At 44.0% G+C, this 230,686-nt stretch carries 194 protein-coding genes, 11 pseudogenes and 1 riboswitch; of the genes and pseudogenes, 56 read left to right on the top strand and 149 right to left on the bottom strand.

Annotation, left to right across the window (positions count from 1 at the left end; translation table 11 throughout):
- Positions 1-569: 569 nt before the first annotated feature.
- The gene (locus NSQ58_RS15645) at positions 570-1,310 is read right to left on the bottom strand and encodes an SDR family oxidoreductase (RefSeq protein ID WP_023988792.1); all 741 of its coding nucleotides are present in this window, start codon (positions 1,308-1,310) and stop codon (positions 570-572) included.
- A gap of 177 nt (positions 1,311-1,487) precedes the next feature.
- On the opposite strand from NSQ58_RS15645, the gene NSQ58_RS15640 reads away from it, so the two are divergent.
- The gene (locus NSQ58_RS15640; RefSeq protein WP_341057713.1) at positions 1,488-2,063 is read left to right on the top strand and encodes a TetR/AcrR family transcriptional regulator; all 576 of its coding nucleotides are present in this window, start codon (positions 1,488-1,490) and stop codon (positions 2,061-2,063) included.
- 725 nt (positions 2,064-2,788) lie between these two features.
- Here NSQ58_RS15640 and NSQ58_RS15635 read toward each other — a convergent pair.
- On the bottom strand, positions 2,789-3,451 hold the full coding sequence (locus NSQ58_RS15635) for a nitroreductase family protein (RefSeq protein ID WP_023988794.1): 663 nt from the start codon (positions 3,449-3,451) through the stop codon (positions 2,789-2,791).
- 190 nt (positions 3,452-3,641) lie between these two features.
- Between NSQ58_RS15635 and NSQ58_RS15630 the strand changes: the two genes are divergently transcribed.
- Positions 3,642-4,232, top strand: a complete 591-nt coding sequence (locus NSQ58_RS15630) for a TetR/AcrR family transcriptional regulator (RefSeq protein ID WP_023988795.1) — start codon at positions 3,642-3,644, stop codon at positions 4,230-4,232.
- 973 nt (positions 4,233-5,205) lie between these two features.
- On the opposite strand, the pseudogene xerS (NSQ58_RS15625) reads toward NSQ58_RS15630, so the two are convergent.
- From xerS (NSQ58_RS15625) to NSQ58_RS15570, 12 genes and pseudogenes are all read right to left on the bottom strand, one after another.
- Positions 5,206-5,951: pseudogene (gene xerS / locus NSQ58_RS15625) on the bottom strand (tyrosine recombinase XerS); the annotation flags it as partial.
- A 7-nt stretch (positions 5,952-5,958) separates the two neighbouring features.
- Positions 5,959-6,138: pseudogene (locus NSQ58_RS15620) on the bottom strand (alpha-amylase family glycosyl hydrolase); the annotation flags it as partial.
- A 105-nt stretch (positions 6,139-6,243) separates the two neighbouring features.
- On the bottom strand, positions 6,244-7,881 hold the full coding sequence (locus tag NSQ58_RS15615) for a glycoside hydrolase family 13 protein (protein ID WP_076265008.1): 1,638 nt from the start codon (positions 7,879-7,881) through the stop codon (positions 6,244-6,246).
- A 64-nt stretch (positions 7,882-7,945) separates the two neighbouring features.
- Complete coding sequence (locus NSQ58_RS15610; protein WP_023988798.1) at positions 7,946-8,839, bottom strand: carbohydrate ABC transporter permease; 894 nt, start codon at positions 8,837-8,839, stop codon at positions 7,946-7,948.
- 13 nt (positions 8,840-8,852) lie between these two features.
- On the bottom strand, positions 8,853-9,767 hold the full coding sequence (locus NSQ58_RS15605) for an ABC transporter permease (RefSeq protein WP_023988799.1): 915 nt from the start codon (positions 9,765-9,767) through the stop codon (positions 8,853-8,855).
- Positions 9,768-9,829: 62 nt separating this feature from the next.
- Positions 9,830-11,566, bottom strand: a complete 1,737-nt coding sequence (locus tag NSQ58_RS15600) for a sugar ABC transporter substrate-binding protein (protein ID WP_069079931.1) — start codon at positions 11,564-11,566, stop codon at positions 9,830-9,832.
- Positions 11,567-11,890: 324 nt separating this feature from the next.
- Complete coding sequence (locus NSQ58_RS15595; RefSeq protein WP_341057711.1) at positions 11,891-13,549, bottom strand: extracellular solute-binding protein; 1,659 nt, start codon at positions 13,547-13,549, stop codon at positions 11,891-11,893.
- Positions 13,550-13,596: 47 nt separating this feature from the next.
- Positions 13,597-15,003: a response regulator transcription factor gene (locus tag NSQ58_RS15590; RefSeq protein ID WP_028541594.1), complete on the bottom strand. Its 1,407-nt coding sequence runs from the start codon at positions 15,001-15,003 to the stop codon at positions 13,597-13,599.
- A 2-nt stretch (positions 15,004-15,005) separates the two neighbouring features.
- Positions 15,006-16,712, bottom strand: a complete 1,707-nt coding sequence (locus NSQ58_RS15585; RefSeq protein ID WP_279833808.1) for a sensor histidine kinase — start codon at positions 16,710-16,712, stop codon at positions 15,006-15,008.
- 545 nt (positions 16,713-17,257) lie between these two features.
- Positions 17,258-17,590: a hypothetical protein gene (locus NSQ58_RS15580; protein ID WP_068939613.1), complete on the bottom strand. Its 333-nt coding sequence runs from the start codon at positions 17,588-17,590 to the stop codon at positions 17,258-17,260.
- 254 nt (positions 17,591-17,844) lie between these two features.
- On the bottom strand, positions 17,845-18,552 hold the full coding sequence (locus NSQ58_RS15575; protein WP_023988805.1) for a response regulator: 708 nt from the start codon (positions 18,550-18,552) through the stop codon (positions 17,845-17,847).
- Positions 18,545-21,241 carry a sensor histidine kinase KdpD gene (locus tag NSQ58_RS15570; RefSeq protein WP_341057704.1) on the bottom strand — a complete coding sequence of 899 codons (2,697 nt, stop codon included), beginning with the start codon at positions 21,239-21,241 and terminating at the stop codon, positions 18,545-18,547. The genes NSQ58_RS15575 and NSQ58_RS15570 overlap by 8 nt, the downstream gene beginning before the upstream one ends.
- A gap of 795 nt (positions 21,242-22,036) precedes the next feature.
- On the opposite strand from NSQ58_RS15570, the gene NSQ58_RS26790 reads away from it, so the two are divergent.
- A complete protein-coding gene (locus NSQ58_RS26790; protein WP_076159626.1) occupies positions 22,037-22,315 on the top strand; it encodes a helix-turn-helix domain-containing protein in 279 nt (92 codons plus the stop codon).
- A 657-nt stretch (positions 22,316-22,972) separates the two neighbouring features.
- On the opposite strand, the gene NSQ58_RS15565 is transcribed toward NSQ58_RS26790, so the two are convergent.
- Positions 22,973-24,121 carry an epoxide hydrolase family protein gene (locus tag NSQ58_RS15565; protein WP_028541598.1) on the bottom strand — a complete coding sequence of 383 codons (1,149 nt, stop codon included), beginning with the start codon at positions 24,119-24,121 and terminating at the stop codon, positions 22,973-22,975.
- A gap of 137 nt (positions 24,122-24,258) precedes the next feature.
- On the opposite strand from NSQ58_RS15565, the pseudogene NSQ58_RS15560 reads away from it, so the two are divergent.
- From NSQ58_RS15560 to NSQ58_RS15550, 3 genes and pseudogenes are all read left to right on the top strand, one after another.
- Positions 24,259-25,163 (top strand): annotated as a pseudogene (locus NSQ58_RS15560) (LysR family transcriptional regulator).
- Positions 25,164-26,417: 1,254 nt separating this feature from the next.
- Complete coding sequence (locus tag NSQ58_RS15555; RefSeq protein WP_341057702.1) at positions 26,418-28,325, top strand: carbohydrate-binding protein; 1,908 nt, start codon at positions 26,418-26,420, stop codon at positions 28,323-28,325.
- A 296-nt stretch (positions 28,326-28,621) separates the two neighbouring features.
- Positions 28,622-30,787 carry an amidase gene (locus NSQ58_RS15550; protein ID WP_341057700.1) on the top strand — a complete coding sequence of 722 codons (2,166 nt, stop codon included), beginning with the start codon at positions 28,622-28,624 and terminating at the stop codon, positions 30,785-30,787.
- A 305-nt stretch (positions 30,788-31,092) separates the two neighbouring features.
- On the opposite strand, the gene NSQ58_RS15545 is transcribed toward NSQ58_RS15550, so the two are convergent.
- The gene (locus NSQ58_RS15545) at positions 31,093-31,773 is read right to left on the bottom strand and encodes a winged helix DNA-binding protein (RefSeq protein ID WP_025723225.1); all 681 of its coding nucleotides are present in this window, start codon (positions 31,771-31,773) and stop codon (positions 31,093-31,095) included.
- A gap of 207 nt (positions 31,774-31,980) precedes the next feature.
- On the opposite strand from NSQ58_RS15545, the gene NSQ58_RS15540 reads away from it, so the two are divergent.
- Positions 31,981-32,613, top strand: coding sequence for an NAD(P)H-dependent oxidoreductase (locus tag NSQ58_RS15540; RefSeq protein ID WP_028541602.1), 633 nt, complete (start codon positions 31,981-31,983; stop codon positions 32,611-32,613).
- Between the two features lie 395 nt (positions 32,614-33,008).
- On the opposite strand, the gene NSQ58_RS15535 is transcribed toward NSQ58_RS15540, so the two are convergent.
- On the bottom strand, positions 33,009-33,449 hold the full coding sequence (locus NSQ58_RS15535; RefSeq protein ID WP_175405240.1) for an ATP-grasp domain-containing protein: 441 nt from the start codon (positions 33,447-33,449) through the stop codon (positions 33,009-33,011).
- Positions 33,450-34,088: 639 nt separating this feature from the next.
- On the opposite strand from NSQ58_RS15535, the gene NSQ58_RS15530 reads away from it, so the two are divergent.
- On the top strand, positions 34,089-34,661 hold the full coding sequence (locus tag NSQ58_RS15530; RefSeq protein WP_028541603.1) for a DinB family protein: 573 nt from the start codon (positions 34,089-34,091) through the stop codon (positions 34,659-34,661).
- A 474-nt stretch (positions 34,662-35,135) separates the two neighbouring features.
- Here NSQ58_RS15530 and NSQ58_RS15525 read toward each other — a convergent pair.
- Both NSQ58_RS15525 and NSQ58_RS15520 read right to left on the bottom strand, forming a co-directional pair.
- Positions 35,136-35,447: pseudogene (locus tag NSQ58_RS15525) on the bottom strand (AAA family ATPase); the annotation flags it as partial.
- Between the two features lie 335 nt (positions 35,448-35,782).
- Positions 35,783-36,202 (bottom strand): SDR family NAD(P)-dependent oxidoreductase, encoded by a 420-nt coding sequence (locus tag NSQ58_RS15520; protein WP_231517195.1) that lies wholly within the window; start codon positions 36,200-36,202, stop codon positions 35,783-35,785.
- Between the two features lie 343 nt (positions 36,203-36,545).
- Here NSQ58_RS15520 and NSQ58_RS15515 point away from each other — a divergent pair, with 343 nt between their 5' ends.
- Both NSQ58_RS15515 and NSQ58_RS15510 read left to right on the top strand, forming a co-directional pair.
- Positions 36,546-37,304 (top strand): SDR family oxidoreductase, encoded by a 759-nt coding sequence (locus NSQ58_RS15515; RefSeq protein ID WP_025723222.1) that lies wholly within the window; start codon positions 36,546-36,548, stop codon positions 37,302-37,304.
- Positions 37,305-37,443: 139 nt separating this feature from the next.
- A complete protein-coding gene (locus NSQ58_RS15510) occupies positions 37,444-38,061 on the top strand; it encodes a TetR/AcrR family transcriptional regulator (protein ID WP_025723221.1) in 618 nt (205 codons plus the stop codon).
- Between the two features lie 520 nt (positions 38,062-38,581).
- Here NSQ58_RS15510 and NSQ58_RS15505 read toward each other — a convergent pair.
- On the bottom strand, positions 38,582-39,241 hold the full coding sequence (locus tag NSQ58_RS15505; protein WP_025723220.1) for a TetR/AcrR family transcriptional regulator: 660 nt from the start codon (positions 39,239-39,241) through the stop codon (positions 38,582-38,584).
- 232 nt (positions 39,242-39,473) lie between these two features.
- Here NSQ58_RS15505 and NSQ58_RS15500 point away from each other — a divergent pair, with 232 nt between their 5' ends.
- Complete coding sequence (locus NSQ58_RS15500; protein WP_025723219.1) at positions 39,474-40,469, top strand: aldo/keto reductase; 996 nt, start codon at positions 39,474-39,476, stop codon at positions 40,467-40,469.
- Positions 40,470-41,099: 630 nt separating this feature from the next.
- Positions 41,100-41,512, top strand: a pseudogene (locus NSQ58_RS15490) (MerR family transcriptional regulator).
- Between the two features lie 129 nt (positions 41,513-41,641).
- Here the strand turns inward: NSQ58_RS15490 and NSQ58_RS15485 are convergent.
- A complete protein-coding gene (locus tag NSQ58_RS15485; RefSeq protein WP_025723218.1) occupies positions 41,642-41,863 on the bottom strand; it encodes a hypothetical protein in 222 nt (73 codons plus the stop codon).
- Positions 41,864-42,084: 221 nt separating this feature from the next.
- On the opposite strand from NSQ58_RS15485, the pseudogene NSQ58_RS15480 reads away from it, so the two are divergent.
- Positions 42,085-42,525, top strand: a pseudogene (locus NSQ58_RS15480) (LLM class flavin-dependent oxidoreductase); the annotation flags it as partial.
- A gap of 322 nt (positions 42,526-42,847) precedes the next feature.
- On the opposite strand, the gene ppsA reads toward NSQ58_RS15480, so the two are convergent.
- From ppsA to NSQ58_RS15465, 3 genes are all read right to left on the bottom strand, one after another.
- Positions 42,848-45,460: a phosphoenolpyruvate synthase gene (gene ppsA, locus NSQ58_RS15475; RefSeq protein ID WP_341057694.1), complete on the bottom strand. Its 2,613-nt coding sequence runs from the start codon at positions 45,458-45,460 to the stop codon at positions 42,848-42,850.
- A gap of 620 nt (positions 45,461-46,080) precedes the next feature.
- Positions 46,081-46,455 carry a hypothetical protein gene (locus NSQ58_RS15470; RefSeq protein WP_341057692.1) on the bottom strand — a complete coding sequence of 125 codons (375 nt, stop codon included), beginning with the start codon at positions 46,453-46,455 and terminating at the stop codon, positions 46,081-46,083.
- A gap of 69 nt (positions 46,456-46,524) precedes the next feature.
- Positions 46,525-47,178: a GntR family transcriptional regulator gene (locus NSQ58_RS15465; protein ID WP_028541608.1), complete on the bottom strand. Its 654-nt coding sequence runs from the start codon at positions 47,176-47,178 to the stop codon at positions 46,525-46,527.
- A 160-nt stretch (positions 47,179-47,338) separates the two neighbouring features.
- Here NSQ58_RS15465 and uxuA point away from each other — a divergent pair, with 160 nt between their 5' ends.
- Both uxuA and NSQ58_RS15455 read left to right on the top strand, forming a co-directional pair.
- The gene (gene uxuA / locus NSQ58_RS15460; protein WP_076295109.1) at positions 47,339-48,415 is read left to right on the top strand and encodes a mannonate dehydratase; all 1,077 of its coding nucleotides are present in this window, start codon (positions 47,339-47,341) and stop codon (positions 48,413-48,415) included.
- A complete protein-coding gene (locus NSQ58_RS15455; protein ID WP_341057691.1) occupies positions 48,416-50,023 on the top strand; it encodes a mannitol dehydrogenase family protein in 1,608 nt (535 codons plus the stop codon).
- 301 nt (positions 50,024-50,324) lie between these two features.
- Here NSQ58_RS15455 and NSQ58_RS15450 read toward each other — a convergent pair whose 3' ends face one another.
- The 10 genes from NSQ58_RS15450 to NSQ58_RS15405 all read right to left on the bottom strand — a co-directional run bounded on the left by NSQ58_RS15450 (position 50,325) and on the right by NSQ58_RS15405 (position 61,987).
- Positions 50,325-51,323, bottom strand: coding sequence for an NADP-dependent oxidoreductase (locus NSQ58_RS15450; protein WP_341057689.1), 999 nt, complete (start codon positions 51,321-51,323; stop codon positions 50,325-50,327).
- Positions 51,324-51,501: 178 nt separating this feature from the next.
- Positions 51,502-52,581 (bottom strand): alkene reductase, encoded by a 1,080-nt coding sequence (locus NSQ58_RS15445; RefSeq protein WP_341057687.1) that lies wholly within the window; start codon positions 52,579-52,581, stop codon positions 51,502-51,504.
- 48 nt (positions 52,582-52,629) lie between these two features.
- Complete coding sequence (locus tag NSQ58_RS15440) at positions 52,630-53,382, bottom strand: SDR family NAD(P)-dependent oxidoreductase (RefSeq protein ID WP_341057686.1); 753 nt, start codon at positions 53,380-53,382, stop codon at positions 52,630-52,632.
- A 310-nt stretch (positions 53,383-53,692) separates the two neighbouring features.
- Positions 53,693-54,265: a TetR/AcrR family transcriptional regulator gene (locus tag NSQ58_RS15435; RefSeq protein ID WP_023988821.1), complete on the bottom strand. Its 573-nt coding sequence runs from the start codon at positions 54,263-54,265 to the stop codon at positions 53,693-53,695.
- Between the two features lie 101 nt (positions 54,266-54,366).
- Positions 54,367-55,404, bottom strand: coding sequence for an aldo/keto reductase (locus NSQ58_RS15430; protein ID WP_069080642.1), 1,038 nt, complete (start codon positions 55,402-55,404; stop codon positions 54,367-54,369).
- Positions 55,405-56,149: 745 nt separating this feature from the next.
- Positions 56,150-57,256 (bottom strand): Gfo/Idh/MocA family protein, encoded by a 1,107-nt coding sequence (locus tag NSQ58_RS15425; RefSeq protein WP_053325523.1) that lies wholly within the window; start codon positions 57,254-57,256, stop codon positions 56,150-56,152.
- A 237-nt stretch (positions 57,257-57,493) separates the two neighbouring features.
- Complete coding sequence (locus NSQ58_RS15420) at positions 57,494-58,222, bottom strand: ThuA domain-containing protein (protein WP_028541614.1); 729 nt, start codon at positions 58,220-58,222, stop codon at positions 57,494-57,496.
- Between the two features lie 35 nt (positions 58,223-58,257).
- Positions 58,258-59,430 (bottom strand): Gfo/Idh/MocA family protein, encoded by a 1,173-nt coding sequence (locus tag NSQ58_RS15415; RefSeq protein ID WP_028541615.1) that lies wholly within the window; start codon positions 59,428-59,430, stop codon positions 58,258-58,260.
- 52 nt (positions 59,431-59,482) lie between these two features.
- Complete coding sequence (locus NSQ58_RS15410) at positions 59,483-60,538, bottom strand: LacI family DNA-binding transcriptional regulator (RefSeq protein ID WP_341057684.1); 1,056 nt, start codon at positions 60,536-60,538, stop codon at positions 59,483-59,485.
- 462 nt (positions 60,539-61,000) lie between these two features.
- A complete protein-coding gene (locus NSQ58_RS15405; protein WP_179086200.1) occupies positions 61,001-61,987 on the bottom strand; it encodes an aldo/keto reductase in 987 nt (328 codons plus the stop codon).
- A gap of 505 nt (positions 61,988-62,492) precedes the next feature.
- Between NSQ58_RS15405 and NSQ58_RS15400 the strand changes: the two genes are divergently transcribed.
- Positions 62,493-63,410: an AraC family transcriptional regulator gene (locus tag NSQ58_RS15400; RefSeq protein WP_341057682.1), complete on the top strand. Its 918-nt coding sequence runs from the start codon at positions 62,493-62,495 to the stop codon at positions 63,408-63,410.
- Between the two features lie 127 nt (positions 63,411-63,537).
- Here NSQ58_RS15400 and NSQ58_RS15395 read toward each other — a convergent pair whose 3' ends face one another.
- The 3 genes from NSQ58_RS15395 to NSQ58_RS15385 are packed head-to-tail and all read right to left on the bottom strand — an operon-like array spanning position 63,538 to position 65,662.
- On the bottom strand, positions 63,538-64,539 hold the full coding sequence (locus tag NSQ58_RS15395) for an aldo/keto reductase (RefSeq protein ID WP_341057681.1): 1,002 nt from the start codon (positions 64,537-64,539) through the stop codon (positions 63,538-63,540).
- A 22-nt stretch (positions 64,540-64,561) separates the two neighbouring features.
- Complete coding sequence (locus tag NSQ58_RS15390; protein ID WP_025722787.1) at positions 64,562-65,308, bottom strand: SDR family oxidoreductase; 747 nt, start codon at positions 65,306-65,308, stop codon at positions 64,562-64,564.
- A gap of 24 nt (positions 65,309-65,332) precedes the next feature.
- Positions 65,333-65,662, bottom strand: coding sequence for a carboxymuconolactone decarboxylase family protein (locus tag NSQ58_RS15385; RefSeq protein ID WP_023988831.1), 330 nt, complete (start codon positions 65,660-65,662; stop codon positions 65,333-65,335).
- Between the two features lie 198 nt (positions 65,663-65,860).
- Here NSQ58_RS15385 and NSQ58_RS15380 point away from each other — a divergent pair, with 198 nt between their 5' ends.
- Positions 65,861-66,403, top strand: a complete 543-nt coding sequence (locus NSQ58_RS15380) for a TetR/AcrR family transcriptional regulator (protein WP_233903720.1) — start codon at positions 65,861-65,863, stop codon at positions 66,401-66,403.
- A gap of 39 nt (positions 66,404-66,442) precedes the next feature.
- Here the strand turns inward: NSQ58_RS15380 and NSQ58_RS15375 are convergent, their stop codons facing one another.
- Both NSQ58_RS15375 and NSQ58_RS15370 read right to left on the bottom strand, forming a co-directional pair.
- Entirely contained in the window at positions 66,443-67,435 is a 993-nt protein-coding gene (locus NSQ58_RS15375) for a Gfo/Idh/MocA family protein (RefSeq protein ID WP_068938806.1), read from the bottom strand.
- 1 nt (position 67,436) lies between these two features.
- The gene (locus NSQ58_RS15370) at positions 67,437-68,456 is read right to left on the bottom strand and encodes a Gfo/Idh/MocA family oxidoreductase (RefSeq protein ID WP_023988834.1); all 1,020 of its coding nucleotides are present in this window, start codon (positions 68,454-68,456) and stop codon (positions 67,437-67,439) included.
- 181 nt (positions 68,457-68,637) lie between these two features.
- Between NSQ58_RS15370 and NSQ58_RS15365 the strand changes: the two genes are divergently transcribed.
- The gene (locus NSQ58_RS15365; protein ID WP_023988835.1) at positions 68,638-69,504 is read left to right on the top strand and encodes a MurR/RpiR family transcriptional regulator; all 867 of its coding nucleotides are present in this window, start codon (positions 68,638-68,640) and stop codon (positions 69,502-69,504) included.
- Positions 69,505-69,582: 78 nt separating this feature from the next.
- Here NSQ58_RS15365 and NSQ58_RS15360 read toward each other — a convergent pair whose 3' ends face one another.
- The 5 genes from NSQ58_RS15360 to NSQ58_RS15340 all read right to left on the bottom strand — a co-directional run bounded on the left by NSQ58_RS15360 (position 69,583) and on the right by NSQ58_RS15340 (position 76,181).
- Positions 69,583-70,710 (bottom strand): NAD(P)/FAD-dependent oxidoreductase, encoded by a 1,128-nt coding sequence (locus tag NSQ58_RS15360; RefSeq protein WP_341057680.1) that lies wholly within the window; start codon positions 70,708-70,710, stop codon positions 69,583-69,585.
- Between the two features lie 89 nt (positions 70,711-70,799).
- Complete coding sequence (uvrA, locus tag NSQ58_RS15355; RefSeq protein WP_341057678.1) at positions 70,800-73,637, bottom strand: excinuclease ABC subunit UvrA; 2,838 nt, start codon at positions 73,635-73,637, stop codon at positions 70,800-70,802.
- A gap of 12 nt (positions 73,638-73,649) precedes the next feature.
- The gene (locus tag NSQ58_RS15350; protein WP_341057677.1) at positions 73,650-74,144 is read right to left on the bottom strand and encodes a hypothetical protein; all 495 of its coding nucleotides are present in this window, start codon (positions 74,142-74,144) and stop codon (positions 73,650-73,652) included.
- An 18-nt stretch (positions 74,145-74,162) separates the two neighbouring features.
- A complete protein-coding gene (locus NSQ58_RS15345) occupies positions 74,163-74,768 on the bottom strand; it encodes a pentapeptide repeat-containing protein (protein WP_341057675.1) in 606 nt (201 codons plus the stop codon).
- Positions 74,769-75,110: 342 nt separating this feature from the next.
- Positions 75,111-76,181 (bottom strand): MFS transporter, encoded by a 1,071-nt coding sequence (locus NSQ58_RS15340; protein WP_233903901.1) that lies wholly within the window; start codon positions 76,179-76,181, stop codon positions 75,111-75,113.
- Between the two features lie 217 nt (positions 76,182-76,398).
- Here NSQ58_RS15340 and NSQ58_RS15330 point away from each other — a divergent pair, with 217 nt between their 5' ends.
- The 3 genes from NSQ58_RS15330 to NSQ58_RS15320 all read left to right on the top strand — a co-directional run bounded on the left by NSQ58_RS15330 (position 76,399) and on the right by NSQ58_RS15320 (position 78,413).
- Entirely contained in the window at positions 76,399-76,764 is a 366-nt protein-coding gene (locus NSQ58_RS15330; protein WP_231517191.1) for a helix-turn-helix transcriptional regulator, read from the top strand.
- A gap of 177 nt (positions 76,765-76,941) precedes the next feature.
- Complete coding sequence (locus NSQ58_RS15325; RefSeq protein WP_053325535.1) at positions 76,942-77,337, top strand: MerR family transcriptional regulator; 396 nt, start codon at positions 76,942-76,944, stop codon at positions 77,335-77,337.
- Positions 77,338-77,450: 113 nt separating this feature from the next.
- Entirely contained in the window at positions 77,451-78,413 is a 963-nt protein-coding gene (locus NSQ58_RS15320) for an aldo/keto reductase (RefSeq protein ID WP_053325536.1), read from the top strand.
- Positions 78,414-78,498: 85 nt separating this feature from the next.
- On the opposite strand, the gene NSQ58_RS15315 is transcribed toward NSQ58_RS15320, so the two are convergent.
- Positions 78,499-80,550, bottom strand: coding sequence for a stalk domain-containing protein (locus NSQ58_RS15315; protein WP_023988843.1), 2,052 nt, complete (start codon positions 80,548-80,550; stop codon positions 78,499-78,501).
- 507 nt (positions 80,551-81,057) lie between these two features.
- Here NSQ58_RS15315 and NSQ58_RS15310 point away from each other — a divergent pair.
- The gene (locus tag NSQ58_RS15310) at positions 81,058-81,387 is read left to right on the top strand and encodes a DUF3817 domain-containing protein (RefSeq protein ID WP_023988844.1); all 330 of its coding nucleotides are present in this window, start codon (positions 81,058-81,060) and stop codon (positions 81,385-81,387) included.
- A gap of 207 nt (positions 81,388-81,594) precedes the next feature.
- On the opposite strand, the gene NSQ58_RS15305 is transcribed toward NSQ58_RS15310, so the two are convergent.
- Positions 81,595-81,846, bottom strand: coding sequence for a YolD-like family protein (locus tag NSQ58_RS15305; RefSeq protein WP_023988845.1), 252 nt, complete (start codon positions 81,844-81,846; stop codon positions 81,595-81,597).
- A 202-nt stretch (positions 81,847-82,048) separates the two neighbouring features.
- Positions 82,049-82,618, bottom strand: coding sequence for a TetR/AcrR family transcriptional regulator (locus NSQ58_RS15300; RefSeq protein WP_341057673.1), 570 nt, complete (start codon positions 82,616-82,618; stop codon positions 82,049-82,051).
- Positions 82,619-82,744: 126 nt separating this feature from the next.
- Between NSQ58_RS15300 and NSQ58_RS15295 the strand changes: the two genes are divergently transcribed.
- The 7 genes from NSQ58_RS15295 (at position 82,745) to NSQ58_RS15265 (ending at position 90,715) form a co-directional block, all read left to right on the top strand.
- A complete protein-coding gene (locus NSQ58_RS15295; RefSeq protein WP_053325537.1) occupies positions 82,745-84,217 on the top strand; it encodes a DHA2 family efflux MFS transporter permease subunit in 1,473 nt (490 codons plus the stop codon).
- A gap of 209 nt (positions 84,218-84,426) precedes the next feature.
- On the top strand, positions 84,427-85,962 hold the full coding sequence (gene nikA / locus NSQ58_RS15290; protein ID WP_341057672.1) for a nickel ABC transporter substrate-binding protein: 1,536 nt from the start codon (positions 84,427-84,429) through the stop codon (positions 85,960-85,962).
- A 1-nt stretch (position 85,963) separates the two neighbouring features.
- Positions 85,964-86,908: a nickel ABC transporter permease gene (nikB, locus tag NSQ58_RS15285; RefSeq protein ID WP_068938781.1), complete on the top strand. Its 945-nt coding sequence runs from the start codon at positions 85,964-85,966 to the stop codon at positions 86,906-86,908.
- Positions 86,905-87,759 carry a nickel transporter permease gene (gene nikC, locus NSQ58_RS15280; protein ID WP_068938780.1) on the top strand — a complete coding sequence of 285 codons (855 nt, stop codon included), beginning with the start codon at positions 86,905-86,907 and terminating at the stop codon, positions 87,757-87,759. Before nikB ends, nikC begins: the two co-directional genes overlap by 4 nt.
- A 7-nt stretch (positions 87,760-87,766) precedes the next feature.
- A complete protein-coding gene (locus NSQ58_RS15275; RefSeq protein WP_341057670.1) occupies positions 87,767-88,603 on the top strand; it encodes an ABC transporter ATP-binding protein in 837 nt (278 codons plus the stop codon).
- On the top strand, positions 88,596-89,438 hold the full coding sequence (locus NSQ58_RS15270; protein WP_341057669.1) for an ABC transporter ATP-binding protein: 843 nt from the start codon (positions 88,596-88,598) through the stop codon (positions 89,436-89,438). Before NSQ58_RS15275 ends, NSQ58_RS15270 begins: the two co-directional genes overlap by 8 nt.
- Positions 89,405-90,715 (top strand): MATE family efflux transporter, encoded by a 1,311-nt coding sequence (locus NSQ58_RS15265; protein WP_023988853.1) that lies wholly within the window; start codon positions 89,405-89,407, stop codon positions 90,713-90,715. The genes NSQ58_RS15270 and NSQ58_RS15265 overlap by 34 nt, the downstream gene beginning before the upstream one ends.
- A 119-nt stretch (positions 90,716-90,834) precedes the next feature.
- Here the strand turns inward: NSQ58_RS15265 and katA are convergent, their stop codons facing one another.
- From katA to NSQ58_RS15240, 5 genes are all read right to left on the bottom strand, one after another.
- A complete protein-coding gene (katA, locus tag NSQ58_RS15260) occupies positions 90,835-92,292 on the bottom strand; it encodes a catalase KatA (RefSeq protein ID WP_028541635.1) in 1,458 nt (485 codons plus the stop codon).
- 290 nt (positions 92,293-92,582) lie between these two features.
- Positions 92,583-93,185, bottom strand: a complete 603-nt coding sequence (cysC, locus tag NSQ58_RS15255) for an adenylyl-sulfate kinase (protein WP_023988854.1) — start codon at positions 93,183-93,185, stop codon at positions 92,583-92,585.
- A 60-nt stretch (positions 93,186-93,245) separates the two neighbouring features.
- Positions 93,246-94,145, bottom strand: a complete 900-nt coding sequence (locus tag NSQ58_RS15250) for a TIGR02452 family protein (RefSeq protein ID WP_023988855.1) — start codon at positions 94,143-94,145, stop codon at positions 93,246-93,248.
- Positions 94,146-94,150: 5 nt separating this feature from the next.
- On the bottom strand, positions 94,151-94,633 hold the full coding sequence (locus NSQ58_RS15245) for an NADAR family protein (protein ID WP_023988856.1): 483 nt from the start codon (positions 94,631-94,633) through the stop codon (positions 94,151-94,153).
- Positions 94,634-94,661: 28 nt separating this feature from the next.
- Entirely contained in the window at positions 94,662-95,567 is a 906-nt protein-coding gene (locus NSQ58_RS15240) for an NUDIX hydrolase (protein ID WP_254347400.1), read from the bottom strand.
- Between the two features lie 292 nt (positions 95,568-95,859).
- On the opposite strand from NSQ58_RS15240, the gene NSQ58_RS15235 reads away from it, so the two are divergent.
- The gene (locus tag NSQ58_RS15235) at positions 95,860-96,162 is read left to right on the top strand and encodes a hypothetical protein (RefSeq protein ID WP_023988858.1); all 303 of its coding nucleotides are present in this window, start codon (positions 95,860-95,862) and stop codon (positions 96,160-96,162) included.
- A gap of 110 nt (positions 96,163-96,272) precedes the next feature.
- On the opposite strand, the gene NSQ58_RS15230 is transcribed toward NSQ58_RS15235, so the two are convergent.
- Positions 96,273-97,331 (bottom strand): DUF1835 domain-containing protein, encoded by a 1,059-nt coding sequence (locus NSQ58_RS15230; RefSeq protein ID WP_341057666.1) that lies wholly within the window; start codon positions 97,329-97,331, stop codon positions 96,273-96,275.
- Positions 97,332-97,466: 135 nt separating this feature from the next.
- On the opposite strand from NSQ58_RS15230, the gene glsA reads away from it, so the two are divergent.
- Complete coding sequence (gene glsA, locus NSQ58_RS15225) at positions 97,467-98,405, top strand: glutaminase A (RefSeq protein WP_339200196.1); 939 nt, start codon at positions 97,467-97,469, stop codon at positions 98,403-98,405.
- A 73-nt stretch (positions 98,406-98,478) separates the two neighbouring features.
- Here glsA and NSQ58_RS15220 read toward each other — a convergent pair whose 3' ends face one another.
- Positions 98,479-99,345: a VOC family protein gene (locus tag NSQ58_RS15220; protein ID WP_341057665.1), complete on the bottom strand. Its 867-nt coding sequence runs from the start codon at positions 99,343-99,345 to the stop codon at positions 98,479-98,481.
- Between the two features lie 49 nt (positions 99,346-99,394).
- Complete coding sequence (locus NSQ58_RS15215; RefSeq protein WP_013310427.1) at positions 99,395-99,808, bottom strand: DoxX family protein; 414 nt, start codon at positions 99,806-99,808, stop codon at positions 99,395-99,397.
- A 269-nt stretch (positions 99,809-100,077) separates the two neighbouring features.
- On the opposite strand from NSQ58_RS15215, the gene NSQ58_RS15210 reads away from it, so the two are divergent.
- A complete protein-coding gene (locus NSQ58_RS15210; protein WP_053325544.1) occupies positions 100,078-100,617 on the top strand; it encodes a helix-turn-helix domain-containing protein in 540 nt (179 codons plus the stop codon).
- Between the two features lie 126 nt (positions 100,618-100,743).
- On the opposite strand, the gene NSQ58_RS15205 is transcribed toward NSQ58_RS15210, so the two are convergent.
- The 9 genes from NSQ58_RS15205 to NSQ58_RS15165 all read right to left on the bottom strand — a co-directional run bounded on the left by NSQ58_RS15205 (position 100,744) and on the right by NSQ58_RS15165 (position 110,798).
- Positions 100,744-101,157, bottom strand: a complete 414-nt coding sequence (locus NSQ58_RS15205) for a hypothetical protein (protein WP_053325545.1) — start codon at positions 101,155-101,157, stop codon at positions 100,744-100,746.
- Positions 101,158-101,350: 193 nt separating this feature from the next.
- A complete protein-coding gene (locus NSQ58_RS15200; protein WP_076295096.1) occupies positions 101,351-102,472 on the bottom strand; it encodes a phosphodiester glycosidase family protein in 1,122 nt (373 codons plus the stop codon).
- A 221-nt stretch (positions 102,473-102,693) separates the two neighbouring features.
- Positions 102,694-104,160 carry a potassium/proton antiporter gene (locus tag NSQ58_RS15195; protein WP_028541643.1) on the bottom strand — a complete coding sequence of 489 codons (1,467 nt, stop codon included), beginning with the start codon at positions 104,158-104,160 and terminating at the stop codon, positions 102,694-102,696.
- 198 nt (positions 104,161-104,358) lie between these two features.
- Entirely contained in the window at positions 104,359-105,747 is a 1,389-nt protein-coding gene (fumC, locus tag NSQ58_RS15190; protein ID WP_023988874.1) for a class II fumarate hydratase, read from the bottom strand.
- 165 nt (positions 105,748-105,912) lie between these two features.
- Positions 105,913-107,457, bottom strand: a complete 1,545-nt coding sequence (locus tag NSQ58_RS15185; RefSeq protein ID WP_341057662.1) for a 2-isopropylmalate synthase — start codon at positions 107,455-107,457, stop codon at positions 105,913-105,915.
- A 101-nt stretch (positions 107,458-107,558) separates the two neighbouring features.
- Positions 107,559-108,260 (bottom strand): FadR/GntR family transcriptional regulator, encoded by a 702-nt coding sequence (locus tag NSQ58_RS15180; protein WP_023988876.1) that lies wholly within the window; start codon positions 108,258-108,260, stop codon positions 107,559-107,561.
- 154 nt (positions 108,261-108,414) lie between these two features.
- Entirely contained in the window at positions 108,415-109,434 is a 1,020-nt protein-coding gene (locus NSQ58_RS15175; protein WP_013310435.1) for an aldose 1-epimerase, read from the bottom strand.
- 137 nt (positions 109,435-109,571) lie between these two features.
- Positions 109,572-110,375: an MBL fold metallo-hydrolase gene (locus NSQ58_RS15170; protein WP_341057661.1), complete on the bottom strand. Its 804-nt coding sequence runs from the start codon at positions 110,373-110,375 to the stop codon at positions 109,572-109,574.
- A gap of 126 nt (positions 110,376-110,501) precedes the next feature.
- The gene (locus NSQ58_RS15165) at positions 110,502-110,798 is read right to left on the bottom strand and encodes a hypothetical protein (protein WP_028541647.1); all 297 of its coding nucleotides are present in this window, start codon (positions 110,796-110,798) and stop codon (positions 110,502-110,504) included.
- A gap of 162 nt (positions 110,799-110,960) precedes the next feature.
- Here NSQ58_RS15165 and NSQ58_RS15160 point away from each other — a divergent pair, with 162 nt between their 5' ends.
- Entirely contained in the window at positions 110,961-112,193 is a 1,233-nt protein-coding gene (locus NSQ58_RS15160; protein ID WP_025722749.1) for an aminopeptidase, read from the top strand.
- A gap of 76 nt (positions 112,194-112,269) precedes the next feature.
- Here the strand turns inward: NSQ58_RS15160 and NSQ58_RS15155 are convergent, their stop codons facing one another.
- The 11 genes and pseudogenes from NSQ58_RS15155 to NSQ58_RS15105 form a co-directional block, all read right to left on the bottom strand.
- Positions 112,270-112,761, bottom strand: coding sequence for a hypothetical protein (locus NSQ58_RS15155; protein ID WP_028541648.1), 492 nt, complete (start codon positions 112,759-112,761; stop codon positions 112,270-112,272).
- 154 nt (positions 112,762-112,915) lie between these two features.
- Positions 112,916-114,034, bottom strand: coding sequence for a glycerol dehydrogenase (locus tag NSQ58_RS15150; protein ID WP_071558677.1), 1,119 nt, complete (start codon positions 114,032-114,034; stop codon positions 112,916-112,918).
- A gap of 36 nt (positions 114,035-114,070) precedes the next feature.
- Entirely contained in the window at positions 114,071-115,078 is a 1,008-nt protein-coding gene (bioB, locus tag NSQ58_RS15145) for a biotin synthase BioB (RefSeq protein WP_341057660.1), read from the bottom strand.
- A gap of 202 nt (positions 115,079-115,280) precedes the next feature.
- Positions 115,281-116,582, bottom strand: a complete 1,302-nt coding sequence (locus NSQ58_RS15140; protein WP_175405309.1) for a hemolysin family protein — start codon at positions 116,580-116,582, stop codon at positions 115,281-115,283.
- A 388-nt stretch (positions 116,583-116,970) separates the two neighbouring features.
- A complete protein-coding gene (gene gerQ / locus NSQ58_RS15135; RefSeq protein ID WP_023988884.1) occupies positions 116,971-117,426 on the bottom strand; it encodes a spore coat protein GerQ in 456 nt (151 codons plus the stop codon).
- 56 nt (positions 117,427-117,482) lie between these two features.
- Positions 117,483-117,905 carry a cell wall hydrolase gene (locus NSQ58_RS15130; protein ID WP_023988885.1) on the bottom strand — a complete coding sequence of 141 codons (423 nt, stop codon included), beginning with the start codon at positions 117,903-117,905 and terminating at the stop codon, positions 117,483-117,485.
- Positions 117,906-118,025: 120 nt separating this feature from the next.
- Positions 118,026-118,775 (bottom strand): annotated as a pseudogene (locus NSQ58_RS15125) (SDR family NAD(P)-dependent oxidoreductase).
- Between the two features lie 134 nt (positions 118,776-118,909).
- Positions 118,910-119,305 carry a DUF2500 domain-containing protein gene (locus NSQ58_RS15120; RefSeq protein WP_013371386.1) on the bottom strand — a complete coding sequence of 132 codons (396 nt, stop codon included), beginning with the start codon at positions 119,303-119,305 and terminating at the stop codon, positions 118,910-118,912.
- Positions 119,306-119,493: 188 nt separating this feature from the next.
- A complete protein-coding gene (locus NSQ58_RS15115; protein ID WP_341057659.1) occupies positions 119,494-119,676 on the bottom strand; it encodes a hypothetical protein in 183 nt (60 codons plus the stop codon).
- A 153-nt stretch (positions 119,677-119,829) separates the two neighbouring features.
- The gene (locus NSQ58_RS15110) at positions 119,830-121,080 is read right to left on the bottom strand and encodes a YCF48-related protein (RefSeq protein ID WP_341057658.1); all 1,251 of its coding nucleotides are present in this window, start codon (positions 121,078-121,080) and stop codon (positions 119,830-119,832) included.
- 164 nt (positions 121,081-121,244) lie between these two features.
- Complete coding sequence (locus NSQ58_RS15105) at positions 121,245-122,636, bottom strand: amino acid permease (protein ID WP_023988889.1); 1,392 nt, start codon at positions 122,634-122,636, stop codon at positions 121,245-121,247.
- A gap of 232 nt (positions 122,637-122,868) precedes the next feature.
- Here NSQ58_RS15105 and NSQ58_RS15100 point away from each other — a divergent pair, with 232 nt between their 5' ends.
- Positions 122,869-123,798: an L-lactate dehydrogenase gene (locus tag NSQ58_RS15100; protein ID WP_053325554.1), complete on the top strand. Its 930-nt coding sequence runs from the start codon at positions 122,869-122,871 to the stop codon at positions 123,796-123,798.
- A 118-nt stretch (positions 123,799-123,916) separates the two neighbouring features.
- Here NSQ58_RS15100 and NSQ58_RS15095 read toward each other — a convergent pair whose 3' ends face one another.
- Positions 123,917-125,020: a DUF3900 domain-containing protein gene (locus tag NSQ58_RS15095; protein WP_028541652.1), complete on the bottom strand. Its 1,104-nt coding sequence runs from the start codon at positions 125,018-125,020 to the stop codon at positions 123,917-123,919.
- Positions 125,021-125,409: 389 nt separating this feature from the next.
- On the opposite strand from NSQ58_RS15095, the gene NSQ58_RS15090 reads away from it, so the two are divergent.
- The gene (locus tag NSQ58_RS15090) at positions 125,410-126,627 is read left to right on the top strand and encodes an MFS transporter (RefSeq protein WP_053325555.1); all 1,218 of its coding nucleotides are present in this window, start codon (positions 125,410-125,412) and stop codon (positions 126,625-126,627) included.
- 134 nt (positions 126,628-126,761) lie between these two features.
- Here NSQ58_RS15090 and NSQ58_RS15085 read toward each other — a convergent pair.
- The 6 genes and pseudogenes from NSQ58_RS15085 to NSQ58_RS15060 form a co-directional block, all read right to left on the bottom strand.
- A pseudogene (locus tag NSQ58_RS15085) lies at positions 126,762-126,964 on the bottom strand (ABC transporter ATP-binding protein); the annotation flags it as partial.
- Between the two features lie 189 nt (positions 126,965-127,153).
- Positions 127,154-128,116: an alpha/beta fold hydrolase gene (locus NSQ58_RS15080; RefSeq protein WP_371263077.1), complete on the bottom strand. Its 963-nt coding sequence runs from the start codon at positions 128,114-128,116 to the stop codon at positions 127,154-127,156.
- Positions 128,117-128,344: 228 nt separating this feature from the next.
- Entirely contained in the window at positions 128,345-129,712 is a 1,368-nt protein-coding gene (locus NSQ58_RS15075) for a sensor histidine kinase (RefSeq protein WP_341057657.1), read from the bottom strand.
- Positions 129,709-130,383, bottom strand: a complete 675-nt coding sequence (locus NSQ58_RS15070; RefSeq protein WP_023988895.1) for a response regulator transcription factor — start codon at positions 130,381-130,383, stop codon at positions 129,709-129,711. Before NSQ58_RS15070 ends, NSQ58_RS15075 begins: the two co-directional genes overlap by 4 nt.
- 832 nt (positions 130,384-131,215) lie before the next feature.
- Positions 131,216-131,590 carry a hypothetical protein gene (locus NSQ58_RS15065; RefSeq protein WP_226887810.1) on the bottom strand — a complete coding sequence of 125 codons (375 nt, stop codon included), beginning with the start codon at positions 131,588-131,590 and terminating at the stop codon, positions 131,216-131,218.
- 474 nt (positions 131,591-132,064) lie between these two features.
- Positions 132,065-132,361 (bottom strand): PTS sugar transporter subunit IIB, encoded by a 297-nt coding sequence (locus NSQ58_RS15060; RefSeq protein ID WP_023988898.1) that lies wholly within the window; start codon positions 132,359-132,361, stop codon positions 132,065-132,067.
- Positions 132,362-133,193: 832 nt separating this feature from the next.
- On the opposite strand from NSQ58_RS15060, the gene NSQ58_RS15055 reads away from it, so the two are divergent.
- From NSQ58_RS15055 to NSQ58_RS15040, 4 genes are all read left to right on the top strand, one after another.
- Positions 133,194-134,801, top strand: coding sequence for an acyl CoA:acetate/3-ketoacid CoA transferase (locus tag NSQ58_RS15055; protein WP_023988899.1), 1,608 nt, complete (start codon positions 133,194-133,196; stop codon positions 134,799-134,801).
- Between the two features lie 117 nt (positions 134,802-134,918).
- Positions 134,919-136,163, top strand: coding sequence for an L-lactate MFS transporter (locus tag NSQ58_RS15050; protein WP_341057656.1), 1,245 nt, complete (start codon positions 134,919-134,921; stop codon positions 136,161-136,163).
- A gap of 83 nt (positions 136,164-136,246) precedes the next feature.
- The gene (locus NSQ58_RS15045; protein ID WP_023988901.1) at positions 136,247-137,206 is read left to right on the top strand and encodes a DUF561 domain-containing protein; all 960 of its coding nucleotides are present in this window, start codon (positions 136,247-136,249) and stop codon (positions 137,204-137,206) included.
- Positions 137,207-137,396: 190 nt separating this feature from the next.
- Positions 137,397-138,785 carry a sigma-54 interaction domain-containing protein gene (locus tag NSQ58_RS15040; protein WP_028541659.1) on the top strand — a complete coding sequence of 463 codons (1,389 nt, stop codon included), beginning with the start codon at positions 137,397-137,399 and terminating at the stop codon, positions 138,783-138,785.
- A 159-nt stretch (positions 138,786-138,944) separates the two neighbouring features.
- Here the strand turns inward: NSQ58_RS15040 and NSQ58_RS15035 are convergent, their stop codons facing one another.
- The 9 genes and pseudogenes from NSQ58_RS15035 to NSQ58_RS26785 form a co-directional block, all read right to left on the bottom strand.
- Positions 138,945-139,238, bottom strand: a complete 294-nt coding sequence (locus tag NSQ58_RS15035; protein WP_226887809.1) for an ROK family protein — start codon at positions 139,236-139,238, stop codon at positions 138,945-138,947.
- Positions 139,239-139,310: 72 nt separating this feature from the next.
- Positions 139,311-139,558, bottom strand: a pseudogene (locus tag NSQ58_RS15030) (YdeI/OmpD-associated family protein); the annotation flags it as partial.
- 380 nt (positions 139,559-139,938) lie between these two features.
- Positions 139,939-140,655, bottom strand: coding sequence for an ABC transporter permease (locus NSQ58_RS15025; protein WP_069080623.1), 717 nt, complete (start codon positions 140,653-140,655; stop codon positions 139,939-139,941).
- A complete protein-coding gene (locus NSQ58_RS15020; RefSeq protein WP_028541663.1) occupies positions 140,655-141,605 on the bottom strand; it encodes an ABC transporter ATP-binding protein in 951 nt (316 codons plus the stop codon). Before NSQ58_RS15020 ends, NSQ58_RS15025 begins: the two co-directional genes overlap by 1 nt.
- Positions 141,606-141,695: 90 nt before the next feature.
- Positions 141,696-142,877 (bottom strand): alpha/beta hydrolase family protein, encoded by a 1,182-nt coding sequence (locus NSQ58_RS15015; RefSeq protein WP_023988906.1) that lies wholly within the window; start codon positions 142,875-142,877, stop codon positions 141,696-141,698.
- A gap of 221 nt (positions 142,878-143,098) precedes the next feature.
- Positions 143,099-144,148 (bottom strand): HAMP domain-containing sensor histidine kinase, encoded by a 1,050-nt coding sequence (locus tag NSQ58_RS15010; protein WP_341057655.1) that lies wholly within the window; start codon positions 144,146-144,148, stop codon positions 143,099-143,101.
- Position 144,149: 1 nt separating this feature from the next.
- Positions 144,150-144,845 carry a response regulator transcription factor gene (locus tag NSQ58_RS15005; RefSeq protein WP_013310135.1) on the bottom strand — a complete coding sequence of 232 codons (696 nt, stop codon included), beginning with the start codon at positions 144,843-144,845 and terminating at the stop codon, positions 144,150-144,152.
- A 721-nt stretch (positions 144,846-145,566) separates the two neighbouring features.
- Positions 145,567-146,103, bottom strand: coding sequence for a hypothetical protein (locus NSQ58_RS15000; protein ID WP_069080622.1), 537 nt, complete (start codon positions 146,101-146,103; stop codon positions 145,567-145,569).
- A gap of 86 nt (positions 146,104-146,189) precedes the next feature.
- Positions 146,190-146,375 (bottom strand): competence protein CoiA family protein, encoded by a 186-nt coding sequence (locus NSQ58_RS26785; protein WP_445671671.1) that lies wholly within the window; start codon positions 146,373-146,375, stop codon positions 146,190-146,192.
- 105 nt (positions 146,376-146,480) lie between these two features.
- Here NSQ58_RS26785 and NSQ58_RS26780 point away from each other — a divergent pair.
- Together NSQ58_RS26780 and NSQ58_RS14985 are read left to right on the top strand one after the other, a co-directional pair.
- Positions 146,481-147,664 (top strand): annotated as a pseudogene (locus NSQ58_RS26780) (IS1380 family transposase); the annotation flags it as partial.
- Positions 147,665-148,358: 694 nt separating this feature from the next.
- A complete protein-coding gene (locus tag NSQ58_RS14985) occupies positions 148,359-150,320 on the top strand; it encodes an endonuclease MutS2 (RefSeq protein WP_023988911.1) in 1,962 nt (653 codons plus the stop codon).
- Positions 150,321-150,678: 358 nt separating this feature from the next.
- Here NSQ58_RS14985 and NSQ58_RS14980 read toward each other — a convergent pair whose 3' ends face one another.
- From NSQ58_RS14980 to NSQ58_RS14950, 7 genes and pseudogenes are all read right to left on the bottom strand, one after another.
- Positions 150,679-151,581 carry an ROK family protein gene (locus tag NSQ58_RS14980; RefSeq protein WP_310165712.1) on the bottom strand — a complete coding sequence of 301 codons (903 nt, stop codon included), beginning with the start codon at positions 151,579-151,581 and terminating at the stop codon, positions 150,679-150,681.
- A gap of 60 nt (positions 151,582-151,641) precedes the next feature.
- Positions 151,642-152,448 (bottom strand): HAD-IIB family hydrolase, encoded by an 807-nt coding sequence (locus NSQ58_RS14975; RefSeq protein ID WP_076295086.1) that lies wholly within the window; start codon positions 152,446-152,448, stop codon positions 151,642-151,644.
- A gap of 48 nt (positions 152,449-152,496) precedes the next feature.
- Entirely contained in the window at positions 152,497-152,664 is a 168-nt protein-coding gene (locus NSQ58_RS14970) for a hypothetical protein (RefSeq protein WP_338532453.1), read from the bottom strand.
- A gap of 406 nt (positions 152,665-153,070) precedes the next feature.
- Positions 153,071-153,354, bottom strand: a pseudogene (locus NSQ58_RS14965) (MFS transporter); the annotation flags it as partial.
- Positions 153,355-153,365: 11 nt separating this feature from the next.
- A complete protein-coding gene (locus NSQ58_RS14960; RefSeq protein ID WP_338532454.1) occupies positions 153,366-154,367 on the bottom strand; it encodes an ROK family protein in 1,002 nt (333 codons plus the stop codon).
- Positions 154,368-154,822: 455 nt separating this feature from the next.
- Entirely contained in the window at positions 154,823-155,779 is a 957-nt protein-coding gene (locus tag NSQ58_RS14955) for a tyrosine-type recombinase/integrase (protein WP_340958621.1), read from the bottom strand.
- A 383-nt stretch (positions 155,780-156,162) separates the two neighbouring features.
- Entirely contained in the window at positions 156,163-156,471 is a 309-nt protein-coding gene (locus NSQ58_RS14950; RefSeq protein WP_069080617.1) for a hypothetical protein, read from the bottom strand.
- 200 nt (positions 156,472-156,671) lie between these two features.
- Between NSQ58_RS14950 and aiiA the strand changes: the two genes are divergently transcribed.
- The 3 genes from aiiA to NSQ58_RS14935 all read left to right on the top strand — a co-directional run bounded on the left by aiiA (position 156,672) and on the right by NSQ58_RS14935 (position 158,358).
- On the top strand, positions 156,672-157,427 hold the full coding sequence (gene aiiA / locus NSQ58_RS14945) for a quorum-quenching N-acyl homoserine lactonase AiiA (protein WP_069080616.1): 756 nt from the start codon (positions 156,672-156,674) through the stop codon (positions 157,425-157,427).
- A gap of 69 nt (positions 157,428-157,496) precedes the next feature.
- On the top strand, positions 157,497-157,676 hold the full coding sequence (locus NSQ58_RS14940; RefSeq protein ID WP_141697507.1) for a hypothetical protein: 180 nt from the start codon (positions 157,497-157,499) through the stop codon (positions 157,674-157,676).
- A gap of 514 nt (positions 157,677-158,190) precedes the next feature.
- Positions 158,191-158,358, top strand: a complete 168-nt coding sequence (locus tag NSQ58_RS14935; protein ID WP_007432475.1) for a hypothetical protein — start codon at positions 158,191-158,193, stop codon at positions 158,356-158,358.
- A gap of 102 nt (positions 158,359-158,460) precedes the next feature.
- Here the strand turns inward: NSQ58_RS14935 and NSQ58_RS14930 are convergent, their stop codons facing one another.
- The 11 genes from NSQ58_RS14930 to NSQ58_RS14880 form a co-directional block, all read right to left on the bottom strand.
- Entirely contained in the window at positions 158,461-159,507 is a 1,047-nt protein-coding gene (locus tag NSQ58_RS14930) for a FecCD family ABC transporter permease (protein WP_069080615.1), read from the bottom strand.
- A 1-nt stretch (position 159,508) separates the two neighbouring features.
- Positions 159,509-160,573: a FecCD family ABC transporter permease gene (locus NSQ58_RS14925; RefSeq protein WP_025720646.1), complete on the bottom strand. Its 1,065-nt coding sequence runs from the start codon at positions 160,571-160,573 to the stop codon at positions 159,509-159,511.
- 224 nt (positions 160,574-160,797) lie between these two features.
- A complete protein-coding gene (locus tag NSQ58_RS14920; RefSeq protein WP_256715645.1) occupies positions 160,798-161,748 on the bottom strand; it encodes an ABC transporter substrate-binding protein in 951 nt (316 codons plus the stop codon).
- 68 nt (positions 161,749-161,816) lie between these two features.
- On the bottom strand, positions 161,817-163,532 hold the full coding sequence (locus NSQ58_RS14915) for an ABC transporter ATP-binding protein (RefSeq protein WP_069080614.1): 1,716 nt from the start codon (positions 163,530-163,532) through the stop codon (positions 161,817-161,819).
- A 32-nt stretch (positions 163,533-163,564) separates the two neighbouring features.
- Positions 163,565-164,572: an ABC transporter substrate-binding protein gene (locus NSQ58_RS14910; protein ID WP_069080613.1), complete on the bottom strand. Its 1,008-nt coding sequence runs from the start codon at positions 164,570-164,572 to the stop codon at positions 163,565-163,567.
- Between the two features lie 219 nt (positions 164,573-164,791).
- On the bottom strand, positions 164,792-165,712 hold the full coding sequence (gene rbsB, locus NSQ58_RS14905) for a ribose ABC transporter substrate-binding protein RbsB (RefSeq protein WP_023988925.1): 921 nt from the start codon (positions 165,710-165,712) through the stop codon (positions 164,792-164,794).
- 34 nt (positions 165,713-165,746) lie between these two features.
- The gene (locus NSQ58_RS14900; protein WP_013310465.1) at positions 165,747-166,715 is read right to left on the bottom strand and encodes an ABC transporter permease subunit; all 969 of its coding nucleotides are present in this window, start codon (positions 166,713-166,715) and stop codon (positions 165,747-165,749) included.
- 1 nt (position 166,716) lies between these two features.
- Positions 166,717-168,198: a sugar ABC transporter ATP-binding protein gene (locus tag NSQ58_RS14895; RefSeq protein ID WP_023988927.1), complete on the bottom strand. Its 1,482-nt coding sequence runs from the start codon at positions 168,196-168,198 to the stop codon at positions 166,717-166,719.
- 30 nt (positions 168,199-168,228) lie between these two features.
- Positions 168,229-168,663, bottom strand: coding sequence for a D-ribose pyranase (rbsD, locus tag NSQ58_RS14890; protein ID WP_023988928.1), 435 nt, complete (start codon positions 168,661-168,663; stop codon positions 168,229-168,231).
- A 1-nt stretch (position 168,664) separates the two neighbouring features.
- Positions 168,665-169,543: a ribokinase gene (gene rbsK, locus NSQ58_RS14885; RefSeq protein ID WP_068942581.1), complete on the bottom strand. Its 879-nt coding sequence runs from the start codon at positions 169,541-169,543 to the stop codon at positions 168,665-168,667.
- Positions 169,536-170,564 carry a LacI family DNA-binding transcriptional regulator gene (locus tag NSQ58_RS14880; protein WP_053325576.1) on the bottom strand — a complete coding sequence of 343 codons (1,029 nt, stop codon included), beginning with the start codon at positions 170,562-170,564 and terminating at the stop codon, positions 169,536-169,538. Before NSQ58_RS14880 ends, rbsK begins: the two co-directional genes overlap by 8 nt.
- A 212-nt stretch (positions 170,565-170,776) precedes the next feature.
- On the opposite strand from NSQ58_RS14880, the gene NSQ58_RS14875 reads away from it, so the two are divergent.
- Positions 170,777-171,505 (top strand): DsbA family oxidoreductase, encoded by a 729-nt coding sequence (locus NSQ58_RS14875; RefSeq protein WP_023988931.1) that lies wholly within the window; start codon positions 170,777-170,779, stop codon positions 171,503-171,505.
- Between the two features lie 94 nt (positions 171,506-171,599).
- Here NSQ58_RS14875 and NSQ58_RS14870 read toward each other — a convergent pair whose 3' ends face one another.
- Both NSQ58_RS14870 and NSQ58_RS14865 read right to left on the bottom strand, forming a co-directional pair.
- Positions 171,600-172,388, bottom strand: coding sequence for an SDR family oxidoreductase (locus NSQ58_RS14870; protein ID WP_023988932.1), 789 nt, complete (start codon positions 172,386-172,388; stop codon positions 171,600-171,602).
- A 188-nt stretch (positions 172,389-172,576) separates the two neighbouring features.
- The gene (locus tag NSQ58_RS14865; protein WP_069080612.1) at positions 172,577-173,581 is read right to left on the bottom strand and encodes a copper amine oxidase N-terminal domain-containing protein; all 1,005 of its coding nucleotides are present in this window, start codon (positions 173,579-173,581) and stop codon (positions 172,577-172,579) included.
- A 250-nt stretch (positions 173,582-173,831) separates the two neighbouring features.
- On the opposite strand from NSQ58_RS14865, the gene NSQ58_RS14860 reads away from it, so the two are divergent.
- Entirely contained in the window at positions 173,832-174,749 is a 918-nt protein-coding gene (locus NSQ58_RS14860; RefSeq protein WP_075154260.1) for an AEC family transporter, read from the top strand.
- A gap of 344 nt (positions 174,750-175,093) precedes the next feature.
- Here NSQ58_RS14860 and NSQ58_RS14855 read toward each other — a convergent pair whose 3' ends face one another.
- The 7 genes from NSQ58_RS14855 to NSQ58_RS14825 all read right to left on the bottom strand — a co-directional run bounded on the left by NSQ58_RS14855 (position 175,094) and on the right by NSQ58_RS14825 (position 186,417).
- A complete protein-coding gene (locus NSQ58_RS14855) occupies positions 175,094-178,165 on the bottom strand; it encodes a X2-like carbohydrate binding domain-containing protein (protein WP_341057650.1) in 3,072 nt (1,023 codons plus the stop codon).
- Positions 178,166-178,637: 472 nt separating this feature from the next.
- The gene (locus tag NSQ58_RS14850; protein WP_068942589.1) at positions 178,638-179,810 is read right to left on the bottom strand and encodes a M20 metallopeptidase family protein; all 1,173 of its coding nucleotides are present in this window, start codon (positions 179,808-179,810) and stop codon (positions 178,638-178,640) included.
- Between the two features lie 114 nt (positions 179,811-179,924).
- Positions 179,925-182,057, bottom strand: a complete 2,133-nt coding sequence (locus tag NSQ58_RS14845) for an ABC transporter ATP-binding protein (protein WP_341057649.1) — start codon at positions 182,055-182,057, stop codon at positions 179,925-179,927.
- Between the two features lie 45 nt (positions 182,058-182,102).
- Positions 182,103-182,999: an ABC transporter permease gene (locus NSQ58_RS14840; RefSeq protein WP_023988939.1), complete on the bottom strand. Its 897-nt coding sequence runs from the start codon at positions 182,997-182,999 to the stop codon at positions 182,103-182,105.
- Between the two features lie 30 nt (positions 183,000-183,029).
- Entirely contained in the window at positions 183,030-183,956 is a 927-nt protein-coding gene (locus NSQ58_RS14835; RefSeq protein WP_023988940.1) for an ABC transporter permease, read from the bottom strand.
- A gap of 50 nt (positions 183,957-184,006) precedes the next feature.
- Entirely contained in the window at positions 184,007-185,623 is a 1,617-nt protein-coding gene (locus NSQ58_RS14830) for an ABC transporter substrate-binding protein (RefSeq protein ID WP_445671675.1), read from the bottom strand.
- Between the two features lie 284 nt (positions 185,624-185,907).
- Positions 185,908-186,417: a GNAT family N-acetyltransferase gene (locus NSQ58_RS14825; RefSeq protein WP_341057647.1), complete on the bottom strand. Its 510-nt coding sequence runs from the start codon at positions 186,415-186,417 to the stop codon at positions 185,908-185,910.
- A gap of 116 nt (positions 186,418-186,533) precedes the next feature.
- On the opposite strand from NSQ58_RS14825, the gene xerS (NSQ58_RS14820) reads away from it, so the two are divergent.
- Entirely contained in the window at positions 186,534-187,634 is a 1,101-nt protein-coding gene (gene xerS / locus NSQ58_RS14820) for a tyrosine recombinase XerS (RefSeq protein WP_023988943.1), read from the top strand.
- A 4-nt stretch (positions 187,635-187,638) separates the two neighbouring features.
- On the opposite strand, the gene mobB is transcribed toward xerS (NSQ58_RS14820), so the two are convergent.
- From mobB to NSQ58_RS14765, 11 genes are all read right to left on the bottom strand, one after another.
- Entirely contained in the window at positions 187,639-188,187 is a 549-nt protein-coding gene (gene mobB / locus NSQ58_RS14815; RefSeq protein WP_028541693.1) for a molybdopterin-guanine dinucleotide biosynthesis protein B, read from the bottom strand.
- Positions 188,184-189,461 (bottom strand): molybdopterin molybdotransferase MoeA, encoded by a 1,278-nt coding sequence (locus NSQ58_RS14810; RefSeq protein WP_028541694.1) that lies wholly within the window; start codon positions 189,459-189,461, stop codon positions 188,184-188,186. Before NSQ58_RS14810 ends, mobB begins: the two co-directional genes overlap by 4 nt.
- 366 nt (positions 189,462-189,827) lie before the next feature.
- On the bottom strand, positions 189,828-189,959 hold the full coding sequence (locus tag NSQ58_RS14805; protein WP_256026492.1) for a hypothetical protein: 132 nt from the start codon (positions 189,957-189,959) through the stop codon (positions 189,828-189,830).
- Entirely contained in the window at positions 189,932-190,480 is a 549-nt protein-coding gene (locus NSQ58_RS14800) for an accessory gene regulator ArgB-like protein (protein ID WP_071558668.1), read from the bottom strand. The genes NSQ58_RS14805 and NSQ58_RS14800 overlap by 28 nt, the downstream gene beginning before the upstream one ends.
- Positions 190,431-191,144, bottom strand: coding sequence for a hypothetical protein (locus NSQ58_RS14795; protein ID WP_341057645.1), 714 nt, complete (start codon positions 191,142-191,144; stop codon positions 190,431-190,433). The genes NSQ58_RS14800 and NSQ58_RS14795 overlap by 50 nt, the downstream gene beginning before the upstream one ends.
- 192 nt (positions 191,145-191,336) lie before the next feature.
- Positions 191,337-191,789: an SRPBCC family protein gene (locus NSQ58_RS14790; protein ID WP_028541695.1), complete on the bottom strand. Its 453-nt coding sequence runs from the start codon at positions 191,787-191,789 to the stop codon at positions 191,337-191,339.
- A 186-nt stretch (positions 191,790-191,975) separates the two neighbouring features.
- On the bottom strand, positions 191,976-192,731 hold the full coding sequence (locus NSQ58_RS14785) for a DUF4247 domain-containing protein (protein WP_023988948.1): 756 nt from the start codon (positions 192,729-192,731) through the stop codon (positions 191,976-191,978).
- A gap of 13 nt (positions 192,732-192,744) precedes the next feature.
- Positions 192,745-193,251, bottom strand: coding sequence for a DUF4178 domain-containing protein (locus tag NSQ58_RS14780; protein WP_341057643.1), 507 nt, complete (start codon positions 193,249-193,251; stop codon positions 192,745-192,747).
- 24 nt (positions 193,252-193,275) lie between these two features.
- Positions 193,276-193,683: a DUF350 domain-containing protein gene (locus NSQ58_RS14775; RefSeq protein ID WP_013310484.1), complete on the bottom strand. Its 408-nt coding sequence runs from the start codon at positions 193,681-193,683 to the stop codon at positions 193,276-193,278.
- Positions 193,684-193,814: 131 nt separating this feature from the next.
- On the bottom strand, positions 193,815-194,483 hold the full coding sequence (locus NSQ58_RS14770; protein WP_013310486.1) for a PspA/IM30 family protein: 669 nt from the start codon (positions 194,481-194,483) through the stop codon (positions 193,815-193,817).
- An 87-nt stretch (positions 194,484-194,570) separates the two neighbouring features.
- The gene (locus NSQ58_RS14765; RefSeq protein WP_023988950.1) at positions 194,571-195,593 is read right to left on the bottom strand and encodes an NADH:flavin oxidoreductase/NADH oxidase; all 1,023 of its coding nucleotides are present in this window, start codon (positions 195,591-195,593) and stop codon (positions 194,571-194,573) included.
- A gap of 305 nt (positions 195,594-195,898) precedes the next feature.
- Between NSQ58_RS14765 and NSQ58_RS14760 the strand changes: the two genes are divergently transcribed.
- A complete protein-coding gene (locus tag NSQ58_RS14760) occupies positions 195,899-196,705 on the top strand; it encodes a polysaccharide deacetylase family protein (RefSeq protein ID WP_341057642.1) in 807 nt (268 codons plus the stop codon).
- Between the two features lie 198 nt (positions 196,706-196,903).
- Here the strand turns inward: NSQ58_RS14760 and NSQ58_RS14755 are convergent, their stop codons facing one another.
- From NSQ58_RS14755 to NSQ58_RS14745, 3 genes are all read right to left on the bottom strand, one after another.
- Entirely contained in the window at positions 196,904-197,572 is a 669-nt protein-coding gene (locus NSQ58_RS14755) for a 3D domain-containing protein (RefSeq protein WP_264453700.1), read from the bottom strand.
- 6 nt (positions 197,573-197,578) lie between these two features.
- Positions 197,579-197,747, bottom strand: a riboswitch (cyclic di-AMP (ydaO/yuaA leader).
- Positions 197,748-197,981: 234 nt separating this feature from the next.
- Positions 197,982-198,704 carry an amino acid ABC transporter ATP-binding protein gene (locus NSQ58_RS14750; protein WP_013310491.1) on the bottom strand — a complete coding sequence of 241 codons (723 nt, stop codon included), beginning with the start codon at positions 198,702-198,704 and terminating at the stop codon, positions 197,982-197,984.
- Positions 198,691-200,154, bottom strand: a complete 1,464-nt coding sequence (locus NSQ58_RS14745; RefSeq protein ID WP_023988953.1) for an ABC transporter substrate-binding protein/permease — start codon at positions 200,152-200,154, stop codon at positions 198,691-198,693. The genes NSQ58_RS14750 and NSQ58_RS14745 overlap by 14 nt, the downstream gene beginning before the upstream one ends.
- 148 nt (positions 200,155-200,302) lie before the next feature.
- Here NSQ58_RS14745 and NSQ58_RS14740 point away from each other — a divergent pair, with 148 nt between their 5' ends.
- Complete coding sequence (locus NSQ58_RS14740) at positions 200,303-201,481, top strand: M20 family metallopeptidase (protein WP_053325590.1); 1,179 nt, start codon at positions 200,303-200,305, stop codon at positions 201,479-201,481.
- A gap of 42 nt (positions 201,482-201,523) precedes the next feature.
- Entirely contained in the window at positions 201,524-202,594 is a 1,071-nt protein-coding gene (locus NSQ58_RS14735) for a hypothetical protein (RefSeq protein ID WP_341057641.1), read from the top strand.
- Positions 202,595-202,683: 89 nt separating this feature from the next.
- Here the strand turns inward: NSQ58_RS14735 and glgA are convergent, their stop codons facing one another.
- Both glgA and glgB read right to left on the bottom strand, forming a co-directional pair.
- Positions 202,684-204,126, bottom strand: a complete 1,443-nt coding sequence (gene glgA / locus NSQ58_RS14730) for a glycogen synthase GlgA (RefSeq protein ID WP_053325592.1) — start codon at positions 204,124-204,126, stop codon at positions 202,684-202,686.
- Between the two features lie 21 nt (positions 204,127-204,147).
- Positions 204,148-206,070: a 1,4-alpha-glucan branching protein GlgB gene (glgB, locus tag NSQ58_RS14725; protein WP_023988957.1), complete on the bottom strand. Its 1,923-nt coding sequence runs from the start codon at positions 206,068-206,070 to the stop codon at positions 204,148-204,150.
- Positions 206,071-206,306: 236 nt separating this feature from the next.
- On the opposite strand from glgB, the gene NSQ58_RS14720 reads away from it, so the two are divergent.
- Positions 206,307-207,533: a glucose-1-phosphate adenylyltransferase gene (locus NSQ58_RS14720; protein WP_341057640.1), complete on the top strand. Its 1,227-nt coding sequence runs from the start codon at positions 206,307-206,309 to the stop codon at positions 207,531-207,533.
- Between the two features lie 79 nt (positions 207,534-207,612).
- Here the strand turns inward: NSQ58_RS14720 and NSQ58_RS14715 are convergent, their stop codons facing one another.
- The 5 genes from NSQ58_RS14715 to NSQ58_RS14695 form a co-directional block, all read right to left on the bottom strand.
- Entirely contained in the window at positions 207,613-209,043 is a 1,431-nt protein-coding gene (locus NSQ58_RS14715) for a sensor histidine kinase (RefSeq protein WP_023988959.1), read from the bottom strand.
- Positions 209,040-209,738 (bottom strand): response regulator transcription factor, encoded by a 699-nt coding sequence (locus NSQ58_RS14710; protein ID WP_023988960.1) that lies wholly within the window; start codon positions 209,736-209,738, stop codon positions 209,040-209,042. Before NSQ58_RS14710 ends, NSQ58_RS14715 begins: the two co-directional genes overlap by 4 nt.
- 1 nt (position 209,739) lies before the next feature.
- Complete coding sequence (locus NSQ58_RS14705; protein WP_023988961.1) at positions 209,740-211,074, bottom strand: hypothetical protein; 1,335 nt, start codon at positions 211,072-211,074, stop codon at positions 209,740-209,742.
- Positions 211,071-211,796, bottom strand: a complete 726-nt coding sequence (locus NSQ58_RS14700) for a phosphonate ABC transporter ATP-binding protein (protein ID WP_023988962.1) — start codon at positions 211,794-211,796, stop codon at positions 211,071-211,073. Before NSQ58_RS14700 ends, NSQ58_RS14705 begins: the two co-directional genes overlap by 4 nt.
- An 82-nt stretch (positions 211,797-211,878) precedes the next feature.
- Positions 211,879-213,036, bottom strand: coding sequence for an MFS transporter (locus NSQ58_RS14695; RefSeq protein WP_023988963.1), 1,158 nt, complete (start codon positions 213,034-213,036; stop codon positions 211,879-211,881).
- Between the two features lie 437 nt (positions 213,037-213,473).
- On the opposite strand from NSQ58_RS14695, the gene NSQ58_RS14690 reads away from it, so the two are divergent.
- Complete coding sequence (locus NSQ58_RS14690) at positions 213,474-214,391, top strand: hypothetical protein (RefSeq protein ID WP_023988964.1); 918 nt, start codon at positions 213,474-213,476, stop codon at positions 214,389-214,391.
- A gap of 66 nt (positions 214,392-214,457) precedes the next feature.
- Positions 214,458-215,222: an HAD family hydrolase gene (locus NSQ58_RS14685; RefSeq protein WP_028541704.1), complete on the top strand. Its 765-nt coding sequence runs from the start codon at positions 214,458-214,460 to the stop codon at positions 215,220-215,222.
- Positions 215,223-215,291: 69 nt separating this feature from the next.
- Here the strand turns inward: NSQ58_RS14685 and NSQ58_RS14680 are convergent, their stop codons facing one another.
- The 8 genes from NSQ58_RS14680 to pdhA form a co-directional block, all read right to left on the bottom strand.
- Positions 215,292-217,640, bottom strand: coding sequence for a type IA DNA topoisomerase (locus NSQ58_RS14680; protein ID WP_341057639.1), 2,349 nt, complete (start codon positions 217,638-217,640; stop codon positions 215,292-215,294).
- A gap of 527 nt (positions 217,641-218,167) precedes the next feature.
- The gene (locus tag NSQ58_RS14675; protein ID WP_023988967.1) at positions 218,168-219,655 is read right to left on the bottom strand and encodes a glutamate synthase subunit beta; all 1,488 of its coding nucleotides are present in this window, start codon (positions 219,653-219,655) and stop codon (positions 218,168-218,170) included.
- Between the two features lie 238 nt (positions 219,656-219,893).
- Positions 219,894-220,382: a dihydrofolate reductase gene (locus tag NSQ58_RS14670; RefSeq protein WP_053325596.1), complete on the bottom strand. Its 489-nt coding sequence runs from the start codon at positions 220,380-220,382 to the stop codon at positions 219,894-219,896.
- A gap of 17 nt (positions 220,383-220,399) precedes the next feature.
- On the bottom strand, positions 220,400-221,194 hold the full coding sequence (gene thyA, locus NSQ58_RS14665) for a thymidylate synthase (RefSeq protein WP_023988969.1): 795 nt from the start codon (positions 221,192-221,194) through the stop codon (positions 220,400-220,402).
- A gap of 255 nt (positions 221,195-221,449) precedes the next feature.
- Positions 221,450-222,871 (bottom strand): dihydrolipoyl dehydrogenase, encoded by a 1,422-nt coding sequence (gene lpdA / locus NSQ58_RS14660; RefSeq protein WP_023988970.1) that lies wholly within the window; start codon positions 222,869-222,871, stop codon positions 221,450-221,452.
- A 3-nt stretch (positions 222,872-222,874) separates the two neighbouring features.
- Positions 222,875-224,488, bottom strand: coding sequence for a 2-oxo acid dehydrogenase subunit E2 (locus tag NSQ58_RS14655; protein ID WP_053325598.1), 1,614 nt, complete (start codon positions 224,486-224,488; stop codon positions 222,875-222,877).
- A gap of 34 nt (positions 224,489-224,522) precedes the next feature.
- A complete protein-coding gene (locus NSQ58_RS14650; RefSeq protein ID WP_013310510.1) occupies positions 224,523-225,503 on the bottom strand; it encodes an alpha-ketoacid dehydrogenase subunit beta in 981 nt (326 codons plus the stop codon).
- Between the two features lie 100 nt (positions 225,504-225,603).
- On the bottom strand, positions 225,604-226,671 hold the full coding sequence (gene pdhA / locus NSQ58_RS14645) for a pyruvate dehydrogenase (acetyl-transferring) E1 component subunit alpha (protein ID WP_013310511.1): 1,068 nt from the start codon (positions 226,669-226,671) through the stop codon (positions 225,604-225,606).
- Between the two features lie 255 nt (positions 226,672-226,926).
- On the opposite strand from pdhA, the gene NSQ58_RS14640 reads away from it, so the two are divergent.
- Positions 226,927-227,661: an alpha/beta hydrolase gene (locus tag NSQ58_RS14640; RefSeq protein ID WP_316243783.1), complete on the top strand. Its 735-nt coding sequence runs from the start codon at positions 226,927-226,929 to the stop codon at positions 227,659-227,661.
- Positions 227,662-227,805: 144 nt separating this feature from the next.
- On the opposite strand, the gene NSQ58_RS14635 is transcribed toward NSQ58_RS14640, so the two are convergent.
- Positions 227,806-228,270 (bottom strand): low molecular weight protein-tyrosine-phosphatase, encoded by a 465-nt coding sequence (locus tag NSQ58_RS14635; RefSeq protein ID WP_023988973.1) that lies wholly within the window; start codon positions 228,268-228,270, stop codon positions 227,806-227,808.
- A 148-nt stretch (positions 228,271-228,418) separates the two neighbouring features.
- Here NSQ58_RS14635 and NSQ58_RS14630 point away from each other — a divergent pair, with 148 nt between their 5' ends.
- Both NSQ58_RS14630 and NSQ58_RS14625 read left to right on the top strand, forming a co-directional pair.
- Entirely contained in the window at positions 228,419-229,060 is a 642-nt protein-coding gene (locus tag NSQ58_RS14630) for a thiamine diphosphokinase (RefSeq protein ID WP_341057638.1), read from the top strand.
- Positions 229,061-229,340: 280 nt separating this feature from the next.
- Positions 229,341-229,838, top strand: a complete 498-nt coding sequence (locus tag NSQ58_RS14625; RefSeq protein ID WP_028541710.1) for a C40 family peptidase — start codon at positions 229,341-229,343, stop codon at positions 229,836-229,838.
- 65 nt (positions 229,839-229,903) lie between these two features.
- Here NSQ58_RS14625 and NSQ58_RS14620 read toward each other — a convergent pair whose 3' ends face one another.
- A complete protein-coding gene (locus NSQ58_RS14620; protein ID WP_023988976.1) occupies positions 229,904-230,596 on the bottom strand; it encodes a response regulator transcription factor in 693 nt (230 codons plus the stop codon).
- Between the last annotated feature and the right edge of the window lie 90 nt (positions 230,597-230,686).

Genomic DNA, 230,686 nt, shown 5'->3' with positions numbered 1-230,686 from the left:
GCAGATGGCAGTAGAAGAGCATTTGGGGCGGATCAGGGGCAATCGTCTCCCCACTGATGAAATTTAAAGTCTTACTCTGAAATTTCTGAGGTAAGCATAACGACATTTGCTATTTTACAAATGTATAGATAAATGTCTAATTGTTAATTGGATCATGTTTGTGTTCATTACGGCAATCGGGACAAGAACCTGTACCGATAAAACAAAAAAGCCGCTATAATAGTGACTTTCAATGGGACCATGTTCTTGTCTCCCGATTAGACTGGATGTTCTTATTCCGCGCGGCTTTTTGAATTGTCATACCGTCAGACTCCATAAAATAAGTTTTAGACTTACCCTAGAAATTGAAACAGCGACAGAAAATAAAGTCCTAGACTGTCGCTGTTTCATTGAACTAACGTTCCCAGTTAGTTCAAAAAACAATTTAACATGATAGCTCTTGTTATATATAAAGTAAATTCATCTTTCCGTTATCAGCTTACAGTTGGATAATAGCCTTAGATGGTGGATGACCAGTATTTTGATTTTCAGCCATAAGGAAAATTCCCTATCATCTTGTTTGGAAATGTTCAAGGCAACGCGGTCGGCCTAACCATAATTTCACTGATTAGGGTGTCATCAGGTTCATTAATGGCAAACGCGATGGCTCTAGCAATACTGTAAGGAGAAATCCCTATGCCGCTTATTTGATTGGCGATCGTCTGCACTTCCGGGCTGGTAATGCTGTCAAAAAGTTCGGTCTTCGTCAGACCAGGAGCAATCAAGGTAGATCTAATACGCGAAGTCGAAGACTCTTCCAAGCGCAGCCCTTCCGAGATGGCTCTAACTGCGAACTTGGTGGCCGCGTATACGGCATTTGTAGGGGACACATGATAACCGGCTGTAGAGGATAGGTTAATGATATGACCGGACTGCTGCTCCCGCATGGTAGGCAATACCGCTGCGATACCGTATAAAACGCCTTTGATGTTCACATCGATCATTTGATCCCACTCTTCTACTCTTAATTCATTCAGCCTGGAACTCGGCATGACCCCTGCATTGTTCACCAATACATCAATTCGGCCATACACACTTAAGGTAAACTTGGCCAAATTCTGCATATCTTCGGCAGAAACGACGTCTGCTTTTACAGAAACGGCCTCGCCGCCACCCTGTTTAATTTCATTAGCAATCGCATGCAGACGTTCCTCTCTTCTGGCTGCCAATACCACCTTTGCGCCATTTTGTGCCAACAACTTCGCTGTAGCTTTCCCTATTCCGCTGGAGGCTCCAGTTATAATCACCACTTTATCTCGTATATTTTCCATTGTTAAATGCTCCTTTACCCAAAATTTTTCTTGGTGACGTGTGTTGAATATTTAACGGTCGTTGATTAATATTATAGACAGAAGCCCCGATTACTCAATGGTTAATGGATGCGTATTTGTTTTATATACAACAACACCCTAAGAATTGTTGATTAACTGAAGGAGGTAACGAAAGGAATGGAAAACGCTGTTAAAACCGACCGACGCATTCTCCGAACCAAGCAGTCCATAACGAAGTCGTTTCTGGAGCTTTTTTCGGAAAAAGATTTTGAACAAATCACTATTAACGAGATAGCGGAGCTTGCCAATGTTAACCGCGGCACCGTTTATCTGCATTACAGTGACAAATACGACCTTTTGGATAAATGCATTGAAGATCACATCAACGAATTGATTTCGTTGTGCAAGAAACGGGAGGCCAATCCGCTTAGCCAAGGAATGGTACAAGAGCCCAAACCGGTTTTTGATTATTTGCGTGACAATTTCCAGTTTTTCTCTGCTATGTTTTCCAATCAAAGAGCCTTTCTATTCCGGGACCGATTGCTGAATTTCATCTCAGTCAATCTTATGAATAAAATGGAAAGTACTGACAATAATCCCGTTATCGACAATGAGTTAAAAGCCCAATTCATGGCCTCTGCTTTTATTGGCATTGTGGAGTGGTGGGTACGTCATCAAATGCCGCATTCCACACAATTTATGGCCGATCAGGTTAGGAATTTATTTGAAAAGAATCAAGTTTATCCGAAGTAGCATTGAATGTATCTCAGAACTTTATCCTTTCGCTTTTACGCAAACGCTACCTAATGGGGTTCGGCAATTCTAGGCCACGGTTATGAAGTGTTCCCTTCTTTACATTAATTCCACTAACCTGCCCATAAGCGTAATGAAAAGATCAGCCGATCGTTTGGCCGGCTGCGCTAGCCTGGTTAGCTTAATAAAAATGGAGCAGCTGCCAACTGGCAAAACTGCTCCATACTGTTGTACAACTAACGTTTCGCGTTAGTTGTATGGACTAATTACTGAGTGAATTTCATACTATCTTGACTAGCAACAAATCCAAGTCGTTTATTGAATCTGTAGCATCTTTACGGTGTGTATGGTTGTCAGTTAGATTATTTCGTAACCCATTGTTTTAGCCTCATTAATAGTATAACAAAATGGGGACTCTCCAATTCCTTTGCCATAATAATCCTGTCTACACGAACACCCTCAATTTAACCTCATGTTGTACCTAATCTCGAAAACCTCGGAATAATTAATTGTAAGCTGAATACCACCAATAACTTCGTTGTTATTCGAAAGGAACGATTACAACATTAGCATCTGCTGTTCAATCTTTGCGAGCGCTTCAAGCTGGTATCTTTTTGTACTACCGTCCCGAGCAATCGAGCAAAACAAGAATTGAAATTAACGATGGTATCCCTCAAGTCTCTGCTGGCCGTTGATTATGCGGGCGCCAAGTCTTTTTCATTTTGTTATTCTCTAGGCATTTCGTTAAAGAAAGCTACATCATCAACTGCCAGCCTCACCGTCGGATGACCGGGCTTCGCCGCCTTGCCGATGGCGATCAGCATAATCGGAACGTAGCGTTCTGATATCCGGAACGCTTCCATGAACTTTTGTTTGTTGTAGCCGCCCATCGATACCGTGTCGTAGCCTTTAGCGCGGGCGACAAGCATGAGTTGCATCGATACTAGCCCGCCGTCGGTATAAACTTTTTCGCGGATGGCCTCGGGCGGCATGCTCGAATACATCCCGGTATAGCGTTCCACGAACGATTTAGCCGTCTCTGCAGGCATGTAACCCGCATCGACCGCCATTCCGTAGATTTTCTCGGCCGATTTATAACACTCCAAATCTCCGAGTAGCGCAATGACAGCCGAAGCCTCGACCACTTGCTGTTGAGTGAATGCGATCGGAAGCAGCTTCTGCTTCAGCTCCGGCGAGTCGATAACTAGAAAACGCCACGGCTGCAGGTTAGCGGCTGAAGGAGCGAGCGTGGCTTGCCGCAATATTTCGGTCAATTCCTCCCGCGAAATCTTGATCTCGGGATCATAGCTACGAACTGACCGGCGTTCTCCAATAACATCAAAAAAAAGTTGGTGCTCCATCGTTAGTGACGGTTGTGAAACCGACATGGTTCTCTCCTCCTTTTGGAAAAGCAGCATTCTGCATTTTGTTTCAATACAACATTAGTAGTTTGAACAACACTTGTTGTATTTATATGTTATAATACCAACCGAATGGTACGCAATCATCAATAACCATAAACCGTTGTATAGACAACACCATTTCTATAATGTCGTTTTATTAGGGGAGATCTTAACGATGACCATTAAAAAGAATGAAGCTGATCCTCGTGTGATACGTACACGGCGACTCCTTCAAGACGCTTTTGCTTCATTAATTCAAGAAAAAGACTTTGAATCGATAACCGTTAGGGATATTGCAGAGCGGGCTACTGTTAACAGAGCGACTTTTTATGCGCACTTTGTAGATAAATTCGAAATTCTTGAGGCCAAACTAATGGAATCATTTATGACAATCATAAATCGTAGAATAAACGGTCACGAAGTTCTAAATGAAGAAACAATTCAGAGTATTTTTCTGGGTGTGTGCGATTTTCACAAGGGTCTAAGCACGATGTGCAAAAGAAGGTATACATCGCTTGGACTTGTATTCGAAATTCAAATAAAGGAAAAAATTCAAACGATACTTCTTTCCTTTATAGACAAAGACAAGATGCCATCGAGTCCAAACGCGCACTTCTTAATAAATACAGCTTCTATCATGTTAAGTTGGGGGATGTATGGGGCTGCTTACGTTTGGAACAATGAGGGGTGCCCAATAAGTGCGGAATCATTTGTTAAACAGGCTATGCCCTTAATGATGAACGGAGCCAAAGAACTACTGGGATAGGTCTTGTCGCTATTGCTCTATCCTGCCCGTTCAGATGAAACCAAGCCTGTTGTGCCTGAAGAAAGCAAACGTTGGATTGTATAGTGGCTCATCTTGGAAGAAGGTTTCACCCGTATATTAATGGGCTTACTGAATTGAACATTTTCCTTTGGAACCCACCTGTATTCGCTCGTCTCATCAGAAATAGCCAACTCTCCACCCAGTTTTACACACGAAAATCAAACATGACCTTCGAATGAACATCAGTTTGTGTGTTGTGGTGAATAGTGGACTGTAAGTTATCTGTTTAGATCATCATCAAATCGGCAATCGGAACATGTTCTTGTCCTTGGCTCGGGACAAGAACTTGTACCGATAACATAAAAAAGCCGCTAAAATAGAAATTGCGACAGAAGATAACAGGCACGTATCTTATTGTAAAAATGTATAAAGTCTTCAATTCGTCTATGTGCTTCTCAATACTTCCGATGATGATCCTAAGATTATAGATCTTCCACTTTCGGCTGTGAACGATCAAGCCCGTGACTCAAGGGGTGCTCCTATCGTGAAATGGTACAATAACCCGAATTGGTTTGTTGGAAATGGGATAATATTCTTGTCAAAATCGGTGATGAGATAAAGTTCTTGTCATTTGGTTTTGACAAGAACTTTATCTCATAAAATAAAAAAGCCGCGATTTCCGCAGCAATTAATGAGATAATGTTTTTATCATCCGACACGTGATATTTGTCCGTTGATGTTCAGTGACAACAAGTTTACCCCATTTCTTATATGACTTCTGTTGGAATAAGCCTAAAGCATTTTTGAATATCATATTTCTGATACCATTTTCTTTGAAAGGGATAAACTTGTTGTCATTTTCCTTCTGAGGGGTAAACTTGTTGTCACATTCTCATGTTCATTCTCTTGTTTCAGTAAAATATATCATTACAAGTAGTTATAAAACTACTTTTGATTTCTTTCGAGGTTTACATTACTTATCCATATTATTCACTGCATTCTTCATCTCTTCATCAGTTAAATGAGTATAAATCATTGTTGTTTGAATGGATGAATGCCCTAATTGATTTTTTAATCTAGGTACATCATTATTCTCCAGGTGATAACGCGTTGCAAATGAATGTCTCAGAGAATGCACGGTTAAAGCTGGTTTTCCAAAAGCTGTAGCATATTTTTCGATCAGTTTCTCTATGGATCGCTGAGTTAAGCGTCTGCTTTTTCCTTTACGACCTATGGGAGCTGCAATAAACAAAAAAGGTTCGTTTTTTTCTGGGATATATCTAGATTCTCTGATCTGCAGATAATTTTCTAAATCCAGTAACGCTTGCTGAAATATACATATTGTTCTTTATTACCTTTGCGTATAACACGCACTAAAGCTTTATTTATATCCAGATCTTCAATGTTAATACCTGCTACCTCAGAGAGCCTAAGACCAGATCCTAAAATGAGGGAAACAATGGCTGTATCCCGTTCACGATTAAACTGATGGAAATTGATAATACGTTTATTCTCTTTATTGATTTCTCCGAAATCATGAGATATAAACTGCCTAAATGACTCAAAATCGTCTTCCCTGAGAATTTTCCCATCCATACGATTGGCAATGGTTTCTTGGCTTTCTTTAACTACATTTAAATCCATTTTGGCCATAACATTGCGCTGGATATATGGCTTTAGGTCACTTGTCTCAGCTTTATTCTGTAAGTAATCAAATCTAGCGAAGAGATCTTGATTCGATAAACCACGGGTGTTCGTCGCTTGTGTGATTGATCAACAAATCCATGATTCCTTTCATACCTCGACTATGAAAGGAATCATCCTCTTTATATCACCAATGCCATCCCCATTGGAGTCCATAAAAAATTTGATAAGCCACAGCTTCTTTCCACCATGCCCTTTTCATATTGCTTGATCCTTTTTCCCTTATTCTAAATTCAATTCATAAATATTTTTCAACCAGTTAAGATTAGAAATTTATTGATCATACACTTTTGTACGATATTCATTTTCATTTATTGAGTGTATCGATAAGGTACATCCTCGCTTCATAAGGACGCATTTCTATATCAGACATGTTATTTGGATAATTGGATATTAGCAGCTGTTTAGTCTCTGCCAGCTCTTTCTGAAGTGGGAGATGGGTTGTGTATTTTTGAAAATTACATACTACAAGTAGTTTGGTTCCTTTCAGCGTTCGAGTGTATGCGAACAAATCTTTATTCTCGGGATACATCAGCTCATAATCCCCATATATGATCACTTCATGATCTTTCCTTAATCGGATTAGTTTCCGATAATAATGGAATATGGATTCAGGGTTATTTAAACTTTCTTGTGCATGGATATCCTTATAATTCGGGTTTACTTTAATCCAAGGGTTCCCTAATGTAAAACCAGCGTTGTCGGAAGCGTCCCACTGCATTGGTGTTCGAGCGTTATCACGCCCCTTTGCAAAGACTGACTCCATAACTTTATCTTCAGGGTATCCTTTCTCAATTCTATCTTTGTAGAAATTTAGTAACTCAATATCCCGATAGTCTTCAATTGGATATTGAACATTCGTCATTCCTAATTCTTCCCCCTGATAAATGTATGGTGTGCCTCGCATGCCATGAAGAAGGGTTGCCAACATTTTAGCCGATTCTATCCTGTATTCTCCGTCATCTCCCCAACGAGAAACGATTCGGGGTAAGTCGTGATTATTCCAAAACAAACTGTTCCAGGCATCCCCCTTCAGCTCTGTCTGCCATTTAGATAACACTTTTTTTAATTCTTGAAAATCTAGAGGCTTAAGATCCCACTTCCCTTTCCCCTCTTGTTCGTCCAAACTAATATGTTCAAATTGAAATACCATTGAAAACTCACTGCCGTCCGGGTTGCTATACAATTTGGCGATCTCTGGCGTAGCGCCCCATGTTTCTCCAACCGTCAGCAGGTCTCCTGCTTTTTGAAACGTCTCCTTGCTGAGTTCCCTGATATACTTATGCAGATTCGGCCCGTTGCTGGTAATTTTCAAATCTGGCTCTTTTCCGATTAAGTCAATTACGTCAAGCCGAAAACCGCCTACACCCTTGCTTATCCACCAATTGATCATTTCGTAAATCTCTTGTCGGACTTTTGGGTTTTCCCAGTTGAGATCCGGCTGTTTTACAGAAAAAAGATGTAAATAATATTGTCCTATCTCGGGTACCCATTCCCAAGCTGAACCACCAAAGATGGAACCCAAGTCGTTTGGTGGCATTCCTTCAACGCCATCTCTCCAGACATAATAGTCATGGTACGGATTTTCTTTACTTTTTTTTGCTTCTTGAAACCATGGGTGCTCATCGGAAGTATGGTTCAACACCAAATCCATTATGATTCGAATGTCACGTTTCCCAGCTTCATGAATTAACATCCCCATATCATCCAAAGACCCGAACATCGGATCAATATCCCGATAGTCCGAAATATCATAACCGAAATCATCCTGAGGGGATTTACAAACTGGTGATAGCCAAATCGCACCGACACCGAGTTGCTGCAAATAGTCCAGACGGGAAACAATTCCTTTCAAATCGCCGATTCCATCACCATTACTATCTTGAAAGCTCCGTGGATATATCTGGTATACAACGATTTCTTTCCACCAATTTTTATTTTCCATTGTTCATTACAACCTTTCCAATAGACGCATAGTGTTTTTATCTTAATCAAGTCGCATCATACAATTACTCTTTTACCGATCCTACAACAATTCCAGTCACAAAATATTTTTGAAGCAGCGGATAAATCAGCAGTAGCGGGATGACAGCGACTACGATTTTGGCAGCATTTAGATTTTTGTTTGATATTTCAGTCAGGTTGCTGAGTTGTGCTGAGTTGGTGCCGGATTGAAGAAGTTCGGCAATATTCACGTTAAGGGACTGAATATAAGTCATTAGCGGATAATTGCTGACTTGGGTCATATAGATCAAACCGCTAAAAAAATCATTCCACGTTCCCACGATACTGAATAGTGCTACCGTCGCCAGCGCAGGGATGGACACGGGAACATACACTTTGAACAGAACCTGGAGCGGATTCGCCCCATCGATGAATGCTGCTTCTTCTAGCGCCTTAGGTACAGCAGAGAAGAAGTTCATGACAAGGATGACACTGAATATAGGGACAGCTCCCGGTAGAACAAGCGACCAAATTGTATTAAGCATATCGAGGTTTTTGATCAGTAGATAACTCGGGATCATCCCGCCGCTGAACAACATGGCAAAAATCATAACATTCATATAAATGTTTCTGCCCCTAAATTCCCTTTTCGACTTGGAGAGCGGGTATGCCATTAAAATAATAAGAATCATGTTGAGAATAAGTGTGAGCACAACACGTAGAACAGATATGCCAAAGGAACGCCAGAACTGAGCATCATCGATAATTTTCGTATACGCTGCTGTTGTAAAATTGACCGGTACGAGACCTACAGCATTAGCTGACACGGCCTCGCTGCTGCTGAATGAAATCGCAACGATATTCCATAACGGAAGAAGGCAGATCAATGCCAGCAATATGACGATGGCATTGATGACAAACCGGCCAATTCGATCTTTTAGGCTTACAGAATATGACATAGGCTTTGCCTCCTTAGAATATTTTTCGGTCGGTGTATTTCTTGGCCAAATGGTTGGCGGACAATAGCAAAACAATACCGATCACTGACTTGAACAGGCCAACAGCCGTACCGAAGCTATACTGTCGCCCAACGAGTCCAATCCGATATACATAAGTATCCAGAATATCTCCCGACTCATAGACAACCGGATTATACAGATTATAAATTTGATCGAAGCCGGCACTCAAAATATTGGTCAGACTCATCACTCCCATGAGCAGGATAATAGGCAGCATACCTGGCAATGTAATATGCCATACTTTTCTCCACCAGCTGGCTCCATCCATTCCTGCCGCTTCATACAGACCCGGATCAATCGAAGTAATTGCAGCCAAATAGACGATGGAACTGTAACCGAACTCCTTCCACACGTCTGTCCCAATAATCAGCGGCTGGAACCAGGTGTTGCTGCCGAGAAAATTAATATTCTCCAGACCGAAAAAAGCCAAAATTTGATTCACAATTCCATCCAAACTGAACATGTTAACAACCACGGATGCTAGAACTACCCAGGATAGAAAGTGTGGCAGATAAACAATTGTCTGTACGGATTTTTTAACGAATTTGATGCGGATCTCATTTAACAAAATGGAAAAAATGATAGCCATCATTGTTCCCAATAGAATCTTGGCAATGGCAATCACCAACGTATTACTAAAAACCTGTGCGATGTCCGGCAGCTTAAACATATAAATAAAATGCTTCAGCCCTACAAATTTTGAGCCAAACATCCCCTTGGCTGGTATATAATCCTGAAACGCCGTAATGACACCGACCATCGGAACATAGCTGAATACCAGTAAAAATAAAATTCCCGGAAGCATCATCATATGATACATGGCACCCGTGCCCAACCGAACTTTTGCTCTATCATTTCCCTGTTTCATGGATGGACCCCTTTCCTGAAGAAAGGCTGCTTATCGCGGCCCTTCTAGCAGTTCATGATTGTTTATTTTTCGGATGCAGCCTCGTCTTCAATTTCCTGAATTACCTGGTCCCCACCTTGTTTCTTCCAATTGCTAACGAAAGTATCGAAGTAATCCAGAGATTCTGCACCAGTCACGATTTTGATGAAAGATTCCTGCTCCATCTTGGTCAGATTAGCCCATGTTTGTTTCATGCTTGGTGTAGTGCCAGAGAAAGCGGGTGTCATCCAGACGAATTTGTTTTCCCGTGTCAGTTTGTCGATGAGTCCCACTCCGTTGATACGCGAGTGATATTTCGCCCAGGCTGTTACGTTATCCGTATCCATATCGCTCAAGTAGGTTTGGATACTTTCAATATTGTTCTTTGATTCGGTTGTCCGGACCTGATCCAGACTAATCTCCCCTTTAATCCCGCGAACAACGTCAGAGTAATCATCCAGCAGCGAGGTAGCCGAGTTGACTTCAATATTAAAAGGTCTGGTAGAACCGTCTACGCCGTTCTCTTGATACTTGGCGGCTTCTGGCATAGATGTTTCCACATTTTTATCATTTGCCAGTTTATCGTAGAAAAGGTTTACTATTTTAACGGCAAGTTCCGGGTGTTCATATCCTTTTCTCACAACGATAAACTGATTGGCTGGATTGGCGTGTGCCACGTTTACCTTTCCGTCTGCATCCTCCAAAGTGTAAGCCGTGAATTTCGCATTCTTATCCATCTGCTTCACGCTGCTCAGACCCCAGTCGGGAATATGCCATGGTCCAAAAGCAATACCGCTTTGGCCGTTGGTGTACAGTGCCGTAATATCATCAAATGTGCGTGTTCCAAATTGCGGGTCGATGATGCCTCTCTTGAACCAATCTGCCATGACGCCTAACATCTGCTTGGTTTCCTTTGTTGTCGAGCCATAAACAATGCTGCCATCCTTTCCCTTCATCCAGTATTGAGGGAATGCACCCTTGGTGGAGGCAACTCCCAGCATGGTATAGGCGGAACCATTATAGTCACTTGTATTAAGGGTGTTCACAAAGGGAATACCTACCGGTTTCCCGGATTGGCCAGGATCTCTTTTCAGGAATTCCTTGGCCGTTTTCTCCACATCATCCAGCTTGATGGCCCCGTCTCCGTCTGCGTCAAGTTGGATACCCAGTAAATCCAGCCAATCCTGACGAACCCAGACCATGGTTGGCGCGGAATCTAGGGAAGTAGCCGGAAGTCCCATTAAACGTCCATCTATCGTCGCATTATCTAATGCACGGCCCTCATAAGATTCGTAAATGTTCTTGATGTTATCTGTGGCATACTGCTTGTAAATTTCCGTCATATCTTCAATCAGATCATTATCAACCAGTTCTTTGAGTTCATCCTTGGAATCGACACGCATCATGTCAGGCAGTTCCCCAGAGGCGATGGCGAGAGAAACCTGACGGCTGTAATCTTCTCCGTTGGCTTCAAATTGGTCTTTAATCTGAGCGTTAAATGTTTCTTTGACCAGCCGAGTATACGCGTTGTTCTCATACGTATCTCCAGCCGGCAGTTTCGGGTTGGCTGTAGTCACACGACCCATCGTTACGGTTATTTCGTCTTTATAGGCACTGAATGGGTCTCCCGGTGTTACCTCATACTTGCCCGCTTCCTCCGCAGTGGGAGGGTTGGAGGAACCCCCACAGGCTGCAAGGGTTGAAATCATCAGGGCAGACATCGACAACACGGCCAGACGTCTCGTCAACATGTTTCTTTTTATGAACCATTTAGTTCTCATCACATTCGATTCCCCTTCGTTTTGAATATTTCTCTATCATTGTTGTTTGCGCTTTCATTATAAGACTCGGAGAAGACAAATCGAGATAGGGATTGAACGTCTGTTTGGATAGAGAAATGTATACGGTTTCATTCGGGATCATGAAGCCATAGTTGGCTTGTAAGCATTTATCCTACCTACCGACATACATTTGTCTATCCTTACTTACTAATCAAAGTGAAGAACAAAAAAAACCGGCAGCTCCTGAAATAGGAATCGTCGGCTTGATTAATGGAATTTTAAGAGTGTCTTATAGAATTTATCGTATCACATTCATAATGGTCTTCAGCGATGATTATGGTGTGCAGTCACCTCCACAGTCACTTGATCACCCCCTTGTTCCTTCCATTCCTCGACAAATTGATCAAATGAATCGATCGGTTCAGCGCCTAAAATAATTTTTAAAAATGTATCATGTTCCAGTTTTGATAGTTCACCCCAAGCCTTCTCCATCGTTGGAGTTCGTATATAGGTAAGGCTTTGAACTTTATGGATGTTTGGATCGAAAAAATTTCTTCCGCCTACAAGAAGCGAATAACCCCGCATAAAGCTGTCGCTGTGTTCATTCCAATAGGAAATACCATATTGATCATAAGGCTTCAATTTGGTTTGTTTTATTGTCGAAACTAAGTTTTCCAGCAATTTGTATTCAGACTTGTCCTTGAAATCGGCGGGTGTTTTGGTTCCCATCAGAATATCCTGCGCTGCCTTCGATTCATATCGTGCTTCATCTGCCGGAGCAAAGAAATTGCGGCCCAGCATAAAACGCGTACCGTACTTGAACTCATCACGAAGGTACAGATTGTTAATTTTAATGATCGCTTCGGGATGAGCATATCCTTTTCGTACCACCAAGAATGAACTTGACGGATTATCCACCTTCACATGGTATGCTCCGTTTGCATCCAGCGGGAGTGCGTATGCTTGCCAGTTCGCCTCCGGCTCGTTCTGCCAAGCGCTCGGAAGGGGCCAGTACCCAGCATAAAAACCTTGAAAGAACATCCCCGCCTGACCGTTAATAACTGTTTCTTCCGCTTCTTTGCGGATACCCAGTTCTGGATCGAGAAGGCCTTTGGCGTACATTTCACGCAGTTTGACCAAGGCCTCCTTCGTTTCCGGTAGAACCGAACCGTATACAGGTTTTCCATCTTTGCTCAGCCAATATCCCGGGAAAGATCCAAATGCTGCGAAGATTGGGGTTAGATCAAAAGAAAAAGCACTGTTGTTGAAATCGTTATACAGTCCAGTGCTTGAAGCAAGGCCAATCGTATCCCGCTTACTGTTTCCATCTGGGTCATTCTCTACAAAGGCCTTGGCGATAGCTTCCAGATCATCTACCGTTTTCGGCGGCTTCAGTCCAAGACGGTCCAGCCAATCCTGTCGAATCCAGAGCATGCTGAAGTCTTCCGCTGTCACAGAAGGAACAGCCATCATCTTGCCATCGAAGGTCACTTGTTCCATAGCCAATCCGTTTGTGCTATCAATAATTTTTTTTATTTCCGGTGATGCGCTACTATTGTATGCCTCGGTTAGGTCTTCAATTTCTCCAGCCTTGATCATCTCGTTCAGCTGCAGCTGATTTACAATCATGGCATCCGGCAGATCATTGCTGGCGATAGCCAGATCGATTTTCTGACTCAGATTTTCCTTCGACACCTGCCATAATACCTGGACATCAATGTTAAGGTTTTGTTTAATCATCGTTTTCCATATATTCTTCTCAAGTGTTTCTCCTCCTGAGAGATCCGCGCCTGTTGGATCTACCACATATCCCAGTCGGATGGAAACGGGATATTCATATTTCCCCAATGGATCGGCAGCGGCAGTGTCCGAGATTGTTTTCGTTGGTCCCCTTGGCGATTCCCGGAAGTATGGGTTGCTGAAATATACTGTCACTGTAATTAAGCTGACGACAAGAACACATGCAGCCATCTTCTTAATCATCGTTTTCCCTTCTTTCGCCCGGATTATTGGTCATCTGGGAGAGTACGCTATTTATCCCCTCTGCCGAGCTGTCGATATTCGCTTGGCAGCAGACCTGTCAATTCGCGAAAAATTCGGCTGAAATATTTTTCATCCGTATAACCCACTCGCTCCGCAATCCAGAAAATCGTGTTGGTTGTATTCAATAAATACTCTTTAGACTTCTCTATTCGTATAAATCGGGAGTACTCATTAAAGGTTTTCCCCATCAAATCCTTGAAGCATTGACTGAAATAGCTTCGGCTGATGTTCAGTTGTTGGGACAGACCTGAAGCTGTAAAAGCTTGGTCCAAATTATTTTGCATGATCATAATCGCTTTTTTCACGGCGTCTACAATTTCTTGTGAATACGAAGTCTGTTCATCTGCCTTACGAATGCCCACAGAGGTCTGCTTGATCCAATCTTCTACCTCGTACCAGGATTGAAAAGAATGGATCATTGAGATTCTACCCAACGTAGTCTGAGCAAAAAGGTGATTCCATTCCATAACTATAGAGTATAGCAATCCCATCAGCTGGCCTTTATGCAGTCTTAGTGATTTGAACTGTTCAATCAGTTGGTTGTAATAACTGTCATTGTGGGTCCATGGTGATAGGAACCAACTTTGCCTAATACGATCCATGTCTTCATCCTGCGGTTCTATTGGAAATGAGTCCTCCACATTCATCGAAACGGAAATGACAGGATCATAAGGATTGTATGCATAGAATAAGGACGTTTCTGTATAATTCATAATCCAGTTTTGGATTTGCGACCATGTTCGCTCTTGTACATCGGACATAACCAGCAAGGCGACTTGGGGAACTTGATCCAGGGATTCCTTCAGTTTATGGAACAGCTGATCCTCTACGTCCATGGGTGCCGTCCACATCCAGCTGTTCCGTTCAACCTCCCATCGGATCTCGTCTACATTGGATGTCAGTTCAATCGGCCAGCTCTGTCCTGACTTGCGATCCAGTGAAACAAGTGCATACACATGGCGATAATGGACATTGGTCTCACTTAGCAGAGGCAGCTTTCGTCTTGTATTCGCCAGCTCGTCAATCCGGGTATGTATTCGATGCAGCACGTGTTCGAATTGCTCCTTCTCGAGCTGAACTTTGGCTATATAGTCGATGGCTCCAAGTCTGAGCGCTTCCTGGATATAATCGAAATCTTGATGCAGTGTTAATACAACAATATGTAGTTCTGGATAGAGCTGCCTTGCAGCTCGCATCAGTTCAATACCTGACATCACCGGCATCGCGAGATCTGTCAGCATCAGATCGACCGGTTGGGCTTTCAGAAAATCCAGTGCTTTCAACCCGTTACTTGCTTCTCCTATAACCTCCATATTGAACTCGTTCCACGGCATCGCGGAGCTTATTCCTTTTCGTACTAATTTATCGTCATCCACTATCAATACCTTAATCATCCTCAGACATCTTCTCCTTTGATAGGAAGTATGAGCAGTATACTTGTCCCTGTACCCAATTCACTTTCGATCACCAGTTGTGCTTGATCTCCATACTGTGCCCTCAACATGCGGTGGACATAATTGAGTCCGATGCCCATCCCTACTTTTTTATGTTCAGCTATACGATTATTCAGAAGTCTTTGAATCGCTTCCTCGGTCATGCCTGCTCCATTATCCTGTATTAAAATATTCAGCGTTTTGGCAAGTGTAACTTCAATTTGAATAAAACCTTCGTCACTCAGTCCATGATAAAGTGAATTTTCAACCAACGGTTGCAGAATAAAACGAGGCACAGGTATTTGAAGAACTTGATCATCCGCTGAAATACGCACGTCAAATTCGAAGTCATATCGAATTTGCTGCAGGATTAGGTACTGTCTTAGCGCATCAATTTCCTCTTCCATCGTGGATACTTGCCCTAATTTACCCAAATTGTAATACAACAGCTTGTTTAAGGATTGCACCAACTTGTCAATCTCTCCTTGTCCGTTCATGACGGCCAGCCAGTGCACAGTATCCAGCGTATTCATTAGAAAGTGAGGATTGATCTGATATAACAATTTTTCCACTTCCAAATCTGCACGAATCTTCTCTTTCTGCTGCACTTCCTTGAACAGGTCGCCGATTTGATGCTGCATATTTGAGAATTCTCCCAACAGAAAATCAAACTCGGGAATTTGAGTGCGGGTCTGGCTTCCTGCCTTTTGTGGATTCTGAGACATTCCGTTAATTTCCGAATGGAACAGACCTAGTGGTTTGTAAACCATCTTCCACAGAAGCCAAGCCAGAAATACGGTAAAGCCGAGAAAAAATAAAGCGACCAGTAATATTTGAAGCAACCATTGGTTTTTCTCCTGTTGATACTTAGCCTGCGAAATTACCGATATGACGCTCCAATTCTGACTGGAGTCCTCCTTAAACCAATGGTAATCACGGGATATTCCATCTTTTGCAGTACCTTTCGATATGCTGGAGAAATTCTCTCCGACCTTCATCGCTTCTGGAATTTCACTGTAAACAATGTTGCCCTCACCATTCAGGATTAAATGCGATAAAGCTCCTTTGTATTGATTGTAACCCAGTATATCCTGTGTAAGACGAAAGCCGGATTCGACGTAAATATATATATCGTCCCTTTGAGGCAGCTGTACCTTTCGCATAGCAGATAAAACAAGCTGATCATCAAATCGGTTCATACTCATATGGGGACCATAGTACGCAATGCCATATGATTTGGAAAGCACAGGCAAAGACTCGGGAGAAAAACGATCTTTGATGGGAAAGTTAGCGAACTGTGTAGTGCCTTCTTTCTGGAAATAGTATAAGGTCAGACCTATATTCGGATTAGTAAACGTTACGACATTTAACTCATTCTTTAATTCATCTCTAGCCTCAATCAATTCAAATATATTGGAGGAAGGCTTCAAGACTTCATCCAGTTTTTTTCCTAATGTACCACTATATGATAATTGCTGAGTAACATGATTCAGGTTGGTAATTGAATTTTCCAGTGATGAAGTTACCTGCTGTAGATTGCTCCGAATTCCATCATTGATTTTATTCGCAAAAATGGAATCAATGGTATAGTAAGAAATTGCAAATATACTGATAAAGGGAATAAACGCGCTGAGAAAAAACAATAAAAAGATTCTTTTTTTAAGTGTCATTCCGACCCATTCTCCTTAGGTAAATGAAAGAGCAAGCCCCTGGTTATGAAGCTTGCTGTTTATGAACAACAGCTCTATCAATTATCGTATTCCTCATAGGCAGCGACCTATTTGAAAATTGGCGACATCTTAATCCGATTCAGATTGAAAAAATCAGGATACTTGCATCTCAGTGAGGTCCAATTCTGTTCATAATTATAGATTGATATTCAAATATGTCAAACGCTTTCATGGAATTTATAGAACTTATTCTCCCTTTCTCTTTGCATATATGACTTGCCGTTTTTAATTGCTTATTGTAGTTGAATTTTCTGCATGTAAAAAAGGCTCACTCCGTCTTCAACAAGTGGAATAAGCCTTCTAAGCTTTCAATAACATTTTCTACTCCTAATTCTTACAAATGGTGTTGTTGATCAGGATTGGATGCCAGCAACAAATAATTTTTCTTCTTCACTCAGCGCTTGTAGAAATTGTTCTCCGGCCAGATTGGGAGCAAACACCAGGTAACGCGGCCTGACGATTCATATTTTTCCTTCTTTCGGAGTTTAGCTATAAACCTCTTGTTCCAGCACCCGATTTACAGCCTTGATAAAGGCAAGATAACCACCATCGGTATCGTTCCGATGAGGAAGAGCCAAAAACATTGTCTCTTCAACCTGGTTATCGTCTAACTCATAGCTGTTTGTCAGGATTTCTCTGATCTCATCGACGGGTGTACCGAGAGCAAACTTCTGAGCTGCTTTATAGATATCATAGTTCTCATAGATATCCTTCCGTGTCACCTTCTGCAAATCGATAAAATCATATATTTTTTTAACGGAATACAGCACCGCCAGCACAATTGAGATCAGACCCGCACTTGTTAAAATTTCATTCATTCCCCATACCTCTTTCCCTTTCACTCAGTTGACAGCTTAGCCGATGAAACAGACGAACAAGGTAGTGCCCATCTCACATGCCGAACCTCCTTATCCTCTTTACTTCAGAGTTCAGCGTAACATTTTCACCATTAGTTTAGGATTAGGGTTTTCATATAGGTATAAAGATCATCTTAAGATTTAGTGGCAGATGAAAAATAAAGAGACCATGCTCCATAAGAGCATGATCTCTAATTACATAATGGTATTGTTACCTAGCCATCATCTCCAACCTGAAGCATACGGTAACCAACTCCGATATGTGTTTGAATAAACTTAGTTTGTGATGATGTTTTTTCTATTTTTTTTCTCAGCGTTGCCATAAACACACGCAGGGCAGGAATGTCATAGCTGTGGTTGCCCCAGATTTCATGCAGGATAAAATTATGGGTCAGTACTTTGCCTACATGTTTTGCCAGCAGGCAAAGCAGTTTATATTCGCTTGGGGTCAGGTGAATTTCTTCTTCACCAATCCATACGCATCCTGCTGCATAATCAATTTTCAAATTTCCATTAATAAAGCTGGAAGCATCCTTCAGGAGCTTATCACTGTCATTTCGAATTCTTCGTAAACTGACTCGAAGTCTGGCCAGCAGTTCTTCTACACTGAAGGGCTTTGTTAGATAATCGTCCGCTCCGGCATCCAGCGCATCTATTTTATCCCGATCTTCGCTGCGTGCGCTGACCACAATAATAGGCATATTCGACCATGCACGAAACTTTTTTATGATATCTACACCATCCATATCCGGCAACCCCAAATCCAGAATCATTAGATCCGGCTGCTTGGATACTGCTTCTAAAATCGATGCTTCCCCTGTTTCAGCCGTATGATATTTATACCCCTGTGTCTCCAGCGTTGTCGTAATCAGCTTGCGGATGGGTTTATCGTCCTCCACAACAAGAATAAAAGGTTTATTCATGAACATTCACTTCCTCAGCTTGCAGGGTAAAATAAAAAACCGTCCCTTTAGGGATATTGTCCTTAACACCAATAGTACCTCCATGAGCATTCACAATTGATTTGCACAGAGAAAGCCCCAATCCTAATCCACGACGTCCGTCCCCATGAATGTTGTCTGCCGTATAAAACATCTCAAACAGTCTAACCTTGACTTCTTCTGAAGAAATACCGGGGCCATCATCTGAGATTTCTACAATGACTATATGTCTCTCGCGTCTTGCTGAAATTGTGATGTGAGAGCCATCTTGGGTATACTTGATTGCATTATCAATCATATTGATCAATACCTGAACAATAAGTCGGGAGTCCATTCGAGCCATCATCAATTCATCATCCAGTTCCGTCTGAATGACATGCTTCACACTGTTGCGATTCACATGAAGCAGAGCCTCCGAAATGACTTCCTCCATTAATTCTGCCTGAAAATTCAGATTTAGAGTACCACCTTCGATTCGACTAATAGACAGCAAATTTTCTACCAAATTGATTAACCACATGGAATCGTCATATATATCCGTATATAGACCTTTTTTCTGTTCCTCGTTTAGTACCTCTGGGTTTCCAAGAAGAATCCCCGCATTGCCTGAGATGCTGGTAAGTGGAGTGCGTAAATCATGAGAAATGGACCGAAGCAGACTGGCACGGAGTTGCTCCTGCTGGATTTGCATGGAGATCTCTTGTTGTCTTTCGTTCAGTTTTTCTTTCTCTAGCGCCAGCGCGCATTCTCCCAGCATGGCAAGCATTAGGCTATTTTCAAAAACTTCTAAAGGTTCTTCCTCATCCATTACAATAGCTGCCACCGCAAGAACCTGTTCTCCTCCACGCACCGCATGATATAGACACTTAGCGCCAAAAAAAGTATCCGTCGTTGCTCCTGCACGCTTGTTGTTTTTATATACCCACTCTGCAACTGCACGTTCGTTGCCTCCTGTGTAGACCCCTGGATCAACTGCAGATTCTTTCTTTGGAAAAAACTGCGGCGCCAACAGTACCCCTTGGTCAACTGAATAGAAAATGACCATTCTGTCCAACAACTTTACCATTTGATGTGCCATTTCATTAATAATAGCCGGAGAGTCTTTGGCCTGTTGCAATTTCCGGCTTGTTTCCAGAAGCACCTCGGTACGGTAAGCTTTTTGCGCGGATTGCCGAGCCTGCTCTCTTACTCGCATAGTTAGTGTACTCGTCATGAAAGAAGCAGCCAGCATGACCAGAAAGGTGACCGGATAGCCTGAATCATAAGCCTGTAAAGAATAATAAGGCTCGGTAAAAAAATAATTAAACACAAGTACACTCATAACCGAATAAATGGCGCTATACATTCTGCCCTTGGTCACAATTGCATTTAACAAAACTCCCAGAATGTACACGGTGATAATGTTAGCTTCTCGGAATTCCAAATACTTAAACCACAAGCCAATAATTGTGCACACAGCCAAGATAGCAATGGTCTTGATAGTATCTGCCAACGACAGCAATGGGTATTTTTCGTAAAAAGGCAATCTTTTATAGAAGGAAGACTGAGTATAGGGGATAATATAGATTTCAATATTAGGAAGTAAGGCCGTTAGTTTATCACTTACATTGGATTTTGCAAGCCCTCTCCTCTTGTAAGGGGAGCGTCCTAGGACAATTTTCGATACACAGCTTGTTTTGACATATTCGGCAATCTGTCCTGGAATATCGTCTCCATACATCGTTGCGATTTGTGCACCCATTTGCTCAGCCAGCCTAAGGTTCTCCCTTAACTCCGCTTTATTTTTTGATGTCAATTCTCTCGCTTCTGGTGTTTCCACAAACAACGCGGTGAAATGACCATGAAAAGCTGCCGCCATTCTTGCTGCTGTTCGGATCACTTTCTTATTGGAAGCAGCCGAAGACAGACAGACCAGAATATGTTCTTTCGTATCAAATTCATTTCTTTTCGCCTGCTCACTGATTTGCTCCGCGATTCGGTTTAACTGACTTGCTGTATTACGCAAAGCAATTTCACGTAGAGTCGTCAGCTTCTCTTTGGTAAATAAATGAGCCTGTGTATTCTCCTCCTCAAGGTAAATCTTTCCCCTATTCAAACGTCCTATTAAATCATCCGGTTCAATATCGACTAATTCCACCTGATCAGCACTGTCAAATACACTGTCCGGTATGCGTTCGTCAACGGAAATGCCAGTAATGGAGTAGACAATATCCGTTAGACTTTCAATCTGTTGAACATTCATCGTCGTATATACATGAATTCCTGCGCGAAGAAGTTCCTCCACATCCTGATATCTTTTTTTATGTCGGCATCCTGCCGCGTTGGTATGGGCCAAATCGTCCAATAAAATAAGGTCAGGACTTCTCTGGAGCGCTTGGTCCAGATCAAATTCCTTAGTTGAGGATTCTTTATTTGAAATTTTGATGTAAGGAAGAAGTTCAAGTCCTTCCAACAACGCCGTAGTGTATGGCCGGGCATAATGTTTAATATATCCAACTACGATATCTATACCCTCTTTTTGCTCTTCGTGAGCGTCGCTAAGCATTGCACAGGTCTTCCCAACACCTGGTGCATATCCAACAAAAATTTTCAGTCTTCCTCTACTTTTTCTTACCGGCAAGTCAGTAATTCGATCAAGTATGGACCCGGCATCGTTCTGTTTTGCTGCCATCTTGTGCCCACCCTCTACTATATTCTCTCTCAATCCATAGTATATCATGAGCAAAATCAGTACCGTATTACGAATTTGCCTACAGCATTAAGATTGTATTAAGATCCGCTTTTATGTAATAACATCCTCAAAGAAGCCTCAAAATCCTGATTCTGTCCTAGCTTTCTCAGTGGAAGGATAGCAGCACAAAATAATATAAAAAGCTTTCACAAGCTGGTTCAGCCTTTTCTCATATTCACGGCATAGAAGATTGAAAAACAAGGATTCAATGCTTTGGCTTCATCTGTCATAGCACGTTTTGACATCTTCTCCTTCCATTTCAAATTTCATTGTTAGAATTTCCTATATGCTTGGTAATTGTAGAGCTGGCAGCAGACGCAGGCATTTCAGAAATGCAAATCGACACAAATGCTAGAACTAATAAAAACAAACTACATTTCTTCCACATCAATTCTTCCTCCTTAAGTCAGAGAAACCAATGAAAGTACCCTGCCAAGTAGACATAGTTTCTTCTTCATGTCTGACTGACAGGGTACAGTTCATTCTTTATAGATTTTGATTATTCTTATATTTTTCGGCTGATACACCTTATTATGGTATGCTCATGTTGTGCCACAAAGCTATTGTCGGGTACACATAAAGGCCATCCATCCGTTTGCTCAACGACATACCCTGCACCTGTAAATAAAAAGGGCTCGATTGTAATTACCAAGCCCTCTCCCTCTTCCAATACCGTGGCTACACAGATTCTTATTTACTAGGAAGAAGAAAAAGAACTTACAAAAAGGTTTATAAATGTGTCAGAAGGATCTAGCTAGAGATGTTGGAACCAGAGGTTACATTAGTCAAATTGAGAAAGGAAATGCGATGCCCTCTTTTGAGATCATTAGCAAGCTTACAGAGCGATTAAATTGCTTTATTAGACTGTGCCCCCAAGTTTCACCGCATTTATTTTTTCGAATAACCCCCTCTTCAGTTTTCCTTTTCACCCACATATCGATTAAGGCCTTGTCAGGTTTTCCAAAGTATGAACTGTACACTTTCCGGAAATATAATAAAATCTCTCATCTTTAGTTCGGGCAGTCGTTCCAAAATATAAAAAGCCGCTAAATAAGCGACTAATTAAATGGTCAATGTCCTTTTTTTCTTCGATAACTAGACGCAAAGCCAACGACATGAGCTTTTTATTGCGCATTGAATTATTCCAAGCTCTCTTTGCCCTGTAAGTTCATTCAAGAGTACTGGTTATTTTGTTGGATCATCTATGCTCCTTTGCCTTGAGATTAGTGAGTGATACTGACGGTTTCGATCAGTTTTATTCATATAACAATATCGAAGCTGTGTAGTATGGTTGAGGTTGTGAATATACTTGGCTGAATTATAATTAAGAGAAGTATGGATAAATGTATCTATTTAAGTGTATACACTCCGATATTTTTCTCATTTTATATGGACTAATATGTGAACCTACCGTAGCGGAATGAATCTCATATGTGATTTTGTAGAAGAATATTGAGTTGTGTTACCGCTTTGCATTTACATATTTTACAGTAACACAAAATTTGCCCCTTTTCACATGATCTTAGTAGTCAGGTCAACTCCAGTTTCACTGTGGTAATCTCTAAGACAAAGTTTGAGGGCCAACTTTGTGTCCATTCCCCTTTAAGGGGTAAATGTATGTCTGGTAAAAAATGTACTGGTTGTTCATAACCCTCTCAAGGATAGAGACTATCAGATGCTTATGGAATGAAAAAAATGATTTAGATGTTCGGCAAACAATTTAGGATTTTCCATAGCGGCAAAATGACCGCCTTTATTCGCTTTCTCCCAGTACGTAATATTATAGGCGCGTTCTACCCAGCTTCGGGGAGGCGTGGGCAGCTCCTTGGGAAATAAGGAAACCCCTGTTGGAACAGTAACACGCTGATCTTCGGTGAAATGCAGTGGCATTTTGGTACCTTCAGTATATATTCGCATGGAAGAAGCAATCGAATTGGTAAACCAGTAAATCGATATGTTAGTGAGGATATGATCAAGTGAGAAAGACCTTTCGATATCCCCGTCACAGTCACTCCAACCTTGAAATTTTTCTACCATCCAGCTGGCAAGACCGGTTGGGGAATCACTTAGTGCAAAAGCCAGTGTTTCCGGCTTCGTTCTATGAAGGGCGCTATAAGCACCTTCTCGGTCCAACCACTCAGCTACGATGTCTAAGTAAGCTTGCTCTTCTTCGCTAACAGATGGTGTATTCGGAGTGAGGGGTGGCTTGTAGCTTCCTGGAATATAATTGAGATGAAGTCCCATCACCCGTTCAGGGTACATGAATGCTAACCATGTTGAGACCCCTGCTCCAATATCCCCTCCCTGAACCAAATACCTTTCATAATCCAAACGATCCATAAGTTTTGCCCAAAGCGTAGCTACGTATTTGGACCCCACTCCCGGTCGTGTGGGTTTACTCGAAAATGCAAAGCCTGGCAATGAGGGAATAATCACGTCAAAAGCCTCTTCAGCATGTCCACCATATAGTGATGGAGTTGTTAGATAAGGGATTAGTTCTAACATCTCTACAAATGATCCTGGCCATCCATGAGTCAACAACAGTGGTCGTGCGGATGTGCCTTCACCCCGAACGTGTACAAAGTGTATATCGAAGCCATCCACATGTTCCATAAACTGCGGGAAACGGTTTAACCATGCTTCCTGTTCACGCCAGTTGTATTCCGTGCTCCAATAATCAACTAATCTCTTTAAAAAGGAACGGTCTGTCCCCAGAGCCCATGGTTCTACAGAGAAACTCGAAGGCCATCGAACCTGTTTTAGTCTGATAGACAGATCATGCAGTTGTTGCTCTGGAATTGAAATTTTGAACGGTTCCATTCATTGTTTCCTCCCTTGTAGATTAATTTACGATCAGAAGGATTCCATTGTATGATGGATCTGTTCATTAATAAAATTGAAATATTCAAAATCATTATCATTTTTATCGATAGAAATTAAACCTAAGGAGAACATCGATGGAAATTAGACACCTTATTACATTCAGACGATTATCGAAATCGGAAGTTATACAGGGGCTGCATTGCAATTGGGATACACTCAGTCCACGATCACTGCCCATATACAGTCGCTTGAAGAAGAGATTGGCGGGGAGCTTTTCACTTACGAAAGAAGGCACTTGAAACTTACTCAATTAGGGAGAGAATTAATACCTCTGGCAGAAGATCTACTGGCTACTCATGACCAGATTAGAAATATACGAAGCAACCAGGAGGTTAAAGGTGCTATAAAGGTGGCTGCACCAGAGTCTTTAACAATTTCTAGATTAAGCCCGATTATAAGGGAATTCTCTTTGAAATATCCTCATGTCAAATTCATCCTTATCAACGGTATATGTGAACAAAACCAGGTTGACTTAATCAGTGGACGTGTAGATGTGGCTTTCATGGTCTACCCGGAAATACATCCGGAAAAATGCATTCATTATTCTTTGGCCCAGGAGAACATTGTCCTGGTGTGCAGCAATGACGGTCCAGACCATTTCGATGAATATAAGCGAGAGAACACCAACCATTTTTTTATTACGAATGAAGAAAGCTGTAGTTATCGGACCATGTTTGAAAGATATCTTGTAAAGCATGATATTCACCCATTTCAAACAATGGAGTTATGGAGTATTGAGGCGATTAAACAAACCGTTATGAGTGGGCTTGGATTTTCTTTTTTGCCTTATATTACAGTTAAAGAAGACGTGAATAGAGGAAAACTTAAAATCGTAAGTCATTCCGAAAAGTTCGATCCGATATACTCCCATATGCTGATTAAAAAGAAAAAGTGGTTATCTCCAACAGTAAAAGCTTTCTCTGAATTTGTGATAAAGTCGATCCGTGAAACGGATAACGAACTCGAAAGTTCAAGATGACTACCATTTGTTGGATAATTGGTAATCGGGCCATGTTCTTGTCCCTCGACATTCCTTCCATGTCTCGTCAGCATATTGATCAAACAATTCGCCGGCTTCCACAAATTTGTCAGAGATTCAATCAGTTCTCGAACCAAATTAAATTCGCCGCGATATGAAATAATATCAGCAAGTCAGCGCTTGATACAAGAGACAAACGCAGTTTTGTCTTAAATGCATTGTTTGTGGATGGAGAAACCTACTGATTTTTCAACTCGATTCCCAGCTTTTCTTTTGTCCATTTGGTATGATTTCTCCTGGTTTGAACTTAACATCTGAACCCCATGGTCACAAATACGTAATTGTTACCGGTTGATCGTATTTACCGTTCTTATCTCCAGTCTGGCACATGTAGTTTTTGTGTCACCCGGCTTGTGACCGCTCGCTATTGCTGCTACACCCGTTCAACACGGCCGACATGTCAACACACCTACCATCAGCAGACTGCCGATCCGTCTTCTTTTTACTTTCGTTCAACTTTGTCACCCCACTCTAGGTAATGTAGATTACAGCATTTATAATAATGAATGAATCAGGTAACTGCCCATACTAACTTTACAACATTTATTGCACTAATTTAGGATACTGGAAATTGGATATCAGTGTTGCATTAATGCAATCTCCCCTGGACAGGCAAAAGCATCCCTGCAGGGCTGCCTCTTCTGCTGCAATCATTCATACTAATTTATCCAGTCATGTTCAGCATACAACGTATGGACATAGTGTGTTTAACTAATGCCAACTTAAAGTTTCACCCGTCGATTGCGCTTGCTTGGGATAACAGGTCGGATATCTCGATTTTGCAAAAGGTCCAGCATGCCATTGGTATCGTAATTTACGTTCCTTTCGATTCGCTTTTTTTAGAAAATAGAATGATATTGTTATTTTTGATAGAACATGCTATGATTGCGCCAAATAAAACCATTATTTGCAATCAATTTACATATTAATATTTAATAACCCAATGTTTATGATTACTATACTTTCTCCAACACATAACTGGAGTTGTCAATAAATGAACAGAGACCAGTATATGGTGACTCTCCTCTCGTAGTTCACTTTTAAATTCAATAAATGTAAGCGATTTCATGTCTATTTCTCGTGCCCTCTTCACAGCAGTTCTCCTTACGGGTAGAGGTCTGAGTATATTCTTGAGTTTGATAAATTTACGAATAGCTCGGCTTTGGACCATATAAAAAAACGGAGGTTATTGTTATGATTAGAAAATGTCTAGCTTTATTTCTCTCCTTCACTTTATTGCTTGGTGTCTCTCTCGTGCTAAGTGTAGATGCTGCCAATCGACCACTGGCTAAACTCCCTGGAAATTCCAACCCTCTAGTGGATCATAAATTGGGAGCTGATCCCTATTCATTGGTATATGGTGGAAGGGTGTATGTCTACATGTCAAGTGATACGTATGTTTATAACAATGATGGATCGATTAAAGACAATGACTTCAGTGCACTGGATCGCATCCAGGTCATTTCCTCCGCGGACATGGTGAATTGGACGGATCACGGAACGATACCGGTCGCAGGTGCCAACAACAAGAACAACGGTAGAGGCATTGCCAAATGGGCCTCTAACTCCTGGGCTCCAGCAATTGCGCATAAAAAATTGAATGGCAAAGATAAATTCTTTCTTTATTTTGCCAATGGTGGGGCAGGAATTGGAGTCCTGACAGCAGACACGCCGATCGGACCTTGGACAGACCCCCTCGGTAAAGCGCTTGTGACACATAGTACGCCTGGAATGGCTGGCGTGACATGGCTTTTTGATCCGGCTGTGTTGGTGGATGATGATGGCACAGGATACCTGTATAGCGGTGGGGGAATTCCTAACGAATCCGATCCCGCTTCCATTGCTAATCCTAAAACAGCTAGAGTGATCAAGTTGGGGGCCGATATGATAAGTGTTGTTGGAAGCACAACCACCATTGATGCACCTTACTTATTTGAAGATTCCGGTATTCATAAGTACAATGGCAAATACTATTATTCCTACTGCATTAACTTTGCCGGGACACACCCGCCACAGTACCCTGCAGGTGAAATCGGCTATATGGTCGGCGATAACCCGATGGGCCCCTTCACTTATAAAGGCCATTTCCTGAAAAACCCCTATACATTCTTCGGCGTTGGCGGCAACAACCACCATGCTGTATTTAACTTTAAAAATGAGTGGTACGTCGTGTATCATGCCCAAACGGTCAGCAAGGCACAAATTGGAAATGGAAAAGGCTATCGCTCTCCTCACATTAATAAGCTGGTGTACAATACCGATGGAAGCATCCAGGAGGTACAAGGGAATATGACTGGAATAGCTCAGCTATCCAATCTAAATCCATATACCAGAGTTGAAGCGGAAACCATGGCGTGGCAGGCGGGTATTACGTCCGAGCCCACTCAAGCCACTGGCGGTCCGGTCAGTAATCTGAATGTGACCAATATTCACAATGGGGACTGGGTCGCTGTCGGGAAGGCTGATTTTGGCTCTACCGGAGCAAAGACGTTCAAAGCCAATGTTGCCACAAATGTCGGTGGTAGTATTGAAGTACGTCTTGACAGTGAGACAGGCCCTTTAGTCGGCACCTTAAAAGTACCTTCAACTGGAGGTATGCAGACCTGGAGAGAAGTAGAGACCACGATCAATAATGCAACTGGGGTTCGCAACATTTATCTGGTGTTTACTGGGACAGGAAACGGCAATCTATTTAATTTGGATGCCTGGCAGTTTACCCCCAACACGGGGAGCAATACGGGGACAAAGGTTGAAGCTGAGAACATGAACATTGGCGGCACTTATGCGGGCAAGATCAGTACACCTTTTGACGGGGCTGCTCTGTATGCCACTGCTGACTATGCATCATACTCACAGTATTTTGCCAACCCTACGCATAATATCTCAGTACGGGGGGCTTCAAGCAATGCTAGTACGGCCAAAGTGGACTTGGTTATTGGAGGAGTAACTGTGGGTTCCTTTTATTTCACGGGCAAAACGCCGACTGTCCAAACTTTATCCAACATTACTCACGCTACCGGAGATCAGGACGTCAAACTCACCTTGACGAGCGATGACGGAACCTGGGATGCCTACGTGGATTTCATTGAATTTTCATTATGATCGCTCGTATTTATCTTAGCCAAATGTTTACTATATTGAGAATGTCTGGGTGTTTCATCCTCAGTGACTTACAAGTGTAACCCATGGAAAACGCCCTCTGGTGCTCGGGATTTGCTAGGGAAGCTCCCTAGTGTAATCTCGGGCACCATTTTACCTTAAATGGCTCCCTTTATATCCGTATTACAAAAATTGACATTTCGTATGAAAATAAGTAGTATAATTAGAAACATTTATGAATTTCTCGTTCCTCTCTATTCAAATTCCTGATCCTATCTAATTTAAGGAGTGAAAATGCTATGTGCGCACGAATGCTAAAAGCGAATGCAAGGAATGTAATCGGTAATTATTGCAAATGGATCGCGACTGGTATGATTTTAACTCTCACGGGATGCTCCCTTGCATCCGCCACCCCTTCGCCCTCTTCCTCAAGTAAAACCAGTAGTGAACCCGTCTCCTCCCTAGTTACATTTCAATTGCAAGAGGCTACGATTGCTCAGATGCAGGACGCGATGAAGTCAGGAGCACTGTCGAGTGTCGAACTCACCGCCCTGTACCTTAACCGCGTATATGCCTATGATGCTAGTGGCATTCGGCTGAATTCCATCCCTGTTCTGAACCCCGACGTACTAAAAGAAGCCGCTCAGGCTGATCAACTAAGGGCACAGGGTATTAAGACCGGTCCACTGCAAGGCATCCCCTACACGGTTAAAGACAGCTACAAGGTTAAGGGACTCACTGTCGCTTCTGGATCTCCAGCTTTCAAAAATCTGATGGCAAAAGACGATGCCTTTACAGTAGAGAAGATACGCAAATCCGGAGGGGTGCTCATTGGTAAAACCAACATGCCGCCAATGGCAGCAGGGGGAATGCAAAGAGGCGTTTATGGCCGTGCTGAAAGTCCGTACAATCCAAATTATTTGGCTGCAGCTTGGTACTCTGGCTCCTCTAACGGATCTGGCGTATCAACAGCCGCCAACCTCGCTGCCTTCGGTATGGGGGAGGAAACGGTATCCTCTGGAAGATCACCAGCATCTAACAATGGTTTAATTGCCTACACGCCATCGCGGGGCCTAATCTCCATTCGGGGGAATTGGCCGCTCTTCCCTATACGGGATGTCGTTGTCCCACATACGAGGACTGTCGAGGACATGCTCCGCTTGCTTGACGTGATCGTTGTAGAAGATAAGATCACCAAGGGGGATTTCTGGCGAGAACAGAAAGCCGTTCGACTCCCTTCTGTCAACAGTGTCCGTCCCAAATCCTATTTAGAGCTGCGAGACATTCAAGCGTTAAAAGGCAAGCGCATTGGCGTTCCGAAAATCTATATTGGTAAGGACCATGAAACCACAACTCCGATCAAATTCAGACCTTCGATACAGGCATTATGGGAAAAAGCTGTAAAGGATTTAACTGCTCTTGGAGCTGAGGTTGTGGAAGTTGACTTCCCCTTGCAGGCGAACAGCGAGAAAGACCGGGCAACAGCAAAAACACCTGAGGAACGTGGTTTGATGCCGGCAAAGTGGGTTGAAAAGGAATTCGGATTGCTTAATCCTTATGCTGCTGAGGAATTCCTTAAAAGTGTGGGCGATCCGAATTTTCCGTCATGGGCTAATATCGACCCTGCAACCGTCTTCCCAAATCCGCCCGGTTCGGTAGATGCCAAACGTGGCAGAGACCTTGGCCACTATGACGTATTTATTGAAACCATAAAGAAAGGCGTCACCCCTTACGAACAAATTCCCCAGTTTCATGAAGGACTACGGGGGCTTGAAAATGTGCGAAAGATTGATTTTGAAAATTGGATGAAGCAAAACAACCTTGATTTTATTGCATTCCCGGCAAATTCGAATATCGGCAAAGCTGACTCCGATGTGAATGAAACATCCTATGAGGAGGCTTGGGAGAATGGCAACTATTTCTCCAATACGAATTTCATTCTACGCGAGTACGGTATCCCAAGTGTGTCTGTGAGTATGGGCGCTATGAAGGATACCGGAATGCCCGTTAATCTGACGATGGCAGGTGCCGCATACAGCGATAATGACCTGCTTCGTTACGCTTATTCCTATGAGCAGGCGACCAAAAACCGTCCTATTGCAGCACGCACGCCAGCGCTTGAGGATGAAACCTTTTCCTATAACCCGCGAACTGCTCTCCCACCCTCTAAACGCAAGGAAACAGGAACCCCTGAACTTAAGTTGAATGCTTCAATCACGGATGATGTTCTCACTTTGGAAGGTTCAGTCACAGATCAAAGCGATATCGCGCAGCTTAAAGTTTATGTCAATGGGATTCGTGTCGTTATTACAGAAGATAAAACCAATTGGTCAGCAACGCTTCCAACTACTAAATACAAACAGGGTGGTTCCTCCCAAGCCGATACGCTGCATATTCTCGTACTGGCCAAGGATATTTACGGAAATACCTCTGCTCAAGTCAAGTCAGTCACTTTACCCCAATGACGAAGGACATCATAGAACTCACTATAATTGTGGGTTCCCTGACCGTAAGGTTATCATTAGAAAAGCTATCGCTGCAGCTGGCCTGAGCGACGGGATAGAGTGTAATATCCTATTCCTATTGCTGTTGCAATCCCGCTTCCATTTAATTGCTATTTGAAGGGAGCGGGCTGTAGCCCAGCTATCACCAAATAACTTATGGTCGAGAGTACAGAATTCTTAGGAGACCTAAGAATTTTTAGTGCCTTCATGCATTTTTTATAAGAGTTTCTCCATAAACCCTAAATTTGATAGAGACAAGGTATTAGTCAATCCTCAAGAAAGGCAATACGTATCAATTCTTTTACTCTGCTCAACTTCTTCGAATCAAAATTCTGCAACATACTTAAGATTTCATTTTTTTGTTGTAAATCTATAGGTGAGCTAATCTTGTTAGTAGATAACTTGTAATCTTCGTGTTCATCCTCTGCTTCAACAGGAACCATTTCTGATCCAACCCATGAAGTTTCCAATACTTCTCTCATTAATTCTGAAAGAAAGCGTATCTGATCGAGGTTATAACGACTTAGAAAAATCCTAAAATTATCATCCATATGTTCATGAAGTTGCTGGTGCAATTTGAAAGCTTGCTCACCAGATGGAGTTAAACGAAATAATACTTCTTTTTTATTGGAAGATAATGATTCAGCATGTATAACTCCTAGTTTCACCAGCCGCTGAGTTATTTTGGATACGCTACCTCTAGGAATACCAAAATGCCTAGAAATTGTAATGCCATTGACTGGCTCTAATTCTCCTATAGCATCCAAGACATGGAGCATCTGAACAGATGCTTCCTTTAAAAATTCGATAACGACCGATTCAGTAGCATTTTTAATCATCCATCTCCTTTCTTCATCTTCGCCTTCTGACTGAAATCGCTTCTGTACAGCAGCAATGTGACCTATTATATCTGTTATTAAAAGCGTTTGTTCAACATTATCATTCATTTTTACAATCTCACTCTCTTACTTTTAAGATTTTATATTAGAGAATAAAGAAATATTCTCAGATTTTATATTTCTAGTATACCAAGTGATTATAAAAAATAAAATACAAGGAAACATTATTGACAACAGAGAAACAAAAATATATTATTGTATCCATAAAAAACAATTTTGTTTCCAAGAAAACAAAGTACAAGAAAGGAATTTTATATGAATATTCTTATTATATTTGATCATCCTTATGGAAGTGGTGCTTCAGAAAATATTCTTCACAATAGAAGTTATTCAGCCGCCTTGTTGGCAGCTACCATAAGAGGTTTGCGTTCAAGTGGTCACCGAATCGATTTGATTGATTTGCATAAAGACGGCTTCAATCCTGTTATGTCTGCTTCTGACCTCGCGTCTTGGCGAACAAAGGAAGTAATTGATCCTCTAATTGCAGATTATCAACAGCGACTACTCGAAGCAGATCACCTTATTTTTATCTTTCCTATCTGGTGGGAAGGAATGCCAGCAATGATGAAAGGTTTCTTGGATAAGGTATTCGCAAAAGGAATCGTGTACAGCGAGCCTAAACCAGGGCGTTTATTTAAGTGTCTGCTTCCTCGTTTGAAGGGTGCTTCTTTACTAACTGTTATGGCAACTCCAACATATATTTATCGATGGCTATTTGGAAATCCAATCACCAAAATGATGTTTCGTGGAACTTTTCGAAAAATGGGTATAAACTCACTTAAATGGTATAATTACTCAGGTATGGAGAAGCGAACTCTTGAACAGCGCCAATTGTATCTAATGGAAACGGAAAAACTTTTCGCAAAACGTTGGAATACTACTTATTGACTATTGCACAATAAATAGGGTGAATCGCTACATTTATCACTAATATTTTTGGTAAGTTTCATCTTCCGAAACGGCTTGCAAGCTTTCAGGAGTTCCCACGACTCGGCCTAAAGAGAACTTTCTAAGCATGTTTGGCATGTGTTAATCCTCCTGCCAGTCTTGGATTTTGGGTTGTCAAAAGAGCATTTGGGACATTGCCTGCCGCATGGCCTATATCCCTCAAAGGGAAAAAAATGCTTTCCATTAAAAGAATCGGCGCCTGCCGATTCTCTCCTTATTAAATCAAATAGTCCGACTGAGTTTATTAATGATGACGTGGCATTTGTCTCCCTCTGCATATACGCATAAATTAGATCATCATAAATAATCACACAGCAAGCCTGGATTTGATAATCCTAAATACTAGCATTCGCGATTGCATTTTTTGTAGTAATTGCTACACTATATATATTGATAATGAGAATCATTATTAAAGGTGCGGGTAACAGGTGACCAGCCTCAATGAAATAAGGCATTACCACCTCTTTGGTTGTGATTGCAAGCACTTCGTGCCTTCCATTAGTCGTCAGCACCTCAACGCTGTATTCTTCCCCGTCGTCTATATACTCCTCAATCACCAGCGTACCATCCAATATATATTCATCCTGCTGAATGCTATGACGCAACGCGTCTTCAATCTGTTCGAAAGAGCGGATTATTGAAATATTAAGGCTTCCCTGTCCGGAGACTGGTTTCAAAATTACAGGTGTCTGCCATTCCTCCAGACAGCTCACAATATCTTCCCTTGAGTTGTAGTGCGGTAGCGGTTGAAAGGAAGATTCATAAATAAAGAACAATAGATTAATCTCATTTTTAAAACCAAGAAACATTCCATAACAAATACGGCGACTTCTCTCCAGTGGATTCCAGAGAAAAGTCGCTATTTGGTTTTAAGTTTCGATAAAGGGTCTGGTTTAGCTACCCCAAAAAGGCTTTGCAATCTGCTGACCTTGATCAATCTTCGTCCTTACTCGTCTTCACAGGTTGTTTTAGCAAGCTTCCAGTCACTCACAAGTTGCTAAAAGTTAGAACACAACTTTATTGTCTGTTCGGTCCACCCTAATTTTTCAAATTTATGAGAATATACGCAACTCTAAAAATGCGTATTTATACAATCAATAAGAAGTTGTACTACTTCTTCATTGTCAATTGTTAGTGAATAATAATGTTTTAGACTAAACAATAAAGAACTAGACTGAGATAACAAAGTTATAGACTGGCGACGCGTGGCCCGCATGCACAGCTGCATTTGCGCTCCCGACTCTTCCGGAATGAAGTCAGCTTTGCGATCAGCGCGCTAGCGACAGCGGCCGGTGTAATTAGAAAATATAGTCTTAGACTGGTAAATAAAGTATTAAAGATATAAACTACGAATATGCTTTTTCTTGAGCCCTCTCATATGATGAGAGTAATTCAGTATTCGAGGAGATGATCTTCTGAATAAGAACATAGGGATTAAGGATATTTTGGTAAGGTTCGACGAGATTTCGAAGCATTATGTTCGGGAGCTGGACAAGTATAGTCTGGCGGAACTGTGTCGCAAGCCAAGCGAGAACGAATGGTCGCTTGGTCAAATGTACCTGCATCTGCCCCATTCCACGCTGAACTTGCAGCTCCGTCTTGCGGAGGAGTGCATGGCGCTCGGTGGCGGCAACGAGGAGGGCGGCGGGAAGACGGAGGCCGGCCATGCCGTGTTTGAGCAAGGGAGCTTCCCATCGGTTCGCATTCAGGTACCGGCCGACTTGCAATATACGCCTCCACAGCCAGAAAGCAAGGAGCAACTTGTCGCCAAGCTGGAGGAAGCAAGGCGCCGCATGCATGAGATTGGGGCGTCGCTGCAGAACATAGACCCAGAGCGGCTGCAGCGAAAGGCGACTCATCCGGCCGTAGCCTTCGGCGCGTTAAACGCGGTCGAATGGTTCACGATGGTGGAGATGCATTACCGTCATCATCTTCTTCAAAAGGAGCGGCTGGACGCTTTCTTACAAACTGCAGAGTTATTAGGCTAACAGGACACGATAGCTGAATGTTGACCACAACAGCGGCCAGTCTAGGAATTTATTTTCGCGTCCTTATCTGCCGCTGTTGCATTTGTCGGATCAGTCTAAAACTTTATTTTCTTCGGACATCAAATATGATTATTATTCTCGTTCAATCTGTAAATTTTCTCACTAATTATGACACCACACAACAATTGTGCGTTGTCATAATTAGTGAGAAAAAGTCATCAAAAAAGCTTATGGCATCAATACACATTTTCATATTTAGTGAGAAAAAGCAAAAACTCACTTTACATCTTTATGCATGATAATGAATACGGATTTTCGCGATATCTTCATCTTAATTATACACAGCAAAAAGACCACTATCTAGTATTAGATAGTAGTCTCAGTTTAAAATACTCTATTCACTTAAATTAAAATCATTTCGCCTTCTATTCTTCTACAGAAACATAAATACTTAATCCAGATTATGTAGTATTAATAAGCCAAGTAAGCAGAATTCGATTTGGGAGCCAGGGTCAGATAAATAACGGCTTGTGTTAAATGAACATCACACTCTGACATCCCTATAAATTGACATGCTTGAAACAATGAAACAGTGATTTCCAACGCCCTATTGTCTGCCAGACCTACGTCCTCACTTGCAAACCTAACGAGCCTACGAGCGATAAATAAAGGATCTTCACCTGATTCCAACATTCTTGACAACCAATAAATAGATGCATTCACATCACTATTTCGCATGGAATTATGCAATACAGAAATGATCGGACTATGTTCTTGTCTATTTCGGCAACCGATACAAGTTCTAGTCCTTCACTCGGGTACCGATAAAATAAGCCGCATAGCAAATTTAATGGCAGTCACTAAATTAGTCCTATCATTTTATTTATTTTTTGATTAATTGCATGATTCCTTTAGGAAAAGTTTCCTCTGCCTCTGTTCTTTTATCATAAAGACTGTACCAAGCATCTGCCACTTGATCAGGATCAAAACTTGTGCCCTGCTTGATTAAAGGACTAATGGATAAATGGCCCACAAATGCTCCAAGAGGAAGCAAACGCTCGTGTTATAGTTCCGGAGTCCTGACATGGCGATACCTGAATTTCCAAACATCGGGCTTGGACTCATTGCGGAAAGATCGCTTGTAAAAAGAAGCGCCCCTTCACCCCGTTCTGTCTTTCTGGAATGACTTGTCTGGCTGTATTTATAGCTCCAATGACAACATTGTTGAAAAATTGAAGTGCGCTCTCATCTGTCGTTTCCAGAACAGATGTCGTAGTAACATTTCCACTATGCGGATTAAACTCCATTACATCAATTGTACCGAACGTATTCTTAATTTCTTGAAAAGCCCTGATAAGTTGCATTTTGTTAGTGATATCGGCAGCAAAACCCTGAGCTTCAATGCCCATCTTACCAAGCTGCTCTGCATATTGGTCCAATTTCTCCTGTGTTCTTGAAACGAGTGCGATACGAAAACCGTTTCTTCCAAAAGTCTTGGCTAGTGAGAAGCCTAGACCAGGTCCTGCACCGATAATAAGCATTGTTTTCAATTCATACTCACCTTCCATAGAGACATTGATCTTCTTGATACAGTCCATATTTACCTTAGGTAACTGCTCTATTTTTTTATATACGCATCAGTAGACCTTCATTGAATCGACATCTTGGATTTGTCCTTCCAACAAGGTTTGAAGAAGTTTGCGTTCACGATTCGAGTCGGAAATCTCCCCAGCGGGCTACTTCTTCCTCATTTGTGTTCACTGTCTCCTGTCCACGTAGTGATCTTATCACACATCAATAAAAATATAAAGCTGAGTTACTTGACTTTGGTTAATTCCCCCCTTATATTTGTCCTTGTAAGTATCTTGCACTGGAGGTTTTAACATGAATAGACTTAAAGGTAAACGAGCACTTATCACGGGCGGCACCAGCGGAATTGGCTTGGAAACGGCCAAGCAATTTCTGTCTGAAGGCGCTGAATTGATTGTCACCGGAGTAACCCCAGCAAATGTAGAAAAAACGCAAAAGGAACTAGGAAATCAAGTCCTTGTGCTTCAAGCAGATTCCCGAGATCTCAACGCCCAACGTCAACTGGCAGAGCGCATTGAACAACATTTCGGTAAGCTGGATATTGCCTTTTTAAATGCAGGTGTATCCGACTGGCGTCCATTCGAGCAAATTGATGAAAATAGCTTTGACCGCTTATTTGCCATCAACGTAAAAGCTCCATTTTTCTTAATGCAGGCGCTGGTTCCCGTGATGGCGAACCCCTCCTCTGTCGTCCTGATGGGATCAAACAGTTCTCATGCTGGATATGCAACTTCTAATGCTTACGCGGCTACTAAAGGTGCCATTTCCACCTTGACCAAAGCCTGGAATTCTGACTTATTATCGTCTCACGGAATTCGCTTCAACACTGTGAGTCCTGGACCGATTGATACGCCGCTTTATGATAAGGATAAGCTCGGCGTATCTACCGAAATTCAAGAAATGGTTATGAACGGCATTCGTGATAGCATTCCAGCCGGGCGCTTAGGTACAGCCAAAGAGATTGCCAAAGCTGTTGTCTATCTGGCTTCGGATGAGTCACGCTTCACCATTGGCGTTGATTTGGTTCTGGATGGCGCGCAAACCATTCTTTAATGTGTTAGTCCTATTGCTGCTTAAGCCCTCCGCAGGTGCTTAGGCAGCTTTTTCTTTTAGAATACGGTCAATTGTTGTATAGTACAAGAGAGGGTGCTACCCCTCTGATAGGACTTAAATCCAACTTTGGAGTGGAAATATGGGAACAAAATCAACTTACCATGAACGTATAAAGGAAGAAAAAAGGGCATGTGCTATTGCCGCTGCAAAAGAACTGTTTTTTGAAAAAGGTTATGCGCGCACCACGTTAGCTCAGATTGCAAAACTTGCTGGTCTCTCTACAGGAACATTGTTCAATCATTTCCCGACCAAGGAATTGATCTTCGAAACCATCGTCAAGCATTTTTGGGAGCTTGATCCCGAATGGGACGTTCCACCGGTACTGGGCTCTCCATTGCAAGGATTGATAAAGTTCGGACGAGATTACGCATGCGTGCTGACTCGTGATGGAATGGCTCCTTTATTTCGGGTCGTCATTGCAGAGGCCAAGCAGTTCCCCGAGCTCAGTCTTTTTCATTATGAATTGGGTGAAGGTGCTGTTCATCAGAAATTGACGCAATATTTATTAGATGAAGTTCAATTGGGTAATATAAACCTGCCGGATGCGGCAAAAACGGCCAACGAATTTATGAGTATAATTGCTGGGCAGGTGCTATGGCCCAAAATGTTGCTGCTTGATTTCAGTATCTCCCGAGAGCAGGCTTTTCAAATAGCGGACGAGGCTGCACATATGATAATAAATAAGTATGCTCGCTAAAACAGACGAATACGAGTGATCTCCTATAACGGGAGTCCCTCGTATTCGTCTGTTTTACGTTCTAGTCTTAGACGCACTCTGTTTATAAAAAATGAAGAACAATCGGGTTTTTCCCATCTTATAATCGATGTTCCCCCTCTTACCTCATTATACTTATATACAGGTTACTTAGTTTTTCTGATGAGAAATCCTTCAATCTCATATTTTTACTAGCGGGGTTAATACCTAAAAATACTCTCATGACACCAATTATAATCAAAGTATGAAAAGAGTATCGATAACACACTCATTTCATTATTGGTATATTATCACATCAATGATTGTTGATCTAATCAACCTATTCATGTAATAGAAGAAAAGGCGAGAAGAGGAACACCCCGGTCATGTGCCGCCGTGCGTTTCATTCACGCCTTTTTCTATGCTTCTAATGTATCATGGAAAATCCGTCATATGATGCCCAACTTAAGCTTTAAAGTGTGTTCACTTTAAAAATAATTTGGATTATTCTAAATTGCTAAGTTTAATATAAGTTTTTTGAAATCTTTTGTGCCATATACTCAATTCTAGGAATCATCAAGTTGTCATCTATCATTTTCATTTTATCAGGTTTAAACAACTGAATTTTTTTTAGATTGTAATAGTCAAATAGCACTTGATACACGGTCAATTGGTTCTCCATCAGGTACTTTACATCTAAAACATTATTTAGAATCTCATCTTGCATAACGATAAGTCTACCCTCAATCTTATTAAAAACCCCACTTTTAATCCCTTCATCATAGAAAGCCAATTCCTGATCTACTCGTTGCTTCATAGCTTCTTTTAGGGACTCATAGGTCTCAGGATAACTACTTTCAAGATCCCTTAGGAAAATGTCTGTGATGAACTCTTTTAATATGATTGTTTGTTCAAATGTTTGCTGAAATCGCTGAACAAATACTTGATCAGCGTCAGAATCTTCAATAATTTCGTGGATGTATTCGATAGAAGCACTCACAAGAAACGTAATAATATCTTCTTTGGTAGAGAAATATTTATATAAAGTCGCCCTGCTTACATCCATAATCCTTGAAATTTCGTCCATTTTTAAACTTTGAAACCCATATTTTCTAACGTGCGCTGACAATCTATTAGTAAGTTTTTGCCTCATCTGATGTTGTCTTTCAATCTGCCGTTCCATCTAAATGCCCCCTTATAAATTATATTATAGCTCATAATCATCATTTTAAACAAAGTAAACAACACAGACACTTTAAATACTTTTTGTTTGCTTTATTCATTTTTCATGATATTATGTGTTTGTTCTTATGAATAACAGTGATGAAAATTCATATTGAACGAGCTAAGATTGGATACCTTTTAATCTAGGCTTTAAACACTTCGGTGATAAAATTATTTAAGGAGGAACAAAAATGCAAACTCGAAGTCTTGGTCAACAAGGTTTAAAAGTTTCTTCTATTGGTTTAGGTACTATGGGGATGACAATGGCATACGGTCCTTCAAATGAAGATGAAGCAATAGCAACTATTCGTCGAGCTTATGAGCTTGGAGTTAACTTTTTTGATACAGCAGAATTATATGGATATGGAAATGGTCACAATGAACAGTTGCTGGGTAAAGCTGTAAAGGATTTTCGTGAAAAGGTAGTACTAGCTACCAAATTCGGTTTTGATATGACGGCCGAGCAGATTGGAACACGTTTTAACAGCCGGCCAGAAAATATTCGTAAGGTAGCTGAGAACAGTCTTCGCTATCTGCAGACTGATTACATTGATGTGTTCTATCAGCATATCCCTGATCCTGATGTTCCTATCGAGGAAGTAGCTGGGGTCGTTGGAGATCTTATCAAAGAAGGCAAAGTTAAATATTTCGGTTTAAGTAACACCGGTTCAAAAACAATTCGTCAAGCTCACGCTGTTACTCCGGTTTCTATGCTTCAAACTGAATACTCCATATTTGAACGCGAGATTGAGGAAAACAATATACGAGAGACTTTGAATGAATTAGGCATAGGTTTAGTGCCTTACGCTCCTTTAGGCAGAGGGTTCCTGACAGGTGCTGTTAAACCAGCCCAAGAGTACGCGGAAGACGATATGCGCCGTTACGACGAGCGCTGGCAAGGCGAAAATTATATCTACAATCTACGAGCAACAGAACAACTTAATGAACTGGCTTCTAACAAAGGTATTTCTGTAGCCGAATTGGCACTGGCTTGGCTTCTCGCCCAGGGAGAAGATATCGTTCCGATCCCGGGTACACGAAGTGCTAAGCGAGTTGAGCAAAACGTTGCTGCTGCTAACGTCAATCTTACAGAAGCTGATCTTCAACGTATCAAAGAGATCCTTCCACACGGATCAGCCGGTAGCCGGTATCCAGCTGGAGTGTTGGAGAATTTCACAAGAGATTGATAATTTTGTTTATAGAATACTAAATATAAAATAAAAAAGCAGTTGACTAGAATTTCTTCATAGTCAACTGCTTTTTTAATTGACCACTTAAAACTCTATATCGCTCTGTTGAATAAACCTATAATTTCTAGTGTATGTTTTCGATGCTTTTCAGTAATCTACGTGGGAAAGTACTGCTGCTAAGATCACGCCGAAAGGACAAAAAGTTTCTTTGCGCGAATACCCTTGAATGCATCTGCAATCATTCGCTTTATGGGCTTCTTCGTTTTTGATTAACCATTGTACTCTTTACGGCCAGTGTGTGTAGAGATCATATATGGGTAGAACTATCCACCTTGTGTAGGCTCACCGTAAATGTCTGCCCCATCGTAGGTAGGAATATTTCCTTTGAGGCAGTTATCACATTTCACCCCAGAAGGGTTCATACATCCGTTACAATCCCGGCAATCTCGTGTCCAGGAACGAATGGATAATTCAAGCGCCCCCCTCTAGTTAACTCTAGGTCAAATGTTTATCTTATTTTTTATCTTCGATGCACTTTGACATGCATTTATAGCATGGTAGAATTCACTCGGATCAATCCTAGAGTTAACCCGAAGTATACTCCTAGTAGAAAGGAATTCATTGTACATGACCTATTCAATCAGTGAAGTTGCTAAAAAATTAGACCTTACGGTATATACATGCGTTACTACGACAAGGAAGGACTCATGCCTTTTGTAGAACGTACCACGAGCGGAACACGCTTGTTCAAAGACTCCGACATTGACTTTCTTAAGATCATTCAATGTCTGAAACTGACTGGAGTGTCTATTAAAGACATTAAGGACTTCGTTGAATGGTGTTCTGAAGGGGACTCCACACTGAAGCAAAGATATGACATGTTTACGGAGCGAAAAGCTATTGTGGAAGGACAAATGGAGGAACTACGAAGAACCATGGAAGTCTTTGAGCACAAATGTTCTTACTACGAAACTGCTTTGGAAGTTGGAACCGAAGAGATTCACAAAATTAAATCGATAGAAAATGCCCTCACCAATTGATGGCACGCACAAAAAAAGTAGCTTGAAATCCTTTAACGGATTCCAAGCTACTTTTTTGGTAAGTCTCTGCTCACCATATTGAATAGCACTTCAGGAATGCTCATTCTATTACTTGTAGAAGTAGCTGCATCATGTTTCCAAAAGCTTCAGTGCGCCCAGCTCCACCGCAGAGTTTACGATTAAGTAACCTGATGGCGTGTCCTCTACCTCACTGATCATAACTTCGAAAATTTTATACAGTGCTTCCACTGCTGTCTTGGACGCTTTAATTTCTGCGAGTAAAGTGTTGCTGACCTTACCTCTGTAACGATCCATTGCCTGCAAAAACAGCGAATGTTTGTCATCAAACATATCATAAAATTTTCTTGGCCAAAAGTTAAAGAAAACTTCTGAAAAATTCTTTTTTTATTCTTGAAAACAAATGAAAGTAGAATCAGGCCATTTCAACTATTTGAAATCTATTCAAATTAGGAGAGTTCATCTGAGTTAATTTCGTTGTATAGGCTATATCCTTAAGTATTCTACCACCTGAAATACGCATTTCAACATTTCTTATTTGAAGCTGCTACTGAGCACATGCGCATTTGAGTATGGAGCGCAGACATGCACTGCTCAAGTCAGTGCTTGGCCTTGATTTAAGCAGCTTTGCTTTGGATCATCGCATAACTGCCGATATGCTTCCTGATCCGAATCACCCAGTCCGTAGCCGGACACATGCTGAGCTTTTGCGCCGGTATATTATAAACCATCAGCCTACAGTGGAAGATGTGTTGGCAAGACCCGAGGTCGTCGGATCTGCTCATTGGGTTTCCGTTGGAACGGTTGAGGACGTATTGAATGATATTATTGAGCGTTTTGAGGCTGGGGCTATTGACGGATTTATAGCTCTTCCGGGCGGTTCAGAAGAATCTATGAAAATATTTTTTGAAAAACTGATGCCGCAGTTGGTTGAAAGAGGCTTGTTCAGAAGCGAATATGCAGGTTCGACTCTGAGGGCACATTTGGGTATTTAACACCCGATACTGTCGAGAACAAGACATTAAAAGTCGCTATTTTAGCGGCTTTTTTGTTCTAACGGTACAAGCACTTGTCTCAAGTCGAGGAAAAGAACTTGTACCTATTACCGTAAAGGACAAGCGATTTAGATTATTGGGTCAGCTATATATAAATCATTATGTTGTTTTGATCTTCAAATAAATAAGTTCTTAAAGTACAACTCTCCTTTGTGTCATAGGTAGATAAAAGGACGAACAGGATAACCGCCCTTTTATCCATGATAGGTTGTATTTAATGCCGTCCATTATGACAGAGGCTATTACTTAGCGTATTCAGCCATTACAATATTTCGATATACCCTTCTGTTCCATGCACACGAATTCGTTGCCCATCTTTTATCAGTTTGGTAGCATTCTCCACTCCGACAACTGCGGGTAAGCCATATTCACGTGCGATAACGGCTCCATGAGTCATCAGTCCACCAACTTCGGTGACTAGGCCTTTTATGGATACAAACAATGGTGTCCAGCTGGGGTCAGTAAAGGCGGTGACTAATATATCTCCATCTTCCAGATCAGCATCTTCCATGTTTAAGATGACACGTGCTCGTCCCTCTATAACTCCGGTAGAAACAGGCAGCCCTACAATCGCTTCGGCTGGGAGATTTTCTCGTTTGTACTCACCCGCAATGATTTCACCATCAGACGTGATTACACGCGGGGGAGTTAGTTTTTCATATAATTTGTAATCGTCTTTTCGTTTACTGATGATCTGATAATCCAGTTTATTTGTGCGTACGACTTCGTGAAGTTCTTCAAAAGTGAGATCGTATATATCTTCTTTTTCGTGAATAATGCCAGCTTGTACGAGTTGTTCGGCTTCTTTTAGTAAAGCCTGCTTATAAACGAAGTAGCGATTAACCATGCCGTATTTGGGATATTCACGATAACCGATAAAATTCCTGATCAGATCGATCATCCGTTTTGTTTCTTTGGCTTTTTGTTCACCATCCGGTAATTGCTTCAATCGATCTAATAACTCTTGTTCTTTTTTCAAAGCCTCCTGTCGCCCCTGCTCAAATTTCCAATTGCCAGCATTAGGCTCAAAGTTTTTGATATTACTGAGAATCATGGGGACAAGTATAATTGGTTTATCACTCCAACGAGTTCTCGAAATATCGATTTCACCGGCACATCGCATTCCGTATTTGTTGAGATAAGCATAGATAGCGTCTTGAGTTTCCTGTCCACCATCCAACTTAACCATTTCATCCAAAAAATTATCATCTTTTACATGTTGTAAATAATCAATTACCTCCGGATAAGGACGAATCGCATCTGCGACATCCAATAGCGCCAGACCCATTTCCGAAGTAATGTTGTTTGGTACAGATTGAGAAAGCGTATCTGCTGCGTTTTTTTCACCTAACCACTCGTACATTTTCTCATTGATCCATGACGAAGCATTCATAGCAGTCATAAAAACCTTTGAACTTTGTGGGTCAAATAAGATCTTCTTTAATTCTTGGAGATCTTCCAGAATAAAATCAAATAAATCTGCTCCTGATTTCGTTTGGATGTTTTGTTTTAATTCTTCTATCGATGTTTGACTGTTCTTAATCAAATCAGAAACGATTGCCGGATCGTTTTCGATTTGTGCTTGAAAACCTGCAGACGACCTACCTTTACTGATATTACCGGGACTCCGTTCTGTTCTATCATCTGGTAACAATTTTATAAAATCTCGCTCTATTAGGGTCATAAATGCGTCTTTTATGAGCGGATCAGATTGTCCCAGGGTATTTAAGAAAGTTTCTCTGCTGACAGGTGAAGCCAGCATATGTGTAACATCAACAAACAACCTTCCACCGGCTATATGCATGGGTGCAGGAGTTATTAACAGGTAAAAAGACAATCCCAATGGTTTTATCGGGTCAGTCATCATTTGTTGATGACCGACAGATACATAAACGTGATTTTCCTGATCATTTGCTTCAGGGATCGGGTATAAAGTCGTGATTGGACGACTCTGGACAATATAAAAAGTATCATGGGCCAAACACCATTCGATATCTTGTGGATAGCCAAAATAAGCTTCGATCTGTCTTCCCATGCGTGCCAGTTGTAAAATTTGTTGTTCAGTAAGGGTTTGAGTCTTTTGCTGATCGGGGGCGATCTGCCGGGTCTCTGTTCCGCCTTCTCTTCGTCCATAGACAGCCAATTCTTTGGTTGCTATCCTCTTATCGACGATTTCCCCTTCCTGTACTTTATAACAATCGGCAGAGACCAAGCCAGAGACTAGTGCTTCTCCAAGTCCAAAACTAGCTTCGATGGATAGCAGTTTCCGGTTGGATGTAATCGGGTCAGCGGTAAATAAAATTCCTGAAGCCTGAGGGAAAACCATCCTTTGAACGATAACGGATAAATAAACTTGACTGTGGTCAAATCCATTTTGCATACGGTAGATAACCGCGCGATCCGTAAATAGGGAAGCCCAACATTTGCTGATATGCTGCAAGATTGCTTCTTTGCCAATGATATTTAAATAGGTGTCTTGTTGCCCAGCAAAAGAGGCATGTGGTAAATCTTCAGCAGTCGCACTAGAACGCACTGCGTAAGCATGTTCCTCTCCAAACCGGGAGAGATAGTGAGTAACTGCTTCCACAACATCGGAAGGAACTTCTACTTCCATAATCATTTGTCGAATCTGCCTGCTGATTTCACCAATTTGAGCTCGTTCTTCTGCTTTTAGCCTTGTTAGTCGGTCCAACAATGCATAATACGTTTCTTTTTGTTCGATGGCTTTTTGATACCCCACTGTTGTAACACAAAAACCTTCTGGTACAGGTATTCCTTCAATTTTTGATAATTCCCCTAAATTTAACCCTTTTCCGCCAACCAGCAAAAACTGCGTTTTTTCCATTTCCTGAAAACCGAGAACCAAAGAACTCATTCAATATCTCTCCTAACTATTAAATTGAGAAAAAAAACATTTGACAAGAGTTTAGCGGCATGGTAAAGTTAAATTGTAGGATGTAATAATTATGTCCCTAAAAATTTACGAAGTCGTAATCTGATTATATCATCGTGTCTGTTTTATATGCAATATAAAAGAACCTGATAAAACTATCCAGGTTCTTTTTTGATTTTCCGCTATCATTAGTCACATCAAAAACCATGGCTCGAGCCGAACTCAGTTACTGCATAGTTCCCTATCGCTCCTACGTAGCCTAAGGAAACCCTGAAGTTGCGTCGGGTTCTTATTGAGCTAACCTGCCCGTTAGTTCAGCGAACGAAGCGCGTATAGTGAACCTCTTATATTTTTTTTCGGGCATGTTCATCTTTGCACTTGGGAAAATGGGAAAGCATGAAAGTTTCTATAATTCACTTCATCTCACATGTGATTCTATAGGCTCTTCTTTATGATAACTAAAAAGAAGATAATTTATTTCATTCTCTATTCCTGGCTTACACTTACTGTGAAACACTGTGATATGTATTAATATATCCAGGATATGTTTGTTCCAATTGCCAAATTTACTTTCACTTACGTTTGTTATAAGCCCGCGTCAACTAGCTCTGCAAAAGTCGGTACAGCAGCGCCTCTCTCTTATTCTCAAACGTTCGCTGTATCTCCAGAAATTCAGGTACCTCCGACAGCCGGGAGGGTCTGTACCCGGGGCCGCCGCAGCCGCAGGAGTGGTAAGCGTATCCTTGTTGATATAGTAGCTCCACCTTTTTCCACTGCTTAATATCCGTTTGCTTCGGGGCCTGAAACATGTATACAAGGCTGCAAACTCCTGTGAGGATTCCTCCAGTTTGATCACCGCCTGACGGTAAATAACAATGCTCACGAGCAAAAATGGAATGACACAGGCCAGCACGTTTCCGCCCATAAATTTGCTGCAGTCTCGCGTTTATTACTCGCTCTATCACCGACATATTCAACTTGTAGAACAGCCTCCATGAATTACCCACTACTTTAAAATTCATACATGTTAATTTGAGCTAGCTGCCTTATTTCTTGATATAATCAGCGAACTTCCGGAGAAAATCGAGCGAATGGATATCCTCTCTGAGATGATGATGAACCAGATCATCCATTTTGGTTGTTTCCTTATTCAGCATGTATTCAAGCATAGCTTGGTGCTCATGCCAGATGCCCATCAGCTTCCCTGTTTCCAGCATATGCAGCTTGCGATATCTGATATAGTGAACATTCGACTGCTGAATGAGCTGCCAAAGAAACCCCCGTCCCACCAATTGGAACATGGTTTGGTGAAACTGATCATCCAGACTGAGAAATTGATCCGTAGCATGATCTTCTTCAATCACAGCTCTCTGTCTGTCTAGAATATCACTCAACTTCTGTACATCGCTTAATGTAATTTGCGAAGAAAGCTCCTTCATAATCTCCTTTTCCAATGCGCTTCTTAAGTAAATAATTTGTTCAACGGACTCTAGATCAATATAGGACACAATGTTCCCCTTCTTGGGATAAATATCAATGTAGGACTCAAGCGCAAGCCACTTCAATACATCGCGTAGCGGAGTTCTGGACAGCTGGAAGCGTTCTGACAAGGTCGTCTCACTGAGAAGAGTACCCGGCTTTAAGGTCAGTGACAAAATATCTTTTTTCAACAGTTGCATGATTTCTTCTTTTGTAAACATATCATTCCTACCTTTACTTTATAAATCTAGTTATATTATAAAGCATTTTGAGCTGACGAACCCCTCTGAAATTATCATTGACAAGAACAAACCCTATAATTTATGATCAACTCAATCTTGTATACAAGACAAACGAAATACAATCAGGGAGGGTATCGTTATGAATATGACCTGGAGATGGTATGGTGAAAACAACGACAATATTACACTGGATCATATCCGGCAAATTCCGGGAGTTATGGGCATTGTCTGGTCTTTACATGATAAGGTAGCCGGTGAAGTATGGGAAATGGAGCGAATTCAGGAGGTAGCTGATCAGATTACGAGCAAGGGCTTTAGTACGGCGGTCGTAGAAAGTGTAAATGTCCACGATGATATCAAAATCGGCCTGCCATCCCGCGATCAATATATTGACATTTATATCGACACCATTCGAAAATTAGCCAAAGTGGGAGTCAAGGTGATTTGCTATAACTTTATGCCTGTCTTTGACTGGACAAGAACGGAACTGTATAAGGAACTGCCTGACGGGTCCAACGCCCTCTTTTATGAAAAGGCTGCCATTACCGATGATCCACGCCAAATGGTGGATCGGATTCTCGAGGGAGCCGGAAAGTTCACCATGCCTGGCTGGGAACCGGAGCGGTTGTCGAGACTGGATGAACTTTTTGCTGCTTACGCGGATGTCACAGAAGACAAGTTGTTTGACAACCTGAAGTATTTTCTTGAGCGCATCATCCCGGTCTGCGAGGAGGTTGACATCAAGATGGCCATTCATCCTGATGATCCGGCATGGCCCATCTTCGGATTGCCGAGAATTGTCCGTAGTCGTGAGACCATCCAGCGCATCCTAGATGCAGTGAACAGCCCATATAATGGTCTAACCTTCTGCACAGGCTCACTGGGGAGCAATCCTGAGAATGATTTGCCAGCCATGATTCGGGAGTTTCATGATCGTATTCATTTTGCTCATATTCGTAATGTCAAGGTGTTTGAGAATGGTGACTTTATTGAAGTGTCACACCGCGGCAAGGACGGAAGCGTCGATGTTCCGGAAGTAGTTAGAGCTTATCACGAGAACGGCTATCAGGGATATGTACGCCCGGATCACGGCAGACATCTATGGGGGGAAGAAAAGAATTGTCGTCCAGGCTACGGTTTGTATGACCGTGCACTGGGAGTTATGTACTTGCTGGGTGTCTGGGATAGTCTCGCTCAAGGCAAAGGAGTGAAATAAATGCTCCAACTTGACCGGAAAGGCCTTTCAGACAAGGCGGCCTGGAAAGAAGCAGACATCGAGCTGCCAAAATATGATCTGGAGCTTGTAGCCAATAACACCCGAGTTAGACCACAATGGGTGCATTTCGGCGCAGGCAATATTTTTCGAGGGTTGATAGCCAACGCGCAGCAACAACTGCTGAATAAATTGAAAGCGGATACAGGTATTGTTGCAACCGAAGCCTTTGATTTTGAAATGATCGACAAAGTCTATAAGCCTTACGACAATCTAACCTTACTGGTGTTGATGAGTGCAGACGGAAGATTTCACAAGAGCGTGGTCGCAAGCATCGTTGAGGGACTCGCAGCAGAGCAAAATCGTCCAGACGATTACCTCCGTCTGATTGAAATATTTGAGAATCCGTCCCTGCAGATGGCCAGCTTTACTGTCACGGAAAAAGGATACGCCCTGACCGGGCCCGACGGCAAGTATCTGGCTGTTGTGGAGGGGGATTTGACGAATGGTCCTGAACAGCCGATGCATGTGATGAGCATAGCTACTTCGCTTGCCTATCGGCGTTATCTGAAGGGGCAGCATCCAATGACCTTTGTGAGCATGGATAATTGCTCCCATAACGGCGATCTGTTAAAGGATAGTATGATTGCTATCGCCAAGGAGTGGACTCGCAGAGGCCTGGTAGAGGAAGGATTTGCAGACTATCTGCAGAATGAGGAGAAAATAACCTTCCCCCTGACCATGATTGACAAAATCACCCCCCGCCCTTCCTTGCAAGTACAGTCTGCTCTTCGGGAGCTGGGGTTAGCCGACATGGAGATGATCGTTACCTCAAGGCATACGTATACGGCTCCCTTTGTCAATGCTGAGGTTAGCGAGTATTTGGTCATTGAAGACAAGTTTACGAACGGGAGACCTGCACTGGAGGAAGCTGGCATCATCTTCACGAATCGGGATACGGTGGACAAAGTGGAAAAGATGAAAGTCACTACCTGTCTCAATCCGCTGCATACAGCGCTGGCCCTAGCTGGGTGTCTGCTTGGGTATGAGCTTATTGCAGATGAAATGAGGGATCACACATTGCGTCGTCTGGTGGAAACCATTGGCTACAAGGAAGGTTTGCCTGTTGTAGTTGATCCCGGTATTATCCAACCGAAACCATTTATTGACGAGGTATTGCAGGAACGCTTCGCCAATCCCTATATTCCGGATACGCCTCAGCGGATTGCCACAGATACCTCTCAAAAGATGAGCATCCGTTTTGGTGAAACCATAAAGTCTTATGCTAGCACAGCAGGACTTGATCCTGCGAACTTGACTGCTATTCCCTTGACCATTGCGATCTGGTGTCGCTATTTGCTGGGAGTGGATGATCAAGGAGCACCCTTCACACTCAGCCCGGACCCATTACTGGATTCATTGCAAGGATATTTGCAGAACACGAAGCTGGGCGATCAGACCTCCGAGATTCGCTGCCTCCTCGAGGATGACAAACTGTTCGGTGTCCGATTATATGAGATTGGTCTGGGCGACAAGATTGAAGCCATGTTTCATGAGATGCTGGCAGGTCCTGGTGCAGTCCGAAGCACGATAGAGAAGTATGTGAACTAGAACTTACATTAATGCAATCCCTCTGCCAGAAACTTTGGTCAGGGGGATGCGTTAATGAGAACCAATTCTTTAAATAATCAACATCCACATGACTAAGTATCTGTTCTTCTCCCCTTTTTTGGATTCACAAAGTAATATTAAATCCCGTGTCGCTTCACCTGTTGTTACGTTTCCAGCAATAATCGTTTATTTAGGTCATCTCGGAACGGCGTTTGTAATATTAGATGTGCTTACTTCGGCCTACAGTATAATTTGTTTATTCTCAGAACACGCAAGCAACATCACATAAGTTGCTTATTATTTAGAAGGTCACAATTACTTTGCCTTGGGAGTGGCCCGTCGACACTTTAATCAGCGCCTTGTTAATGTCACCAAACGTATAAGTTGAATCTATAGAGGGCTTTATATTTTCTTTTTCAACAAGTTTAGTGATTTCTTGTAATTGACTTCCATTGGCTTGCACAAATAAAAAGCGATATTCATTTTGATTCTTACGTGCTAAAGAATCTAAGCGAGCACCCACTAGACCAAACAATGCTTTTTTCCACAACGGAAAATGATTGTCAACCGCAAAGCGATAATTAGGTCCGGCTTTCAATGATACCAATTTCCCTTGTGGTTTTAAAATGCCCAGTTCAGCTTTGATCTCTTTGGCACCCAAGGTGTCGATCACATAATCGATATCGGACAGTATGTTAGCATAATTCTCTGCCTTATAATTTATGAATTGATCAGCCCCGATCGACAGTGTACGTGATCTGCCTCTTTCACTTCCACTTGTAATAACATGTAATCCCATTGATTTGGCAATGGGAATTGCCATAGCGCCAAATCCTCCTGTTCCTCCAGGAATGAATAGCTTTCTATTCGGCTGGGCATGGAGTACATCGTGCAATGCTTGATAAGCAGTCAAGGCAGTAAGGGGTACCGCAGCAGCTTCAATAAAAGATAGATTTTCAGGTATGATGGATAAAGCATCTTCATTTACGGCCGCATACTCAGCAAAAGCACCGATTTTATTAAGCGGCAACCTCGTATAAACAGGGTCACCAACCTTAAAATTCAAAACATCATCACCAACGGCTTCAATAATGCCAGATAGTTCATTCCCTAAAGTTAATGGCAACTTATAGTCAGCAATCATCCGAACACTGCCATTCAGATTAAGAATGTCCAGTGGATTTACACCTGCAGCTTTTACTTTGACAAGAACCTCATGGCTATTGATCTGTGGTATGTTAACATCATTTAATTCCACTTGGATTTTTTTTGAATATTTCTGTATTTGTGCTGCTCTCATGATTCATCCTCTTCCTTTGCTAATTTTGGGGTAGCACACCATGAATGCAATCACTAGTTACGAGTGTAGGTGGATCAAAATAAATATTTAGTTCTTGGCTAATAAAATCAAGGTAGAGTAGATAAATCATGGCGTACAACTTTCAGTCGCACGCCATGATTTACCATATTCACTATTGTTACCCCTCTTGGGATTCTAATTCTTCCATCGTAGGATAATCCGTGTAACCTTTGCTTCCCAGACCAAAGAATGTTGTCGGATCTGCTTCGTTCAACGGCGCACCTTTTTGAAGTCGTTCCACTAAATCCGGATTGGCTAATGACCACACACCAACAGGCACCAGATCAGCAAGGCCACGATCTATATCCACGCTAAGATCCTCCAGAGCTCGTCCAGCACGATTGACTAACAAAGGATTCGTCCAGATTGAACGAATGTCTTGGAGCAGTTTTTCATTTCCAAGATGCATGACATGAAGGTAAGCTAAATCCAATTTAGCTAATTCTTTTACAAGATAACGATAAAGTTCAGGACCTTGTTCACCATCTTGAATCCCACCAAGAGGTGTCCCTGGCGAGATACGGAAGCCTGTTCTTTCTGCTCCAATTTCTTCGACGATGGCTTTCGTTACTTCAATCGCGAAGCGAGCACGATTTTCTATAGATCCCCCATATTCATCCGTCCGTGTATTCGAATTTTCTCCAATAAATTGATTAATCAGATAGCCATTGGCTCCATGAATTTCAACGCCATCCGCACCTGCTTTAATTGCTGCTGCTGCTGCTTTCCGGAAATCAGCAATGGTCGTTTGAATGTCCTCTTCACTTAACTCACGAGGAACGGGGATGTCCTGCATACCTTTAGCAGTAAACATTTCTACACCGGGCGCGATTGCAGATGGCGCAACAGGTTGGCGATGATGTGGTGTATTATCAGGGTGCGACATGCGACCAGCATGCATTAATTGGATATACATATATCCACCTGCTTTATGCACTGCATCTGTAACCTTTTTCCATCCTTCAATATGTTTATCCGTATAGATCCCAGGTGACCATAAGTAACCTTGCCCATCATCAGAAGGCTGTACACCCTCAGTAATAATGAGTCCCATTGACGCTCGTTGAGCATAATAAAGGGAAGTTAGCTCTCCCGGTGTACCATCTTCTTGCGATCTACTACGTGTCATTGGTGCCATTGCTAAACGATGTGGTAGTTCCATTATTCCAATGTTCGTTTTACTCCACAACTTTTTCATTCGGATACTCTCCTCTTTCAATGTATTCCACGGATATATGAATTGAATTTAAAATTCTGAAATTACTGGATATATTTCGCCTCTCAGATTGAAATCATAGTTCTGGTCTACAATCCCTACCACCTCGTTGCTATCATAAAGATCCAACATGAAGCCCGCCATTTGTTTGGCAGTGTGGTACTTAGGCATGTTTGCTTTGTAATCAAATTCTTCAGTATCTAATGATTTCTTAACGAATTCCGTTTCTGTTATAGCTGGTGCTAAAACCTTAGCTTTTAGTTTTGCACCTTTCATTTCTAGTTCTTTTGCAAGCCCTTCTGTGAAGGCACTAACGTAATATTTAGATGCAGAATAAGCAACACTCCCAACAGCAATGGCATATCCGAGTGCAGATGAGACGTTAATTAGCTGAGTTCCTTCTACATCAGCATAATCTCGTACATATAGTGTAGAAAGGATCGTCAAGGTTTCAATGTTAACACGTAGCATAGTTTCAACTTTATCTAAATTCTGTTCTGCTACAAAAGAAGCTTCACCGAGCCCCGCATTGTTAATCCAGGTCTCAATTTGGTATTCCTTTAAATTGTTATATAGTGTGTAGGCCTGATCTGTAACAGACAGGTCACTTGTACGAACAATAACATTTATAGTAGGATCCATATCCAGAATTGCTGATTTAAGTTCTTCTAATTTATCCAATCTTCTAGCTACCAAGATTAAGTTTTTGCCACGTGCAGCAAACGCCAATGCCGTTGCATATCCAATCCCTGAACTTGCTCCTGTAATAACTGTATACTTCATAATATTCTCTCCTTCATAACATGCAGATTAGTGTAAATGAGTTTTAAAGACGATTTTAGAACGATCATTCTTATTAGGGTGAAAAAACAGTTAGATCTAACTTGCTATTAGCATATCAATTTTAGAACGAACAGTAAAGAATTTTTTTATGACTAAGATTTTAATTTTGGAGCGGTATTCCTTGACTTGTTTGAGGCATGAGATACAAGTTCTTTCTTTCGTTAGAGGGACAAGAAAAAACTTGTATCACGGAAACAAACAGTCCTCCATTTAGGTGACTCCTTTTGCCTGTCATGCTGTAATTCCACTTTTAATCCAAAGCGGTCAGTGTCATATCAATAATATTCTTTAATTTTTGCTGATCCGTTGTTGTCTTAACCAACGTACGTAGCCCCAACCACGCATTCATTAAATAATGAGAAATAACTACAGGATCCAAGTCATTCTTGAACTCACCCGATTGTTGACCCTTCAGAACAAGGTTAGTCAAGAGTTCCTCAGTTCGCGAATAACTCTCATCAACTAAGGATGCAACTTCTGGATCCAACACGCCGAGTTCCACGCCTGAATTCACGAGAAAACACCCTAGAGGTTCTCCTTCATTTCTTACTGTCGCCTCAAACAACTCCCGAATTAATTCTTTGATCGGTTTTTGTTTTTCAATCAGAAACCTCATTTTACTGGTCTGCTTCGTTTCATATCGTTCGAGAGCTTTCATAAATAAGGCATGCTTATCCCCAAAGGTATCATAGATACTTCTTCGGTGAATGCCCATAAACTCAACCAAATCTTGCATTGAAGTTTTCTCATATCCTTGTGCCCAAAATAGGTGTATTGCCTTATCTAATACTTCATTAACTTCAAATTCTTTTGATCTTGCCATCGTCATCACCTCGAATAATCATTATACAATTTAGTGAAGGATCGGCAAACTAGATTTAAAATAAGTGAATACATTACAGGTATGAGGTCTGTCTTACATATTTAACCCAGGATTCTTCGTTTGTCTGCTTGTAACCAATCAGGCGTCCATCCTTTTTCCAGGGCATCCAGGGTTACTCCTGGCGGAACGATAGCATCTATCGCATCCAGGATATCAGTGCTTAATCGGATGTCGCTGCCTTTTAACGTTTCACGAAGTTGCTCAATTGTTCTTGCCCCCACTATAGCAGAAGTAATTGACGAATGAGCTTGTGTAAATGCCATGGCAAGATGAGGCAAAGTTAATCCTGCTTCACCTGCAAGGGTTTGGAGCTTAGCAACGGCTTCGAACTTGATGCGATTTTCTTCTCGATTCGGATCTACAACAGTTGAAAGTTTCCCTAGAGAACTTGCTGCTCTTGAATCTGGGGCAACAGCTTCTCCCGAGCGGTATTTTCCCGTTAGTAGACCACCCGAAAGTGGGCTCCAAACCATTACACCCATTCCGTATTTAGCGGTTGCAGCAAGCAAATCGAATTCGATACTTCGATTCAATATGGAATACGGGGCTTGCTCGGATACAAAGCGTGCGGTATTTTTGCGTTCGCTAGTCCATTGTGCTTCGGTCACTTGCCATGCCTGAAAATTGGATGTACCAATATAGCGAATCTTCCCTTCACGAACCAGATCCGTAAGTGCGTCAAGACTCTCTTCAATGTCAGTATGGAGATCCGGCTGATGTAGTTGATACAAATCGATATAATCCGTTTGCAACCTTCTCAAACTATCCTCTACTGCACGCTTAATCCAATATTTCGAGTTACCGGATTGATTAAGCCCACTGCCCATGGGCATTCCGCCTTTCGTGGCCAGAATAACATCCTGTCTGCGTCCTTTTAGGATTTGACCTAGAATTTCTTCGGATTGACCACTTGAATAGACATCCGCTGTATCGATCAGATTAATGCCTCCAGCCAAAGCCTCATCCAACATGACTGCAGCTTCTTTCTCCGTATTGTTCCCCCAAAAACCAAAAGTACCTGTACCTAATACAAAACTGCTTATTTTAAGGCCTGTATTTCCTAACACACGATATTCCATGTCAATCCATCCCTTCTCCATCTTTTACAATAAGAATGATCATTCTAATATGCGTAGAAGAACTCCACGGCAAGATCTCACACCACTCCTCATAACTCTTGGCTTCTTATCCGTGTATTCCTCCCACGCCAACAATATAACATATTTAGAACGATCGGTAAAGAATGATTTTATGACCGAAATTAAGATCAGGTCTTTTGGGAGCATAATCCGACCACGCCAGAGATGATCGATGAAGAATGCAAATTGAATGGCTGTCTGTATGACGGCGATCCGGAAAATGTAGCGGAGAAAATGTTCTTCGTTCGATCTAACTGTTCGCCACTAAGGCAGTCCCAATTGTGCGTAAAGAAAATCCGTTTCAGTTCATCATATTTTCGATTATTGACTCCTCGTCAGTTTAAAGCTAGGTTACCAAGTGAACCCTCTCATTACCGGTGAATGCACACGTGAGCTTTTCTTATCCGACGTACCTATGACGGTTACTTTGCTTTGTCTTTCCTCTTTTAGTCTTTGTTCTATAATCCTTTATGAAAGGACTTCCACAACTTCTCGCTCTGTCAAATTTCCCGAAAATTGAACTGAGAAGACTCCAAAGCCGCGGTCAAAACGGAGCTGGAGTCTTCTTTTCAATAGAAATGAACATTCAAAGCGGAATGTAAAAAAACAAAAACTGACTTTTGGGACATGCCCTCCAGTCTTGTAATTTTTGAATGCTGCCGACTAGCACTAGGCTGACCTTTGTTTACGTATCTAACGTGTACAAAGGCAGGTTTTCCGGTAAAGCCGCTGGACGCAGACATGTGCTTTGCATTGGATAGAAGGTCTGCTGATCGGAGGAATCGTGGAACGCCCACATCGCCTCCAGCACATGATAGGCCAATTCACCACTGGCGCGGTGAGGCCGTCCGCTGCGGATAGCGTAGGCCATATCGGCAACACCGATGCCCCTTGTGTTCTCCTGGTAGCCCGACAACAGCGGAACGTCTGTCCATTCTTGCCCGCCTAGCACCCTATAGCGAACTGGCCCTCCGAACGTGTTCGGGTCAGGCACCTGTAACGTGCCATGAGTGCCGTATACCTCGATCGGTGGCAGAGTGCTTCCACCAAAGATGTCAAAGCTGGTAATTAGCGTGCCGACAGCCCCCTGCTTGAAGCGCAGCAATCCGGCCACATGGGTCGGTATATCGACGGGGATGGTCTGGCCTCTCTTTTTCTCGCTCGTAATCATTCGTTGATCCATCGCCTTGCTTGTCATGCCTGAAATGGTAGCAATCGGACCAAGCAATTGCACCAGAGCCGTCAAATAATAGGGGCCCATATCAAACATTGGACCGCCGCCGACTGCATAATAAAATTCAGGATCAGGATGCCAATGTTCATGTCCACGGCTCATCATGAAAGCCGTAGCGGCTACCGGACTCCCAATGACTCCGTCTTCAATCAGCTTCAATGATGTCTGTATACCGGAACCGAAGAAGGTCTCCGGTGCGCAGCCGACAAGCAGTCCCTTTTGATGAGCAAGATCCAAGACAGCCTGCCCTTGCTCACGGGTGACGGCAAGTGGCTTCTCCACATAAACATGCTTGCCTGCCTCAAGAGCTCTGAGACAAACGTCAGCGTGAACGCCCGGAATGGTCAAATTAATAATGAGTTCGATCTCCGGATCAGCCAAAATCTCATCTACCGAATATACATTCGGAACGTTAAACGCTACTGCCTGCTCCTCTGCCCGACCTTGGTCCAGATCCGCTACTGCGTACAGCTCCAGAATGTCGAAACGATGGCAATTTTCCATGTAAATTCCGCTAATTTTACCACACCCGATAATGCCTACTTTCATTTTGTTCATGCCTGGACTCCCTTCTTCTTCAGAAAAAATGGATAATGGCATTCTTTTATTTCATCGGATACTATTAGAGACTGGCAATACGAATTCAATCAGGACTTCATTGCATAAGGGCACACGCCTAACGGTATTACTGTCCGTGTTGTCTGTTCTCCTTCTGTGCTCTGTCCCTTTCTGACCATGGTGAGTTCAGGTGGTCAAACTCTTTGCCAGAGGTACTACCAATTCATCCGGTCCACGCTAACGCTGCTGGTTGTCTGTCATGCCTGTATAAGCCTCTGCCAGCGAGCTGCCCTGGGTGGCCACCGCCTGTTTGCCTGCGGCTGCCCATAGAAACCCGCTGCGCATCATCTCGGTCACTTGAGGCATATCTATGATTTCTGCGTGATGGCCCAGCGAATTGTAGAAGACGCGTCCGTTCCCCCAGCGCTTCGTCCATACAACAGGCATATCCACTGGCCCATTGGCTGAATGGGGACCTGGTACGACCGGGAAGCGTGTGGTTGCCAGCACTTCAACTGCCGGGTCTACGTGGAGGTAATACTGCTCGCTTTTGACCTGAAAATCCTCAATGTGCTCTAGAAGTGGGCTGGAGCCGCGCTTCATGTTCACCATGTACTCCACCCCGTCATTGCCGGGATGCGCAACCCATTGCCCGCCTGTCATGAACTGCCAATCCACGTTGTTCCGGAAGGCATCACACATGCCGCCATGGCAGCCTGTGAGACCTACGCCGCTTTGAACGGCTGCTGAGACATTATTGACTAGTTCCTGCTCAATCTGTCCCATGGTCCACATTGGAACGATTAAGTCCAGGTCAAGCAGTTTCTCTGCATCCTGGTAGGCTTCAAGGGTATTAGACACCTCCACCTCGAACTGCTCTTCCTTCAAAATGCGTTCAAAAATGGCCGCCACCTGCTCCGGCTCATGTCCGTTCCATCCACCCCATACAATCAGTGCCTTGCGCATCTGTAACCACTCACCTTTCGGAATGTATTGTTATACTACATTTCTTCAATGGATACCCAGCGGCGTTCCTCTATGGAGCGTTCTACCGCTTCAAGCACAGCCTGACAAGCGACACCGTCGTGGAAGTTCGGCGAAGGTTGTCGTCCTTCGGAGATGGCCCTCAACATCTCAAGCATCTCGTGGGTGAAGGTATGCTCGAATCCAATTGTATGTCCTGCAGGCCACCAGGCTTCAGAGTACTTATGTGCCGGATCGGTGGCGAGTACGCGGCGAAAGCCCTGAACGTCCTCCTTATCCTGTGTGAAATACACTTCCAGTTCGTTCATTCGTTCAAAGTCAAACCGCACGCTGCCTAGGCTACCGTTGATCTCGAATGAATTTGTGCTCCGATGTCCGGCAGCAAAACGTGTGGCCTCGAAGCTGCCCAGCGCACCTCCGGCGAAGCGTGCCAGGAACAGCGTGGCATCATCGACTGTCACTTCTCCCATCGGTGCATTTGCCTCTGCGCTCCTTTTGGAGCTCAACCCGCTCATCTCCAAAGCCAACGGGCGCTGTTTGATGAATGTCTCGCTCATACCGATCACTTCATGGAACTCGCCGACCAAGAAGCGAGCGAGATCAATCAGATGGGCGCCAAGATCACCATGAGAGCCAGAACCGGCCACTTCTTTTTGCAGCCGCCATACCAGCGGGAAGGACGGGTCCATGATCCAGTCTTGAAGGAAGAAAGCACGGAAATGATAAATTTTGCCTAGGCGACCGCTCTCGACTAGCTGCTTTGCCAGCTGGACAGCCGGAGAAAAGCGGTAGTTGAAGCCTACCATATGTCTGACCCCTGCTTCCTCTGCTACCTGCAGCATGTCACGGGAATCCGCCAGCGAGAGCGCAAGCGGCTTCTCACAGAACAGATGCTTGCCCTGGAGGGCAGCCTCAACGACAATTTCCTTATGGGCATTACTCGGGGCGTTAATATCAATGAGATCAATATCGTTACGTTTCACTAGATCACGCCAATCCGTAACACTTTCGGTCCAGCCGAACTGGCGGGCAGCCGCCTGAACCCCCTGCGCGTTGCGTCCACAGATAACGGACATCTCTGGCTGCAGCGGGGCATCTGGGAAGAACATGGGTAGACTACGGTAAGCGTTGCTGTGAGCCTTGCCCATAAATTTGTAGCCAACCATTCCGATACGAAGACGATTAGACATGTCGTGATCCTCCTTATGGGTCTGAGTTTCAACGAGTTTTTGACGATTGGTGTTATGGACGAATGGATGACGCCCTGATAATCAGCTCTGTGGACAGGAGTTCTCTTATCGAGTCGGACCCGGTCAGTTCCAGGGCTGGAATAAGGTCCAGAGAATCGGGTATAAGCTTCGAGGCTGCGAGCTCTCCCATCTCATAAAAAGGAACGCGGACACTGCTTAGCGGCGGAACAGCCATCTCAGCCGCATCCGAATCGTCATAGCCTACAAACGCTGGGAACCGTTCAACTGGCAGTCCGCGCTCACGGAGACCCTGCATTACCCCGAGGGCCATCCGGTCGTTCGCCGCAAATACGGCATCAATATCATTCAATTTGTCTGCTATTGTAGCTGAGGCTTCGAGCCCGCTTCGACGGCTGTAGTTACCTTCCAGAAGCAGCTCGTGGTCATATTCAATACCGGCCTCCTGAAGCGCGGTACGGTAACCCTTCATTCGCTCAGTACTATTGGAATAGATATTCGGGCCGTTGAGAAAGGCAATCCGCTTGTATCCCTGCTCGATGAGGTGACTTACAGCCGCTCGACTGCCTTCTACATGGTCTGCATCCACTTCACAGAACGATTGCCCTTCAAAATGGTGATTCATGACGCAGAACGGACGCCCTTCTTCCTGAAGTCTCTTTAGAGCTTCCACCTCATCGTGGTCATCCCTGGCTCCAAGGATGATACAGGTATCGATCCTTTGCTGGCGGAAAAGACTACTGTAATCAATCCGTTCCCCCGGCTTCCGGAACAACAGAAGCAGATCGAGCCCGCTGTCTCTGGCCTTGTTTCCGATACCGCTCAGCATCTCAGAGAAAAAATAGGCTGAGAACAGGTGCGCCTTCGGGACATAAGGCATAACCACACCAAGATGGCCACTCTTGCTTCGGGCAAAGTTACGGGCCAGCGCACTAGGAACATATCCAAGCTGATTAGCTGCGTTCAGAACCCTTCTCCGCGTATCCTCTTTGATAGGACCTACTGCATTTAAGACCCGGGATACCGTCGCTTCAGACACGCCGGAAAGTTCTGCTACTTCCTTGCGCGAAACGATATTACCCACCTCCAAATCATTTTATGTACGCGCGTACATTTTCTCATGCAGCCATACCTCTGTCAATCCCAAAAAGTGTGCTTCAAAGATGAATAAGCTCATTTCTCTACTAAAAGGACATTGTCTCGCGATCCCTGCTTGCCAGCAGATTGAACGGAATATCCCAGCCCCAGCAGTCGGTGCCGCGAACAAATAAATGTTTATTAACTATTGCGCTAACGGATACGAAAGTTCAATAAAATAGCGGCAGTTCTAGGACTTTATTTCCTCGTCCATGACTGCCGCTATTTCGATTTTTGGGATGATTTTAATGCTATTTTACCAGCAGCGAGTTAATGAACATTGGACTTATACCCACTCCGCCTCATAAGGCAGGACAGGATTTTAATATCGCGGAGAAATACGATTTCTCATCTCAATTATTTACTTTAACAAAAGAGATTTCCTCATGGTTGGGATATGACTTGAAGAATTAGATCAAAGACCCGTTCTTCTCTCCAGTTCCTCCGTATATCTGGCGCCCATCAAAGTGATCTGCGAGGCTGCGCTGTTAATATTGCGCACATCTTCGGATGTGAGCTTAATGTGGAATGCGCCTAGATTTTCTTCCAGACGGCTTAATTTCCGTGTGCCCGGGATCGGAACGATCCACGACTTCTGGGCTAGCAGCCAGGCGAGTGCGATTTGGGCTGGCGTTGCTTTTAACTGCTCACCCATCTCTTTAAGCAGGTCGACCAGCACCTGATTGGCCTCCAGCGCTTCTGGAGTAAAACGTGGAAGAATACTGCGGAAATCGTCATGGTTGAATGTCGTGTTTGCGTTAAAACTTCCCGTCAGGTAGCCCTTGCCCAAAGGACTGAACGGAACGAAGCCAATACCGAGCTCTTCTAGGGCAGGGAGGAGTTCCTCTTCGGGACGTCTCCACCACAGGGAATATTCACTCTGAATTGCAGTGAGTGGCTGAACCGCGTGTGCACGACGAATGGTCTTCACTCCTGCTTCAGACAATCCCCAGTGCTTCACCTTTCCTTCCCGGATCAGATCTTGCACGGCTCCCGCTACCTCTTCGATCGGCACATCTGGATCGACTCGGTGCTGATAGTACAGGTCGATGGCTTCAATCTTGAGCCGTCTAAGCGATTCTTCGGCAACTTTCTTGATATGCTCAGGGCGACTGTTCATCCCGGACTGCTTGCCATCCTGCATATTGAAGCCGAACTTCGTGGCAATCACGACTTGGTCTCGAACGGGAAGAAGAGCTTCGCCCAAGAGTTCTTCATTCGTGTAGGGTCCGTATACTTCGGCGGTATCAAAGAAAGTCACGCCGCGCTCGACCGCTTCCCGAATGACCGAGATCATTTCCTTTTGGTCCGAAGCCGGCCCATAACCGTAACTCATTCCCATGCATCCAAGTCCGATTGCGGAAACTTCCAGACCGCTATTTCCCAATTTACGCTTTTCCAACATACATCTTCCTTTCTTAATATCATTTTATTCTTTATCCAGTAGGAGGGTGGGTATGAAAAATGTTCATTATTTTTCTTTAGTTAATTGGCTTACGATCCTATCAAGAGAACTATTATATAATTTTTTGAAACATTCATGCTCTTCAAACTCTATTAATGTGATAAGCCTTTGAACCAATAAGTTCCTAAACCAACGATTCAATTAATTCATCTCCTCCCTTTTTTAAACTTGTTCTTTGATAATGTCGTTTGCTTGCGGTAGTGGCTTCTGTCACTCCCTCCACCGACAGAGCACCCGTTCTCTCTTCTTATTCAGCCGCTTCAGCTATTCCGTTGTTCCCCCCCTTGCTTGATTCTGTGAGCTTAGTCTTATTATGCCGAACAGAAAAAGCGAAGCGATATCTCATTCGTCTTAAATGATTGCCCAATCCTATTACGGCTACTGTTGCTACAGGCGGATAAGTCTTATAATGGGACCAGACAAACCTGCAAGGAGGATTTGAATGTCCGAGAACCTTATTCGACAGCAACAGGAGCTTACCGAATTAATCGAGCGTCACTCGCTTCAGAATAGCGCCAAGGAAACGGCGATCCCTTCCCTATTTTTCTATCAGCATTCCAGCATAACTGAGCCCGCTTATCGGGTTTACAAGCCTTCTTTTTGTGTTGTCGTTCAAGGTCTGAAAGAAATTTTGCTGGCACAGGAGAGATTTGAATATGGACCGTCCAATTATCTGATCGCTTCCATGAATCTGCCTGTGATCGGTCAAATTATAAAAGCGTCTACTGACTCTCCTTACCTGAGTCTTAAGCTCGAATTTACACAGAACCAGATCCTTGAAGTGCTGAACGATTGTGATATTAAGGTCACGTCAAAAGATAATGCCAAGCGTGCCCTGTTCGTCGGCCGAATGGAATCGTCCATTCAGGACGCCGTGCTCAGGCTTGCCCGTCTGCTGGACACCCCGGGAGAAATCCCATTTCTCGCCCCGCTTTACACGAGGGAGATTCTGTACAGGTTGCTGCAGGGGCCCTATGGAGTCGAATTGGCTCAGATTGCAGTCGAAGGAAGCAGCACCTATCGGATCCGGGAAGCTATCGACCATATTGTCCGAAATTGGGACCAGTCTTTTCGGATCGAAGATCTTGCAGACACCGCCAGCATGAGTGTTTCTTCGTTCCATCGGCATTTTAAAGAGGTAACCGCCATGAGCCCAATTCAGTTCCAAAAACAGCTGAGACTTCAGGAAGCTCGCCGCATCTTATTGGCTGAATCGGCGGACGCCGCAGACGTCGCTTTCAGGGTCGGTTACGAGAGTTCCTCCCAATTCAGCCGCGAATACTCCCGCATGTTCGGTGCTCCTCCGAGAGCGGACATCAAGCGATTGAAGGAAAAATATGACCAGGTCATGAATGACTAAGTATCTAGACTGATCGGCGAAGAAGCAAAAAGGACGACCTTAGGCCGTCTCTTTTTCGGTATGATACGTTTAACTTCCAGCGTCATTTCCTATAAAACGAGAACACCACCGACTTCCCCAACATCATTTAGGCGGTCTTCGGTCTCCAAGCCCAGTTCGGCAGTAGCGTCTCGCCCCGGTCTGTAGCAGGCGCGGGAGTCACCGAAAGTCTGGAAATCTCATCGCGCCACTCTGGAGTCATCTCTACATCGACAGCGCCCAGTGAGTCTTCCAGCTGCGCGAGGTTTCTTGCGCCAATAATTGGCGCCGTGATCATAGGATTGGACATCGCCCAGGCTACCGCAAGCGTCGAGGGCTTCACGCCTCGTTCTGCTGCATGTGCAGTAAAGCGGTCGGCGACGGCAAAATTCATTTCATCCGCATAGCGGTCCGTATACCGCTGCTCTTCGACCAGCCGTCCTTGCTCCGGTCGTTTGTTCGTTCCGTATTTGCCCGTAAGAATCCCGGCTCCCAGAGGGCTGTACGAAATGACCCCAATCTGCTCGGAAGCGGCAAGAGGCAGGATTTCTACCTCAGCCTGACGTTTGACCAGGTTGTACATCGGCTGGATCAATTCAAAGCGCGCCAGCTCCTCCCTGGCAGAGATGCCGACCGCTTTGGCAATCTGCCAGGCCGACCAGTTGCTCACCGCTGGGTAAAGGATTTTGCCCTGCGCTTGAAGATCGTCGAGTGCACGAAGCGTCTCCTCCATTGGTGTATTTTCGTCGAACATATGCACGAAGTAGAAGTCGATGCGGTCCGTCTTCAGGCGTCGCAGACTGTTTTCCACTTCAAGCATGATATGACGACGGGAAAGCCCCCTAGCATTCACGTCCTGTCCCATCGGATAGAAAACTTTGGTGCTCAGTACAATCTCATTCCGACAGTCCTCGATGCACTCGCCTAGAATTTCTTCGGAGCGACCCTGGCTGTACACGTTTGCTGTATCGAAAAAGTTAATGCCAGCTTCGCGGGAGCGGTTGAACATTTTTTTGGATGTTTCTTCATCGGCATTTCCGCCGAAGGACATCGTGCCAAAACATAAATTTGAAACCTTGATTCCTGTTTTTCCTACTGTACGATAATTCATCGTCATTCCTCCTGCTGTTGACTTACGCCTGTTGTGTGGTTGGGCGAATAATCATTTCATTGATCGCAACGTCTCCTGGCTCTTCAATCGCAAAAGCAATCGCACGTGCGATACTTTCCGCTTTAATCGCTCCTTGATATAACTCATCGTAGGCTTGTTTTAACTCTGCATCCGTGATTCCCTCCGTCAATTCAGTGCTGACAGCTCCTGGAGAGATATTCGTTGTACGAATCTGGGTACCACTGATCGCCTCTTCTTGACGTAAACCTTCCGTAATCGCCCTTACGGCATGTTTGGTCGCGCAATATACAGTGCCGCCGGGATAGACATTATGTCCGGCAATAGAAGACAGATTAATGATATGGCCAGATTTCTGTTCCCGCATCGCAGGCAGAACAGCAGCAATCCCGTACAAAAGGCCCTTGATATTAATATCAATCATCATATCCCATTCATTAATTTTCTTCTTAAAGAGAAACGATTGCGGCATGACTCCGGCATTATTGATAAGTACGTCGATTTTCCCAAACTCTTGAAGTGCATACGAAGCCAACTCCTCCACTTGTTCATGCGATGTCACATCGGTTACTTTGTAGATGGCTGTACCCCCGCTTTGTTCAACTTCTTCTTGCAGCTTTTGTAAACGGTCTTCACGGCGAGCCGCCAGCACAAGCTTCGCACCTTTAGATGCCAGTTCTTTGGCCGCTGCCTCTCCGATTCCGCTGGAAGCACCTGTAATAATAACGACTTTATCTTGAATATTGGACATAGAGAATGAACATCCTTTCGAGACTTAGTTTTCTTTTGCGAATAGTTCTTTGGCCACTGTAATAGCGGACATCGCCTTCGGCCAGCCCGCATAAAAGGCAAGATGGGTAATGACTTCGATCAGTTCCTCTTCCGTCAGGCCGTTGTCTTTGGCTTTACCCAAATGAAAGCCCAGTTGTTCGGAATTCCCTCCGGTGATCAAGCTTGCTACGGTAATGAGGCTGCGGTCGCGTGGGGCCAGCTCTTTGCGTTCCCAAACGTCCCCAAAAAGCACCTTGTCGGTCAGCTCGACAATCTTTGGTGAGAAGTCCCCAATCGTTCGCTGTGCAGCCGTAAGTTTTTGAGTATCTGACATGTGATATCTCCTCTTTCTTTGCATTGATCCTTCATATAAATGCATCTATAATTGAAAAAGATACATTATTGAACTTGTGTCTATTATTATAAGCTGATACAGAATGCTTGCAATTGTTAAATACGCTTGATTTGTTCATTAATAGACATATAAGTTAAAACAGTCAATTATCATTTAGAAGTTTAGGGGTTGAACACAGTGAAAGTGGACAGGAGAATACTCAAAACACAGGAAGCCTTGAAAAAAGCATTAACGGAGTTGATGGCCGAAAAGAGTTTCGACCATATTACGATTCAGGATCTATCCGACAAAGCGAATGTAAGCCGGGGAACCATCTATCTTCATTACGTGGACAAATATGATTTGCTGGATAAGCTGATCGCCGCACACATCAATGAACTTCGAAGATTATGTATTGAATCGGCTCATTTGAGCTTTACAGAGGCCGAAATTGTTTGGTTTGAATATTTAGAGGCTAACTATTTATTTTTCTCCACGATGCTGGTGAGCAAAGGCGCCCCTTACTTCCGCACTCAGTTTCTTGAATTTATGATCGATGAACTTCGGGAAGAGGTCGACATGAATGAAGCAAGAAATCGGGGACTAAACGAAGAAGTGGTTGTCCGTTATGCAGCGTCCGCTGTGGTAGGGATTATGGAGTGGTGGTTTTTGAATGATAAACCTCTCTCTCCTGTCGAGATGGCAGAGCAAATAGGCATGCTGTTGGACCGGAAATTGTGAATCTGATAAAAAAGAGTAGCAGACATATGTCTGCTACTCTCAAAATGGTTTATCAGGGCCAAATACAAGATTGGCGGACTGCTTGGCTTTCTCAATGACATTCATGACCTTCTCGCTATGTTCAAGCATATTCGAGACTTTTCCAAAATCTTTTTCTTCGATGATACGATCAAACTCAACGAATTCGTCATACATTCGATGCGAATGATCTTTTAGATCCACACGAATTGGCGTTTCCTTATTCGCAGTGTAATCAAAGCAGTCGCATATATTAGCTGAACTTGCCATGTGTAAATAGCCCTTATTGCCTTGAATGTTCACGGCATTGGGGGCCGTACTATCTTTTGAACCTATGCAGACACACTTGAAATCACCGTAATCAAGCAGCAGCATACCTGAAGTATCAATTCCACGCTCCATGTTCGCCCAATACTCCACTTTCTTTGGGCTACCGAAGAATCCAACAACAAAATGAATATTATATAAATTAATATCCATCAAGGCTCCACCAGACATTTCCGGATTAAACGCAGGCTGGATTATTCCCGCTTTGAAAGCTTCATATCGAGATGAGTATTGAGAATAGTTGCATTCAACTATTTTGATCTCACCAAGTTTAGGTAGATACTCCTTCATTGACAAATAATTTTTCAAATATTGATTCGTTATGGCTTCCACCAATACCAGTTTTCTTTGCTGAGCAATTTCTTTTAGCTCTAGAAATTCTTGCAAATTGGAAGTAAACGGCTTCTCACAAATGACATGTTTACCACTCAATAATGCTTCTTTGGCATATGAATAATGAAGATGATTAGGCAACCCGATATAAACTGTATCCACATCACGGTTCATCAGCATCTCGCTGTAATCCGAATAAATCTGAGCTATTCCATATTTATTTTTCAAATCCAGTAATTTCTCCTGGTGGCTAGGTCTAGAACAAATGCCCTTTAATAAAATGGTCGGGATTTCCTGAATAAAGCTCAATAGATCCCCTACGATCATCCCTGCTCCGACAATTCCCAACTTCATTTTAGTTGCACTCCTCTATACCTTTTTCAAGTATTTCCATACAAATTATCGTTTCTTCGTCTTTAATCACTTTTTCTTTACCAAATACGATCGACTGATAAATATCGTCATACACTCGGGCATAGTCTCCCTTTTCAGAAACGACTTTTTCTTCATGATACTCGCCTTTATCATCCAAATATGTTAAGATGCCGTAATGCTCGGGCAGGTCGATGCCGAAATCGGCGTGTCCCTTAGGCAGATAGTATAATTTCAGATGCTCCTCCTGACGATCCTTCGTTTGCTTTATAAAAACGCCTTTTTTGCCGTATACAACAAAACTCGGCCGCTCTTTTAAGCGAAAAAAGCTGGATTTGATGGATACCTTGAGCGAGGGATAATAAAAATCCAGATCAAAGTAATCATTCATTCTCCCAGAACCCAGCAATTGACGAACATCGTAACGAATTGTGTCCGGCTTCCCAAAATAGGAAAGAACCTGGTCAATGGTATGAACGCCATGTCCGTATAGGTAACTGTTATACTTGGAAAAATGAGAAGTGGAGTTCGGGATCTCAGGGCGATAATAATCGTAATGCATCTCCACTTCCAGCAAATCTCCAAGTTTTCCTGATTCAATAATCTTCTGGGTAGTGAGGAAATCCGAATCGTAACGTCTATTCTGATAGCATTGTACAACCAGATTTTTCTCTTTAGCATATTGGAAGATCGACATGGCTTCTTCTTTGGTTAACGTAAAAGGTTTCTCAACAAGTACATTTTTCCCGTGGTCAAGCGCCATTTTCGCATAGTCGTAGTGGGATTCTACAGGTGTACAGATAACAATCAACTGAATCTCCTTATCGTTCATTAGAGATTCAATATTATCTGTATACTGCACGTCAGGGACTTTTTTCCACTCCCCTTTATCTGGATTACGTGCGTATATCGTCTTCACTTTCAAATCAGCTCTGTTCAATGAAAAAGGAAGATGATAACGGTTCGTGCTTTTCCCATTTCCAATATAACCGATGGTAAGCATATTATTTCCCCCTTAGGCTCTTTTTCATTTATTATAGAAGAAGAATGTTGATCGTAAAGGATTTGCCGCCAAAATGGTACATTCAACCGATTATTTGTCAACATGGCGGGTTGTTTTTAAACAAAATGTTTATTTTATATCCTTTATCAAACGTTATTTCAATTGAACCGGAGTGAACCTGTTGAAAATACTGATGCAATTATCCGAAATGCAAAACTTTACACCAAACGAAAAAAGCATTGCATCCTATATTTTGCTTCATAAGGAAAGTATCCTGCACTTAAATATTCAGGAGCTTGCAAAGGCAACATATACTTCGCATTCCGCGATTAATCGATTAACACATAAACTTGGGCTATCTGGTTTCAAGGAGTTCATAATCAAACTTGCTCGGGAATTTCAGCAGAATACCCAGAACATTTCCAATGTAGACCCCAACTATCCTTTCGGTTTTGATGAATCCCCACTTCAAGTAGCGAAAGAAATTGCAGAATTAATGAAAGAAACGATTGAAAAAAACTTTACATTCATGGATGATGATTTATTGTCGCAAACAGCCCTACTGCTGGATCAAGCGAAAAGAATCTTTATATATGCGTTAGGTGATTCACAAATCCGTGCGAAAAGTTTCCAAAATAAATTGGTAAAAATAAACAAGTATGTGTTTATAGCCACGGAGCTGTCTGAGTGGGCTTACCATACGGCTAATCTTACGACACAGGATTGCGCTGTTTTTTTAACTTACCACGGAAAGTCGCCGATTTTTTTAAAAGCAGCACGGCATTTCGCACATGAAAATATCCCTTTTATCACAATTACAGCAACCAATCAAAGCGAATTGGCCAAACTCAGTAATATCTGTATCCAGGTGCCTAATGACGAAGTAAAACATGCCAAGATTGGTACATTTTCATCGCAGATTGCCTTTGACTATGTATTAAATGTGATCTATTCCTGTATCTATAAAATCGACTACTTGAAAAACATGCAAACCACAACACAATCGTTAAAAAATTCGCATCTCAATGACATGATGAATGACGTATAGAATGAATATAGCACTAAAACAAAAAGTCGCCAGTATGGCGACTTCATAAGCATATATATTGTTGTCTCCGGTCAAGGATCAACTTTCATCTATTGCTTTTCGAATATCATAATCATTGATATCGATATCTAAATCCATTCCAAGTGCCAACTTTGCCAGCTGATTTCCAATAAAGGGGCCCATGGTCAACCCGGATGCTCCAAGCCCATTTGCCGCTATAAGACCATCCCAGCCTGGAACAGCTCCGATCACCGGTAGAAAACCGGGTGTAAAAGGACGGAAACCAACTCTTACCTCCTGAAAAGTGCTGTTTGCTAAATCAGGGGCCAACTCTAAACCTTTGTTCAGAATTTCCTGCATCCCACCTGCTGTTACCCTCGTATCGTAACCCTCGATTTCATTTTCGTGAGTCGCCCCTATTACGATCTTCTGTTTATCGAAAGCCAGCAGGTATTGATCAGAAGGCGGTATGATTACAGGCCAGGTGCCTGTGTCTTGCCTATTAGGAACCTGCAAATGCATAATTTGTGCTTTTTGATAACTAACCTTAAAATGAATGCCCAAAGGCAACAGTAATTGATTTGCCCATGCACCTGCACAAACAATGACCTTGTCGGACGAGAAGCTTTTTGCACCGACCGCTACTCCAGTTACTTGGTCGGACTCATATTGAAGTGCAGCATCCCCATGTATAAGGGTCGCTCCATGTCTCTGTGCTGATTGGACCAACGCATCCCGCAGCGCACGACCATCTATACGGGCGGCACCGCTAATATGAACAGAATGATAACCTTCTACTAACAAAGGAAACCGTTCATGGGTTTCTTTTTCATTTAGCCGGGTAATTTCACCGATTTCCGGTGCATCCGCTTGTCGTAAGTGTGCCCGCTCCTCCATTTTTTTGATTTTCTCCAAATCATCATGAATACTGAGAGCACCCACTTGAGCATAGCCTGTTTCTGTTTCTCCCTCGCTTTTGAGTTCTTCAATCAACCCAGGATAAAAGCGTGCGCCTGCCTTGGCCAGCTGGTACCAAGCCTGATTACGTCGCTGTGATAGCCAGGGACAGATAATGCCAGCGGCGGCATCAGTAGCTTGTCCTTTATCTTTACGATCTACAATAATGACATCAGCACCCATTTTTGCTAGCTGGTACGCTGTCGATGCCCCCAGAATTCCTGATCCAATTACGATGACCTTCTTCATGATTACATCCCTTTCCTAAATCACTGTATCCATTATAGCGAATACTGCATGAATGCATAGAGTTTGAAATTCGAGATTAGGATGATTATCTATGAATGTATGTCTCTAAGTTCTTTTCGTAAATATTGCCCCGTGTAGCTCAGCTTAAAGTCGGCCACTTGTTCTGGGGTCCCGGTACATACGACGTTCCCTCCATTGCTACCACCTTCGGGTCCCAGATCTATAATATAGTCTGCATTCTTGATTACATCCAGATTATGCTCGATAACAACAATGGTATTCCCCTCCTCGGTCAGCACATGAAGTATATTGATCAATTGCTGCACATCCGCAACGTGAAGTCCTGTAGTGGGTTCATCCATAACATATAGCGTTGAACCCGTAGCGGGCTTCAGCAGTTCTGATGCAAGTTTCACTCGTTGCGCTTCTCCGCCTGATAGCGTTGTAGAAGACTGACCCAGCTTCACATAACCCAACCCCACTTTACAGAGCGCCTCGATTTTCTTCCGTATTTTTGGAACATACTCAAAAAATACAACAGCTTCGTCCGCAGTCATCTCCAAGATATCTGCAATGCTTTTCCCTTTATAGTGAACTTCCAGAGTTTCGCGATTGTATCGCTTCCCTTTACAGACGTCACAAGGCACATACACATCGGGCAGGAAATGCATTTCGATTCTCATCAATCCATCACCCGTACAGGCTTCACAGCGTCCGCCCTTAATATTAAACGAAAAGCGACCCGGGCCATAAGCACGCACCTTGGCTTCGTTTGTCATGGCAAATAGGGAGCGAATATTATCAAAAAGACCAGTGTATGTGGCCGGGTTGGAACGAGGAGTCCGTCCGATCGGGCTTTGATCCATATTAATAATCTTATCCAAATGCTCTATGCCATCAATTTGTAAATGTTTTCCTGAGCGAGTATGAGCTCGATTTAGCGTCGCCGCCAGCTTTTTATAAAGTATCTCGTTAACAAGGCTGGACTTACCTGACCCGGAAACGCCCGTAACACACGTGATCGTTCCTAATGGGATGGATACATTGATGTCTTTCAGATTGTTTTCCGCTGCTCCCACAATAGTCAGATGATGTCCATTGCCTGGTCGACGGTTCTCAGGCACGGGAATCCATCTTTGATGCGACAAATATTGGCCTGTTATCGAACGTTTTTCAGCGGTAATTTGGTCAAGTTCTCCCTGAGCAACCACTTCTCCTCCATGTTTACCCGCACCCGGACCAATGTCCACAATCCAGTCTGCTTGGCGGATCGTCTCTTCGTCATGCTCCACCACAATGACGGTGTTGCCCAAATTACGCATTTCCTTCAAAGTGGAAATAAGCCGTTCATTGTCTCGCTGGTGCAAACCGATCGAGGGCTCGTCGAGAATGTACAGCACTCCTGTTAAGCGCGATCCAATCTGGGTGGCCAAACGAATGCGCTGACTCTCCCCGCCTGAAAGTGTTCCGGCAGTTCGGTATAACGTCAAATATTCCAGCCCGACATTTTTCAAAAATACAAGTCGGTCAACAATCTCCGTTGTAATCGGGGCGGCAATCATAGCCTTAGCCGGGGACAGATGCATATTTTCGATAAAATGAATGGCCTCGGTAACAGACAGCTTGCAGAAATCTGAGATGTTCATATCACAGACGGTTACAGCAAGAAGCATCGGTGCCAGCCGATCACCGTGACAGTCGTGGCAAGGCAAGGCGGACATATAGCCTTCAAGTTCTTTCCGCATTGTATCGGACTGGGTTTCCCGGTAGCGTCGATCCAGATTGTTGACAATCCCTTCGAATGCCTGGTGCAGCAGCCTCTCCCGATGATTGCTTTCCCATCTAAGTTCAAGTTTTTCACCCTGTGTTCCATACAGGAGCATGTCCAATGCTTGCTGTGAAATCTGATCAAGAGGAGTATCCAGATCAAATCCAGCCTTTTTTCCAATCGCTTCAAAATACATTTTGCAATAGGAGTTGGTTTCGACATTTCCCCATCCGGTAGCTTTAATTGCGCCCGAGTTCAACGATTGACTGCGATCAGGTGCGACTTTGATCGGGTCAACCTCAAGATGAAACCCAAGTCCCGAGCAAGTCGGACAGGCGCCGTACTGATTATTAAAAGAGAACATGCGAGGAGACAGCTCCTGCATGGAAAATCCGCAACGGGCACAAGCAAAACTTTGGGAGAACAGCATGTCCTCACCGCTATCCATCCGGTGAACCAATACAGTATCGCCGGACAAAGTAATGGCTGTTTCAATAGAGTCTGTCAGTCTCTGAGTTTCCCCCTCTTTGACTACCAGACGGTCCACTACAATAGCGATAGTATGTTTCCTGTTTTTATCAAGTTGGATCTCTTCCGATAGGTTCTTAACGATACCGTCTACTCGCACACGTGCATAGCCATTGGTCCTCGCTTGTTCAAAAATGTGCTGGTGCTCCCCTTTTTTATCTTGTACTAAAGGTGCGAGCACCATATATTTCGTTCCTTGAGGAAGCCTATATATTTGATCTACAATTTGATCGACAGACTGGCGCGTAACTTCACTTTTACAGGATGGACAATGCGGCGTTCCAACCCTTGCCCACAATAACCTCAAAAAATCGTAAATCTCAGTTACAGTGCCCACTGTGGAACGTGGATTGTTAGATGTCGTTTTTTGTTCAATGGCAATTGCGGGTGAAAGTCCTTCGATCGAGTCGACATCTGGTTTATTGATCTGCCCGAGAAATTGTCTTGCATAGGAAGATAGTGATTCAACATAACGCATTTGTCCCTCAGCATATAGCGTATCGAATGCCAGGCTGGATTTTCCCGAGCCGCTCACCCCGGTGATCACAACGATTTGGTCACGAGGAATTTGAATATCAATATTTTTCAGATTATTTTCCCGTGCTCCATGAACGTTAATAAAATTTTGCATGTACTGCTCCTCCTACCCAAGCTGACGCTTTTCAATATCCTCTTTCAAATACCTGCCTGCATCGTCCGCTGAAAGATTCAAAACATACATTAGTTCACTTACCAGCATCTCTCGAGCCATACTCAGAATGGACCTATCATGAGAATTCATTTTCAAATTGTAGGCTTTGGAACAAATTATATCCCTGATGATGCCAAAATGATCATGAAGAAGCCCTGACTCGATCTTGGCCTGCAAAAAGCAGCGACGTTCAGAAGGGTTCAAAGGAAGTTGAGCATATTCTCCAAAAAATTGAGCTCTGGAACTCAAAAAGTAATCCACATTGGACAAAGGTCGGATACATTTTTGCAGTGCTCTCTGTTGCGGAATAAACATGCGAAGTCCTTGTTTAGGAAAATACAAGTTATAGGAACTTTGTAGGTTTTCCAAGTCATCTTCTTTCTCTACAGATTCGAGAATACATACACCATACATTGGATAAAAAAGAAGTTTTTTAGACTGTTCCATGAAAACCTCCACTGTTCTTCAGTCTACCTTTGCTCCATAAGAGCGTATAAACAGAATCGCCTGCTCTCTATCCATTCGCGCGCCTTTAATATTCAAAGTTTTCAAATCAATTCCTTCAAGATTGGCACCACGTAGATCGGCTCCCTGCAAGTTCGCTCTGCTCAAAGTTACTCTCGTTAGGTCAGAGTCTCTCAGGTCAGCTTTCGTCAAATCGGTATCAGAAAAATCTGCTTCATAAAAACGAATTCCTCTCAAATCCTGTTTCCCCAGCTTGGTATGCTTTAGATTAGTGTAGGACCAGTCTCCTTGACTCAAAGTGACACCGTCCATTTGAGCACCTGCAAAGTCCGATCCTGTCATTTTACAAGAGCTGAATTTGGAAACAAAAAGGTTGGCACCATTGAAAGAACAATTTTCAAAAGCTGATTCCGTATGCACAGATCCACATAGAGCAGCACCTTTAAAGTCACATTCAATAAAACGACAATGGCTTGTCTCGATCTCATCCAATGAAGTATGCATGAATGTACACTTTTTAAAAGTGCAGCGTACGAGTTCTCCATACCGCAAATCTTGTCCATCAAAATGAACAGCTTCATAATCCTGATCTTTGTATTGATACACTGTATATCCCCGCCATTTAATTGATTTTCAATTCTTATAAGTAGACAATCATGTTGAAAGTCTATAAGTAAATCTCAACTTTTTTTAATATATCATATACCTGTCAAGTACCTGTCTAAAATGGATAGAAAGTCAAGTCCATTTTTTTTGAAACCAATATGCAGTGGTTCAGTCTTCATTTTCACTTAATGCAAATAGACATTGAGTTCCTCTGTCTGCTGCATCGAAATAAAAACACTCCTGACATCAGTATGTCAGGAGTGTTTTAGTAAGGTTTAACCGACAGGTCGTAACTAAGACACCTGTCGGTTATTAATAAGGATCGTTTAGTATAATTGATTGCTATGTGTCTTGCTGAACGGGTGATGCTTCTTTACGAAAAACTGTAAAATAGAAAATAGCAAAGCCTATAATCCATATGCCCAAAATCAAAAAAATAGTGCTGAACATAATTTTGCTTTGTGCTCCTTGATTAAGTACGGATCCAAGAATAGACGTTCCGATAGCCCCCGCCATAAAGCTTCCCATCATATAGATACCCATACCAACTCCGGTTTGGTTGCCGCTTAATGTTCGAGAAATGGTGTTTGCCATTGTAATCTGAGCAAATGTTAATCCAGTATTCGCTAGAATTAAGATAATCGCAATCACGGCAGGAACCGCGTCCATAAAAATACCCAATATGAGGTATGCCATCACTTGGAACAAGAATGCCAACGAGAATACAAAGCGATTGCCCTTTGCATCTGCAATTCTTCCACCCACCAACCCAAGCAATGCAGCAATCAAAGCACCGGGAAACATCACGAGTCCTGTGTTCACAGAAGATAAGTGATGTATTGAGCTTAACACCTGCGGGATCAAATACGGAACACATAAATTAAGTGTAAGAATCATACAAGCGATAATCAACCCTATCGTATACCTTGTATTTTTAAAAAGTGTCGGTTCAATAAAGGGTTCATCCGTTTTGTTAATGCGAATGATGAATAATATGAATATTAGGATAGTAGCCGTAAAATAACTCCAGCTGTGTCCAGTAATGGAGAGTAGCAGCAGCGTAATTGAAGCTGCAAGCAAAATACCTCCTATGAGATCAGCTTTTCCTTTTGAAAGTGTTTCATTTATTAAATACCTCCTGAAAAGAGGGATTGTAATAATGACTAGAAATGAAATTAAAAATAGGTAGCGCCAGCTTGCAAATCCAATAACAAATCCAGCAATAATTGGGCCTATTGCCGTCCCTAAGGCCATTCCTGCAGAGGTAATCCCCAAAGCTTTGCCACGATTTTCGATAGATATATAGCGAATCGGGATCAACATGGATGATGCCGGGACAACAGACGCCCCTATGGATTGGAAGATTCTGCTCACAATAACCATCCAATAATTAGAAGAAAAAAAGCCGACAATAGATCCTAGCGCAAAACAACATAATCCAAAGGTAATCAGGAGTGGCTAGAATTCTGTGGAGCTGATCTCCAGTGAGTAATCGGTCTCCCTCTCCATTTTCCAGAACATAAGGGGCTGCGCTTCTCGGATTATGGCTCCCTTCAGGCAAGTTATACACTCCCCATTTAACAACATCTTGAAGGAATACAATGTCTGCTCTATTGGAAGCTTCAGTCATGTGATACAAGTAGCTCATGTTTCCAAGCCAGTCATAACGGATCCCATTCAGTATACGATTGATGATATAACCAGAAATTATAAAAATCCGTTGTCGGTTGATCAAATTTGCAAGCAATTTTTAATTAGCTCACGTCAATTTCAACGCAAATTTAAAAAAGCTAGCGGAATGACCTATACAAAAATGCTGCAGGATATTCGTATTCACGAGAGTTGTAGCTTACTATTAGATACCAGTTGGAGCGTTCAAACGATCGCACTTGAAGTCGGTATTCATGATATGAAGTATTTCTATCGAATTTTCAAGGAACGATGTGGATTGACCCCGCATGAATTTCGTTTTAATGCCTGTTCGAATATACAGTAATGCGAGATCTTATCTTCATATAGCAGAAAACAATAATAGCCAAGTCCAGCAGCGTGTCTCATTTTGAAAACTTATACTGCGAAATATCTTGATTCTCCATGAATAAATCTTGACCTCGTGTTAACTCCAGATATTATAATTAATGCGTTAAATGATCCCTTACGAAGGTGACGAGAGATGACAACAAATTTTAAAATGAAGGAACTTATGGATCAATTCCAAGTCAGTGAGGATACCTTACGGTATTATGAGAAAATGGGTCTTCTTCCTCCCGTGGCCCGAAAAAATAATGGACACAGGATATATAACAATTCACACAAAGAGGCACTTCTTATGATCAAGTGTTTAAAAAAAGCTGGGATGTCGCTGCAGGAGTTAAAACCTATGATCCAGCTTCAATTAGATGAGAGCAACATATCAAATATTGAATGGTACGATAGGCTTTACGATTACCAAAAAAAGATAGATCAGCAACTGAAAGAACTTCAGGAAATTAAGGATATGATTGAATTGAAATTGCAAACCGGGCAAAAATTTGGCCATAACTTTTTGCCACTTGAAAACCAAACTTAATCTGTTTTCGATACCTGATCGCTCTGCTTGACCTAGTGTTTACACCAGGTTGTAAGATGTGCATTAGAGTCCTTCCTAGGATTCCACATCATACAAAAGAGGAGCTTAAAAACATGAATAATACAATAGCAATAGGAAAAACAGGATTAAAAGCATTTAAACTTGGTTTTGGAGCAGGTGTGGTAGGTAATTCAATGATGTATCCAAAAGTCGATGATACTCTAAGCCGACAATTAATTAGGACTACCCTTGAAAAAGGGATCAATTTCATTGATACCGCATTTCTGTATGGAATGGGCCACTCTGAGGAGTTAATCGGTGAAGCCATCCGGGATTATGGTGGCCGTGAACATCTTGTAATATCTACTAAATCTTCTTCTAATACCCAATTTAATCAAGGCCATCTGGAAGTCGACAACAGTCCAGCTGCATTACGTAAGGCTGTGGATGACAGCCTGATGAGATTACAGACAGACTATGTTGACATTTTCTTTCTTCATTTTCCCGATAGCCGAACCCCGCAGGCTGAAGCTGCTGACACACTTGCAGAGCTGAAGAAGTCAGGGAAAATCAAAGCCATTGGCGCTTCAAATTTAAGCTTTGAGCAGCTTCAGGCTTTTAATGCTGATAAGCACTTGGATGTTCTTCAAGCTGAATACTCACTACTGGTTCGTCATGCAAAAGCCGACGTTATTCCTTATTGTCTAGAGCACGAAATTTCACTGATTCCTTTTTTCCCGCTCGCATCAGGTCTGTTGGCCGGTAAATATAAGAAGGATGATGTTTTTAATGACACTTCACGAATGAATAATCCTTTATTTCAAAAAGAAGCATTTCTCGCAAATTTGGAACGCGTGGATCGCTTCAAAGCATTCGCGAAAGACAAGGGTGCAGATCCTGCACAGATTGCGCTAGCTTGGCTATTAACGCGTCCAGCCGTTGATCTAATTATTCCAGGTGCAACCAAGTCTGATCAAATCGAGTCCAATCTTCAAACTCTGGGTGTTCGACTAACAAGTGGCGAGCTTAAGCAACTCGATATTCTTTTCAATCAAAATAACTTGTTTACAGAGTAACAGATTGTCATTGTTCTACATACACTTCCTAATACACAGAAAGGGTTCTAAAGTGAAAACTTTAGAACCCTTTCTACAGAAGTATTTATTTTGTAATCGTAATTTGTTTGGATGCAGTATTATAGTTCACCTGATACCCCGAAAGCTCGCTAATTACTCGTAATGGAACCAGTGTGTAGCCGTTAACAATAACCGGAGCTGTGATGTTCGTCGAATAACTTCGGGAGTTGTTTAACTCATACACGGCAAGGGTCGAATTCTTGACTTGAAGCACTACTTGTTTGCCGTCTGTAGGTCGAGTCAGAATGATCTTTTTGGTCGCCTTTTCATAATTTACCTCGTAACCTATCCGTTCACTGATAAAGCGCAGCGGGACCATCGTCGCCCCATTTATGATTCGCGGAGCCTGAGCCATCGTCGTAGCACGACCATCGACATAAGCTGATTTAGCTCCTGGTGTCAGGGTGAACGAAGTTGAATATGAGGAAACCGCATTGTTAGGGTATGAGGACGTTGTACCAGAAGTTGTTGTTGTAGAACTCGTCCCGGATGATGAACTACTGGTACCGATCGCTCTATTGCGAATAGCTTCTAACCGATCCAGCAAATCGCTTTTACGGGTTCCGCTCGGCAGATCACTGATTGCATCTCTGGCAGAACGCCAGTCCGAGGCATTCAGACTGTTTTCTGCAATTCGCATCAAATCTCTCGCTTTCTCATAATTCGATGAACTAGATGACGAAGAAGAATAGTAACCATCCGAATTCGTGCGTTCTGATATCTTTACACCGCTAGATTCTCTTCCATTACTATTGACAGTTACGACCTTAATCTCATACCAGCGTCCTTCTCGCAAATCCGTGATTTTATAGGACTCAGAGCTTGTAGTTCCCTCATAATCTCCATCAACATATATCTTCACCTTGTCGGCTTTACTCGGCATATCGTAGGTGATTTTGATCCAGGTGTCACTTTTGCTATCTACTTCAAGATTGGACACTTCTGACGAATTGGAGGACGTACTGTCCGTTGTGGCAGTCAGTCTCACACCGGAGGACAATGCACCTGTGCTTCGCTTGGACCTAATCGTGAACGAATAGGCCTGCCCTGAAGAAAGATTGTTGAATGTATAGGATGTTCCTGATGAATCGGTTACCAGTTGCCCGTCCTTATACAGACTGACTGTACTAATTCCGCTGGGTCTCGTCCAGGAAACAGTGACGCTATAGTTATTAACTGATGTCACTGAAGCTCCTGTCACTTCGGGCACGGTATCAACGCTGAGCGCTGAGGTCGTAACCGGAATACTGATTCCTCCAGAGATGTTGCCGGATTTGTCAATAGTCTTGACCAGAACTGTATAATTTGTGGAGGCAATCAATCCACTGAACGTATAGGACGTCCCTGTAGTTCGCTGCACTTCCTTACCATTTAAATAGATGATCGCTTGGCTCAGGTCAGCATCCTTAGGCAATATGTAATTTACGGTAAAAGCGTTATATCCGACATTCGTCGCTGTCAGCCCGCTTACCTCTCCTGGAGGTGTCTTATCTACAGGGACATCAATGGAAGCCGTTTTGGCCTGTACTGTCGTACCTTGTGATTCATCTCCGCTCTTATTCACCGTCTTCACTCGAAAGGTATAGGTCGTATTCGGCTGTAAACCGCTCAACATATAAGAGTTACTTCTAATATTATCTACATACACATCGTTAGTGACACCAACCACTTTTACATGGTCGAAATTAAGGTCCGACGGATTGGTCCAGGACAAATTTACTTTTGTTGTTTCTGTAGGAACCGCTGTCAGATTGCTTACCTCTGCCGGCGCGATATTCGCAGTAACCATTTGGCTCGACATTACTTTTAGCATTTGGTTGAGATAGGTGTTCTGACCATAACCTTTTGTTAACGTAGTCACTTTCGTGCCTGAAGTAACCGGCACATTACGACCTTGAGCGGTTGCTAATTTGGTATGTAACTGTGCTGTATTCAGTCCTGTCAGATTTGAGTTATGCCTCTCAGTCGGCAACGCGCTAGCCACTGCATCGGGGGCCAAAATGCCATATCCCGTATTTAAAATCAGTGTAGCCGTTGCGAACGGAGCCATCCATTGACGCAAACGTTTTTTATTCATGATCTATGCTCTCCTTGATACCAGTATGGAAATTTTATTTGTCAAAACTAATAAGTTAAGCTTATAAACCCTTCTGCTGCCATCCAGCTTTTAAAATTCACACTATAATGTACACACGTTCATTTAACTGTTATCGGAATTTGCATACAAAATGTTTAGACTTCACACTAGCATTTTTACTGATAGGGTCGCGTAAACAACATATGCTAAGCCTTCGAACTTGACCAGCTTAGTGTTTTTTCTTACTCCAAGCCATCTTTCTAAGCCCTATTGTTTGTTTCAACAATTTAAACGAAATTACGATTATCGTTTCCGGGCACGCTAAGCTGTGGTACGTTGGAATCAGCGAAATGAAGCATTGATGTGAGATACTTCAGTCATGTGAAAGCTCTGACATAACCTTGGGGTTCAGCTGTAAATATTCGATATATCGTAACTTTCTACCGTTTAATAACATTGCATTATAGGATATATTAAATTTTAAGCAATAGGAGAAGGAGGTGTATTATGTTCAAAAATGCCTTTAAGATGTTTGGTGTCATTGGTAATATTGAAGCGATTTCATATCTACTGCTTGTGTGTATCGCTATGCCGCTTAAATACGCAGCTGGAATGCCGCAAATGGTAAGCTGGGTGGGTATGATCCATGGGGTACTGTTCGTGGCTTATGTCATAGCTACTGTGGTCATGCTGATTCTGCGGAAAATAACGCTACTGCAAAGTCTTGCAGCCTTGATTGCATCGCTGTTGCCGTTTGGCCCCTTCATTTTTGATCGTAAGGTGCTTAAGAAAGCCGAAGCACGTGCCAGTCATACCAGCCCGATAAAAGCTACATAAGCATGTACAAGGGAAAGTGCCAACACAATAACGCGGCTTTCTCTTCCCACTCATGCAGCAGTATACAAAAACAACCGATGGCTCTAAACCACTCGGTTGTTTTTGTATACGCGAATTGTAAATTGTTACTTTCCCACAGCAGTAAGGGAGACCCTAACTTTGTCATTCTTTTCGTCCCTTTCTGCTATATTTATGTAATCACAACAACTAATCTCTCGGGTAATTTACACTCATAATATCCATAAAAGGAACTTTTTCTGTTTCTCCATTACTCTCCACATGAACCTTTCCCGTTCTCGGGTCCATTTTAACGATCTGTCCGCGGGTTGTTTCTTGGCGTCCCCATACGGTCAATACGATTTCGGATTGCTCACGTTGTGCTTCTACAAGCTGATTCCCGATTTCCTCCAGTACAAATTCATCCCGAGTAGGCCGTTTGGCTACCTTCGCTTTTGCCATTTGCTATCACCCTTCCTTTCGTGCAAAATCAAAATCAAATTCATTCCATTTTACCATACTTTTCATCATTTGGTGCTGGTAATGTGAGTAAAATTACGTCTCAGAACCACTAAAAAGCCAAGTTCTCAAAAACGAGAACATCGGCTTTTTAAAGTTGCTTGTTGGAGCTCATTAGGAGCGATTGAAAATCGAAGAGACAGGATTATTTGACCAACTGTGGAATGTAATCCACGATATTATAAATAGGAGCACTGCTCTGTTGCGTAACAGCCAAAATTAATGCACCTTCGAGCATCGAAATGATAAGTACCGCCAGACTGTGTGCCTTTTCCTCTGTCCAGCCCGATTTCTGAAGACGTTCCATATAAATGCGCTGCCAATCTGCAAATGTATTCACACAAGCATGACGTAGCGATTCGCTAATACAGGAAGTTTCAGCAGCAGCCCAGAAGCCAATCGGCATGAAGTCGTTAAAGCCGGTACGGTCTGCCTCCTCAGCTGTATTACGAATAAAATTCTGAACGGCTAGTACAGGATTATCGTTTTCGTCCAGTGTCTGTTTTAATTTTTGCTTAATAAATTCATTCCCTCTTCTTATGCACTCCAAAGCTAATTCTTCTTTACCACGCGGAAAATAATAATAAAGTGAGCCCTTCGGTGATCCACTCTCCGCAAGAATCTGATTCAGTCCAGTTGCGTGATACCCCTGATGAAAAAAGAGCTTCGATGCGGTTTGTACGATATTCTCGTATGATTCAGGTTTAGCAGCCATATACAGCATCCTTCATTATATATTATTTATAATTTACTTTGACAAAAAAATAACAACATGTTTATTATATATAGACCGATCGTTATAATTCAATACCCATTAATTTATTGGAGGAACAAAAACAACATGAGTACAAAGAGTCAAACGAGTTCACCCTCTGAACCCAAAACGTTCAAGGTGCTACCTATTATGATTGCCCTGCTCCTTAGTGGCTTTATTGGAATGTTCAGTGAAACGGCACTTAACATTGCACTGAATGATTTGATGCAGATTTTGCATATTACAACTGCAACAGCCCAATGGCTGACGACCGCTTACCTGCTGACACTCGGTATTTTAGTACCTGTATCGGGATTGCTGATTCAAACCTTTACGACAAGACAGCTGTTTGTTACATCGTTGCTGTTCTCAATAGCTGGTTGCCTCGTTGCTGCACTTTCACCTACTTTTTCAGTGCTATTGATCGCTCGTATTCTTCAGGCCATTGGTACAGCGCTGTTATTGCCGTTGATGTTTAACACCATCTTGATCATTTTCCCGGCTGAAAAGAGAGGCGCGGCTATGGGGATCATCGGATTGGTAATTATGTTTGCACCTGCGGTGGGGCCTACCATTGCAGGACTGGTACTGCAAAATCTGTCTTGGCACTGGATTTTCTGGATTTCTCTTCCTTTTTTGGTTCTCTCGCTGATTTGCGGTATTTTATTTATGCAAAACGTTTCAAAAACGACCAAGCCCAAAATTGATCTTTTATCTATCCTCCTGTCTTCCATTGGCTTCGGCGGTGTCGTGTTTGGTTTCAGTAAATCTGGAGAAGGTGGCGAAGGTTGGGCTAGCCCGATGGTTCTACTTCCTGTGATCGTCGGTCTGGTATCGTTGATACTGTTCTCTGTACGTCAATTGAAAATGAAGCAGCCAATGTTGAATTTGCGTGTGTTTAAATATCCAATGTTCGTTATCGGCGTTATTATGGTGTTCCTATGTATGATGACGATCCTTTCTACGATGCTGATTCTTCCACTCTTTTTGCAAAAAGGGCTGGCTCTGTCTGCTCTAGCAGCAGGTTTGGTACTTCTGCCTGGTGGGATTATCAACGGTCTCTTGTCTCCCATTATGGGCTCCCTATTCGATAAATTTGGTCCCAAATGGCTTGTTATTCCAGGCCTTGTGATTGTGGCCGCTGTTTTGTTTTTCCTGTCCGGCATTACAACAACTTCAACTCTCGTACTCATTATTGTGCTTCATAGTTGCTTGATGATCGGCATTTCCATGATTATGATGCCAGCTCAGACAAACGGCCTTAACCAGCTCCCTATGGATCTATACCCAGACGGAACGGCCATTATGAGCACGCTCCAACAAGTTGCTGGTGCTATCGGTACAGCCGTAGCGGTAAGCATTCTCTCGAAAGGCATGGACAGCTATTTGAGCCAATCCAGTATGCCTGAATCCGTAAATGAAATGGCTAATGCCATGGCAATCGGATCACAAAATTCATTTTTCTTTGCGATGATCATCAGTGTGGTCGGTTTGATCCTTGCGTTTTTCATCCGCAGAGTTCATGTTGAACATGGCACTGCCAAAGCACCCATGCATTAATTCATAAATTTTTTTCCATCCCAAATTAAAAATATCTAAATATACTTAAAGGCTGCTAACCATCTCACTATTGGTTATGCAGCCTTTTTTCATATGAATTTACATACACATTCATCAATTACATATTTACAAAGCTCCTTCATTTGGTTACGATATGATTTATGAATTAAAGCGTAAAAATTACGATTACTATTAAGGAGGATTCCCTGTTGTTTAAGTGTTCGTATTTTAAACTATTTATACCTGCGGTGATTGCGGTGATGATGGCAGCCTGCGCTTCATCTCCGTCAGCTTCACCCTCTCCATCTGCTCCACCACAAGATAAAAGTGTCACCTTATTGTTCAATGTGCAAAGCCCTTCTATAGATCCTCATTCAGATGTAAATTACACAGCTGTTCGTGCTGGAGTAAGTGAAACACTGATCAAAGTGAACAAGGATCTTAAGCTGGAAGCTTGGCTTGCAGAGAAATGGGACAGCAAGGACGGACAGCACTGGACCTTCAACATCCGACCAGGTGTGAACTTCCACAGCGGTAAAGCCGTCAATGCCCCTGCTGTCAAAGCCTCCTTGGAAAGAGCGCTAAAGCTCAATCCATCGGTCAAAAATGCGCTACATATCCGTGATATTCATGCGGATGGACAGATTTTGACCATTACGACAGACAAGCCTTTCCCGGAATTTGTGTCCGAGCTGGTTCATCCGAATACGGCTATTATAGACACAACAGCTACAGGTGAACTCCCATCAGGAACGGGACCGTTCAAGGTTGCCAGCTTCCGTGCTGGAAGTGAACTGAATTTAGATCGCAATGAACAATATTGGAACGGTGAAGTAAAGTTGAAACATGCTAAATTCATGTTTAACGAAGACGCCAATGCACGTCAGCTTGCTTTTCAAGCCAAAACTGCTGATATTGTGTATCGCCCGCCAATTGAAAGTCTGGAGCTATTGAAAGCTGATTCTACCGTTAAGGTTGACTCGCTTCCTAGTTTGCGAACGCATCAGCTTATTTACAATATGAACAATAACGATCTGAAAAAGACGGCTGTACGTAAAGCATTTGATAACCTGATTAACCGGGATGAGATCGCCCGTGGTATCATGTCTGGTCAGGGAACCCCTGCTCAAGGCCCGTTCTTGCCCAACTTTCCTTTTTCACCGGAATATATTACGAAACAGTTTGATTTGAATGCTGCCCGAGAAGGCTTCAAGCAAGCTGGATATACAGTACAGAACGGAAAAGTTGCGAACCCCGACGGCAAGCCGCTTCATCTTACATTACTAACTTACCAATCGAGAGCTGAGCTTCCACTCATTTCCCAGCTGATTCAGGCTAACGCTAAAGAACTTGGCATTACGATTGATATCCGTCAGGTTGATAATATTGACGAATATCTTGCCGCTCATCAGGATTGGGATTTAGCGACTTATAGTAGCATTACAGCCCCGCGCGGCGATGCAAGCTATTTTCTGAATGCGGCTTACATGCCTGAAGGAGCACTGAATTATGGGCGTGTGCATGTACCGGAACTCACGGGTATGATTTCACAACTGAACACCACCGTGAATGAGGAAGAACGCAACAAGCTGGCGCTGAAGGCTGTCACGCTGATTGACCAAGAAAATCTGCAATCCTTTCTGGTCCATCCAAACAACGTAGTGGCCTATCGCGATTACGTACATAACTGGGTAACTAGCCAAAGTGAATACTACTTGCTGACCCAGGACCTGGATGTGAACTAGCATGTTTAAATCCATCGCCAAAAAGTTTCTTGAACTGGTCTTGTTCTTTCTTATTCTTTCCTTTGTGAGCTTCTGTCTGCTTAAGCTTGTTCCGGGCGATCCCGTCCGGAGCATTCTCCGAGTCGACGATGTAGCTGTGTCCAATCAGCAAATTATGGATATGCGCAGCCAACTGGGGCTGGATCAACCATTACCTGTGCAATATGGTAAGTGGTTGGTTCAGTTGCTTCAGTTTGATTTTGGACAATCTTATTTAACCCATCGTCCAGTATTCACAGAGTTTATGGAAAAACTGCCTTATACACTGCTGCTTACCGGAGGGTCTCTGTTCATTATGCTGCTGATAGCTCTCCCGTTGGGAACGATGGCGGCGCTCTACCGTACCCGCTGGATTGACAGAGCCAGTCGTGTGTTTGCCTTAATCGGCTCCTCGATTCCCAGCTTTTGGCTGGGGCTTTTGTTTATCGAATGGTTTGCAGTTAAATTACGTATTTTGCCGTCTATGGGTGAAGGAACCGCTTTTCATTTGGTACTCCCTTCTCTTACCTTGGGATTGGCAATGGCGGCCGTTTATGTACGAATGATCCGCGCAAGTCTGATTGAAAGCTCGGGGCAAGACTTTATCAAAGCGGCGCAAGCGCGTGGAATCAGCCCCATCCGCATTTTTTTCAGACATATGCTCCGTCACAGTCTTGTTCCACTCATTACGGTATTCAGTGAGAGTATAGGCAGCCTACTGGGAGGCACAGTCGTGATTGAAGTGCTATTCGCCTATCCAGGGCTGGGCAAATGGATTGTGGATGCCATTGCTGCAAGGGATTACCCCATTATTCAGGGCTATACCGTATTTATGGCTGCATTCATTGTATGTATCAATATTTTGGTAGAGCTGTCCTACCGTTGGGTCAATCCTGAAATCGCTTTGAAGGAGAAACGTTTATCATGATAAAATCCGTACATGCGGAAAACAGGCAGCTCACCAGAACGCGATTGTCCAATACATGGATCGTGTCGCTCTCCATCCTGCTCATTCTTGCAGCAATTACAGTCGTTCCGTTTCTTGCTCCGCAAGATCCGTATCGTATCCAGATGGGGAATCGACTACAATCGATCAGCGCTACACACTGGCTGGGAACAGATCATTTGGGCAGAGATGTACTATCGAGAGTGATAGCTGGACTTCGGACGACTGTCGGAACCAGTTTATTGATTTTGGCCGTTTCGCTGGTTGTCGGGGTCCCTCTTGGTCTGCTTTCAGGGTTTATTGGAGGCTGGATGGATCGTGTATTCAAACGGGTGGTCGATGCCTTCATGACATTACCTGATTATATTTTTGCCATTGTACTGAGCGGTTTGCTCGGACCAGGCTTAGTAAATCTTATTTTCGCGGTGACTGCGGTAAAATGGGTTGGTTATGCGCGCCTGGTGCGTAGTACCGTTCTGGCTGAAAAGCAAAAGGATTACATTTCGTTATCCATACTGGCGGGTACCTCCTCCCTGCGGATTGTCATGCGGCATATTCTCCCCCATTCAATTGGGAATGTTCTTGTGCTGGCTACGCTGGATATCGGCAAAATCATTTTAATGATTGCCTCCCTATCTTTTTTGGGCTTAGGTCCACAGCCGCCAATTCCCGAATGGGGTACGATGTTGAATGAAGGACGAGCGTATTTTCAAATGGCTCCCCACCTGATGCTGGTTCCAGGGATAGCTGTCGTGCTAACAGTGCTACTGGCGAACGTATTGGGAGACAAACTGCGCGACCGTTATGATGTTAAAACCCGGACAGAGGAGTGAGCTGTACATGCTGACTATTGAAGGCTTAACGATTCGGACAAATGTAAAAACGATTGTAGAGCAACTGAAGCTTGCCGTTCGTCCGGGGGAATGGTGTGCTCTAGCCGGCGAAAGCGGTAGTGGCAAAAGCATGACGGCATTTGCTATCGGCGGCCTTCTCCCCTCTTCTGTTACAGCGGAAGGAATTATTGCGTGGAAGGACAATAATTTGCTGGATTTATCCGCTAAACAACGACGTTCTTTGCTTGGTAGTGAAATATCTTACATTTTTCAAGACTACCACGGGGCTTTCACCCCCTTTCTGCGTGTGGGCAGCCAACTGGACGAGCTGATGCGCGCCCATGGCAAACAAGATCGCAAGGCACGTAAGCAACGCTGTATCGAGGTGCTGGAGCGCGTACAGCTTCCCGCCGAGCGTGTGTACCGCAGCTATCCGTTTCAGCTCAGCGGCGGTCAATTGCAACGGGCAGCTATTGCGGCTGCACTACTACTGGAGCCGAAGCTGCTTATTGCCGACGAGCCTACAACTGCGCTGGATACGCTCACAGCTCATCGGGTGCTTCAGCTCATTGACCAAATCCGGACGGAGACGGGTATTTCCGTCTTGTGGATCACTCATGACCTGCGTCATGTACGCAAGTATGCAGATCGAATCGCAGTGATGCGCGAAGGTTCACTGGTTGAAACTGGTGAAACGCAAGCAGTGCTGAACCATCCGGCCCACCCGTATACTCGTCGTCTACTGGCGGCTATTCCACCGCTGTCTCCGGGCGCTCCAGCACGTTTGCCTTACAACAGCACTGAAGAACAGAACGCATTGGAAAGGAGCGCTTTACATGAATAATCAAGCCGCCTGCGCCCAGCAGCAAGACACGTCTAATGCTGTCGTGACCGTCTCCGGTTTGACGAAGGCTTACGCTGGAGGTAAAACGGTGCTGCAAGATGTTGCTCTATCGATCTCCCCCCGAGAATGTCTGGGTATCGTCGGGGAAAGCGGCAGTGGGAAAAGCACACTCGCTCGCTGTATTTTGACATTGGACCCGTTTGATCAAGGTGAGCTTAGATTGGATGGACAGTCTATCCGTGGGCTAAAGCGGAGCGAATTAAAACGGATTCGCAGCAGACTGGGTGCAGTATTTCAACATCCATCTGCGGCTTTGAACCCCAGACTAACCATCCTGCAATCCCTACTGGAGCCGCTGGACCAGCTTAAGTGCTATGTTCCTTCCTTTATGGCGGGTATGTCCTCAGAACGTCGAGATATAGCAGAACATTTGCTTGAGATGGTAAAGCTTCCAGCCAGCTATCTGGACAAGTTTCCACATCAGCTCAGCGGTGGGGAAAAGCAGCGTGTAACCATCGCACGTGCTATCAGCACAGAGCCGGATTTTATCGTATTGGACGAGCCAACAGCAAGTTTGGATGTGACCACACAAGCCACCGTTTTAAATCTGCTCAAGGATTTGCAGGATGAGCTAGGACTGGCTTATCTGTTTATCTCACATGATCTGGCGGCTGTGCACTTTATGAGTGATCGAATCATGGTCATGAAAGAAGGCAGTGTGCTTGAGCATTTTCCCAAAGAAGCATTATTTCATTCGGATCGCCATCCCTATACACAATCATTACTGGAGGTTTTTTCAACATGTTGCCTTCCCACCGAGCCTATCTTGCTTTAGCTATCCCTTTAATTATTTCGACGATTACAACCCCGCTGCTCGGTGCGGTGGATACAGCTGTAATCGGTCATTTAAGCCATTCCGCGTATTTAGGCGGTGTAGCGGTGGGCACTCTTATTTTTAATACTTTATATTGGTTGTTTGGCTTTCTGCGAGTCAGCACATCAGCTTTCACGGCACAAGCCGCAGGGGCACAAAATAACGACCAGGGCATAGCTGCTCTCATGCGCCCACTGGCCATTGCTTTACTCATTGGTGCGGTATTCATTGTGTTGCAAAAGCCAATTCTGCTGGCTTCTCTTCAGCTAATCCATCCGGCGCAGGATGTGGCGGCGCAGGCAGCGATTTATTTTAACATTCGTATTTGGGGAGCCCCTCTAACATTGGTGAACTATGTGCTGCTCGGCTGGCTGATGGGATTGTCCCGTGTGAAGGCTACATTGTTTTTGCAAATTTCAATGAACGTAATCAATATGGTATTAGCTATTGTATTTACACAGATGATGCATTGGAATGTCACGGGTGTGGCAAGCGCTACTCTGATTGCGGAAATTCTTGCATGTGTATTGGGTCTGGCGCTAGTGTTCCGCTCATCGATTTGGAGGGAATGGAAGCAAAGCGGACAGATGAATTGGCGAGGTTGGTTTGGAGCTTCAGAGTTGAAAAATGTCATGGCGACAAACCTTGATCTCATGATTCGCACAGCCTGTCTGCTGACAATGTTTAATCTGTTTACGGCACGCAGTGCGAGCTTTGGAACCGATCAGTTGGCGGCGAACGCTATTTTGTTGCAGATCCATTATATTATGGCTTACTTTTTTGATGGGTTCGCCAACGCCAGTAGCATTATGACGGGTCAGGCTAGGGGTGCCGGGGATCGTAAAATGCTGCAAAGGGTTATTCACTTGTCCTGGTTCTGGACACTGGTGACCAGCGTAGTGACGGGAGGATTGTATTTCGCACTGAAAGAGCCGCTTATCTCGCTATTTACGGATAATGCTACAGTGATTAACCTTACAGGCCCTTATAATGGATGGCTTGTGGTCTTTCCGCTGGCAGCCGGACTGGGACTGGTGTTCTACGGTGTGTTTACGGGGATGACAGTAACGTATCCGATCCGTAATTCGATGCTGATCTCATTGCTCTGCTTTTTGATCGCTCTCTTCTGGTGCGTTCCCCATTATGGGAATCACGGACTTTGGCTGTCCTTTATTGTATTTGCCCTAGGACGGTCGCTGTTTCTTGTAATCTATTTACCTCGCTTGCAGAGGATATAGCAGCACCTGATTTACATCGCTCTCAAAACAAAGGATGTCCCATCCACCATGTACGTGGTGTTGGGACATCCTTTTATTATATATTCATACGGCTTTCAGGTTAGAGTTTGCAGATACCTCTACTCGCCTTGAGGAACGGTCAAGCCCAAACCTTCGGCTACACGACGTCCATATTCAGGATCAGCTTTATAAAAATGACCGATCTGACGCAGTTTGATTTCATCACTTTCTACGGGCTTCATCGCATTTACGATGTTTCGGACCAGACGTGCACGCTCTTCTTCACTGAGCAAGCGGTACAGGTCGCCTGGCTGTGTGTAGTGATCATGATGATCGTAGGCTACACTTTGAGCTTCGCCAGACACTTCAAAAGGAGCAATTTTGTGCGCAGGTGATTCTTTGGGTCCACCGAGACTATTAGGCTCGTAATAAACAGATCCTCCGCCATTGCTGTCACTGCGTAATGCACCATCGCGTTGGTAGTTGTGTACTTCTGCATGCGGACGGTTGATCGGCAACGAATTATGATTTGCACCTACACGGTAGCGATGTGCGTCGCCGTAGGCAAACAGGCGTCCTTGCAGCATTTTATCCGGGGATGCTTCAATTCCAGGAACAAATGAACCCGGAGAGAATGTCGCCTGCTCTACCTCAGCAAAGTAGTTCTCAGGATTGCGATTCAGCACCATGCGCCCAACCTCAATCAGCGGATAATCCTTTTGAGACCATACTTTTGTCACATCAAATGGATCAAAGCGGTACGTATCTGCATCTTCTACCGGCATAATCTGCACATGAAGTTTCCATGCAGGAAAATCACCTTTTTTGATGGCATTAAACAAGTCTTCTGTATGATAATCCGGATTTTCACCGGCAATTTTCGCAGCCAAATCCACATCAAGATTTTGCACACCTTGCTCCGTTTTAAAATGATATTTCACCCATACTGCCTGTCCTTCGGCGTTGACCCACTTGAACGTGTGACTACCGAAACCATGCATATGTCTAAGTGTAGCTGGAATACCGCGGTCAGACATAAGGATACTTACCTGATGCAGCGATTCAGGAGATAAGGACCAGAAATCCCAGACCGCATTCGGGTTTTTCAGATGAGTTTGGGGATGACGTTTTTGCGTATGAATAAAGTCAGGAAATTTAATGGCATCCCGAATAAAAAACACAGGTGTATTATTGCCCACGAGATCATAGTTGCCTTCTTCTGTATAAAACTTCACCGCAAAACCACGCGGGTCGCGTACAGTATCGGACGAGCCCAGCTCACCCGCCACAGTCGAAAAGCGAATAAACATCGGTGTACGCTTGCCCACCTCAGACAAGAAGCTTGCTTTTGTAAATGCAGACAAATCATTAGTGACTTCAAAATATCCGTGCGCCCCTGCACCTTTTGCATGAACGACACGTTCCGGCACACGCTCCCGGTTAAAATGCGCCAATTTCTCCAGCAGATGCACATCCTGAATTAGTGCGGGACCCCGTGAGCCTGCTGTGATCGAATTTTGATTATCTCCAACAGGAGCGCCCCAGCTTGTAGTCAGGTTCGTTGGTTGGTTACTCATGATTGACATCACCTCTTGAATGAATTGGTTGACTATGTGCCTTTCACTATAAATTGTGCACAAACAAAAATCAATACTTTTTTATAATTATTACAATTTAGGATTTAGAATTAGTTTAAAATCATAAACAAAAAAGCAAGCCCTATAAGGCTTGCCGTATATGCAGTATTGTATTTATTTACTAATAGGTATGCTTCAATTTTCACGTTCTGTAATGATTACTTTGATCACTTCTCGAAGTCTTGGCATGGAGGCTTTCAGACAATATTCATGTAGAATTCATCATAAAATCATAAAAGAAGCAGCTTCCTATCGAGAAAATCCAAGATATCCTGAACCGACTGGATTACCTCCCGACCTTCAGTCGATACGATTAGATCCGGTTCCAGCGGTGCTTCATAGGGAGCATCAATCCCCGTAAAATGATGAATTTCTCCGGCACGTGCTTTCTTGTACATTCCTTTTGGATCGCGTCGCTCACATTCCTCCAGGCTGCACTGTATATAAATCTCATAGCAACCTTCCTGCTGTAAAATGTCCTTTACCATTTCACGATCTTCACGATAAGGGGAAATGGTGGCGCAAATCGTTAGAACACCCGCATGTGCCATTAGCTTTGCAACTTCAGCAATACGGCGGATATTTTCTTTGCGGTCAGCGGGCAGGAAACCTAGATTCCGATTTAAACCGTGCCGAACATTATCCCCATCTAAAATAAACGTGTGTATGCCTTGTGCGTATAACGCTTTTTCAAGTGTGGAGGATACCGTTGATTTCCCCGAACCAGACAGCCCCGTAAACCAAAGCACCGGACTTTTATGTCCATTCAAAAGCTGACGCGCTTGCTTATCAACATCGGACACATGCCAGGTTATATTCGAAGATGGATTCATTCAGCACCTTCCTTTTTCATGAGATATTATAGTAAACAGTTTTTATGCACAGCTCAAGCTTCAGGATAGAGCATTTTTAAAGCTGTTTAAAGTACGCTGCTCTGCTTTATGATCCAACACTGCAAAAACAATCCGGTCAAACAACAAGCCATATCCTTCATCTACAAGTACTTGCTTGAACCAGAGGGCAACCTCTTCCGGCTTATTGCGGAATACTCCGCAACCATAGGCTCCAAGCACAAGATGTTCTACGCCGTTTTGCTTAGCCATTCCAAGAATGTAACGAATCCGCTCCAGCATCACTTCACCAATCCGATTCACCTGCTCTGGTTCCCGTTCTCGCACAACTCCAGCATTTACAGCAGGTGCGGTCAGGAAATCGACTTGATACGGCTTCTCCAACAATGTCCCCTGATCATCCCGAAATACCGGAACTTCAGGCGAATAAATCATATAATCTGAATAAAAACAGCTCCGCAGCTTCCGATTATGTCCATACATCTCTTCCATTTGTGAAATGCAAGGATACAATGCTGACGAACGAGCCAAGCTTTCTTCTTGAGCCTGGCTGCCTCCGAGAAATCCACCTCCCGGATTTTTGGCTGATGCAAAATTCAAACACGCCACGTGGGCCAGCTTCTCCTCTACTTGGAGTCTGTATGCCGCCTGTAACGTGCTTTCTCCCGTAATTTCCAATTTTGCAATGATCGTCTGTTCGTCTATACGGGAAGAAGGCCCCAATATACTTTTTATTCTTTGCTCTGCCTCTTGTTTTACAGCTACCAGCTGAGAAGGTGTATATAACTTCGAGCCTGTGACCGCATTTCCTATCTCTTTTGTCATATTTACTTGAACCAGTTTGATATTCGTATAATTCCCATGTTCCAAAATGGATAGTGTTTCCTGCGCCATATGCGATCGGGCATCCCGGTTGCTCCGGGAATTCATTGTATTTTTCATGATGACTATTCCTCCTTTTGCAATACATCCTCACGTAAATTTGTCAATATTTCTCCTAGCCAGTTCGTGCCACGCCATAGCTTGCGGTTCCGTATACGAGCATCGCTCTCAGCTAAGCCTACACCCCAAATGGTGTCGGTCGGACTAGCCTCAACCAGAGTGGTTCCTTTCGTTTTAAGCAGGTGCTTGAGCAAATTCGGATTTTGTGTAAACTTGGCGTAATTACCGTCATATACAAATTGCCGGCAATTGGCCTCCCACAAGGATTGGTCAAATCCGCGCACACTGCGGCCCCGGGCTTTTTGCTCCCTTGGGGTAGGGGCTTGCATAATTTTCAAGGCCGCCTCTTCATCCCCAAAAAGCTGTGCTTTTTTCAACATCATATATTGCTCGGCACAGTTAAACTCCAATCCATCCACGACAAAATCAGAAGGATACCATTGCGAAAATGGCGAATGACTGCGATAAAAAAATGTAAACTTTTCCATGAAGATTCCTCATTTCATATTCCTTATGCTACATAAAACGCGACCGAGGCTTAAATCGGTATAACTTGGACGGACGATGTCCAGCCGCCTTTCTATACTCATTGGTTTCTTCCACGAGATCAGCTATTTTGCGACGAAAAGCTGCGGCCAACAGCTCCTTACCTAGAATAATTTCATACACCTGCTGAAGCTCACTCAGTGTAAATAGAGCTGGCATCAGGTGAAACGCGATATCTGTGTATTCTATTTTGCTGCGCAGACGCTCTATACCGTACGCAATAATTTTGGCATGATCAAAAGCAATTCCTTGTGACTCCAGCACCTCTCGCTTGATTTCAATGGTTCTTCCCTTAAGAATTTCAGTTATTTTTACTTTGGCTGATAGATGGATGTCCCCATGCTTCAATGTGATGTCAATGTCTTGTTCCCATGTGTAACCTTCCGGCTGATTCGTCCGCGTCTCCTGAGCTACGCTGTAATCTAGCTCAAACCATTGGGCATCAGCGGCATCATCCCCCGCCTCTAACTCCAAGGAATCGTGGTCCACCAATGCCATGTAAGCGCAGCTAATTACCCGCATACGCGGATCACGTGCCACATCTCCCCAAGTATATAGCTGCTCCATATAAATCTGATCCACATTCGTTTCCGTTTTAAGCTCGCGTCGTGCAGCCTCTTCCAGACTTTCATCTATGCCTACAAAACCACCCGGCAACGCCCATTGCCCTATATAGGGATGCTCCCCTCTTTGGATCAAAAGAAGCTGGAGGGTCTTCTCCGGCAGCTTCCGGTAATTTTGTTGGAGCTGATCCATTACCGTAAATAGCAGCATATCTACCGTTACGGATGGGCGCTCATATACATTCGCATCATACAGGGCCAAGAACTCCTCTTCCGTCAAGCCACTGTGATTATGTTTCGATCCATCTGTCACTTGCGTCACCTACCTGTTCATATATGGGTCATTTGTCGCTTTTGATTCAAAAGTGACGAATGCTTTATGTAATTTTTAATTTGAATAAGTTGATAAAAACAAAATGTTAATATCAATACAATAATATATAAAAAGCGCTTCGTCAATAGGGTGTATAGACCTATTTTTCATCGTTTGATAGTACTATTAGACTGTTTACTGAATTTTACTTGTTGCTTATTGTCATATCATGTATGATGTTTTGGTCAATATAGGAAATACAACATACTAAACACGTAGGGAGAAGATCTAATTGACTAACCAGTTTAACCCGCAAAATAATCAGCAAGGAGCACCATCCAGGCCAGCCCCTGTTTACCCGCCTCCTGTATCATTCAAGGAGTGGATGATCAGTTTACTTTTGATGGCTATACCGGTAGTTGGACTTATTATGCTGTTTGTGTGGGCATTTAGCGGCTCGACTAATCCGAGCAAAGCTAACTATGCTAAAGCAGGCCTTCTTTGGGCCGCTATTGTAATCGTGATCTATATCATTATGGCTGTTGCTCTGTTGCCTGCTATCATAAGTTCATTGAATTCAAGCAGCTACTATTGATTCCAAGTACATAGCAAAATAACCTTCTGATGAATCAACCTGATACATCAGAAGGTCTTTAAACTAAACTGCCGATCCCATCGGCAGTTTTTATTTGATCACTTTTTGCTTTACTCCTTTATTCTCACAGCATAACGATTCATCATTCCCGGCATCCCCTGAAAATCAAGTTTGCCATGGGCGATCAAATATTGAATCCGGTATTCCAAAAAAGTATCGCTTCTTGGCTGCGACCACTGCGTTAAAGCTTGACCTATTATTTTTCCGGTGTTCACAAATCCCAGATTATCCGCTAACCGTATCTTGCTAATCATATCCAGCAAGGCCTGATCCAAATAATCCTCCGGCACATGGACAATACGGTCATTGTCCCATAATCTCAGGACACTATCTTGCTCGCTAAGCTCCAACCACTCCCGTTCGTATCGACGTCGGTCTTCCATACACACCACATAAAGTTCATCTTCACTTCGCTTAATGAACCGTTCGATTTCTTTCGAATGCACCACGCCCATGGATAAAGGGAATGGACTCTCATTATATAAATGATCATCCGGCTCCCGCTCCAAGGTATCCGTGACATTAATGACCCGAATAGGTGTAGCTCTTTTGCGCAAGAGATATAATACAAAGCGTAATCCGACCTGCTCGTCAGCATTAGAGCCACACCAAATCGTGATCGACTTCTCATCTGGAATTTCACTTAGGGTAACCATCATCTGTTCAATACGGTGCTCCCAATTGGCGTAATGGAAAAACTCATAATGCATCATCCGTTCAGCCAACCAGCCGTGACGGTTTTCTTGTCCTTCTAATGTTTCCAGCCTCCACAATGGTCCTATGGAAAACTGATCATTAAAAGACAGCACGATACTCTCAAGCCGCAATCCTGCACCTGAAAGTCCTCCCTTCATCGAGCCTGCGGCAGACTGAGAAAACAATAGATGCACATGCCTCTCCCGGGTGCGCTCATGCTCCAGACGCTCATTTCGGCTCGTTTCCACATCATTTGCCCACTGCTCTAATATAGGATTAGCCCATTCAGGATTTTTGTCTGATAAGGCTGCAACCTGCTCCAGTACACTATGTACAAAACCTCTAAGTCTTCGACCCTTAATAACCTCATCGTAGTCTTCATCAAAATTCGGTTCATTATGAGATAACAACAAGTCACTGCCTCCTTTTATCTAATTCAATTCAAACTTGTCTTTCGACCAGAAATATCTTTAGAATAGGCGTATAGCTATCACTTCTTACTCTACAATAAAATACCACAGATTGCTGACTTGACTGGAGGAAAAGAAATGACATCGGAGTGGCAGAGATTACAGACCAAACTGCCGGAATGGGTAGAACAAAGCCGTCATGAGTATATTCATGGCAAGGTAGCAGCATATATTCCCGAACTGTCCAAAGCACCAGCCGACGCGCTGGGTGTTGTTGTAATGAACGGTGCGGGTGAAACCGTAGTGGCCGGGGATACGGAAATCCAATTTACGATGCAAAGTATCTCAAAGGTATTTACGCTCATTCTGGCCTTGATGGATAATGGAGAGGACGTTGTCTTCTCTAAGGTGGGTATGGAGCCTACCGGAGACCGTTTTAATTCCATGCTAAAGCTAGAACTAGTTGAGCCGGGCATTCCGTTTAACCCACTGATTAACGCCGGAGCAATCGCAGTCTCCTCTCTGATTCGCGGGAACAGTCCAGAAGAGAGATTTGCCCGTGTTCTCCAATTTTTCCGCCTGCTTACCCACAATGACACATTGGAATATGATCAGGATGTCTACGATTCAGAATCTGCCACAGGCCATTTGAACCGTTCCCTTGCTTATTTTCTAATGGAAAAAGGAATTTTAAGAGGTCATGTGGAGGATGTGCTTGAAGTTTATTTCAGACATTGTGCTGTCAAATTGAACTGTGCTGATTTAGCTCGTATGGGACTTGTATTAGCTTACAATGGTCGAGATCCAGTGACAGGTATACCGCTGATTCCCCGCCGCTATGTACAGATCGCCAAAACATTTATGACGACATGCGGCATGTATGACGCTTCAGGGGAATTCGCCATTCAAGTAGGACTACCTGCCAAAAGCGGCGTATCAGGCAGTATTATGACGATGGTACCCGGACGATATGGCATTGGACTGGTTGGACCTTCTCTGAACCGTATGGGCAACAGTACAGCCGGTGTACACTTGCTGGAGAAGATGTCTCGGGATTTGGACTGGAGCTTGTTCTAAGTATACGGAAAAAAGGGTATTCCCAGCCTTTACGGCTCATAGGAATACCCTTTTTTGTTGCGTGTCTTCTATGTTACGAGATTTGACCGTTAATCAGTTTAATTTGAATGCGGAACGGATCAGCTACATACTTGGCGCCATCGCGTTCTTGCATTCCATAGCCTGCTGCCTCTAAACGAGCTACAATGGCATCCAATTCATTCTGATCCGGTACGATCAATTCAAAATAATCCAATCCTGCAGCGTGCTCAGGAGCTGGTGGTGCTCCTTCACCTGCCCATATATTCAAGCCCATATGGTGGTGGTAACCACCTGCGGAAACGAACAAGGCTGAAGAGCCATACCGGCACGTAATGTCAAAGCCAAGCACATCGCAATAAAATTGCTGTGCTTTGAGCAAATTAGACACATGGAAGTGGACGTGCCCGATTACCGTTCCCTGCGGTAGTCCCTGCCAAGGTAGATTTTCGGAAATCGCAACCAAGTCTTCTGCATCCACGGGATCTGTTCCCATCATGTAAAATCCATTTGCATCCTTTTTCCACTGATCACGGGGACGATCTGCATAGATTTCGATTCCGTTATTATCAGGGTCATGGATATATAGAGCTTCACTTACATCATGGTCTCCCTGTCCGATTTCAATCTCATGAGCCAGCAGATTACGTAAAGACAGGCCCAGAGCTACACGGTTTGGGAGAAGAATAGCAAAGTGATATAACCCGGCAGCAGATTGACGCGGCAGAATAACTGCATTTTCAATATAGTTAAGGATCAGTAGCGTATGCTTCCCATCGACAGTCAATTCAGCGGTATCCGCCGTTTGACGCAGCAACTGAAAACCAACGACCTCTGTATAAAATTGAATAGAACGCTCCAAGTTACTAACCTTTAATGAAACCTGCCCGATTTTGGTGTTGTCATGAATATGTGCTGTCATGAGATTTCCCTCTTTCTATATGGATTGGAGGACTAAAGCTAATCAAAAATTATTGTTTGGTTGACTCACGACGGCTGAACAAAGAATCCAGAGACAATCGAGTCGTTGGAGCAAATACCAGATGAAGAGCTACCAGAATAAAAGCAATATCCAGCTCATAGCCAGCGCCTTGACCATTCCCCATCAACCCGCCGGACAATTTTGCTGTAAAAATGGCGCCGATCAAAACAATAACCAAAAGCCCAGATACATAGCGAGTGAGCAATCCAAGAATCAATGCAATCCCACCGACCAACTCAATCACCGCAACGACATAACCTAAAAATCCTGGAACGCCAATGCTGGAAAACCAGCCTGCCACATTACCCAACCCCATTTGGAATTTAGCAATTCCGTGTGCCAAAAACAAAATTCCCAGCGCCACCCGCATAATTGTAGAAATGTTTTTGCTTGCTGAACTCATGTTTATCTCTCCATTCTGTTTGTTTATTACACTCATACAAGTGCATATGAATAATTAATTTATATTACTAATAATTTGGTTAAAAAAATAATACTGTCTGAATCTCTGCCGCACCACATTAGTGTGAATCAAACTCGAATTATTAGTAATAGAAATAATTATTTTGTAATGTGAATTTATCATAAGAAACTGTAGTCTGTCAACAAATTATTTGGTATGATAAATATTAAATTAGTATACATTATATTCCCTTAAAGGAGGAACGCTCTATGGGTATAGGATGCAACATACGCGCCGCTCGTAAACGTAAAAATTTATCCATCCAGCAAATATGTGAACGAACCGGACTATCGCAAGGGTTTATGAGTCAAGTAGAAAATAATAAAACCTCCCCTTCCATCGCAACATTGGACAGTATCGCAAATGCGCTTAAGGTTCCCCTTGCTTTTCTGCTTCTTAAAGAAGAGGAACGGATGCAAGTGATTCGTAAGGACGAGCGTCGTAAAACGTTATATGGTAAAAACAACCTCCAGGTCGATCATTTGGGGGGGCAAGGAAACGTTAAAATGATGCTGGTGGACATGCCGCCAGGCTCATCTACAGAAGAGGAGCATGCTCATGCGGGGGATGAGATTCATTTTATCTTGGAGGGCACGGTATACGTGGAGCAAGGCGAGGATTCAGCTACTCTGGAAGCAGGAGATTCCTTTAGCTGGAGAGCAGCCATCCCCCACTTTGTCAAAAATGTGGGAGAAAACAACGCCCGAATTCTGATCTCCGTGTTTCTCGAAGCAGATAATGACGCTTAATAGATATTTACGCAAGCACGAAGCAACAAAAGTACAAATCCCATCAAAAAAAGCGCGTACCGGGAAGTCAACTTTACTTCAACGATACGCGCTTTTTAAATTTTCCTTACTATTGCTGCTCTTAACTTATTTCATCGCCTGCTGGGCATCGGTACGCGATTCCCACGGCAACTTGAAGGTTTTCATAATTTGTTTGGTATTAGCCGGGAGTCCAGTTATCGGATCACCCGTAGTACCCAGCAGTTCTTCTTTTTTATCCGTAGTAATACGCCCATAGAAAGTGGTACTGCTGTCTCCCCATCCTGTAGTGAACTCGTAGATCAGCGGCTTATTTATTTTCGGATAAGTACCCCACTGATTTTTGGCTTTATTCTCCAAAAAACGCCCCAGCGGGTCGTATTCCATTGTAAATTCTTTATCAAAGGGAGCTCCCACATACCCTTGATAGGTGACAATCGGAAAACCGTCCTTCACTTCAACCAGACTCAGCACATCCCCGTTCACTGTAAAATACCGTAATGCTTCGCCTTGAGGGAACATATAGACACTGGATAGAAGCTCAGTGTTAGGATTATGTGCTTCTATATAAGGATGGACAGTGCTGCTGTCTAAACGGATTAGCGCTTCGCGTGCTGTCGCCAGATCTCCCTCGTATATTTCTTCTTTTAATTTACCATGAATCTCTGGCTGGTCATCAGTCTCCGTTCACTTAATGAACTTATTCATTCCTAATCTATCTCTTTTTGGCTGCGTCAATGTCTCCAGGATTCAGACCTTCCCATATGTTCGGGATACTAACAGTCTCTGGATGCTCAAATACGAGAAACGCAGTCGGCAAATACCGCTCTCCGTATTCAGAAGAAGGCTTGTTCACAATGGTATTATCCTTGACGAGCACCGTTGAAGAACCTCCATCCAGATTAGCACCGATAACTGCTCCATGTTTAAGCAAAATATTTTGCATATCATACAAGTTGGCACCAATACTGTACCCAGGCTGACGACCGTCGATGGTCACGAATATAATGGCCCCGTCTGCTCTTTGTCCCATTGCGGTACGGGGAGCAATTCCCCACCCCTCGCTTGCATTGCGAATCAGACCTTTCCCATTCACGATTAGGCGTGGTTGAAAAGTAACCGCTTCTTGCACATTCATTTTGGACAACTCAGACAACGAATAGTGACCGGCTATCATTTTTCCCTGTTTATCAATACCTACGATTTGAACAGAGGCATTTTTGCCCATATCATTGTAGTATATCTCGCCCTGGGAAATGACAACGCCAATCGGTTTAAAACCATTCCCATTCCAGTTGGGATCGGCAAAGCCACCGCCATTTACGCCAGCAACAGCCCCTAAACGCTCGACCATACTAGATACCCTTTCTCCCCGGCCGACCTTGGAAGGAACCCCGAGCCGAATTTTAGTGGGATCATGAACCGTCATAACATAGCCATGATAGTTACGGCCCGATACCTCTTCCACCTCAACCAGCGGCGTTTGTTGTACTTTGGTCGGTATCAGATCAGGCAGATTGATTGTATGTCTGTCCTTCTCCTCACCCATCGCTTCAAAACGGGCCGAATATTCAGCCACACGTTTTTTTGCCTCTGCTTCACCGATAAAGTACTTCGCCCAGTGACGATGTTGGGTCGTGATCAGCGTATCCGCAGCCAAATAGCGCATGTCCTTGCCAGATGACGTTAGGAACAACCACGCACCACCCCCTATTCCTGCTAACAGGAATACAATAAAAAGTCGCAGTATAAAGCGACCGAATTTTCCTTTTCGTTTCTTTTTTCTATTTTTCTGCCTGCGAGCTGCTGCACGCTGTGGCAAGACTTCCGGTTTCATTCATCATCTCTCCTGTTATTGGTGACTTCTATCTTATTCATCACTATTGCCCATCAAATGATCCGTAACGATAGGCAGCGACATCTAACGACAATATCATAAACTAATTTTGTAGAATGATAGTGTCAATTTTTTAACAGATTCATCCACTCTGAAAAAAATACAGGAAAAAGTCCTCCACATGAATGTGAAGGACTGTAATTAAGAGTACCCTACGCTTTTTACGGAGCAGCCTCTGGTTCGAGTAGCATGAACAGTTCTTTCATCTGCTGACGCTTGAGTTTGGGACTAAGCACATACAATGTATCGCCAGGTTCAATCACCGTCGTGCCTCTCGGGGCAATAATTTGCTCGTTCCGAATTATGGCTGTGAATAAAATATCTTCAGGTAGCTGTATATCCTGAATCGCTTTGCCCGCTATCGACATCCCTTTTTGTACCTGAATGTGGTTGATTTCCGAAGTGGTTTTCCCCAGAGAAACTAATTCCAGCAATGAAGGAGACGATGTTTCGTTAGGGTCCATCAAGCCAAGCTTCACCGCTAGCCACGAAATAGTTGTACCTTGAATGATCGCAGAGGTGAGCACGACGAAAAATACAACATTAAAAAACAAGGGTCCTACATCCATCTCATCCAGTAAAGGATAGGTTGCTAGTACAATAGGTACCGCCCCCCGCAGTCCTGCCCAGGATAACAGTGTCTTCTCGCGCACAGAGTACCTGGAAAAAAGCAAGCTTAGGAACACGCCTATTGGACGAGCCACGAGCATGAGGATGAAGGAGAGCGCCAAGCTTTGCCACGCAATGCCCAGCAATTGATCAGGAAAGACCAATAGGCCGAGCAGGACAAACATCATAATCTGCACCATCCAGGCGAAACCATTGTTAAAATGAATAATGGATCGCTTGTAGGTCAAGTCGGAATTTCCCAAGACAATGGCCATGACATAAACCGCCAGCAATCCGCTTGCCTCCAGTAACGATGCCGCCGCATACGTCAAGACTGCAAATGCCAGCGCCATTACAGGATACAAACCGGATGAATCAAAATTCATTTTATTAATCGCATATACACCTATACGTCCAAGTACAAAACCAACGACTAAACCAAAACCCATTTCCCATAAAAACAACAAGATATGTATCCAAATGGATTGCTCAGGGTGATGTATCAGCTCAATCAATGTTACCGTGAGAAATACAGCCATCGGGTCATTACTGCCGGATTCCGCTTCGAGCGTCGAGGTAATTCGTTTTTTGATGTTTTTACCTCCTAGAACGGAAAACACGGCTGCCGCATCCGTCGATCCGACAATAGCGCCAAACAGCATGGATTCCATCCAGCTTACGCCTAAAATAAACTTGGCGCATACGCCAATGACTACGGTCGTAATGATGACCCCAAACGTTGATAATGATAACGCAGGTCGAATAACTGGCTTAACGTCTGCAAACTTTGTCTGCATCCCGCCTTCAAACAAGATTACAATGAGCGCGAGAATGCCCACCAGCTGTGTGATAAAGGCATTATCAAAATAAATAAACTGACTAAGCACCATACCTACGGCAATAAACAAAACAAGCGCAGGCATACCGAAACGGCTGGAAAATTTGGTAGTCAGCACACCGACCAGCAGCAAGCTGGAAAGCAAAAGCACAATCAAATTTATAAGGGTTGTCTGTTCCATACGCTTCTCCTATCTTGAAAATGGATGTTCAATTTTTCGCCTTCTATCTATATACCCTCAAATCACACAGAATACTAATCTTAAGTAAAAAAATATATGAGAAAACAAAAAATCCAGCTCATGGTCTGTGCTAAATCGCACTCGATGAGCTGGTTTGTATATTTTTTATAAGGCTTAAGCAGAGATAATCGTCGTGCTTTAGGCTTTAGGATGAATCATATGCGCAGGTACAACATATTGATCGAACTGTTCTTCAGTCAACAGTCCGCTGCGGAGTGCCGCTTCTTTTAAAGACAGTCCTTCTGCATGTGCAAGTTTGGCGATTTTAGCGGCATTTTCATATCCGATATGTGGATTCAATGCCGTCACCAGCATCAGCGAATTATTCAAATTGTGCTCAATTTTAACGAGATCAGGCTCAATGCCGATCGCACAGTTGTCATTAAAAGCAATCATGGAATCGGCCAGCAGATGAACAGACTGCAGAAAATTGTAGATGATTACTGGCTTAAACACGTTCAGTTCAAAATTACCCTGACTCGCAGCAAAGCCGATAGCTGCATCATTACCCATTACTTGCGTAACGACCATCGTCAGTGCTTCGCTCTGGGTCGGATTCACCTTACCGGGCATGATAGAGCTACCTGGCTCGTTAGCAGGGATCGTAATTTCCCCCAAACCGCTACGCGGACCACTCGCCAGCCAGCGAACATCATTGGCGATTTTCATCAAATCGGCAGCGAGCGCTTTGACTGCTCCATGTACGGCCACCACTTCATCGTGGCTGGTCAATGCATGAAATTTATTGGGTGCGGAAGTGAACGTTTTGCCAGTGAAACTGGAAATTTCCGCAGAGGTTCGGGAGCCAAACTCTGGATGAGCATTAATTCCTGTCCCCACCGCTGTACCGCCAATCGCCAGCTCCTTCATGTATTGAACCGTGTCGATGATAATTCGCTTGCTCTTGTCCAGCATGGCATACCAGCCGCTTATTTCCTGGCCCAGCGTAAGCGGTGTCGCATCTTGTAAATGGGTTCGTCCAATTTTTATAATATCCTTGAATTGCTCTGACTTCTGTTGAAAAGTCTCTTTCAGCTTATCGATGGCAGGCAACAAACGATCCTCCACTGCAATGACACCCGCTACATGAAGCGCTGTAGGAAACGTATCGTTTGAGCTTTGCGACATGTTCACATCGTCATTGGGATGCAGCTTCGTATCTTTTCCCTGCTCTTGTAACCATTGGCTTCCCAGATGAGCAATCACTTCATTCACATTCATATTGGACTGCGTACCGCTCCCTGTCTGCCATACAACCAATGGGAAATGGTCATCAACTCGCCCTGCGAGAATTTCGTCTGCTGCATAAATAATGGCATCCTGCTTCTCCTGTGATAGCTTACCCAGCTTATAGTTACTGATCGCCGCGCTCTTTTTAAGCACCGCGAACGCCTGTATGACCTCTAATGGCATTTTCTCCGAACCAATCGGGAAATTTTCCTTGCTGCGCTGTGTTTGCGCTCCCCACAGACGGTCTGCCGGTACTTTGATTTCGCCCAACGTATCCTTTTCGATGCGGTAGTTCAACTCATTTCCTCCTCTTGGCCTATGTAATTCAGACAAAATATGGTGATCTCTCTTGCCTATTATACATTAAATTTCAAATGTTATCATTTATTTTGCAAGCGCTTTTTTACGATGAGGCCAGAGGAGGCAAAAGGAGATTTCGGCTACTATCCTGGGTCACTAAGTTCAGCTAATGGTGATATTTCTTTTGCCATGGACTTCTTTTCTGCTCAGTAGCTTGTTCAGCGCATCGATGTAAGCTTTGGCGCTAGCTTCCAAAATATCAGTACTTGTGCCTCTTCCCAGTGCTGTGTACTCACCTTGCCTCAAAATGGCGTGTACTTCCCCCAACGCATCTTTGCCATATGTTACAGATTGGATCGAATAATCCTCCAACTCCACCTCTTCACCACTGGCCTTGTCTATAGCATGGAAAATCGCATCTACAGAACCGTTACCCATTGCTACTTCATCAATTGCTGTCCCATCTTGTTTACTCAACCGAATGGATGCGACTGGAACCGACTGATTGCCATAGGACACCTGAATGGAATCCAGTGTGTACATTTGAGGCGAGGCATTGCGGCTTTCATCCATCAGGACGAGCAAATCTTCATCCAACACCTGTTTTTTCTTATCCGTCAAGGCCTTGAATTTGCGGAACGCCTCTTGCAGCTGTTCCTCCGTCAAAGCTTCAAACCCCATGTCCGCCAGTTTTTCTTTAAATGCATGTCTACCCGAGTGCTTGCCCAATACAAGTTTACTTGTCTTCAGACCAATACGCTCAGGGGACACGATCTCATACGTTGTACGCTCTTTAAGCATTCCGTCCTGATGTATACCAGACTCGTGCGCAAACGCATTGGCTCCAACAATGGCCTTGTTTCCCGGTACCGACATCCCCGTACGTTTGCTCACCAGGCGACTGGTGGCATACAGCTCCTCCAAAACCAGACTCGTTTGTGCACCATAGAGCTCGGTTCTAGTGTCAAGGGCCAGTGCAACTTCCTCGATAGGTGTATTTCCGGCTCGCTCACCGATGCCATTGATGGTACCTTCAAATTGGTCTACACCATTACGGATAGCCGCCAGCGTGTTAGCTGTTGCCATACCAAGATCATCATGACAATGTGTGCTAAGTTGTATTTTTTCGATACCGGGTACTTGTTGTTTTACAATTCTAAACATTTCACCGAACTGATCCGGCGAGGCATATCCCACCGTATCCGGTAAATTGACGACTGTCGCACCAGCACGAATCGCCATATCCACGACCTCACAAATAAAGTCCAGCTCGGTACGACTGGCGTCCTCTGCTGAAAATTCTACCTTGCTGAAATACTTGCGTCCATAACGAATGGCAGCAGTAGCGGTCTCTAATACTTTCGCTTTATCCATTCGCAGCTTATGTTGGCGGTGAATGGGTGAGGTAGCCAGGAACAAATGAAGACAGGCATCCTCAGCTCCTTGTAGCGCCTCTCTGACTGCATCAATATCCTGTTCCTTCGAGCGTGCAAAACCAACCAGTGTTGCTTGGGTAACCTGTTTGGCAATCTCCTGCATGCTGATAATCTCACCAGGCGAGGTTGCTGGAAAGCCAGTCTCAATCCGATCTACGCCTAACTTTTGCAGCTGAAGAGCAATTTCCACCTTTTCTGTGCTGGTTAAGCTAACTCCTGGTGATTGCTCTCCATCTCTTAACGTTGTGTCCAACACCCATATTTTACGCATACAGATACCACCTTTGGATTGATTTTAGGAGATGTTCGAGTAGAAGGCTTAAAATCCGTTTTATCATTCATCTGATCATCTGATGTTTAAGAGTAAAAAAATTATGAACTTCCCATATGCTTTTGCAGCTCCAGCTTGGTGCCGTCCAAATGTTGAATGCTATACAGCTCGGCAGCCTTGCCATCCTGATCCCGGATTGCTTCATATATTTTTTCATGCTGCAAAGTAAAATGATTTTGCATCGCTGGATCGGTAATGAGATTGTTCAATGCCTTGCGAATGGCCTCTACAAAGCTGCCATATACGTCTGTAAGCACCTTGTTGCGTGTAGCTCCGGCAACAGCCAAGTGAAAAGTGATATCCGCATCTAAGTACCCAGACAAATCTCCAGCGGCCAAAGTTGCAGCACGACGGTCCAGCGCCGCACGCATTAAGTGTAAATCCTCGTCATTACGACGTAATGCAGCCAATCTGGCAATCTCTAGTTCCAATACACTCCGTACTTCATAAACTTCAATAATTTCAGCACGGCTTAGACGGTAATCCAATGGCTCTTGAGAAGTCGTCGGTTGGCAGACAAAAGTTCCGTGTCCTTGCTTTTTCTCTAATAGACCGGCATGTACCAGAACGCTAACCGCTTCACGCACTGTAGACCGCCCGACTCCGAATAGCTTCATGAGCTCAGGCTCGGTTGGAATCTTTGTGCCCACATTCCATTCACCAGCAGCAATTTTTCGTTGCAGCTGTTCAGCTACTTCATCGGCGATTTGCTTGCGTTTGACGGCTTGAAAAGGAAAATTCATCTGATCATCTCCTGTTTCGTATCATACTATGACTGCTTGGCATTCTGCAACCTTTTTCGTCCTCCTTCCCCATTGTCCCTTACCTGTGCTTTACATACCCAAATAAAGCCTGCACCGTTGGACACGATACAGGCTTATAAGGATAAATTAAATGCTAGGATTTCGATTTATTAGGTGTTATACAATACAAACGGCTGGTTGCCTCAAAAATATGGCCTGGAGCCAGTGCAATCAATCCGATCTCCTCAGCTGGTAGGTCCGGACGATTCGGTGCATTGATCATGTTCATTTGCGGTTCAGGACAGATGAATTCCTTGTTCGCTTTGTTATTCCAGATCATCCAATGCTTATAAGCTGTACCTACATCGTATACGAGGGTAGCCCCTGTCTTACTGTGTGTCAGTTCCATGTAGTTGCGTCCATTTTGCGGAGCTGCCGTGTAATGATTATCCATAGAGGCAAAATAAGGACTAACTCCCGTCGTCTTCAGCAGTTCCTCTTCCGGAGATAAAGGCTGGAACTGACCTGTGGCCAACAACCGTTCCGTCAGCTCACGACGCTCACCGATTGTGACCTTAATCTTGTAATCCTCAGGCGAGCTATCGGGTACGAACGGAACGCGAATCGCTGTGTGAAAGGCAAATAAGTTGGGGATCGGTTGATCGCCCTCGTTATGGATCACATAACGCTGATGCAGGCCAAATTCGTCCAGGCTGTACGTTAACTTCATGGTAAAGGTGAAGGGTAAATAGCGGAACATGGGATGTCCTTCCCTTACATGCTGATTCATTACCACATAGCTACCTTGCTCCCCGGAACCGTAGTCCTCAACCTCCCACCGAACAGTGTGTAAAAAGCCGTGCAGATGGTTGTGGGTCGCCTCTTCATTTATCGGCAGCTCATATGTAACACCATTCCACAGGAATTTTCCATCCTCATACCGATTCGGAGGGAACAGGAAAGGAATTCCGTAAACGGACGGGCTTTGCTTAAAAGCCTCTATGCTCTCAGCATCTGGCTCACGCAGAAAAGAATATCCCGTTTCATTGTCACGAAAAGAAATCAGATTTGCGCCGTTTCCCGGCAGGGCAACCGCTTCATATCGTCCAAATTTAAGACGAATCGCCGGTATTCCATAATAAAGATCACCAATTGCAGCATGTTGTTGTGTCATCAAAAAATCCTCCTTGATGAAATGACGATGTTTAATGAAAGCGTTTAGCTTTTGGCTTGACTATACCATGCTGAGCAAAAAAATTCCACGTCCACACAAAAAACGATGCCCCGCAAGGCATCGTCCTTCACACATCACTACACATAACGGCCCTGTTTGGGTACAGCCATGTGCTCAAAATCTCCCGCCAGTCGCTCCAGCTGATCTGTCAGCTCAGCACCACGCATGTAATGGCCATGTCCTGTAACTGCAATCTCAGGCTTTAACTTGGCCAGCATTTCCACCGAACGCTGCGCAGCTTGCCAATCTGTTGTAAAATACGCAGGAGGTCCATGTATTTCTTTTTCCTGTAAAATAACGGCCAGTGCCGATTCCTGTTTCACCGTAATAAAAGCGTCACCGGCCACCATTAACCTTCTTCGCTCATGAAAAAGCGATACATGACCAGGTGTATGTCCTTGCGTATGCAGCCACTTCCAACCAGGGGCACCGGGGACACTGCCATCTTGGGGCAGGGATGTGATGCGATCATCGAGATCTATAGCATCATTGGGGTATAAGAAGGAAATGCCCGACATTAAACCTCCCCCTACACTAGGCTCAGGTTTTTGATAATCCTTCATTCCCGTCAAATAAGGTAATTCCAAAGGATGTGCATAAACAGGTGTACCCCAATGCTGTACCAACTCAATAACCGAACCTACATGATCAAAATGACCATGTGTAAGCACAATAGCGATCGGAGGGCCAGCGAACCGTTCCTCTGCCAGGCGTATAATCGAGTCTGTAAATCCTGTCATCCCCGTATCCACCAGCACCCAGGAGCGGCTTCCCGGCTCTCCAATAAAACACATATTTACAAACAGCGTCCGTAAGCTCAGGAGATCGGGAGCAGCCTCTTCATTTGCCGTCATTCCTTCGGTGAACAGATGATTTGCCAAAGCTTCACCCTCCTATTCACATGGAATTTCCTGTTAATATCGACCTTTAGGCTTCCCCCATGTCAGCAGATTATGCGGACACTGCTAAATATAATCCGCTTGTCACGAAAATAGACCATGTTTACATTACTCGGGTAATTTGCTCCATGCCGTATCTAGTAAATAATCGAACAAATCATCGTTCTCTTCAATCCAGCTATCCATTTGCAGCATCTCTTCCTCCACCCGTGGCTCTCCTGCAAAATGGAGACTGTAATCCCATTCCTTTCCCCTTTTACTGTGGAATGTGATTTCATATACAGAACTCTGTCCGTCTACTCCAAATACCACTTGGCCCAGATAAGCACCATTCTCATCTTTTGTCATTTGTGCCTGTTGAATATGTACTTCTTTCACTTCCTGAGGTGAATTTTGCTCTGTCATTCATCTATCCGCCCTTTCATTTTCACTAAATAGTACCAAAACTGATTTGTGAACCTTTTCGTTACATTGTACAATATATAAGCTATGTGTGGAATTTGCAAAAAAACTGTGCAAGTTACCCAAGCCTTGTTTAGGGCTTTTCGTGAAATGGAGGAAAGTTACATGTCAGATTTTCAACAAAAATTGCAAAAATATGCCGAGTTAGCCGTTCGGGTCGGCGCCAATGTACATCCTGGGCAGACACTCATCGTTCATGCGCCAATCTTGTCCGCCGAACTCGTGAGACTTATCGTCAAATCAGCGTATACTGCCGGAGCCAAGCTGGTTACAGTAAAATGGAGTGATGAGACCATTACTCGATTACAGTATGAACTAGCTCCTGATGAAACTTTTAATATTGCTCCCAAATGGTACGCAGCCGAAATGACTGAAGAGGTCGAAAATGGCGCAGCTGTACTGCATGTCATTGCAGAAAATCCGGATTTGCTTAAAGGGATTCCGTCCAGCCGAATTACTGCTGCCCAGCGCGTGCGGTCACATGAATTACGTCAATACCGCGAATATCAAATGGCCGACAAATTCAGTTGGTCTCTGATTGCTTATCCTTCAGCAGAGTGGGCTGCCAAAGTATTCCCTGATCTGCCAGCTTCAGAGCAAATGGATAAACTGTGGGATGCCATTTTCAGCACCGTGCGTGTGGATCTGGATAACCCCGTGGAGGCGTGGAAAGAGCATTTGAAAACCCTTTCCAGCAAATCTGATATTTTAAATGCCAAACGCTATAAAAAGCTGCATTATCTGGCTCCAGGCACAGACCTCACCATCGAATTGGCAAAAGATCATCTGTGGGTAGCAGCCGAAAGCGTCAACCAACAGGGACATACTTTTGTAGCCAATATGCCTACTGAGGAAGTGTTTACAGCTCCGCTCAAAACGGGAGTGAACGGTAAGGTCAGCAGCACCAAGCCACTTAGCTACAGCGGAAATATCATCGACAACTTTTCACTGACTTTTGAAAATGGACGTATTGTCGATGTACAGGCAGAGACCGGTTTGGAAACTCTTCAGCATCTCGTAGAAATGGATGAAGGTTCACACTATCTGGGCGAGGTTGCTCTCGTACCTCATAAGTCACCTATCTCTGATAAAAATATTTTATTTTATAATACGTTGTTTGACGAAAATGCCTCTAACCATTTGGCCATCGGTAATGCCTATGCATTTAACCTTAAAGGCGGCAAGGATATGACTCAAGAGCAGTTGGCTGCCAACGGCCTGAATTCCAGCCTGACACACGTCGACTTTATGATCGGTTCAGGTGAAATGGACATCAACGGCGTTACCGAGGACGGTACTGAGGAACCTATCTTCCGTAAAGGAAATTGGGCGATCTAACACGGCAAAAAAGGCTCTCACCGCTTCATGCGTGAGAGCCTTCTTGCTTCATCCTATAGGCTATGTTAGATCTATTTTACAACGTGTTAATCCAAGAATTCGCTGCAATTCCAAAAACAATTTGTACCACGCTGATGATAAAAAAGACAATAAGACAATTTACAACTCTTCGATTGGTGGTTTGATGCATGGATAAAGATGATTTCACATAAAACATACTGCCTAATATCCCCAAACACAGACCAAAGATGCCAGCAAATAGCCATCCTATAACCAAACTGACCACGACAAAAGCCCAACTCCAGCCGGGAACTTTACTCACAGGAACATAAGGTTGATTGGACCCAAGATACACACCGTCCACGGCTAAATCTGCTTTGTTGCCAATGACAACAACATTTACAGCTTTTTCTTTCAATCTAATTGGAAAATCAATCAAGTTCAAAAATGCGTTCTGGCTTTTAACCTTCTGCTCGCTTCCATTTACAATAATTTTTCCGCCAGTTAAGCTACGCTTGTACTCAATACTATATTGAGTACCTTGATCTTCTACATTCCATTTTGCCATCGCTAAACCCCTCTCAAATTTTAGGGGAGCCATAAATATACTCCCGGCATTTCCTGATTATGTACCATAAAAATCATAACATAAGCTGCAAGTTAAATAATGGGAAAAAGGCCGCTGATCAGCGACCTTTGATTCTACTTTATTTCGTATGGGGTTAGTTTCTATATCCAATTTTAGCCTTGTAGGCAAGTGAATACTGGTCAGCCGCTAAAATCGCATCAAGCACATCATCCGCTGTGACAGCAAATGGTAGATTGTGAGCAGTTTCGCCTTCTTTGGTAGCAGCCTGAGCTACCCTGTACAAATCCTCTCGGGAAGCTTCCTGGAGCTTAATGTCTTCCAGCGTGACAGGCAGATCGAGTTTTAGATAAAAGTCAATATAACGCTCCACCTCGGACAAAGGTCTTTTTTCCAAGGCAAGCTGGACTAAGGTGCCAAAAGCTACCTTCTGACCATGTGTCAGGTGATGAATGTCTCCTTCCAGAACGGTAAAACCATTGTGAATCGCATGTGCGCCTGCCAAACCGCCGCTTTCAAAGCCCAAACCGCTTAGCAACGTATTGGCTTCCACTACCGCTTCAAGCGCAGGTGTGACGACTTTGCGTTTCACGGATTCGTAAGCCTGCAGTCCGTAATCGAAAAGAACTTCCTCACACTTGGACGCAATGGCTTCTGCCGCCAAGGTTGGCAAACCACCAGCCATTGTCGTTGCGCGAGCTTCAATGACCGCACGGGCTTCAATCCACGTCGCCATAGCATCTGCAATGCCTGAGGAGAGGAACAAAGGCGGTGCTTGAGAAATGACTTTCGTGTCCACCAAAATCAAGCTAGGATTTTTACTGAAAAAGGAATAGGTATCAAATGCACCCTCATCGGTGTACAAAACGGATAGTGCACTGGTGGGTGCATCTGTAGAAGCGGTTGTTGGAATAATCACAACCGAGGAACCGAGTAGTTCATTAACGGCTTTGGCAGTATCCAGCGTTTTACCACCACCTACACCAATGACAATGTCGACCTGGGCGCTTCGTCCCTGATCCGCAATACGGGTGACTTCATTTTTGGATGCTTCCCCTTGAAACTCAATTTTAACCGCCGTAATATCAGTCTGTTCCAGACTTTTTACCACGCGGTCGGCTGCAATCTCCCAAACCAGCTTGTCCGCAATAACCAAGGCAGTATGACCAAATGGCTTAACATACTCACCAGCTTTATCAATCACATTTTTCCCTTGCACATATTTACCTGGACTAATAAATACTTTTTCGCTCATCGTTTAACTCTCCCTTCCAAGTTTGTACAATTTCTATTATACGGCTGAAAGGGCACACATCTCAATTTCGAAACCAAGATCTTCAATCATTTGATGATCAAATGTGACCTCTTGGCCTTCTGTCGTTAAATAATCTCCTACAAAAATTGAATTCGCTGCATACAGGCATAGCGGTTGTAACGAGCGTAAATTCAACTCTCGTCCACCTGCAACGCGTATTTCTTTGGATGGACAGATGAAGCGGAACAGTGCCAGCACCTTCAAAGCTTGGATAGGTGATATTCGCTTTGCTCCCTCCAACGGGGTTCCAGGGACTGGATTCAAGAAGTTAACCGGAATAGAGTCAGCATCTAACTCCCGTAAGGCATAAGCCATTTGAACGATTTCCTCATTCGTTTCCCCCATCCCGATAATAACGCCAGAGCATGGAGACATTCCGTGAGAATGAGCCATTTTCACAGTTTCGACGCGTTGATCGTATGTATGTGTGGTTGTAATCGAGGGATAGTTGGCCTTACTTGTATTTAAATTATGATTGTATCGATGTACCCCAGCCTCTGCCAACCGCCGTGCCTGATCTCCCTTGAGAATCCCTAAGCAGGCGCAAATTTTGAGCGGCATCGTGCGATTAATTTCTTGTACTGCCTCAATCACCTGATCCAGTTCTCGATCTGTTGGACCTTTGCCGGAAGCTACGATGCAATAGGTCCCTGCTCTCCGCGCTACTGCTTCCCTAGCTCCAGCCAACAGTGATTCCTTGTCCAACATACTGTACTTGCTCACAGGCGCCGTGGATACGATAGATTGTGAGCAATAACCGCAATCCTCCGGGCATAGGCCACTTTTGGCATTAATGATCATGTTGAGCTTTACTTTTTTTTCATAAAAATGATGCCGCACCCGAAATGAAGCTTGCATAATCGGTAATAATTCTTCATCGTCGGCTTCCAGTACCGCTATGCCTTCTTCCAGCGATACACAACTGCCGTGTATTGCTTTTTCAGCCAACGAGTCCCATTCTATAACCTTGTTTAGTAAATTCATACTTCTTGCCTCCCAAAATTTAATGATCATGTAAATGGATAAGATTTTCAGCGTAGAGAAGTTCTTTTTTATTGTCAACCTAAATAATTATAATTAGGTTGACAATCACACGAACATCATATCAATTCATGTCCATTCTGTAAAGAAGACAAAATAAAAAGCGACCCCACATCGTTCAAGGTCGCTCTCTAGATTTATTCCGTTATGAGACTCCTGCTTCTTCCACGATGATAGGCTGTTTTATCAGCCGAATACGTGAAATCCGCTTGTTTTCAACTTCTTCTACCGTGAACATACATCCCTCAAACACTACAGACTGGCCAGGCAGTGGGGGAATAACCTCGACATGTGAGTATAGCCAGCCCCCTACCGTATCATAATCCTCATGATCAAGATCCAGTCCAAAGCGATCGTTCACTTCATCAATTAATAACATGCCGTCAATGGAAAATTCCTCGTCATTAATCTGCTCACAACTCGGACGTTCCTGATCGAACTCATCCTGAATTTCACCAACGATTTCTTCCATAATATCTTCCAGTGTTACCATACCCGATGTACCGCCATATTCATCAATCAAAATTGCGATTTGCGTCTTGCTACGCTGCATACGTTTGAGCAGATCACTAATTTGCGTAGATTCAGGGACAGCAAGAATCGGTCGAATCATCGTACGGGTATCCAGTGTGTTCGCCCGTAGAAGGTCCTTAATATGGATAAAGCCGATAATATGGTCCTTATCTTCGGCGCAGATTGGATAACGGGTTCTCATGCTTTCCGTCGCAATCGCGAGATTTTCTTCTGTGGACTCATTACTGTATAAGCAGATCATCTCAGTTCGCGGAATCATGATTTCCCTGGCGGTCGTGTCGGTAAAATCAAATATATTATCAACAAGCGCCAATTCCGTATTATCAATTAGTCCGCTCTTATTGCTTTCTTTCATCAGAATGCGTATTTCATCTCCGGTATGCGCGGAATCGTCATTCTCGGATACCGGCTCCAGACGGAATAAACGCAGCAGGCTGTTCGCCATTCCATTCAACGCCCATATGAATGGATACATCAACTTGTAAAACCAAGTCATCAGCATGGCTGAATACAGCGTAATGGTCTCAGATTTACGAATAGCTATCGTTTTGGGCGCCAATTCACCCAAGACAATATGCAGAATCGTAATGACAATAAATGCAATAACCACGGCAGTACCGTGCACATATACCGCTCCTAATCCGGCGGCTGTAAATACAGGTTCGATCAAATGTGCGATGGCCGGCTCTCCGATCCATCCTAGTCCCAACGATGCTAGTGTAATACCCAACTGGCAGGCAGACAAATAAGCGTCCAAGTTGTGTAACATATTGGCGGCGTACACGGCCTTTTTATTGCCCGCTTCCACCAATGTTTCAATACGGCTGCCTCTGACCTTCACCATGGCAAATTCCGCAGATACAAAAAAACCATTCAATAGTACTAATGCAAAAACAATAAATAAGTTAAACATACTCGGTAAAGGGTCACTCAATATGCTCCCCATCAGCCGTCATTACGGCAGACAGGCGCACCTCCTTCGGATAGTTTCATCATAGACAGAACGATAACACATCATAAGCAGCGTCAACTTCCCAACACATTCACTCCTTCCGGCTTCCAAAGCCATATTCCGCATAAATGATTAGATCATTCATCAGCTTATATTTAATTATATAACTATACTCTATACAGTCAAACCACAAGCAATGTCAGAAAAAACAGCTCCTCTATCATTTAGGTTGTAAAGCTCTCGTTTTCGCCGCTTACCATCAAGAAAGCTACTATATTTGAGAAAGATTATAAACAAAATACATCCCCTGCCGTCTGGCAGAGGATGTAGACTCATATATATGAAGGCATCAGCGAACCGGGGATGCACCCGGGTTCCCGATGACGCCGGGATATTGGTACAACAACGGCTCATCAAATGTTGCATAGTCCAGGTTTAGCATTAGTAGAATGGTCCGTTTGCCCGTCGCCGGATCACTAATAATAATGTGGTCCCGACCTGCTGCTTCCAGAATGCCTTTGAATATTTTCGCATTCCATTCCCGGTTATTTTCATAGGTCATATAAAAGGTTCCCGTTTTTCCTAAGTTCAAGCGTAAAATATTTTCGATGTATGATTGCTCGTATTGCGGAGTCTGAACCTGCACTACGGTACCCGTTGGTGTCATAGGGCTGCCACTACTTACTTGAGGTGGAAAGCCAGTCATAGGCTGCATGGTTCCGATTGGAGTCATCCCTCTTGGCCATTCGGGATACCCATTGCCGGAAGCATAAGATACGGGACGGTAAGCTTGCTGTGAAATCATGTAAATTCCTCCTAAAATAGTTTAAATTTAATTCTTAAAGCCATTCTGTAAATTGTCTAATATACATTAGGACAATCCTGTACAGTCGGGCTAAAAAAGCAGTGGGCTTTAAAACGTCCGGTATTGACCTGGCTATACCAGGTATCTGGGCAGTCTCCGGCAGGTCTGAAAAACCATAATGAATTGGATGCCGGACGTATTTTCTCTCCATTGATTACACGCTGGGCAAGTCGAATGTCCCGATCACGGGCTTTCTGATAAAAATACCCCTTCTGAGTAGCCTCAAACCCGCCGGGGCTTTGAAACACCATGTCATTCATCATACGTATGCCCTGGAAATCCAGGCAATTGGATAAAATCCGGTTCACCCCAACATTACCGACCATGAGCATTCCCTGCTCTCCTTCGCCTTCGGCCTCAGCCCGCATCAGTCGGGCGAGGGTCCTTACATCCTCTGAGTTGGTCTTGATTACAGCCACCGCGTCCCCTCCTCGCTTCTCCATCACATACCCTATCGTATGGTACAAATGCCCAATGGGTGACAGTCCAGAAAAACAAAAAAATAGCCCCAAGACTGGGACTACTCATTTAGGCTTTTATTATGGCTCATAAATCATTTTGCGCGTCATGCCACCATCTACTACCAGATTCGTGCCTGTTACAAAATCATTGCCAGGTTGTGTCAAATACAGACAGGCCCGTGCGATGTCTTTAGGGGTTCCTACTCGCCCAGACGGATGCTGTTGATGGTCTTATGCACGCAGTTGCTCATAATCCCCGGTTTCAATCCACCCTGGACTGATGCAATTGACCTGAATCCCGTCCTTTCCTAGCGACATAGCCATCGCGTGTGTAAGGGCCGCAATGGCTCCTTTGGATGCCGCGTAGGCTTCTGTATCCGGCTCTGACATGAAAGCTCGTGTAGAGGTCATATTGACCACAGAGCCACCTTCTACGTTTCGTTTCATTACCTTAGCCGCTTCCCTAGTGGCAATAAAACAGCTGCGTACGTTTGTATTCAAAATGTCATCCCATTCTGCTATCGTTAACTCATATGGAGATTTCCATTTGGACACGCCAGCGTTGTTAATTAGCGTATGAATCGTACCGTATTCTTCTTCCGTGGCACGGATTAGCGCCACTATATCTTCTTCCTTCCGCACATCACAAGGAATAAAAATGGCCTGATAGCCTTCGTTCCGGGCCGCTGCAGCGGCTGCGGCACCCTCTTCCTCATTGTGGTCCGCAAATACAACATGGGCACCCTGAGCAGTGTAGGCAAAAGCGACCTCTTTCCCGATGCCATGCGCCGCTCCTGTTACAATAACAACTTGTCCCTCAAATGACACATATCATTCCTCCTCTGAACTACTCTGTTCTAATATATATGTACCAAAATGTGCTGTACAAGAAACATCTACAGCCCCCTATCCTGATTTCTCGCAGAAGGCTGTAAATGAATCCAAGAACATTAGACTGAATTCTACATTTTAACCTGTTCCAAGCTATAGCGATTAAGACGCTGAAACCCGATATACCTTGTACCCTGAAAAGTAAGCCGTCCCTCATCACCTTCAGCGCATTGACCATATTCTTCCCCAGATACCTTGAACTCCATCCGGTCGCCACTCTCCACCTCGAAGGTTACGTAATAGAAAGTATAGGTACGAGTCCCTTGTTCCTCCTGCCGCCTCTGTTGGAGATGTGTCCTTCTGGCTGTAATTCGGGAACCGACCGTCAATACAGGCTGTCTTTTATTCCGACTCCATTCCATGACTTCCCTGCCTGCAGACAACACGACAATTCCCAACACGACAACGAAAAATACGGGCAGTACCGTGCCCAGCCAATCGAACATCCATAATGACTCAAATCCCATGCACCGCACTCCTCTCCGCCAGGCATTCCACAGGGAAACTACCGGGCATCCTGACCTGACCTAAGCTTTCTATAACAGTATATGTATGTTCCTGCCCAAATTTGATAGCAACTCTCAAGAACGCCAAGAGCCCCCACGGAATAGTCCGGGAGGCTCAAGATATGGCGATATCAGAATGATGCATCGATTTACACATGTACAAGCTGGAGATAACGTTGTGTTTCATCCAGAACTTCATGATCTTCGTCTTCAGCGTAACGCTCTGCACACTGCTTGCAGTCCTCTTCAGTCGTGCAACCATAGGCATCCTGGCAAGTATAACAAAATTGAAGGTAGTATTGGGTTAACATATGATCCTGATTCGTTGTCATGATTATCACTCCTATCGTTGTTTACAGGTTTAGTATAACAGCGGCTTATTCGTTGGTTTGTGATTTTTTTCACATATAGTCGTATAAAATTTAAATTTTTTAAAAATAAAACGCCCTGGGAAAAACACCCCAGGGCAATCAGCTTTATAGCGATTATAAAATTCTCCAGTTCGCACCGCCGTCCGTCGTCTTCAGCAGCAGTGACTTCTTATCATCAAGGCGTTCCAAAAGGAGCCAACCCACCGAAGAAGAGGCGAAACGGAGCTTGACCGATCGTGGGTAGTCTTTTAGCTTCAAAGGTAGCACTTTGTTGCCTGTGAGACTTGTCCACGTCTTTCCCCCATCCAATGTACGGCTCATTCCGGTTTCAGTTATGATCCACCCTTCCTTTTCGTTTAGAAACGTACGTCCAGGGATAATAGAATTAATGTTGCTACTCAGACCCAAAGGCACACCGCTCCATTGGGCCCCTGTATCATTTGTAAACAGTCCATTATATTTTGTGCCGTTAGCCCCATAGCAAAGAACCGGAATCAAATACGAGGAACTGCTCCCTTTCAGAGACTGCTGAGCTTCTGCTTTGGCCTGAGGGCAGCCTTGTATTCTGTTAGCTACCGGAGTCCAGGTTTTCCCTTGATTCGAAGTCTTGTATAACTTAACACTGCTATCCAGATTGATCGCTACAAATCCCTGATTGTTGGAAGAAAAGCTCATTCCTGCCAGACTGCCCCGATCGGGTAAACCTGAGCCTGTTTTGTTGGATATCGTACCAGAACTTTGCGCAACTTTATTCCACGTGGCTCCCCCGTCAGTGGTGTGATACAACAGTTTTTGTTGATCCTGCTCATTCAGTTTTACATATGCCATGATCCAGCCAGTAGTTGGATTTACATATTGAATCGAGCTCACATGATCCCCGCTTGGAAGCGCTGAAACATCCCAGCTCTGTCCTCCATCTGCTGTTCTCAGAATGACGGTTGCTGTTTTGTCCAAATTTTGACGGACAACCCAACCGTGACGAGAATCAGTGAAACTGATGTCCTTTCCATATTCAAGTTTGTCTTGAAATTGGACATTTTCGGAGGGGGAAATATTATTCCATGTCTTTCCGCCATCATGAGTATCATAAAGCCGGAGCTCATTATGGGTAACTCCCCAAACTAACCCTTTATTGTTATCAATTAAATGAAAATCCGCTATTCGCGTCTGAACTACATATTTGGCGTTGGGATCGCCCACCTTTGGAGTCACTGGTGGATTAATAGTAATCGTCTGACCCTGGTCATCAGGTTCCTCAATCGGAGGTTTAGTTAACGTTTCTGGGGCTTCAGCAGAACAGGCAGTCAGTAGAATGCCCGTCAGTAGCAGTACTCCCCCTAAGAGCGCACGCCAGCGCAGTTTCATATAAAAATCCTCCCTCGATGGCATGCTGTAATCACGTGCCAAAAGCTTATCTGAAACAGAATTATACCATAAACGCCTCTATGTGACACTTTTCGCGTAATGTCAAAAAAAACCGGACCCTTCACAAAAGTGCAGGATGCCGGCTTTTTTTATACTAGAATTTATTAAGATTTACGGTTCAACAAACTTTTGTGGTATCCATAGAAGAAATAGATCAGCAATCCAAGCAGGAGCCACACAATAAATCCAATCCAGGTGCTAATATGAAGCTGAAGCATCAGACCGATGCAAACCAAAGCACTTAAAAGCGGGAGCAACGGCACCCACGGCACGGTAAAGCCTCTTTTCAAATCAGGGCGTTTCTTGCGCAGCACGATAACCCCTACCGATACCACAGCAAAAGCGAACAGGGTTCCAATACTCGTCAAATTGGTCAGTGCATGTAATGGAAACAATCCACTAGCCAATGCGATAATGCTGCCCACCAGCCAAGTGCTTCGTATCGGTGTTTGAGTTTTGGCATTTATTTTGGATAAAAAAACGGGTAAAAGGCCATCACGTGACATAGAGAAAATTAACCGCGTTTGACCAAACAACAGCACCAGTAAAACGGTGGTCATCCCCGCAATCGCACCGACTGAAATCAATCCGGCTACAAAATCCTGATGAATAAAGCGGAGAGCAAACGCAACAGGATCACTTACCCCCAACTGCGTATAAGGTACCATTCCAGTTAGTACAACTGAAACCGCAATATACAGTACCGTGCAGATCGCTAGAGAAGAAATAATGCCGATGGGCATATTCCGCTGCGGATTGCGAACCTCTTCGGCTGCAGTTGAGATGGCATCAAAACCCAGATAAGCAAAAAATACGATTGCCGCAGCACTCAAAACACCAGAAAAACCATAAGGCAAAAATGGTGTCCAGTTGTCAGGCTTAACATAAAAGATACCGATCCCAATAAATAGCAATACAACTCCGACTTTAACACAAACCATTATTAAATTGAATCGGACCGTCTCCTTGGCTCCGAGACTCAGTAACAGTGTAATGAGCATAATGATGCACACGGCTGGTAGATCAATAATGGTTCCCTTAGTTGAATCGAAGGCTGCGGTTAAAGCCAGCGGTAAATGTACATCAAATCCAGCCAGCAAGCCTTGAAAGTAAGCAGACCATCCACTACTCACAGAGGCGGCCGCCACTCCGTATTCCAGAATCAGGTCCCACCCCAGTACCCAGGCCAAAATTTCTCCAAATACAATATAACTATACGCATAAGCGCTCCCAGCTGCGGGAACTGTAGATGAAAGCTCCGCATAACACAAGGCTGCTAGTACGCAGGCAATACCTGCAATAACAAAGGAGAGCATCAATCCAGGACCTGCATTTTCTGCTGCTGCCTTGCCAGTAATAACAAAAATCCCAGTACCGATAATACATCCTACACCTAGCATGGTGAGATCAAAGGCACCCATTGTTCTCTTTAAGTGACCTGTAGATCCGCTTTCCTCATGCGGGAGCAGTCCTGTTTTTTTTCGAAATAAGTCCATATGCCGAATCCTCTTTCCATAATTTCATGCGTCAATATCGGTGCTGCAACGCTTTAGTGCGTGTTCTTATCATTCGATTAATTATTAGCGAGCTCGTCTTTGAAGTCAAGGAAAAATGTCATATTTCTTTGCGGTGGGTAAATATATACGGTACACTAAGTTGGAAAGATAAATTTTTAAGAAATACCCCAAAATGAAAAGGTATTCAACCCGAGAAGGAGATGAGGATTTTATGAGCTTAAAACCTTACAAACGAAGTAGAGTGGCCATTGTCGGCATGGGAGCGGTTGGTACAACAACCGGCTATACCCTACTGCTGCGCCAACGCATGTCAGAACTTGTCTTTATTGATGTCAACGTCAAAAAGGCGAAGGGGGAAATGCTCGATATGAATCATGGGCTTCCCTTTCTCGGCGGTGTCAAAGTGTGGGCAGGTGATTATGAAGACTGCCGTGATGCAGATATCATTATTGTTACAGCAGGTGCTTCACAAAAGCCGGGAGAAACGCGCATTGATTTGCTGAAGCGCAATGCCGAAATATTTGAAAGTATTATTGATAATATCGTCAAGGTCAATACACATGGCATTTTGCTGATCGCTACCAATCCAGTGGACATTCTCTCCTACATCTCTTGGAAACGCAGTGGTTGGCCTTCAAGCAGAGTCATTGGGTCAGGTACGTTGCTGGACAGCGCACGCTTCCGTTATTTGATCGGGAAGCAAAAGGGCATCGATCCACGAAGCATCCACGCCCATATTATTGGAGAACACGGTGACTCCGAGTTACCTGTATGGAGCACAGCCAACGTAGCTGGAACTCCACTGGAACTAGGTGAAGAAACGAAAAATGAAATTTTTGAAAATACCAAGAATGCTGCCTATGAAATTATAGATGCTAAAGGCGCAACTTCTTATGCTATCGGGCTGGCTCTCGACCGAATCGTAGCCGCCATTCTCGGGGACGAGGGGTCGGTACTTAATGTGTCCACCTTGCTGGAAAATTATAACGGAGTATCTGACGTATATTTAGGTGTTCCAAGTATTGTAGATCACAATGGGGTACGTGAAATTTTGGATCTTCCGCTCAATGACGAGGAACGTGCAAGATTGCTTCAATCTGCGGACAAGCTGAAGGATCAAATTAGCAAAGTTCATATGTAGATCGCGAACATAAATACTAAACAAAACTGGCCTCCACAGCGGTAATATCCGTTGAGAGGCCAGTTTTTTAGTCATTATAATGTAAAAGTTCAGTTTGTCGTCCTGCTATGCATTCGAATTACCAAGGTGGCGTATCGCCATCCACGTCCTCATTTTCATGCTGGCGTTTCTCTTTTAGCCGCTCAGCCACCGTTTCAAACGATTCAGGTTGGAGTAACTCAATCGGTGAAAATCCCTTTTCAAACGTAAATGCATCACCTTCAATAATAAGTGCATATCTATCATGAAGTTTCGTGATATGCAGTTTGGCGCCAAAGTCGGACAGTAGCCCACGCACGGCCGTATCATCTAGTTTGAAACGAACTTCAATTTCTGGTTTCAGCTCGACAATATGCTGTGCAGCCTCTACGACCTGAAGGGGTTCCCATTTCCCTTGCAGATCCCGTTTTTCGCTAGCCGCCCACAATTCCAGATCGCGCTCTTCCTGCTGTCTTTCCTCATTAGATGCATCCGGCCATTTGGTTTCTACATAGTTCTGAACGAAGCCCATGACATGCTCATTGACGATTTCCGGCATGGATTGCTCATAGGTCACGAATTTCAAAAAATCTTCAAAATACCGGGCATGCGAAGACTGGTGAATTTTAAGCTCCCACTCATCGTTCATCCCTTCCTCAAGCATGTAAGGATACATGATGGATTTCATATTACGGGCAGAAATAGCCATTTCGACCTCACTCACCAGACTGCTTTCAGTAATTCTGGCAATTTTAGGTTCAAAATCACATTTAAGCACAAAAATAAACGGATCATCCGAGTGTGTATTCAAGGTAGCCTGTACAATGATTAGCGCTCCGCCGCGTACTGCGCTCGTATCCAGATACATCCGCACCAGATCGTCACAAGCATTTTTAAAATCTTCCTTATCCTCTGCTGCCCGCAGTCGGGCGAACATATTGAAATTCGGATTACTGCTCAATTCATGCTCCGGTTCGACGATAAAGCGGCCGATTTTGGTCGGTGCCTGCTCTGTGCTGGGGTTTTTTTCAACCTTACGCTTGCTAATACGAGCAAATTCCCCGTCCAGAAATTTTTTAACATCGCTTTCGTCATAATCGTAGTCGTCCATTGTAGCGTAATGCTTATAGGACTTACCACCCTGTCCTTCTTTTCCATCTACCTGAATTACAAAAAAAGATAAAAAATCCACTTGAAAGTTCATTTACGTTCCATTCGCTCCTTTTCAGGCATGTACGCGTAATTATATCACTATGATTTTAAAAGGTACATCGGATTCAGATCCCTATTACTAGATAAACATTTTAGTTAACATAATATTTATTATGTTGATCATTTTTTCGTTTAGCTATCATTCCCAATTCACAAGTTTAAAGTGAGTACTTTTACCACTATTCTAATTCACGTCCTTAAGGATCATTGACCTCTTTATTTTCCATGCTCTACTTTCTTCATGATTTCAAAAAACATTTGACTAATAAGTAGTTGATTTATTATATTATCTATTATTATATAGACAAAAATATATTTTGTTTATATAAAATGATATTTCAAGGGGGTTGCGCCCTGAAAACAGGAAAGGAGAGTTTGTTGTTGTTTAAAAATCCATATATAAGGACCATTATCGCCTCCAATGCGCTGCTAAATTTGGGCATTTGGGTGCGCAACTTTGCCATACTGTTGTATGTAACAGATTTGACTAATAATGATCCCGTATACGTATCGCTCATTTCGGTTGCTGAATTCATGCCTATTTTTCTGTTCGCTATCATTGGAGGAACATTCGCGGACCGTTGGCGGCCCAAACGGACCATGATTAGTTGCGATTTGCTATCCGCGGCCTCTATTTTTATTGTTTTGTTGGCATTATGGTACGGGTCATGGCAGGTGCTTTTGCTGTCCACTTTCTTTTCAGCCATTCTATCTCAATTTTCTCAGCCGTCTGCGATGAAGATATTTAAGCAGCATGTAGCACCAGAACAGCTACAGGGAGTGATGGCCCTTTTTCAATCTCTCATGGCATTATTTATGGTTATCGGCCCTGTTATCGGTACATTTATTTATCAACACTTTGGAATTTTCACTTCAATGTCTATAACCGGAATATTGTTTCTCATCTCGGCGCTTGTTCTGACTCGCATTCCACAAGATGAACAATCACTTGAGATAGATGATCAACCAACTCATTTCATTCAAGATCTTAAAGAAGGAATACGTTATGTATGGAATAACCGCACACTTCGCACGCTTGGGGGAACATTTACCGTAATTGGGCTGGCGGTCGGACTTATTCAACCATTAATGGTTTTTGTCGCCATCGAGAACCTTGGACAAAACAAGGAATTCCTGCAATGGCCGTTAATGGCGAACGGAGCGGCTATGCTGGTGGGAGGCGGCCTGATTATGGGGGTTGCCAAAAAAGCACAGCCGCAATTGCTGCTGGTGGCCGGACTTTTGGTCAGCACACTGACAACCTTTGGTGTCGGATGGTCACACAATATTGTGCTGACAATGGCACTACAAGTTTTCAGCGGCCTATTTTATCCTTGCATTCATATCGGTATCAACACAATGATGATGAAAAACGCCGAAGCTGCTTTTATCGGCCGCGTCGGTGGTGCCCTCTCTCCCCTGTTCTCCGGGATGATGGTCGTCGGTATGAGTATCGGCGGAACACTCAAACACGAATCCTCCCTGAACACCGTATATACCGTGAGCGCCGGCTTGTTTTTGGTCGGAGCGATGCTATTGTTACCATTGCTTCGTGACAGGCAGCCCGTACAAGCTGTCATAGCCGATGATTCTAAATAACAGCACAAGAAACCGCCCCTGGAGATATGATATGGCATCCTCCGGGGGCGGTTTCTTAATGTTTGTATCATGATTTCATGCAGATTATGACTCTCTTCCTTCATGCTGTCTTTTCCACAATCGTGCATACAGGCCGTACTTTTTCCGCTACCAGAAGGCCCTACAAGCGCTGGAAAAAACGGAATGGCATAAGCCTGCTCACATCCCGCAGTACAGGCTGGTCATCATACCCAAAACTTATGCGCCTCAGCTCAATGTCGTGTCTTTCCGAAGGCAGCTGGTCACCCAGCATCACTGGCTCGTTCAGCAATTGGACGATACGCTCACCTGCCTGTTGTTGTCTCTACTTTTATAACTACGAGTGATTTCAGTCTTAACTCAAACAGCGCGCACCGATTGAGTATCCGCACGCGCTGGCTGCATAGCTTTTTTCATCTGTCTACTTGACAGGGATATGACCAAAGGACGGTTTTTTATATCACTTATACATTTGTAGAAAATAGTGAAGGTGCCTTTTTCAGTGCACTTATTTTATTTCTTTCATAAAGCTCCTGAAGTTTTCAACGATTTCCTTTGATTTGGTATGGTGTAAATAATGTTCTCCTTCAAGTGTCATTACTTTTCCATGAACAGAATTTTTGACTTGCTCTTCATGTAGTGGTATCCATCTTTCCACATCTGTATTATTCGCTTGTATAAAGAAAATAAGGGGCAGATTTTTTGGGAATGTTAAATTTTTAGCTGCTTTAAAATTAGGATAAATATTTTCCATTTCGTTTGAGGTGCTGGAATTATACATGTTTTTGAGAGAAAGAATTCTCATTTGTTCTTTTGTTTCATCATCATAGGGTAGTCCAGCATATGGGTCACCAGTAAGTTTCATTACCAATCTGGCTAAACCTGATTTTTTGAGAAATTTAAACGTTTTTATTGGTAATTCAGCATCCATACCACCTTGCGTTGGAACACTGCTATCAATCCCGACAAAAGCACTCACTTCGTTTTCATATTTGTTCACATAATCCAGTCCGTAAATGCCTGCAATGGAATGACCCATTAGAATATATCGGTCAATTTTAAGACTCTGTAAAGCTTCATGAATTTCACTTACAATATTCTCTGTGTTTCGTTCCTTTTCGGTTAGATCACTTAATCCATAACCAAAAGGCTCAATAACGATGACTTTGTAAAATGGAGATAGCTCTTCTACTAGCGGTTTAAAATCAAGTGCTGGTGCTGCTGTTCCATAACCTGGTAGTAACACGACGGTCTCTTCGCCTTTTCCTTGAATCAAAACATTCATTTTTTTCCCATCTACAGGTACGAACTGACCATAGGATTGTATTTTTCCTTGCTCTGATTTGCTGCTGATAATATTAACTGTATAGACAACGGCTAGAAAAAGCACGATTGCTATAACTATTGTTCCTATTATTTTAAGCAAAATGCTTCGTACTTTATTTGTTCTCGTTCCATTCCTCATTTTCATTACCTCTCTTCGTTTCACGCTCAACTTCTCCTGTCCCATTCTGTTTGTTGGGCTACTTTAACGAGCCGCTAATGAAAGCTTAACGAAAGAAGATGTACTCCCTATGACGACAATATGAACGGAGTATGAACAAGCAAAAAAATGCTACGTTGTCCAAGGAAACTGCACATTATGCTGTATCATGGAAAATGCGGTTTAGATAATCCGAATGATACCGTATGAATCTAACTAATCTGGTGGCGTTGTGATTGGCAAGGTGACAATGACGGTCGTTCCTTGGCCGGGTTCACTTTCCACTCGAATGTCGCCTTGATGAAGCGATACGATCTGTTTAACGATGGCGAGTCCCATACCGCTACCGCCATATTTACGACTGTGGGAACGATCAGCTTTAAAAAATCGCTCGAATATACGCTTCTGGTCCTCAAGGGAAATACCAATGCCCGTATCGGATATTCGGACTGTTACGCTTTTGATATCTTGCTTGATGCTGACGTTAATAACGCTGCCATTCTTGGAAAATTTGATGCTATTACCGAGTATGTTCGTCCATACCTGGTTTAATTGATCTTGATCCGCCAATAGGCGAACGGTCTTCAAATTGAGCTCGAAACGGATGTTGCGAGCCGACCATTGCGGCTGGATCGCGACGATGACTCGTCTGATCTGTTCATCAAGGCTGAACGTGACCAGCCGCATCTGCTGTGACTGCGATTCAAGCAAACTCAGCTTTAGCAGGCTATCGCTCATCTTGGACATCCGATCTGCTTCCGCGATGATGATATCGAGATAACGACTTCGCTCGTTATCTGCTATATCTACTTGCTTGAGTGCTATAGCATAACCGGATATCGAGGTGAGCGGCGACTGAACTTCATGCGACACATTCGTGACGAACTCCCTACGCATCTGCTCAAGTTGCTGTAGATCATGCATCATTTCTTCAAAGCTGCGAGCCAAAGTACCTAGCTCACCCTTTTGCTTAATATTCAGCTTGACGTTGAAATCTCCAACTGCTATACGTCTGGTCGCTTTTGTCAGTTTTTTGATCGGTCTGACTAGGAATATAGAGGCAACCAAAATCAATAGACTTCCTGTTACCAACGAATAGGTCAAAAAAGTAAATAACCATTTTTGGGCAAAAGAGACGGAAGGATACATAAGCGGCTCCACAAATATCGCTTTCATTCCCATTTCCGTTTTCAACCTCAGTCCCAAGAGGTTCATTGAAACACTACTCGGATTAACTTGAACAACTTCTCCACCCAATACTTTCCTTACTTGATCCATCGTCACAGTAACAGGTTTTTGTCCGTTAAGCGTTCCGTAAGACTGGAACTGCCCCGTTTCATCAAAAATTCGAATATAATAGGAATCGAGTTGTTTCATTCCACTTACGAATAAGTCCGCTTCACGTAACGGAATGGTTTCGTAAACCCGGACAATGTCCTGACCAAAGTTAAATAAGGTGGTTTGCAAATTTTCGTTCAATTTCTCTTCAAACACCCAAAATGTTACAAAAAAAGCAATGATCGTGCCCGCGAGGACGGAGACCAGAAATGTCAGGACAACACGTGTATATAAGGATCTGATCATTCGTAAACCTCAAGCCGGTAGCCAAGTCCACGCACCGTCTCGATACGAAAATCGGGTGTTGTAGCGAACCGTTCGCGCAGGCGTTTAATATGTACGTCTATCGTTCGATCATCTCCAGTATAATCGATCCCCCAAATTTGATCGATCAACTGCTCGCGCGTATACACTTGTCCAGGTGTTCCAGCGAGCTTATACAGCAATTCGAACTCCTTGAGCGGCAACGTGAGCGACTCCGTCCCTCTCATCACCTTATAGGTCTGCCGATCAAGGATGACGTTGCCGAACTGGATCATCTGCGTGGTGCCAATCCGATAGCGTTTCAGCAGTGCTCTGACCCGAACTGTCAATTCCAGTGGATCAAACGGTTTCGTCAAATAATCATCTGTTCCAAGTTCGAAACCTTTCACTTTCTCCCATGTTTCGCCTCTCGCAGTCAGCATAAGTAAGGGAAGATCAGGATTGGCTCTTCTGAGCTCCTTGCATAACGTCCAACCATCCATTATCGGCATCATAATATCGAGCACGACAAGATCGACATGCGTTGTAGCGTAGACGGTCAGTGCTTCCTTGCCGTCTGCGGCTTCGGCTGTTGCGAATCCGTCGTTGCGTAGAAATAAACAGACGAGTTCGCGAATGTTCGCATCGTCGTCAGCAACCAGTATAGTAGGCATTCGTTTCCTCTTTCCCTGTTTTCATCCCATATTGAAGTAACCATTATACTATAAATAAAATTGAATCGCTCCTATTCTTCCTATAATTTTACAGTGTTATTCCTCCCGGTTTCCGCAGGTCTCAGAGCCCTCATCATGGCCCTGTTGTCCTGATTTACCAATACCCAAAGGGCGGGCAATGCGGGACGTCTTAAATCCCTGCCTCGGTTATACTTTTTTTGCTTCTTGAAACCAGGAATGCTCATCATTTGTCATAAGGACACTCCTGTTAATGAAAAACACCCTACTAGCATTAATGGGGATGAGACTGACCCCATAACGTGAGACAAATCAAAACACCTTCAAGAGAATCGAACCATGTCGTAAGATATGGAGATAACCTTGAAGGTGTTTTTACGTTGGCAACGAGAGATAACCAAATGTTTTACTGAGTAGTGCGGCAAAATGACTAAAGTTGCTATAACCGACTATCGCTAACGCCTCACTGACGGAAATCTGCTCCTGTTCCAAAAGTTACTTGGCTTTTTCCAGTCTCTGCTGGCGCACAAAGCCAAATACCGTCGTGCCGAATAGCTCTTTAAAGCCATTTTTAAGCTTTTGTTCATTTATATGTACCATCTGTGCCAGCCGAATCAGGCTCGGAGGTTGAACCAGTGTACGCAGTAAAATATCTCGCGCCTCGTGAATGACTGTACATCATTGGGCTTAATCAACATCGTCGGTCTAGGGGAAGAGGTGCACATCTCTTGTACAAAAAAGCTATAAGCTCCAGTGCCTTACTCTCCAAAAAAAGCTGTCGGGTTATGCCCTGATAAGGATGAGATGACAATTCCTAAGCAATAGCTCGCATGTCAGGAGTAATTAGCGTCTCCATACAAGCAAAAGATTGCTCCAGACGAATATCCAGTTCTTGTAGCAATTCTCTCCATAGCAAAGGGTTAAAACGCAGCTCCATGTGATTCATCGCCTTGCTTGCTGGCATCGCCGCATGGATCTTCACATCATTCATGTAAATGAGCTGTACATGCCTTCCATGCTCACGCTCTGAACGAAATTCATCCACGGACCAGGCGGCTGAATAGTCGATGTTCAGCGCTAGTTCTAAATAAGGCGTAACGAACCTTCTTGTAATCTGGACTGGATCATGAAATAGCATTTTACTGTGCGAAAGCTCGAAGCCTTTACGTAAAAAATGTGTACGATGCACACCGCTTCCCCACTATTCGGGTATATGATAAATATGTTCATGTTTCAATGCCGATTGAGTGAGATCATTTTCATCATTTATAAGGTTTGAATCGGCTATCTGGTTATAGTAATCATTAAGTGTAGACGGAGAATTATGTATCTTCATCTTGTTATCGCTTCCTCCCTTATCTGGATTCGTAGTGCATACGAGTTCCATTCATGATTACAATTATAATGATTATCATTCTCATTTAAAAGATAATAACATCCTTTCGCTACTAAGTTAACATAATATTTATTGCGAGATTAATTTTCTATTCTGTAGTTTTAACATATCAATATCTAATCTCTGTTGTTTCCTTTATCGAATTTTCAAAATATGGATGCTTGAACATAACTTATGGATACAGAAATAAAAAACCTTTAAGACTGCTTATAAGTAGTCTTAAAGGTTTAAATGTGAGGAATGATAACGCTTTATAAAGTTGGCGATTTAAATCATATCCAGCGCTGTTTTCAGCACATTCGCTCCATTCATCATTCCATAATTCATCATATTGATTACAGTGACTGGAATCTCGTTGCCCACTTCTTTCTTCACGTCATCTTCCGCGTGTCCCATTTGGGGGCCCAGCATAACAATATTGACCGGCATATGCTCTCTTATGCTACTCTCACTACAAGCTTCGATTACAATTTCCACATTTTGTGCACGAGCCGCCTCTTTCATTCTCTCCACCAGCATACTTGTAGAAAATCCTCCTGCGCAAGCCAGCAATATCTTTTTCATTTATCAGGCGTTTGCTTCCTTCGAGGACAGGGCTCGAAACGTAGCTCTTAGCTCGGGACGGACTGTGATAGCTAAGTAATACCAAGGTTCTACAGTCAAGTATTTCCATTTCCGAAAAAGTCTATCGTAGCAAAATTGCGAAAAAATCTACCTCGACAGACAACATAAATTTTTTCATTATTTTTGAACTCCTTAAACTGTTCATGCAGAATTCTCCCTTCGCCCTGGGTATATGAATTGTTATGTATTGGACTTACATAGTGCTTACTTGCTGAATATCCCCAGTACCCTCAAGGTTTAATGGCTCCTCTGCCCATCGTCCATTCTCACAAGATCAAGAAAGTGTTGCATTTTTGCCAACGCATAATAACTTCCCCAGACTTTCCCTCGGCTCCCCTTGATTCTTCTTATTGAAACAAGGCATCGTTCCTTTTATATCCCGTGTTCCAAGGCTCTATTATGCTCAGGCCCCTTGCCATAAACAATTTTTCTTCCTTATTTGCATGCTTTTCTAACCTTTCACCCCTCATCATATTCGCAATTTTGCTACACTTCCTCACCTCTATCCCGAGTCGTTGGCCCCCCGTTGACGAGAAAAAAAACACGCATTATGATTCAAGTGAAAATATTCACAATTCATTCCGGAGTGAAAGTGAATGTTTTCACACAATAAACAGAATATCCGCTTTTCTATTTTTCTACTTATTCCGTGATGACGGCAATTAGCTTGCACATGACACTCGGCAGCTTGCCCGCACGTAATGTGAACTTCTAATCTATGTACTTATATCCATATGATTTCAATCCATTTTATTGAAGGAGTGAGCACTCTATGTCCAAAATCATTTCAGCGAGTGAAGCAGCAGCACTTATCCCGGATGGAGTCACCATTGCCGCAAGCGGCTTTGGGCTCTCCTGTTGGGCCGAGGAGATGGGTATCGCCATCGAAGAACGATTCTTGGAATCTGGTCATCCTCGCAACCTAACAGTTGTTCATGCCAGTGCGGTTGGCGACCGCCGGACCAAGGGAATGAGCCATCTAGGCCATGAAGGTCTGATCAAACGCTGGATCGGCGGGATCGCCCTTGCTTCGCCTGCTATGGCTAAATTAATTGAAGACAATAAATGTGAAGCCTACAATTTGCCGCAAGGCGTAATCACACAGCTGTTCCGTGAAATTGCTGCCAAGCGCCCAGGTGTCATTACCAAGATAGGCATGGAGACCTTCGTCGACCCTCGTGTGGAAGGCGGCAAAATGTCAGCCTGCACAACGGAGGAGATCGTCAAGCTGATTGAACTGGAAGGCGAAGAATGGCTGTTCTATAAGAGCTTCCCGATTCAGGTCGCATTGATCCGTGGTACCATAGCTGACGAGAACGGGAATTTGACGCTGGAAAAGGAAGGCCTGCATATGGAGGTTCTACAGATTGCTCAGGCAGTGCGCAATTCTGGCGGTATCGTAATTGCTCAGGTAGAGACTGTGGCCAAGAACGGGACCCTGCATCCGAAGGATGTTAGAGTGCCAGGCATTCTGATCGATCATCTAATTATCTCCGAACCGAAAAATCATTTCCAGACTGAAAACACACAATACAGCCCTGCCTTCGCAGGACATGTGAAGGTACCGATGGACGCCATGGAAGTGATTCCGCTCGACGAGCGTAAAATTATCTCCCGTCGTTCCGCAGCTGAGCTAGTACCAAATACCGTTCTGAATCTTGGCGTGGGTATTCCGGTATGTGTGGCTACGGTTGCGGCAGAGGAAGGCGTCAGCGACCAATTGATTCTGACAACCGAAGCAGGCTCAGTCGGCGGCGTACCAGCAGGCATCAAGGATTTTGGGCATGCGTACAACTCTGAGGCCATCGTAGATCATGTGTCCCAGTTCGACTTTTACGACGGTGGTGGTATTGATCTATCCGTGCTAGGGCTGGCTCAGACCGACGAATCCGGGAATGTGAATGTCAGCAAGTTCGGTACCCGTGTTACGGGCTGTGGCGGCTTTATCAACATTTCCCAATCAGCCAAAAAGCTCGTCTTTGCCGGAACTTTCACAGCAGGAGGCCTGCAAATTGCTGTTGAGGACGGCAAGCTTCGGATTGTACAGGAGGGTAAAACTAAGAAATTCCTGAAGGAGGTCCAGCAAATTACCTTCAGTGGCTCTTATGCGACCAAGGTCAAGCAGCGGGTCGTCTATGTGACGGAACGTGCGGTATTCCAGCTGCAAGATGGAAAAATGACACTGACAGAGATCGCGCCTGGCATTGATTTGCAGACCCAGATTCTCGATCAGATGGACTTCATGCCTGTCATCTCACCAGAACTGAAGGAAATGGACGCCGGCATGTTCTGTGAACATTGGGGTAAGCTGCATGACGTGATTACGATCAAGGGTAGCGAGCAAGCGAAGCATGAGGATGTCGCTTTGACTACTGTATAGTACAGCTCAGGAGATACCGGTAGCTGTCAAACGGACTACCAGACACGAATTATGGAATTGCGGAGTAATGCTTCATCCCACGCGCACTGATCCTGCATCAGAAAGGACCAACACGAAATGGAAAATGTACAACTGAATCGCTGGCGCATTCTAATCGCCGCGACCCTGATCAATATTTGCGTCGGCTCTATTTACGCCTTCAGCATTTTTGCACTGCCACTGAGTAAAATGCTTGCAGTGAGCATGCCTGAAATTATGATGGCCTTTACGATTAACGGCGCAATTGCACCGATTCCGGCGATTCTTGGCGGAAAGCTCGTAGACCGGGGAGGTGCCAGAATTGCCATCTTCATTGGCGGTACCATGTTTGGACTTGGCTACATCTTGACTGGCCTTGCGACTGCACCTTGGATGCTATATCTGACGTATGGCATCATTTCTGGTCTTGGACAAGGTGTCGTCTATGCGGCAACAATCGGTAACACCATCAAGTTCTTCCCAGACAAACGCGGACTCGCGGCTGGAATCGTGACCGCAGGTTATGGCGGTGGAACAGTAATCATTGCCCCACTTGCAAACGCGATGATTACCCACTCAGGAGTTCAGACCACTATGATGATCCTTGGCACCTCCTTTCTGATCGTCATTTTGGCAGGTGGGCTATTTACTCAAGCTTGTCCGGCAGGATATATCCCTGCTGGTTGGACACCACCGCAGACGTCAGGTTTACGTCCGGTTGCCGTGAACTTGAACTGGCGGCAGATGATCAAGCAACCCCTGTTCTACGTCATTGCTTGCCTGTTCCTGATCGGCGCTTTATCTGGCATGATGGTTACATCCAATGCTTCCGTCATTGGCCAGACGATGTTCGGTCTATCGGCCAGTATAGCAGCCTTGTTCGTGAGTCTTTATTCGCTTAGCAACTGTCTGGGACGCATTTTCTGGGGAGCCATATCAGACAAGATTGGCCATCTGCGTTGTCTGATGATGATCTATCTGGTCATTGCCACCATGATGCTGACACTTGCATTATCTGGCTCCATAGTTGGATTTGCTATTGCCATTATTGGCATCGGCCTGTGCTTTGGTGGTACGATGGGCGTCTTCCCTTCAATCGTCGGACAGAAATTTGGCATGAAATACTATGGTGTCAACTACGGAATAACCTTTATAGGCTATTCCGGTGCCGCATTCTTTGGACCGCGAATTGCGAACTCGGTAGCTGCCGCCAATAACGGCATATTCACCAACGCCTTTTACATTGCGCTCGTTATTGCCTTGGTCGGGTTCGCGCTGACATTCCTGTATAAGGCCTTGGAAAATGGTAAGAACCCTGCACCAGCTGCTGTTGAAACCGTTTGATCAATCCGTTGCTATATTAGCAAATCACTATTTTTAGTATTAAGTATAGTACAACCTATAAATTTATATTGGAGGAATTAACCATGAATATTACAGAACTGCTCGGTATCCAGTACCCTATTTTCCAAGGTGCTATGGCCCAAATTGCCCGTGAACCACTCGTAAGTGCTGTATCCAATGCTGGCGGGCTGGGCATTATTGGCTCTGGCGGCATGTCGGCTGAGGTACTTCGTGAAGAAATTCGCAAGGTTCGCGCAGCCACCAACAAGCCGTTTGCCGTAAATCTGATGCTGATGATGCATAATATTCCCGAATTGATCGAGGTTATCGTCGAGGAAAAAGTCAACATTGTTACGACGGGCGCGGGCACACCAGCTCCGTATATGCCAATCTTCAAGGAGCATGGCATTAAGGTGATCGCCGTCATCCCTTCCGTCAAGATTGCCAAAAAAATGGAGGCTATCGGCGTACATGCCCTCGTGGCCGAAGGTACAGAAGCAGGCGGCCATGTCGGTGAAACAACCACCATGGCACTCGTTCCACAGGTTGTTAGCAACGTATCCATCCCTGTCGTTGCCGCAGGCGGCATTGCCGATGGACGCGGAATTGCAGCAGCCTTTGCACTCGGCGCACAGGGAGTTCAGGTCGGAACGCGCTTCCTCACCACCGTCGAATGCCCGACGCATGACAATTTCAAGCAAGCCGTCATTGACGCCGACGATACCAGCACTACGGTTACTGGACGCAGCATCGGTGGACCCGTCCGCAGCATCAAGAACAGCATGATCGCCGAATACCTCAAGCTGGAGCAAGAGCATGCCTCCCGTGACGAATTGGAGAAGATCAGCCTTGGCTCCCTGCGCAAAGCCGTCTTCGAAGGTGATACAGATCGCGGTTCGGTCATGGCAGGACAAATATGCGGCCTGTGCGACGAGATTACGACAGTTGAGCAGATGATTACGACAATGTTCAGCGAAGCGCAGGCACTGCTAAATCGTCTTGGACAGACACAGATTACCGGTGAGCAGATAGCATCAGTATAATATAACTTGTAAACAAAGAAAAAAACGGACCATATCCATATTTAATAGGAAACGGTCCGTTTTTTGATTAGATTTGCGTGCTAATTTTTATCTGGGTAACCTCTGTTGTTCGTAGCGTAAAGCAGATATAATAAAAATGAAACAATCACTTCAGCATAGCCTCGATAATCCAAAAGTGAGTTGATCGATCATGACCCGACGTATAGATAAACGTTCCACCGATGAGAGCGATCAGTCCCCTGCCCCTCTGTTTGTCACGGATTCCAAAGGTAATATTTTAATCTCCAATGAATTCACTGCCTTGACTATCGGCATTCCGTTGGAGGAGCTGTTGCGCTACAATGTACAGGACCTGGTGAAAGCCGGCTACTACAAGGAATCAATAACAATGAAAGCAATACAGTCCAAACAAAAGGTAACTCAGTATATCAACACTGTACGTGGCTTTAAGCTCAAGTCCACTGCTCTTCCAATACTTGATAGTACAGATGAGGTGCAGCTCGTTGTTACCAGTACTAACAACTATAAAGGTGGATTATCCATCATAGCTGCCCCTACGCTGCCACATGCGTATGAGAACAGCAAACGTTCAGTCACTTCAGCCTCTGTACTTAAGAATAACGGGATCATTGCTGAGAGCCTGGCGATGAAGCAAATTATTCAGGTGTGTGACCAGATCGCTTCTTACGATAGCAAAGTACTGATTTTGGGCGAATCAGGGACAGGCAAATCAGTAATTGCCAAATACATTCACCGCCAGAGCGCGAAGTGGAACGGACCTTTCATTCCGATTAATAGTGCCGCTATTCCAGCCGCATTATTCGAATATGAGCTGTTCGGATATGTTCAGGGGGCTATGCCCGGCTTAATGGACGAGAAGCAAGGCTTGTTTGAGGTGGCCAGAGGAGGCGTTTTGTTCTTTGATGAGGTCGCCGAGCTTCCACTGGAAATACAGGCCAAACTGCTTGATGTGCTTGAGCGTGGTGAATTCCGGCGTGTGGGGAGCACCGAAGCCATTCTCATTCAATGCCGGATGATATTTGCTACCAATCGTGATCTATGGAGTATGGTGAAAAAAGGATTGTTTCGCGAGGACTTGTACTATCGAATCAATGTCATTCCGATCCATATCCCGCCGCTACGTAGTCGCAGACTGGATCTCGTCGGACTGATTTCCAGCTTTATTGCTCATTTCAATAAGGTATATGATAAAAAGTATGTATTGCCAGCGGACGAATTTCAAAGAATGCTAGCCGAGCCATGGCATGGGAATGCGCGTGAGCTTCGTAATTACATCGAACGATTGATCGTAACTGATCAGACCGTGCTGCGCCAGCAGCAGCCGGTCGAACAAGTTACAGACTGGTTCACATTGGACCATTTCATTCAGGCCAATCGCAGTCAACTGAGCGGGCTGAAGGAATATACGGCGTTAACCGAGGGACGATACATTCAGCAGATGCTGCAGGTCTGTGGTGGCAATAGTGCCGAAGCAGCCAGACAGCTAGGAATTGATCGCTCCGCTGTTTATCGTAAGCTGAAGAAGATGGAGGACATTCTTGCAAAGCTGAAGGTTTAACTACGAAGTACAGAGCACACAGGGCCTATCCTTCCCATTTTCATAGAAGTCACCTATACTAGTGGCTTTCATACAAAAAAGCGTGTCTCAGGTTAAAGGCACTCTTTTTTGTAACGGTTTATTTTTCTCAATTATGCACCCGTCAAAATAAAATGAATGTCATACTTCAAGATCATGTGTTTGCTTGTAGTTATATATAGCGCCTAGCAAATTGGCTTCATTGCCTAATTTACTTTGCTCAATATCTGCACGTACAAAATTTAAGATCGAATCTAGATATAGCTTCTCTAGCTCTTCTTTAATGGTAACAACGAGTAAAGGATTCGCAGATATGCCTCCCCCAATTACAAACTTTTCAGGGTCAAGAATTGTTTGTAAATTAATAATCTGAGTTGCAATGTTTCTATAGTATTCTTGAAAAATCGTTGCTGCTCCCTCTGTAATTCTAAGCAAAAAACACCTGCTCTTCGGCAGATGTTCCTCGCCTTTCGTATTTCTTGAGACTATCCGATCCATTTGTCCGTTCTAATCGTTCAACCCTTTGCCCTCCAGAATGGGCTGTGTGTATTTTTCAACCCTTGAAACGCGCGTTTTGAACTGCTTCGGTTCTGAAAAATACAGCAGATACGCTCTCTGGCGTCCGAGCGTCAACGCTTCAAACGCCGTTTTTAGGACCGGTCGCTCCTCGAATTTAAGCCGCAGTTCTTCGGGAACCGTATACTCGGCATGTTTTTCAGTTCCACTGCAAGACCGGCTTCCTCCATCCAAACAGCGCCTCCTCCTAAACACTGTTGGACAAATAGCCGCGCTCAGGGTCAAAGATCATCTTTTGAACGGGTTCTATCCGCTCGTCTATAATTTCTATACGGTGATCTTCCATATTCAATTTGACAATACCGGGATAATTTAATGTAATGAAATGAAATAATGCGAGCCGTTGGATTCAATAATTCTCGAAAACTTGCTCTGATCGTTATATTTATGCCCTTTGTCACTGGCAGTTTTATAAAGTTTACGGCCGCTTTGATAGATATGGTGGTACACTCTCCAATCCAGCGCTTAGTTTATCGTCAAGCATGAACGTGCGAGCAGCGGAGAGATTGTTGTTCCTTTTCATAATTGATATATCTACAACTCAGTGCATGTAGCGCGTTTATTGCTGCTCGGCAAATCTCCACCAGGCAAATGTTCCGACTATTCCGGCTATTCCCGTAGACGCAAGAATGATTATACTACTCAACTTTAAAAACCCGGTGCTTTGAAATACCGACGGGATGGTCCACGGAAAATAGGGGGCGAATCCAAAAGAGGCCAAAACATTTGAGAGAATGACGATTATCAGGATGAGTCCTAATGGTGCCAAGTATCCCTTGCTCACATTGGCCAGAAGAGTGCCTGGTGTGGTAACAATAATAAACAATAGCGATGTTATAATGAATTTAAAGAAGATATTCCAAATAAAAGAAGCTGACCCGCCCACAACTCCTAGAATACCCCCCACGGCAAAACCTATGGCAAACATATACATGGAAAGTAATAGGCTCCATGCTAAAATTACAAGAAATTTGGACAGTACAATTTTCGATCTGGAAACGGGCTTTGCAAGCAAATCTTTAATTGTTTTATCCGAAAACTCTCGTCCAAATACCCATGCCGCGATAAAGGTGTACCCGATAAGTCCCAGCGGGGCAAGACTATCAAGCAATTCGGTTAAATACATTTTCCAATTGATGCCGCCGGCGTCACTGGATAAAATAATTCCGACACCCATCATGATTGGCCCAAATGCAAAAATAAGAAATACCAACCAAAACACATTGGCGCGGATAATCTTGCGAATCTCACAATGTAAGACAGAAAAAATATTCATTATATATTCCCCCTTGTCATACCAATTGTGCGGAGAAAATATCCTTCCAAATCCTCCGTAATCACTCGAAGCAATGTTGGCGGTTGATTGGATTTAACCAGCAGTTCGGCCAGTCGTTCAGGACTATCCGCTGCGTGGTCATCGGTTAGTTTAATATAGCCGTCTATTGTCTCCTCAAATTCATATCCATGCTCTTCAAGCACCTCCTTTAAGGCATGTTTGTCGCGGCCATTCACCACTAAGTTTTTCTGTAACGATTGCTCCAGCTTATCCATTGCGACTTCTTTAACAAGATGGCCATTGTGAATAATCCCAATGCGTGTGGAAACTTTCGAGAGCTCCTCTAACAGATGGCTGGATATAAAAACAGTTACGCCGAAATTTTTCGCTAGGCCATATAACATATTCCGTATCTCCGCCACGCCTGCGGGATCGAGGCCATTTATCGGCTCATCCAATATTAGAATTTCCGGATTGTGAATCATTGCTTTCGCAAGTCCCAGGCGCTGTTTGTTTCCTAAAGAAAGATTCTTTGCCTTTTTCTGTTTGTGCGGCTCAAGCCCCAACTTATAGATAACCCGATTTACGGAATCTTTGTCAGGCACCCCTTGCATGCGTCGTGCTATGTCAAGATTTTCAACTACAGTTAAATCGGGATAAAAAGTAGCCTCCTCCAAATATCCAACCTTGTCCCATAATTTATAGTTTCCGGCATCGACCTTTTCACCTAACATATAGAGCTTGCCGGAGGTTGGCTTGAGCATCGCCAAGAGCATCTTTATGGTCGTTGTCTTTCCAGCGCCATTCAGTCCCAAAAATCCAAATATCTCTCCTCGGCTCACCTCCAGCGAAAGATTGTTCAATGCGATATAGTCGTCAAATTTTTTGTGCACTCCCTCAATTTGTATGGCGGGCGTTCCTCCATTTTTTTCCTTTGATAAAATACTCATAGCCTTCAACTCCTCCATAAAGAGAGAGCTTATTCAGGATTCTAAGTACGACACTCCTGAACAAGCTCAATCAGAAATTTTTCAATAAATCTACTTTATGATGTCCTGGCAATCGCTTAAGCGAGGCGAGGCTGGCCCAAGCCCAATTGAGCAGAGCCAATTCAGCACTACCTCATGCAGCACGTTGATGTTGTCTACCTGACAGTGTTCTAATCCGCCAAGTCGTCTATCCTCTATCGGGTAGAACGTCTTGTTTTTCGAACCCGCTTGCTCGTAATTCTTCAAGGCTTGTGTCAGCGGATTTGGCTGAACCAATATCTCTTCCGCTCCGTGCATTACAAGAAGCGGACATTCTATCTGGTGGAGCACGCCCTCAAGATCATAGGCAAAACGCGGATTCCCCGCAAAATCCTCCAAGCTTTTTGCCCCCAGAATTCTCATGCCGTGTGCGGCCAGACTCGGCGGCATCCATTTAAGCATGGCATCCCAGTCGAAGGCGTGCGTACCGCCGTCGGAGATGACGGCAGCAATCCTGTGATCGAACGAAGCGAATCGCAGCGAGTCGTAAGCCGCAAAACTCTCCCCGTGCACGATAATCTTATCGGGATCGACTTCCGGCCGCGTTAGAAGAAAGTCGATTGCTCGGGAATGGAAAGCCTCACTGTCCGCTCGTCTTCCTTTTCCCTTTTCGTACAGCGAGAGGCCGGTGCCAGGCTGGTCATAGACCAGAAAGTTATATCCACACGAAATAAAAGCGGGACCTAGCCAGAAATAGTTTTCAATTGACCACTCGTCGCCACCGTTGAGAGCAAAAAGGGTCGGCTTCGGACCTTTTATCCAGGAAGGGGAGAAGAAGTAACCATCCAACTTGACATCTTCGTAATCGACTTGGATCTTCTCCGGTTGGACATCGAAGTACTTTCCGGCAGCTTCGAAGAGTTCATTTACTTTCTTAAATATACGGATTTTCTCGGTGTCATCATCCATCACCACATATTCCGCAATTCTGTAGTAATTGCAGGCACGAATGTAGCAGTTTCGTGCTGTATACCAGTTTCCAGCCGTTTCGGCCTCCTTGCCGTGTCTTTCCAATGCCTGAGCCGTTATGAGCCATTCCCTGTGCCACGTGTCCTTGTCATCGGGGTCGATTTTTTTGCAGGCCTCGTAGATCTCGGTGACGTCCGTAGCACCGAGGCTTGCCATACCTAAAGCTTTGGTGACTTGGTATGACATCATGTAGTTATTGGGCCAACGGCTGAACTCAATTGACATTGCAACATCCTCCTTTTCCAGTTCTAGTGATTGTAGTTTTTTTACTACAAGTAATTTTTACAACACAAAGATAAAGCTTCTTTAAAAGAAAAATAAATGTTTATAAAGAGAATATAAAAAACTATAAACCGCTGAAAAAACAAAAAAGGCTGCTGCCTGGGTGTTCACACCTGGCAGCAGCCTTTAACTCCTGTAGTAAAAGAAAATGTGCAAAAATAAAATCAGTGTTGTGCGGCCAAGGGAAGGCTGAATCTTATCCCCAAACCGCCATATTCGGAAGGGTAGGCGCAAATTTCGCCCCTATGATGTTCAATAATGGATTTACAGCTTGCAAGACCCAGCCCGCCCTTTTGGATTTGCCGCGATTTATCCACAGTGAAAAATTTGAGGAACAGAGAAGATATATCCTTATCCGGCACTCCAATTCCATTATCTTCGATTTGAAAAAAGGCATACTGTCCTAGCGGGTATCCGGTCATATACACTTTCAGTTTATTTTTCCCTCCATATCTTACAGCATTGCTAAAGAGGTTGCCGAAAACCCGACGTATCATCGGTTCATTGACCATCAGCAATATATTTTCCGTGAATGAATGGCGGCAAGTAAGCTCGTTGTCAAGTCCCGCCAACTCATACTCATATTCAAGGGCAATGTTTTCAAATAATTTTGATGCTTTTACAGGTTTAGCTACCATAGATTCCAACTCCAGTTTTTCTTTGGTGAAACTGGAGAAATCATTGATGAGTTCGACCATATATCCTGACTTCCTTTGAATCAAATCATAATATTCCTGCTTTTCAGTTTCTGGTAAATCCTTGTGTGTAGCCAGCAGTTCAGTAAAACCATTAATAGATGTCAAGGGTGTTTTCAAGTCGTGGGCAATTGCCGCGATCATATCGATCTGCTCTTTGTGCGCGAGTTGAAGCCGATGCTCCATCTTATTGAAGTGCTTATAAAGTTCTCCGATCTCATCATTACTTCTCAGAGCTAGCGGAGGCAGTGGATGTACAATATTTACTTCTTCAAGCCTGGTATTCAGAAGCTGAATGGGTTTCTCTATGCAAAAATGAATATAGATAATCAGAATAATAAATATGAAACAGGCAATTGCAAATATGGGCAGGAGCAATGCTATATACCGCGAGTCCAGCAATGAACTGCGTATAGGGGAATATACTGCAAAGACAAGCTTCAGATACATTCCAATCGAAAACATGAATATTATAAACATCAGCAGGAACAAAAGAGGAAGCTTTATTTTCAGTTTCATACTATTGCTCTCTTTCCGTGTATTTATATCCTATGCCCCATATTGTTTTAATAAAGTCATATTCAGAACCAAGTTTCTTACGGATATTTTTTATATGAACCGTTACGGTATTTATTTCTCCGTATTCGTCTCCCCAGACGTTTTCATATATCTGCTCACGAGTCAATACATGATTGGGGTGGCGCATGAGGATAGACAGAATCTGAAATTCCTTCGTTGATAAGTCGAGCTTCCTGCTATTCAGAAATGCTTCAAACGTCTTATCGTTCAAAATGAGCGGAGCATCCGCCTTTTCGTTACTGGGACTAAGTTCATCCCACTCTTTAAAAAGCCTGTCCACTTTTCTGAAGTGAGCCTTTATCCTGGAGACAAGCTCCTGAATACTGAAAGGTTTGGTCATGTAATCGTCTGCTCCTATTTCGAGCCCGACGATTTTATCAATGTCCTTATCACGCGCACTTAAAAACAGAATTGGGACATTATAAGAATTTCGGATACTTCTGCAGACATCAAGTCCATCCATATCAGGCATCACTATATCAAGAACGATGAAATCAATGTGATTTTCTTCCAATGCAGATAAGGCTTCTTTCCCGGAACATGCCGAAATTATTGCAAATTGCTCGTACCTTAAACTCTTTGTGATGAGTTTTACGATTTCTTCATCGTCGTCTACAACTAATATCGTTTTTGGCATCTTTATACCTCCCAACCTCTTTAAATGGACTGCATTTATATAACACAAGAACCGCATGGACTCGAATTGACAAAAAAAGTCGCGCTCAAAGCGCCTCTCCAGTTCCGGATACGCTGGAATAAGAGCTTGAGCAACGCCTTGGGGAATTCTGGATTTAACAAGCTGGTATGCCCTTCAATAGCGGTCGAGTTATGGGCGTCAGTGTCAATTTAGAACAGATAAATATACGAACATTTATTCCTTTCGGATAAATAATATCAACAACCAGCGCAAAATCTTTCTTCTTATGCGGTGTTCATGAATTTCATGATTCAGGATTCTTTGGTACCGGCTATTGTAGGCTATTTTTAAACAATTGATGATCAGAATTACGCAAACGGATCTGATATAAATAATAATTCCTTAATCTTGTTGATGCAATTCTCCACTTCGTAAATAGAATCAAGGTATAAATATTGAATTGCATAGTCCGTAGAAGTACGTGCACCACCATGAACACAAAGCTTGATATTAACCTCTTCCAGCATTTTATTTACGAAGATTTTATTTCTCCTTGTTAATCTATCCAGAGTGTCTCTGTGCTCTGTATACACATACTCCACTAACGAGATCTCATTTTTGTGTTTACTTGTTACATACTCTCGTAGAGTCATGTCCCCCTGTCTCTTTAAAGCACCAATCAGCACAAAATCACTAGGGGAAATAAGCTTTGTTAATGCTCTTAATGAAATATCTTCGCTATCTTTAAATTTATTGAAGTTCTCTCTTTATCATAAGATCCGTCATCAAATGAACCTACTGAAGTTTGATAATAAGAAAATTCCCTATCACTATCCCCAATAATTACCTTTAAGCGATTCATAAACTTTTCTCCATAGATAGCGCTAGCAAAGCTAACCATTTCTTGCAGTTTTTTTAGAAAAAGTTCTTCCCGCTCTTGTAAACTTTTTTGTAAAAGAAGATTCAGGATATATCTCAATCGATCTTCCATGAATGGTTCTAAACTATCCGAAACCAAAACACAGTAATCGTATGTTTTGCATTTTCTTACTCTCACATTAGATATTTGAACCGAAATATCTTCAGGATTATGATAAGTAAAATATTGTTTTCTATCGTGGCCGTTTACATTGGTCGTTCTTGATGTTAAAGAGTAATTGAACTCAATGGTTAAGGTTGGCTTCTTCGACATCGAGAAAGTATACCAAACCTGTTTTTTTATAAATGTATTCATCGAAATCCACTCTTTTTCTAGCATCTGTATAGTCTCTAGCCGAAGAAAATTTCATGAATTTGGACTTATCAAAGATCCAGAAATCTTGAATACTAACGGACTCAAATAAATTATGACGTTCTTCCCATTGGGCAATGGTAAGAGGGGCTATGCTGAAATTCAAAAGCCCTTTTCATTCCCTCATACTCCCCATCTTGATGCTCAACATAAATATCTGCTATTTGCCTTGTAGTGGGGATATACACTTCAAATTCCACAAATGCATTAGGAAATTTACCTTTTAACCAATTGTACATTATCCTGAAAGTAACCTTCTATAAAAAATAAAAAAAGGGCTCAAATCTTTGGTAGAATGGTGTTTGTCGAGAACAAAATCACCCAAAGAGAGGAGCACCTTTTAGGTGAAGTCTACCACACCCATCCATAAAATCAAGACCTAATTTTCCCTAAACCAGTCCACAAACATCGGAGGAAGCAAGATCTTCCTCGATTATCTCGAAAAAATTAAACTGAGCCTTGTGCTCCAAACCTTAACCGGAGGCAAAGCTCACAATGCGCTGTTCCCAGTGCACCGCATTCTGCTATACCTCATCATCGGCTGGATACTGGGCTGTGAGTGTCTGTTTCACTTTCGCCGATGGCAAAAGGACTCCCTCCTTCAGCGGTTTCTCGGTGGACGCTGTCCACACCACTCGCTTCTGTACAAGGAACTGGATCGGCTGGGAAAAACGAATCCTAATGTACGAATGGAACTCCGGCAAGTGAACCTCGAAGTGATCCGGCCTTGTCTGCCCTCCAAGCTCATTCTCGATTTGGATTCGACCGTGGAGACGGTCTACGGCAATCAGGCCCAAGCGGCGAAAGGCGTGAATGCCCATAAGCCGGGGCGCAAAAGCTATCATCCCTTGCTCGCTTTTGAAGGACAGTCCCGCCTTTGCCTGAATGCCGTGCTACGGGCAGGAAACGTTCACTCGTCCACCGAGGCCGCCCCTTTTCTGAAAGAGACCTTTGACCTCTTAGGTCAGCACCCGGTCCAATACGCCCGGTTTGACAAGGGCTTTGACGGCGAAGACTTCTATTCGCTCTGGAAAGGACGGCAGATCGGCTATGTGGGCAAAATGAAATGGACCAAACGTTTGGCGGCTGAAGTGGCCGCTTGTCGGTATTGGAAACGTTACGTGGACGAAGACTGGATCATTGAAGGCATCGCCCTTTGGTACCAAGCCACGTCTTGGAAGAAACCACGGCGGGTCGCCGTCATCCGCAAGGCAAAGTCGTTCAGGACGACTAAGCTTGTCTCCTGCTGGATACCGATTGGGAGTATGAAGCGATCGTCACGAGCCTGGAGTGGGAATCCATCGATTTGTGGCGCTTTTACAACCAGCGGTGTTGTATGGAAAACTACATCCAGGAAGCCAAGTGCGGATTTGCCATCGATAAAATCGCCACGGGCTCTTTTGAAGCCAATGAAATTGACCTGCTCGTCAAATTACTGGCCTATAACCTGTACGAGCGATTCAAACAAGATTGCTGCGAACCGGTTCATAGGGGCTACACGTTTGCAAGGTTTCGTCTGGAATTCTTCCGGAATCTACGTGCTGGTAAGCCGTTTTGGAATATTCCCCCTGTTAATACACCCTGATTCTTACAGGTTTTTTGAGCGGTGAGTCTCTGGCTTCTTTGATCTTACGGGCTTTCGAAATTCAGGATAATATATATTATGTTATTTTTATGATCACCATTGTATCGAATTAAAGAAGTCGACCTTGACTTCAACGCCTGTCCAATCGTATAGTATGGTTATATCTTCAATTAAGGGAGAGATTTTGATGTCGGTGAACGTTCTTAACTAAGCAATTGCATATTCAGGGAGTATCATCAGGCGCTTGTACCCTTCGGGGACAGGTTTGTTTGTTGCTTTGTTGTTACCCTGATATTAGTTAAGAACATGCGGATATCATAAATCGCCTTCGGGATTATCTTCATCCAGGCCCTATTCCGTGCTGTGTTCAGCGCGGTTTTTTTGTTTTCAGATTTTGTAACTTCCCTTTAAACGTCTTCCATTCGATCCAAATAGCTTAGAAAAGAGCTGTTGCGTGAATAAATTGGAAACACGGAACTCGGAACTACAAAAGCTGCATAACAGGCTTATTTGATGATAAATTCCCTCTTTCCTTAAGGGCGGAGAATGAACGTTTTGTTCATTCTCCGCCCTTTTTTATTTTAACAGCAAGGTTTCCAAAATCCTGACACTACACAACTAAAGGAGCGATTTATTCATGAACGAAACTACAATGCTGCGTTTGGAATATGATCAAATTAAAACAAGAGTTTCCGAATGTGCTTTTTCTTATCTGGGTAAGCGTCACGCTGCTTCTATGCGCCCAATTACTGATATCCGTACAATTAAGATTCGTCTTGACGAAACGAACGAAGCCTTACAGATCATTCGCCATGGAGCAAGCGTCCCTGTTCCTTCGTTGGAAGGAATGGAGCACATTCTTCATCTGCTTGGAACCGGGTATATGTTCAGCGAGCGCGATTTTTCTCATATGGCCCAATTCATTAGAAGCTGCATTCAACTAATAAAATATATGCATTCCAAGGCGGACGCTGCTCCAACCGTCAGCGCTTATGCATCTTCCATGTATAGCATGGAGCCACTTCTTTCCGAAATCGAAAGATGTATTCATTCGGGACGTGTGACGGATATCGCCAGTAAAGAACTAGCTAAAATTCGCAAAAAAATTGCGGTTACTGAAGAACGTATCAAGAGGAAACTTGACTCTCTCACCAGCCGTCACCGATCCATTATGCAGGAAAATATGATTAGTCAGCGCAATGGCCGTTACGTGCTTCCAATCAAAAAAGAATTCCGTAAACAAGTGAAAGGCAATGTACTGGATGAATCGGGAAGTGGTCAAACGGTTTACGTTGAACCTGCCGAGATCACGAATCTGCAATTCGATCAGAGCGCGAACATGGCAGAAGAATCAAAAGAAGAAATGAAAGTACTGGGAGACCTAACGGCAATGGCTGAGTTATACAATCGGGAACTAAGCATCAATACAGAGACGGTAGGTGTACTGGATTTTTTATTGGCAAAAGCCAAATACGCCATGACTCTGGATGCTGTCCCTGTCGAACTTAACCTTGACGGGATTATAGACATCCGAGGTGCACGTCACCCGTTGATGTCCAATACCATGGTGCCGCTTGATTTCTCAATTGGTGAAGGATATTCCTCACTCATCATCACCGGACCGAACACAGGCGGAAAAACGATGGCCCTCAAAAGCGTCGGTCTATTAACATTAATGGTGCAATCTGGGCTACTGGTACCTGTTTTGCATGGCAGCCGAATGGCTGTATTCGAGGAAATTGTGGTTGACATCGGGGATGGACAAAGCATTGAACATGCTTTGAGCACCTTTTCTGCACACATCCGCAACATGATTAGCATTTTAGAAACGACGGGCAACTCTACTCTGATCCTGATTGACGAGATGGCATCTGGTACCGATCCGGGAGAAGGGGTAGGGCTCTCTATCGCGTTGCTAGAAGAATTCCACCGTCGCCGGGCGACAGTAGTGGCTACAACCCACTTTAGCGAAATCAAGCATTTTGCTGAAAACACACCGGGATTTCAGAATGCTCGTATGGAGTTTGATACCGAAACGCTGCAACCATTGTACCGACTTCGCATTGGAGAGGCCGGAGAAAGCTATGCATATGCGATTGCCTTGAAGCTAGGCATGTGGACACGTATTATCGAGCGTTCTGAGGCCATTTCTGCAGGCAGAGTGTCTCGGAAAACACAGGAATCGTTTGTTATTCCCCCTTCTGTAGATGATGAAAAGTCTGATGATGCAAATAAGCCTCTCCCTAAAAAAGCAGCTTTAGACGGTACAGTCACAAAACGGGGGAAACAAGAAATTCCTCTCAAAACCAAGCCATTTGCCCTTGGTGATAGTGTTTATGTAGGCTACCTGGATCGAACTGGAATTGTATACAAAACCGAGGATGAACGGGGGAATGTCGGGATTTTAATCCAAGGACAGAAGCTAACCATAAACAAAAAGAGGCTCGCCCTTCACATCGCTGCTACTGAATTGTATCCTGACGACTATGATCTGGATATTGTTTTAGAAACCAAGGAAAACCGCAAAAAACGAAAACTGCTGGGACGCAAGCATGTCGAAGGAGTGATGATTGAATCTCCCCCGGAAAATGAAATATAGACGCATGCGTATATTCTCAATATAAAAAATAAGTTATTTTTATATTGTCAGTGAAACTTGAATCTGCAAGTGGACACTTGATAAGAGTGATTCACTTGCAGATTTTACCATACTAAAAACATAATATATATTATGTAAACTTAATAATTCCTTACTAGATAGGACAAGATAAATCAGACATCCAAGTTCATGTAAAACTCGGCTTCTAACCTTCAATCCAGCTTCATTATATAAAGCTCCTATATCAAACGTCTGTAATGCAAAAAAAGCGTGTCCAAAGTTAAGGCACGCTCTTTTATTGTTATTTTATTTGTTTGTAATACTCAATCCCGCGCTCATCGAAATATAACTATTGTTATCATTCAAGATGATAGGATTGTTTGTAGTTATATATAGCACCTTGCAAATTCGCTTCATTGCCTAATCTACTTTGTTCAATATCTGCACGCACAAAATTATAGAAAGAATCCTTATAAAGCTTTTCTAGCTCTTCCCTAATGGTAATAACCAGTAAAGGATTTTCAGATATGCCTCCCCCAATTACAAACTTTTCAGGATCAAGTATGGATTGCAAATTAATGATTTGTGTTGCGATGTTCCTACAGTATTCTCGAAAAATCGTTTGGACCGTGCCATCACCTTCTTCAATGAACTTGAATATCTTTTCACCTGTCATAGAATCTGCAGGAAGGTCTTTGGCTTTCGCAACGGTTTTAGTTAAAACAAAACTACTCCCTTGCATACCAAGCAGATAATCATCATTGTATGCATTTTCGTTGTTCGTTCTAATGAAGGAGAACTCTCCAGCTGATAAATGATGGCCCTTCAGCAATTTCCCTTGAGAGATGATTCCACCGCCCATCCCTGTTCCAACGACCAGAACGACACCATCGGTAATCCCTTGTAATGAACCACGCCATGCTTCTCCAAGAGCAGCACACTTTCCATCATTTTCAATCGCTACAGGCTTGTGAAACGCTTTCTTAAAAACGTCAAGCATATTTATATCATTTATATATCTTAATGAACCGCCATGCACCATGTGACCGCTTTCAGAATTCACAATACCTGGCATACTGACGGCTATACCTTCACATTCATCCATAAACTGATTATGAATTTGCTTCAAAGCTACAAGCAGATTCTCAAGTGAGTCCAATGGAGTTTTAACTTTCCCCTTGCACATAAATTCACCTTGAAAATACAAACTAAATTTAATAAAAGAGCCACCAATATCAAAAACCAGTATTTTATTTTTCATGCTACGTATAGTCCTTTCATGAGGCAATTTGGGGTCTTCTCTCCATAACGATAATTAATATTATTGTTTTTGTAAATCCATCATTTTTTTTATCGTTAATAAGACACCGTTTTCTTCGTTGGATTTAGTGATAAAACTGGCTGCATTTTTAGTATTATCACATGCGTTTTTCATAGCAAAACTATATTTTGCTATACTCATAAGTTCCACATCATTTTCACCATCTCCAAAAGACAGGGTCTCATCCTCAGTAACCCCCAATATCTCTTGGAGTTTTCTTACCGTCTCCCCTTTATGGGTATGAAGGGCTGTAATATCCAGCCAATTTGCTTCAGAATCAACGATATAAATTCGATTCATTAGAGTCTTTTCAACATGTTTTCTTAATAAGGAACTTCTTCCAGCCGGATCATATACAGTTATTTTAAGAAAGCTACTGTTGATTTGATCAAATGAATCAATTTTAATCACTTCTTTATACGAGCCTTTCACAATTTTATAGTATTCGTCTTGAATATAAGAATGAACAAATGCTGCTTCCGTTGTACATGCTATGATAATGAAATCATTGGAAAAACTTTCGATATCTCTTATCGCTTGTAAAGCTAAATTGCGTTCAATCGTAAACTCTTTGACGACGACTCCATCCTTTTTAATCCGCGTAGCACTGTCCCCTAAGATCCAGATCCCTTTTCCGTGCTCGCCAAATAATTCTTCTACTCTTTCACACTGCTTGCCTGTACAAGCTACAAAGGAAATATTATTTTCTTGCATTTCTCCATACACCTGATTAAATAATTCTGCATCAAAAGTGCTACTATTATTCAGAAAAGTACCATCCAGATCACTTACTACCAGTTTAAACATATATAAATCCCCCTTAAAATATAAATATCTTTATTAGTCAAGTTTAATTTATGGGTTTTCATTTTCTTTCCATGGATCAACATCAAAATCTCTATTAAAATCTTCAAACATTCGTGCTGCAAGCTTTTGAACATGAGGAGAATGTACCAAACTACTGATCATGAAATACATAATGATTAAAATTATGATACATGAAATACCTTCTATCGCCCACACAGTCACACCTCCTTATTTCCGTAAATCCAACTTAGTTCCAGAACTTGATCCATTTAATAGGTGCATTGCAAATCCTGTACACTTATTAAACCATTTAATTAAACACATTAATAAAGCGAGTAAAAAAAGCCTCTTTATTAAGTGGACATACAAAGTTATTCAAAAAAATCATCGATGGAGCGGTAAGGTTTTACTTCCTTAGGCTGCCCGGATAATGCTAAGCACCAATAAGTACCAACCCATATAACTGAGCAAAGTAAAATCAGTGAGATCATAGAGTGCCCTCTCTTTCTCTTTTAGGTTACACGTTTACTTTAGCTGATGAAACGCGTTTCAGGTCAAGTGATAAATTATAGAAAAGCATATTTTTGTCATGGATGTTTATGATTTAAGATATAATCTTGGATTAACCGTTCAAAGTTCTCTTTTTCAATGTACGATTCACTTGTTCTGAACTGAACAGCATAAAAAGAAGGAAAACAATGACGGCAATCGGGAAAAAATGAATACTTGTCTGAGAAGCTATAACCCCAAAAATGGGAGGAAGTAATGTCGTTCCTGTATAAGCAACTGCCATTTGATATCTCATGAGTTTGGAAGAATTCTCTTTACCAAACCGAGTTGGCGTTTCATGAAGAAGTCCAGGGTAAATCGGCGCAAGTCCTAACCAATAAGAATAAACCCAGGTAATCATATATACATTATTTAAAGACAATGATTGGACGTTCCAATTCTTTTAGAGTTAACCCTCTCAACCCTGTTTTAAAATCATCATAAAATAAATCTGAGAGAATAACCTCAGGATACAAAGGCATCTTATGCTTAGATTTGTAGGATTCTAAAAAATGAAAGAAAGACACCTCTTCTATATTCTCTCTATAGATCACAATTCGATCAGGATCAAATACAGATTGTAATATTTGAATAATTTCACATATACTATTGAAGAAAACCTCCGTTCCCTTGCCCTCATCCCAAACTATCGACGGAAGGAATTTGATTTCACCAGCCAATCCATGTTTTCCTTTTAAAACCCCATTTCGCAAATAAATCCCCATTCCTGGTGGAGAATTCTCAGGAAAATAAATAGCCAGTACACATTGATCTTCATCTATTTGTTCTCTATAGACGTAACCACATACAGCGGCATTTACGTCATTCTCCACAATAACCGGCAAACCAAATTTGCTTTGCACATCCTCTGCCAACCGAATTCCATTTAATCTTTCATAACTGCTGACTGTAATTTCTCCATTTACAGATTGTCCCGGGATTCCTATTCCAATAACTTTAATGGAAGGATAGAGAGAAATGATGTCTTGAATCGTGGAATAAAATTGTGTAGCATTAAAAATTTGAAAGGGATGCTCTTCTTTCATCAGAGCATCCTCATTTAAATTCACTACCGTAGTACACACTACATCTGTCCCTTGTTTTTCATTAATATGTATAATCAGTGCTAGACTATACTCATAATTAAAACGATAGGTTAACGCATGCCTGCCTCCGTTTGAAGGAACGATTTCATCTTCAAAGATCTCTCCATTATTAAGCAATTCCTGCATAAGGGTATTGATAGTTACTACACTTAAATCAGTCAATGCGGCTAGTTGGGGTTTTGTTGTCTTACTGATCTGTTTCAATACTTTGCGAACCAGGTTCAGATTTATTTCTTTAATTAAATTTGTATTAGCTTTTTCCATACATAGCACCTTCTTTTTATAACATCATAAAACAACTTTATAAACCATTTTTATTAAGTTGTTTTACCAATTTTGCAGCAAAATATTACCTTTGTCAAGGTAATTTCGTACTAACCTTTAATTCACTATTGCTTTCCAGCTGATTCTGAATTATTCTCATGCTTAACATAAGATGATCGCTAAAATAAGGAGGCTAATCTATTGAAGAATGCTGTTGAAGAACCAAAATCAAATCGTATGCGCAAAATGATTGGGTGGCAGCTAATCAGTATCAGGTTGGAGCAAATCAATCAAAAACAAAACTAACGCTATGAAAAAGAATACTACGTTCATGATCATAATGACCTAAAGCCGTTGATGTAATTTTCAAGTCAGGATGTAACTTCCTCTGACGAGTTTACATAATGATTATTATGTAAACTATTTTTCGTTTAATCTCAACTTTCATGCTATACTTACAATCCTGATATCGGTATCTGAATATCCAGCTTATCCATTGCTTTTTCTTTTTCCCGATCAGTGACATGTGTATATACTGTGGTTGTCTGAATGGATGAATGCCCCAGTAGCTCCTGTACGGTACGCAGATCTGCTCCCTTACGTAATAGCATTGTCGCAAATGTATGTCTCAGCTTATGGCTGGAATAAGCCTCCCGGCGATCTATACTCTTATCTTGCTGGAATCGTTCGAACGTTTCTGTAGCGATCTGTTGAATGGTGCGCACTGCCAGACGGCGGCCTTTTTGGGATATGAACATCGCATCCTCTTTACCTCTCCACGGCGTCAATCTTCCCTCCAACGCATGCTCTACAAAATCACATACGGCTTCCGGTACCGGGAGAGTACGCCACTTACGTCCTTTACCGAACACATCTAAGGTACGTCTTTCTCGGCTGTAATCCGAGACATTCAATGAATGAACCTCCCCCACCCGCAATCCCATGTAGACCATCAGCAGAAAAATAGCCATATTACGATTTGCATATTTCCCCTCCACCGCGAGCAAAAACGGATGAATATCCTTTTCATCCAGATAGACGGGCATACGATTCTTTTCAGTTTTTGCTTTTTTAATTCCCGCTGCCGGATTTGTGCTGCATAACTCAAATTCCTGTAGCGCTTTAAAAAAACTGTTCACCGCTGCATGCTTCCGGTTCCGCGTACTATCTCCGGCGCCTCCCTCCCGCGCTTTAGACAAATACGACATAACATGAATCTTCTTCACCTGATCGAGTGGTTTTTCACGCAACGTGCGTAAAAATTGCTTTACATCCCCCATATAATTTTTTTGCGTATGTATCGTATATCCCGCATCCTTCATCCAGATCAAAAAAGCTTCCAGCTCCTCAGTATATATTTCATCAGTTTCTTCAGTTGTATCGAGCCCCACATGTCGTAACTCTTTTTTCATCCCGTTCGCCTCCAATTCAGTTCATATTCCGAAATATACTGTAAAACGATCATTTTCGTCTGATTTTTATCGACAATCCAATCGACATCTTATGCAGGAGGGATTCTAAAAGTCGTTTTAAACCTAAACAGCGTATAATTTATATTATACGCTGTTTTTTTAGCGCTTTTTAAGTATAAATAAAGCGCTCCCCTCTTGTCCAGCCTGGTATCGCCTTCAAGCAGACATTTCAAAGCACTTAACGGGGTGGCATAGGGTCAGAGGGGGTCGATCCCACAATGTAGACAAATTAAAACACGCTCAAGAAAAGTTCTCCGAATGTAATTCATTCATATCGAAAACAAAACTAAATAGCCAATAGTCTTGCATGCAGCACCACTTCTCTACTTCATCAGCAAGCTGGGGCGCTGCTCTCGATCGGTAGCAGTCAAAATCGCCATAGCGGCCAAAACATGAATATCATATGCAGTTTCCAGCTCGCTATCCGGATCATCTTCCGGCGCGTGCACCATCTCCATATGATAGCCTGCTAGCTGATTGTGATTTTCACCCAATAGCAGCAGTGGATCACCAAGAATTTCACCGATTTTCGAGATGATGACCGTGTGATCCAGCTTCTGGACAAATTTCGAGCAGAGCGTAGAAACAGTCTTGTTCACAGGAAAAGCATGAACTGAGCTGCCTGACGGCAAATTTCTGCTGGACGCCTACATGCCTTATCATTTAAACTATTAAAAATTAATTTTCGAAAGAGTGAGATTACAACGACAGCATGAGGCTCCAGCACCCGGATCTTACAAACGAAAATACAAACATCACTTTCTGTCAGCCGAAACCCTGATTCATAACTACATAATAATTATTATGTAAACTAAGATTGGAGGATGATTGTATGATTAACAAATTGTACTGGTTACCGATCGGTCAGCTTGATATTGATCGCTCCTCACTCAACCATCATGCACAGCCCGGTGAACTGGTGCGCCTGCAAATCTGGTCGTATCTGCTGGAGACAGATCACGGTCCGATTCTCATTGATACCGGTATGCCGGATTCGTTTATCAACAATCCAAATTATTTTAAAAGTACACCGTTTGAAGGGCGCTTCATTCCCCATATGTCAGCCGATGATAGTATCGTGGCTGTACTGGATCGGATCGGCTATCAACCGGACGATATCCATGCCATCGTAATCTCTCATATGCATATGGATCATGCTGGAGGCAATCCGCATTTTCCGAATACACCGATTTATGTGCAGCAGACCGAAGCAGACGCTGCGATCGGTAATCTGCAGTATGCGCCACCGGAATGCGTGCAGGCGGACTTGAATTACCGACTGCTTCAAGGGGATCATGAGCTGGTTCCAGGTTTGCAACTGTTCTATACTCCGGGTCATTCGCCGGGTCATCAGTCCGCGCTGGTCACAACAAAGGAATCGGGTCCGGTCATGCTGACGATTGATGTTGCCTACACGCAGGAGAATTACGCAAACGACGTGCCGTTTGACGGCTTTGACCGTGAACAGGCACGCCAGTCAATCGCCCGCATTCAGCAGATTGTGCAGGAGGTTAAGCCGAATCTGTTGTTCTTCGGTCATGATCCTGAGCAGGTAGCCGTTCAGCCGGTATATCCACAATACAAATAATGATGATAAAGCAGCTATTTCTCCACCATTCCGGATCTTTTCGGTCCGGGGTATAAAGAAATTGGTATTATGAATGCACACAAAATAGACGTATCCAGAGCCGTGCTTCATTCGGATCATGGCTTCCAGTATACGTCTACGGCGTACACACAGGACTTGAAAAGTTCGGCCTCAAAGGCAAGTGGTGCGGACTGGCAGAATAGTCGTAATTCGGCCAGCTCCCCTCATGATCTCAATTTCTTTATTTGATTTTTAAATAATCAATATTGTATCTCCTCACTTCCAAAACGTTATAGCCTCTTATTCTTTTCTTTTCTTTAGGTAGTTGTAATGACTCCGACATTTAGAACTGCAAAATTTGGTTAACGGAGCTCGTTGATATGGAATAAACCAATGTTGCATTGAATACACCTTTGCAGTTCTAGTTGCTCCCCTCCATAGCTTTCAGCAAAATTTTAAATGGATTAATACACTAAATCCGTTTATATCAAAAAACATGAGCTAGTCAAATTATATACATGAAGTTAATTACGTCTAATCTCCTGTTATCGCCAGCATCAGGAAGTATATCTAAGAACTCATGGGGTGAGTCGCTGTCGACACGGCATGGATGATGAGAAAAAGTAATTTGCAGTCTCGCTCCGTTTTCCCTTGATCATCTAGCACGATATACTTAAAGAAGTCGAAAGGCAAACTTATATTCAGCCTATGCTCATTTCAAAAATGTAGGTTTATTCATGACAAAGGGAGTGTTCATTTATTTATGAGTACCGAAATGCTGGAACGTCGAAGTGAAATTCTAAAACGAAACATCCATCAGTTGCTGGTTCAGGAAAATCAACACGGCGTGACACGTCAGGAAAATTACACGTTGCATAAAATGATCAGAGAGCTGCATCAAACCTCTCATGCCTTGAATACTTCCCGTTGAGATGAAAGGCTGCTAAATCAAATGAAAAAAATAACCTTCAGCCCCACTTCCTTAGTGGTGTTGAAGGTTATTTTAATTGACAGGTGGTATCCTTTCGTGATGTTACCCTTTGGAGCGACTCAGCAGATATAAAAAGTATGGCGCACCAATGATGGCTACAATCAAACCTGTCGGTATTTCTTTCTGTAGAGGTAAGGATCGTGTGATCGTATCCGCTACAAGTACCAGGAGTCCTCCAACTAAAGCACAGGTTACCAGCAGCATTTTATGCTTCGGACCCACCAGCTTTCTCGCCAAATGTGGAGCCACCAAACCGACAAAGCCGATACCGCCGCTAACCGAAACACTAGAACTAGCCAATCCAACCGCAGCAGCGAGAAGGAGAATACGTTCCTTTTCGATAGGTGTACCCAACCCCAATGCCGTCTGATCTCCCAGATTAAGCACATTCATCACATTTGCTTTGTAGTATGCGAAAGGAAGCAATACAATTAGCCAAGGCAACAGAGCCATTACGAATTTCCAGTTTGAGCCCCAGATGCTTCCTGCTAACCAATTAGCTACAAACGTGTAACTTTCAGGTGTCAGCTTAAGAGTCATAATGATCATCGCAGCACTGATACCCGCTGCTACGCCAATTCCGCTCAGCAGTAGCCTTGTCGGGGAAATTCCTTCGCCTTTCTTGTAAGAAAGCGCGTAGATGAGAATAGCAGCTGCTCCTGATCCAATCAGCGCAAGAGCGGGAAGTAAAAACAATGAATTCGTAGTTTGCATAGATGGAAAAAGCAATATAAACAGCATGACCATCAGCCCGGCGCCCGCATTAATCCCCAGAATACCAGGGTCCGCTAGGCCGTTACGTGAGACCCCTTGCATGATGCAGCCAGAAACAGCGAGACCTGCACCGATTAGAAGAGAAATAACCATTCGCGGCAATCGGAATTCAAAGAGGATTAATTCCTGCTGTGGAGTCCCTTGTCCAAACAAGGTTCTAAATAGCTCCATTGGCGAAAGCCGGATAGTTCCCGTATTCGCGCTTATGGTGAACGCAGCAATGAGCAATACGATCAGAATAATTACAACCATCCAATCATGGATTTTTTTACGATGACTAGCTTTGGCAATAGCCCCATTCGTAACGTTATTCATCTTACAGCGCCCTCCTTTCTTTACGTGCCAGATAAAGGAAGAATGGAACCCCAATTAAGGCAATAAGTACGCCCACCGGTGTTTCCTCAGGTGCGTTAATCATACGGGCTGCCAGATCGGCAAATACAATGAGTAAAGCTCCCATAATGGCCGAGCATGGAATAATCCAGCGATAATCGACGCCAACCAGCTTGCGGGTTATATGGGGAATAATTAATCCCACGAAACCTATAGAACCAACCAACGACACCGCTGCACCCGCCAGAATCAGAACAAGAATCATCCCGACTACCTTTACCACCCCAGTTCGCTGACCTAGACTTAACGCAATTTCGTCTCCCAAACTAAGCAGCGTAATGGAGCGCGACAACATGAGAGCGCCGATAAAAGCTGCCACAACCCAAGGCAAAACTATACCGAGCTGAACCCACTTGGTTCCACTAAGCCCTCCGGCATACCAAAAGGCTAAATCCTGTCCAACATTAAAGTACAAACTAATTGCATCTCCTAAGGCAGACAGCAATGCCGTGACAGCTGCGCCCGCCAATACAAGACGAACTGGCGTAAGACCTGATTTGGAGATGGAGCTTGTACCATATACCATCACAACAGCCAGAGCTGCACCAACAAAGGAATACAACATTAACTGTAAAAAGGAAGATCCGGGAAAAAGGGCAAAGCAAATCGCCATCGCCAAGCTGGCTCCCGAGTTCAGTCCAAGCAAGCCCGAGTCAGCAAGCGGATTTCGGGTCATTCCTTGCATAATTGCACCTGCTACGGCAAAGCAAACTCCGATTAGAACCCCACCCAGAATCCGAGGTAGACGGATTTCCCAAATAATTTGATGGTTTTGTAACTCGGGTTTAAAATGAAAAACGGCGTTCCATACCTCTTCTAGCCTAATAGAGGCTGCACCAAAAGATAGGGATAGCGCGATACCGAACGCTAAAAGTCCAAGCCCAGCTGTCAGGATAAGCGAAGCCGCCCAAGGTCGCGAGTGGAATTGAGTCGGCGACTGGTTATGATTACTTTGAGCAGGGCTATCCGATGATTCTGATAATTTCATAACTATTGTTCACCCTTACTGTTGAATAGTATGTAGCTATCACGAACTGTGTTGAAGATGATGTTGATAATGAGAATTATTATCATGCAATCTTTACTATTGTAAATTAATGTGGCAACGGCTTCAATAGCAAATTTCGAGGAATGCCTAATGATCTGCCCTATTGTGAAAAAATAAAGCCCTTCGGCATAAATACCAAAGGGCTGCCAACAACACCGAAGCGACTACTTCTGTGCGGCGTTCTCTTTATTCCGCTGGACGATCATATCTGCGATTTCTTCAGCTTGCCCTACAATAGCGATGGGATCGAAGTACCAATATCGATCCTCTTGGAGCTCAAAAACCTTACCTTGCCGGACTGCATTCAGTGATTTCCATATGCTGTCTCCTTCGTAACCGCCCAAATCCTTGTTAACCGTCAGAAAGATATAAGAGCCGGCATATTGATTAATGACTTCTTTTGACACCGATTTCCATTGAGTCTCACCTAATAATTCTTTTTGGACAAGCGGCGGAGGTGTCAAATTCAGTCCTCTGTATACCGCCTGTCCTCCTCTGCCAAAATTATCACCATAGACATAGTATTCTTTTTCCGAAGCTTCCATTACGGTGAAAGTATCTCCAGGCTGAACAATTCCCTTTAGCTTGTCACGTGCAGCCTGCATTCGCTGATCGTATTGAGCAAGCCATGTTTTGGCTTCCTGTTCTTTTCCAAGCAGTTCACCAAAAGCTGTCAGTTCCTCATGCACATTCTTGTACGTTCCATAAGGAATCACGATGGTCGGAGCAATTTTACTGTATTTTTCATATTCAGAAGCATCTTTGGAACCAATCAGAATCAAATCCGGCTGCAGAGTCAATACTTTCTCAATGGATACACTTCCGCGGTCTCCAATGCTTGTAATTCCCTGTACAAGATCCTTCGAAAACGGATTATCCAGATAATATTTAACACTTCCCACAGGTTTAATTCCTAGTGCTAATAAATCATTCAGGTACAAATCCACTACAACCCGCTGAGGGTGAACCGGTATCTTAATATCTCCATGAATCGTTTTGACTGTTTTCGTTTCCTCTGATTTTTGTTCACTAGAAGTTTGATTCTGCTTTTCATCCGGCTGCTTTACGTTTCCACCACAGGCGGTAAGAACTAAAATGACTGACAGAAGCATCATCACAATCCACATTTTCTTTGTCAAACTCGTTCATTCCTCTCTCTATTTACGGCGTCATATCGACCTATTTACGTTCCATATTGAGCTTGGTGCAGGCGGCTATATGCCCCTTTTACTGCTAATAACTCTTCATGTCTGCCTTGCTCGGCAATCCCTTGATCTGCAACTACGATAATGCGGTCAGCATTTTTGATCGTTGCCAAACGATGCGCAATAACGAGTGTCGTACGGCCTTGGGATAGCTCTGTCAGCGCCTGCTGAATCGCGGCTTCTGTCTCTGTATCCAATGCTGATGTCGCTTCATCTAAAATGAGAATTGGCGGATTTTTAAGGAACATCCGGGCAATAGACAAACGTTGCTTTTGACCACCGGAGAGCTTCACACCCCGCTCACCGATCATTGTATCCAGACCATCCGGATATGAGCGAACAAGGTCTTCAATCTGAGCTCGACGAGCAGCATCCCAGATTTCTTCTTCCGAAGCATCCAGCTTACCATAAGCGATATTTTCACGAATCGTTCCATCAAAGAGGAATACATCCTGCTGTACGATACCAATCATGGATCGCAGCGATTCCAGCTTCATTTCACGGATATCCATCCCATCAATGGTAATGCTGCCTTCCTCGACATCGTAGAAGCGAGGCAACAAACTGCAAAGTGTCGTTTTACCTGCTCCTGAAGGACCCACAAGTGCTACGGTTTCACCCGCATGGATAGATAGGTCCACTTTGCGTAATACCTTATCTTTGTTCTCGTAACCAAACGTTACACCTGCAAATTGAATATCTCCATTAAGATGGCTAACCGCCTTGGCTCCTGGCAGATCTTCTACATCCGATTCACTTTCCAGCAAATCCAGATACCGTCGGAAGCCAGCAATCCCTTTCGGATACGTTTCGATGACAGAATTAATTTGTTTAATCGGCCCCAGGAATACATTAGACAGCATCACAAATGCGATAAATTCCCCGTAGGTCATCTGTCCTTTGATAACAAACCATGTTCCACACACAAGCACAAACAATGAAACCAGCTTCATTAGTATAAAACTAATTGAGGAATTCCAGGCCATAATCCGGTACGCGATCAGCTTCGTTTTACGGAAACGTCCATTATTTTCAGCAAAACGCTCCATTTCATGAGCTTCGTTGGAGAACGCTTGAACAACACGAATCCCGCTGACGTTATTTTCAATACGAGCGTTGTAATCCGCAATATCAGAAAACATACGATGGAAAGCAGCAGACATTTTTCGGCTGAAATAAAGAGACAAGTAAATCATGAGGGGTACAATGATGAAAGTCAGTACAGCCAGCTTCCAGTTAATACCGAGCATGATACCAAAGGCTCCCCCCAGTGTCATCAACGCGATGAACAAATCTTCAGGTCCGTGGTGGGCAATTTCCCCAATATCCATTAGATCGTTGGTCATACGTGAAACGAGATGCCCTGTTTTGTTATTGTCAAAAAAACGAAAAGATTGCTTTTGTACCCGATCAAACAGCTTTTTACGCATGTCCGATTCGATGTTAATGCCCAGCTTGTGCCCCCAATAGGTAACCACGTAATTCAGCGCAGCACTTATGACATAAATACCGAGTAGAGCTAGACAGGCATATAAAATCCATTTCCAGTTTCCGCTGGGCAGCAAATCATCGACCACCCGGTTGACTGCAAGCGGAAAAGCCAGCTCCAGCAGTGCAGCTAGCAAGGCACAAGAGAAATCAATGATGAACAAAGTCCGGTAAGGACGGTAGTATTCAAAAAATCGTCTAAGCATAGTCATGACTTCTCCTTTCTAATTTCGAGTGATTATTTAGGATCGACGGAAAGCATGTTAACGGCTTCATCCAGCGATTTGTCAATAGCCAGCGGCGAGTAGGTAAACCACGGGTCAGCTTTGATGAAATACACTTTGTGGTTCTTGACAGCCGGGAGATTTCTCCACAATGCACTTTGCTCAATTTGCTTAAGCATTCCGTCCTTGCTCGCTTCATCATAAACCAGCATAATAATTCGGTCTCCTGATAGTTCAGGTAACTTTTCCATTGAAATAACATCATAAACATAATTAAATCTCGGGTCCTTCGCCAGCTTCTGGCGTATGTACTCAGGAGGATTCAATTCCAGTGAACGGTAAATAACATGTCCTACATTCCGCGCTCCGTATACCCTTAACACATTCTTATCGTAGGCCATATAAATCGTAACCGTTTCATCTTTTTTAAATTTTCCAGCCAGCTTCTTTCGACCTTCTTCAGCCTTTTTGTTGAAACTAGCGATCCACTGCTCGGCTTCCTTGTCCTTACCCAGCACGGCTGCGACATTCCGCAGTTGCTCAAATACATCGCCTTCTCCAAACGAAACGACTACGGTTGGAGCAATCTTCTCCAGCTGCTCCTTCACTTCTGGCGTGGTATATTCTGTTGTGATGATCAGGTCCGGTTGTAACTCCAGCACCTTTTCTACATTTGTCGGGTTCCCAATATCCGCAACTCCGTCAATCTTACCTTTTAAATAGTTGCCTTCCAACAAATGGGAAGCAGCACCTGCAGGCTTAACTCCCAAGGCCAGCATAGCATCCAAATATTGTGTCGTGACAACTCGCTGTGGATTTGCAGGGATACTGATCTTATTGCCAGTGGCATCAGTATACTCGCGCATGACAACCGTTTTGGATTGCCCGGAGGGATCATTAGTGCTAGTCTTGTCGTTTGTCTGGTTGTTACTAGCTGCGTTTCCACATGCACTCAATACAACCATCAAAAGAACCACAAGACAAAGCGTGGATTCCCATTTTAATCTGTACCTTTGTTGCACAATATACGTCCTCCTTAGATATATACAATTCATAATATGATAGTGATTCTCATTATCATATAATTGTTATTCTATCTTTTACCGTCTCTTCTTACAATACAAAAATAAAAAACTTCCATTTATGTGTATGTATCGTCATTGTAGAATAGCCAAAAAAAGGACTGATGCGCATTACAGCATCAGTCCGAATAGCTTAATATGTTGAGTCAAGCGCCCTTTTTATTTCGATTGATCCACTAACTCCAGCTTAGCGGGAATGGATGTTTTCACGGTTTTACCTTGAAGTACATCCTTGGCTGCCTGCACCGCCAATTGACCAATAAGCTCGGGTTGCTGAGCTACGGTGGCTGTCAGTTTCCCTTCCTTAATTGATTTAAGCGCATCCTCGTTACCGTCAAAACCGATGACTGGAATGTTCTTACCTGAGCTTTGGATTGCTTCGATCGCACCCAACGCCATTTCATCATTGTGGGCAAATACTGCCTGTACGTCCGGGTTTCCTTGCAGCAGATTTTCCATCACGTTCAAACCTTTGGTCCGATCAAAATCGGCCGATTGTTTTGCTATGACTTTCAGATCCTTATCTGCTACTTCATGGAAGCCTTTCCCACGTTCACGGGTAGCGGATGCTCCTGGAACACCTTCCAGCTCAATCACTTTGGCACCTTTTCCAACTTGATCAATCACATATCTGGCAGCCATTCGTCCTCCCTCTACGTTGTCTGAAGCGACGAGTGCTTTTACGTCTCCTTTGTCAGCAGAACGATCCAGTGTAATAACCGGGATGTTCAATGCATTCGCTGATTGTACCACAGTGGAGATGGCCGACGAATCTGTCGGATTAATGAGTAACGCGTTTACTCCCTGTTGAATCAGATCATCCACGTCATTACTTTGTTTCGCCGAATCATTTTGTGCATCCACAACAATGACCTGCATTCCTTGTTTTTTGGCCTCTGCCACAACTCCGTCTTTGAGAGAGACGAAGAATGGATTGTTCAGCGTTGAGATCGACAAGCCGATTTTAATGTCCTTCAGGTTCGCGGCCGCTTTAGGTTTGGCCCATTCGGGCGGTTCCAAGGAACACCCTGTCATGAGCAGGAGCAGCAAGGCAGTCATGATTAATATAAGCTTTTTCATATTTATGTGTCTCCTTCTACGCAGATTAGGTGTATTATGCGGATTTTTTACGGTCAATCAATACAGCAATAGCGATGACTATCCCTTTTACGACCATTTGATAAAAAGAGTTAACCCCCAGCAAGTTCAAGCCATTGTTTAGTGTACCGATGATAAGCACACCAATTAACGTACCTACGATTCGTCCGCGTCCTCCCGAGAGGCTTGTTCCACCTAATACGACAGCCGCAATGGCATCCAGTTCATAAGAAGTACCCGCTGTCGGTTGTGCCGAGTTCAAACGTGAGGTCAAGATAGCACCCGCCAACGCGGAAAGCATTCCAGCCAGAGAGTAAATCCAAATTTTCACACGCGGTACTTTAATACCGGATACAATCGAAGCCTTCTCGTTACCACCGATGGCATACGTTTTGCGTCCGAATGGTGTTTTATGCAAAATGATCCATAGGACAGCAAAGGTAATGAGCATCGTAATCGCTGGAACCGGAATACCGAACTGATAGCCACGACCGAACAATTGAAATACCAGACTGTCTCCGAGTCCTGTAATAGGGTTACCGTTGGTATAAACGAGTGTTAATCCTCTGAAAATGGTCATGGTTGCTAGTGTAGCGATGAACGGAGCCATTTTACCTTTCGTAATCATCAAGCCGTTGACCATGCCCATCACGCCACCCAATGCACAGCCAATGATAATCGCCAAAATAGGATCGAACCCGGCCAGCATCATATTTGCGACAAACGCACTGGATAGTGCTAATATGGAGCCGACTGACAAATCAATTCCGCCTGTGAGAATAACGAAGGTCATACCGAACGCAATTAACGCATTAATAGATACCTGGCGCAATAAATTCAAAATATTAAGCGGTTCCAAAAAGCTGGGATTTAAGACCGATACGATAATTACCAAAATAATGAGTCCCAACAACGGGCCAAGCTTCTGTGTGATTTGTGACATTTGAAAGCCTTTGCTGCTTTTTGATTCATTCATAGTTGTCATATTACTGTCCTCCTGTAGCTAGCGTCATAATATTTTCTTGTGTGGCTTCTTCCCTGCTCAGCTCTCCGCTGATCTTTCCCTCGTGCACCACGACAATACGATCGCTCATGCCGAGTACCTCAGGGAGTTCCGAGGATACCATGATAATCGCGACTCCACGTTCGGTCAGCTCGTTCATCAACTGGTAGATTTCCCGCTTGGCTCCCACATCCACACCTCTCGTCGGTTCGTCAAGAATGAGTACATTTGGACCAATACCTACCCATTTGGCAATAACCACCTTTTGCTGATTACCACCTGACAAACTGCGAACCGTTGTTTCGCCCGATTGGGTTTTAATTTGTAAGCGCTTAATTAAAGTGTTAACAAAATCTAGCTCTTTTTTACCTGAAATAAATCCTTTTGAAGTAAAGCTGAACAGATTTGGCAGCACCATATTTTCCCGGATGGAAAAGTCCAGCACCAAGCCCTCATCTTTTCGATCTTCTGTAATGAAGCCAATCCCTAGTTTCACCGCATCATCCGGCTTACGAATAGACACTTTTTTTCCACGCACATGAATCTCACCACGATCCAAAGCATCCAGTCCAAATAACGCCCGCATGATCTCGGTCCGTCCCGAGCCCATTAAGCCTGAAAAACCTACAATTTCCCCAGATCGTACAGTGAAATTCACATTTTCAAATAACCCTTTATGCGAAGCATTTTTGACCTCCAGCACCACTTCTCCCAAAGCAGGCGTTCTTACCGGGTAGCGTTCAGTCAGCTCTCTACCCACCATTTTCCGTACAACTTCATCAAAATGCGTATCGGGAATCGCCTGAGTATCCACCGTTTTCCCGTCACGCATGATGGTAATCCGATCACAGATCGCGAATATCTCCTCCATCCGATGTGAAATATACACAATCGAAACACCATCTTTTTTCAAGGAAGTAATAACCTCGAACAGCTTCTGAATTTCTCGTTCGGTTAAGGCGGCTGTCGGCTCATCCATCACGATAACTTTAGCATCCGTCATGAGTGCTTTGGCAATTTCAATCATCTGCTGTTGACCCACTGAACAATCGCCTGCTTCACCGTTCAATGGAAGATTTACCGAAAGCTTGCTGAATTGTTCATTTGCTAGCGCTTTCATTTTGGAGCTGTCTAGTAAGCCCCACTTGGATGTCATTTCCTTGCCGATAAATAGATTTTCCAGCACGGTCATCTCCGGCCACACATTCAGTTCCTGGTGAATAAAAGCAATTCCTTTTTGCTCCGCTTCTTTGGGGTCGGCAAAATAGGTTTCCTGACCGTCAATGATGATCGTTCCCTCATCTCGCCGATGCAGTCCGATTAAAATATTCATCAGCGTTGATTTGCCTGCACCATTCTCACCCATGAGGGCATGTACTTCTCCTTCACGAAGATCAAAGTCAACACCACTCAGTACCTGATTGGTTCCAAAGGCTTTGTGAATTCCTTTCATTTGAATCTGCATGCTGTACCCTCCTTTTTATTCAACATTGATTTATCCAAAATGAACTCCTGCCTGCAAAATACAATTGGCAAACGGCTTAGCCTCTCCTGTACGAATGACCGCCTTCGCATACCGGGTCAGCTCCTTGAATTGTTCATGAGGGCAAAACTCAATGACGGCTGCCTGCTTATTAAGCTGTGGCTGTTCTAATTGCTCCCCTGCAAAGGTGCGCATAATATACTGTAATGCTTGTTCATTTTCTTGTTTAATTTCTTCGGCCAGCATTACTTTTTCGATCACCATATCTGCTGCAATGACATCAACGACGTCCTGAAAGGATGGAACCCCCAATTTAAGGGCCAAATCAATTTTGGTAACGCCTTCAGGAACAGGTAAGCCAGCATCAGCCACGACAATATAGTCTGTGTGGCCGAGATCCGACAGTATTCTGGATATATGACTGTTTAGGATTCCATGTTTCTTCATATTATATTTGCTCCTCCACTTCACGTCGGGTTGGCATTCCACCTTGGGCTCCAAATTTGGTTACGGACAATGACGCAGCACGATTAGCAAATTTCACACTGTCTGCCAACGAATTTCCTTCAGCCAATGCCACTGCAAAAGCAGCGTTAAACGTATCTCCTGCACCTGTTGTATCAACGGCTTCTACTTTATAAGTAGGAACCACGACTTCCTGTTCTCCGTCGAAGAATCGTACACCGTTGCTGCCCTCAGTCACAAACAGCTTGTTGGGATATTTGCGCAACGCTTCTTGCAGGCTCATATCCTTAAACATAATGGCAGCTTCATGCTCGTTTGGCGTAATGTAGGTCGCATTTGCAATTACGCTTTCTTCCACTTCACGAGCCGGGGCTGGATTCAGCAACAAGGGTACCTGGTACTTCGCACAAATTTCGCTTACATAAACAACCGTTTCCGACGGTATTTCCTGTTGAATTAACACAATATCCGAACTTCGAATGACGTCAAGTGCTTCTTCCACATAGGCGGGTGTCACTTCATTATTTGCTGCTTTTACCACGACAATACTGTTATCACCTTCAGCTAGTACAATATGCGCTGTACCGCTTTCCATATGTGTAACCGGTTTCACATAGCCAGTATGAACATGATTTTCTTCAAAATTCCGTAAAATCTGTTCTCCAAAATGGTCATCCCCTACACGTCCAATCATCGTAACGTCTGCTCCGAGTCGTGCTGCGGCTACTGCCTGATTGGCTCCTTTACCTCCAGGTACGGTTGTAAAGCTTTCACCCAATACCGTTTCACCAGCACCGGGACGTTTGGACGAAGTAACTACGAGATCCATAGAACTGCTTCCGATAATTGAAATTTTAGCCATCATGATCCACCTTTCTTGTCGTTTCCCGTTCTATAAATTTGACGGGCAATTGTATGCTTGAATAGGTAAGTACTTTCGAATGAAGATTAGGTACGCTTGACTTCGTTACTTGCGACTGCTCAATCAACTGAATGAGTAGCCCTGCTGCTTCCCAGCCCATTTCATAAGCAGGTTGTCGGATCGTTGACAAAGGCGGGAATAACAAACTACTTAATGGTATATCATCAAACCCGATAATTTGAACATCATCCGGGATTTTCTTTCCTAATCTATGTGCCTCATGCATCACCGCTGTAGCCACGATATCGTTACTTGCGATAACTCCGTCCGTATCCGGGTACTTGCTAAACAGCTCTTTGGCCCACGACTCGGCCTCCTTGAACGAAAAGGAGGTTGTCTCGACCACATGGTAAGCAATTCCGGATTGCTGAAGCTCTTCAACCGCCCCGCGAAAACGGTCTTGTGCTGGACGAATATGTGCAGGGCCCTGCATGACTGTAATTTGTTTGCTGCCGCGGGCAACCATTTCTTGAGCAGCCAAGCAACCGCCATGGGCTCCATCTGCATATACGGAGAGGCTGTCACTGGAAGTTCGATCGAGAAAAACGACCGGGATCTTCAGTTTGGCATAACAATCGGCATCGGGATCATTGGTAGAAGAAATAACACCAACGACATTATTTTGAACAAAAGTATCCATGTAATCCAATTCTTTTTGGCGATCTTCATCACTATTACCGAAAATAATCCGAAAATCATTTTCCTGCATTCGATCCTCCACCCCACGAGCTAACAAGGGAAAGTAAGGGTTCGTAATATCCGGCAGCAGCAGGCCGATTAATCTGGATTTCTTTTTATACAAAGAACGTGCAACTTCATTAGGCTTGTAATTTAACTGCTTCACAGCAGCCTCTACCTTTCGCCGTGTATCCTCATGTACATATCCAGTTTCATTAATAACTCTGGATACGGTCGCTACGGAAACACCTGCAAAGCTGGCGACTTCTTTAATTGTTGTCATAGTGTAGGTTCAACTCCAATGTGTAACCGGTTACACATATAAAATATCACAGCATTAATTTTTTGACAAGCATTAATTATTTGCACGTTGAATGCTTTAGCTTTATAATTCTTATTGTAACTAATGAAGTTCCACCTTAATACACATTCTAAAGGGGGGAGCACCACTCCCAGTTACTCAATAAAATACGTATACATGGAGGCTTTTTCCTTATGAATATCGAAGTTTGGTCTGATTATATGTGTCCATTCTGTTATATCGGCAAACGCCGTTTGGAGCAAGTATTACAGCAATTCCCACATCGCAATGAGGTGCAATTGACATTCAAGAGTTTCGAATTGAACCCGAATGCTGTGAGAGATAGTGGTAAAACGATCAATGAAGAACTATCAGCTAAATATGGGGTCAGTCTGCAAGAGGCTCAGGCTATGAATGATCGAATGAACGAAAACGCACGCTCTGCGGGTCTTGATTATAATATTCATGCCATGGTGCCGACGAACTCTCTTGATGCTCACCGCTTAACACTTTGGGCTCAAACACAAGGCAAAATGCTGGAGCTGAGCGAGCGTTTATTCCAAGCTGTTTTCATCGAAGGCAAGCATACAGGGGATCATGAAGTGCTGGTAGCGCTGGCTACTGAAGTTGGTTTGGATCAAAAGGAAGCGGCTGCTATATTAGCCAGTGACCGTTTTACCGACGAAGTTAGAGCTGATGAAGCCGAAGGCGCTGAATTGGGTGTTCAGGGTGTGCCATTCTTTGTATTTGATCGAAAATTTGCTATTTCTGGTGCCCAGCCGGAGGAAGTATTTCATGATGCGCTTCAAAAAGCATGGGATGAACGCTCACCTTTCACCATGATAAGCGGCAGCTCGTCCAAACAAGATGCAGGTGGTTTATGTACCGATGAGGGTTGTGAGCTTCCAGGCCGTGAGGGCTGAACAGTCCGTGAATGAAGATTTTCTACTTCCTAAATAAATTTTAAAAAAGCGTGCCAGCACTCAATTAAACCTGAGGCTGGCACGCATCTTTATTTTATAACGATTTAATCATTCCGCCATCCACAAGGATGGTACTCCCTGTCAAATAGGATGAAGCTGAAGACGCCAGAAAAGCAACAACTTTACCGAACTCTTCAGGCTCTCCATACCGTCCCAATGGAATGCCCTCTTCTGCTTGTTTGCGAACCTGATCCGTCGTTTGCTGGGTTTTCTCAGCTCGATGCTCGTCCAAGCTACGCACGCGATCAGTTGCAATTCTCCCCGGTGCTACAGTATGTACCAGAATATTATGAGGAGCTAATTCCAGAGACAATGTTTTTGCCAATCCAGCAACTCCAGTACGCAGCGTATTTGAAATGATTAACCCCGGAATTGGCTGCTTAACTGAGGAAGAAGCAATATTTAAAATCCTACCGCTTTGTTGTTTTTTCATATATGGTAACACTTCACGGATCAACCGGATATGACTAAGTAAATTTTGTTCAAAGGCCTGCATCCACACTTCATCTGTAAAATCATCAAAGGTACCGGCAGGAGGCCCACCCGCATTGTTAACCAAAATATCTACGGTGCCAAACAAATCAGCTGTACGGCGGATGGCCTGGGAGATATGTTCTGGTTTTGTTACATCGCAAACTACATATTCAACGCGGCCACTCGCTGTTTCCAGTAATTCCGCCTGCGTCCGCTGAAGCTCTGCTTCGTTCCGTCCTGAAATGACGACATTCGCACCCTCGCGTGCCAGCTCTCGTGCGCTTGCCTTGCCGAGTCCTTTACTGGAACCTGCAACAAAGGCTGTTTTTCCCGTTAATCCTAAATCCATCTATGACACTCCCTTTTCTAAGCGTTCTCTATTTAATTGTACACATGACCAGCACATAATGCGAATAGCTTGGTAGTATTATGAAGGCTATCTATCTTCTCACCATTAAAAAGAATACGAAATCATTAATTGCAAGGTAAAACAAAAAGGCCTGACAGTTAGTCAGGGCCCTTTTTGTTTACAGCACGTTAAGATGTTGATGCAGGTGTTGTTGTTGTCTGCTCGTATACAACAACGGACTGGCTCTCAGGCTCCCATTTTACATTTGTCCCCAAGGCCTCTCCGATTACCCTTACAGGTACCATTGTCGTCCCATCCACTATGGATGCTGGCTGCTCGATAGAATACGGCTGACCGTTAATATATGCTTTTGGACTGTTAACAAATAATTTGACGGACACGCCGTTACGGGTGACAGTAACAGCCTTTTCTTTCGGATCCCAGGAAACCTTTGCATCCAAAGCTTCGGAAGCTGTTCTAAACGGAACAAGTGTGGTCCCATTGCGGTTAATCGGTTTGGCATCGTATTTTTCACCATTCACGAACAGCTTCATACCCGACGGCCGTCCGGCCTTCTTCGAGAATTCACCCAGCTTTTTGTAGCTGTCCAGATCGGACACATTAGCCAGTACCGCCTCCTCCTGCATGTAAACGGCATCAGTCACATTTCCGTTTTCAGCCAGTAGCTCAGCTGCCTCAGTCAGTGCTTTACCAGAATTCCGGATCAATTCAAGTTCAGCAACCTGCTCCGGAGTCAAACGGTTTGGGTATTTCGTAAGCAGCAGATTCGCAATAACCGCTCCTGCCGGCTTATCCTTCGTATTTTCTACCGCGTGAAGCAGACCCTTATAACCGTTGCGTCCCTTGTGACCATTATGGTCTTTGGACTCCTCGTATGTATCATCTGTTACTGCAACAGGTTCGGTTTTTCTGATTTCTGCGTGTTTGTCTTTTTTACTGTTTTCATCCTTTTTCCCGGATGCTTTGTCTTTTTGTTTTTTGGACTGATCATTGTCTGAGTCATGGGGATTGATTGGCTCTTCCCCGCTCTTTTCATTCCCGTCTTTAACAGACGTCTTTGCTTCCTGTTTGTTCTCCTGATCATTTCCGCGTCCCTGCTTGGCTTCAGCGGTTCCCGCTGCCAAACCCAAGACCAGTATACACGCTAGTAAAGCTGTCCAAGTGTTTCTCATGATGCGATTCCTCCTTATAGTAAAGACCGGGCTCAAATGTCCCTAGATGTATTAACGGCTTCTCTAAGCTGATTTTTTATCTTTTCTTATCTAATGTGTGAGACACTACTATAGCTGCAGTCCATATTGTCAAAATCACTATAAAATTTTATTATACGCCTAACCTATTTACACAGTATAATGAGAATTACACATGCATTTTTAAGAATCAGCCTTTACATTCGCATAATAGAAAGAAGATGAAACAGACATGTTCGGCACCATTCTTTTGGACGTTGTTTTACCTATTTTTGTACTTATCGGTTTTGGTTGTATCATGCAATATTATTTTCGACTGGATTTGTATACCTTAGCTAAAATCAATTTTTACTATATCACCCCCGCAGTTGTGTTTACAGGTCTTTATAACTCGGAAATTTCTTTAATGCTCATGGGTGAGGTTTCACTTTTTTATGCCTTGTACATAGCTATTCTGTACGTAATCAGCACTACCGTCGCCAGATCTCTGAAATACAGCCCCGGAATGCGCGGAGCTTTTACAAATAGTGTGATGCTAGATAATTCAGGAAATTATGGTCTGCCAATCAATCAGTTGGTGTTCAAAGGTGACCCGTTGGCCATTTCCGTTCAAGCTCTGATTATGACCTTTCAAAGCTTTGTCACTTTTACATACGGCACTTTTGTTGTGCAAAACGGCAAGGCCAATACTCGAAAAATATTAATTAATTTTTTAAAAATGCCTGTTCCCTATGCGCTTGCGCTAGGTTTGCTCCTAAATCTGCTGCATAGTCCATTGCCTAATTTACTGGCTGAACCTTTGAATTATATTAGTCAGTCGATGGTTGCCGTGGCTCTGCTTACTTTGGGAGCACAAATTGTGCAATATCCCTTTCGTTTGCGCCGGACAGCCGTGTACATCAGTATGGTACTGCGCCTGATTGCTGGTCCAATGGTCGGTTTTATGCTCGTCTTGCTGTTGGGTCTTAAGGGGATTCCGGCTCAAGCCTTGCTCATTGCATCGGGTATGCCTACCGGCGTTAATACAAGTATTTTGGCGGAAGAATATAAAAATGAACCCGATTTTGCCGCACAAACAGTATTACTTTCTACGATTGTGAATGTCATTACGATGACACTGTTAATTTCAGCATCTCGGCATCTTGTTTGAGGTGTATGATAAATATAAAAAATGGATTAGAGACGCTTTTTGTCTAAGGACAGGAGCGTTTCTTTTTTGAGATAAAAGAACATATGTTCGTGTTAGTGTTTCTTTTTTCTACTTAAAGTGGTGTGTTTGTTTTGTGGAGATCGTATGCGAGAAAGAGTTTTTTTTCTATTACGAATTTTTCATATAGTGAAATAATTATATTATATAATTTGAATCTCTATTAGTAGCTGTTTTCAACTTGTCGTTGCTTTTTCCCCAAAAAAAGAATGCGGGACAACAGGTCGTCAAAAATAAAGCCAGCTCACTCATTAGAGTGGCTGACTTAGGATTATCCTTATTAAGGTTTAGGGCTCAATTCCCCATTGCTTGCTTCCAGACAGGTAAGCGGTTATTTTAGCAGAATCTTGTAAACTGTTTGCTGTGGGATTAAATGAATAATCATCGGTTTGTGTGTAACTGCTCCAGTCCTCTTTGGATATCCGGGTTTGCAACTCCACACTTTGACCGGGTTCTAAAGAACCCGCAGCCGATTTAAACCCGATTTCTGCATAAGAATCTGCCCCTGGCTTCGCATTGGATAATGTTTTGAAGCTAGCAATCACATTCCCTGTACCGACGCTCGACCAATCCGTGAAGAAATTTTGTGCTTTCTCCCCGTTAATGGTGTAATAATAACGCAATGTCACGTCTGCTAGGGAAATTGATGAGGTTCCCGTATTGGTTATTTTAAATTTGGAACTGATTGTATTGCTTGTGGCGGATACATTCCCATTGAAGGTTTGCACCTTCAGAACGCCCTCGCCTGTTCCCGGCTCACTTGGCGTATCCTCTTTCACCGTAATCGTAAACAACGCATCATTGCCTGTACTAAAATGGAAGTTTAGTGCTGTCTCTCCTTTAGGAAGTTTAGATAAATACTTGTTGGTAAGAACGACTGTTTCTTCACTAAGCGTATAATCTTCACCTTTGTTCAACACCACACTCCCCTGCTTAATAGCTTCTAGCGTATTGCCGTTAAGTGTTAGCTTGACAGTAAGATCCGTATTGCTGGTATCCACTCCATAGGTTGCAGTCGTTGGTGTAATACTTGCTTGCCCGGTAGACGGCTGATCACCACCCACACGATCTGCCACCAGAATGCCGCGGCCATTCGTTCCCAGATAAGCACGTCCATAAACCCGAGGGTCCCCAATAATTTTGGTCACTCGAGCATATTGATGCTTGTCGTCATTAATGCGCGCCCAGTTTGCGCCAGCATCGTCCGAACGGTAAAATCCACGTGTACCATCAATTTTACCAACGATAAATACCGCTGCATTCGTACGGTTCGGCGCTGCCTTACCAAAGCCTACAAAATCCGCTTCCTGCACATTATCGAGTTTGGTGAATGTAACACCTGAATCCTTGGAATGCCATAAGCCGTATGGTCCTCCATCCTCGGAGCCTCCGGCGAACCACACATCTCCTTCTGCTCCTCGTACAGCATCAATATCAGCATTGCCTGCTGTCGGCAAGCCAGTTACCGCTGATGGCGTAAAGGATACGCCTCCATTGGTGCTCACATATATTTTCCCGGAGGCAAATGCGTAATATTTATTAGGGTTCACTCGGTCAGAGACGATCTTTGCATTCGCTGGAATCCCTGTGCTTGCTGTCCATGAGTTGCCGCCAGTTTTGGAGTAGAACACACCTTTGTCTGATGTACTCCACAGCAAGCCATTACCATCTGTTGCTACGGCGATGCTGCCTCCTCCTGCTGTACCGGAAGGCTCACTATTTGCTTTATACCAGTTGGCTCCTCCATCATTGGAAAAACCGATGGATTTGGCATTTGGATCTTTTTTATAATCCGCTTTACCTACTCGGGCCATAAAAGAAGGATTCAGCTCGGCATAATCAATGCTTTCGCTGCTTGTAAAGGTCGGATTATCCAGCATTTTAGCTGGAGCCTTGAATAAATCGTCATGTCTGAATCCAGAGACATCACCTACTGCGCTCACCAAAGGCGCGCCGGTTGGAGGGCTCACCAGATCCAAAATTGCCGTTTCCTCTACCCCTTTAGCGGCTACTGAAATATCCAGCTTTCCGCCTTTATCCCAATTGGTCAGATTTTTAGAGCCATAAATCGTAGCTCCGGTGCCGTACAACATATGGTCTGAATTAAATGGATCTATCTCCAGATCTCCAATCATCCACCCCAGCTTGGGCGATACTTCCGGTGGTGCAGGGTTGGCATTGAAAGTCAGCCAAGGCGCACCGCTTATATCCAGATTGTATTTCAGCTTACGAGACGGATAACCATCAAATTCCCAAATAGGATTCCAAGTTGCCCCACTATCAGTGCTGCGATAAATCGTTTCATCCGGCCACCAGGCATTCAACGTAGCAACCATGAGTGTACCTGGCTTCTGGGCATCCACCGTCAGTCCACCATATCCAAAATGATTGTCCGCACTACTGCTACCTATGGGGCTAATGTTAGTCCATTGCCCGCTTGCTGTATTCAATTTCCACAGTTCACCCTTTGATCCATCATATGGACCTGCTCCATCGCTATAAGAAATATATAGATTGCCGTCCGGTGATAACACACCGTGATGTGGCAAATAGCCCGTAGGCTGTCCCGCTATAGCAGACCAGGTTGTCCCGCCATCTGTACTGCGATAGACACTTTGCTTTTTATCTGCAACACCTACATAGATCGTCTGCGTTGCTTTACTGGAAGAGCCTGTTTTTTTGTCAAAGGTGATCCACGCTAAACCGACAATGTCGCTGGTATATTCATTGGAAGGGTCCTGTACATACGTCCCTGGATTCGGGAAACTGCTTACCTTGCTCCAAGTTGCTCCAAAATCAGAGCTTTTCCATAGTCCATTACCACTTCGAGCTCCAAAGAACAAAATATTATTTTTATTTGGATCAATCGTCAGACGTTCACCCATTGAACGCCCCGGCATATTGCCCCCCACCTTAAAAGGAAGCTTGGTTGTCTGCCACGTATTGCCCCTGTCGATGGAACGCATAATTTGCCCGTTTTGTTTATCCCATGAATTAGTATACGTACCTGTAGCTATATATACACGATTCGGATCAACAGAATCAGTCGCTAGTGCATCGACACCATTTTTGTTCCAATCCTCCCAGCCCACAGAATCCGTCAGCGGAATCCAACTCTCATTGGCAGCATTCCAGCGGTAAGCTCCTCCAATATCTGTACGGGCATAGATCAGGTCTTTTTCCGTTTCATTAAAAATAATGCCAGGTACAAAACCACCACCTCCACCCGTAACGACACTTTTCCAACTGTAATCGTCACTTGGAGCAGCATGAGTCGGCGCTATCATTCCTGTCCAGGAAGCACCCGCTACCACAAGCGCCAAACAAGCAATTCTCAACCTGTTTTTTGGCTTAGTCAATGAATTCAACCTCCTTCTTCATTATCAATTGAATATGCGAGTCATTTTGAGATAAAAGTAATCAGCCGATTCTGAATTCGTTCCTATCGTTATCGTTGCTTCTCACAATTCTGACAAATGTCCTCTCAGACTCACCCCCATTCATTCCCAATAAATACGGTGCAACACCGGTTTTGTTAGCGCTTACATCGGTGTCTTGCTCAATAGATTCGTCATCTTTTTCCCATTTCCTTGTGCGAAAAATCAAGATAATACAATTTTATCTCCTGCTCCGCAGCTTATAATAGGAGGTTTGAACTTCCTTCAGAGTTAATACCTTTTATTTAATTCTATTATGAATTTTTCATATAGTGAATTAATTACTTAATTTTCATTCTTTATGGGTGTCAAAATACTTGGATTTACAACAAAAAACCGCGCTATGCGCGGTTCCAGCTTCGTTAATATGTCGTCAGTCATAAACATATGCCTATTATTGCAAGTATTCAAGCGCCAGTGCTAAAAAAATATGCCCTGAGACGAGCAATGCCCGCTCATCAAAATCAAAGTGAGGATGGTGATGAGCAAAATGCGTTCGTTCATCCTCATTGCGTGCACCCACATGAATGAAGGCTCCCGGTCGATGCTCCAAATAATAAGCAAAATCCTCTGCTCCCATGACCGGCTTCAAATCCAAAAAAGCGTCTGCTCCATACAGTCTGCCGATGAGCTCGCGTACACGTTCCGTTTCGGCTTCGGCATTCACCAAAGAAGGATAGCCATTCAGATAGTCAATTTCGTATCCGGCATGATAAGCCTCAGTCAACCCCTTGACGATACTGCGAATTTCATTCTCGACTTCCTTACGCACTTCCTTATTAAACGTACGTACGGTGCCTTCAATTTTAGCCTTATCTGCAATCACATTAAAGGCAGTTCCAGCTTGAAATACCCCAATCGTTAACACTGCTGATTCAATAGGGTCCACCCTGCGACTAACCACCTGCTGCAACCCGTTCACAATTTGACTGCCGATAACAATAGAGTCCACCGTCTGATGCGGTCGTGCGCCATGCCCGCCTTTACCGTTGATCTGGATCGTAAACGCGTCGACAGCCGCCATCGCAGGCCCACTCTTTAATCCAATTTTACCAAAAGGAATTTCAGATGCGAGGTGAATACCATATACCGCCTCTACCCCATCCAGACAGCCATCCTCAATCATAAACTTGGCTCCGCCAGGCGGTTTTTCTTCCGCATGTTGAAAAATAAACACAAGCTTTCCCTTCAGCGCCTCACGGTTATGGCTCAACACGCGTGCCACTCCAAGTAACGCAGCCGTGTGACCATCATGTCCGCAGGCATGCATAACACCCGGAACGGTCGATTTATAAGGCACATCCTTTTCATCCTGAATGGGAAGTGCATCAAAATCAGCACGAAATGCAATCGTTCTACCTGGCTGACCGCCTTCTAAAAACCCGAGCACACCGTTTCCACCCACATTCGTTCTTACCTCAATACCAAAAGAGCGCAATTGATCGGCGATAAATGCAGACGTATTCGTTTCTTCAAAAGACAGCTCGGGATGCTGATGTAGATGTCTTCTCCACGCAATCAGCTCTTGTTCATCATCTTTTAATTCCTGAACCCATTTATCTAGCATAATACCCTCTTTTACTATTGAATTTATATACTTCTATCCTTATCTTACCATGAACGGCCTGTAGAATGTAGCTCTCTTATCATGCCGATAGCAGATCAAAGGAAGGGGTTGAACCTAGGCCGGGTAATGACAAGCGGCATAATGTCCTGTGCTAATCGCTGTCAGCTCAGGTGCTTCCTCACGACAACGCGAGGTCGCTAGTGGACAGCGGGTATGAAAACGACAGCCGGATGGCGGCTTCGCAGGCGAAGGAATCTCACCTTGTACCGTAATTAGCTCCCGACGGTTTTTCGGATTTGGGTTAGGTATCGAGGCAACAAGCCCCCGGGTATACGGATGGGCAGGATGCCTGAACAACTCGTCACTTGGCGCAATTTCTACAAGTTTCCCCAAGTACATAACCCCTATCCGATCTGAAATATGGCGGACAATGTGCAATCCGTGTGCAATAAACAAATAGGTTGTATCCAGCTTACGCTGTAAGTCCTGAAGCAGATTGACAATTTGTGACTGAACGGAAACATCCAAAGCCGACACTGCCTCATCCGCCAAAATAAACTGCGGTTGCAGAGCAATGGCACGGGCTATCCCGATTCGCTGCCGCTGTCCTCCCGAAAATTCATGCGGAAACCGAGTAACCAGCGAAGGTGATAATCCAACAGCGCTCAGGAGTTCTTCCACCCGTTCCTGCTTTGCCTTGCCATACAACCCTTCATGAACCGCAAGCGGCTCCCCTATGATATCTCCCACATTCCACCGTGGATCAAGTGATCCGTAGGGGTCTTGAAAAATCATCTGCATATCACGGCGAACGGATCGCAACTCAGAATTTCCTAAACGTGTCAGCTCCCGATCCTGGAACCATACCTGCCCTGAGGTCGGACGTTCCAGCTGCATCAGCAGCCGGCCTAAAGTAGACTTACCGCTGCCGGATTCTCCGACCAATCCAAAGGTTTCGCCCTGCCGGATTGAGAACGATACATCATCCACCGCCCGGATCGAAGCACCCGTCCGACCGGGAAAGCTTTTTTTCACCGGATAATACTTGCGAATTCCATCCACTCTAAACAAGTCCTGCTTGTTCTGGACGGTTTCCGTGATAGTCTCATTGGATTTAGGGGAGTTCTTTACCTGTACGCCATGACTGCTCACCTTAGCCCCATCAACAGTAGATACGTTCGTCAATTCTTCCTTTACTTCGGTTGCCTTTGCAACAGCATTTGCCGTGATCTGCCCTTTCATCGATAGCTCTGTAATATGCCACTCGTCGGAGGCAGCCAATTGCTCCGAATGCCAGCAAGCTACCTCGCGTTCATCCTTGGCTGCCAGCGGTGGCGCTTCGTTTTTGCATTGATCTGTCGCATGCGGGCAACGCGGGTGAAACAAGCAGCCGGAAGGCAATGCACTCAGGCTCGGAATTGCCCCCGGGATCGAAAACAGCTTGCTGCTGCGATCTGTATCCAGTGTTGCCACCGAACGAAGTAACCCTCTAGTGTAAGGGTGCAATGGCAGCTCGAACAGTTCTTCCGTTACTGCTTGCTCCACAACTCGACCGGCATACATCACAACAATTCGATCCGCAACCTCTGCGGCAATACCCAAATCATGCGTAATCAACAGAATCGACATGTTGAATTCTGTCTTTAATTCCTGAAGCAATTGCAAAATTTGTGACTGAATCGTTACATCCAGCGCCGTCGTTGGTTCATCCGCTATTAGCAGCTCAGGGCCACATGAAAGTGCCATTGCAATCATCGCCCGTTGCAGCATCCCACCGGACAGCTCTCCGGGGTACTGCTTCATACGAATTTCCGGTTCAGGAATCCCTACTCTGTTCAGCAAATGAACCGCATGAGCCCATGCTTGCTTTCGTGTCTTCCGGTCATGCTCCATGATGATTTCTATCAGCTGATACCCGATAGTGTACACCGGATCAAACGCCGACATCGGCTCCTGAAATACCATCGCCATCTTTTTACCACGAAGTGAGCGTAATTCCTGCTGTGACAAAACGGTCAAATCTATGCCCTGCAACCGTATTTGTCCTTGGGCAATTCGTCCGTTCTCATAATCGATTAGCCGCATAATCGCCTTGGAGGTAATCGTTTTTCCGCTGCCAGATTCACCGACGAGGCAGACCGTTTCTCCCGCCCTGATCGTCAGTGATACGTTGTCGAGTGCTTGCAGCAAACCTTTTTTAGTATGAAAATCGACCGACAAATGTTCAATCTCCAGCAATGATGACAAACGAACTCCCTCCTTCTATAGCACTTAAGAATAGGCTTCCTGATGCTAGTTTGCGTTCTTTTTCGGGTCCAACTGGTCTCTCAGCTTGTCGCCCAAAATATTGACTGACAACACAAACAACGTAATGGCTAGGCCAGGAAAGGTACATATCCACCAAGCTACTGTCAAATATCCTCGTCCTTGAGACAATACTGTTCCCCAATCTGGAATTTCCTTTACCGTGCCAAGTCCCAGAAAGCTTAATCCCGATCCGGCCAAAATAGCGCTACCGATGCCAAGCGTCGCCATCACGAGCAAAGGGGACAAGGAATTAGGAAGCACATGACGCCAAAAGATGCCGAAAGGTGTAACTCCGATGGAACGCGAAGCAATGACGTAAGAACGTCCTTTTATACTCATGATTTGGCCTCGCATAACTCTTGCATAACCGGGGACAGCAGATATGGCTACCGCCAGCACAATATTGAACAAGCTTGGGCCAAGAGCCGCCGCAATCGCCAAAGCCAGCAGAATTCCGGGAATAGTCATCAAAATATCAATAAATCGCATCAGTATCGAATCCACTGTACCGCCAATGTAACCTGAGAGCGCACCAATAATTCCACCCACCAGACCGCCGACGAGTACCGACATGAAGCCAATAAACAGAGAATCCCGACTTCCGTGAACAACCAGACTGAATACATCCCGCCCAAAATAGTCCGTTCCGAACCAGTGAGAAGCACTTGGGCCTTGTAAAATATGGTCGCTTAACATTTCTGTGGGTGCATAAGAAGCAATCCATTGCGGAAACGCCGCACAGACGATTACGAACACAATAATCAGTCCCGCCGCATATACGAACCCATCCGACACTCCACCGAGCCGCCACCTTCCAGTTTGCCGAGCTACCCGCAGCTTTCTTTCCTTCCAAATTGTTTTGGCAGCCATTGTTTCTCTCAACCGACTTCCTCCTCCCTGAATCCTTCCGGCTTACGCCGAGCGTCTAACCCTTGGATCAATGAACGTATACGATATATCCACCAGTAGATTTACGATCACATACATGATGGCAGAGAACAATACAACTCCCTGCACAACTGGTAAGTCTTTAGCCATAATTGCGTCCGCAATTAAACGCCCAATGCCTTGCCGTGAAAACACCGTCTCACTCACAACTGCTCCGGCCAGCATTTCTCCCATCAGCATCCCGATCATCGTTATCGCTGGAATCAACGCATTGCGTAGCGCATGGCGATACATAATAACCTTCTCAGACAAACCCTTGGAACGGAGCGTTACGATGAACTGCTCATTAATGACTTCCAGCATACTGTTACGCACCATTCTGACAATGAACCCTGCACCGACAATGCCCAAAGTGAGAGACGGAAGCACAAGAGTTTTCCAACCGTCCGAGCCCATAGCAGGCAGCCATCCCAAGTGAATGGAGAAAATAAGCAACAGCAGAATGCCTGACCAGAATGTGGGCATAGAAATGCCGAACAATCCAACGATTCGTGCAATGATATCAATCGGTTTATCCCGATGAATGGCCGACAGCACTCCAAGCAGGACACCAATAATGACCGAAATAGCAGAACCCGCAAGCGTCAGCGCCAGTGTAGGCGGGAGATTGACCCATATTTTAGGCAGCACCGGATCAGCATTGAGCAGTGATTTTCCAAAATCACCTTGTAGCAGATTTCCGAAATAGTTCAAAAACTGAACATGAAAAGGCTGATCCACTCCCAGCTTATGACGCAAATTGGCGATCATCTCTGGCGTGGCCGTTGAAGGGTCAAGAATCGAATCTACCGGGTCCCCCGGGAGCAGATACAAAATGCTGAATACCAAAATACAGGAACCCAGAATGACCAACAAAGAAGTAACCAGTCTTTCTGCAACAGCTCTGATCATAGCCCACACTCCTTCCCTACTGGATGGTCCCCAGAAATTACTTAGCAATACTATTTTTGAATACGCACATCGTTAAAGAGCGGATAACCCACTAAATCGAATTTGAGACCCTGCACTGACTTGGCTGCTCCAACCGTATAAGGGAAAACATAAATCGGAATGATGACGGCCTGATCACGTATTAGCTGTTGCACCTTTTTATAAATCTCCTCCCGCTTGGCATCGTCCTGTTCAATAGCTCCCTGCTCCAACAGCTTGTCGACCTCTGGATTGGAGAAGTTAGGCAGTGTAGGCCGCTGATTTGGTGCCGCTGTGTGGTAAAAAGCATATAAAGCGTTCGGGTCCACATTGACCTGGCTATTTCCGTAGAAATCATAGTTTCCGTTCGTATATACAACTGTTGCAATATCCTTGGTAATTTCAATCTTCACATCAACACCGATTTTCTTCAGCTGCTGCTGAATAATGGCTGCAATGTCGTTCCGTTTTTCACGGTTCGGAGTGCCGTCTACATAATGCAGCGTCAGACGTTGTCCATCCTTCACCCGAAAACCATCCGTTCCCTTAGCCCACCCCAACTCATCCAGTAACTGATTGGCCTTGTTAAGATCAGGCTGCAAGCCGTTTTCCAGTGATTTATCATATCCAAAAATACTTGGAGTGAGTGGCGACCAAGCCTGTTCATAAGTTCCTAGATACAGCGTTTTGACGATCGTCCCCACATCAATACCATATTGCAATGCCTGCCTCGCCTTTAATTCATTCCACGGTGTCTTCTTTTGGTTAATGAACAGTGTATATGGCAATCCTAGGGTATTGACCTGCAACAATTGGAAATTAGGGTCACTCTTCAACGTCAAAATGTTCTGCGGTGGGACGGTTTCAGCGGTCAAAGCCTGCCCACTCTGCACACTGCCGATCCGGGTCGCCTCCTCCGGAACAATTTTAAAGGTCACGCTGTCCAAATACGGCGCTCCCTGATTCTCAATAGTTTCCGGTGCCCATTTGTAATCCGGGTTACGTTCGATTTTGATTTCTGCATTTTCGTCCCATTTTACAAACTTAAAGGGGCCTGTACCCACTGGATGCTTACCGAATTGATCTCCATATTTTCTAACTCCTGCTGGCGAAACAATGGCTACAGCCGGAACACTTAAATTGCTCAAAAATGCCTGCGATGGTCGTTTCAGATTCAATTTAATCGTGTATTCGTCAATCACCTGTGAGGATTCATAGGGAGCCAGCAAGTTAGCGGCATTACCTACTACGGCTTGCGGATCAATAATCCGATCATAGCTAAATTTGACGGCTTCCGCATTGAACGGAGTTCCGTCATGGAACTTAACATCCTTGCGCAGCTTGAATGTATAGCTTTTGCCATCCTCGGAAACGCTCCATTCGGTTGCCAGCCAAGGCTTAATCGTATTGTCCGGTAGCTTTACCACCAAGTTATCGAATATCGCACGATATACCCGAGATGCTACTGCCAATCCACTCTTATGCGGGTCCAGTGAATCCGGCGATGTTGCCAGTGCATAGGTAAGATCTCCACCTTCTGCAGCTTGCCCGCCTCCCGCTGCATTCGCCTCAGTATTCGTAGAATTGGCCCCGCTATTACCCGAGCATGCCGATAAGACCAGCACCATCGACAGGGTTAAAGCTACCATTTTTGCAAATCGACTTGTTCGTTTCACCTAAAAACACTCTCCGATCTGATGGGTGATGTTATGATTACATTGCATTTTTGGAGCCGATGTTTCATTGTTGATAATTCCAATGAGATATATATGAATTATGTTAATAACTGTATACCTGCGTTTTTATAGTGTCAATGCAGGTTCTAATTGGAATGCTCTATAGATGGATAGAAGACTTGAATTGACAACAAAAAAGAGCCGATAGGATACTCTCCCCGACTCTTTTTCATTACTTACTTTCTATTTCGAATTTTTCAGGTATTGAAAAACTGACTGATATTCCCTCTTATCGGATGTTTCTGTTCCCTGTACTCACCTTTCGTATAGCTTCCAATCACCTTACGCCAAAAGGACTGTGCCGGCCTATTCTTGCTCATTTGGGTCACCTTCCAACGTCCGTTAAAACGTCCAAACAGCTCATGAGCCGCCCAAGTCCCAACCCCATTATGCCGATAAGGACGAAGTACAAAGAACTCAGCCATGTAATAGTCAGCTTCTCGATTGCTGGACATTCGGTCAACGAGTGCAAAACCCACAGGAATATCCTGTCTCCAAATCAGAAAAGGTAGCTTCTGTTCACCGCTCGTCCAATATTGATACAAGTCTGGATAAGCCGGGAATGTCCCCTTCTCAGTGACATCAATTCGAAGATAGGCTGTAAAATCATATAAATAAAATTGCATGAGCTGTACAATAATGTCCTTTTGCGACTCCGGTACACTCTTAATAGACAGCTTCAGTTCCGATTTGATATTATACCCCATACTTTCACCTCTCTTGGCGGTTCAATCTGTTCTTTAACTTCGAATTACATCCCATCCAGTGCTGTTCAAAATATGCTAAAATACATATATATTATGACCGGACGAGGTGGAACTCAATGAATATACAAAAGATCATCGACCGGCGCAAACTAGATGAAAAAATGCCGGGATTACCATGGTACGTGCAGCAATTTATGGATTATAAGCTGCCCGACCTGTCCCCTTCCACATTACTAGAATATGTGCGGGATTACGAAGCTTTCTTTTCATGGCTTCGCGCGGAAGGCTTGTCCACCGGAGAAACGAATGCCCAAGTTACACTGGAAGAGTTGGAGACACTTCATATGGACAGTATTACAGGCTTTCGATTATTCCTGTCTACTAAGCGCGAAGGCTCCAACTCCCGTATTACCATTTCACGTAAGCTATCGTCTCTGCGTTCGCTTTTTCATTATTTAAGTCAGATCGCTGAGGATGAAAATTTTTATCCGTTGCTCAAACGCAACATTATGGCTAAGGTCGAAATCAAGCGTATACATAAACCCAAGGATACGGCGGCTAAGCTAAAAGGTAAAATACTGGAAGAGGAAGAACTGCTTGAATTCATCGGTTATATTTATGAAGGCTATGGTCAAGATTTGGCCGATAACAAGCAGGCTTTATACTCCTATGAACTAAATAAGGAACGGGATGCCTGCATCGCCAGCCTCATTCTGAACTCAGGCCTGCGCGTATCTGAAATCGTCAATCTGAATCTGGACGATTTAGACATAAACAATAAACTATTATATGTGTACCGCAAAGGCAATAACGACGAAACCTTTAAAACGCCGGTGTATTTCCGCGAGCAATCCAAAGATGATCTCGTACTTTATTTGTCCCTGAGACATACCCGTTACCGCGCTCCAAAAAAAGAAAAGGCTCTCTTTGTCACACGTCCTAACGGCAGTACAGAAGGCAAACGAATGACCAAAAGAGCGATTCAGGCAATGATCATTAAGTACGCCAAACGGTTCGGCAAGCCTTACCTTACCGTGCATAAGCTTCGTCATTCCTTTGCTACTGACTATTATTTACAAAATGATATTTACAAAACAAAGGAACAGCTGGGGCACGCTTCGACAGAAACAACAGAAGTGTATGCTCACCTGACTGACAAAACCATGTCTCAGGCGATCGAACGGCGGGTAGAGACTCTAACCGACTCAGCCGATTGATGTCTCACCCCTGCTCATTCCTCATTCCTTCTATCTGCTTTTGAATCTGTTCGAGTAGCCAGCGGCCTGCGGGTCCGTTGGCCTCGGCAGGAAATATCTGTATCATTTCATCTGAGTAGTGACCTTGAGCCCAATCCATTTGATGCTCCCAAACCGCTACTCCCTGTACATTTGTCAGCTTATCGGTAAGCTGAGCATCCGATTGTTCCCGCACCATGACCAGCTTCGGATAATCCTCTTGCTTGAAGCCTTCTAGCAACACACAATCATAGGCCTGAAAATGCCGGATCAGTCCGGTGACAGGCTGACTATTCTCCTCTAAAATGGCTGTTCTTCCAGCCGAAACAATAGCTATGCCTTCAGCACCCGCCTGTCGGTGCTTGAACGTATCTGTACCCTCATGATCCATTTCAAATTCATGTCCATCATGCTTAATCACTGCTACGCGTAGACCTGACTTCTGCACATAACGAATCAATCCTCCGAGAAAGGTCGTTTTTCCCGTATTTTTGAATCCGACGATTTGACATACAAATGGATGTTTCGTATTCACGTCACCTGTCCACCTTGTAACACCAGTACACGCACCTCTTCACCTTCGCGTAATCCTTCTGTTGTGGGAGGAATCACGATCAGACAGTCACTGTCCTTAATGGTCACCATGACACTGGATTCATCTACTCGCGCAGGAATCGCGTATACTTGTCCACCACGTATCTCCAGAGAGCTGCGTACAAAGCGTGTATAGTTGTTTACCTTCGTATAATCTGCGCCTAACTTCGCCGTCCAGGTTTGTAAATATGGATGTGCCGAAGATAACATCATTTGGATCGTCGGCCGTACAAACAGCTCACAGCCTACAAAGCACGCACCGGGGTTGCCTGAAAGCGCAAATAACAGCTTGCCGTCAATTACTGCGGCTGTGGTCACACTTCCTGGACGCATCGTAACCTTGTTGAACAGCATATTCACATCTTCTTGTCGTACCAGATCACCCATAATATCAAAATCCCCCACCGATACTCCTCCACTCGTGACCACGATATCATAGGCATCTATCGCTTCACGTACAGAAGTACGGGCAAGGCTCAAATCATCATGAATGGCTTGTAAAATAAACGGCTCTCCTCCTGCCTCTCTAATTTGAGAAGCCAACATATATGTATTACTGTTTCGAATTTTCCCCGGTTGTAACGGCTCATCCACTGCAAGTAATTCCGATCCTGTAGAAAATACGGCCACCCTTGGCTTCCTGTAAACAGGTACCCGGTGTACTCCAAAAGTAGCCAGTACCGAGATGTGCCCTGCTCCCAGGCAGGTTCCCTTACTAAGCAAAAGCCGACCTTCCTGAATCTCATGACCAATCTGTGTCACATTTTTGCCAACTTCTATACGCTTCTTCAAGCCGACATATGTCTGTGCGTTTTCCTCACGCAGCTGTGTCGCTTCCAGCATGACAACCGTGTCCGCTCCTTCAGGTAATTGCGCTCCTGTCATGATGCGGGCAGCCATTCCAGTCTCCACCCGCTTGTCCGATACGGTGCCACATGGAATTTCATCAATCACATGTAGCCAGATTTCCTGACCGGATGAGCACACTTCGGTGTCCGAGCCTAGGATCGCATAACCGTCCATACCTGACCGACGAAAACGGGGATACGGGTGTGGTGCGGTCAAATCCATCGCCAAATAACGTCCATGCGCCTGCTCCAGCTCTACGTCTTCCCTTTCACCCTGTTTAACATAGCTAGCTATCCTGCTTTGTGCCTCTTCCACCTGAACTGCTTTACGCTGGAATTTTTCTGCGTTTAATGATGTATGATTCATAATCTCACTCCGTTCTTCTAAAATGCCCTCTTTCTGTTATAACGCTAAAACCGTTATCTGGCAAATCGGGAGGGGGTGTTTAGATCTTCGACTTCGGTTGCTTTTACCCCTATTGACAGTCTAAGTATGTATGGCAATAAAAATAACCCGTGAATTCTACGGGTCATTTCTATAACTTTTTAAGTGCTTTAAGCTTATTATGAGACATAGAGCAAGTGAAGTCAGATTCTTCGAATCGTACCTCCAAATGCGTTAGACTCGATCTCACAAAACCAAGTCGTGATAGCTGAAAAGCTTCCTTGCAAGTCTGTGCGGTTAGCCCGATCGTATAAAAGCAATGCCCCAAATTGAAAACGCGGTACTTCATCAGTTCTTTTCATTTTTCTTAAGCTCAGCCGGTATCGGTTTAGCACCAAATACTGTTTTTTCATTTTTGGTAGATTCGTTAGCGTATTTTCCCAGTCTTATATTTAAAACTCTCGCCAATCTCTTATCCATTTTCGTTCACCTCCTTTCCATAAAGGAAGAATGCTGAATGCTTGAATAGCTAAAGCTAAGCATATTATGTGGGACTGTATAAAAAAATTCACTGCGCAAACCAAAACACATACCGTTTTATAATATTTGTGGTTATTGGTCTTATGAATATAAATAAAATGATTGGGTGCATAAACTAAAAACACTAATATTGAACAAGCATTAATAATTGAAATTGTAGATAAATTTAAAGAGACGAAGGGTATAGTTACACATATTACCGTTGTAAAACAGACACAAAATGTAAGATTGCTGAAGTGTGCCCCTCCTGAAAATCTTCTTACAAACATGATAGTAACCAGAGCAAATAACGATCCCCAAAAATGCCCGGTCATCCAAGCGATAACCGCAACCATTAGTATTGATGATACTTCGGTAATTTTTATACCAAGCGCATACTCCATCACTTCTACACTTGTTGGACCATCAGGATCAGCTTTTTTTATTTCCGTTGCGATGTACCTTGATAGCGCTTCTAGCACCCTCGTAATCTCCTCTCTCTGAAAAGAAATACGACAAGCCGAAAGTAAGCAATGAAATGGATAGTAATCCTATGGTATTTGAGCTATAGAGCATATACAAAGTAATAAAAATGGTGGCAGCTGATATTAGAGCACCTAGAATCAACAGCTTATTTAGGGACGATAAGTAATTTTCAGCTCTTAAAAAATCATGTGGAGGCTGAATTATAAACGAGAATCCAAAGTTATATTTTCCCATCACAAAAGAAATAAAGTACGCAATAATAATAGAAGATAACTGAATAACGTAAATAGAAGAGCCAGAAGTATCATTAATAACACCTGGTTCTGCTACGCCGAAAAAATTCGCAAACAGAAATACAAATAGTTGTAGGTTAATGTAGGCCGTTAGACCAGAACCAGCAGAAAAAGCTGCTAGATGGGTTTTGATCCCTAAACCGAATCTAAAAAAGATAACCATTAACAAATACTGAAGCGGCAAATCTAATTTAGGCAAGCCTATAACTTCCCTCATTAGAAAGGAAAACAAAGCTATGCCAATTGCATAAAATAATATTTTTCTACGATATTCCCTCACGGGAAGCATATAAAGCTTTAAGACCAAAACAACAGCGGCCAAAGCATCGAATACACCAAGTAATATATATAAAAAAGCAGATAACACAGATACACCATCCTCTTATTTCGCCTGTTGTAATTGTATATTTTACTATTAGATGTGGCAATGAAATAATCTAGTAAACTGGTAATATTTGTTTTTATGTAAGGTAAATATTTATTTTTGTCATCAAAAAATATAAAAAGAACGATTTTAAAATCGTCCTCTTGTTGCAGTTTTAGCCTGGAACCTTCTGAATTATCTATCTGGCATCATCCTTTTGTCGAGCTGCTCAAGTACAAGCGGCCAAGCCTGCTCATGTTGATTTCTTGAATTCTCGTCTGGTAAACCTGCATGCGTTAAGTAAAGATGCGTGCCATTACCGCGAGGTTTAAGCTCAACAGTGAGAACTGTTTCAGCTCCCTTGGTACCGCCTTCGCCAGTAATCCAAGTCAGCTCGATCAGTCGGTTTTGCTCAAGTCTTAGAAATCTTCCGTAATGTGGATGACGCTTCCCCTCAAAATGCGTTTCGAAAAAGAAGGTCGAGTTCACTTTAGCCTCCATTAATACTGATCCTGGGGCTGCAAACCAACTGTCAAACTGCTTCGTCCAAGCCTGATACAGGACATTCGGAGAACACTCCATTTTTCGTTCCACCATTAGATTAAATGGTCTTTGTGAAAGATCTGGCCAAGAAATAGATAGTACCATTTAATTTTCAATCCCTTCAATCAAACAAAGTTTTGATTATCTCTACATTATTATATCCATAAAAGTGTAGGTTTGGCTGTGCCGCTAGATGATCACCAACGTCATCTCTAAAAATAAAAAAAGGAACTGTGCATCAGTACCACAGTTCCAAGAATCTTTTGTTTTCAAATAAATTGACGATACCCATTATCGTCGACTTCGTCGGCTAATTTTACCTGAACCGCTACGTGTTTTGGGCTTACTATAAGATTTACGCGGCGAATCAAATATGCTGGAACCGCCACTGTCGCTCCGGTCACGTGAAATCGAGCCTCTGCTCGGTGAACTGCTGGACCCTCTGTCGAACAAACTTCCGCTTGATCCAACGCTAGAATCCGAGTTCTTTCCTCTACGGGTAACCGAACCTTTCCGCTCCACCGTAATCGGCGGAATCGCCTTTTTCTCCTGCACCGTAGGAGCACGATATTGGCCCTGAGAAGGTCGGTATACATCTCTGCTGGAGTAGCCTCGATAGGAGCCTGAACCACGCAATGAATCAAACAGAGCATCCAGTACAGTTGCGGTTAAGTATCCTTTTAGAAAGCTTGAACTGTAATTTTGTTCGACATACTTTTTACTGTCAATTTCAATGAGTGTATCTTCCTTCTTAGCTGGATCTTGCTGCAAATGGTACCACTCATCGCTATATACCAGAAACATCCGCTCATTGCTCTGCGGTGACATTTGTTCCGGTGTACGCTGTTCTTTCAATTCCTCCGCTACTTCCGGGACTGTCTTGCCAGCTGCCCGGTATACATACGAGGTCGAGTTTCCGCTGCCACTAACCGATTCCAACGGATACGTATCTTTTACACTTGGCGCGCCGCAGCCGCTTAACACGGATACGAACAAGCTCAGCGCCACAATGACCTTTAATGCATACTGCCAGGTGCGTTTGCTCATGTGTAACCCTCTCCTAGCTCGCCCGAATAACCCTGACGTCTCCGGTAATCACTTCTTCTCCTTCATAAAGCATAAAGCGACCGTCCTGCCACTCTACCCGCAACAGATGGTAATCATCAGACTGGTACTGCCACACATGCTGCTCTCCACCCTGTCGGAAAGGAGCACGGCCCATGACGGTAACATGCCCAGAATACTGCTCCTCCAAATGATACGTTGTATCATCCAACTCTAAAATGGTCGGCACTTCCTCAGGGTTGTCAAGTCTGCCGTCGATGGCCTGATATAGTCCAAATTGCAGTGTTTCCCGTTCCTCAATATGAAGATAACTGACTTGATTACCATCCTGAAGCGTCAAAACAACGGCATTCCGGGCACGATTATGTACACGACCTACCACTTCATAGGTGACAAGCGACACTTCACAGATATCACCTGGATTTAAGTGAAGCATGCTTTTCTCTGCTTTCGGCGGCTCCGGCTTAGCAAATAGATTTGAAATTCGTTTCCACACACTCATGGTTATATTCCTGCCTTTCTTAGCCTAGAAGCATGCTGTAATGATCAAGGCGCCAACCAGATGCAGCGCTCCTGAAAACAGACCGAAACCAATTTTACCTTCCTGTGTCCCTTTATCCAGATCAAACTGAGCCCAGTACCGCAACAGCAGACGTACAATAACTTCCAAAACAAGCAGGATGACAAAGGCAATCACAGAATACACAAGCGCTTCGAGCAAATTATTAGCTGTAGCGATAGAGCCTGACAAGATATAACCTTGTGCAACTAACTTCATAATCATTCGTACCGTTACGGCCATATTTCCAGCCTTCACTTCGGCAAAATCCTTATACTTCGTAAATAAAGAGTCGACATACATTAATGCGAAGATCAAAATAGCCCCCGCACCAGTCCATACAAGCATTGCTTTCATCGTTTCTAAAAAATGCATTTCATACCATCCTCCACATCTTCTTGACCTTCATATAATGTTTTACGCCTCCAGGCAGGGAAAAGCGAAGGAGAAAACGTTTCTCCTTCGCTTCCTGAGCAATCACTCTTGGCGGCACTGCTAAAATGTTCTTATTTATTTTCGTATTGCTTCAACAAAGCGGCAAGCTCATCGTCCACGGCGCTTTTCTTATCCAGCTCCTTGAACTCCTCATCCAACGATTTTTCCTTAGAAGACATTTCGTTGCTCGCTTCGGCACGTGCTTCTGCTTGCAGCATTTTTTCTTCCATACGCTTCAATCCGGCAGTTGCCGTATCAGAGCTAAAACCGTTCATAGCTTTGTTAATTTCAGTTTGCGCTTTAGCTGCATTATAACGGGCAACCAGTGTCTCGCGCTTGTTTTTCATTTCTGTCAGCTGTCTGCGCATTTCATCCAGCTTGCCACGCAGGTTATCGGCTGCAGCTTTGTTCTGTTCGTAACCAGCTTTGAACTCATTCATTTTTTGTTCAGCAGATTTCTTTTCTTCCAGCGCGCGACGAGCCAGATCTACATTTTGTGCTTTTGCAGCGGTATGTGCCTGTTCTTCGCGTTTCTTTACCAAAGCAGCCTGTTCTTCGTATTGCTGTTTGAATCTCTTTTCAATAGCAATTTGAGCGGCTACCGCTTTCTCTGCATCTTCCAGGTCCTCTTGCATATCACGAATGTATTGATCCGTCATTTTAATTGGATCTTCTGCCTTGTCAATAATGGCGTTAATGTTGGACATCGTAAGATCTCTTAATCGTTTGAAAATAGACATGTGAAGTTCCTCCTAGAGTTGAATGCTTAAATTTTAAGCTCTGTACACATGTTTACGCAAGCTTTGCAAAGAGGGTTTCAAAAATATCTAAAAGCCGCGCAAATAAGGCTCTGGGATGTCGGCCTGTACTTTTAGCTCCCGCGATGCATGCAGCGCCCAATAGGGATCACGCAGCATGGCACGGCCTATTGCTACCAGATCAGCTTCTTTCTGCTGAACAACCCGACGGGCGTCCTCATAATCATCCAGTAAGCCAACAGCAATTACAGGTACATTCAGCTTTTCACGGATGGTATGAGCCAAATCCACCTGATAGCCGGCACGCGCAGACGGGCCTCCGCCAGAACCAATCGGACCCTCACCACCAGAAGAGATATGGAAAATATCCACACCCGCATCACGATATCGTTCCCCTACGCCTGTTATGTATTCCACATTATATCCATCCTCGACGTATTCTTTGGCAGATATCCGCATAAGCACAGGCATATCAGCAGGAAGAACCTCTTTAACAGCATGTATGACCTCAACACCGAACAGTGACAAATCCTGCCCATATTCATCTTCTCTGGCATTTGTTAAAGGCGAATGAAATTGATGGATCAGATAGCCGTGAGCGCCATGTATCTCGACCGTGTCAAAACCTGCTTCCACCGCGCGGCGCGCGCCTTCTTTGTATGCCTGAACCAGTTCCCTGACTTCAGCTGTCTTTAAGGCGTGCGGCTCTTTAAAGCGTTCGCTAAAAGGAATCGAGGAAGGACCCACAGGTTGCTCAGCATCTTCAGCCTTGCGTCCAGCGTGGCCTAGTTGAATGCCAATTTTGGCACCATACTTGTGAACTTCCTCTACAATCTTACGATATGCAGGAATATGTTCGTCACTCCAAATACCCAAATCACGATCTGTAATACGTCCATCTGGATGGACCGCTGTCATTTCCACAATAATAAGTCCAGTGCCTCCTACTGCCCGGCTCACATAATGGACATGATGCCAATCCGTTGGATTTCCGTCCTTGGCCTCCACGCTGTATTGGCACATCGGGGGCATGACAATCCGATTTTTTAAAGAAAGCCCCTTTAATTGATAAGGAGTAAACAAGTCGGTCACTTTTATCCATCCTTCCTTCAATTCCATGTCTGTATAATTATGAATTGCATCCCCATTATACACCAGCTGTCACGGTATACCGAATTCGTTGTAAGGCTAAAACTTGCGAAAATGCTCCTGTTTTCGGTCATGTTTAAGAGAATATGTACGTTTAGCTCCATCATCTTCATTGATAATCGTTTCATCGTGGACTTCTTTCCAGTCGTTTATGAGCCGAACTTGGTAACCAGCATATTTTTAATAGGACAGGTACATAATAGTCGAGAGCACCACTAGGTATCACTGCACGGAAAGGGGGGATACATATGCCGTACAGGGGAGTGTTGCCAGGCTTGGCACTGTTACTAGCATTTTCAAGTTTACCCGTTCACGCGGATGCGCCTCCCAACATCGGAACGCCCCATCCCAAGGAAGCAGTTGTTGCTTCTTCTGTACAACAGAGCATAGATCGAGCAACTCCTACATTAGCAATGCTGCGAAAAAAACATGCGGACATTTTTAAAATGTGCGGCCCACACACCCGCCAAATTGCCCTAACCTTTGATGATGTGCCCGATTCTAGGTATACGCCGCAGGTTTTGGACGTATTACACGCCAATGGCATCAAAGCTACCTTTTTCATCGTCGGTCACCGTGCGGAAAAGCATCCGGGGATCATACGCCGTATTATCCGTGAAGGCCATGCTATAGGAAACCATTCCTATACTCATCCTGATTTTAGGAAGGCCACACCAGAACGCTTTCGCAACCAGATTACAAAAACAGAACGTATTTTACAAGCCAGCGCAGGTTTTCGCCCCAAGTTGATTCGTCCACCCTACGGTGAAATCACGGAGCCTCAAATCCAGTGGGCACGTCGTCATGGCTACATGATTGTCAATTGGAATGTAGACTCTCTCGACTGGAAGGGACTAAGTAAAACACAAATTCAGCGCAATGTGATCCCAGCTACTGGGCCTGGCTCTATTATTTTAATGCACGCAGGTGGAGGTCAAAGTTCCAACTTGCAAGGCACTGTTCAAGCTCTGCCGGGTCTAATTCACTCTCTAAAAGCTAAGGGCTACAAATTTGTCACAGTCCCCCGGCTACTCCACACATCGGAACAGAAATAACCATATGTTTATGATTGAGCTACAAGCTAAAGCAACGTAAAAAGGCTGTCTTACCAGCAGAAGTTTTCTGCTCGTCAAGACAGCCTTTTTTATGGATAGGACCTGATAAGAGTCTGACCTAGTTATATGCGGTAGGATACAGGCATTAAGTTTACATAATATATATTATGTTTAATTAAACCATATATACGTATAATGCTATTTATCAATAACGTACAGCTTCACATTTTGAAATCCAAAGTCGTTCACAAATGATTTGTTGCCAGGAATAAAGATATCAATCCGTTTTCCTGTAATGGCGCTGCCCTGATCGCGAGCGACAGCTACAAAAGAATGATCCGGCAAACCTGGGTGGGAATAGCCTGTAACCAGCACTTTCGTGCCCATCGGAATGACGTTCGGGTCTACCGCAATTGTACCTAGTTTAAGCGGATTGCCGTAGTAGTCCACTGCTCCCCATTTACCATTCTCATCGGCTGCGGCAGAATACGCAGTAGCCTTAACGTCGACTATTTTGCTATAGTTAAATGTTTTGCCCCACGCTTCAATCGCTGGCCCCTCATTCGCTGGTGCTTTCTCCGTAAGAAGCTGAGGCTTCGAATCCGAAGCTGCATTCACACTTTTTTCACCAGGTACCTTAATTTGCAGACCTGCATATATATTGTTAGAGGCAATGTTTGGGTTCGCCTTCGTCAGCTCGTCCACTGATACTCCATAACGTTGAGCAAGCAAAAAGAAGGTATCGCCATCTTTGGCAGTATGAAGCGAAGCAGCATCCGCTACTCCAGCTGTCTGTGCCAGCCCTGCAATGGCTGCGGCAAGCACCGCAAATTTCATGGTTTTTCCAATATGTTTTAGATGTTTCAAAGATATGTACCTCCTCTGTTATGCCTGCGAAGTTAGCTGTCGGATTCGGACTCAGGAGAAGCCCTATGCTTGTGCAATTCACCCCTAGGCATATTCCATATCGTCTTATGACGTATCGGAAAGACTGCCGTTGTTACGTCCCCCGCACTTCCCATAGTTTGGGCCCAGCATTCAGCGTTTTTCATAACCGCATGCTGTCCCGGTAAGTTTTGGCTTACTGCATAATATCACAATTTTGTAACCTTATCCGCATGAAAATGTTGGGAACCTTGAACATCATACTATACTCGTTACAATTTTGTCACCAAGAAATCGATATTTGTTACGAAAATATGGTGAAATGGTGACAAAAAAAGAAAAAGCCCTCCGTCAAACGGAGGGCTTTTTTATAGCTCATATCAGCACTTTCTTACAATACTTTGGCAAGAAAATCACGGGTGCGATCATGGCTTGGAGTACCAAATACCTGCTCTGGTGTACCTTGTTCCACAATTTGACCGTTATCCATAAAGATGATTCGATCGCCTACCTCGCGGGCAAAGCCCATTTCATGCGTCACGATTACCATGGTCATGCCGCCTTCGGCGAGCTTCTTCATTACATCCAGAACCTCTCCAACCATTTCAGGGTCCAATGCAGAAGTCGGCTCATCGAACAGCATTACGTGCGGCTGCATGGCCAAAGCACGCGCAATCGCAATACGTTGCTTCTGACCACCGGATAGCTGGTTCGGATAGGTATTCTTCTTATCCTCAAGCCCTACGGTACGCAGGAGTTCTAGCGCAATTTTTTCCGCTTCCTTCCCTGACTGTCTTCTAACCTGCGTTGGTGCAAGCGTCAGATTCTGCAACACTGTTTTATGCGGGAACAGATTAAAATGCTGGAACACCATCCCCATCTTCTCCCGGGTTACATTAATATTATGACCACGAGCTGTAATCGGCTCGCCCTCAAACAAAATCTCCCCGTCCGTAGGCTGTTCTAGCAGATTCATGCAACGTAAAAACGTACTCTTCCCCGAACCGCTGGGACCGATGATGACGACGACTTCACCTTTGGCGATATCTATATCAATGCCTTTTAAAATCTCATTCTTGCCGAACGATTTACGCAGTTGTTTAACGGTGATCACTGGCTCTCAACTTCCTTTCCCATAAACCCAGCAGCTTAGACAAGCTGAATGTCATTACAAAATAAATAGCGGCTGCGATTACGAACGGACTTAATCCTTCGTAGGTAATGTTCTTAATGACCTGGGCCTGATACATAATATCCACCATCCCAATGGTCGAAATAATGGATGATTCTTTAATGATCGTAATAAACTCATTACCGATAGCAGGCAAAATAGATTTAAACGCTTGCGGCAAAATGACATGACGCATAGCTTTGCCTCGTCCCATACCCAATGAACGGGCAGCCTCCATCTGTCCACGGTCTACTGCCTGGATACCTGCACGGAAAATTTCAGCCAGATATGCCGAGCTATTCAGAGACAATGTGATTATACCAGACTGGAGTGGAGTAAAATTGACACCCAGCGTCAAAGCAACCCCGTAGTGAATAATCATGAGTTGCACCAGCATAGGTGTGCCACGCAGTATCTCTACATAAGTGGTACCTAACCACTCAATGATGCGTACTCCACTCATACGTAGCAAGGATATGATCAGACCAATGATGAATCCGAACAGTACTCCGAGCGCAGACAGCAACAAGGTGTAGCCGATACCCGTAGCGTATAAACTGCGGTATTTCCAAAAAATATCTACAATGTTATTAGAAGAAACCTGACGATCCGCAGAAAGTGCACTCGCTTCCGTGGAAAACTTCTCAATCGACCCGTCTGCTTTCAGGCGAGCCAACGTTTTATTTACAGAAGCAAGCAATTCTGCATTCCCTTTACGGATACCTACAGCTGTTTCTGCTCCCGCATCCTCAGGCACAGCCTTGGCAAGGGTTACGGTACCGTCTAACGTGTATCCTTTAGCAACCGTATCTTCGATCACGACAGCGTTCACACGCTGGGTCCGCAGCTGGAGTACCAGGTCAGATATTTTATCCAGTGAAGTTACAGAGGCATTGGGCACTTTTTGAGCAATCTCTTCCTGAATACTTCCCTTTTGTGCTCCGATCTTCTCGCCTTTCAAAGCATCCATCGTCGGATATTTGTCTTTATCCTCTGGGCGTACCATGATGACTTGCTTGGAGCGATAGTATACATCCGAAAAATCAATACTCTTTCTGCGTTCATCCGTTGGTGTCATACCGGACAGTACCAAGTCTACACGACCACTTTGCAGAGCAGGCAGCAAAGAGTCAAAACTCATGTCTTCAGGGACCATCTCCGCATCCAAATCTTTGGCGATTTCCTTGGCGATATCCACATCGAACCCAACAATGGTATCCTTACCGTTAATGACTTTATGAAACTCATACGGCGGAAAGTCGGCACTCATGCCCACTACAAGTTTTTTCTGTGGCTTTGCTTCCGTTCCGTATGCATTGAGCATGGGAAGACCAGTCAACAGCAAGATAACCGCCGTCAAAACCAGGGCGGTAAAACGATATGCCTTTTTCAATCTTTTTTTCTCTCCTTAAATTCTTTATAATAAATAAGATTGTGTCATTATAAATGAATATGCATGATTATGCAATGAATGTTATAGTACAATTTCAGCATACCTAACGCAGTACCTACATTACAGCTTATATAAAGGAGTTTTCAGCATGGATTTTAAACAGACCATTCAACAGACCATCGAGCAGCATGCCCCACGGTTTAAGGACATTTCGTTATTTATTGGCGCAAATCCTGAACTTGGAAACGAGGAATTTCTGGCCGCTGCCCGTTTAAAAGAAGAACTGGTTTTTCACGGTTTTGAGGTCCAGGCACCTGTATTGGGCATAGAAACAGCCTTTATTGCAACTTACAAATCTGCAAAACCCGGACCGGTTGTCGCTTTTCTGGCAGAATATGACGCTCTGAAAGGTCTAGGACACGCCTGTGGGCACCATTTGATATGTATGATGAGTACTGGTGCTGCCGTCGGCCTCAAGTCGATCATCGACGAAACTGGTGGAGAAGTACGGGTATATGGCACACCTGCCGAAGAAACACGCGGTGCAAAGGTCCCTATGGCCGCTGCCGGATTGTTTGATGATTGCGACATCGCACTTATGACGCATCCTTATGACCGTTACGAAAAATCAGGCAAATCACTGGCGATTGATGCTGTACAATTCGAATTTTTTGGTCAATCTGCTCACGCGGCTGCCAGCCCGCACGAAGGCATTAACGCGCTGGACGCTGTGATTCAAACGTTCAATGGCATCAATGCGTTCCGTCAACAAGTAAAAAGTACAGTGCGTATCCATGGGATCATTAACCAGGGTGGGCAAGCAGCCAATATTATTCCTGATTACGCCTCAGCCCAATTTTATGTGAGAGCCACTACACGTCAAGAACTGAACCCGCTGACTCGCCGTGTTATTCAAATTGCTGAAGGAGCTGCTTTACAGGCCGGGTGTCGTTTGGAGACCTCCAATTATGAGACTTCTTATGATGAAATGGTCACGAACCGTGTACTTTCCGATGCGTTTACCGCAAATTTGGTGCAGGCTGGCATTTCACAAGAAGATATAACAGAAGGCGAAGATCACGGCTCCATGGATATCGGAAATGTATCGCTTCATTGCCCTGCTATCCATCCTTACATTCAAGTTATTGACGAGAAGCATGCCTTGCATACACCAGAATTCCGCGATTTGGCGATGCAGGACCGGGCCATGGAAGGAATGCTGCTGGCTGCGAGAACTTTGGCATGGACTGCTTGCGATGCAATCACGAATCCTGAACTGCTAGCCCGGATAAAAAAAGAATTCGCTCTGCTGAATAACGAACGCTAAATCTTAATTCCGTGTTCTTTCAGAAAGGAGTAGTCAGCCATCATGGATAGTATGAGCAGCTTTTGGACGTTGTTTATTGTGGTGATCCTCTTCATTTTTTGGTTTATATTCCGTGCAATACGCAGAAACCGGGGAAACAGAAAAACACGGAGCCGGAATGCTTTTTTCCTCAGCTCCCCATCCCCTTCGTCCCTTGCGCAGGAGCGTCATCCAGAGATTACAGAGCTAATGCAGCTACTGGAGCAATCCATTCCCGCCTCCTATGCTCATAGCGTAAGGAGTCGTGTAATCGAAGCCCACCCTGAGCTGACGGAGCAAGAATATGATTGGCGCTGGCATGAGCTAAAACGATATTTTATGCTATGCGCGATTATGAATCGAGTGCCTATGTTCAGTAGCGATATGGATGAATTATGGCACGAAATGTTGATGTTTACCCGCGAATATCAGCAATTCTCGGAAGCTTTTTTTGGTCGTATGCTTCACCATGCGCCTCATTCCGGCGGCTCTCAGCCGATGCCTGAGGAGCGGGCGTGGTTTGACTGGTTGTATGTAGAATGCTTTGGCTGGAACCGCTATAGCGCCAGTTTGTGGGGAACTTTTTTTAATCATCCATTACCGAGCGACGAGCTTTCGCGCTATTACAAACTCACAACTTCCGTGCAGCCAGCAGGTGACCGCTGGAATACGCAGGAGGATATAGCTATTTCACAGCAGGCCCAACAAGCGGTTCATAAGATTGTACAACATCTGCACGAGCGGGTGAATAAAGCGGTGGATGATCCTGAGGGTAAGCAATTGCCTAAGGTCAACTATTTACAGGTCGACTATTTGTTATTAGCTGTTGTGTGGTATTCATGGTATCAACCTGAACAATTTGCCATACACATGCACCCGGATGCTTCAGGTAATGCCGTATTAGCTAGCTCATTCGGCTGTAGCTCGGCAAGCGGCTGTTCAAACTGGGATACACATCACTCGCACCATCATTCCTCCCATGACAGTTCTCATCATGGAGGCTCTTCTCATCATGATTCAGGCGATTCTGGTAGCCATTCTTCGTGTAGCAGTGGCTCTTCATGTGGAAGCAGCTGTGGTGGTGGGGGCGACTGATCATAGTAAAAAAGGGAATTCCTCAGCCAGAAAACTTGGCTAAAGGGATTCCCTTTTTCATTAACATGACTGGGGTGTTCCTATTCTGTTCAGTCCGTTTTTGTTAGCAAATGGTAAATATCCATATACGCTTCGGCTGAAACATCCCAACTATATTCTCCTGCAAAAGCCGTCTGTGTAAGCTTCGACCAATGCTCAGATTGGCGATAAAAATGAACAGCACGACGAATGGTGTTCAACATATCATGTGCATTGTAGTTCGTGAAACTAAATCCGTTTCCTTCACCTGTGGATTCATTGTAAGCCTGCACAGTATCATTAAGGCCCCCTGTTTCTCGTACAATAGGGATACTTCCATAACGAAGCGCCAGCAGTTGGCTGATCCCGCAAGGTTCAAACCTTGATGGCATAAGATACATATCGCTTGCCGCATATATTTTTCGTGACAGAAGTTCGCTAAAAGCGAGCTGCGCTGACATTTTCAGTGGATAGCGTCCTGCTGCCTCACGGAACCAATGCTCAAAAGCCGGATCCCCTGTTCCCAGCACGACAAACTGGATATCATCATAATACAAGATTTCGTCAAGCACTCTCGTTACCAGATCTAGCCCCTTCATATCTACAAGCCGGGTTACCATGGCAATCATAGGTACGTCTGGCCGCACCGGCAGACCCAGCTCCTTCTGCAGGCCAATTTTGTTTTCCTTTTTCTTTGTCAGACTCGTGCGGTACTTCGTATAAATACGATTGTCCGTGGCAGGATTGTAGCTTTTGGTGTCAATTCCGTTCACAATCCCCGTTAAGCGACCCTGATCTCCCAATTTACGAAGCAGACCCTCCAGCCCATATCCGTAAAATTCCGTTTGAATCTCCTCTGCATAGGTTGGACTTACGGTCGTGACATGATCCGAGTACGTAAGCCCACCTTTCATAAAATTCAGTCTGCCATGATATTCCACACCCTCGGGGGTGAAATAGCTCCCATCCAGGTTGAGCAGCTCAGTTAAGACCTCATACGGAAAATCCCCCTGATACAGCAGATTATGTATCGTAAACACTGTGCGAATATCACTGTAGAAGGGCAAATGTCGATAATCAGCATTCAGAAGCAGCGGAACCATCGCCGTATGCCAATCATGACAATGCAAAATATCCGGCCGAAAGTTCAGTTCAGGCAGCACTTCTAAAATCGCCCGGTTAAAAAAGGAAAAACGTTCGCCATCATCCATATAACCGTAAATACCGTCACGACCGAAGTAATACTCATTGTCTATAAAATAAACCTTGATTCCGTCTAATGTCAGTTCCTCTATTCCACAATATTGATTACGCCAGCCTACGGCTACTTGCTTCACCGCTACCGGACGCAGAGACTTTTTATAAGTATTGGGAATCCCCGCATATTTAGGTAAAATGATTCGGACGTCGCACCCCGCCTGACGAAGTGCCTTCGGCAGTGCGCCAATGACATCAGCCAACCCGCCTGTTTTAATAAATGGATGTGCTTCTGCTGCCGCAAACAAAATGTTCATATGTGCTTCCTCCTTATGTGTTTAATCTGCTTTTTTAGGCCTCCGAGGCGCTTTCTTGAGTATAACGATGCTCAGGGGTGGTATGGTCACCTCCAAGCTGTGAAGCTGTCCGTGGCAAGGGATGGGGGCGGTCCGTATTATTCCCGTATTCAGCTGGTCCCTTCCCCCAAAGTCCTTATGATCACTGTTCAGCAGTTCGATATAACTCCCGGCCTTTTCCAGCCCAATTCGGTAGTTCTCTCTGGGCACGGGCTGAAAGTTAATAAGCACGACCAGTGTATCTCCCGGCTTTTTACTTTTACGTAAATACGTAATTACGCTCTGCCCACGGTCCTCCGCCTCAATCCACTGATATCCATCCCACGAATGATCCAGTTCCCATAATGCCTTTTCCTGAATATACAAATGATTCAGCGCTTTCGTAAAGGCGTGCAGCGAACGGTGACTGTCATAATCCAGCAGAAACCAGTCAAGCTGTTCCTCATCCTTCCATTCGATGAATTGGCCGAATTCCCCTCCCATAAATAAGAGTTTTTTGCCCGGTGAGGTGATTTGGTAACCGAGAAGCGCTCGAAGCCCGGCAAATTTTTGCTCATAGCTACCCGGCATTTTATCAAGCAACGACTTCTTACCATGAACAACCTCATCGTGCGACAACGGCAGTGTAAAATTCTCGCTGTACGCATAAGCTATGGGGAATGTCAGCAAATTATGGCGCTCCGGCCTCTGATCGAAATCCGTTTCGATATAATCAAGCGTATCGTTCATCCAGCCCATATTCCATTTGTAATTAAAACCGAGTCCTCCATCGCTTACCGGGGAAGTCACCATCGGCCAGGCACTGGACTCCTCTGCCATCATCAGAGCATACGGATAATAGCGGAATACTGTTTCATTCAGTTGTTGAAGGAAGGCAATAGCCTCCTCATTTTCAATGCCTCCTTTAGAGTTAAAACGATATTGACCGTCCTGCTTTTCAAAATCCAGTCGTAGCATACTCGTCACTGCATCTACGCGCAGGCCGTCAATATGGTACACATCCATCCAGAATAGCGCATTAGATATCAGGAAAGAACGCACCTCCGGCTTGCTGTAATCAAACGTCAGTGTTCCCCAGCCGGGCTTTTCCGCAATCAGCGGATCCGCGTATTCGAACAGGGGCGATCCGTCAAACAGCCTTAATCCATGAGCATCCTTGGCAAAATGGGCTGGAACCCAATCCATCAGCACTCCGATTCCCGCCTGATGGCAACGATCCACCAAATACATAAAATCATGCGGTTCTCCATACCGGCTTGTGAGTGCAAAATATCCGGTGAGCTGGTAGCCCCAGGAAAGATCATACGGATGTTCACTCAGCGGCATCAGCTCAATATGTGTATACCCCATATCGGTCACATAAGGCACAAGAAGATCTGCTATTTCCCTGTATGTATAAAACGTACCATCTTCTTTTTGCTTCCAAGTGCCCAGATGAAGCTCGTATATGTGCAGAGGCTTTCCATAAGGTGCTCTACGTTTTCGGCGCCAAATCGCATCGTTCCAAGCATAACCATCTATAGAAGCTACCACAGAAGCCGTTGCCGGTCTCACTTCAGCACGTACCGCGTAAGGGTCTGCTTTCAGGAATCGTTCACCGTTTGCCCCCGTAATGTCGTATTTGTAAAAAGTTCCTTGGGATATCCCCGGAAAAAAACGACTCCAAAAACCGGATTTGGGAACCCTATATAAGGAATCCTGTTCCCCATTCCAGTTGTTGCGATCTGTAGCAAGCCCGACATGGAGAGCATGAGGAGCCCAGACCGTAAAGCGGACGCCCTGTTCTCCGTTCTCCACAGTAAGGTGGGAACCCAAAGATCGGTAGCTGTGATAAAGCGTTCCTTCATGAAACAAATAAATATCTTCCGATGAAATAGCCTGTTGCGGAAGAGTTTGGTCTGTCATCACGTCACCACCCTTATATGTTTTGTAAGTAAAAATGTATGAATCGGTAATGCATTCGCTTTTGGGTCAAAGCTGACCTGAGTTATTACCCCATTCTAGCCACAATGAACAGAAAAATGACTAGGAAAAAAATAAACCTTAGTTTTGGGGGAATCTTATATACCTTATGGTTTCAAGAGTACCCCATACCGTTTATGTATGTACTACACTGACAACTAAACCGGGAGGGAAACGAAATGTTTAATAAAGAATGCATTGCCATGCTGCTGGCAGGCGGAGAGGGACGCCGTCTTGCTCCCCTTACTTCAACGATTGCAAAACCCGCCGTACCTTTTGGCGGTCATTACCGGATCATCGATTTTCCTCTCAGTAACTGCGTAAATTCAGACATTGATACTGTAGGTGTACTGACGCAATATGAGGCAGAATCCTTGCACGAACATATCGGGGATGGAACACCATGGGGTCTTACAAAAACAGATGACCAAGGAATTACCCTGCTTCCATCTTATAACACAGGTAACGCTGAATACTTAGGAACGGCAGATGCTATTCATAAGAATATCGAATATATTGACAGCCAAAATCCGGAGCATGTGCTTATTTTATCCGGTGATCATATTTACTATATGAATTATCGTGAAATGCTAAACCACCATAAGGAAAAAGGAGCTGCGGCTACCATTTCTGTCATGGAGGTACCTTGGGATGAAGCACACCGTTTTGGTGTTATGAGTGCCGATAAAGATCTGCGTGTCACAGAATTTGCAGAGAAACCGGAGAAACCGGAAAGTAATTTGGCCTCTATGGGGATTTACCTTTTCAAATGGGATTACTTAAGAAATTACTTGTTAGAAGACGCACAGGATGCTCAATCCAGTCATGATTTTGGTAAAGATATCATCCCTAAAATGTTAGCGGACCAAGAATCCTTGTACGTTTATGAATTCCAGGGCTATTGGAAGGACGTGGGTACCGTTAAAAGCCTATGGGATTCACACATGGATTTGTTACAGGATGATTGTGCTATCGACCTTCAACGCAAGGACTGGCCGATGTATACACGTGAACGCCGCACAAGGTTGAGCGCACAAAAGGTACCTAACCGTCAACCACAACCATTGGGCAGCTTGCTGCATGATTCCTGCCAAGTAGAGGGCCGAATAGAACGCTCCGTTGTATTTAGTGGTGTCGAGGTAGGTAAAGGATCAGCCATCAAAGAAAGTATCGTTATGCCTGACACACGCATTGGACGTAACGTCCATATTGAACATGCGATTATCGGTGAAGGTGCTGTGATTCGCGATGGTGCTGTCATTAAAGGTGACCCGGGCGAAATTATGGTCATCGGACCCAATGAAACGGTATTTGGTAAAATGGCGGTACGACCGCAAACTACACGTATGCTGAAAGAAGCTTACGAGCGCAATACACGCTTGCGTGCCGAAGGTTTTACCTCATAACGTACCCCCAAATTAAAAACAGCCAGCCCTCCCGATTGAGAGGACTGGCTGTTTTTCTAATTACACCTATAAGTAGGCTTTAAATCTGTCCTTCAGTAAGTTGTGATGGTTCCACGGATTGTTCTGCTTGCAGAGCAGGTAATGAAACCGTAATCGTAGTTCCAGCCCCCAGTTCACTTCTGATGAGCATCTGACCATGATGACGCTCGATAAACTGTTGCGAGATTGCCAATCCCAGTCCAGTACCACCGTTTTGGTGGTCTACCTGGAAAAAGCGGTCTCTGACTCTGGCAAGATTTTCAGCACTAATTCCAATCCCTGTATCTTGTACGGATATCTCGATATTGCCATCAATCCGTTGTAGAGACAGGAAAATAATTGAGCTTTCATGCGAAAACTTGATAGCATTGTCCACAATGTTCAAAAACACCTGTTTTAGACGGTTACCGTCTCCATGGACGAGATATGCCGTTTCCTCCGAATCCAGCTGAAGTTTTATCTGCTTCATTTCTGCTTTGGCCCATACGTTCAGCATAATTTCCTGCAAAAGCTCCCGTAGATCCACCGTTCCCATCACAAGCTTCATGGCATTCTGCTCCAGCTTGGAAAAATCGAGGATTTCCTCCACCAAGCCAATCAGTCGATCCGTCTCTTTAGAAATAATCTTCATCCCGATTTTCGTCTCTTCCGGGTCATAACCGCCAGAATTTAACGTTTCACTCCAACCTTTAATAGATGTAAGCGGAGTACGCAATTCATGAGATATGGATGATATAAAATCATCCTTGATTTGATTTGTTCTGACAATTTCCTGTGCCATATAGTTCAGAGTCGAAGCCAGTTCACCCAACTCATAGCGATAATCGCCTTCAATGCGTGCATCAAACCTCCCCTGAGCCATCTGAGCAGATACATCGCGGATATTATTAATTGGTCTAACAATGGAATTCGCGAGCCCTGTACTGACCACAAATACAATAACCAGTACAGCTGCCATGATGCCAAGAGAAAACAGCGTAATCGTAAACAACTTATCATTTACCAATTCCAGCGAAGTCGTATACCGAATAACATACACCTGGTCTCCGACGATATTGTCCAGTTTTTGAGATACCGCCATCACCTGCTGCCCCGTACTCGGTTGCTTTCCGATCCATTTGCCCGTATCTCCAGCTAATGCTTGTGTCACATCACTTGTTTGCACACTTAGATCTGCTGCAAAATTAGTCGAGTTATCAATTACATTTCCCTGTTCATCAAGCAACTGCAGTTCAGTGAAGGGCAGAGAAAATGTATTTAACAAATACGATTGCAAAGACTGTTCCGGCTCTTTGAATTTGGGTGCAAATTCACTTACCGATTCGATACGGCTTTCGATATGTTTGTAAATGGAATCGTAATAGTACGACCGGAGTGCAAACATAAAAATGACTTCTACTAACAGAAGCGCCAAGAACACTACGAAAAAATAGTGAAGCACAATCTGTCGGCGAATCCCCTTTTTGATCATTGAGACTGACCTTTCCATTTATATCCATGTCCCCACACTGTTTGTAAAAAAGCTGGCTCAGATGGATTGTTTTCAATTTTCTGCCGCAAACGTCGGATGTTCACATCCACAATTTTCGGATCGCCCATATATTCCTTGCCCCATACGTGATCAAGTAGAACATCTCGGCTGAGCGGCGTGTTTTCTTTTTCGAGAAAAAATTGAATCAGGGAAAACTCAGTCGGTGTCAACTCGATCAGCTGCCCGCTCTTCTTAAATTGCTTAGCAATCAAATCTAGCGTAAACGGTCCAGACTGGAAGGACACTTTGGCTGCTGTTTCACGATGTACATTCACCCGACGCAATAACGATTGAATCCGTGCAATCAGCTCCGTCGGGCTAAAAGGTTTACTCACATGGTCATCGGCCCCTACAGACAAGGCATACACCTTATCCTGCTCCTGTACCTTCGCTGTGAGAAAAATAATGCCGATGCGCTCATTCGTTTCCCGGATTCTCCGACAGACTTCAAAACCATCCATACCGGGTACCATTACGTCAAGCAGTGCAATATCAATATCCCGCACCGTGTTCAAAATATTCAGAGCCTCATGCCCTTCCGACGCCTCCAGCACCTCAAAACCGTTACGTTTCAAGTTAATGACAATAAAACTGCGAATGGATTCCTCGTCTTCCATGATTAAAACTTTACTCACTCTACTCTACCTGCCTTTCCCCCATCTTGTTTTTTATAGTTTTACGCGGTTCCAGCTCACTGGATCGCTTAATGCCAATGACCTGCGCATTCGTTCGCCACAGTTGGCTATACCCTTCGTTGTTTCGCTCCCATTGTGACAACGAGAAAAATTTAATTTCCGCAATCGTTTTGTCTGTATCATCCAAAATGAAGCGCAAATAGCTGTCCTTCTTCGAAACTTTCGGATCAATCGTCACCTTGCCATGCAGCTCTTTCGGTAATCTGAAGTAGACCTGTTCATTAGAATCACGATACTGCTGCTGCTTAAAAATCGTCCCTTTCGCCCCGTCCCACTGATAGAACGACACAAAATATGGAACCTCATCCAGCGGCTTGTTACTCCAACCTTTTGGCTTCTCCAAATTACCAAATTCCAGAATACCGTCACCATCCACATCACCACTGGCGATGGTCGCATCCTTGAAGGTGACATCCATAAGATTAAGCTTCCTGAGCTTGCCGTGATCCATCACAATGACATTGGAGACGGTAGTGGTCTGGGCAATTTTGGTATCTATAACAATCCCCTGCCTACCCTCGGCTACCTTGCCAGCAACGACATTATAGACACCTAAGACCTGACTGTCCAAATCCAACGATCCGATTTCCTTAAAGGTTCCCCCACTGAATTGAAATGTTTTAACTGTAAAGAATTCATTACGTCGCAGCGTGATAATCGTCAAATCATTCAAATTATCCCCGTTCAAGTCCATCTTGTTATGGTTAAAATCATCTACGACGAAGTCCGTATAGCCTGTAGCATATATTTTCTCCAGAGTTCCTCCGGTATAGGAATACACGATGAGTCCCTTCTGATCCCCGCCATCGCCACTATCTCCACTGGAAAAACCCGCTACAATATCGAGTGTTCCATCATTCGTTAAATCCACGAGCTTAAATGACTCTAGCACAGTGCCTTCCCCATCAAACGTTAGCTTCTTTACCCACGTTCCGCCCTGATCTTCAAACAAGGCACCATGTATTTTTACGCTCTCATCTGGCGTTTCATAAAAGAGCACTGCTTCGTCTGTGCCATCATTGTTCAGATCACCCGTCCGAATTGGCGTCGGGTCATCTGGGTCATTCGGTCTTAAAGGCTGTACCGCCCCTAGTTGCGTATTCACTGCACCATTCAACTGCTGTTTCTCGTCAGACATCGTCGGTGTCTCCATCAGCGAAATGGGATCGCTAATAACATTACAGCCGCTTAAAAATCCAGCAAGGAGCAGCAAGGAACAGCAGCCAGCTACCATTCTCAACAGCATTATTTTCACTTCTCTTGCCGTCCCCTTCACAATTTGTTCTTTTCTGCTTGTGTCAATCGTCTTCCCTGAATATCAAACACCAATTCACCATCATTCAACCCCCATATACGGGAAGCAAAGCGTTCAGCCATTTCCAGCGGCAATACAGTAATGATCGTCACCCGCTCGTCAGAACACAGCTTGCGAAAGGTCTCCAATACATGCGCTGCCGAAGCTGGATCAAGTCCATTTACAGGCTCATCAGCTAAAATAACTTTGGCTCCGTGCACGAGAGCACGCGCAGTCGCTACCCGCTGCCGCTCGCCACCGCTGAGCTTGTCGCATTTATCATGCGCCTTATCCAGCAGACCCAGATCCTCCAGTACGTCCATCGCTCCCATGTAATCGTCGGAACGCACCATACCGGTCACCATTCTCCACATTGGAGTTTGACCGGATCTGCCAATGAGCACATTTTTAAGAGCGGTTCGATTCATATTTAGATGCGGGTTTTGCTCCAGGTATGCCCATTCCCGCTTTATTTTCATCTTGCCCGTCCACCCGGATTTCAGCACATCATTGCCACCTACAATTAAACTGCCTTCATCCCATGGCTCTAGTAAAGCAAGACAGCGAAGCAACGTCGTTTTGCCGCTTCCACTTGGCCCTACTATGGCAATGAATTCGCCCTGATGAATTTCAGCATCAATTCCTCGAAGTAGCTGGGTCCGTTCAGGCCCCACTTGCTTGGTCAGCTTCCGAATTTTAATCATCTAAGTGATTCCCCTTTGCGCGCCATCAATACTGTTTATATTTTATAGTAAATGTGAAACAAATACCATGCAAACCGCAGTTTTAAACCGCCGGTACTCTTTTTCTGGAAAACAGACCTAACAATCCGAAAACAACGTAACTACCTCCAAGGACAAGAAACATGCTGCCTTGAGTTCCATAGTCCAGCAATCCTCCGCTAATATTAGGTCCGATCACACTTCCCAGATTAAAGTGAAAGGATGCCAGTACATTCGCGGCTGCTAAAAATGATTTGGGCAGCAGATCAGCGGCATAGGCCAAACCGAGGGAGAAAAAGGAGCCTACTAAACCACCTGCTAGGGTCAGCAATATCAAAGTGAACATAAAATGATTACCGCTCCATGGTAGCAACATAAAGGTTATTCCCCCTGCTATACCTACGCTCATTAGCACCTTTTTACGTCCCCAACGGTCACTCAGTATCCCTAGCGGTAGCTGCAGCACTAACCCTCCCAAACTGACGAACGGCAGCAAGGCGGCGATTTCATCGGTATGAAAGCCAATACGTAGGCCATAGACTGGAAAGTTACTGTTCAGGCTCGCTTCCATATAGCCGTATAGAAATGCTGGCAAAAGAGCGTACCATGCCCAGCTGTAACTGCGACGAAATCTTTGAGTGGGACGTGCCTCGGACTCCAGCTTCTCCGGTCTGGAGTCCGGCAGCTTAATTAACACCAACAGCAAGACAAGCAAGCACAATAAGGCCAACGCAGCGAATGGAACCAGCATTCCATAATCGAGTAGCCATAATCCCAATGGTCCTAATGCAAAACCCAGACCGTATGACATACCATAAAAGGAAATGTTGCGGCCTCGCTTCTCTGCTGGAGTCACCAGCAATATCCATAGCTGCGCAGAGTAGTGCAGTGCACTGTCACCAATACCTACTAGCAGACGCAGTACGAACCATACCCGAATATCAGGGATTAGCGGGAACAGCAGCAGCGTAATGAGCACTAGCACAAGCCCTCCGGCCATCAGCTTTTTGAACCCCAACAAGCCCAATGTCCGTTCTGCCACCAACGTCATTGCGAATGAGCCAATATACAGGGCAGCCGCATTCATTCCGTTTAGTGAAGATGAAACTCCCATTTGTTCCAACGAGATAGACAGAATAGGTAATAATAAACCTTGGCATAATCCGGCAACAATAATAACAGCAATTAAAATAAAATAATGAACCCGTAACGACGACGACATCCTAGCTCCTCCTGATCGAACAAATAAAATAATTAAAATTAATGTTAAGAAATGATTTGCATTTGATTCCATAATCAATAATAATTCTTATCACTATGTATTCCATACCGTCCTGCAAAACCGACAAACACATACAAATTCAGGTGTAATTAGTGTATTAGAGAATAGAAGAAAAAAATCGCCATCTGAGATGACGATTTTACGGAAAGAGCTTGTCTGGTATGTATCCGACTCCTTTGGTTAAGGAGCCTCGTATGTTCAATCCGAACCCATTCACGTCACAACGCACTATTTCATATTATAGTGGACAATCCCTGGCAGAACAAGCCATAATAAATAAGTGAGCAATTATTAAAATGCTCATGTTTTGCTTATGGACGGGCTTAATTACGTTCACCGCTCTGGGCTAGAAGACAGAATAGGAGGCATTGGGTTCCATGAGTTATCAAATTAAAATAGACACTTCTCCAATTTATGAATTGCTCGGCAGCTTCATGGCCTATGTGACTAAAAAGTGGGTCCAAGATATGGACTTGGGCCATGAATGGATCGACAAGGTGGATGCACGACTACAACATGAAGTTCGTACTGAGCTTGCTACAGCTCAGGATTGCCCTTTTAGCGATTATGACGCGCTCTATGCCTGGGCGTTACTTCGACCGGAATCGGATGAAATATCTGATTATATCTCTTATTTGGACCACGGTCCGGATAAAGATATGTTTGAGCTGCTCGTACCGCATATCCCTTTTTTAACCTTTGAAGAATCTTTACGCATTCGTAAGGTATACGCACCACTCCTCAAATTGTGGGACCGTGATTATTTTCGGGCCTTGGAAGGCGAACTACGTGTGTTGGCAGAAGAAGACGCTGCGGAAAAACGCATGCTACTGAGTAAAATGGAACCGGAAGCACTGGTTGAGTATGCGACAGCTGGACTAGTCGTGCCACACATGGAAGACCTGGATACAGTAGTCCTATTTCCGGTTGTCCATAATCGCCCGATTAATTCATACTGTTTTTATACCCGCACACTGCTGATCCAGTATCCGGTAGATATTCCCGAGGAGAGCGAGGAAGAACCGCCTACGCTTCTGCTACGGCTCACTCGTGCGGTCAATGATCCGCAGCGGCTGCGAATTCTGCGTTATGTAGCTCAAGGTCCTAAGTCTCTCGAAGATATGCGCCATGATTTGAGCCGTTTGGAAGATACACTCATGTCTGATATGATGATTTTACGAGTGGCTGGTCTGCTCCGTATTCACATCGGACGTTATCATAAGGAAAAATTCAGCATCCGTCCCGATGGCGCGGCTGATTTACAGGTATTTTTGGAATCCTATATTGGATTGTAATTTAAAATGTACTTTTAGTTATAACCAAAGCAGCGTTAAAGCTTTGGCTTGGAAGGAGTATGCATCATGTCGTATCCGAAGCAGCACATTTTATTTGATCTTGATGACACCTTAGTCCACTGCAACAAGTATTTTGACCTTATCCTCAACCACTTTTTCGATTTGCTTCAGGAATGGTTTGCAACTCATAATCTAACGAAAAATACGATTCGTGAAAAACAAATCGAAATTGATGTGGCTGGAGTTCATCAAGTGGGCTTTGCCAGCGAGCATTTTCCACAATCTCTGATAGATACGTACCAATTTTTCTCGGAACAATTCGGACGCCGTCTCGATTTTCGGGAAGAGCAGGAGCTTCGCTCTCTTGGCCGAAGTGTGTACGAACAGGAAATCGAACCGTATCCAGGCATGGTCGAAACGTTGAACTCCCTCCAAAAAGCAGGGCATTCCCTCCATCTTTATACTGGGGGTGAGCAGATCATTCAAGAAAGAAAGATTGAACAAATGAAACTGGCTACCTACTTTAATGAGCGCATCTACATTCGCCAGCATAAAAATGTCGAAGCACTGGAAGAAATCATCCAGATGAATCGCTTGGACCGAAGCATCACCTGGATGATCGGGAATTCTCTGCGCACTGATGTATCTCCAGCCCTTGCCGCAGGTATTCATGCTGTGTATCTCAAGCAGCCTAAGGAATGGATTTACAATATGGTTGAATTGCAAAAAAACGTGAACTCCGTGATGTATACGATACAGAAGCTAACGGAAGTACCACGAGTTATCCACGAAAGCATACAATTGCATCAACAAAAAAGGACCCTCGGATAGGGTCCCTTTTTTGTTTTTAAAATGTTATTCAACCTTTGATTCAGCCAAAATGGTGGTCTAAACCCTGTCTCAGGATTCCTCTCGAACGCTAAGTTGTCCTGTACCTGGTTCATTCAGAACAATTCGCGCTTTGACGGTCGATCCATCTTTACGCTTAAAAGACAACAATTGCGTCTGTCCCTTCGTCAACAGAGATTTGAGCATCGTTCCGGTAATCTGCTTTCCAGCATATTCCTTCCAGACGACAAAGCCACAACCCTGCTTGTAGTGGCTGCACCCATACCCTTTGCGGCCTTCTATAATGCTTCCGCCGCAATTAGAGCGTGGGCAGCTACCCAAAGCTTGCCTTTGGCTCACCGAAAAGCCTGAGGCTCCTTCGGAGGAGCTGCGTGCAGCGGAACCCGCTGTTCCCGCAGCACGACTTGCTGGTGCTGCTGCCTGCTCCAGCGTTGCGCTTCCACCGCGTCCTGATGTAGCACGCCCCACCCCTTTAGCGGCGGTGCCTCCACTCGCGCGTGCATTACGTGCGCCTTCTTTTCCAGCTGTACGCTTTCCCCTTGCTTCCTCGCCAAAGGCATTTGCCGGAGCCGGTGGCTGCTGCCTCACCTTGTCAATGATGGACAACGTAAATCTTTTAACGTTATCCATAAACTTCTCTTGAGCCGCCTCTCCTTTGGAAATTTGGTGTAGACGACGTTCCCATTGACCAGTCATCTCCGGCGAGGCTAATAGATCAACCCCAGCATGACGGATCAGGTCAATAGCCATCTTTCCCTTTTCCGTAATAAGAATCTTTTTGCCCTTCATTTCAATATAGCCAACCTTTTTCAATCGTTCAATTGTGGCGGCCCGCGTCGCAGGTGTGCCTAAACCGGCGTCCTTCATGACCTCACGCAATTCCTCATTCTCCATCTGTTTGCCCGCGCTTTCCATCGCCTTAAGCAATGTACCCTCCGTGTAGCTTTTAGGGGGCTGAGTCGCCTTTTCTTTCATCTCGGCCCGAACACAATCCACGGGACGCCCCGCATCAATCTCAAACTTCTTATCCGTCCACTCGTCCGTTTCCTCTTCATCCTCTTTTTTCGGTGATTTGCTCTTTTTACCTTTATCCTGATCAACCTTACTTAAAACTACTTTCCAACCCAAGGAAAGAAGCTCTTTGATATTTGTTTTAAACAGATGCTTGTCCACCTGCGTCATTACGGTATGCATTTTATATTCAGCAGGCGGGAAAAAATGTGATAAAAACCTGCGAATAACCAGGTCATATACATTTTGCTCCTCCTTGCTTAGCGTTCCTGGCCTTTTTAACGTCGGCAGAATAGCATGGTGATCCTCAACACGAGATGGATTGCAGACCGATTTATTCTGTTTATGGACCAAATTGGGGTTGGCTTGTTGTACCAGATCAGCATAAGGACCTGTCCCCAGCATCCGTAGTGCCTTGTGCATGCCGTCTATATTTTGCTCTGTCACATAGTTAGAATTGGTACGCGGATAGGAAATGACCTTGTGTCGCTCATAAAGCGCTTGTGCCACATCCAGTGTTTTTTTGGCCGAATAACCGTACTTGGCATTCGCCTCGCGTTGAAGCAGCGTTAAATCGTACAATTTAAAAGGATACTCTTTTGTCTGCTTAGTATCATATTTGGTGATTTCACCTGTTTTTCCGCGAACGGCCGCAGCGATCGCCTCAGCTTCCTCTGGCTTCGTCAACCGATCCCCCTGCCACGCACCTTTGTACTTGATCTGTTCTTGCTTAAATTCAGCCCACACATCATAGAAGGTTTGAGACTGAAATGCCTCAATTTCCTTTTCCCGGTCATGAATCAGTGCCAGCACGGGAGTTTGCACCCGTCCTACTGACAGCAGTGTATTATGTCGTGTTGTGAACGCTCTGGAAGCATTCATTCCGATCAGCCAGTCCGCTTCACTTCGTGCCCTCGCAGCTTGAGTCAGAAATTCAAACTCCGAAGCATCTCGCAATCGTTCAAAGCCTGTCGCAATACTTTCCGCTGTCAAATCTGAAATCCACAGCCGCTTAACTGGCTGATGCAACTTCAATTGCTGCTGAATCAACGCAAAAATATATTGCCCTTCCCGTCCAGCATCACAAGCATTTACGATGGCATTGCAGCGTTTAGCCAGTTCACCAATCATTTTCAGCTGATCTTTTGTTTTCGGATTCGGTACAATTTTGAACTGCTCAGGGATAATAGGAAGATCCTTAATATTCCATCGTTTGTACTTATCATCGTATGCATCCGGCTCAGCCAAACCCAACAAATGTCCGATCGCCCAGGTTACAATGTATTTCTCACCTTCCAAATAGGTACGGTTATTTTTAGCCCGCGGCTCCATAACAGCGGCAATCGTCCGTCCCATATCTGGTTTCTCAGCAATAATCAACGTCTTCATTCATACTCCATTCCTTCCTGACGGCCTTCTGTTTCTCCTCCATGAATCATACATATACATGGAATGTTAATGAAAACACAGGTATCCTGGCCTCATGCAAAAGGAGCCTTCTCCCGATGAAAGCTCCTTTGTAAATTCATTTAGTCAAACGCTTCAACAATATACGTGTATTATACCATAGATGCCATGCTTCTCTCAGGTCATGATTTTAAACAGTCAATAAAAGTTATGTATATGTTAATTTATATTACATAAATATCGGATTTTATCTAATTTTCTTGTGAATTAATTCTTTTTCCTATAAAAAAGCTACACTAAACACTCTTTTTTATGTTATGATCAATATAGATAAGAAATATATGGTGAGATAATTAAATTGAAGTTACATTAACTAACATCAATTTCACAATGTTTCACAGCTTAATAATCATTTATTCATTTATCGCTTCTGACAGACTCAGCTTGAAATACAATAAAGCCCCATCCGAAGATGGAGCTTTGACTGATCCGTAACATAAAATTTATAATTACACCAAAACGGTAGCGCCCATGAGGTATTTATCAACCTCTCGTGCAGCTTCGCGACCTTCATTAATAGCCCACACGACAAGACTTTGTCCGCGACGCATATCACCTGCAGCAAAAACCTTATCTACATTGGTAACATATTTTCCATAACGTGCTTTAACGTTGGAGCGACGATCCGTCTCCAAACCAATTTGCTCTACAATCGTTTGCTCAGGACCATCAAATCCAATGGCAATAAGAGCAATTTGTGCAGGGAATATGCGCTCCGTACCTGGAATCGGTTGATAGATTTTGCGGCCCGTTTCATCAACAATCCGTTGAATTTGAATGGTGTGTAGCTCTTTCAAATTACCGTTCTCATCACCTACAAATTTGGTCGTCATGATGGAGAACTCACGCGGATCTTCTCCGAACAGCGCCTTCGCTTCTTCCTGTGCATAATCGAGAGAATACACGTTTGGAAATTGTGGCCAAGGATTGGCAATCGGGTCACGCTCCATAGGCGCTTTGGTGTGAGTACCAAATTGAGTGACACTCCGACAACCATGACGCAAAGAAGTAGCTACACAGTCTGAACCCGTATCACCACCACCGATTACAATAACGTCTTTACCTTGGGAGGACAAATAGTTGCCATCTTCCAGGTTGGAATCCAAGTAACTTTTGATGGTACCATTCAGATAGTCCATCGCATAATGAACACCCTTCAAATCGCTACCTTCAATGTTGAATTCTCTTGGCTTCGTAGAACCACCGCATAGGACAACCGCATCATATTCAGCAATCAACTGATCGGTAGGGATATCTTTGCCGATTTCCGTATTTGTGATGAATTGAATACCTTCAGCCTCTAGCAAATCCACACGCCGCTGAACAACCTTCTTATCCAATTTCATAGACGGTATTCCATACATCAATAATCCACCCACACGGTCCGCACGCTCATACACAGTCACGCTGTGCCCTGCTTTGTTAAGCTGAGCAGCTGCAGCCAAACCTGCCGGACCCGAACCAACAACAGCCACACGTTTGCCTGTACGCTTTTCTGGCGGATTAGGAACGACCCAACCTTCCTCAAAGCCTTTTTCGATAATAGCTTCCTCAATGGTTTTAATTGTAACAGACTGTCCGATCAGGCCGACTGTACACGAACCTTCACATGGCGCAGGACAGACACGACCTGTGAATTCCGGGAAGTTATTCGTTTTGTGCAGCCGCTCTAGTGCTTCCTTCCACAAACCACGATATACGAGATTGTTCCATTCCGGAATGAGATTATGAACCGGGCAGCCTAAAGTTGCTCCCATGATATCCATCCCCGTATGACAATAAGGAGTTCCGCAGTCCATACAACGCGCCCCTTGGGTACGCAGCTCTTCTTCGGACATATGCTTATGGAATTCTTCCCAATCCTTTATACGCTCTGCCGGGTCCCGGTCTGTAGGAAGCTGCCGTGTGTATTCCATAAATCCAGTTGGTGTAGACATGTTACGTTCCCCCATCTCTTCGCTTATGAACCCCGATCATCCATTCAGAATTTAAGTCAAATTCGAATTTGTCTGTTTGTATTATGAAAGGGTCTGTTCTCGTTGAATTTGATTTATTGTATCACAATACAGCGTAAAAGTGATGAAAACTTATGCAACTTTCTGCATCAACAGCCAAAAGGATTTTTTATATGGTTTATTAATTTTTCAAATGAGTGGGGTCGGATACAGTCTATTCTTATTCCGTTCTCTCGTAAATAACAAAACGATACTCATAGGGATTTTTGTCATCCTTGATACCCGGGGTCTCACTGACTATATTCCAGCCGTTCCAACCCAGCTCAGGGAAGGTTGTATCGCCTTCAAAAGTCTCCTCAATCCGAGTCACAATCAGCCGATCAGCATGTGGCCAAAACAGTGAATAAATCTCCGCTCCTCCAATGACCATTAACTCCTCCTGCTTTGCTAATTGGAGCCCTTCTTCCAGTGAATGAATTACTTCCGCACCTTCTGCCTGATAGCGCTGATCTCGAGTCAAGACGACGTTACGTCGGTTTGGCAGGCTTTTTCCTCCAAAGGATTCCCACGTCTTGCGTCCCATGAGTACCGTTTTATTAATCGTCTGCTCTTTGAAAAAAGCCATGTCTCTAGGGAGGCGCCAGGGAAGTTTGTTATCCCGGCCAATCACACCATTTTGTGCCATAGCCCATATCATTGAAATGCCCATTTTTCCACCTCCTCTAATCAGATGGCGACAGGCGCCTTAATCCCTGGATGATACTCGTAATTTTCAAAAGCAAAATCGTCGTAGGTATAATCAAAAATCGAATCCGGCTTGCGCAGAATTTTCAACTGAGGCAACGGATAAGGATCACGTTCCAACTGCGTATGCACTTGCTGCATATGATTTGAATAAATATGCACATCGCCGCCTGACCAAATAAATTCGCCGGGCTCCAAACCGCACTGCTGTGCAACCATATGCGTTAGCAATGCATAACTTGCGATATTGAACGGTAACCCTAAAAAGGTATCCACAGAACGCATCGTTAGCATACAGGAAAGTTTCCCTCCAGCTACATAGAACTGAAATACAAAATGACATGGCGGCAACTTCATCGATTCGATTTCAGCTACATTCCAAGCACTGACGATGTGTCGACGTGAATCCGGATTATTTTTAATAGCCTCAATGACATTCGAAATTTGGTCAATATGTTGTCCATCTGTTGTTTCCCACGAGCGCCATTGTGATCCATATACAGGCCCCAGATTGCCCTGCTCATCCGCCCATTCATCCCAAATGGTAACTCCGTTCTCCTTGAGATAAGAAATGTTGGTATCTCCCCGCAAAAACCATAACAGCTCATGAATAACGGATTTCAAATGTACTCTTTTGGTGGTCACCAAGGGGAAGCCCTTGGCCAGATCAAAACGAAGTTGTCTTCCGAAAACAGATAGTGTACCCGTTCCTGTACGATCCTCTTTTTTTACTCCATTCTCTAAAATATCCTCTAGCAGTTCCAAATAGTTACGCACGTTATTCCTCTCCTTTGAGCATGAATAAAAACCTGGCATCGCCAGATTCTAATCTTTAAAATTCTTTTTCTGCACCAATATCTATATTTAGTTTATCATGTACGGTGCTTCGTTGACCATGTACTGTGTGAATTTTCATGGTAGTCCTGAAAATCCTAAAGCTTGAAAAAAAAAGAGACAAAGAGCGCAGATATAGCGCTCCTTGCCTCTCTTTGTCATGTATGAAAACCAAAAACGAGATAATGAAAAATGGTATTAGCGACGTGGTGCCAATGCGTGGATCGGATGACCCAGCACGACTTCCGCTGCTTCCATAACGATTTCGCCCAATGTAGGGTGAGCATGAATAGTCAAGGAGATATCTTCGAGTGTAGCACCCATTTCAATCGCCAGACCCAGCTCAGCAATAAGGTTGGAAGCTTCCAGACCTACGATTTGCGTACCCAGTACCAGACCTGTGTCAGCGTCAGCTACGATTTTCACAAAACCTTCAGCAGCGTTCAGGGAAACCGCACGACCGTTTGCTCCATAAGAGAACTTGCCAACTTTGACATTGTAGCCTTTTTCTTTGGCTTGTGTCTCTGTGTAGCCTACACTGGAGCATTCTGGATCTGTGAAAACGACAGCCGGCATACACTTGTAATCTACTACAGACGGCTCGCCTGCGATTGCTTCAGCAGCTACTTTACCTTCGTAAGAAGCTTTGTGCGCCAGAGCAAGACCAGCTACGATATCGCCGATTGCAAAGATGTGAGGAATGCTAGTACGTCCTTGGTGGTCAACTTTCACCATTCCGCGCTCATCCAGTTCGAGGCCAATCAGATCCAGACCCAGTTCACCGTCAGTGTTTGGACGACGTCCAACAGTTACAAGCAGATAATCAGCAGTTACTTCTTTGCTTTCGCCGTTAACGGAGAATTTCACTGTTACGTCTTTATCTGTTTGCTCTGCACTTTCCGCTTTAGCGCCAGTGAAGATTTCGATGCCAGTTTTCTTCATGCTTTTCGCAACGATTGAAGTCATATCTTTGTCGAAACCAGGAAGCACTGTATCCATACCTTCAATAATCGTTACTTTGGAACCGAATTTGGAGTACATTTGTCCAAGCTCTGCACCAATGTATCCACCACCGATTACGATCAGGCTTTTCGGAATTTCAGGCAGGTTCAATGCTTCTGTAGAAGACAGAATGCGCCCGCCAAATGGGAATGGTTTCAGTTCGATTGGACGGGAACCTGTTGCGATAATTGCATTTTTAAAACGGTAACGTGGTGATTCATGTTCGTTGAATACACGCGCTTCGTTTTCGTTGATGAACATGCACTCACCATTGAAAACTTCAACTTTGTTGCCTTTGAGCAAGCCACTTACGCCGCCTGTCATTTTCTTAACAACACCGTTTTTGAATTCTTGTGTTTTAGCAAAGTCTACTTTTACGTTTTCAGCCGTAATACCGAAAGACTCGCCATGTTTAGCTGCTTCGTATTGATGAGCTGCAGAGATCAAAGCTTTGGATGGAATACATCCACGGTTCAGACAGACACCGCCCAGCTCAGATTTGTCAACGATCAATACGCTTTGTCCCAATTGTGCGGCACGGATGGCAGCTACATAGCCGCCAGGACCCGCACCGATAACCAATGTGTCAATATCCAGAGAAGCGTCTCCTACTACCATTGATTACACCTCCATAACAAGCAACTCAGGGTTAGCGAGCAGCTGTTTGATATAGTTCATGAAGTTTTGAGCAGTTGCACCGTCAATAATACGGTGGTCAAAGCTCAAGGAAAGAGCCATTACTGGAGCAGCTACAATTTCACCGTTTTTCACGACTGCTTTTTCACTGATGCGGCCAGTACCCAAAATCGCAACTTCAGGGAAGTTAATGATTGGAGTAAAGAACATACCGCCTGCGGAACCGATGTTAGTGATGGAGATTGTGCTCCCTCTCATCTCATTCGCAGCCAATTTTCCATCACGACCGCGCACAGCTAGATCACGAATGGAATCAGCAATCATCCAGATACTCTTACGATCAGCATCTTTGATAACAGGAACGATCAAGCCGTTGTCTGTATCTGTAGCGATACCGATGTTGTAGTATTTTTTGTAGACAATTTCGTTTGCTTCTTCGTCGATCGTGGCATTCAGAGCCGGGAATTGACGGGAAGCAGCAACCAAAGCTTTTACGATGAATGGCAGGTAAGTTACTTTTGTGCCTTTCTTCTCAGCAATTGGTTTGATACGAGTACGGAAAGCAACCAGTTCAGTTACATCTACTTCATCCATAATCGTAACGTGCGGAGCCGTATAAGCCGATTTAACCATAGCATTGGAAATAGCTTTGCGGATACCTTTAAATGGTACGCGCTCTTCCTCAGCACGTGGATCTGCTGCTGGTGCGGATGGTGCTGCAGCTTTCGCTTCTTTCTTAGCAGGCTCTTGTGCTTTTGCAGCTTCTTTCGCTACTGGTGCAGCCGCTTGACCTCCACCATTTTTGAAAGCTTCTACATCTTCTTTGGTGATTTTACCATTTTTGCCGGAGCCACTCACTTGAGCGATGTTCACACCTTGCTCACGAGCAAATTTGCGGACGCTAGGTGTAGCCAATACGTCTTTGTTAGAAGCAGCAGGTGTTGCAACTGGTTTTGTGTTAGCTCCGCCTTTTGCAGCATCCTCTTCTTGTTTCACAGCAGCTGGTGCATCTTCTTGTTCAGGAAGTTCGCCCTCTGCAGCGATTACAGCCACAACTTGACCTACATTAAAGATGTCGCCGTCTTTGGCAAATACTTCTTGAACCGTACCATTGACTGGACACGGAACTTCAACTACTGCCTTATCGTTCTGTACTTCCATGATGATATCTTCATCTGTTACTTTGTCGCCGGGCTTGATGTGAATCTTGATGATTTCGCCTTCGTGAAGACCTTCACCCAGCTCTGGGAATTTATATTCAAATCTAGCTGTACCTGCAGCTCCGCCTTGTGCAGCAGCACTTGGTTCAGGGCTAGCAGCTGGTGCTTCTGGTGCATCTTCTTGTTCAGGAAGTTCACCTTCTGCATCAATTACAGCTACGACTTGACCTACGTTAAAGATGTCGCCGTCTTTGGCAAATACTTCTTGTACTGTACCATTAACCGGACAAGGAACTTCAACTACAGCCTTATCGTTTTGTACTTCCATGATGATATCTTCATCTGTTACTTTGTCGCCGGGCTTGATGTGAATCTTGATGATTTCGCCTTCGTGAAGACCTTCACCTAGCTCCGGGAATTTATATTCAAATTTAGCCACGTTTAAAACCTCCCAAATTTACGGTGTGCTTTAATTAAAATTCCAATACTTTATTAACCGCATCAATGATACGTGTTGGCGTTGGCAACCAAGTATCTTCAATTTGAGCAAAAGGATAAACGGTATCTGGACCTGCTACACGCAGAACGGGTGCTTCCAGATGCAGGATTGCTTTTTCGTTAATTTGTGCAATAACTTCAGCAGCTACACCGGAACTCTTTTGCGCTTCTTGAACAACGATGGCACGATTGGTTTTTTGAATAGAAGCAACAACGGTATCAATGTCAATCGGGCTAATGGTACGCAAATCAATGATTTCTACTTTGATACCTTTTGTTTTTTCCAGCTCATCAGCAGCTTTAATCGAAGTGTGTACCATCATACCGTAAGTAATGATCGTCACATCGGAACCTTCACGAACTACATTAGCTTTGCCCAGTTCAACTGTGTAATCATTCTCAGGAACTTCAGCGCGGAATGCATGATACAGGTTCAAATGCTCCATGAAAAATACTGGATCATTGTCGCGTATAGACGCGATCATAAGGCCTTTTGCATCGTAAGGGTTGGAAGGAACAACAACCTTGATACCAGGTGTTTGAGCCAGAAGACCTTCCAAGGAATCTGTATGCAGCTCGGCTGCCTTAACACCACCACCAAAAGGTGTACGGAATACGATTGGAGAATTGTAACGTCCACCGGAACGGTAACGCATACGGGATGCTTGAATTGCCATTTGATCGAGTGCTTCAAAGATAAAGCCTACGAACTGGATTTCAGCTACAGGGCGGAAGCCTTGAATACCCAGACCCACAGCAAGACCCCCGATTGCGGATTCCGCTAGCGGAGTATCGAATACACGTTCTTCGCCAAATTCTTTTTGCAGACCTTCCGTAGCGCGGAATACGCCACCTACATGACCTACGTCTTCACCGAAAAGCAGGACGTTAGGGTCGCGTTTCAACTCTACGCGCAGTGCGTCACGAATCGCTTCTTTCATGTTCATTTGTGCCATTTGCTTCATTTCCTCCTTAAACATTGACAGATCAATTTCAGTTCAGGTCAATCGAAAAGCAGACCGGATCGGGTTACCGCCCGGTCTCTTTTAAGTTCAATTATTTAAAATCAGCTTTTTGTTCTTCCAAGTGCTTAGGCGTTGTTTCGAACATGCTATCAATCAGGCCAGGAATTGTCATTTTCTCTGTTTTCTCGGCTTTTTTGATCTCTTCGTTCACTTTTGCCTTAGCTTCTTCTTTTACGCGAGCTGTATCTTCTTCAGTCCAAAGACCTTTTTTCTCAAGGTATTTCGCAAAGCGGGCAATCGGATCTTTCGCATTCCATTCGCCTTCTTCTTCTTTGGAACGATATTTTGTTGCATCATCAGAAAGGGAATGCGGACGGAAACGGTACGTTACAGCTTCAATCAATGTAGCACCTTCACCATTACGTCCACGTTCTGCAGCTTCTTGAACGGCTTTAATAACTGCAAGCACGTCCATGCCGTCAATTTTCACACCTTTAATACCAGCAGCTACTGCTTTATGAGCGATCGAAAGAGCAGCCGTTTGTTTTGAAAATGGAGTCGTGATCGCGTAACCATTGTTTTGCACAAAGAAAATAACTGGCAACTTGTATACACCAGCATAGTTCAGGCCTTCGTAGAAATCACCTTCGGAAGAACCGCCGTCACCTGTATATGTAATGGCGACTTGTTTTTGCTTTTTCAGTTTGTAACCCATAGCAATACCCATAGCATGCAAAATTTGCGCGCCAATGATGATTTGCGGCATCAGTACATTAACACCGTCCGGCACTTGGCCGCCGTGTTGATGACCACGGGAATACAAGAAAGCTTGGTATAATGGCAGGCCATGCCAAACGATTTGCGGAATATCGCGGTAGCCTGGAGCAATAAAGTCTTCTTTTTGGAGCGCATATTCGCTACCAATCATGGTTGCTTCTTGTCCGGATACCGGAGCGTAGAAACCGAGACGTCCTTGACGGCCTAAGTTAACGGCACGGTCATCCCAAGTACGTGTAAATACCATTCGATACATAATTTCTTTCAATTGATCATCTGTAAGTTTAGGCAACATATCTTTATTGATAATTTCACCATCCGGAGAAAGTACGGACAGCGCCTCAACTTCCTCTGTGTAAACTTCATAAGGAACCTTGCTCATTTTCTTCACCTCAACAAAAAAATTTGAATATCAAGTTCCGCTGTTATAGGATTATTATACACCTGTTATATCGCTCGCGTCAAAGATTTAGTTATTTTTTTTGAGTTTGCCACATTTTTGTGTGTGTAACAGGGTATGTTTTTTACTATAACAGCTTAGTACATGATTGAAATTTTAAACATCTATTGCAATCAGGGTAATCTTAACTTATTGTGATCCCGAATGCAAAATAATACCCAAGAAAGGTGACGAAAAATGACGGATTCTCGGTATTTAAAACGAACCATCCTTAAAGACGAAGTAGGTAGCCGCTTTCTTGGCGAGACCAGAACTCTCCGGATTTATTTGCCGCCGGGCTATAATGAAATATTGAGCTACCCGGTCGTGTACTGTCAGGACGGAGAAGAATTTTTCAATTTTGGCCGCATTGCAACTCACGCCAACCGCCTCATTTTAGATGAGGGCGTCGAACCCTTCATTATTGTAGGAGTGGAAGTGAATACCAAAATCAGAACTCAGGAGTATGCTCCCTTTGGCAATCGTTTTGAGGCGTATACAGCCTGTTTTGCAGAAGAGATTATTCCCTATGTAGAGCAAAAGTATCCTATAAGAAAAGATGCAGCGTCCCGCATTTTGGCGGGGGATTCACTAGGAGGCAGTGTGTCTCTGCATTTGGCTTTGATGTATCCTCAGCTGTTCAACCGCATTATCAGCCTCTCAGGTGCTTACTATGAAGCTTCGCAGGAAATCATCGCCCGTGAGAAAGATCTGTCTCATTTGCGGGTGTGGATGACAGTTGGCCTTCAGGAAGATGCATTTGAGAGTGATACTGGCATTTACAACTTTGTAGAGCTTAACCGTCAATGTGCAGATTTGCTGCGCGAACGGAACGCTGAAGTTTCTTACCGTGAAAAGGATGGCAAACATTTGTGGGGCTTTTGGCAAAACGAGTTGCCTGACGCGCTAATGTATTTTTTGGATCGCGCCTGAGTAAATATTCTTCCAGGTAACTAAGGGGAATGAGAGCATTGACCTAATAGGTCATAAAGCTCCTTCCTCTTTTTCACAATTTGGTTACGCTTTCAAAAATGTATGACGAAAAACGGCAATTATTGCCGTCATCTTTCGTTCACATTATAGCTTTTCTTCTATGATCTTGTCCAGCAAGGCGTCGCACCCTGCGTCCATTAATCGATAGGTCTCTTCAAAATTCCCTGTAAAATACGGGTCGGGTACTTCTCTTAATTTTTCTTGAGGGAGCAAATCCATAAATTTTAGAATATCAGCCTCCGCCCCACCTGCAATCTTACGCATGTTTTGTTCATTGGAGTCATCCATGCACACAATATAATCAAACGCGTCAAAATCGCGGCCCGTTACTTGCCTCGCCTGTATGCCTTGTTCGCTGATTCCATGCAGCTTAAGTTGCTTTAGTGTTCCCTCATGCGGGGGATTTCCGATGTGCCAGTCGCCTGTCCCGGCCGAGTCTACCCCGATTTCTGCACCCAATCCCCGTTCCTGCGCCTTATGTCTCAGTATCGCCTCCCCCATCGGAGAGCGGCAAATATTGCCCAAACATACAAACAAAACGTTAATCATTTCGTTCTCCTTCCTATTACACGTTACACTTCCTTTTTTCTGTTTCATTGTATCCGTGTCCTCCAAAATTGTGCAAGCCATATTTAACGCGGTATACTTAAAAACGATGGTATATATAGGATCGTATCAGAAAGAAAGGATGTTGATTATGACAAAAAAACGAGCGATTGTATTTTCAGGCGGTCGACTTAATGAAGAAGATTTACTTCAAATACAACCCGATGATTTTATTATAGGTGCAGATAAAGGTGCTCTTTTCCTGATCGAACACGGTATTACACCACATGTCTCTGTAGGAGATTTTGATTCGATCACACCAGAGGAAAAAGAAAAGGTAGAATTAGCAAGCCAACGTATGATTGCGTGTGATCCAGTACTTAAAGACTTAACAGATACTGAGCTTGCTTTGGAAATCGCTATGGACGAGCACGTAGATCATGTATTGTTGCTTGGTGTGACTGGCACCCGGATGGATCACACATTAGCTAATGTTCAAATATTGGTACGCGCAATGCAGCATCATATTAGCTGCGCTATTATGGACGCACATAATTATATTGAGCTCACCGGATCAACGCTTGAGATCCAGCCTATGGGCTATACATATACATCGCTGCTTCCTATGACTGCCGAAGTAACAGGTATACAACTGGAAGGATTTATGTACCCGCTACATAATGCCACCCTCAAAATGGGACAATCGCGTGCTGTCAGTAATAAGCTAACGGCTTCAAAAGGTACGATTTCCATCAAAAGCGGTCTACTACTCGTTATTCAAAGCAAGGATTAATTATGACATTGTTGTAACCATTGTTCAGATTGTTCTTTCACTCAAAACCCTTGATTAACAAGGGTTTTTCCGTTTATAGAGATCTATGAATCGATATATTTTTTACAAATTGTAATTTTTAATCGTTTTTTAATAAACGCTGTGTAAGTCTTGTCCCTCAAGCATTTGAGAGTTCTTTTCCAACTATTAGGCGGTTTCAAAACTGTTATACTCAACGCTGTCAGTTAGTTAGCAACTCAGCAAAATATTGCACAAATCAATTTCTGGAGGTACTTACAACATGAATATGCAGAAAATCATAAAAAAGGTAATTATAGCAGGGGTCGCAGCCACTATCGGCTTTGGTACTTTTGCAATTGAGGGAACAAATACGGCACAAGCTGCCACTACTACTTCAGTAGGCCAAAAAGTAATTAACTACGGTGAAAAATATATGGGAACTCCTTATAAGTTTGGAGCTTCCACGAGCACTACACGTAATTTTGACTGTTCTTCTTTCATGAAGCACATATTCAAGAAATACGGAGTGGATTTGCCACGTACTTCTGTTCAACAGTCTAAAGTCGGACATGCCGTATCCAAGTCCAATTTGAAAAAAGGTGACTTAGTGTTCTTTTCAAGCGGTAGCCGTGCCACAGGACGCAACATTACCCACGTAGCAGTCTATATGGGCGGGGGGAAAATTTTACACACTTACGGCGGACCTGGCGTGACCATCTCCGATTTGAACTCCGGCAACTGGAAAAGAACATACATTAAAGCACGCCGCGTGCTGTAGTATGAAACTCATTTTGAAATATGCGAGCCGGGACGAAAAGTTCCGGCTTTTTTATATACCTTATGCTATTCTGATACGGTTGGTGTTCTGAGTGAATAACCAATACCTCGTTCCGTACGGATCATTTTAAACTTATACCCTTTATCTACTTTAACCCTCAAATGTCTGATATAGACGTCTACTACGTTCGTATCAACGATATAATCATGTTTCCAAACATCCTTCAGAATTTGCTGCCTGCTACAAACTTGGTTAAGATGTATCGCCAGATGAAGCAAAAGATCAAATTCTTTCGGAGTTAGTTCCAGTTTTTGTCCCCCTCTGCTCACCATTCTGCTTGCATTGTCTATATGTAAATCACCCGCTTCGATCGCCCTTTTCACATCACGTTCAATACCAAAAATCCGCAATAAATTAGCCACTCTTGCCTGAAAAACTCTAGGATAAAAGGGAAGAACGATCACATCATGTGCCCCTTGTTCAAAGCAGGAAACAATATGGTCCTCCTCATCTGATGAAGTCATTGCAAATAGCGGGACATGAGGATGGTTTTGCTGCAAAATGCGAATCAAGCCTTGTGTATCCGCCTGTTCATCTCCTATGTTCAGGAGTAGCAAATTCACCGGATTGTGGGCTGCATAAGAGCTTGCATCCGATGTATTGCTAACATGTACCACCTGATAACCTGCCTGCTCCAATGGAAGAACAATTACGGGAGACGCTTCATTTACATCCACAAGTAAAATTAACGGGCTCATCTTTTCACCCACCTGGTTTGGACATAGCATTACATTGGATACGAACAAGTTTGTTATAAGCCATTAAAGCATATTAATATTATTGTAACA

Source organism: Paenibacillus sp. FSL M7-0134 (genome assembly GCF_038007865.1).
GTDB classification, from domain to species: domain Bacteria; phylum Bacillota; class Bacilli; order Paenibacillales; family Paenibacillaceae; genus Paenibacillus; species Paenibacillus polymyxa_B.
Note: the sequence above shows the minus strand (reverse complement) of the source record. Positions and strands in the feature narration are given on the sequence as shown.

What these genes read in the sequence shown, in the direction of transcription:
- NSQ58_RS15645 (WP_023988792.1), bottom strand. Translation starts at nt 1,310, where the DNA reads ATGGAAAATATACGAGATAAAGTGGTGATTATAACTGGAGCCTCCAGC.
- NSQ58_RS15640 (WP_341057713.1), top strand. Translation starts at nt 1,488, where the DNA reads ATGGAAAACGCTGTTAAAACCGACCGACGCATTCTCCGAACCAAGCAG.
- NSQ58_RS15635 (WP_023988794.1), bottom strand. Translation starts at nt 3,451, where the DNA reads ATGTCGGTTTCACAACCGTCACTAACGATGGAGCACCAACTTTTTTTT.
- NSQ58_RS15630 (WP_023988795.1), top strand. Translation starts at nt 3,642, where the DNA reads ATGACCATTAAAAAGAATGAAGCTGATCCTCGTGTGATACGTACACGG.
- NSQ58_RS15615 (WP_076265008.1), bottom strand. Translation starts at nt 7,881, where the DNA reads ATGGAAAATAAAAATTGGTGGAAAGAAATCGTTGTATACCAGATATAT.
- NSQ58_RS15610 (WP_023988798.1), bottom strand. Translation starts at nt 8,839, where the DNA reads ATGTCATATTCTGTAAGCCTAAAAGATCGAATTGGCCGGTTTGTCATC.
- NSQ58_RS15605 (WP_023988799.1), bottom strand. Translation starts at nt 9,767, where the DNA reads ATGAAACAGGGAAATGATAGAGCAAAAGTTCGGTTGGGCACGGGTGCC.
- NSQ58_RS15600 (WP_069079931.1), bottom strand. Translation starts at nt 11,566, where the DNA reads ATGAGAACTAAATGGTTCATAAAAAGAAACATGTTGACGAGACGTCTG.
- NSQ58_RS15595 (WP_341057711.1), bottom strand. Translation starts at nt 13,549, where the DNA reads ATGATTAAGAAGATGGCTGCATGTGTTCTTGTCGTCAGCTTAATTACA.
- NSQ58_RS15590 (WP_028541594.1), bottom strand. Translation starts at nt 15,003, where the DNA reads ATGATTAAGGTATTGATAGTGGATGACGATAAATTAGTACGAAAAGGA.
- NSQ58_RS15585 (WP_279833808.1), bottom strand. Translation starts at nt 16,712, where the DNA reads ATGACACTTAAAAAAAGAATCTTTTTATTGTTTTTTCTCAGCGCGTTT.
- NSQ58_RS15580 (WP_068939613.1), bottom strand. Translation starts at nt 17,590, where the DNA reads ATGAATGAAATTTTAACAAGTGCGGGTCTGATCTCAATTGTGCTGGCG.
- NSQ58_RS15575 (WP_023988805.1), bottom strand. Translation starts at nt 18,552, where the DNA reads ATGAATAAACCTTTTATTCTTGTTGTGGAGGACGATAAACCCATCCGC.
- NSQ58_RS15570 (WP_341057704.1), bottom strand. Translation starts at nt 21,241, where the DNA reads ATGGCAGCAAAACAGAACGATGCCGGGTCCATACTTGATCGAATTACT.
- NSQ58_RS26790 (WP_076159626.1), top strand. Translation starts at nt 22,037, where the DNA reads ATGTGTCAGAAGGATCTAGCTAGAGATGTTGGAACCAGAGGTTACATT.
- NSQ58_RS15565 (WP_028541598.1), bottom strand. Translation starts at nt 24,121, where the DNA reads ATGGAACCGTTCAAAATTTCAATTCCAGAGCAACAACTGCATGATCTG.
- NSQ58_RS15555 (WP_341057702.1), top strand. Translation starts at nt 26,418, where the DNA reads ATGATTAGAAAATGTCTAGCTTTATTTCTCTCCTTCACTTTATTGCTT.
- NSQ58_RS15550 (WP_341057700.1), top strand. Translation starts at nt 28,622, where the DNA reads ATGTGCGCACGAATGCTAAAAGCGAATGCAAGGAATGTAATCGGTAAT.
- NSQ58_RS15545 (WP_025723225.1), bottom strand. Translation starts at nt 31,773, where the DNA reads ATGAATGATAATGTTGAACAAACGCTTTTAATAACAGATATAATAGGT.
- NSQ58_RS15540 (WP_028541602.1), top strand. Translation starts at nt 31,981, where the DNA reads ATGAATATTCTTATTATATTTGATCATCCTTATGGAAGTGGTGCTTCA.
- NSQ58_RS15520 (WP_231517195.1), bottom strand. Translation starts at nt 36,202, where the DNA reads ATGCTTATTATCGGTGCAGGACCTGGTCTAGGCTTCTCACTAGCCAAG.
- NSQ58_RS15515 (WP_025723222.1), top strand. Translation starts at nt 36,546, where the DNA reads ATGAATAGACTTAAAGGTAAACGAGCACTTATCACGGGCGGCACCAGC.
- NSQ58_RS15510 (WP_025723221.1), top strand. Translation starts at nt 37,444, where the DNA reads ATGGGAACAAAATCAACTTACCATGAACGTATAAAGGAAGAAAAAAGG.
- NSQ58_RS15505 (WP_025723220.1), bottom strand. Translation starts at nt 39,241, where the DNA reads ATGGAACGGCAGATTGAAAGACAACATCAGATGAGGCAAAAACTTACT.
- NSQ58_RS15500 (WP_025723219.1), top strand. Translation starts at nt 39,474, where the DNA reads ATGCAAACTCGAAGTCTTGGTCAACAAGGTTTAAAAGTTTCTTCTATT.
- NSQ58_RS15485 (WP_025723218.1), bottom strand. Translation starts at nt 41,863, where the DNA reads ATGTTTGATGACAAACATTCGCTGTTTTTGCAGGCAATGGATCGTTAC.
- ppsA (WP_341057694.1), bottom strand. Translation starts at nt 45,460, where the DNA reads ATGAGTTCTTTGGTTCTCGGTTTTCAGGAAATGGAAAAAACGCAGTTT.
- NSQ58_RS15465 (WP_028541608.1), bottom strand. Translation starts at nt 47,178, where the DNA reads ATGTTTACAAAAGAAGAAATCATGCAACTGTTGAAAAAAGATATTTTG.
- uxuA (WP_076295109.1), top strand. Translation starts at nt 47,339, where the DNA reads ATGAATATGACCTGGAGATGGTATGGTGAAAACAACGACAATATTACA.
- NSQ58_RS15455 (WP_341057691.1), top strand. Translation starts at nt 48,416, where the DNA reads ATGCTCCAACTTGACCGGAAAGGCCTTTCAGACAAGGCGGCCTGGAAA.
- NSQ58_RS15450 (WP_341057689.1), bottom strand. Translation starts at nt 51,323, where the DNA reads ATGAGAGCAGCACAAATACAGAAATATTCAAAAAAAATCCAAGTGGAA.
- NSQ58_RS15445 (WP_341057687.1), bottom strand. Translation starts at nt 52,581, where the DNA reads ATGAAAAAGTTGTGGAGTAAAACGAACATTGGAATAATGGAACTACCA.
- NSQ58_RS15440 (WP_341057686.1), bottom strand. Translation starts at nt 53,382, where the DNA reads ATGAAGTATACAGTTATTACAGGAGCAAGTTCAGGGATTGGATATGCA.
- NSQ58_RS15435 (WP_023988821.1), bottom strand. Translation starts at nt 54,265, where the DNA reads ATGGCAAGATCAAAAGAATTTGAAGTTAATGAAGTATTAGATAAGGCA.
- NSQ58_RS15430 (WP_069080642.1), bottom strand. Translation starts at nt 55,404, where the DNA reads ATGGAATATCGTGTGTTAGGAAATACAGGCCTTAAAATAAGCAGTTTT.
- NSQ58_RS15425 (WP_053325523.1), bottom strand. Translation starts at nt 57,256, where the DNA reads ATGAACAAAATGAAAGTAGGCATTATCGGGTGTGGTAAAATTAGCGGA.
- NSQ58_RS15420 (WP_028541614.1), bottom strand. Translation starts at nt 58,222, where the DNA reads ATGCGCAAGGCACTGATTGTATGGGGTGGATGGAACGGACATGAGCCG.
- NSQ58_RS15415 (WP_028541615.1), bottom strand. Translation starts at nt 59,430, where the DNA reads ATGTCTAATCGTCTTCGTATCGGAATGGTTGGCTACAAATTTATGGGC.
- NSQ58_RS15400 (WP_341057682.1), top strand. Translation starts at nt 62,493, where the DNA reads ATGTCCGAGAACCTTATTCGACAGCAACAGGAGCTTACCGAATTAATC.
- NSQ58_RS15395 (WP_341057681.1), bottom strand. Translation starts at nt 64,539, where the DNA reads ATGAATTATCGTACAGTAGGAAAAACAGGAATCAAGGTTTCAAATTTA.
- NSQ58_RS15390 (WP_025722787.1), bottom strand. Translation starts at nt 65,308, where the DNA reads ATGTCCAATATTCAAGATAAAGTCGTTATTATTACAGGTGCTTCCAGC.
- NSQ58_RS15385 (WP_023988831.1), bottom strand. Translation starts at nt 65,662, where the DNA reads ATGTCAGATACTCAAAAACTTACGGCTGCACAGCGAACGATTGGGGAC.
- NSQ58_RS15375 (WP_068938806.1), bottom strand. Translation starts at nt 67,435, where the DNA reads ATGAAGTTGGGAATTGTCGGAGCAGGGATGATCGTAGGGGATCTATTG.
- NSQ58_RS15370 (WP_023988834.1), bottom strand. Translation starts at nt 68,456, where the DNA reads ATGCTTACCATCGGTTATATTGGAAATGGGAAAAGCACGAACCGTTAT.
- NSQ58_RS15360 (WP_341057680.1), bottom strand. Translation starts at nt 70,710, where the DNA reads ATGAAGAAGGTCATCGTAATTGGATCAGGAATTCTGGGGGCATCGACA.
- uvrA (WP_341057678.1), bottom strand. Translation starts at nt 73,637, where the DNA reads ATGCAAAATTTTATTAACGTTCATGGAGCACGGGAAAATAATCTGAAA.
- NSQ58_RS15350 (WP_341057677.1), bottom strand. Translation starts at nt 74,144, where the DNA reads ATGGAACAGTCTAAAAAACTTCTTTTTTATCCAATGTATGGTGTATGT.
- NSQ58_RS15325 (WP_053325535.1), top strand. Translation starts at nt 76,942, where the DNA reads ATGACAACAAATTTTAAAATGAAGGAACTTATGGATCAATTCCAAGTC.
- NSQ58_RS15320 (WP_053325536.1), top strand. Translation starts at nt 77,451, where the DNA reads ATGAATAATACAATAGCAATAGGAAAAACAGGATTAAAAGCATTTAAA.
- NSQ58_RS15315 (WP_023988843.1), bottom strand. Translation starts at nt 80,550, where the DNA reads ATGAATAAAAAACGTTTGCGTCAATGGATGGCTCCGTTCGCAACGGCT.
- NSQ58_RS15310 (WP_023988844.1), top strand. Translation starts at nt 81,058, where the DNA reads ATGTTCAAAAATGCCTTTAAGATGTTTGGTGTCATTGGTAATATTGAA.
- NSQ58_RS15305 (WP_023988845.1), bottom strand. Translation starts at nt 81,846, where the DNA reads ATGGCAAAAGCGAAGGTAGCCAAACGGCCTACTCGGGATGAATTTGTA.
- NSQ58_RS15300 (WP_341057673.1), bottom strand. Translation starts at nt 82,618, where the DNA reads ATGGCTGCTAAACCTGAATCATACGAGAATATCGTACAAACCGCATCG.
- NSQ58_RS15295 (WP_053325537.1), top strand. Translation starts at nt 82,745, where the DNA reads ATGAGTACAAAGAGTCAAACGAGTTCACCCTCTGAACCCAAAACGTTC.
- nikB (WP_068938781.1), top strand. Translation starts at nt 85,964, where the DNA reads ATGTTTAAATCCATCGCCAAAAAGTTTCTTGAACTGGTCTTGTTCTTT.
- nikC (WP_068938780.1), top strand. Translation starts at nt 86,905, where the DNA reads ATGATAAAATCCGTACATGCGGAAAACAGGCAGCTCACCAGAACGCGA.
- NSQ58_RS15275 (WP_341057670.1), top strand. Translation starts at nt 87,767, where the DNA reads ATGCTGACTATTGAAGGCTTAACGATTCGGACAAATGTAAAAACGATT.
- NSQ58_RS15270 (WP_341057669.1), top strand. Translation starts at nt 88,596, where the DNA reads ATGAATAATCAAGCCGCCTGCGCCCAGCAGCAAGACACGTCTAATGCT.
- NSQ58_RS15265 (WP_023988853.1), top strand. Translation starts at nt 89,405, where the DNA reads ATGTTGCCTTCCCACCGAGCCTATCTTGCTTTAGCTATCCCTTTAATT.
- katA (WP_028541635.1), bottom strand. Translation starts at nt 92,292, where the DNA reads ATGAGTAACCAACCAACGAACCTGACTACAAGCTGGGGCGCTCCTGTT.
- cysC (WP_023988854.1), bottom strand. Translation starts at nt 93,185, where the DNA reads ATGAATCCATCTTCGAATATAACCTGGCATGTGTCCGATGTTGATAAG.
- NSQ58_RS15250 (WP_023988855.1), bottom strand. Translation starts at nt 94,145, where the DNA reads ATGAAAAATACAATGAATTCCCGGAGCAACCGGGATGCCCGATCGCAT.
- NSQ58_RS15245 (WP_023988856.1), bottom strand. Translation starts at nt 94,633, where the DNA reads ATGGAAAAGTTTACATTTTTTTATCGCAGTCATTCGCCATTTTCGCAA.
- glsA (WP_339200196.1), top strand. Translation starts at nt 97,467, where the DNA reads ATGACATCGGAGTGGCAGAGATTACAGACCAAACTGCCGGAATGGGTA.
- NSQ58_RS15220 (WP_341057665.1), bottom strand. Translation starts at nt 99,345, where the DNA reads ATGACAGCACATATTCATGACAACACCAAAATCGGGCAGGTTTCATTA.
- NSQ58_RS15215 (WP_013310427.1), bottom strand. Translation starts at nt 99,808, where the DNA reads ATGAGTTCAGCAAGCAAAAACATTTCTACAATTATGCGGGTGGCGCTG.
- NSQ58_RS15210 (WP_053325544.1), top strand. Translation starts at nt 100,078, where the DNA reads ATGGGTATAGGATGCAACATACGCGCCGCTCGTAAACGTAAAAATTTA.
- NSQ58_RS15205 (WP_053325545.1), bottom strand. Translation starts at nt 101,157, where the DNA reads ATGTTCCCTCAAGGCGAAGCATTACGGTATTTTACAGTGAACGGGGAT.
- NSQ58_RS15200 (WP_076295096.1), bottom strand. Translation starts at nt 102,472, where the DNA reads ATGAAACCGGAAGTCTTGCCACAGCGTGCAGCAGCTCGCAGGCAGAAA.
- NSQ58_RS15195 (WP_028541643.1), bottom strand. Translation starts at nt 104,160, where the DNA reads ATGGAACAGACAACCCTTATAAATTTGATTGTGCTTTTGCTTTCCAGC.
- NSQ58_RS15185 (WP_341057662.1), bottom strand. Translation starts at nt 107,457, where the DNA reads ATGCGTAAAATATGGGTGTTGGACACAACGTTAAGAGATGGAGAGCAA.
- NSQ58_RS15180 (WP_023988876.1), bottom strand. Translation starts at nt 108,260, where the DNA reads ATGAATTTTCCTTTTCAAGCCGTCAAACGCAAGCAAATCGCCGATGAA.
- NSQ58_RS15175 (WP_013310435.1), bottom strand. Translation starts at nt 109,434, where the DNA reads ATGACACAACAACATGCTGCAATTGGTGATCTTTATTATGGAATACCG.
- NSQ58_RS15165 (WP_028541647.1), bottom strand. Translation starts at nt 110,798, where the DNA reads ATGACAGAGCAAAATTCACCTCAGGAAGTGAAAGAAGTACATATTCAA.
- NSQ58_RS15160 (WP_025722749.1), top strand. Translation starts at nt 110,961, where the DNA reads ATGTCAGATTTTCAACAAAAATTGCAAAAATATGCCGAGTTAGCCGTT.
- NSQ58_RS15155 (WP_028541648.1), bottom strand. Translation starts at nt 112,761, where the DNA reads ATGGCAAAATGGAATGTAGAAGATCAAGGTACTCAATATAGTATTGAG.
- NSQ58_RS15150 (WP_071558677.1), bottom strand. Translation starts at nt 114,034, where the DNA reads ATGAGCGAAAAAGTATTTATTAGTCCAGGTAAATATGTGCAAGGGAAA.
- bioB (WP_341057660.1), bottom strand. Translation starts at nt 115,078, where the DNA reads ATGAATTTACTAAACAAGGTTATAGAATGGGACTCGTTGGCTGAAAAA.
- NSQ58_RS15140 (WP_175405309.1), bottom strand. Translation starts at nt 116,582, where the DNA reads ATGTTTAACTTATTTATTGTTTTTGCATTAGTACTATTGAATGGTTTT.
- gerQ (WP_023988884.1), bottom strand. Translation starts at nt 117,426, where the DNA reads ATGATTTCACAGCAAGCTTACCGTCCCGTATCTTATGCTTCCGGCAAT.
- NSQ58_RS15120 (WP_013371386.1), bottom strand. Translation starts at nt 119,305, where the DNA reads ATGGGATTTGAGTCATTATGGATGTTCGATTGGCTGGGCACGGTACTG.
- NSQ58_RS15115 (WP_341057659.1), bottom strand. Translation starts at nt 119,676, where the DNA reads ATGACAACGAATCAGGATCATATGTTAACCCAATACTACCTTCAATTT.
- NSQ58_RS15110 (WP_341057658.1), bottom strand. Translation starts at nt 121,080, where the DNA reads ATGAAACTGCGCTGGCGTGCGCTCTTAGGGGGAGTACTGCTACTGACG.
- NSQ58_RS15105 (WP_023988889.1), bottom strand. Translation starts at nt 122,636, where the DNA reads ATGGACTTATTTCGAAAAAAAACAGGACTGCTCCCGCATGAGGAAAGC.
- NSQ58_RS15100 (WP_053325554.1), top strand. Translation starts at nt 122,869, where the DNA reads ATGAGCTTAAAACCTTACAAACGAAGTAGAGTGGCCATTGTCGGCATG.
- NSQ58_RS15095 (WP_028541652.1), bottom strand. Translation starts at nt 125,020, where the DNA reads ATGAACTTTCAAGTGGATTTTTTATCTTTTTTTGTAATTCAGGTAGAT.
- NSQ58_RS15080 (WP_371263077.1), bottom strand. Translation starts at nt 128,116, where the DNA reads ATGAAAATGAGGAATGGAACGAGAACAAATAAAGTACGAAGCATTTTG.
- NSQ58_RS15075 (WP_341057657.1), bottom strand. Translation starts at nt 129,712, where the DNA reads ATGATCAGATCCTTATATACACGTGTTGTCCTGACATTTCTGGTCTCC.
- NSQ58_RS15070 (WP_023988895.1), bottom strand. Translation starts at nt 130,383, where the DNA reads ATGCCTACTATACTGGTTGCTGACGACGATGCGAACATTCGCGAACTC.
- NSQ58_RS15060 (WP_023988898.1), bottom strand. Translation starts at nt 132,361, where the DNA reads ATGAAAAAGATATTGCTGGCTTGCGCAGGAGGATTTTCTACAAGTATG.
- NSQ58_RS15055 (WP_023988899.1), top strand. Translation starts at nt 133,194, where the DNA reads ATGTCCAAAATCATTTCAGCGAGTGAAGCAGCAGCACTTATCCCGGAT.
- NSQ58_RS15050 (WP_341057656.1), top strand. Translation starts at nt 134,919, where the DNA reads ATGGAAAATGTACAACTGAATCGCTGGCGCATTCTAATCGCCGCGACC.
- NSQ58_RS15045 (WP_023988901.1), top strand. Translation starts at nt 136,247, where the DNA reads ATGAATATTACAGAACTGCTCGGTATCCAGTACCCTATTTTCCAAGGT.
- NSQ58_RS15040 (WP_028541659.1), top strand. Translation starts at nt 137,397, where the DNA reads ATGACCCGACGTATAGATAAACGTTCCACCGATGAGAGCGATCAGTCC.
- NSQ58_RS15025 (WP_069080623.1), bottom strand. Translation starts at nt 140,655, where the DNA reads ATGAATATTTTTTCTGTCTTACATTGTGAGATTCGCAAGATTATCCGC.
- NSQ58_RS15020 (WP_028541663.1), bottom strand. Translation starts at nt 141,605, where the DNA reads ATGAGTATTTTATCAAAGGAAAAAAATGGAGGAACGCCCGCCATACAA.
- NSQ58_RS15015 (WP_023988906.1), bottom strand. Translation starts at nt 142,877, where the DNA reads ATGTCAATTGAGTTCAGCCGTTGGCCCAATAACTACATGATGTCATAC.
- NSQ58_RS15010 (WP_341057655.1), bottom strand. Translation starts at nt 144,148, where the DNA reads ATGAAACTGAAAATAAAGCTTCCTCTTTTGTTCCTGCTGATGTTTATA.
- NSQ58_RS15005 (WP_013310135.1), bottom strand. Translation starts at nt 144,845, where the DNA reads ATGCCAAAAACGATATTAGTTGTAGACGACGATGAAGAAATCGTAAAA.
- NSQ58_RS15000 (WP_069080622.1), bottom strand. Translation starts at nt 146,103, where the DNA reads ATGCTAGAAAAAGAGTGGATTTCGATGAATACATTTATAAAAAAACAG.
- NSQ58_RS26785 (WP_445671671.1), bottom strand. Translation starts at nt 146,375, where the DNA reads ATGTACAATTGGTTAAAAGGTAAATTTCCTAATGCATTTGTGGAATTT.
- NSQ58_RS14985 (WP_023988911.1), top strand. Translation starts at nt 148,359, where the DNA reads ATGAACGAAACTACAATGCTGCGTTTGGAATATGATCAAATTAAAACA.
- NSQ58_RS14980 (WP_310165712.1), bottom strand. Translation starts at nt 151,581, where the DNA reads ATGAAAAATAAAATACTGGTTTTTGATATTGGTGGCTCTTTTATTAAA.
- NSQ58_RS14975 (WP_076295086.1), bottom strand. Translation starts at nt 152,448, where the DNA reads ATGTTTAAACTGGTAGTAAGTGATCTGGATGGTACTTTTCTGAATAAT.
- NSQ58_RS14960 (WP_338532454.1), bottom strand. Translation starts at nt 154,367, where the DNA reads ATGGAAAAAGCTAATACAAATTTAATTAAAGAAATAAATCTGAACCTG.
- NSQ58_RS14955 (WP_340958621.1), bottom strand. Translation starts at nt 155,779, where the DNA reads ATGAAAAAAGAGTTACGACATGTGGGGCTCGATACAACTGAAGAAACT.
- aiiA (WP_069080616.1), top strand. Translation starts at nt 156,672, where the DNA reads ATGATTAACAAATTGTACTGGTTACCGATCGGTCAGCTTGATATTGAT.
- NSQ58_RS14940 (WP_141697507.1), top strand. Translation starts at nt 157,497, where the DNA reads ATGAATGCACACAAAATAGACGTATCCAGAGCCGTGCTTCATTCGGAT.
- NSQ58_RS14935 (WP_007432475.1), top strand. Translation starts at nt 158,191, where the DNA reads ATGAGTACCGAAATGCTGGAACGTCGAAGTGAAATTCTAAAACGAAAC.
- NSQ58_RS14930 (WP_069080615.1), bottom strand. Translation starts at nt 159,507, where the DNA reads ATGAATAACGTTACGAATGGGGCTATTGCCAAAGCTAGTCATCGTAAA.
- NSQ58_RS14925 (WP_025720646.1), bottom strand. Translation starts at nt 160,573, where the DNA reads ATGAAATTATCAGAATCATCGGATAGCCCTGCTCAAAGTAATCATAAC.
- NSQ58_RS14920 (WP_256715645.1), bottom strand. Translation starts at nt 161,748, where the DNA reads ATGATGCTTCTGTCAGTCATTTTAGTTCTTACCGCCTGTGGTGGAAAC.
- NSQ58_RS14915 (WP_069080614.1), bottom strand. Translation starts at nt 163,532, where the DNA reads ATGCTTAGACGATTTTTTGAATACTACCGTCCTTACCGGACTTTGTTC.
- rbsB (WP_023988925.1), bottom strand. Translation starts at nt 165,712, where the DNA reads ATGAAAAAGCTTATATTAATCATGACTGCCTTGCTGCTCCTGCTCATG.
- NSQ58_RS14900 (WP_013310465.1), bottom strand. Translation starts at nt 166,715, where the DNA reads ATGACAACTATGAATGAATCAAAAAGCAGCAAAGGCTTTCAAATGTCA.
- NSQ58_RS14895 (WP_023988927.1), bottom strand. Translation starts at nt 168,198, where the DNA reads ATGCAGATTCAAATGAAAGGAATTCACAAAGCCTTTGGAACCAATCAG.
- rbsD (WP_023988928.1), bottom strand. Translation starts at nt 168,663, where the DNA reads ATGAAGAAACATGGAATCCTAAACAGTCATATATCCAGAATACTGTCG.
- rbsK (WP_068942581.1), bottom strand. Translation starts at nt 169,543, where the DNA reads ATGGCTAAAATTTCAATTATCGGAAGCAGTTCTATGGATCTCGTAGTT.
- NSQ58_RS14880 (WP_053325576.1), bottom strand. Translation starts at nt 170,564, where the DNA reads ATGACAACAATTAAAGAAGTCGCCAGCTTTGCAGGTGTTTCCGTAGCG.
- NSQ58_RS14875 (WP_023988931.1), top strand. Translation starts at nt 170,777, where the DNA reads ATGAATATCGAAGTTTGGTCTGATTATATGTGTCCATTCTGTTATATC.
- NSQ58_RS14870 (WP_023988932.1), bottom strand. Translation starts at nt 172,388, where the DNA reads ATGGATTTAGGATTAACGGGAAAAACAGCCTTTGTTGCAGGTTCCAGT.
- NSQ58_RS14865 (WP_069080612.1), bottom strand. Translation starts at nt 173,581, where the DNA reads ATGAGAAACACTTGGACAGCTTTACTAGCGTGTATACTGGTCTTGGGT.
- NSQ58_RS14860 (WP_075154260.1), top strand. Translation starts at nt 173,832, where the DNA reads ATGTTCGGCACCATTCTTTTGGACGTTGTTTTACCTATTTTTGTACTT.
- NSQ58_RS14850 (WP_068942589.1), bottom strand. Translation starts at nt 179,810, where the DNA reads ATGCTAGATAAATGGGTTCAGGAATTAAAAGATGATGAACAAGAGCTG.
- NSQ58_RS14835 (WP_023988940.1), bottom strand. Translation starts at nt 183,956, where the DNA reads ATGATCAGAGCTGTTGCAGAAAGACTGGTTACTTCTTTGTTGGTCATT.
- NSQ58_RS14830 (WP_445671675.1), bottom strand. Translation starts at nt 185,623, where the DNA reads ATGGTAGCTTTAACCCTGTCGATGGTGCTGGTCTTATCGGCATGCTCG.
- NSQ58_RS14825 (WP_341057647.1), bottom strand. Translation starts at nt 186,417, where the DNA reads ATGGGGTATAATATCAAATCGGAACTGAAGCTGTCTATTAAGAGTGTA.
- xerS (WP_023988943.1), top strand. Translation starts at nt 186,534, where the DNA reads ATGAATATACAAAAGATCATCGACCGGCGCAAACTAGATGAAAAAATG.
- NSQ58_RS14810 (WP_028541694.1), bottom strand. Translation starts at nt 189,461, where the DNA reads ATGAATCATACATCATTAAACGCAGAAAAATTCCAGCGTAAAGCAGTT.
- NSQ58_RS14805 (WP_256026492.1), bottom strand. Translation starts at nt 189,959, where the DNA reads ATGGATAAGAGATTGGCGAGAGTTTTAAATATAAGACTGGGAAAATAC.
- NSQ58_RS14790 (WP_028541695.1), bottom strand. Translation starts at nt 191,789, where the DNA reads ATGGTACTATCTATTTCTTGGCCAGATCTTTCACAAAGACCATTTAAT.
- NSQ58_RS14785 (WP_023988948.1), bottom strand. Translation starts at nt 192,731, where the DNA reads ATGAGCAAACGCACCTGGCAGTATGCATTAAAGGTCATTGTGGCGCTG.
- NSQ58_RS14780 (WP_341057643.1), bottom strand. Translation starts at nt 193,251, where the DNA reads ATGAGTGTGTGGAAACGAATTTCAAATCTATTTGCTAAGCCGGAGCCG.
- NSQ58_RS14775 (WP_013310484.1), bottom strand. Translation starts at nt 193,683, where the DNA reads ATGCATTTTTTAGAAACGATGAAAGCAATGCTTGTATGGACTGGTGCG.
- NSQ58_RS14770 (WP_013310486.1), bottom strand. Translation starts at nt 194,483, where the DNA reads ATGTCTATTTTCAAACGATTAAGAGATCTTACGATGTCCAACATTAAC.
- NSQ58_RS14760 (WP_341057642.1), top strand. Translation starts at nt 195,899, where the DNA reads ATGCCGTACAGGGGAGTGTTGCCAGGCTTGGCACTGTTACTAGCATTT.
- NSQ58_RS14740 (WP_053325590.1), top strand. Translation starts at nt 200,303, where the DNA reads ATGGATTTTAAACAGACCATTCAACAGACCATCGAGCAGCATGCCCCA.
- NSQ58_RS14735 (WP_341057641.1), top strand. Translation starts at nt 201,524, where the DNA reads ATGGATAGTATGAGCAGCTTTTGGACGTTGTTTATTGTGGTGATCCTC.
- glgA (WP_053325592.1), bottom strand. Translation starts at nt 204,126, where the DNA reads ATGAACATTTTGTTTGCGGCAGCAGAAGCACATCCATTTATTAAAACA.
- glgB (WP_023988957.1), bottom strand. Translation starts at nt 206,070, where the DNA reads ATGACAGACCAAACTCTTCCGCAACAGGCTATTTCATCGGAAGATATT.
- NSQ58_RS14720 (WP_341057640.1), top strand. Translation starts at nt 206,307, where the DNA reads ATGTTTAATAAAGAATGCATTGCCATGCTGCTGGCAGGCGGAGAGGGA.
- NSQ58_RS14715 (WP_023988959.1), bottom strand. Translation starts at nt 209,043, where the DNA reads ATGATCAAAAAGGGGATTCGCCGACAGATTGTGCTTCACTATTTTTTC.
- NSQ58_RS14700 (WP_023988962.1), bottom strand. Translation starts at nt 211,796, where the DNA reads ATGATTAAAATTCGGAAGCTGACCAAGCAAGTGGGGCCTGAACGGACC.
- NSQ58_RS14695 (WP_023988963.1), bottom strand. Translation starts at nt 213,036, where the DNA reads ATGTCGTCGTCGTTACGGGTTCATTATTTTATTTTAATTGCTGTTATT.
- NSQ58_RS14690 (WP_023988964.1), top strand. Translation starts at nt 213,474, where the DNA reads ATGAGTTATCAAATTAAAATAGACACTTCTCCAATTTATGAATTGCTC.
- NSQ58_RS14685 (WP_028541704.1), top strand. Translation starts at nt 214,458, where the DNA reads ATGTCGTATCCGAAGCAGCACATTTTATTTGATCTTGATGACACCTTA.
- NSQ58_RS14680 (WP_341057639.1), bottom strand. Translation starts at nt 217,640, where the DNA reads ATGAAGACGTTGATTATTGCTGAGAAACCAGATATGGGACGGACGATT.
- NSQ58_RS14675 (WP_023988967.1), bottom strand. Translation starts at nt 219,655, where the DNA reads ATGTCTACACCAACTGGATTTATGGAATACACACGGCAGCTTCCTACA.
- NSQ58_RS14670 (WP_053325596.1), bottom strand. Translation starts at nt 220,382, where the DNA reads ATGGGCATTTCAATGATATGGGCTATGGCACAAAATGGTGTGATTGGC.
- lpdA (WP_023988970.1), bottom strand. Translation starts at nt 222,871, where the DNA reads ATGGTAGTAGGAGACGCTTCTCTGGATATTGACACATTGGTTATCGGT.
- NSQ58_RS14650 (WP_013310510.1), bottom strand. Translation starts at nt 225,503, where the DNA reads ATGGCACAAATGAACATGAAAGAAGCGATTCGTGACGCACTGCGCGTA.
- pdhA (WP_013310511.1), bottom strand. Translation starts at nt 226,671, where the DNA reads ATGAGCAAGGTTCCTTATGAAGTTTACACAGAGGAAGTTGAGGCGCTG.
- NSQ58_RS14640 (WP_316243783.1), top strand. Translation starts at nt 226,927, where the DNA reads ATGACGGATTCTCGGTATTTAAAACGAACCATCCTTAAAGACGAAGTA.
- NSQ58_RS14635 (WP_023988973.1), bottom strand. Translation starts at nt 228,270, where the DNA reads ATGATTAACGTTTTGTTTGTATGTTTGGGCAATATTTGCCGCTCTCCG.
- NSQ58_RS14630 (WP_341057638.1), top strand. Translation starts at nt 228,419, where the DNA reads ATGACAAAAAAACGAGCGATTGTATTTTCAGGCGGTCGACTTAATGAA.
- NSQ58_RS14625 (WP_028541710.1), top strand. Translation starts at nt 229,341, where the DNA reads ATGAATATGCAGAAAATCATAAAAAAGGTAATTATAGCAGGGGTCGCA.
- NSQ58_RS14620 (WP_023988976.1), bottom strand. Translation starts at nt 230,596, where the DNA reads ATGAGCCCGTTAATTTTACTTGTGGATGTAAATGAAGCGTCTCCCGTA.